The organism is Dysgonomonadaceae bacterium zrk40, from assembly GCA_016916535.1.
Classification (GTDB): Bacteria; Bacteroidota; Bacteroidia; order Bacteroidales; family Dysgonomonadaceae; genus Proteiniphilum.
Map to the genome: position 1 here is coordinate 1,613,858 of CP070276.1, position 230,686 is coordinate 1,844,543.

179 protein-coding genes, 2 tRNA genes, 1 other RNA gene and 1 pseudogene (2 of these 183 cut by a window edge) are annotated in these 230,686 nt (G+C 48.9%); 85 read left to right on the top strand and 98 right to left on the bottom strand.

The window, feature by feature from the left end; genetic code table 11:
* From JS578_06715 to JS578_06725, 3 genes are all read right to left on the bottom strand, one after another.
* Positions 1–327, bottom strand: partial view of a TonB-dependent receptor gene (locus tag JS578_06715; protein QRX62600.1) — the start only. The gene continues 2,895 nt to the left of window position 1, outside the view; 327 of the gene's 3,222 nt are visible here — the first part of the coding sequence; it begins with the start codon at positions 325–327; its stop codon lies beyond the left edge, outside the window.
* Between the two features lie 270 nt (positions 328–597).
* Entirely contained in the window at positions 598–1,488 is an 891-nt protein-coding gene (locus JS578_06720; GenBank protein QRX62601.1) for a helix-turn-helix domain-containing protein, read from the bottom strand.
* Between the two features lie 443 nt (positions 1,489–1,931).
* A tRNA-Ile gene (locus tag JS578_06725) sits at positions 1,932–2,005 on the bottom strand.
* 255 nt (positions 2,006–2,260) lie between these two features.
* Between JS578_06725 and JS578_06730 the strand changes: the two genes are divergently transcribed.
* On the top strand, positions 2,261–2,695 hold the full coding sequence (locus tag JS578_06730) for an OsmC family protein (protein ID QRX62602.1): 435 nt from the start codon (positions 2,261–2,263) through the stop codon (positions 2,693–2,695).
* 57 nt (positions 2,696–2,752) lie between these two features.
* Here JS578_06730 and JS578_06735 read toward each other — a convergent pair whose 3' ends face one another.
* The 3 genes from JS578_06735 to JS578_06745 are packed head-to-tail and all read right to left on the bottom strand — an operon-like array spanning position 2,753 to position 5,776.
* Positions 2,753–4,603 carry a 4-hydroxy-3-methylbut-2-en-1-yl diphosphate synthase gene (locus tag JS578_06735; GenBank protein QRX62603.1) on the bottom strand — a complete coding sequence of 617 codons (1,851 nt, stop codon included), beginning with the start codon at positions 4,601–4,603 and terminating at the stop codon, positions 2,753–2,755.
* A gap of 10 nt (positions 4,604–4,613) precedes the next feature.
* Positions 4,614–4,994 carry a VOC family protein gene (locus JS578_06740; GenBank protein QRX62604.1) on the bottom strand — a complete coding sequence of 127 codons (381 nt, stop codon included), beginning with the start codon at positions 4,992–4,994 and terminating at the stop codon, positions 4,614–4,616.
* Positions 4,995–5,050: 56 nt separating this feature from the next.
* Complete coding sequence (locus JS578_06745; protein QRX62605.1) at positions 5,051–5,776, bottom strand: MBL fold metallo-hydrolase; 726 nt, start codon at positions 5,774–5,776, stop codon at positions 5,051–5,053.
* Positions 5,777–6,022: 246 nt separating this feature from the next.
* On the opposite strand from JS578_06745, the pseudogene JS578_06750 reads away from it, so the two are divergent.
* The 4 genes and pseudogenes from JS578_06750 to JS578_06765 all read left to right on the top strand — a co-directional run bounded on the left by JS578_06750 (position 6,023) and on the right by JS578_06765 (position 10,028).
* Positions 6,023–6,151 (top strand): annotated as a pseudogene (locus tag JS578_06750) (aquaporin).
* A 539-nt stretch (positions 6,152–6,690) separates the two neighbouring features.
* Positions 6,691–7,548, top strand: coding sequence for an SDR family oxidoreductase (locus JS578_06755; GenBank protein ID QRX62606.1), 858 nt, complete (start codon positions 6,691–6,693; stop codon positions 7,546–7,548).
* Between the two features lie 74 nt (positions 7,549–7,622).
* On the top strand, positions 7,623–8,231 hold the full coding sequence (locus tag JS578_06760) for a threonylcarbamoyl-AMP synthase (protein ID QRX62607.1): 609 nt from the start codon (positions 7,623–7,625) through the stop codon (positions 8,229–8,231).
* Positions 8,232–8,306: 75 nt separating this feature from the next.
* The gene (locus tag JS578_06765) at positions 8,307–10,028 is read left to right on the top strand and encodes a hypothetical protein (GenBank protein ID QRX62608.1); all 1,722 of its coding nucleotides are present in this window, start codon (positions 8,307–8,309) and stop codon (positions 10,026–10,028) included.
* A 72-nt stretch (positions 10,029–10,100) separates the two neighbouring features.
* Here JS578_06765 and dusB read toward each other — a convergent pair whose 3' ends face one another.
* From dusB to JS578_06780, 3 genes are read right to left on the bottom strand one after another with little or no spacing between them, the layout of a single operon-like run.
* Positions 10,101–11,087 carry a tRNA dihydrouridine synthase DusB gene (gene dusB / locus JS578_06770; protein QRX62609.1) on the bottom strand — a complete coding sequence of 329 codons (987 nt, stop codon included), beginning with the start codon at positions 11,085–11,087 and terminating at the stop codon, positions 10,101–10,103.
* Positions 11,088–11,114: 27 nt separating this feature from the next.
* Positions 11,115–11,471: an arsenate reductase family protein gene (locus tag JS578_06775; GenBank protein QRX62610.1), complete on the bottom strand. Its 357-nt coding sequence runs from the start codon at positions 11,469–11,471 to the stop codon at positions 11,115–11,117.
* Positions 11,472–11,500: 29 nt separating this feature from the next.
* Positions 11,501–13,597, bottom strand: a complete 2,097-nt coding sequence (locus JS578_06780; GenBank protein ID QRX62611.1) for an alpha-L-fucosidase — start codon at positions 13,595–13,597, stop codon at positions 11,501–11,503.
* Between the two features lie 206 nt (positions 13,598–13,803).
* On the opposite strand from JS578_06780, the gene JS578_06785 reads away from it, so the two are divergent.
* The 4 genes from JS578_06785 to JS578_06800 all read left to right on the top strand — a co-directional run bounded on the left by JS578_06785 (position 13,804) and on the right by JS578_06800 (position 19,560).
* Positions 13,804–16,224, top strand: coding sequence for a TonB-dependent receptor (locus JS578_06785; GenBank protein ID QRX62612.1), 2,421 nt, complete (start codon positions 13,804–13,806; stop codon positions 16,222–16,224).
* A 10-nt stretch (positions 16,225–16,234) separates the two neighbouring features.
* Positions 16,235–17,584 (top strand): hypothetical protein, encoded by a 1,350-nt coding sequence (locus JS578_06790; protein ID QRX62613.1) that lies wholly within the window; start codon positions 16,235–16,237, stop codon positions 17,582–17,584.
* A 70-nt stretch (positions 17,585–17,654) separates the two neighbouring features.
* Positions 17,655–18,341 (top strand): hypothetical protein, encoded by a 687-nt coding sequence (locus JS578_06795; GenBank protein ID QRX62614.1) that lies wholly within the window; start codon positions 17,655–17,657, stop codon positions 18,339–18,341.
* Complete coding sequence (locus JS578_06800; protein QRX62615.1) at positions 18,316–19,560, top strand: PepSY domain-containing protein; 1,245 nt, start codon at positions 18,316–18,318, stop codon at positions 19,558–19,560. The genes JS578_06795 and JS578_06800 overlap by 26 nt, the downstream gene beginning before the upstream one ends.
* Here the strand turns inward: JS578_06800 and JS578_06805 are convergent.
* The 5 genes from JS578_06805 to dnaG all read right to left on the bottom strand — a co-directional run bounded on the left by JS578_06805 (position 19,523) and on the right by dnaG (position 26,143).
* Positions 19,523–20,737 (bottom strand): LL-diaminopimelate aminotransferase, encoded by a 1,215-nt coding sequence (locus JS578_06805; GenBank protein QRX62616.1) that lies wholly within the window; start codon positions 20,735–20,737, stop codon positions 19,523–19,525. The genes JS578_06800 and JS578_06805 overlap by 38 nt on opposite strands.
* A 26-nt stretch (positions 20,738–20,763) precedes the next feature.
* Complete coding sequence (locus JS578_06810) at positions 20,764–21,603, bottom strand: diaminopimelate epimerase (protein QRX62617.1); 840 nt, start codon at positions 21,601–21,603, stop codon at positions 20,764–20,766.
* Between the two features lie 173 nt (positions 21,604–21,776).
* Positions 21,777–23,120 (bottom strand): ABC transporter permease, encoded by a 1,344-nt coding sequence (locus JS578_06815; GenBank protein ID QRX62618.1) that lies wholly within the window; start codon positions 23,118–23,120, stop codon positions 21,777–21,779.
* Between the two features lie 58 nt (positions 23,121–23,178).
* Complete coding sequence (locus tag JS578_06820) at positions 23,179–24,078, bottom strand: ATP-binding cassette domain-containing protein (protein QRX62619.1); 900 nt, start codon at positions 24,076–24,078, stop codon at positions 23,179–23,181.
* A gap of 28 nt (positions 24,079–24,106) precedes the next feature.
* Positions 24,107–26,143 (bottom strand): DNA primase, encoded by a 2,037-nt coding sequence (gene dnaG, locus JS578_06825; protein ID QRX62620.1) that lies wholly within the window; start codon positions 26,141–26,143, stop codon positions 24,107–24,109.
* A 113-nt stretch (positions 26,144–26,256) separates the two neighbouring features.
* On the opposite strand from dnaG, the gene JS578_06830 reads away from it, so the two are divergent.
* Positions 26,257–27,276, top strand: coding sequence for a branched-chain amino acid aminotransferase (locus tag JS578_06830; GenBank protein QRX62621.1), 1,020 nt, complete (start codon positions 26,257–26,259; stop codon positions 27,274–27,276).
* A gap of 44 nt (positions 27,277–27,320) precedes the next feature.
* On the opposite strand, the gene JS578_06835 is transcribed toward JS578_06830, so the two are convergent.
* Entirely contained in the window at positions 27,321–27,797 is a 477-nt protein-coding gene (locus JS578_06835; protein ID QRX62622.1) for a CYTH domain-containing protein, read from the bottom strand.
* A gap of 333 nt (positions 27,798–28,130) precedes the next feature.
* Between JS578_06835 and JS578_06840 the strand changes: the two genes are divergently transcribed.
* The 3 genes from JS578_06840 to JS578_06850 all read left to right on the top strand — a co-directional run bounded on the left by JS578_06840 (position 28,131) and on the right by JS578_06850 (position 32,603).
* Entirely contained in the window at positions 28,131–30,131 is a 2,001-nt protein-coding gene (locus JS578_06840) for a 9-O-acetylesterase (GenBank protein ID QRX62623.1), read from the top strand.
* A gap of 379 nt (positions 30,132–30,510) precedes the next feature.
* On the top strand, positions 30,511–31,899 hold the full coding sequence (locus JS578_06845) for an ATPase (GenBank protein QRX64951.1): 1,389 nt from the start codon (positions 30,511–30,513) through the stop codon (positions 31,897–31,899).
* 11 nt (positions 31,900–31,910) lie between these two features.
* Complete coding sequence (locus JS578_06850; protein QRX62624.1) at positions 31,911–32,603, top strand: TrkA family potassium uptake protein; 693 nt, start codon at positions 31,911–31,913, stop codon at positions 32,601–32,603.
* A gap of 426 nt (positions 32,604–33,029) precedes the next feature.
* On the opposite strand, the gene JS578_06855 is transcribed toward JS578_06850, so the two are convergent.
* From JS578_06855 to JS578_06890, 8 genes are all read right to left on the bottom strand, one after another.
* Positions 33,030–33,965 (bottom strand): cupin domain-containing protein, encoded by a 936-nt coding sequence (locus tag JS578_06855; GenBank protein QRX62625.1) that lies wholly within the window; start codon positions 33,963–33,965, stop codon positions 33,030–33,032.
* Between the two features lie 33 nt (positions 33,966–33,998).
* The gene (locus JS578_06860; protein ID QRX62626.1) at positions 33,999–34,181 is read right to left on the bottom strand and encodes a hypothetical protein; all 183 of its coding nucleotides are present in this window, start codon (positions 34,179–34,181) and stop codon (positions 33,999–34,001) included.
* Between the two features lie 65 nt (positions 34,182–34,246).
* Complete coding sequence (locus tag JS578_06865; GenBank protein ID QRX62627.1) at positions 34,247–35,899, bottom strand: carboxylesterase family protein; 1,653 nt, start codon at positions 35,897–35,899, stop codon at positions 34,247–34,249.
* Positions 35,900–35,903: 4 nt separating this feature from the next.
* A complete protein-coding gene (locus JS578_06870) occupies positions 35,904–37,193 on the bottom strand; it encodes an aldo/keto reductase (protein QRX62628.1) in 1,290 nt (429 codons plus the stop codon).
* Positions 37,194–37,221: 28 nt separating this feature from the next.
* On the bottom strand, positions 37,222–38,274 hold the full coding sequence (locus JS578_06875) for an alpha/beta hydrolase (protein ID QRX62629.1): 1,053 nt from the start codon (positions 38,272–38,274) through the stop codon (positions 37,222–37,224).
* 31 nt (positions 38,275–38,305) lie between these two features.
* The gene (locus JS578_06880) at positions 38,306–39,157 is read right to left on the bottom strand and encodes an aldo/keto reductase (protein ID QRX62630.1); all 852 of its coding nucleotides are present in this window, start codon (positions 39,155–39,157) and stop codon (positions 38,306–38,308) included.
* Positions 39,158–39,166: 9 nt separating this feature from the next.
* Complete coding sequence (locus JS578_06885; GenBank protein QRX64952.1) at positions 39,167–40,228, bottom strand: alpha/beta fold hydrolase; 1,062 nt, start codon at positions 40,226–40,228, stop codon at positions 39,167–39,169.
* Between the two features lie 88 nt (positions 40,229–40,316).
* A complete protein-coding gene (locus JS578_06890; protein QRX62631.1) occupies positions 40,317–41,303 on the bottom strand; it encodes an aldo/keto reductase in 987 nt (328 codons plus the stop codon).
* A 181-nt stretch (positions 41,304–41,484) separates the two neighbouring features.
* On the opposite strand from JS578_06890, the gene JS578_06895 reads away from it, so the two are divergent.
* The gene (locus JS578_06895) at positions 41,485–42,396 is read left to right on the top strand and encodes an AraC family transcriptional regulator (GenBank protein QRX62632.1); all 912 of its coding nucleotides are present in this window, start codon (positions 41,485–41,487) and stop codon (positions 42,394–42,396) included.
* A 310-nt stretch (positions 42,397–42,706) separates the two neighbouring features.
* Here JS578_06895 and JS578_06900 read toward each other — a convergent pair.
* The 3 genes from JS578_06900 to JS578_06910 form a co-directional block, all read right to left on the bottom strand.
* Positions 42,707–42,783 (bottom strand) — tRNA-Arg (locus JS578_06900).
* A gap of 174 nt (positions 42,784–42,957) precedes the next feature.
* Positions 42,958–44,292: an NADP-specific glutamate dehydrogenase gene (locus JS578_06905; GenBank protein ID QRX62633.1), complete on the bottom strand. Its 1,335-nt coding sequence runs from the start codon at positions 44,290–44,292 to the stop codon at positions 42,958–42,960.
* 118 nt (positions 44,293–44,410) lie between these two features.
* Entirely contained in the window at positions 44,411–44,581 is a 171-nt protein-coding gene (locus tag JS578_06910; protein ID QRX62634.1) for a hypothetical protein, read from the bottom strand.
* 306 nt (positions 44,582–44,887) lie between these two features.
* Between JS578_06910 and glmS the strand changes: the two genes are divergently transcribed.
* The 3 genes from glmS (at position 44,888) to JS578_06925 (ending at position 50,086) form a co-directional block, all read left to right on the top strand.
* The gene (gene glmS / locus JS578_06915; protein ID QRX62635.1) at positions 44,888–46,729 is read left to right on the top strand and encodes a glutamine--fructose-6-phosphate transaminase (isomerizing); all 1,842 of its coding nucleotides are present in this window, start codon (positions 44,888–44,890) and stop codon (positions 46,727–46,729) included.
* A gap of 19 nt (positions 46,730–46,748) precedes the next feature.
* On the top strand, positions 46,749–49,028 hold the full coding sequence (locus JS578_06920) for an inorganic phosphate transporter (protein ID QRX62636.1): 2,280 nt from the start codon (positions 46,749–46,751) through the stop codon (positions 49,026–49,028).
* 263 nt (positions 49,029–49,291) lie between these two features.
* The gene (locus JS578_06925) at positions 49,292–50,086 is read left to right on the top strand and encodes a cation transporter (GenBank protein ID QRX62637.1); all 795 of its coding nucleotides are present in this window, start codon (positions 49,292–49,294) and stop codon (positions 50,084–50,086) included.
* Between the two features lie 44 nt (positions 50,087–50,130).
* Here the strand turns inward: JS578_06925 and JS578_06930 are convergent, their stop codons facing one another.
* The 6 genes from JS578_06930 to JS578_06955 all read right to left on the bottom strand — a co-directional run bounded on the left by JS578_06930 (position 50,131) and on the right by JS578_06955 (position 59,233).
* A complete protein-coding gene (locus tag JS578_06930; GenBank protein QRX62638.1) occupies positions 50,131–50,493 on the bottom strand; it encodes a carboxypeptidase-like regulatory domain-containing protein in 363 nt (120 codons plus the stop codon).
* A 115-nt stretch (positions 50,494–50,608) separates the two neighbouring features.
* Positions 50,609–51,091 (bottom strand): toxin-antitoxin system YwqK family antitoxin, encoded by a 483-nt coding sequence (locus tag JS578_06935; protein ID QRX62639.1) that lies wholly within the window; start codon positions 51,089–51,091, stop codon positions 50,609–50,611.
* An 84-nt stretch (positions 51,092–51,175) separates the two neighbouring features.
* Positions 51,176–53,143, bottom strand: a complete 1,968-nt coding sequence (locus JS578_06940; GenBank protein QRX62640.1) for a hypothetical protein — start codon at positions 53,141–53,143, stop codon at positions 51,176–51,178.
* A gap of 38 nt (positions 53,144–53,181) precedes the next feature.
* Positions 53,182–55,923, bottom strand: coding sequence for a TonB-dependent receptor (locus JS578_06945; GenBank protein QRX62641.1), 2,742 nt, complete (start codon positions 55,921–55,923; stop codon positions 53,182–53,184).
* A gap of 294 nt (positions 55,924–56,217) precedes the next feature.
* Entirely contained in the window at positions 56,218–57,945 is a 1,728-nt protein-coding gene (locus tag JS578_06950) for a DEAD/DEAH box helicase (protein QRX62642.1), read from the bottom strand.
* Between the two features lie 280 nt (positions 57,946–58,225).
* Positions 58,226–59,233: a tyrosine-protein phosphatase gene (locus JS578_06955; protein ID QRX62643.1), complete on the bottom strand. Its 1,008-nt coding sequence runs from the start codon at positions 59,231–59,233 to the stop codon at positions 58,226–58,228.
* A gap of 604 nt (positions 59,234–59,837) precedes the next feature.
* Between JS578_06955 and nadA the strand changes: the two genes are divergently transcribed.
* The 3 genes from nadA (at position 59,838) to JS578_06970 (ending at position 62,276) form a co-directional block, all read left to right on the top strand.
* Positions 59,838–60,782: a quinolinate synthase NadA gene (nadA, locus tag JS578_06960; protein QRX62644.1), complete on the top strand. Its 945-nt coding sequence runs from the start codon at positions 59,838–59,840 to the stop codon at positions 60,780–60,782.
* A 133-nt stretch (positions 60,783–60,915) separates the two neighbouring features.
* Positions 60,916–62,019 (top strand): redox-regulated ATPase YchF, encoded by a 1,104-nt coding sequence (gene ychF / locus JS578_06965; protein QRX62645.1) that lies wholly within the window; start codon positions 60,916–60,918, stop codon positions 62,017–62,019.
* Between the two features lie 35 nt (positions 62,020–62,054).
* A complete protein-coding gene (locus JS578_06970; GenBank protein QRX62646.1) occupies positions 62,055–62,276 on the top strand; it encodes a hypothetical protein in 222 nt (73 codons plus the stop codon).
* A gap of 10 nt (positions 62,277–62,286) precedes the next feature.
* On the opposite strand, the gene JS578_06975 is transcribed toward JS578_06970, so the two are convergent.
* The 3 genes from JS578_06975 to polA all read right to left on the bottom strand — a co-directional run bounded on the left by JS578_06975 (position 62,287) and on the right by polA (position 66,372).
* Positions 62,287–63,063, bottom strand: coding sequence for a radical SAM protein (locus JS578_06975; GenBank protein ID QRX62647.1), 777 nt, complete (start codon positions 63,061–63,063; stop codon positions 62,287–62,289).
* Between the two features lie 67 nt (positions 63,064–63,130).
* Positions 63,131–63,583 (bottom strand): DedA family protein, encoded by a 453-nt coding sequence (locus JS578_06980; GenBank protein QRX62648.1) that lies wholly within the window; start codon positions 63,581–63,583, stop codon positions 63,131–63,133.
* A 5-nt stretch (positions 63,584–63,588) separates the two neighbouring features.
* The gene (gene polA / locus JS578_06985; GenBank protein ID QRX62649.1) at positions 63,589–66,372 is read right to left on the bottom strand and encodes a DNA polymerase I; all 2,784 of its coding nucleotides are present in this window, start codon (positions 66,370–66,372) and stop codon (positions 63,589–63,591) included.
* Between the two features lie 97 nt (positions 66,373–66,469).
* Here polA and JS578_06990 point away from each other — a divergent pair, with 97 nt between their 5' ends.
* Positions 66,470–67,444 (top strand): polyprenyl synthetase family protein, encoded by a 975-nt coding sequence (locus JS578_06990; GenBank protein QRX62650.1) that lies wholly within the window; start codon positions 66,470–66,472, stop codon positions 67,442–67,444.
* Positions 67,445–67,503: 59 nt separating this feature from the next.
* Here the strand turns inward: JS578_06990 and JS578_06995 are convergent, their stop codons facing one another.
* The 12 genes from JS578_06995 to JS578_07050 form a co-directional block, all read right to left on the bottom strand.
* Positions 67,504–67,929: an Hsp20/alpha crystallin family protein gene (locus tag JS578_06995; protein ID QRX62651.1), complete on the bottom strand. Its 426-nt coding sequence runs from the start codon at positions 67,927–67,929 to the stop codon at positions 67,504–67,506.
* A 263-nt stretch (positions 67,930–68,192) separates the two neighbouring features.
* Positions 68,193–69,755, bottom strand: coding sequence for a calcineurin-like phosphoesterase family protein (locus JS578_07000; GenBank protein QRX62652.1), 1,563 nt, complete (start codon positions 69,753–69,755; stop codon positions 68,193–68,195).
* Between the two features lie 365 nt (positions 69,756–70,120).
* Positions 70,121–73,441, bottom strand: coding sequence for a DUF4981 domain-containing protein (locus JS578_07005; GenBank protein ID QRX62653.1), 3,321 nt, complete (start codon positions 73,439–73,441; stop codon positions 70,121–70,123).
* Between the two features lie 126 nt (positions 73,442–73,567).
* A complete protein-coding gene (gene deoC / locus JS578_07010; GenBank protein ID QRX62654.1) occupies positions 73,568–74,437 on the bottom strand; it encodes a deoxyribose-phosphate aldolase in 870 nt (289 codons plus the stop codon).
* Between the two features lie 31 nt (positions 74,438–74,468).
* Complete coding sequence (locus JS578_07015; GenBank protein ID QRX62655.1) at positions 74,469–74,798, bottom strand: nucleotide pyrophosphohydrolase; 330 nt, start codon at positions 74,796–74,798, stop codon at positions 74,469–74,471.
* Positions 74,799–75,251, bottom strand: a complete 453-nt coding sequence (locus JS578_07020) for a D-tyrosyl-tRNA(Tyr) deacylase (GenBank protein QRX62656.1) — start codon at positions 75,249–75,251, stop codon at positions 74,799–74,801.
* Positions 75,248–77,059: an excinuclease ABC subunit UvrC gene (gene uvrC, locus JS578_07025; GenBank protein ID QRX62657.1), complete on the bottom strand. Its 1,812-nt coding sequence runs from the start codon at positions 77,057–77,059 to the stop codon at positions 75,248–75,250. Before uvrC ends, JS578_07020 begins: the two co-directional genes overlap by 4 nt.
* Positions 77,060–77,164: 105 nt before the next feature.
* Positions 77,165–77,695: an adenine phosphoribosyltransferase gene (locus tag JS578_07030; protein QRX62658.1), complete on the bottom strand. Its 531-nt coding sequence runs from the start codon at positions 77,693–77,695 to the stop codon at positions 77,165–77,167.
* A 57-nt stretch (positions 77,696–77,752) separates the two neighbouring features.
* The gene (gene mnmG / locus JS578_07035; protein QRX62659.1) at positions 77,753–79,627 is read right to left on the bottom strand and encodes a tRNA uridine-5-carboxymethylaminomethyl(34) synthesis enzyme MnmG; all 1,875 of its coding nucleotides are present in this window, start codon (positions 79,625–79,627) and stop codon (positions 77,753–77,755) included.
* 92 nt (positions 79,628–79,719) lie between these two features.
* Positions 79,720–80,670, bottom strand: coding sequence for a hypothetical protein (locus JS578_07040; GenBank protein ID QRX62660.1), 951 nt, complete (start codon positions 80,668–80,670; stop codon positions 79,720–79,722).
* A 60-nt stretch (positions 80,671–80,730) separates the two neighbouring features.
* Positions 80,731–81,162, bottom strand: a complete 432-nt coding sequence (gene ybeY / locus JS578_07045) for an rRNA maturation RNase YbeY (GenBank protein QRX62661.1) — start codon at positions 81,160–81,162, stop codon at positions 80,731–80,733.
* A 39-nt stretch (positions 81,163–81,201) separates the two neighbouring features.
* Positions 81,202–82,434, bottom strand: coding sequence for a hypothetical protein (locus JS578_07050; protein QRX62662.1), 1,233 nt, complete (start codon positions 82,432–82,434; stop codon positions 81,202–81,204).
* Positions 82,435–82,612: 178 nt separating this feature from the next.
* Here JS578_07050 and JS578_07055 point away from each other — a divergent pair, with 178 nt between their 5' ends.
* Complete coding sequence (locus JS578_07055) at positions 82,613–83,308, top strand: helix-hairpin-helix domain-containing protein (GenBank protein ID QRX62663.1); 696 nt, start codon at positions 82,613–82,615, stop codon at positions 83,306–83,308.
* 51 nt (positions 83,309–83,359) lie between these two features.
* Here the strand turns inward: JS578_07055 and JS578_07060 are convergent, their stop codons facing one another.
* The 5 genes from JS578_07060 to JS578_07080 all read right to left on the bottom strand — a co-directional run bounded on the left by JS578_07060 (position 83,360) and on the right by JS578_07080 (position 90,193).
* A complete protein-coding gene (locus JS578_07060) occupies positions 83,360–84,901 on the bottom strand; it encodes a cellulase family glycosylhydrolase (GenBank protein QRX62664.1) in 1,542 nt (513 codons plus the stop codon).
* Positions 84,902–84,944: 43 nt separating this feature from the next.
* The gene (locus JS578_07065; GenBank protein QRX62665.1) at positions 84,945–87,569 is read right to left on the bottom strand and encodes a valine--tRNA ligase; all 2,625 of its coding nucleotides are present in this window, start codon (positions 87,567–87,569) and stop codon (positions 84,945–84,947) included.
* A gap of 153 nt (positions 87,570–87,722) precedes the next feature.
* The gene (locus JS578_07070; GenBank protein QRX62666.1) at positions 87,723–88,892 is read right to left on the bottom strand and encodes a DUF1343 domain-containing protein; all 1,170 of its coding nucleotides are present in this window, start codon (positions 88,890–88,892) and stop codon (positions 87,723–87,725) included.
* Positions 88,889–89,284: a MerR family transcriptional regulator gene (locus JS578_07075; GenBank protein ID QRX62667.1), complete on the bottom strand. Its 396-nt coding sequence runs from the start codon at positions 89,282–89,284 to the stop codon at positions 88,889–88,891. Before JS578_07075 ends, JS578_07070 begins: the two co-directional genes overlap by 4 nt.
* Before the next feature lie 12 nt (positions 89,285–89,296).
* Positions 89,297–90,193, bottom strand: coding sequence for a class I SAM-dependent methyltransferase (locus tag JS578_07080; protein QRX62668.1), 897 nt, complete (start codon positions 90,191–90,193; stop codon positions 89,297–89,299).
* A 260-nt stretch (positions 90,194–90,453) separates the two neighbouring features.
* On the opposite strand from JS578_07080, the gene alaS reads away from it, so the two are divergent.
* Complete coding sequence (gene alaS / locus JS578_07085) at positions 90,454–93,075, top strand: alanine--tRNA ligase (protein ID QRX62669.1); 2,622 nt, start codon at positions 90,454–90,456, stop codon at positions 93,073–93,075.
* Positions 93,076–93,128: 53 nt separating this feature from the next.
* Positions 93,129–95,378, top strand: a complete 2,250-nt coding sequence (locus JS578_07090; protein QRX62670.1) for a GH92 family glycosyl hydrolase — start codon at positions 93,129–93,131, stop codon at positions 95,376–95,378.
* A 9-nt stretch (positions 95,379–95,387) separates the two neighbouring features.
* Here JS578_07090 and JS578_07095 read toward each other — a convergent pair whose 3' ends face one another.
* Both JS578_07095 and JS578_07100 read right to left on the bottom strand, forming a co-directional pair.
* A complete protein-coding gene (locus tag JS578_07095; protein QRX62671.1) occupies positions 95,388–96,698 on the bottom strand; it encodes a 1-acyl-sn-glycerol-3-phosphate acyltransferase in 1,311 nt (436 codons plus the stop codon).
* An 11-nt stretch (positions 96,699–96,709) separates the two neighbouring features.
* Positions 96,710–97,672, bottom strand: a complete 963-nt coding sequence (locus JS578_07100; GenBank protein QRX62672.1) for a bile acid:sodium symporter family protein — start codon at positions 97,670–97,672, stop codon at positions 96,710–96,712.
* An 88-nt stretch (positions 97,673–97,760) separates the two neighbouring features.
* Between JS578_07100 and JS578_07105 the strand changes: the two genes are divergently transcribed.
* Positions 97,761–99,041, top strand: coding sequence for a replication-associated recombination protein A (locus JS578_07105; GenBank protein ID QRX62673.1), 1,281 nt, complete (start codon positions 97,761–97,763; stop codon positions 99,039–99,041).
* Between the two features lie 2 nt (positions 99,042–99,043).
* Here the strand turns inward: JS578_07105 and JS578_07110 are convergent, their stop codons facing one another.
* From JS578_07110 to JS578_07200, 19 genes are all read right to left on the bottom strand, one after another.
* Positions 99,044–102,001 (bottom strand): LPS-assembly protein LptD, encoded by a 2,958-nt coding sequence (locus JS578_07110; GenBank protein QRX62674.1) that lies wholly within the window; start codon positions 101,999–102,001, stop codon positions 99,044–99,046.
* An 87-nt stretch (positions 102,002–102,088) separates the two neighbouring features.
* A complete protein-coding gene (thrC, locus tag JS578_07115) occupies positions 102,089–103,393 on the bottom strand; it encodes a threonine synthase (GenBank protein ID QRX62675.1) in 1,305 nt (434 codons plus the stop codon).
* A gap of 10 nt (positions 103,394–103,403) precedes the next feature.
* On the bottom strand, positions 103,404–104,618 hold the full coding sequence (locus JS578_07120) for a cofactor-independent phosphoglycerate mutase (protein QRX62676.1): 1,215 nt from the start codon (positions 104,616–104,618) through the stop codon (positions 103,404–103,406).
* A 1-nt stretch (position 104,619) separates the two neighbouring features.
* Complete coding sequence (gene thrA, locus JS578_07125) at positions 104,620–107,064, bottom strand: bifunctional aspartate kinase/homoserine dehydrogenase I (GenBank protein QRX62677.1); 2,445 nt, start codon at positions 107,062–107,064, stop codon at positions 104,620–104,622.
* A gap of 582 nt (positions 107,065–107,646) precedes the next feature.
* Entirely contained in the window at positions 107,647–109,305 is a 1,659-nt protein-coding gene (locus JS578_07130) for a DUF4091 domain-containing protein (GenBank protein QRX62678.1), read from the bottom strand.
* A gap of 253 nt (positions 109,306–109,558) precedes the next feature.
* Positions 109,559–110,416, bottom strand: coding sequence for an endonuclease/exonuclease/phosphatase family protein (locus tag JS578_07135; GenBank protein ID QRX62679.1), 858 nt, complete (start codon positions 110,414–110,416; stop codon positions 109,559–109,561).
* 7 nt (positions 110,417–110,423) lie between these two features.
* Positions 110,424–111,293 carry an N-acetylglucosamine kinase gene (locus tag JS578_07140; GenBank protein ID QRX62680.1) on the bottom strand — a complete coding sequence of 290 codons (870 nt, stop codon included), beginning with the start codon at positions 111,291–111,293 and terminating at the stop codon, positions 110,424–110,426.
* An 81-nt stretch (positions 111,294–111,374) separates the two neighbouring features.
* A complete protein-coding gene (locus JS578_07145; protein ID QRX64953.1) occupies positions 111,375–112,646 on the bottom strand; it encodes a sugar MFS transporter in 1,272 nt (423 codons plus the stop codon).
* Entirely contained in the window at positions 112,646–113,473 is an 828-nt protein-coding gene (locus JS578_07150; protein ID QRX62681.1) for an N-acetylmuramic acid 6-phosphate etherase, read from the bottom strand. Before JS578_07150 ends, JS578_07145 begins: the two co-directional genes overlap by 1 nt.
* A gap of 81 nt (positions 113,474–113,554) precedes the next feature.
* Positions 113,555–114,892, bottom strand: a complete 1,338-nt coding sequence (locus tag JS578_07155; protein QRX62682.1) for a DegT/DnrJ/EryC1/StrS family aminotransferase — start codon at positions 114,890–114,892, stop codon at positions 113,555–113,557.
* A gap of 76 nt (positions 114,893–114,968) precedes the next feature.
* A complete protein-coding gene (locus JS578_07160) occupies positions 114,969–116,930 on the bottom strand; it encodes a hypothetical protein (GenBank protein ID QRX62683.1) in 1,962 nt (653 codons plus the stop codon).
* Positions 116,931–117,002: 72 nt separating this feature from the next.
* The gene (locus JS578_07165) at positions 117,003–118,301 is read right to left on the bottom strand and encodes a beta-N-acetylglucosaminidase domain-containing protein (GenBank protein ID QRX62684.1); all 1,299 of its coding nucleotides are present in this window, start codon (positions 118,299–118,301) and stop codon (positions 117,003–117,005) included.
* A gap of 143 nt (positions 118,302–118,444) precedes the next feature.
* Positions 118,445–120,529: an IPT/TIG domain-containing protein gene (locus tag JS578_07170; GenBank protein QRX62685.1), complete on the bottom strand. Its 2,085-nt coding sequence runs from the start codon at positions 120,527–120,529 to the stop codon at positions 118,445–118,447.
* Complete coding sequence (locus JS578_07175) at positions 120,526–121,359, bottom strand: endonuclease/exonuclease/phosphatase family protein (protein ID QRX62686.1); 834 nt, start codon at positions 121,357–121,359, stop codon at positions 120,526–120,528. Before JS578_07175 ends, JS578_07170 begins: the two co-directional genes overlap by 4 nt.
* Before the next feature lie 17 nt (positions 121,360–121,376).
* Positions 121,377–123,113, bottom strand: a complete 1,737-nt coding sequence (locus tag JS578_07180; protein QRX62687.1) for a RagB/SusD family nutrient uptake outer membrane protein — start codon at positions 123,111–123,113, stop codon at positions 121,377–121,379.
* A gap of 11 nt (positions 123,114–123,124) precedes the next feature.
* A complete protein-coding gene (locus JS578_07185) occupies positions 123,125–126,631 on the bottom strand; it encodes a TonB-dependent receptor (GenBank protein ID QRX62688.1) in 3,507 nt (1,168 codons plus the stop codon).
* A gap of 273 nt (positions 126,632–126,904) precedes the next feature.
* Positions 126,905–127,879, bottom strand: a complete 975-nt coding sequence (locus JS578_07190; GenBank protein QRX62689.1) for a FecR domain-containing protein — start codon at positions 127,877–127,879, stop codon at positions 126,905–126,907.
* A 57-nt stretch (positions 127,880–127,936) separates the two neighbouring features.
* On the bottom strand, positions 127,937–128,500 hold the full coding sequence (locus JS578_07195; GenBank protein QRX62690.1) for an RNA polymerase sigma-70 factor: 564 nt from the start codon (positions 128,498–128,500) through the stop codon (positions 127,937–127,939).
* A 249-nt stretch (positions 128,501–128,749) separates the two neighbouring features.
* Positions 128,750–129,868, bottom strand: coding sequence for a hypothetical protein (locus JS578_07200; protein ID QRX62691.1), 1,119 nt, complete (start codon positions 129,866–129,868; stop codon positions 128,750–128,752).
* Positions 129,869–130,075: 207 nt separating this feature from the next.
* Between JS578_07200 and JS578_07205 the strand changes: the two genes are divergently transcribed.
* Positions 130,076–130,927: a LytTR family transcriptional regulator gene (locus JS578_07205; GenBank protein ID QRX62692.1), complete on the top strand. Its 852-nt coding sequence runs from the start codon at positions 130,076–130,078 to the stop codon at positions 130,925–130,927.
* Between the two features lie 6 nt (positions 130,928–130,933).
* Here JS578_07205 and JS578_07210 read toward each other — a convergent pair whose 3' ends face one another.
* Positions 130,934–132,376, bottom strand: a complete 1,443-nt coding sequence (locus JS578_07210; protein ID QRX62693.1) for an alpha-amylase — start codon at positions 132,374–132,376, stop codon at positions 130,934–130,936.
* Positions 132,377–132,563: 187 nt separating this feature from the next.
* On the opposite strand from JS578_07210, the gene rnpB reads away from it, so the two are divergent.
* An RNA gene (gene rnpB / locus JS578_07215) (RNase P RNA component class A) lies at positions 132,564–132,928 on the top strand.
* Between the two features lie 19 nt (positions 132,929–132,947).
* Entirely contained in the window at positions 132,948–134,498 is a 1,551-nt protein-coding gene (locus JS578_07220) for a YihY/virulence factor BrkB family protein (GenBank protein ID QRX62694.1), read from the top strand.
* Between the two features lie 9 nt (positions 134,499–134,507).
* Here the strand turns inward: JS578_07220 and JS578_07225 are convergent, their stop codons facing one another.
* Entirely contained in the window at positions 134,508–135,227 is a 720-nt protein-coding gene (locus JS578_07225) for a DUF45 domain-containing protein (protein QRX62695.1), read from the bottom strand.
* Positions 135,228–135,305: 78 nt separating this feature from the next.
* Here JS578_07225 and JS578_07230 point away from each other — a divergent pair, with 78 nt between their 5' ends.
* From JS578_07230 to JS578_07355, 26 genes are all read left to right on the top strand, one after another.
* Complete coding sequence (locus tag JS578_07230) at positions 135,306–136,049, top strand: ABC transporter permease (protein QRX64954.1); 744 nt, start codon at positions 135,306–135,308, stop codon at positions 136,047–136,049.
* A 12-nt stretch (positions 136,050–136,061) separates the two neighbouring features.
* On the top strand, positions 136,062–136,841 hold the full coding sequence (locus JS578_07235) for an ATP-binding cassette domain-containing protein (GenBank protein QRX62696.1): 780 nt from the start codon (positions 136,062–136,064) through the stop codon (positions 136,839–136,841).
* Positions 136,842–137,040: 199 nt separating this feature from the next.
* Complete coding sequence (sufC, locus tag JS578_07240) at positions 137,041–137,784, top strand: Fe-S cluster assembly ATPase SufC (GenBank protein ID QRX62697.1); 744 nt, start codon at positions 137,041–137,043, stop codon at positions 137,782–137,784.
* Between the two features lie 19 nt (positions 137,785–137,803).
* Positions 137,804–139,144, top strand: coding sequence for a Fe-S cluster assembly protein SufD (gene sufD, locus JS578_07245; protein ID QRX62698.1), 1,341 nt, complete (start codon positions 137,804–137,806; stop codon positions 139,142–139,144).
* A 10-nt stretch (positions 139,145–139,154) separates the two neighbouring features.
* Positions 139,155–140,384 carry a cysteine desulfurase gene (locus JS578_07250; GenBank protein ID QRX62699.1) on the top strand — a complete coding sequence of 410 codons (1,230 nt, stop codon included), beginning with the start codon at positions 139,155–139,157 and terminating at the stop codon, positions 140,382–140,384.
* Positions 140,385–140,434: 50 nt separating this feature from the next.
* Positions 140,435–141,013 (top strand): RNA polymerase sigma-70 factor, encoded by a 579-nt coding sequence (locus JS578_07255; GenBank protein ID QRX62700.1) that lies wholly within the window; start codon positions 140,435–140,437, stop codon positions 141,011–141,013.
* A gap of 64 nt (positions 141,014–141,077) precedes the next feature.
* Positions 141,078–142,061, top strand: a complete 984-nt coding sequence (locus tag JS578_07260; GenBank protein QRX62701.1) for a FecR domain-containing protein — start codon at positions 141,078–141,080, stop codon at positions 142,059–142,061.
* 166 nt (positions 142,062–142,227) lie between these two features.
* Entirely contained in the window at positions 142,228–142,470 is a 243-nt protein-coding gene (locus JS578_07265) for a hypothetical protein (protein QRX62702.1), read from the top strand.
* Positions 142,471–142,561: 91 nt separating this feature from the next.
* Positions 142,562–144,169 carry a transposase gene (locus JS578_07270; GenBank protein ID QRX62703.1) on the top strand — a complete coding sequence of 536 codons (1,608 nt, stop codon included), beginning with the start codon at positions 142,562–142,564 and terminating at the stop codon, positions 144,167–144,169.
* Positions 144,170–144,171: 2 nt separating this feature from the next.
* Positions 144,172–147,483, top strand: coding sequence for a TonB-dependent receptor (locus JS578_07275; protein ID QRX62704.1), 3,312 nt, complete (start codon positions 144,172–144,174; stop codon positions 147,481–147,483).
* Positions 147,484–147,497: 14 nt separating this feature from the next.
* On the top strand, positions 147,498–149,036 hold the full coding sequence (locus JS578_07280) for a RagB/SusD family nutrient uptake outer membrane protein (protein QRX62705.1): 1,539 nt from the start codon (positions 147,498–147,500) through the stop codon (positions 149,034–149,036).
* Positions 149,037–149,145: 109 nt separating this feature from the next.
* Entirely contained in the window at positions 149,146–150,642 is a 1,497-nt protein-coding gene (locus tag JS578_07285; GenBank protein ID QRX62706.1) for a PKD domain-containing protein, read from the top strand.
* 315 nt (positions 150,643–150,957) lie between these two features.
* Positions 150,958–151,821, top strand: coding sequence for a family 16 glycosylhydrolase (locus JS578_07290; GenBank protein QRX64955.1), 864 nt, complete (start codon positions 150,958–150,960; stop codon positions 151,819–151,821).
* A 101-nt stretch (positions 151,822–151,922) separates the two neighbouring features.
* On the top strand, positions 151,923–154,262 hold the full coding sequence (locus JS578_07295) for a glycoside hydrolase family 3 C-terminal domain-containing protein (GenBank protein ID QRX62707.1): 2,340 nt from the start codon (positions 151,923–151,925) through the stop codon (positions 154,260–154,262).
* 816 nt (positions 154,263–155,078) lie between these two features.
* The gene (locus JS578_07300) at positions 155,079–157,649 is read left to right on the top strand and encodes an LruC domain-containing protein (GenBank protein ID QRX62708.1); all 2,571 of its coding nucleotides are present in this window, start codon (positions 155,079–155,081) and stop codon (positions 157,647–157,649) included.
* Positions 157,650–157,699: 50 nt separating this feature from the next.
* Positions 157,700–158,077 (top strand): response regulator, encoded by a 378-nt coding sequence (locus JS578_07305; GenBank protein ID QRX64956.1) that lies wholly within the window; start codon positions 157,700–157,702, stop codon positions 158,075–158,077.
* Positions 158,074–159,255, top strand: a complete 1,182-nt coding sequence (locus JS578_07310) for a sugar transferase (protein QRX62709.1) — start codon at positions 158,074–158,076, stop codon at positions 159,253–159,255. Before JS578_07305 ends, JS578_07310 begins: the two co-directional genes overlap by 4 nt.
* A gap of 204 nt (positions 159,256–159,459) precedes the next feature.
* Positions 159,460–160,014: a TolC family protein gene (locus JS578_07315; protein QRX62710.1), complete on the top strand. Its 555-nt coding sequence runs from the start codon at positions 159,460–159,462 to the stop codon at positions 160,012–160,014.
* Between the two features lie 4 nt (positions 160,015–160,018).
* Entirely contained in the window at positions 160,019–162,187 is a 2,169-nt protein-coding gene (locus JS578_07320; GenBank protein ID QRX62711.1) for a hypothetical protein, read from the top strand.
* A 231-nt stretch (positions 162,188–162,418) separates the two neighbouring features.
* Positions 162,419–163,639 carry an O-antigen ligase family protein gene (locus JS578_07325; GenBank protein ID QRX64957.1) on the top strand — a complete coding sequence of 407 codons (1,221 nt, stop codon included), beginning with the start codon at positions 162,419–162,421 and terminating at the stop codon, positions 163,637–163,639.
* Positions 163,620–164,507, top strand: a complete 888-nt coding sequence (locus tag JS578_07330; protein QRX62712.1) for a glycosyltransferase family 2 protein — start codon at positions 163,620–163,622, stop codon at positions 164,505–164,507. The genes JS578_07325 and JS578_07330 overlap by 20 nt, the downstream gene beginning before the upstream one ends.
* Positions 164,508–164,517: 10 nt before the next feature.
* On the top strand, positions 164,518–165,684 hold the full coding sequence (locus tag JS578_07335; GenBank protein ID QRX62713.1) for a glycosyltransferase family 2 protein: 1,167 nt from the start codon (positions 164,518–164,520) through the stop codon (positions 165,682–165,684).
* Positions 165,684–166,805, top strand: coding sequence for a glycosyltransferase family 4 protein (locus JS578_07340; protein ID QRX64958.1), 1,122 nt, complete (start codon positions 165,684–165,686; stop codon positions 166,803–166,805). Before JS578_07335 ends, JS578_07340 begins: the two co-directional genes overlap by 1 nt.
* A gap of 1 nt (position 166,806) precedes the next feature.
* Positions 166,807–167,430: an acyltransferase gene (locus JS578_07345; protein ID QRX62714.1), complete on the top strand. Its 624-nt coding sequence runs from the start codon at positions 166,807–166,809 to the stop codon at positions 167,428–167,430.
* On the top strand, positions 167,409–168,380 hold the full coding sequence (locus tag JS578_07350; protein ID QRX62715.1) for a glycosyltransferase: 972 nt from the start codon (positions 167,409–167,411) through the stop codon (positions 168,378–168,380). Before JS578_07345 ends, JS578_07350 begins: the two co-directional genes overlap by 22 nt.
* Positions 168,377–169,609 carry a glycosyltransferase family 4 protein gene (locus JS578_07355; GenBank protein QRX62716.1) on the top strand — a complete coding sequence of 411 codons (1,233 nt, stop codon included), beginning with the start codon at positions 168,377–168,379 and terminating at the stop codon, positions 169,607–169,609. The genes JS578_07350 and JS578_07355 overlap by 4 nt, the downstream gene beginning before the upstream one ends.
* Here JS578_07355 and JS578_07360 read toward each other — a convergent pair.
* Entirely contained in the window at positions 169,560–170,321 is a 762-nt protein-coding gene (locus JS578_07360) for an alpha-1,2-fucosyltransferase (GenBank protein QRX62717.1), read from the bottom strand. The two genes, JS578_07355 and JS578_07360, sit on opposite strands and share 50 nt — an antisense overlap.
* 79 nt (positions 170,322–170,400) lie before the next feature.
* Entirely contained in the window at positions 170,401–171,948 is a 1,548-nt protein-coding gene (locus tag JS578_07365) for a sugar transporter (protein ID QRX62718.1), read from the bottom strand.
* Between the two features lie 215 nt (positions 171,949–172,163).
* On the opposite strand from JS578_07365, the gene JS578_07370 reads away from it, so the two are divergent.
* From JS578_07370 to JS578_07400, 7 genes are all read left to right on the top strand, one after another.
* On the top strand, positions 172,164–173,279 hold the full coding sequence (locus JS578_07370; GenBank protein ID QRX62719.1) for a glycosyltransferase family 1 protein: 1,116 nt from the start codon (positions 172,164–172,166) through the stop codon (positions 173,277–173,279).
* A gap of 366 nt (positions 173,280–173,645) precedes the next feature.
* Positions 173,646–175,100, top strand: a complete 1,455-nt coding sequence (locus JS578_07375) for a hypothetical protein (protein QRX62720.1) — start codon at positions 173,646–173,648, stop codon at positions 175,098–175,100.
* Positions 175,101–175,108: 8 nt separating this feature from the next.
* Positions 175,109–175,963, top strand: a complete 855-nt coding sequence (locus JS578_07380; protein QRX62721.1) for a glycosyltransferase family 2 protein — start codon at positions 175,109–175,111, stop codon at positions 175,961–175,963.
* Between the two features lie 5 nt (positions 175,964–175,968).
* Positions 175,969–176,355, top strand: coding sequence for a cobalamin-dependent protein (locus JS578_07385; protein ID QRX62722.1), 387 nt, complete (start codon positions 175,969–175,971; stop codon positions 176,353–176,355).
* A gap of 165 nt (positions 176,356–176,520) precedes the next feature.
* Positions 176,521–176,844 carry a hypothetical protein gene (locus JS578_07390; protein QRX62723.1) on the top strand — a complete coding sequence of 108 codons (324 nt, stop codon included), beginning with the start codon at positions 176,521–176,523 and terminating at the stop codon, positions 176,842–176,844.
* A 24-nt stretch (positions 176,845–176,868) separates the two neighbouring features.
* Entirely contained in the window at positions 176,869–178,062 is a 1,194-nt protein-coding gene (locus tag JS578_07395; GenBank protein ID QRX62724.1) for a glycosyltransferase family 2 protein, read from the top strand.
* An 11-nt stretch (positions 178,063–178,073) separates the two neighbouring features.
* Positions 178,074–180,305, top strand: a complete 2,232-nt coding sequence (locus tag JS578_07400) for a hybrid sensor histidine kinase/response regulator (GenBank protein QRX62725.1) — start codon at positions 178,074–178,076, stop codon at positions 180,303–180,305.
* A 58-nt stretch (positions 180,306–180,363) separates the two neighbouring features.
* Here the strand turns inward: JS578_07400 and JS578_07405 are convergent, their stop codons facing one another.
* Positions 180,364–181,500, bottom strand: coding sequence for a hybrid sensor histidine kinase/response regulator (locus tag JS578_07405; protein ID QRX62726.1), 1,137 nt, complete (start codon positions 181,498–181,500; stop codon positions 180,364–180,366).
* A gap of 300 nt (positions 181,501–181,800) precedes the next feature.
* Here JS578_07405 and JS578_07410 point away from each other — a divergent pair, with 300 nt between their 5' ends.
* Entirely contained in the window at positions 181,801–182,874 is a 1,074-nt protein-coding gene (locus JS578_07410) for an endonuclease/exonuclease/phosphatase family protein (protein ID QRX62727.1), read from the top strand.
* Here JS578_07410 and JS578_07415 read toward each other — a convergent pair.
* Positions 182,871–183,845: an SDR family oxidoreductase gene (locus JS578_07415; protein ID QRX62728.1), complete on the bottom strand. Its 975-nt coding sequence runs from the start codon at positions 183,843–183,845 to the stop codon at positions 182,871–182,873. The two genes, JS578_07410 and JS578_07415, sit on opposite strands and share 4 nt — an antisense overlap.
* A gap of 418 nt (positions 183,846–184,263) precedes the next feature.
* Here JS578_07415 and JS578_07420 point away from each other — a divergent pair, with 418 nt between their 5' ends.
* The 4 genes from JS578_07420 (at position 184,264) to JS578_07435 (ending at position 186,875) form a co-directional block, all read left to right on the top strand.
* Positions 184,264–184,932, top strand: a complete 669-nt coding sequence (locus JS578_07420) for a hypothetical protein (GenBank protein QRX62729.1) — start codon at positions 184,264–184,266, stop codon at positions 184,930–184,932.
* Between the two features lie 33 nt (positions 184,933–184,965).
* Positions 184,966–185,313 (top strand): P-II family nitrogen regulator, encoded by a 348-nt coding sequence (locus tag JS578_07425; GenBank protein ID QRX64959.1) that lies wholly within the window; start codon positions 184,966–184,968, stop codon positions 185,311–185,313.
* Between the two features lie 14 nt (positions 185,314–185,327).
* Positions 185,328–186,557: an ammonium transporter gene (locus JS578_07430; GenBank protein QRX62730.1), complete on the top strand. Its 1,230-nt coding sequence runs from the start codon at positions 185,328–185,330 to the stop codon at positions 186,555–186,557.
* Positions 186,558–186,719: 162 nt separating this feature from the next.
* The gene (locus JS578_07435) at positions 186,720–186,875 is read left to right on the top strand and encodes a hypothetical protein (GenBank protein ID QRX62731.1); all 156 of its coding nucleotides are present in this window, start codon (positions 186,720–186,722) and stop codon (positions 186,873–186,875) included.
* A gap of 11 nt (positions 186,876–186,886) precedes the next feature.
* Here the strand turns inward: JS578_07435 and JS578_07440 are convergent, their stop codons facing one another.
* The 5 genes from JS578_07440 to JS578_07460 all read right to left on the bottom strand — a co-directional run bounded on the left by JS578_07440 (position 186,887) and on the right by JS578_07460 (position 194,458).
* A complete protein-coding gene (locus JS578_07440) occupies positions 186,887–188,680 on the bottom strand; it encodes an arginine--tRNA ligase (GenBank protein ID QRX62732.1) in 1,794 nt (597 codons plus the stop codon).
* Between the two features lie 57 nt (positions 188,681–188,737).
* Positions 188,738–189,508 (bottom strand): tRNA threonylcarbamoyladenosine dehydratase, encoded by a 771-nt coding sequence (locus JS578_07445; GenBank protein ID QRX62733.1) that lies wholly within the window; start codon positions 189,506–189,508, stop codon positions 188,738–188,740.
* Positions 189,509–189,800: 292 nt separating this feature from the next.
* A complete protein-coding gene (locus JS578_07450) occupies positions 189,801–190,376 on the bottom strand; it encodes a rubrerythrin family protein (GenBank protein ID QRX62734.1) in 576 nt (191 codons plus the stop codon).
* Between the two features lie 106 nt (positions 190,377–190,482).
* A complete protein-coding gene (locus tag JS578_07455; GenBank protein QRX62735.1) occupies positions 190,483–192,357 on the bottom strand; it encodes an ABC-F family ATP-binding cassette domain-containing protein in 1,875 nt (624 codons plus the stop codon).
* 46 nt (positions 192,358–192,403) lie between these two features.
* Entirely contained in the window at positions 192,404–194,458 is a 2,055-nt protein-coding gene (locus tag JS578_07460) for a helix-hairpin-helix domain-containing protein (GenBank protein QRX62736.1), read from the bottom strand.
* Positions 194,459–194,608: 150 nt separating this feature from the next.
* Here JS578_07460 and JS578_07465 point away from each other — a divergent pair, with 150 nt between their 5' ends.
* The 7 genes from JS578_07465 to JS578_07495 all read left to right on the top strand — a co-directional run bounded on the left by JS578_07465 (position 194,609) and on the right by JS578_07495 (position 203,417).
* On the top strand, positions 194,609–196,000 hold the full coding sequence (locus tag JS578_07465; GenBank protein QRX62737.1) for a transglycosylase SLT domain-containing protein: 1,392 nt from the start codon (positions 194,609–194,611) through the stop codon (positions 195,998–196,000).
* 103 nt (positions 196,001–196,103) lie between these two features.
* A complete protein-coding gene (locus JS578_07470) occupies positions 196,104–197,234 on the top strand; it encodes a hypothetical protein (protein QRX62738.1) in 1,131 nt (376 codons plus the stop codon).
* A gap of 119 nt (positions 197,235–197,353) precedes the next feature.
* A complete protein-coding gene (locus JS578_07475; GenBank protein ID QRX64960.1) occupies positions 197,354–199,120 on the top strand; it encodes an ATP-binding protein in 1,767 nt (588 codons plus the stop codon).
* Positions 199,120–199,599, top strand: a complete 480-nt coding sequence (gene coaD / locus JS578_07480; GenBank protein ID QRX62739.1) for a pantetheine-phosphate adenylyltransferase — start codon at positions 199,120–199,122, stop codon at positions 199,597–199,599. Before JS578_07475 ends, coaD begins: the two co-directional genes overlap by 1 nt.
* 8 nt (positions 199,600–199,607) lie before the next feature.
* Entirely contained in the window at positions 199,608–201,224 is a 1,617-nt protein-coding gene (locus JS578_07485) for a S41 family peptidase (protein ID QRX62740.1), read from the top strand.
* 12 nt (positions 201,225–201,236) lie between these two features.
* Entirely contained in the window at positions 201,237–202,109 is an 873-nt protein-coding gene (locus tag JS578_07490) for a polyphosphate kinase 2 family protein (protein QRX62741.1), read from the top strand.
* Between the two features lie 15 nt (positions 202,110–202,124).
* Positions 202,125–203,417 (top strand): BNR repeat-containing protein, encoded by a 1,293-nt coding sequence (locus JS578_07495; GenBank protein ID QRX62742.1) that lies wholly within the window; start codon positions 202,125–202,127, stop codon positions 203,415–203,417.
* Between the two features lie 18 nt (positions 203,418–203,435).
* On the opposite strand, the gene JS578_07500 is transcribed toward JS578_07495, so the two are convergent.
* The 3 genes from JS578_07500 to JS578_07510 are packed head-to-tail and all read right to left on the bottom strand — an operon-like array spanning position 203,436 to position 204,818.
* A complete protein-coding gene (locus tag JS578_07500) occupies positions 203,436–203,798 on the bottom strand; it encodes a hypothetical protein (protein QRX62743.1) in 363 nt (120 codons plus the stop codon).
* Positions 203,799–203,855: 57 nt separating this feature from the next.
* Entirely contained in the window at positions 203,856–204,416 is a 561-nt protein-coding gene (locus JS578_07505; protein QRX62744.1) for an RNA polymerase sigma factor, read from the bottom strand.
* Between the two features lie 9 nt (positions 204,417–204,425).
* On the bottom strand, positions 204,426–204,818 hold the full coding sequence (locus tag JS578_07510) for a hypothetical protein (GenBank protein QRX62745.1): 393 nt from the start codon (positions 204,816–204,818) through the stop codon (positions 204,426–204,428).
* Positions 204,819–205,040: 222 nt separating this feature from the next.
* On the opposite strand from JS578_07510, the gene JS578_07515 reads away from it, so the two are divergent.
* Both JS578_07515 and JS578_07520 read left to right on the top strand, forming a co-directional pair.
* The gene (locus tag JS578_07515) at positions 205,041–206,303 is read left to right on the top strand and encodes a putative DNA modification/repair radical SAM protein (protein QRX62746.1); all 1,263 of its coding nucleotides are present in this window, start codon (positions 205,041–205,043) and stop codon (positions 206,301–206,303) included.
* Positions 206,304–206,307: 4 nt separating this feature from the next.
* Positions 206,308–207,078: a TIGR03915 family putative DNA repair protein gene (locus JS578_07520; protein QRX62747.1), complete on the top strand. Its 771-nt coding sequence runs from the start codon at positions 206,308–206,310 to the stop codon at positions 207,076–207,078.
* A gap of 129 nt (positions 207,079–207,207) precedes the next feature.
* Here JS578_07520 and mscL read toward each other — a convergent pair whose 3' ends face one another.
* The 3 genes from mscL to rocD form a co-directional block, all read right to left on the bottom strand.
* The gene (gene mscL, locus JS578_07525) at positions 207,208–207,630 is read right to left on the bottom strand and encodes a large-conductance mechanosensitive channel protein MscL (protein ID QRX62748.1); all 423 of its coding nucleotides are present in this window, start codon (positions 207,628–207,630) and stop codon (positions 207,208–207,210) included.
* A 96-nt stretch (positions 207,631–207,726) separates the two neighbouring features.
* Positions 207,727–208,629 carry an amidinotransferase gene (locus tag JS578_07530; protein ID QRX62749.1) on the bottom strand — a complete coding sequence of 301 codons (903 nt, stop codon included), beginning with the start codon at positions 208,627–208,629 and terminating at the stop codon, positions 207,727–207,729.
* Positions 208,630–208,712: 83 nt separating this feature from the next.
* Positions 208,713–209,942, bottom strand: coding sequence for an ornithine--oxo-acid transaminase (gene rocD, locus JS578_07535; protein ID QRX62750.1), 1,230 nt, complete (start codon positions 209,940–209,942; stop codon positions 208,713–208,715).
* A 236-nt stretch (positions 209,943–210,178) separates the two neighbouring features.
* On the opposite strand from rocD, the gene JS578_07540 reads away from it, so the two are divergent.
* The 4 genes from JS578_07540 to JS578_07555 all read left to right on the top strand — a co-directional run bounded on the left by JS578_07540 (position 210,179) and on the right by JS578_07555 (position 216,031).
* Positions 210,179–211,723, top strand: a complete 1,545-nt coding sequence (locus tag JS578_07540; GenBank protein QRX62751.1) for a PglZ domain-containing protein — start codon at positions 210,179–210,181, stop codon at positions 211,721–211,723.
* Between the two features lie 5 nt (positions 211,724–211,728).
* Positions 211,729–212,145: a tRNA (adenosine(37)-N6)-threonylcarbamoyltransferase complex ATPase subunit type 1 TsaE gene (gene tsaE / locus JS578_07545; GenBank protein QRX62752.1), complete on the top strand. Its 417-nt coding sequence runs from the start codon at positions 211,729–211,731 to the stop codon at positions 212,143–212,145.
* 105 nt (positions 212,146–212,250) lie between these two features.
* On the top strand, positions 212,251–214,311 hold the full coding sequence (locus JS578_07550) for a tetratricopeptide repeat protein (protein ID QRX62753.1): 2,061 nt from the start codon (positions 212,251–212,253) through the stop codon (positions 214,309–214,311).
* Between the two features lie 211 nt (positions 214,312–214,522).
* Positions 214,523–216,031, top strand: coding sequence for an IS5 family transposase (locus JS578_07555; GenBank protein QRX62754.1), 1,509 nt, complete (start codon positions 214,523–214,525; stop codon positions 216,029–216,031).
* Positions 216,032–216,052: 21 nt separating this feature from the next.
* Here JS578_07555 and JS578_07560 read toward each other — a convergent pair whose 3' ends face one another.
* The 3 genes from JS578_07560 to JS578_07570 all read right to left on the bottom strand — a co-directional run bounded on the left by JS578_07560 (position 216,053) and on the right by JS578_07570 (position 219,234).
* Positions 216,053–216,388: a hypothetical protein gene (locus JS578_07560; protein ID QRX62755.1), complete on the bottom strand. Its 336-nt coding sequence runs from the start codon at positions 216,386–216,388 to the stop codon at positions 216,053–216,055.
* A 41-nt stretch (positions 216,389–216,429) separates the two neighbouring features.
* On the bottom strand, positions 216,430–218,643 hold the full coding sequence (locus JS578_07565) for a TonB-dependent receptor (protein ID QRX62756.1): 2,214 nt from the start codon (positions 218,641–218,643) through the stop codon (positions 216,430–216,432).
* A 132-nt stretch (positions 218,644–218,775) separates the two neighbouring features.
* On the bottom strand, positions 218,776–219,234 hold the full coding sequence (locus tag JS578_07570; GenBank protein QRX62757.1) for a hypothetical protein: 459 nt from the start codon (positions 219,232–219,234) through the stop codon (positions 218,776–218,778).
* A 194-nt stretch (positions 219,235–219,428) separates the two neighbouring features.
* Between JS578_07570 and thrS the strand changes: the two genes are divergently transcribed.
* The 4 genes from thrS (at position 219,429) to rplT (ending at position 222,898) form a co-directional block, all read left to right on the top strand.
* Complete coding sequence (thrS, locus tag JS578_07575) at positions 219,429–221,384, top strand: threonine--tRNA ligase (protein ID QRX62758.1); 1,956 nt, start codon at positions 219,429–219,431, stop codon at positions 221,382–221,384.
* A gap of 65 nt (positions 221,385–221,449) precedes the next feature.
* The gene (infC, locus tag JS578_07580; protein QRX62759.1) at positions 221,450–222,022 is read left to right on the top strand and encodes a translation initiation factor IF-3; all 573 of its coding nucleotides are present in this window, start codon (positions 221,450–221,452) and stop codon (positions 222,020–222,022) included.
* Between the two features lie 235 nt (positions 222,023–222,257).
* Complete coding sequence (rpmI, locus tag JS578_07585; GenBank protein ID QRX62760.1) at positions 222,258–222,455, top strand: 50S ribosomal protein L35; 198 nt, start codon at positions 222,258–222,260, stop codon at positions 222,453–222,455.
* Between the two features lie 98 nt (positions 222,456–222,553).
* Positions 222,554–222,898, top strand: a complete 345-nt coding sequence (gene rplT / locus JS578_07590; protein ID QRX62761.1) for a 50S ribosomal protein L20 — start codon at positions 222,554–222,556, stop codon at positions 222,896–222,898.
* 168 nt (positions 222,899–223,066) lie between these two features.
* On the opposite strand, the gene JS578_07595 is transcribed toward rplT, so the two are convergent.
* From JS578_07595 to JS578_07605, 3 genes are all read right to left on the bottom strand, one after another.
* Positions 223,067–223,978: an IS982 family transposase gene (locus JS578_07595; protein ID QRX62762.1), complete on the bottom strand. Its 912-nt coding sequence runs from the start codon at positions 223,976–223,978 to the stop codon at positions 223,067–223,069.
* Positions 223,979–224,088: 110 nt separating this feature from the next.
* The gene (locus JS578_07600; GenBank protein ID QRX62763.1) at positions 224,089–224,637 is read right to left on the bottom strand and encodes a M15 family metallopeptidase; all 549 of its coding nucleotides are present in this window, start codon (positions 224,635–224,637) and stop codon (positions 224,089–224,091) included.
* Positions 224,638–224,809: 172 nt separating this feature from the next.
* Positions 224,810–226,621, bottom strand: a complete 1,812-nt coding sequence (locus JS578_07605) for a DNA polymerase III subunit gamma/tau (GenBank protein QRX62764.1) — start codon at positions 226,619–226,621, stop codon at positions 224,810–224,812.
* 133 nt (positions 226,622–226,754) lie between these two features.
* Here JS578_07605 and JS578_07610 point away from each other — a divergent pair, with 133 nt between their 5' ends.
* Both JS578_07610 and JS578_07615 read left to right on the top strand, forming a co-directional pair.
* Entirely contained in the window at positions 226,755–227,723 is a 969-nt protein-coding gene (locus JS578_07610; protein ID QRX62765.1) for a DUF5106 domain-containing protein, read from the top strand.
* A gap of 204 nt (positions 227,724–227,927) precedes the next feature.
* Positions 227,928–228,419 (top strand): TlpA family protein disulfide reductase, encoded by a 492-nt coding sequence (locus tag JS578_07615; protein QRX62766.1) that lies wholly within the window; start codon positions 227,928–227,930, stop codon positions 228,417–228,419.
* Positions 228,420–228,495: 76 nt separating this feature from the next.
* Here JS578_07615 and JS578_07620 read toward each other — a convergent pair whose 3' ends face one another.
* Complete coding sequence (locus JS578_07620; GenBank protein QRX62767.1) at positions 228,496–230,169, bottom strand: DNA/RNA non-specific endonuclease; 1,674 nt, start codon at positions 230,167–230,169, stop codon at positions 228,496–228,498.
* Between the two features lie 188 nt (positions 230,170–230,357).
* Positions 230,358–230,686: the 3' portion of a 2,3-diphosphoglycerate-dependent phosphoglycerate mutase gene (gene gpmA / locus JS578_07625; protein ID QRX62768.1), read on the bottom strand. 418 nt of this gene lie beyond the right edge of the window; only the last 329 of its 747 coding nucleotides appear in the window; its start codon lies beyond the right edge, outside the window — the gene reads right to left on this strand; the stop codon is at positions 230,358–230,360.

Here is a 230,686-nt window from a genome sequence, read left to right on the forward strand (position 1 = left end):
TACTACCACCACCTCGTCGAGCAGTTCGGTATCTTCGTTCATCTCGAGGTTGAAGGTGTTGCGGTTACCAACCACCACCTCCAGTGTCTGATATCCAATGCTGGAGATCACCAGCACAGGAGTGGATGAAGTGAGGTCGAGAGTAAAACGGCCTTCGATATCGGTCACCGTACCGTTGGACGTCCCTTTTTCCATGATATTGGCACCAATCATGGCAGACTGGTCTCTGCTGTCAACGATGGTACCGGAGACCCTTCGTTGTTGTGCCATCAACTGAAAGCTCATGATGAGAGCCATGCATAACACAAGGATGTTTTTCATATACATAAATTATCATTAATATAAATTAGATTCCACGATACAAATGTAGGGGCAACTGTGAAAAGGTTCAAATATTATCTTATCTAATTTTAATACTATTCTTACCTTAACATTGAATCATTTCAATCAAACAAACAACATGGCACTAATGCTTTTCTATTCTGAATTAGCAAGAAAATTCAATCGGGAAGATGTTGGGAAACGGATAGCTGTGTAGTAAAGGTGGTATTATTTTAACCCTTCACAAGACAGGAGGAAATGTAAAAAAAGGATAAATCAGATAATTTGCTTTGTTTTGTGGTAATTCTCACGGAACTCTTTCGGGGAACAACCCTTTCTCTTTTTGAAGATGCGGTTGAAGTTGGAGAGGTTGTTGAAGCCGCAGTCGTAACATATCTCGCCAATGGAGTTGGAGGTGTCGACCAGCAGGCGTGTGGCATTGCCGAGACGGATGTCGATAATATGGTCGGATACGGTCTTGCTGGTACGCAGCTTGAAAAAGCGGCTCAGTGCTGCCGGTGTCATGCCCACAATACCGGATAGATCTTCCAGCCTGATCTCCTCCCGGAAATGGTTGTTGATGTATTCGTAAATCTTACGCACGCGACGGCTGTCAGTATTATCCTCGATATGGGCGAACGAGGAACTGGCCAGGGTTCGGTAATTATTGCAGAGGGAGAGTTCATACAGGATGGTCAGCAACTTGATCACGGCATAAAACCCTGACTGTTCACTCGAGAGCGTACCAAGCGTGGGGTAAATCTTCATGATGGTCTCCATGGGGAAACTGATGCCTTTCTGTGCATTGTTGAGCATCTCCCGGATACTGCTGAACTGGTTCTTGTGGATGAAGTTACCGAAAAAGAGATCTTTCGAAAACTGGATGGTGATCTCGCGAATGCTTTTCGAGGTGCAGTTGTGCTGCTCCCAGACATGCTCCAGCTCCTCGCCGGCGATCAGTGTCAGGTCATATTTACCGATCACCTCCACCGAGTCGCCCACGATGCGACGAACCCCTTCCGCATTTTCAATGTAGTTGATTTCATATTCGCTGTGGGCATGTAGAGGATAGGTGAACTCCGATTTGATGCGGTCGGCAATGTAAAAGCAGTCTTTGTCCGACAATGGAGTCAGTTCATACAGGATATGGTTGTTGTGTTCGTTCATTGGGCATCCGCACTGTTAAAACCTGTTTGACAGTTGGCAAATTTATAGATAAAAATTAATATCCCATCGCTTTACCGATTTAAATCGCATAAAACACCCAAAATCAATTGAAGCAGCAATTACCATTTGCTTCTTACCGACGACCGGTAGACAAGGCTGTATTTGTCGAGATATTGTCTTGAAATTCTTCATCACCCCCTCATCATCTCCTCATAAAAGTATGAGGGGATAATGAAGGGGCACCAGTCGAGAACTATCCAGTCCTCATTTTATGAATAACCCGCCCTTACAGTACCGGAGAAGGTCCTGACCATTGGAACGCATGCTTTCGTAACAGAAGCATTTTCTATTACAGAACAAGAGGTTTTTGTTTCGGAAGGTCAATGGCAGGAAGGAACGGTGGATATGGAAGAAACGCTATCTGGGAGACTGTTGATAGGTAGTGGTCCCACTTGGGCTTGAACCAAGGACTCCCTGATTATGAGTCAGGTGCTCTAACCAACTGAGCTATGGGACCTTTGTTTTTGGTCGGCGGAGACCAAAAGCGGGTGCAATATTACAGTTTTTTAGTGAAAAATCCAAACGATTTTTCTGTAAATCACCGGCAGATACATTTAAATATCGGAATTGGGGAAATTGAGGGTGTGAAAATACCACATTTGTGTTATTTCATCATGAAAACAGTATCTTTATCTTTGTAACAAAAATAAACACATGTTTCGCAAGAAATACGAATGAGGTGCATTACTTGAATTAATTTAACAGAATATTTATGGCAGACATGACATTCCGCGTGAAAGCGCACAGTGAGAACCCGACAAAAACAGTGGTGAAAGCCCGCACGTTTCAGATGATCATTGATGAACCGACCGACCTTGGCGGTACCAACGACGGGGCCAATCCGGTGGAATACTTGCTGGCAGCCCTCTCCGGATGCCTTAATGTAATGTGCCACGTGGTGGCGCAGGAGATGAATTTCAAACTGAGAGGTGTAGAGATACAGCTGGCAGGCAAGCTGAATCCCGACAAGCTGTTCGGCAAGGAGACCGCCGACAGGGCAGGCTACAAGGAGATCACCGTGGAGATCAACCCCGATACAGACGCCGATCGCGCAACGCTTGAGAGATGGCTTGAGGTGGTTGAGTCACGCTGTCCCGTGAGCGACAACCTGAATAACCCCACTCCGGTACATATCAAGTTGAAATAAGTTCCACCTTTTAAATTGAGAGAGGGCTGCCACTGGGCAGCCCTCTACTTATTTTTGTTACTCTTCCGGATCGGTCCAGTCGCCATGATCCTTGATCAGTTGGATCAGGTGTTCCACCGCCTCCGCCTGTGGAATATTTTTCTCCACCAGCTCCTTGCGCCGGTAGAGCGATATCTTGCCATGCTCGGCCCCCACATATCCGTAGTCGGCGTCGGCCATCTCACCAGGACCGTTGACAATGCAGCCCATCACCCCTATCTTGAGGTGCCTGAGGTGGGAGAAGTGCTTCTTCACCAGTGCCACGGTAGTCTGCAGATCGAAGAGTGTGCGGCCACAGCTGGGGCAGGAGATGAACTCGGTCTTGCTGGTACGCACGCGGGCCGCCTGCAGGAGACCAAAGGCATAGTTATCGAGGTCGGTGATGGCAATGCTCCCTTCGTTGCTGAGCATGACACCGTTACCGAATCCATCGAGCAACACTGTACCGAAGTCGACACCTCCCTTTATCATGATATCCTCGGGATCATTCTCGCTATAACTACGCTGCAGTACCACCGGCACACGACAGTCCGCGCTGAGCAGTGCGTGGAAGAATGCCCGCTGCTCTCCCACACCGTTCAGATGATCGGTGGTCAGGATCAACACTACCTTCTTTTCGGCTTTGATCTGTGCCAGTATCGTTTCATTCAGTTCTGGATAAAAGATTCGCAGGAACTTGACCGGCGCGTTGCAACCGCCCATCAAGGCCATATTATTGACCGTGAAAAGCGGGAAATTGTCGATCCGCTCCTCCCAGGCGGGATAGTCGACGATCGACTTCATCCCCTTTGGGAAATTTTCCGGAACACTACTCCCCACATAGATATAGTCGGGTATGAAATGGGGATTGATGGTCATATCGGCTATACGGCTCCTGTCGGAGATCACCACCGGCAGGTGCTCCCCGCCAATGTTCCAGACCGCTTCGGTCTCACGCCTGTCGGTTGAGAAAGGGGAGAAACCGGGGTAAGGAGTGCCCTCAATGTCTCCATGTCCTTGACGTTGCATCACATAGTCCACCAGCTTGCGTGCCACCGGCACCTCCGCTTCAGGATCTTCGCTCAGCGATACCCGGATGGTATCTCCCAGTCCGTCGCTCAGCAGGGCACCAATGCCCACGGCCGACTTCATCCGGCCATCCTCACCATCGCCCGCCTCGGTTACTCCGAGGTGCAGGGGGAAGTGAATATCTTCCTGGTCCATACGCTCCACCAGCAGCCGTACCGCCTTGGTCATCAGCAGCGTGTTGGAAGCCTTCATAGAGATCACAATGTCGTTGAATCCCTCCTCCACTGCGATGCGCAGGTACTCCATGCAAGACTCCACCATCCCCTCGGGGGTATCGCCATAGCGGCTCATGATCCTGTCGGAGAGGGAGCCGTGGTTCACACCGATGCGTACGGCGGTACCATGCTCCTTGCAGACATTCAGGAAGGGTATCACCTGGGCACGGATCTTATCCATCTCCCGTGCATACTCCTCCTCGGTGTACTCCAGCTCGGCAAAGGTCTTCTGCTTGTCAACGAAGTTACCCGGGTTGATGCGCACCTTCTCGGCCACCGTAGCCGCCACCAGGGCTGCACGGGGATTGAAGTGGATATCGGCCGAGAGAGGGGTATCATATCCCTTCTCACGCAGCTCCCGGTGTATGTTGCGCAGGTTATCCGCTTCACGCACTCCCTGCGTGGTGAGCCGTATCAGGTCGGCACCGGCGGCTATGATCCGCTCGCACTGGGCTACGCTGCCCTCGGTATCGCGTGTATCGGTATTGGTCATCGTCTGCACCACCACCGGGAAGTTGCCACCCATGAAGATGCCACCCACTGGCACATCAACCGTGGGACGACGTTTGTAATTGAAAAAATCCATTCGTTTCCCTTTATTTCTTCAAAGGTAATACTTCTATCCAATATCCGTCGGGATCGATGATGAAATATAACCCCATCTCCTGGTTCTCATAGCAGACGGCTCCCATTTCCTTGTGGTAGGCGCGCATCTGATCGTAATCACCCTCCACCCGCACGCAGAGATGCTGTTCGTTGTCGCCCATGTTGTAGGGTCTGTCCCAGTCGCGCAGCCAGGTGAGTTCCAGGGTGAAGCCGGTGACACCGTCGCCGAGGTAAACAAGGATAAAAGAGCCATCGGAGGCCTCCTTCCTCCTCACCTCCTTAAGGCCCAGCGCCTTGTCGTAGAATGCCATGCTCTTTTCGAGATCGAATACGTTGATGTTGTAGTGGTCAAATCTTGCCTTTACTTCCATATTTGTGTGATTGAAATTGTTTTATAAAAATTGAAAACGGTTGAGGGGGATAACCGTTATTTCAGGTCGAACGATTGCCCCGGATGGCTCAGCGGCAGATAGACGGCACCGTTTCGTTCCGCTTCCATCTCAAAACGGTTCGCCTTCTCATATTGCTCTCCGAAGTGCATAGGCAGGAAATAACGGACGCCTATCCTGGAGATAAACTGTGATGCTCCCTTCATGTAGTCGCTCCCCAGGCGGGGATCAACCGGGAACATCACCAGGTCGAGCCGGTCGCTCTCTTCCGCCAGAAGTTCGAGCTCGCAGAGGAAGTTGTTCTCGTAGCCGAGTGACTCCTCTTTCGCAACCTCCTCGTTCCAGTGCCAGTTGTTGAGATCACCGGCATGGAAGATCCGCAGGTTGTTCCACTCCAGCAGGAACGATCCCCCCTCATCGGTGGAACCGAATGCTTTCAACCTGATATGCCGGTCGCTGTACCGCTCTTCCTTCCTGAGATAGACGGCATCGACACCTGCACTCTTTCCGGTACTGAGTAGATCATGCGAAAAGATGTAGGTTATGTTCTTTTTCCGTTCTTTCCAGGAGAGAATTTCCGGATTGAAATGATCCGAATGGGAGTGTGTGCACAACACGTAGAGATCCTCCTCTTTTCCGAGGAGGTAATCGCTGACCCAAGCGGTGCCATCTTCACGGATTGCATCTTTGTAATAGTCAAAGATCACCGAAAAGGAACCGAACTCGATCAAATAACAGCTATGATAAATATATGTAACTCTCATAATGTAAAACCTCCCTTTAATAACAAACGAGACCCGAAATGTTCAACAGGTTTCATATAAAAATTGATAAAAGACCATCGCCACATTGCAGGTTCATGGGCGAATAGATCGTTTTCCAATATCATACGCTATCCCTCTGTCGGTTTTATGTAGAGTAAAACTACAACCTTTCGGAATTGGTGGTTGGTGCTGAAAAAATCTTACTACTTTGTAATCAAATGTTTTACCAGTAAAAACCAGACAATCATGAAAAAGTATCTTACAGAATTGATTGGTACCATGCTACTGGTATTGATGGGCTGTGGAGCAGCCGTATTCGCGGGGGCCGGACAGCCCTTCGACTCAGTGGGCACCCTCGGGGTTGCCTTCGCCTATGCTATCGTCTGGCACAACATCACGGTGAAACCAAAAGTTACCACTGCATAAATCTCTACCGCAACAATTGAAGTAGAAAGGCTGTCTCATTATATCAGATGAGATGGCTTTTTTTCTGTTTATACGTTACAGTTTGAGTAGCGCTATTTCAGCAAGAAACAGCCTACCTTCTTCGTAACTGGTTCTAATCTCGTTCTAATCTCGTTCTAATATGGTTCTAATATGGTTCTAATATGGTTCTAATAGATTCGAACCAGATTAGAGTCAGTTACGACTGAATTAAAACGCAGTAAAAAGCCATATAAGGCGAATCTTAGTGGGTGGGATGAAAAAAAGAGCCATCTCATTTGAATATTGATACAGCCTCTTTTGGTCTCTCTCCTGTTTTTTCTGTAAAATTACAGCCTCGCGAGAACATATTCCCTTCCAATCTGTTTAATAACTGCACATTTTTTGTACATTTGCGCAGTTTTTATCAAAAAGAACCCCGATAGTGCCATTCAATGGCAACGAACGGGCAATCAAAAAAGGATTCAAATATGACTCACAATTTATTAAAAGGCAAAAGAGGAATCATCTTCGGTGCGCTGAATGAGATGTCCATCGCATGGAAGGTGGCTGAAAGAGCCGTGGAAGAGGGTGCCATCATCACCCTGTCGAACACACCGGTTGCGGTACGCATGGGCGACACCAACAAACTGGGAGAGAAACTGAACGCGGAGATCCTGCCGGCAGACGCCACCAACGTGGAGGACCTGGAAATGGTCTTCACCAAATCGATGGAGATTCTGGGTGGCAAGATCGATTTCGTGCTGCACTCCATCGGCATGTCACCCAACGTGCGCAAGAAAAGAACCTACGACGACCTCGACTACGATATGCTGGCCAAGACGCTCGACATTTCGGCCATCTCTTTCCACAAGATGCTGCAGGTAGCCCGCAAGCTGGATGCCGTGGAACGGGGTGGCTCGATGCTGGCACTGACCTACGTGGCGGCACAGCGCGTTTTCTACGGATACAACGACATGGCCGATGCCAAGGCACTGCTGGAGTCAATTACCCGTAGCTTCGGCTACATCTACGGTCGCGACAAGGGGGTACGTGTGAACACCATCTCACAGTCGCCCACCATGACCACCGCCGGCAGCGGCGTGAAAGGGATGACAGACCTGATGGACTTCTCCGAGCGAATGTCGCCCATCGGAAATGCCGATGCAGATGATGCGGCCGACTACTGCATCGTGATGTTCTCCGACCTCACCCGCAAGGTGACCATGCAGAACCTCTTCAACGACGGCGGCTTCTCCAGCATGGGCATGAGTTTGCGGGCCATGAAGCAGTACAGCAACGGCCTGGATGAGAACCGCGACGAGAACGGCAACGTGATTTACGGTTAATTACGGTTCTGTCAGACAAATAATTTAGCTTCCGTCGGCCGACGGAAGCTTTTTTTTCCTACATTTGCAGGCTTATGATGATCAGAATTTACAATGAGAACCCCAATCCGAGGGAGATAGAGAAGGTGGTAGCGGTACTCCGTGAAGGAGGCATCGTGGTCTACCCCACCGACACGCTCTATGGCATCGGTTGCGACGCCCTCAATGTGCGGGCGGTGGAAAAGATCTGCGACATGAAGGGGATCAACCCTCAGAAAAGCAACCTCTCCATCATCTGCAACGACCTGAGCATCATCAGCGAATATGCCAAGGTGAGCACCCCGGTCTTCAAGCTGATGAAGCGCAACCTGCCGGGTCCCTTCACCTTCATCCTGCCCACCACCTCCTCACTGCCGAAGATCTACAAGAAGAAAAAAACAGTGGGAATCCGTGTACCGGACAACGACATCATCCGAGAAATCGTTGCCCAGCTGGGCAACCCGGTGCTGAGCACCTCGGTGGTAGACGAGTTGGAAGAACCGGAATACAGCACCAACCCGGAGTTGATACACGAGAAATGGGAAAGCTTCGCCGATCTGGTGATCGATGGCGGCACCGGCGGCAACGAACCTTCCACTGTGGTGGATTGCTCTGACAGTGAACCGGAGATCATCCGACAGGGAAAGGGAGTGTTAAATCTTTGAAATATCTGCCGTTTGGATTAAATTCTTATATATATTTACAGTCATAACCACATATACATTCATCAATTCAACCCTATGAAACATCTTTTATATTCCCTATTCACGATGCTGCTGCTGCTCACGTCGGTCACCTCCTGCAAGGAGAGCGATCCGTTAGTGGATCAGGAAGAGAAGGGGACGCTCATTTCAGCAACATACAGTGCATATTCCTCCACCTTCATCCTCACTTACAGCAGTGGACAGACCGAAACGGTGACGGCCACTCTCAACCGCAACACCACCCCCCCCTCGGCCTCGGCAGAACTGGAGGACGGTACATACCTTTACAGAGCTGATGCCAGTACCTCCGGCAAGGCGACTATCAGCGATGAACCCCCGGTGGTGAACACCAACGCCCACCAGTATGTCAATGACTGGATCTACGAGGAGATGTCGCTCTACTATCTCTGGAACACCAAGATACCCTCCAGTCCCGATTTCACCCAATTTCCGGCCGATTTCTTCGACTCAATCTTGAACAAGTACAACGCCACCTCGAACCCTGACGGCGACCGCTTCTCCTGGATACAGGAAAATTATACCGATCTGCTGAAAAGTCTCACAGGCGTGAGCTCCGATGAAATCGGTTTCGAATACATCTTTGTAAGAGTAACCGAGACCCAATATTATGCATTGGTGCTCTACCCCCGCAAAAACACTGATGCTGAGACTAAGGGAATCACCAGGGGTCGCTTTGTGACCAAGATCAACGGGCAGAACATCACTTCGTCCAACTACCAGGATCTGTTTGGCGGTACCGGCAGCAAGACACTGAGTATGGCTGACTGGACGCTGGACAGCAGCGTAGGTCCTGAGGATGAAGATTACCCGAGTTACAAGCTGACCAACTCAAATGATGTGACCATCCAGATGCACAGCAATTATGCCGAGAACCCCATCTATATGGATAGTGTCTATACCGTGGGCAGCCAAAAGGTGGGCTACCTGGTATACAACTTCTTCGCACGGGACAACGGCGATGACAGCAACAGCTACGACAAGCAGTTGATGGACCGGCTGAGTAGCATACAGTCGCAGGGAATCACCGACATGGTACTCGATCTGCGCTACAACGGCGGCGGTGCGGTCTCCTCGGCGATTGCGCTCTCCAGCGCACTGGTGAAGGATCGCTCAACCGACAACATCCTGGTCACCTCAGAGTACAACAGCATCATACACAACTCAATGAGAAATAAATATGGTGCAGACTACAACAAAGAGTACTTCATCGACAAGATAGAGGGGACCAGCTATCAAATCCCGGCGATGAACCTGCCGCGCCTTTACGTCCTGGTGAAAGACTGGACCGCCTCGGCGAGCGAGTTCGTGATCAACGGACTGAGCCCCTATATGGAGGTGACCCTGATAGGAGAGACCACTTACGGCAAGAACGTTGGCTCCACAAGCATCTACGAGGAGGACGACCCGAAAAACAAGTGGGGCATGCAACCCATCATCGTGCGCTATGCCAACAGCTTGGGCTTCTCCGATTTCACTGCCGGCTTCACTCCCGACTACGAGGTGGATGAGTTTGCAGATCTCTACCTCTACCCCTTCGGAGACAGCAACGACCCGATGCTGGGAAAGGCGCTCTCCCTGATTACCGGCACCACACGCAGCAGTAGTGCCAAAGCGCTGCATACACCTTTCCGTTCCTCGCAAGTAGAACGCATGACTTCCGAACGGATGTTGAAACCTCATCGATTCGATATGCAGGATGATGTCTGGGGTGATGAGATCAGGAAGTTGATGAAGTAATACACTTCTCTGCCACAAAATAAAACGAGGGTGAATCGATTCTGATTCACCCTCGTTTTGTATTACACGATCCTACTTTACTTCATACTTCTCCTGTATCTCATCCATGATGCCGAAAAGTTCTTCCAGCGTATTGGCACGCAACATCGCGATGCGGGTTGCCTTGAAGTCGGGGATCCCCTTGAAGATGGGGCTGGCAGCCAGGTGGCGTCGGTTGTGCAGGATACCCCTGATTTCATCGGTGCGCTCCACGCTTTGCTGAATCTGCTCTTTCAGGATATCGAGATACCATTGGAAAGATTTTTTAGGCAGGTGTTCACCGGTTTTGAGGTAATGCTTTACCTCCTCGAAGAACCAAGGCTGTCCGATGCTGCCGCGGCCGATCATCACCGCATCCACACCCGTTTCATCGAACCGTTGGCGGCACCCCTCCACGGTGGTCACATCGCCGTTACCGATGATGGGAATCGTCATGCGGGGGTTGTTCTTCACCGCAGCGATCAGGCTCCAGTCCGCCTCCCCCTTGTACATCTGCGCACGGGTGCGCCCGTGCAGGGTAAGGGCCGCTATGCCACAATCCTGTAGCTGTTCCGCCAGCTCCACGATGATTTTCGAGTTGTCGTCCCACCCCAGCCGGGTCTTGACCGTCACAGGCTTCTTCACCGCCCTCACTACCTTCTCGGTGATCTCAAGCATCACATCAGGGGTGCGCATCATCCCGGAACCGGCACCACGTCCGGCAATCTTCTTCACCGGGCAGCCGAAGTTAATGTCAATCAGGTCGGGATCCGCCTCCTCACAGATCTTTGCTGCCTCCACCATCGCGTCGGGGTCGCTGCCGTAGATCTGAATGCCGATAGGTCGTTCCTCTTCACTAAAGAGCGTCTTTGCCTTCGTCTTTTTCACATCGCGAATCAGCGCATCGCTCGAGATGAACTCAGTATAGACCATGTCAACACCGAACCGCTTGCAGAGCAGGCGGAAGCCGATATCGGTCACATCTTCCATCGGGGCCAGGAATACCGGCCGGTCAGGGAACTCCAAATGGGCAATCTTCATTCGCTTTTCTTTTTTACCAATATCTTTTTAACCCAGCTTCTCCTTCCACTCCTTCTCGTTGAACCCCACCAGCACGAAATCAGTGGTCACCACCAATGGACGCTTCACCACCATGCCGTTGGATGCGAGGATATCAAGCAGCTCGTCAGAGGTGGCCGTTTTCACCTTCTCCTTCAGGTTCTCCGATTTGTAGACCTGCCCGGAGGTGTTGAAGAACTTGCTGATGGGCAGTCCGCTGCGACCAACCCACCTTGTGAGCTCCTCTTTTGTGGGACGTTCCTCCACGATGTGGCGGGAGATGACCTCAACCTGGTTTGCTTCAAGCCATTTGGCCGCCTTGCGGCAGGTGCCGCACGATGGATATTGGATAAAGAGTGGTTTCATATTTTCCTGTGATTTCAATTCTTCTTCGTTTAGAGTTTGATCTCAATGTTATTCATTCTCAGGGGAGATACCTTCGACAGTGGGTTTTTATCGCTCAGCCTGAGCCTGTGCAGCTCCTGGCGGGAAAGCTGCATTGTCGGCAGCTTTTGTGCATAGCGACGCCACTCCCATAGCGGGGTGAGGCTGTAGCACAACTCCTCCTCAAAGCCGTTGTAATATTTTACAACCAGCTGGTTCAACCCCTTTTGCAATGGGATTAACACCGTTTCTCGCTGATGGTTCACCCTTTCAGGTGAAAAGTGGGCGGTGAGGTAACGTCCGTTCAGCAGGATATAGACCGCGTTGCCGCTGCCAATCTCCACCGCTGCCAACTGATCACGCGAGGAGTGAATCTCTTGCAGGAAGAGGAGGCTCTCCCGCTCCCCCAAGGGAAGGGTAAGCTTTTCTCCGTACCGGAAATCGGTAACCTGCTCCCAGTTCTCCTCCAATTCTTGCGCGTTCACTGGTGTTGCACGCTCCTCCTCAAGGAAGCCGAACACCCCGCGTCCCGGCTTTCGGTAAATGGGCCCCCATTGCACATCTTTTTCCGATGTCCTGATGGTCTGATAAAGGGATGAGCGTAGTGTCACCTCCTGTCTCGTGACATCCGCCTGCAACAGCAGGCTTTTCCCTGTTTCATCCTCCGTGAAATAAATTTCAGGGGTGATTTCCTTTTTCTTCGATGCAAACGACCAGTTGTATGCGAGCAGGCTCTTGTAGCCGGCGTAATAGTTGAGACTGGAGTGACCGAATTCACACTCCGCATTGCTCGGCATAAGTATACCGTTGTTCACCACATTTTCCGGGATGACACTGAAGCCGTCACGGAAGGCCACCTTCAACACCTCATAGGAGGAGGTAAACTGTTGGGGCAAGACAATATGGGTTGTGGTCTCTTTACCGCCCCTGGATATGAAACGTAACGACTCTCCGGAGGAGAGCAACCGTACCGAACCAATCTTCGCATCCAGATGATCCAGTTCAATCTCTTTTCCGGCATACTCCCGCTTCACGAAGAGATAGAGCGCATCCTTACTGGCGGTCACCTCTCCCCAGGGGAAAGAACGGTGAAAAGGAGCAGCCCGTCTGCCGTAGATCGCCTCACCGTTGGCTTGAAGCCATCGTCCCATCGCCTGCAGCAGCTCCTGCTCAAAAGGCACTAGGCTACCATCTCCTCGCGGACCGATATTGAGCAGGTAATTGCCCCCACGGCTCACCACCTTGATCAGACTTTCGATCTTTTCCTCCACCTTCGACTGCAGGGCACCCCGCTCCTGCCAGGAGCGGTAACCCCATGTCTCATCAAACACCGAGGCAGCAGTCTGCCAAGGCACAGAGAGGCTGTAGTCAGGGTACTCGTTGTCGGCCATCACACTGAAGTCCACAAAATCATTGCCCAGCCTGCCGCTGATCATGCAACCCGGCTGTAAACGGTTCACCAGCTCATAGAGCCCTTTGCTTTGCTCCGGTGTGAGCGATCCCATGTCGAACCATATCTCGGAGAGATCACCATAGCGGGTCATGATCTCCTCCACCTGCTTCAGGTTGTAGGCGTAATGCTCAGGGGTGAGCGGGTCGGCGTTGTGACTGGAGATGGGATAGGCGTGAGGGTAATGCCAGTCGATCAGCGAGAAATAGACACCAAACCCGATGCCACCCCGTGCGCAGGCATCGGCCAGCTCTTTCATCAGATCACGCCCGTAAGGGGTAGCATCCACAATGTTGAAACCGGTATATTGCGAGTGGTACATGCAGAAGCCATCGTGATGTTTCGAGGTGAAGACAATCGAGCGCATTCCCGCTTCCTTGGCCAGCGTTACCACCGCATCGGGATCCCACTGCTCCGGGTTGAACTGCTTGACACTGTTTCCATACCAGTCGCTGAAGATGCCCGCAAACGACTGGATCTGTTCGCTGTAGCCTCTTTTTACCGGTTGCCCCTCATAGACACCTCCATAGACTGAATAGAGCCCAAAGTGGATGAACATCGAGAATTTCCGGTCGAGCCACTCTTGCGACGGTTTCTGTTGTGCCGACAACAGGAGGGTGGAGCTAACCAGCAAAAGAAGGATTGCTTTGTACTTCATAGCGTGGGGTTTGAGGGGACAAAAATAGCGAATAAAACGAGAACTGGCAAACTGGCATGGTCGGGAGCGTTCTCCACTATCCCCTACAATGGCCACAAAAAACTGCAAATCGGTTCTATTTTACCCATAAATAGCGATTGCAGGCTTGTTGTCACAAGTATAATTTTGCAGGGTAGATTAGAGATCTGCCCAAAATGAAAATCAGTGTGAAGCAATTATATACATTATTGTTCTTTGTTTTTTATTCCTTTACCCTCGTCACCTTAGCCCAGACAGGCACAATAAGGGGAACGCTGCAGTTTGAAGATGGCACCCCCGTAGTGGCTGCGGTAGTCTATGTTCAGGCACTGGAACTGCATAGTGTGACCGACCTGAACGGCCAGTACGAACTGAAGGGAATCCCCTATGGCACCTATCAGGTAGAGGTACGATCCATTGAAACCCAGAAAAGTGTAACCCCTGTCACCGTAAACCAATCGTTGGTCACCTTCTCCCCGCTGCTCAGAGAGAGCAGCTACCAATTGGGTGAGGTGATCGTGAAAGGTGCTACCGAGAAGCGAATCATCGAGACCAAAGGATTTGCAGTGAATGTAATTGAAACCGAGCAGGAGGGGCTTAAAAACATTCAGACCAACGACCTCCTCAACAGGAGTGTGGGGGTCACCGTTCGCCAGAATGGAGGATTGGGCTCGGCGGTCAACTACAACCTGAACGGCATGTCGGGCAACTCGGTTCGCATCTTCGTGGACGACATCCCGATCTCAGCATATGGATCCTCCTTCAGTCTCAACAGCATTCCCCCGTCACTGATTGAACGTATCGAGGTCTACAAAGGGGTGATTCCTTCCCACTTGACCGATGATGCGCTGGGCGGGGCCATCAACGTGGTATTGAAGAAGAACATGCGCAACAGTCTCTCGGCATCGCTCTCCTACGGTTCCTTCAACACCTCTCAGGCAAACATCGACGGTCGTTACCGTGACGAAAGAACAGGCTTCACCCTTAACCTCTCCGGGTTCCACAACTATTCCGACAACGACTATGAGGTGTGGGGGAAGTTCGTGCGCAACATCCTCCCCAACGGGCGCTATGAGTATGTACGTGCCAAACGGTTCAACGATGCCTATCGTTCAGCGGGGGGCCGCATAGAGTTGGGGTTCACCAATGTGGTCTGGGCCAATCAGTTCTTCGTGGGATACAACGGCTCGGACGATTACAACGAGATACAGCATGGCACCTACATGTCAATCCCCTACATTGGACGCTTCTCCGAGTCTCAATCACATGCCTTCAACCTGCTCTACCGCAAGCAGAACTTTATAGTAAAGGGACTCGACCTGCAGCTCAGCGCGGTCTTCAGCAACCGCAGCCAGGTGGTGAACGACACGGTGAGATGGAACTACAACTGGTATGGCGAGAAGAGCCTGGGGCTTTACGGCGATCCCATCCTGCGGCCGAACGGTGCGCAGCAGGGTGCCCCCACCATCAGCCATACCGACCGGGATGTCTTCACCCTTCGATCGGGACTTGCTTACACGATAGTGCCACGTCACAAGGTGCTGATTAACCATTCCTATTACACCATCGACCGGCGGGAGTTTGATGAGATGCGTTCAGAGGTGGAACAAGCCTTTGTGGGCAGACGCGATCTTCAGAAGCAAATTGCCACCCTCTCTTATGAGATGACCTCCCACGGTGATCGCCTGCGCAGCAACCTCTTTGCAAAATTCTACCGGCAGATGATCGACCGGATGGACCCGGTATTGACACTTGACAATGGCGAGCAGGTCCGTACCGAAGAACGGGTGAACAGCACCAGAAAAGCTACCGGCTATGGTCTTGCACTCTCCTATGCTCTGCTGCCGGAGCTGTTGCTGCTCAGCTCTGCAGAGAAGGCTGTCAGGATGCCCTCAGAGAATGAGGTGTTTGGTAGCATTGGTGAGAACATTGTCGAAAACCCATATATCAACCCCGAGGTGAGCAACAACTTCAACATAGGCTTCAAAGCCGGTGATTACTACATGGGAGCACAGCGTTTCTCCTTCTCTGCCACCGGCTTTTTAAGGGATACCCGCGACAAGATCGTGCGACAGATCAATCCACGCCTGAACGATGCCATCCAGACCAGCCCCTTTGAGAACCTGGGCAAAACACAATCGCTGGGCATTGAGGCGGAAGCCAACTATGCCTACGGCGACAAGCTGAGCCTGTTGTTCAACCTCTCCCGTTTCAACACCCTCTTCAACATGAAAGAGGATGCCGGCGGCAACCGGCTCGATTATTACCGGAAGCAGATGCCCAACGAACCCTGGTTCACATTCAACAGTACGGCGCAATACACCCTCTTCAACCTCCTGCAAAAACGATCGCAACTCCACATTCATTATAGCTTCCGTTTTGTTGAGAGCTTCCAGACCACTTGGCTCGATATTGAAGATTTTAGGGTGCCCCGCCAGTTCATCCAGGATGCCGGATTCAGCTATCTATTTCCGGGAAAGAAATTTGTGGTCAGCTTCGATGTCAGGAACCTCTTCGACCGACAGGTGTACGACAATTTTGCCGTACAGAAACCGGGTAGGGCGTTTTACCTCAAGCTGAACTACACCATCAATCACATCAACATATAAAACCAGCATTATGAACACAAAACTATTCAGAACAACACTTTTCACCGCTATAGCAGCTTTCCTCTTCACCGGCTGTGAGCATGAAACGCTCACAGACAACCTGGAAACACCTCCCGATACCGAACGATGGATTACCGTGGCTGGTGCCCTGATGGGTGAAAACGCCGGTGATGGCAACGGGGGTACCATGGTCTATGCGGTCAGCTACGAGGATGCCCGTGACCCGAACATCTCCATCAACGTATTCGAGGAAGGATTTGGCGTGAAATCCAACCGTACCGCACGCCTGCAATCGTCAGAAGATGGCAACACCCTCTTCAACATCGCCTACACAGGTGAAAACGGAGGTGAGTTCTCCCGATACATCGTGAATGGTGGCAAGAACTTCATCCAGGAAGATGTGTCGGTGAGCATTGCGCAATATGCCGGCAGCTCGCCCCGCTGGGCCAAGTTGTTCGACGGTGATCAGGCCGGCATCGCAGTCAACGTGACAAATATCACCGCCAACAATGCAACATCAGGCTCCGGTGAACCCTTCCGCTACTACCGGGGCAGTGCCACCGTGCTGTCACTCGACCTGCAGAAAGTTGAGATCACAGGCTATAAGCAGTACCAGATACCCCTCTCCGAGGAGGAGGAGCTGCAAGGACACACCCTCTTCCGGCTCGATGCACCGGTGCTGAACAAGACGGGCAACAAGGTAATCATCGGTACCTGGATGCAGAAAAGAAACCCGCTGACGGGTGAAAGAGAAAGCGGCTTTGAACGGCTCGGCACCAAGTCGGTAGTGGTCGACTACCCCTCACTGGAGAACCCGCAGGTGATCACCTCCACGGTAGCCGACGGCGACTGCAGCGGCTATCGCAGTTTCAACAGCTTCCTCGGCGACGATGGCAACATCTACCAGGCAACACAGCGGGGCAGCAATGGCTCCTGGATCCTGCGGATTAACAGCAACAACCAATATGACAACACATACCGGTTCAGCCTTGACGAAGCTCTTGGTATCACCAACTCCTACATCGAGAGCTGGCGCTATGCCGGTAACGGTATTGCCTACGTGATGTACAGCCACGACGGCTCCGCCCCCTCTACCTTCAATGCCGAAGAACGTCAGAGCTTCCTGGCACGAATCGATTTGACTGACAGAACAGCCCGTCAGGTGGAACTGCCTTATGACCCAGATCTCTATTTCTTCCAGTACCAGGGCTTCCTGGTGAATGGCGATGAGGTCTACGTTGCCGTCACCCCGGTGGGCAAGGATGGTCACATCTACATCCTCAACAGCCGCACCGGTGCCGTGACTAAGGGAGCCCGACTCATTAACAAAGCGGGAAACCATTACATCGGAATTTATTGAATCACAGGGTTGATCCTTCCCGAGGAACAGCTCCCGGGAGGGATACAACCCATAAACATCATCCACTAATATGAAAAATTTACAACTTACCATTATCACTCTTTTTGCACTGTTTCTGATCACTTCTTGTCAGGGCAACGGTAAACAATCAGAAAAGAGTACCGCAGTTACAGCAAAGAGCGACAGTTTGAACTCAAACCAATCGAACCGCCGCCGGGGTCCCGACTACCAGGCACTCAAGCAGGAACTGCAACTGACAGGCGAGCAGGAAAAACAGTATGACGCGCTGCTGGAAAAATACCGCGGAATCCAGGAGGCCGGCCGTACTGCCTGGACAGGAGCCGACGGAAAGGTGGACAGGATGACGATGTTCGAAAAGATGGATGAACTTCGCAAACAGCAATCTGCCGAGATGGCAACCATCCTGAACGAAGAACAAATGAAGCAGTACGAAACCTTCACGGCACAGAACAGCCGTCGCCGGCCAGGTTATTCGGAAGAACTGATCAACCGTATCAAAGGCGAGCTCCAACTCGATGCATCGCAATCTCAGATGCTGGAGGCTGTGAACAAGGCATTTGAGAAGTCCTATCACGATGCGCACGATTTCTACCATGGCAATGGAGAACTGGCAAGGGATTATTGGAATCAATACGATGCGGAGCGAAAAAAAGCATTGAAACAGGTTTTCAACGAAACGCAATACGAACAGTACCTTGAAATCGTCAAGGATGTTACGCCTCAGGGCGGTCATTGATATGCGATTGCTAAAATCCCTGTTTCGAAAAAAGGGACGAAGTGAGTCCCTTTTCCGTTATCTGATATCACTCTCCCACCTCTGGTTGGGGCTGCTCTCATCCGTCGTGCTCTTCATCGTTTGCCTAGCGGGCAGCCTCTATGCCTTCCGCACCCCCTACCAGCAGTTCCAGAACCGCGAACTGCTGAATGCGGCAGTGCCTAAAGGAGAAAGTTTGTTGCAGGCTGAAGAAATTGAGTCGTTGTTTCACGACAGGGGAATGGTGATTGAGACAATCATACTCCCTTCTGGCAAAAAGAAAAACCTGATCGTCTCCTACCGCGAAAGTGAAAGCAACCTGAGCAGCACTGGTTACTTCAACCCATACACAGGTGAGGAGGTAGAGGGACATTACAACCGGAACTCTGAGCCCTTCTTTCAGATGCTGCTCAGCCTGCATAAAAATCTCCTGCTGGGAACAACGGGAAAGCAGGTAGTAGGAATATCGGTGATCATCTTCGTGATCCTGCTCCTGTCGGGAATGATTCTCTGGTGGCCTAAATCCCGACGGTGGCGAACCATCAAGGCTTCACTCCAGGTGCGCTGGAAAGCAAACAGCTTCCAGCTGAACTACAGCCTGCACCGTGTACTGGGCGTCTATGCGTTTCTTCCGCTGCTCTTCATCTCCCTCACAGGATTGTATATCGCCTATCCCTGGATGAAGAACGCGGTAATCATCACCCTGGGGGGTGAACCAATCCTGCAGCAAGAAGCTCAGGCAGACAATGAGGTTTCGGATGCATTCGCGGCACTGATGGAGGAGATGATGGAAAAAGAGGCGGAGAAGAGAGAAGGTCTGCAGAGGATTCGTTATTCGCTATCCGAGATAAAAGCGATGGCTGACAGCTACCTCGATTACCCAGCCACAACCACCATCGAGATGGCTGACGCTGAGAACCCACGCTACCGGGTGAGTAAAATCAACACCCACAACCTCCTCGGGGCCAAGGTTACCGATGCAGTCACTTTCGATCAGAAAGGTGAGATGCGCAGTCTTGAACGGTTCAGTGACCTTTCCTTACACCGCCAGTTCATCGATATCTCACTGCCGCTGCATACCGGCGAGATCATCGGCCTGCCCGGTATCCTTCTCTATGCGCTTACGTCGCTGATTGGATGCTCCCTACCGGTCACCGGTTTCCTCATCTGGTGGAAGAAAGCCGGGCGATCCGGCCGATAGCCTCAGTGGTACGCTCTGCGCTGTTGAAAGCGGTGAGGCGGAAATAGCCTTCACCGGCTTCGCCGAAACCGCTGCCTGGTGTCCCAACAATATGGCACTCTTCGAGCAGCCGGTCAAAGAACCGCCAGGAATCGAGTCCGTCAGGGCACTTCAGCCAGATGTATGGTGAGTGCTCTCCCCCGAAAACGGTATATCCATTTGCCATCAAGCCCTTTCTGATCACCATTGCATTCTGCATGTAGCTGTCGATCATCACCTGCATCTCCTTCTGCCCTTGCGGGGTATAAACCGCTTCGGCAGCACGCTGGATGATGTAGGGAGTGCCGTTGAACTTGGTAGACTGCCTCCTGTTCCAGAGATGGTGAAGAGAGACCTCACCACCACCGGTAGTGACCGATTTAAGCTCCCGGGGTACCACCGTGTAGCTGCACCGCAGCCCGGTGAAGCCGGCGCTCTTGGAGAAGGAGCGGAACTCGATGGCACATCGTTTGGCACCCTCGATCTCATAGATGCTGCGGGGGATGGTCTCATCGCGAATGAACGCCTCATAGGCGGCATCGAACAGAATCAGGCTTCCGTTCTCCAGTGCCCAGTCGACCCACTTCGTGAGTTCCTCCCGTGTCATCACAGTGCCGGTAGGGTTGTTGGGATAGCAGAGATAGACAATATCCACCCTCTCTTCCGGCAGTTCCGGCAGAAAGCCGTTCTCCTCACTGCAGCGCAACAGTCGTATCCTGCCGCTCTTGCCGATGCGCATCAGGGTGGTATCGAGGTAAACCGGGTAGACCGGGTCGGTGATGGCTACCAGATTCCCCTCTCCCAGGATATCGCCGATGTTGCCGGTGTCGCTCTTGGAGCCGTCGCTCACGAAGATCTCACCGGGAGAGATGCCAATACCCCGCTTTTGGAAGTCGGTCTCGGCAATCGCCTCCCGCAGGAAAGCATACCCCTGTTCGGGGCCGTAGCCGCGGAAGCTCTCCTTTACCCCCATTTCATCTACTGCCCCATGAAGGGCACTGATCACAGCCGGAGTGAGGGGCAGCGTAACGTCACCGATGCCAAGCCGTATGATGTCAGCATCGGGATGAGCAGCACGAAAATGCTTCACTTTCCCGGCAATGGTACTAAACAGATAGCTCTCACCGAGCTGAAGATAGTGTTGGTTTATTTGAAACATAATATGTTGATGTGTTGTTGTGTGAATCAATGCACCTCTCCTTTGAAAACGAAGTGGGCATCGCCTGTAAGAAAAACCCTGTTCTGCTCCCTATCCCACTCCACCCGGAGGTCGCCGCCACGAAGATGAACCAATGCTGCAGGATCGGCACGCCCGGTCAGCACTGCGGCAGCCAGCGCTGCACAGGCACCACTTCCACAGGCGAGTGTCTCACCGCTGCCACGCTCCCAGACACGCATCCGAAGCTCACTGGGGCTGATGATCTCCAGGAACTCCACGTTGGTACGCTGCGGGAAGAGTGGATGATGCTCAATCACGCGGCCGATAAGGGGCAGATCAAGTTTGTCAATCTCCTCATTGAATATCACCACGTGGGGATTGCCCATAGAGATGAAGGTGACAGGATAGCGCGCTCCTGCTGCTTCCAGGGGATGCTCAACAATCTCCGACAACAGAGACTGAGGTGGTTGCATCAGGCTCCCGTCGGTCATCGCGGGACCCATATCCACACGCACCTGTATAACCTGATTGCAACCGTCAGCAACCGTCAGCTGCAGTTGTTTGATGCCCGACAGCGTCTGCAAAGCAATCTCACGCTTGTTGGTGAGTCCCCGCTCGTAAAGGTATTTCCCCACACAGCGTGCGGCATTGCCGCACATCAGTCCCTCGCTGCCATCGGCATTGAACATCCGCATGGAGAAATCGCCCACTTCTGAAGGCCCGATCAACACCACTCCGTCGCCCCCGACCCCGAAATGGCGGTCGCTCAGTTTCCGTGAGAGAGCAGCAGGATCCTCAATCCGCTCCTCGAAGAGGTTGATATAGATATAATCGTTGCCGGCGGCATGCATCTTTTCGAATTTCATTGTTATCCCTGTTTATGCCCTTTCTCCAAATGAAAAAAAGCTGTCTGACTTCCATGGGAACCAAACAGCATTATGAAAGGCTTACACCCGAAGAAAGGGGTTATTTGTATACATTTGCTACTTGTACGGCAAATATACAACATTTTGTCGGATTTTCAGCCATAATATTGCGCTTATTTATACCGCACCCATTTGAACATCTCCTTGAGCGATGGCTTCTTCCCATACATCAGGATTCCCACGCGGTAGATCTTGGCAGCAACCACAGAGATCAGTATAAAAGTGCCGTAGAGCAGCAGGATGGAGAGGAGCTTCTCCCAGAGGGGAATGCCAAAGGGAATACGCACCATCATCACGATGGGGGAACTGAAGGGGATCAGTGATGCCCAGAAGGCAAGTGGCCCGTCGGGGTTGTTCACGCTGTAGAAGCCGGCGAAGAAGGCGAACATGATCAGCAGGGTGACCGGTGTGAGGAACTGACTGGTATCCTCCTCACTGTCGACCGCCGAGGCGAACATGGCAAAGATGGAGGCGTAAAGCACGTAACCGCCGATGAAGAAGAGCAGGAAGAAGAGAATCACCTCCAGCCAGTTGATGCTGAGGATGGCACTCATGATGCCCTGCATTTCCACTCCGCCCACATTGCCCATGGCGCTCATATCGGCCATGCCTCCCATGCCGCTGCTCATGGATGCAACCTGTTCGGGTGAGGCGATGAAGAGCGATAGCAGGCTGAAAAGCCCCCCGGCGAGGATGCCCCAGATAGCAAGCTGGGTGATACCCACCAGGCCGATCCCCACGATTTTGCCGATGAGCAGGTTGACCGGTTTCACCGAGGAGACCATCACCTCCACGATGCGTGTCTTCTTCTCCTCCAGCACGGCCTGCATCACCATGTTGCCGTACATCAGGATGAACATGTAGATCAGGATGGTGAAGACCATGCCGATGATGGTGGCCACTTCGGTGGAAGACTCGGTGACGCTGCCGTCATCCCCCATCCGCAAGGTCTGCAGGGAGATGGAGGGTCTCTCTTCAAGGATCTCCCGTACCTGCGTGATGGCTTCGCTATCCACCTCCCCGCTGCCGGAAAGCTGATCGAGTCGTTGCTGCGTCACTTTCTCCCGCAGCGTCTGACGGATGAGTGACTGCAACTCCTGCGGCGACTGTTTCTCGGAAGTGAGCGATACCGATCCCTGATCGTTGCTCAGGTCGCCGGTGATCTGCAGGATGGCAAAGAGCTCTCCCCCTACCTTCGTCTGGGCGTCTGCCTGAGCTTCTTCGCCAATAACCTCGAAATGAAATGTTTCGGTCGATTGCAGCAGGGGGGCATAGATGCCGCTCCGGTCGATCACGGCAATCCGTTTCACCTCCCCGTCGTTGAGGGTGGAGAGCCAGAGCGGCAGAAAGGTAAGCCCTACCATCAACAGCGGCATCAACAACGTGAGGATGATAAATGACTTTTTACGAACCCGGGTGATGTATTCCCGTTGGATGACTAAACTAAGTGTGTTCATATGTTTGTGCGATTGATTCGGATGAAATGATAATGAGGTTCTCAAGCAGTAAAAAGGATTACTGGGTGACGGTCTGAATAAATACATCATTCATGGTGGGCAGCTCTTCGTCGTAGCTCACAACCTCGTAACGGTCGAAGATTAGTTTCGCCAGCTCATTGCTGCTGATGTTCTCTGTCTTGCGAATGCGCAGGTCGATGAACTCGTGGTAGGGTTCTTTCGAGAGCAGGGTAAAAGAGGGGTGCTCCAGATCAAACCCGTTGCCGTAGAGCCGGAAGCGGAAGATGCCGGGACGATGCTCATTGCGAATGTCGTAGACGCGTCCCTGCAGCACCACCTCCGACTTGTGAATCAGGGCGATATTGTCGCAAAGCGCCTCCACCGACTCCATGTTGTGGGTGGAGAGAATGATGGTCTTGCCCTCCTCCTTGAGGCGGAGCATCTCATTCTTCACGATATCGGCATTCACAGGGTCGAAGCCGCTAAAAGGCTCGTCGAAGATGAGCAGGTCGGGGTTGTGGATCACGGTTGAGATGAACTGCACCTTCTGCTGCATCCCCTTGGAGAGCTCCTCCACTTTGCGGTTGTACCAGCTCGTGATGTCGAACCGCTTGAACCAGATCATCAGCTCCCTGTGGGCATCTTGTTTCGACATACCGCGCAGCTGTGCCAGGTACATCGCCTGCTCACCCACCTTCATCTTCTTGTATAGTCCACGCTCTTCGGGCAGGTAACCGATGCGGTAGACATCCTCCGCCCGTGAGGGGCGCCCTTCGAGGAGTACCTCCCCGCTATCGGGTGCCGTGATACGGGTGATGATACGGATCAGGGTGGTCTTACCGGCACCGTTCGGTCCCAGCAATCCGAAAACGGTGCCCTGTGGCACCGATATGTTCACCTTGTTGAGCGCCAGGTGATGGGCATACTGTTTTACAACTTCTTTGGTTTCAAGATACATATTGGTACTTCTATTTGTTGTTTCCGTTTTAATATTTCAGGATGATTCGTTCTCCCAGCTCCTTGGCCAGCAGTTTCTTGATCTGCTGCAACTGTTGCAACTGGACAATCAGTTCGCTCTCATCATCCGAAGAAGCATTTTTCAGCGCCTTCTTCACCGCTTCTATCCGCTGCAACACATAGGCATTCTTCAACTCAGTGGTGGCACGCGGAACATAGCTTTGGAGCAGGTTCTGTTCCAGCAGACGGGAACTTTGGTCTCCCAGCTCCTCTCCCAGGATCCGGGAGTGAATCTTGCTCAACTGATAGCGATCGCTCATCAGCTCAGAGGCCAGGTGGCTGATCTCCTGGTCGGAATGTGAGATGAAGTGACGGCCGGAGTTAAATGCTGCATCTTCCATGTGTTCAGACGCCTCCTGAAAGATGCGAAGGTAGAGCGCATTGGTGAAAACAATGTTGTCGCGTTCCAGGTCAAAAAGCACAAATTCAGTTACACCGGGACCCTCCTCCACCAGGACATCCTCTTCTACCACTTTCTTTCCCTCCTTCCGCTTTTGCTTCTCATACTTGCGATATATGGGGGTGTTGCCGTAGCGGATCACGTAGCGAATCACCTCCCGCTCGTATCGCTCATAAGGTCCAACCTTGACTGTTTTACCCAATTTCTGGGTGGCAGCGTTCACAGTGGCCGATACAACCTCTGTTCTAGATGCCGCCACAGTCTCCTCCCGCTCCTGCTGCTCCTTCTTGCGGTCGTAGTTGCGGCGTCTTATCCTGTTGGTCTCTGCAATCAGTACCCTTTCCTGGATCTGAAGCATCTGCGCAGATTCTTGTATGTATACCGAACGGGTGATGGAATTGGGTATCAGGGCGATGCTCTCCACCACGTTGGAGATGAGACCGGCTCTTTTTACAGGGTCATCACCGGTCTCCTCCAGCAGCAGCTGCGTCTTGAAACGGATGAAGTCAACCTCGTGGTCAGCGATGAAACGATTGAACTGCTCCGCATTCTGCCTGCGGGCAAACGAGTCGGGATCCTCCCCCTCGGGCAATAGCACCACCTTGACATTCATGCCGTCCTCCAGCAACAGGTCGATGCCCCGCAGGGCCGCCTTGATGCCGGCGGCATCGCCATCGTAGAGTACGGTAATATTCTCCGAGAAACGGTGAATCATGCGTATCTGACCGTGGGTGAGTGCGGTTCCCGAGGAAGCCACTACGTTCTCGATCCCTGCCTGGTGCATAGAGATCACATCGGTATAACCCTCCACCAGGAAGCACTTGTCTTGCTTCACGATGGCATTTTTAGCGAAATAGATGCCGTATAGTTCTCTGCTCTTCGAATAAATCTCGCTCTCGGGAGAGTTGACATACTTGCCCACGTTCTCCACCTTCTTGAGGATTCGCCCTCCAAAGGCAACCACCTTTCCCGAGAGGGTGTGCACCGGGAAGAGCACCCTTCCGCGGAAACGATCCACCAGCGGCCTGTTGTCATCTCCTCCGGCAGAAAGACCTGTTTTCAACAGGTAGTCGCGCCGGTATCCCGATTTCTGAGCTTCAGAAGAGAAAGCGTCTCGCTGCTCCAGGCTGTAACCCAGTTGGAATTTCTTCACGATGTCATCTCGGAAACCTCGCTCCCGGAAATAGCTTAGCCCCACCGCTTTTCCCTCCGGGTGGCTGTGAAGGATCTTCACAAAATAGTCGCGGGCATACTCGTTGAGAATGAACATGCTCTCACGATCGCTCTGGGCCTGCTTCTCCTCATCGGTATACTCCTTCTCCACCACCTCGATGCCATACTTGCGGGCAATGTATTTGAGGGCCTCGTAGTAGGAGAGCTGCTCGTGCTTCATCACGAAATGGATGGGTGAGCCACCCTCGCCACAAGCAAAGCACTTGCAGATATTCTTGGAGGGAGAGACGTAGAAGGATGGAGTGCGGTCGTCATGGAAGGGACACAATCCCACGTAGTTGACTCCCCTGCGTCGGAGTGTGACGAAGTCGGAGACTACATCCACGATCTGCGCGGCATCCTGAATACGTGCTATGGTGAGATGATCGATCATTGAGGATACGAAATTAATGATTTAGTTGGTGAATTCGGCAAATTTCAAAAATTATCTCTACATTTGTGAGAGACAAATCTGATACTAATAGTTGTACAGCTAAATTTTGCAAGATGGAGAAGATTGACTGGTCGAACATCTCGTTCGGTTACATGAAGACAGATTACAACGTACGCAGTTACTACCGCGACGGAAAATGGAGTGCCCCACAACTGGAGACCTCCGAAGAGCTAAGCCTCCATATGGCGGCCACCTGCCTGCATTATGGACAGGAGGCTTTTGAAGGGTTGAAGGCATTTCGTGGTAAAGACGGAAGGATTCGCATATTCCGCATGCGCGACAATGCCGAGCGACTGCAATCATCCTGCCGGGGCATCATGATGGCCGAACTGCCGGTAGAGATGTTTGAAGAGATGGTGCTGTTGGCAGTGAAGAAAAATGAGCGCTTCGTGCCTCCCTATGAGAGTGGTGCATCGCTTTACATCCGTCCCCTGCTGATCGGCACCAGCGCACAGGTGGGCGTGAAGCCATCGAAGGAGTATACCTTCCTGATCTTTGTCACCCCGGTGGGTCCCTATTTCAAGGAGGGTTTCAAACCGACTCCCATGGTGATCATGCGCGAATACGACCGGGCGGCACCCCTCGGCACCGGCACCTTCAAGGTGGGAGGCAACTATGCCGCGAGCCTGCGCTCAGGCGAGAAGGCACATGCGATGGGATACTCCGCCGTGCTTTACCTCGATGCCAAAGAAAAGAAATACATCGATGAGTGTGGCCCTGCCAACTTCTTCGGGATTAAAGATAACAGCTACATCACCCCCAAGTCGGAATCCATTCTCCCCTCCATCACCAACAAGAGTCTGATGCAGCTGGCAGAAGAGATGGGAATGCGGGTGGAGCGTCGCCCCATAGCGGAGGAGGAGCTCGCCACCTTCGAGGAAGCAGGTGCCTGCGGCACAGCTGCGGTAATCAGCCCCATCCTGCGCATCGACGACATCAGCGAGAACAGGACCTATCACTTTTCGAAAAATGGTGAGCCCGGCCCCGTGAGCGAGAAGCTATATCACAAGTTACGTGCAATCCAGTACGGCGATGAGCCGGACAAGTATGGATGGGTGACCATCGTGGAATAATAAAAAAAAAGCGGCAGGTGCCGCTTTTTTTTATTTTATTTATTTTATTTGTCTCCCCACTCCCTGTAGGGATGGATTGAGAGATAGGAGTTATAATAACGAACATTTCCTGTCACTTCAGTTCCGAGCCAGTCAGGTTTCTCAAAATATTCCGCCTCATTGTCAAGTTCCACTTCAGCGATCAACAACCCCTCATTCACACCTGCGAACTCATCCACCTCAAAAGTATGCTTCCCCACCCTGACAAGGTAACGGGTCTTCTCAATCACCGCATCCTCACAGAGAAGCAACATCTCTTCCGCATCTTGCAAAGGGACCTCATACTCCCACTCGCGGCGGGTGATTCCTCCTTCTCCCACAGCTCCTTTCACAGTGATATATCCTTTCTCACCCTTCACACGCACTCGTACCACACTGATGCCTGATAGCGAGAGATAGCCCTGCTTCATCAGGTAATGTTTATGAGCATGCGGTTTGTATGCTCCATTGACCAGGAATTTGCGTTCAATCTCGTAACCCATAGCAGTTGTTTTATGGATATAACAAATGAAATCAATAAGTGTTGGGGTTTAAAAAAAAGAATAAAAAAAATAACTATGTTTTTAAGCTTGCGTAATCACTACGAAAAAATAAAAACATAGTTAAGATTTTGGTTGGATTAAATAAAAATCAATGCGCGTAATTCTATTCTTTATTCAATGAATCTGTAACAAAAATAATATGTTTATCTGAATTAATAAAATTATTCATATGGAAAAGCCATCATGTTGAGGAATTATTCCACACTATTGTGAAAATAATATTACATATAATTCCATACCTTTGCGTTAGTCAAACCTAAAACAGCATTTCCAATGAAAAAACAGCTCTTTTTTTCTCTCTTCGTAGGAATCTTCCTTTTTGCTTCACCAAATTTATTTTCCCAAATGTCGGTATCTGCTCTCTTCAGTGACCACATGGTGTTGCAACAAAAATCAAAAGCACCCATTTGGGGCAACGATTCACCCGGCAGCAAGGTGGAGATTGTTGTATCCTGGAACGAAAAGAGCTACGAAGCGTTGACGAACCGGGAAGGGAAGTGGCAGACAACAATAGAGACACCTGCCGCAGGAGGTCCCTATCAAATAGTGATCAACGGGAGCAAAAGCATTACATTCTCCAACGTGCTGATTGGTGAAGTGTGGATCTGTTCCGGTCAATCGAACATGGAGATGCCCTTCGCCGGCTGGGGGAAGATCTTCAACTTTGAAAAGGAGATCGCAGCTGCAAATCATCCCCGGTTACGGTTGCTGCAGGTAGACAAGACCACCAGCACCTATCCGCTGGAGTTGCCGCCCATCTCTTCCGGAGGATGGCAGGAGTGCTCACCTAAAACCATCCCCTACTTCTCCGCCACTGCTTACTTCTTTGGAAGGGATCTCCTGCAGGAGCTGGATGTGCCTGTGGGGTTAATTCACACCTCCTGGGGTGGCACCATGGCAGAGGCGTGGACCAGCCTGGAGTCGCTCCAGCTGATGCCCGACTTCAAGGCACTAGCGGAGGAATATGCCGCGCTTCCGCACGACAAGGAACAACAAAAAGCCTATTTCGAAGAGAAGTTCATCGAGTGGCACCAGCAGGTAAACGCTTTGGATTTCGGAATAGAAAATGGTAAAGTGGCAACTGCTGCTGCATCGTTTCCGGAAGAGGGATGGAGCAGCGTCACCCTGCCCGGTCCCTGGGAGAACAACGGCCTGCCTGAGTTCGATGGCATCGCCTGGTACCGCAAGCGCATCGAGATCCCGGAGGACTGGGAGGGGCAGGATCTGATTCTCTCGCTGGGAGCGGTCGATGACAACGAGGAGACCTGGTTCAATGGTGAGAAGATCGGTGCCACCGAGGGTGCCGGAACTGCGAGACGTTACCATATTCCCGGAGCCCAGGTGAAGAGAGGAGAAGCAATCCTGACCGTAAGGGTGCTGGATACCGGCGGCCTGGGCGGCTTCATGGGCGATGAATCAGATCTCTACATCGCTCCGGCAGGAAAAGAAACCCTTCGGGAGAACCTGAACGGAGAGTGGTTGTTCCGTACCGCGGTCAACCTCAACGATGTGGGGATGCCGCCACAGCGAAATCCGGAGAGTCCACACTACCCCACCACGCTCTACAACGCCATGATCGCCCCGCTGGTGCCCTACACCATCAGAGGTGCCATCTGGTACCAGGGGGAGAGCAATGCCGGCCGTGCCTATCAATACCGCACACTCTTTCCGCTGATGATCCGCGACTGGCGAACAAAATGGGGTTTCGAGTTCCCCTTCTACTTCGTACAGCTGGCCAACTACATGCAGCGCAAAGATGAGCCTGCAGCCTCAGGTTGGGCAGAGCTGCGGGAGGCACAGTTACAGACCCTCCACCTCCACAACACCGGGATGGCAGTCACCATCGACATTGGTGATGCAAAAGACATTCACCCGAAGAACAAACAGGATGTGGGCAAGCGTTTGGCGCTGCTGGCACGCCATCATACCTACGGTGAGGATCTCGTAGCCGAGGGACCGCGCTATAACTCCTACCGGATCGGGAAAGATTGCATCCGCATCAGTTTCAAACCCTCCACAAGCGGGCTTACCGTCAAGGGAGAGGGCAACCTCAAAGGATTTACCATCGCCGGCCCCGATAGGATCTTCCACTGGGCCGAGGCGTACATCGAGGGCGACGAGGTGGTGGTGCGCTCAGCCAAAGTGCCCTTCCCCGTCGCGGTTCGCTACGGCTGGGCCGACAACCCGGAGTGTAACCTGGTGAACGAGGCAGGGCTCCCCGCATCACCCTTTCGTACCGACGACTGGCCTGGAACAACAATACAAAATCGGTGACCAATGAACAGAATAATAAATGAAAATCAACCTGAGGCAATTTTATAGAATTGCATTTTGGGTTAGTCTTGTTGGACTGATAGCAATCATCTCTGATTTAGGCTATACACAGACTATCATTTACCAAAAATTTATTGATGGGTTCTACTTCTTTGTTCTTGTTGTTGGTTTAATTTCAACCCTCTCACGATATATTCAGAAATTCACACTCATAAAAAGAAAGGTATTCATTTTTGACCTGCTGTCGGTTCTCTTTACCCTATGGATTTTTCACATGTACCTGTTTGTTGGTACTCCTTTTGATACCGACCTGTTGCTGGAAAATCCAATTTGGGTCAAAATCGCCGTGTTGCTTTCTTTTGTCAGAGAGTTTTCTGAAATGAGAATAAACCTCAGCAAAACAAGGCTCAACCCTGCCCAGATATTTATTCTCAGTTTTCTGGTGATCATTTTTATCGGCTCATTCCTGCTGGTTTTACCCAATGCTACTTATGAGGGCATCACCTATCTGGATGCTCTTTTTACCGCTACAAGTGCCGTATGTGTAACCGGACTAACGGTGGTGGATACCGGCACCCACTTCACGCTCTTTGGACAGACGATCATCATGATTTTGATACAGCTGGGCGGTTTGGGTATTCTCACATTTGCCAGTTATTTCGGTTATTTCTTCAAGGGGGGCACCACCTATGAAAATCAATTGACCCTGAGCGATATTACAAGCTCTAAAAAACTGGGTGAGGTGTTTTCAACACTGAAGTACATCATTCTCATCACTTTTGGAATAGAACTCTTTTCGGCTCTATTGATTTATTCTGGTACGGACCTGGCTGCTTTCCACTCCCCTTCCGAACAACTCTTCTTTGCTGCGTTTCATTCCATCTCTGCCTTTTGTAATGCAGGATTTTCAACGCTAAACAACAGCCTGTATGAAACAGGATTCCGTTATAACTACTATCTGCAATTGATCGTTATTCTCACATTCGTGATCGGAGGATTGGGCTTTCCAATTGTGGTGAACATACTAAACTATTTGAAATATCTCGCTTCCAACTTGCTGCCATACTCATCAAGAAATAAAAAACATCGCCCTTGGGTGCTGAGCTTAAACAGTAGGATCAACTTAATCACAACACTCCTCATTTCATTGGTTGCGTTCATTGTTTTTTATCTGCTTGAATACAACAACACGCTGGCAGAACACAACGGCTTGGGTAAAATAATCACCGCTCTTTTTGGAGCCACAACACCCAGGACAGCAGGATTCAACACCATTGACACTGCTGCGTTGTATCTGCCAACGCTCTTGATGGTTATGTTGTTGATGTGGATCGGCGCCTCGCCTCAGTCAACAGGCGGCGGCATCAAAACGAGCACTTTTGCCATCGCACTGCTCAATGTGATGAGTCTGGCAAGAGGCAGATCACGTATTGAGGTTTTCAGAAGGGAGATAGCAGATGTGTCGATAAGGAGAGCATTTGCCATTATAACCCTCTCATTTATAGTGGTCGGCATGGCAATCATCCTCATCTCCATTTTCGACCCCGGGAAAAAGCTGATTGACATAGCCTTTGAATGTTTCTCGGCATACGGTACCGTGGGGTTGAGCTTGGGCATCACAAGCGACCTTAGTAGTGCCGGAAAATTTATCATTATTGTTGTAATGTTTGTTGGACGTGTCAGCATGCTTTCAATAGCAATCGCCGCATTCCGGAAAATTAAGCATGAAAACTACACCTACCCAAAAGAGGAAATCACCATAAACTAAATTGGATTGAGATGAAATTTATCATTATCGGACTTGGAAGTTTTGGAGCATCACTTGCACAAAAACTCACTGCACTTGGGAACGAAGTGATTGGCATTGACATCAGCATGTCGAAAGTAGATGCTTATAAAGAAAATATCAGCTATACCATTTGCATGGATGCCACAGATGAGTTCACCGTTTCAGGGCTCCCGCTAAAAGAAACAGATGTGGTACTGGTGGCCATTGGTGAAAACCAGGGGGCAAATATCATGGCAACAGCTCTTTTAAAGAACCTCAAAGTGAAAAGATTGATTAGCAGAGCAATCGATCCATTGCACGAAAAGGTGTTACAGGCAATTGGTGTCCATGAGATCGTACACCCCGAAGAGGAGACTGCGGAACGCTGGACGAAGAAATTGTCGTTAAGCAATGTGGTTGACTCGTTCGAACTTAATGATAATTACAGCATCATTGAAGCAAAGGTCCCTGTTGATTTTATTGGGAAAACGATCATGGAGGTTGGTTTTCGTAAAGATTTCAATATCTTGGTCCTGACCATCCTACGTGAAGTAGAAGTTAAAAGCTTATTGGGTAAAACAAGAACCGTGACCCAGGTTCTGGGTGTTGCTGCTGCCAATGACCTCCTGGAGAGTGATGATGTGTTGGTACTTTTCGGCTCAAAAAAAGATCTGCAATTGTTTTTAAAACAAAAAACGGTATGAGCTGATCTGATCTGTTGAGAAACGATGCAAGGCATTGACTTCACAACGAGGTGAATCGTGATGAATCGCGAACAAAACAATTGGGAGATTGAGAGGTCCACAAAAAGACATTCGCTTGTGCACCTCCCAAATTTTTGGGAGTGGATTGGGAGGGGTATGGGAGAGGCTTGAGAGGGGCACCAGTCCAGTCCTTCTCCGATACAATGTCATCATCTTCTTCAGCAATACTGACCTAAGGAACTTTTCATCACAAAAACACTCACCGGAGATTCCGATAAGTGTTTAGATTTTACACCTCCTTCCGGTAATAGTGATAACAGTTCAGGGGGAATCACACACTGTTTCCAGTGATAACGGGGGGATGAAAGTTGTTGTCCTCTTAACATTGAAGCAAGGACTATCAATGATATATGTGAAAAATAAATTCTATTTCCAATCGTATTCATCATCAGTAACGGGACCAGACCATACAGCCCCGCCCAAATCGGTATTCAGGCTCACGGCAATGTGAGAGAACTCACTATCAGGTGTTGCTCCATGCCAATGTACAACATCAGAAGGTATTTCGACATAATCGCCTTTCTGCAAGAATCGGGCTGGTTGACCTTTGGCTTTATAAACACCTTTTCCTTCTGTGACGAAAAGGAGCTGGCCACCCGGGTGTGAATGCCAGTGTGTTCTTGCTCCAGGAGCAAAGGTGACATATCCTACACTGGCATGCAGTCCACTTTCCGTAGTTCCAAGCATGTTGAGCCATACCGTCCCTGTAAAGTTGGGACTGTTTGTCAAGCTTCCTTTTGACGACCATGATTCATTGCGATGATTATCTTCATCTCTGTTTTTTTTCATGCGATCGCTCACCAAATCATTTAAAACAGATTGAGCCTCCCGTGCTTCTTTTTTACCCACTTTCACTTTTAGGATTTCTATGAATTCATTTAACTGGCCAGGGGTGAATCCAAGATGCAGACATATATTCAAATGGGAACGTAACATGGGTTCAGCCCTGCCGATGCTACTGAGTACGGAAATGGTTACCAATTCACGCTCAGCAAATGTCAGTACATTACGTTCGAAAAGATCGGCGAACAAATGTTCTTTCAGGAATATCTCAATTACCGGCGCAAAAGCAGCATAACCACTTTGTGTATCAGGTTGCGGAACTCCGGTCAAGGCTTCCAGTATTTCCTTACCACGCTCGTACTTGCTCCTCTCGTCAATGATGCTTGAAGCATCTTTACCCACTTCATCTGTTATTCCCTTTGATTCGCGCTCTTTGATTACCTCCATGAGTGTTTGTAAACCCCTGATGCTGCGGGGAAATCCACTGTATGCATAGAGATGAACCATTGCTTCTTTCACCTCATTCACCGTTAATCCGGCATCCAGCCCTTCCTACAGTGCTGTTTTTAGCTGATGCAAATCTCCGATTGCAGTGTAAGCTGCAATCGGAATCAGGCTTTTTTGTTTCAGGCTCAACACATCCTTTTCGCCTGCCGTATCTTGGGCATTCAAATTACCAAACACACAAAAAACAATCATCAAAACGGTGAATGTAGGAATCTTCTTCTCTCTCATTTTCTTGCTATTTATGCTAATTATCATGAAAATATTGAACATAATTTTTACTTATCAGGCCATGTTCAGATACCTCCTCTCGACTGAATACGAGTCCTGCATTCGGTTGCTTTTTCAATCACATCCAGCCTTTGTTTTCGGGTATCACTTTTGCCAACAATTTGACCATCCGGTTGGATATCCAGGATTTCTTCCTTTTCGGTATCATATCCGGGCCAAAGAGGCAAACCTTCACCATTTGGGTTACCCGTCTTGGCAAAATTAGCCCAGTATGTGTTCAGAATATGGGCCACCTCTTCATCTGTTGTTGTGGTTTCAGCAACACCCCGGCGAGCGTTGATATTGTGAAAGACGTAGGCGATCTCAGCCCCGTGTCCGGCACCAAATGGCATCCATTCCAGGCTGTTGGCGGGAACATAACCATAATGGAAGATATAAGCCGGTGCATCGTTGGCGGCAAAGATCCTTGCTGCAAAGCGGGCCGGTTCGGCCCATACCCAGTCGGTATTAAACAGGGTGACAATCTCGGCAAGCTCTTTGTTTCCCTCCGGGTCATACGCTGCTTTTGCATCCTCCTCCAGTTTACCGAAAACAGAAAACAGTTCTTCCTTTGTAGTGACTGAATGAACAAAGTTCCCACCGATTTCGGCACTGCAGCTCTCGATGATGAGTGGAACGTTTAGATGCCTACCGGCTTTATAGGCACTCTCAGCCGTTTCCACAACAAGTTTGCCATCGAGAATAGGGCCGGAATAAATTCGGGGACCTCCCTCTCCATCATTTTCCTGACCGCCGTCCACGATCTCCGCAACACTCAGGGCACGTAATTTTTCCAGTGCAGCTTTATCCGTACCCTCAATGCCCTGTTTACGGGCGAAATTTACACCGATTGTTTCTGCAGAAACAGGATACAAGGGATCAGCGTTTTCCCTGTTAATCGGTCTGCCGGTGAGCACTCCATCCCTGCTGCCTCCGGAATGACTGATAGCCTTGTGGAAAAGTCCCTTTGCCAGTGGGATCGTAAGCAGTGAGTGTACCGCAACCCCTCCGGCTGATTGACCAAAAATGGTAACATTGTTCGGGTCACCACCAAAAGCAGTGATATTTTCCTGTACCCACTCAAGAGCAGCAATCATGTCCATAAAAGCGTAGCTTCCTTTTGGCTCATCGGGATGCTCCCTGGATAAAGCAGGAAAGGCAAAGTGTCCGAGACGACCGAGCCTGTAGTTGAAGGTCATCAGGATGACACCCTGTTTTGCAAACGCGTCACCAGCCGTGACAGCTCCTGCACCACTTCCGCCCACAAAAGCGCCACCATGGATCCAGACCATCACCGGATATTTGCTTTGGGGTTTGGCTCCACTCGGAACCCATAGATTCAGGTAGAGACAATCTTCTGATGTTCCTTCCCTAATGGTTCCTGGAGCAGTACCCCATCCTCCCTGTGCGCAGTCAGGACCAAACGACAGGGCATCCCTAACTCCTTCCCAGGCGGTCACAGGTTGTGGCGGCCGCCAACGATATTCACCCATCGGTGGTGCGGCATAGGGTATGCCTTTAAAAACCGATACATCATCGACAGTAGCTCCCTGAATTTGTCCAGAAGATATTCGTATGATGGGACCACCAACTTCTGCAATATCATATGCTTGTTGCGCGTATAAAGATAATGCGACTACCCATACAAAAAAAACTGCACCTATTTTCTTAATATCCATCACCTTATCTGTTAACCCAACTATCCAGCTGTTCCAGCGTCACATTGAAGAAGCGTTTGTCCTTGTTCAGCGAACGCATTGTAGTCATCTCTTCATCGCTTAGCGTAAAGTCGAAAATAGAGATGTTTTCCTTGATATGGACGGGATTGGTTGCCCCCGGAATGACGGAGAAACCCTCCTGTATATGCCATCGGAGTATAACCTGGGCAATACTTTTATCATGCGCATCGGCAATTTTTTTGATTACCGGGTCGGACAACAGACCCTCATCACCGTGTCCCAAAGGATACCAACACTCAATGATGATGTCATAAGGTTTTACCCATTCACGTATGTCGTTTCGCTGCGCATAGGGATGACATTCGATCTGCAACGCCACAGGTTTTATCTTCATGTGATCTACAATGGCATGGAAGCGTTCTTTGCTGGCGTCAAAATTACTGATTCCCAACGCACGCACCTTCCCTGATGCTACAGCTTTTTCCATCTCCTTCCAGGATTCGATGTAATCGCCAATAGGCTGATGGATGTAAAGCAGGTCGATGTAATCGGTCTGAAAGCGTTCCAGAATTTTGTCAATCGATTCCAATGTTTTGCCATCTGCATAGTCGGACACCCATAACTTGCTGGCAATGAAAAATTCCTCACGCGGAATACCGCTTTCCTTCATTGCTTCGCCCACAGCACCCTCTACACGATAGGCGGTGGCGCAGTCCACATGTCGAAAGCCATTTCTGAATGCCTCCAGACAAGCCTCCTTGGCCGCTTCGTATGAGATGGCAAAAGTGCCTAAACCCAGCCGTGGCATCTCCATTCCGTTGTTCAGTTTCAGGGTTGGCACAGCTGCTTTTGGCGCTCCCGGGGTCATCAATCTTGTAAACGATAGCGAACCTAACTTCCAGACATTGTCTTCTTTAATATATACTTCGGTTACTTCAAAGGGATTGGTCACTTCATTCCTTCCAACCACGGCAAGGAGGGTAATCCTGTTCAAAAGAATCGCCGTATTGTCAATGATATTGACGGATACCTCGTGGATATCGGCATTCTTGTACCAGATTCCACCACTTTGAATGATGTTAAGTTCCTGTTCGGTTCCCCATGAACCTCCCATATGGACAAAAACGGCTTTTTCATGGAAGAATTTAGACAATTCATCCACATTTTTGCCGGCCATCCATTCCCATTTCGCTTTTGAAAGGTTGATAATCTCCTGCTCTGCTTCACCGTTTTGGGCAACGGCAAAATGTACACTGACAACAGTTAATAAAAGTCCGATTAATGTTGATTTCATAATGTGTGATTGAATTAATTTATCCTGTTTACAAGTATCGATCAAAGAATTCTCCGAGCTTACTGGCCGCCTTATCCACATACTCAGGAACATAATAGGTCTGTATATGGGTCGCACCTTCAATCAGGAACAGTTCTTTATTGTCTGTTCCTGTAGCCAGTTTGAATGCACTTTCGGTCATGTAATAGGTGTCGGCCTTGCTGCCTGCCATCATCAACAGGGGCTGATTGATCAGCGCCATGCGGTCGTTTGCATCGAAAGCCATCAGGTCGATCAGGCTAGCGGTGGTATACCGGAAGGTAGAATTGGGGTGTGCATGGGTGCGGTGGTAATAATAATGACCTTCGCGATAGAGGTCAAAAGGCATTTGATCAGCCATCTCATCGGTTGTTTCGGAATCAGCCATGTAGCGCACTTCTCCACCGGCAGCTTCGAGGGCACGGGCATCAGAAGCCTGTTTCAACCGTTCCTGAACCGTCTCCAGTTGTGAATCCCTGAATCCGTTTCGTCTGACCATTCCGGAGTTGAACATGCTCAGTGTTGCCACCGCCTTAAATCGCTTGTCGGTCTGCGCTGCCGCGAGTGAATAGCCTCCGCCGCCGCAAACGCCGAGCAATCCCAGTCGTTGGCCATCTGCACCGGCATATTCTGTGATATAATCGGCCATGCCCCGGATGTCTTCAATCCGAAAAGCGGGCTTGTCCGTATTGCGGGGTTCCCCGCCACTGGCTCCCTGATACGAAGCGTCGGCAGCAATGGTAATGTAACCCGATTCCGCCAAACGCTGCGCATATAACCCGGCTACCTGTTCCTTGACACCCCCGTTGGGGTGGGCCACCACGATCACCGGATAATTTTTCGCCGGGTTGTAATTGGCAGGGGTGTATACATTGGCTGAAATCTTGATGCCATGCAACAGATAGTGGACCGGATGAATATTTACTTTCCCCGGCACGTTTTCTGTAATTGCACCTTGATATACCAGACCAAAAGGATTGTCTATCTTTTGCTGGGCAGCGGCAATCATGCTGATTGTCCCAAAAAGGGCTGTTAATAAATGAAATCTACCTTTTTTATTCATATTCGTCACTTTTATTATTAAAAACAGAAATCTACAAATCAACTTTATTTAAACTGAGAAGTTTAACCATTTTCGGATCACGATGATCGAAGAAACTGGTTGTTTTCAAATCAAGAGAGGCTATGATTTGCATATCTTCTGTTGTAAGTTCAAAATCAAGACAATTAAAGTTCTCCTGTATTCTATCTTTATGAACCGATTTTGGAATAACAACCACCTCTCTAAGGGTCAACCAGCGAAGAACTACCTGGGCAATCGATTTATTGTATTTCCGACCTATGGATGCTAAAGCTTCATTTTTAAAAAGATTGTTCCTCCCTTCGGCAAAGGGACCCCACGATTCGATCTGTACCCCATTCTCTGATAGAAATTTTTGTGCTTCAACTTGTTGGTGAAAAGGGTGTGTCTCAATTTGGTTAACCGCCGGTAAAATTTCATGATGAACGATTAGATCCATCATTCTGTCGGGATAAAAATTACTTACACCGATAGCTCTTATTTTATCTTCTTTATATAATTCTTCCATTGCCCGCCACGAACCGTGCACATCACCGTAAGGTTGGTGTATCAGGTATAAATCAAGATAATCAAGACCCAATTTATTTAAGGATCTATCAAAAGCCTTTTTTGTATTTTCATAACCGGCATCCTGTATCCAGACTTTAGTGGTTATAAATAAATCCTCCCGGGCGATACCGCTTTGTTTAATAGCATTCCCCACAGCGGTCTCGTTCAGATAGACAGCCGCTGTGTCTATCGATCGGTAACCGGTTTCTATTGCTGTAAGCACACTCTTTTCACACTCATCTAAATCTGTCATTTGAAATACTCCGAACCCAAGGATTGGCATTTCAACACCATTGTTAAGTTGTATTGTCTGCATACTTCTTTTTTATCGGTCTAATTCTTTGCTTTTTAACCACTCCGACATCAGGTCGGCAACTTCCACATTGTTCAAGTCTGAAAACGGGAAATGGGTATTGCCTTTAATGCCTATTTCCGGAAGGTGTACCACCGTTACATCTCCACCATATTTATTGACCGTATCCCGCCAAAGGCGAGCCATCTCAAGGCGCACCCTCCATCCGTCCTGTCCCGGGTTGGGGTTAGGCTCTTCGGGAATATTGTCACCGTAATAAATCACTATGGGGATTTTGGTCAATTGCTTGAAATCCTCCATAGGTATGCCAAATGCTTCGAGCAACCCGCCCGAACTGGGTAAAGATTCTGGCACTTCACCTTCGGGAAACAGAAATCCGGAACCTGGTTCATAACAAACGATACCTTTCACGTTTCGATTCTTTACTGTGGTGAGCCAACCCATCCCTCCCGAATGAGAATGGGTGACAAGGACAGCTTCGCCAATCTTGTCAAGAAGTGCGGAAACCGCATCCACATTGACGTTGATATCAATTGTCCCGATATTTGGGGTCATGCTTCGGAAATATTGTTCCAATGTGGCTGAATCACGGGCAAACTGCACCCCTTCAAAATAATCGGGCCAGATGCCAATACGAAAAGTGCCAAACCAGCCCTGTTCATCGGGGACGGGATCAATTGTCGCCGGTACCATACTGCGGCCAGCATCTCCCCTTCGAGGTTGATCGATGACATACACGGGAAAGCGCCTTCGCAAAAAGATATTCTGATACCCTTCCCTCCCGTCGGGTGTTGTCTCCCAGGTTTTTGAGAACTGACCCAACCCGTGCCACATCACCAGCGGATATTCACGTGCATCTGCCGGGACCTGGTAAAATACATACGCATGATCACCATGAAATGTCTGCCCCTCCGGAGTCTGGTTATAGGGGTCAAAGGTGCCCTGATTCTCAATAACGGTTCCCCCGACTGTGAAGCTGCCCTGTTCCTCTATTTGAATCACTTCGCTGTTTTGTTTCTCATCTTTGTTGGCACAGGATGAACCCAAAAGCAGCAGGAATATGGCAGATACCATCAGGGTTGTTTTAGGGTGATTTTCTATTGTACGGTACGTCTTCATAAATCGATATCTATATGGTTGAATAATATACTCTCTCAAGCGGTTAGCGGTCGATCATTTTTGCTGAACCTGCTGAATACCTGTCGCCTTGCGGTATTATTTTTGCAGCTTCGGCATCAATTTCCTCCAGCTCTTCCATGGTGAACGCCACGGTGGTTGACGCAATGTTTTCTTCTAAGCGGTGAATTTTTGTTGTTCCCGGAATGGGAACAATCCAGGGCTTTTGCGCACTTAACCAGGCAAGGGCTATCTGCGCCGGTGTCGCATTTTTACGTTCTGCTACTCGCTTCAGAAAATCGACAAAAATCAGATTAGACCCTATGTTTTCCTGCGATAACCGTGGTACCGTACTTCTGAAATCACCCGGTTCGAACCTGGTGTTCTCATCCATTTTCCCGGTCAGAAAGCCTTTACCCAACGGGCTGAAAGGCACGAAACCGATCCCCAGATCCTCGAGGGTGGGGATGATTGCTTCTTCCGGTTCGCGCCACCAGAGGGAATATTCACTTTGCAAAGCTGAAAGAGGTTGTACCGCGTGTGCCCTGCGAATGTTCTGTATGCCGGCTTCCGACAACCCAAAATATTTTACTTTCCCTTCCTGAATTAATTCTTTGACCGTTCCGGCCACCTCTTCAATGGGCACATCGGGATCCACCCGATGCTGATACAACAAGTCTATGGTCTCCACCCTTAGCCGTTTTAAAGAACCTTCCACCGCTTCACGGATATGTGTTGGCCGACTGTTCAATCCAACTGATTTGCCATGCTGTATGTCAAATCCAAATTTGGTTGCAATCACCACTTCATCACGGAAGGGAGTTAAAGCTTCGCCCACTACCTCTTCATTTGTAAAGGGTCCATACACTTCTGCAGTATCAAAAAAAGTGACGCCCAGCTCAACCGCTCTCCTGATCAATCTGATGGCCTCATTTTTGTCGGTAACGGTTCCGAAACCGAAGTTTAGTCCCATACAGCCTAATCCCAGGGCTGACACCTCTAATCCTTGGGTACCTAATTTTCTTGTTTTCATTTTGTATAAAGAATTTTCCATAGAGCAATCGGAGAAATTTGATTTTACAAAGATCTGACATCCTGACCAACAAATTTGTATACAGATTACGGTTTAACCTACCATTTTTACTGATTAATCCTGTAAGATAGCAATTTAATTGAAGTTATCACTATTTTTGTAGGCATTATATATAGAAAGTATGGAAGGAATTTACAGATTTGACACAGTTAATGCATACAACCAATTGAATAATCATGAAACACTGCATCCATTGGTGAGTGTGATTGATTTTTCAAAAGCCAAACCAAGAACTTGGGGGAAAGATAAGAAAGTGCGGATCAATTATGGTCTGTATTGTATATTCCTGAAAGATGTAAATTGTGGTGACATCAAATATGGACGTAACTATTACGACTACCAGGAAGGTACACTTGTTTTCGTTTCACCGGGACAAGTGATGGAGCTGGATAATGATGGTTTGGTCTATCAACCCAAAGGGCATGCGCTGGTATTTCATCCGGATCTGCTTCAGGGTACTCAATTGGCAAAAATTATCAGCGACTATAATTTCTTCAGTTACAAATCAAATGAAGCATTGCACCTGTCAGAACGTGAAAGAAACATAGTGCTGGATTGTTTCGCAAAAATAGAATATGAGTTGCAACAGAGTGTGGATAAGCACAGTAAGAAACTCATCGCTTCCAATATAGAACTGTTTCTGAATTACTGCAACCGTTTTTACGACAGGCAATTTATCACCAGAGAAAATGTCAATCAGGGAATAATAGAGAAATTTGAAGAGAAGTTGAACGACTATTTCTCATCAGACAAGCCTCAAAGATTCGGATTACCCTCCGTGGCCTACTTTGCAGATGTACTCCACTTGTCGGCAAATTACTTTGGAGATCTGATAAAAAAGGAGACAGGTAAATCTGCTAAAGAGTATATTCAATTCGAAATCATCAACCTGGCAAAGAACCTTATATTCAACAAGGAGATAACGATCAGCGAGATTGCCCATTCGTTGGGGTTCAAATACCCCCAGCATTTTACACGAATGTTCAAGAATGAAACAGGATTGACACCGAATGATTTCAGGAATCAGAACTGATATATCACTTCCAACATGCTATCTCGCAATTAAATATAAACATTGATTCATCCTACAGAGAGTCCCATTGAACACCTTGCCACGTGTAAAAAATCCAGTTTCAACAGGGTAATTATTTATATGGCGTTATCAGGGATGCGCGAAATTGAAAGCTCTTATTATCAAATCAATAGGGAAAATAGGAAGAACAATGGAGCAAATTGGTTGATTTGTTTTTGGTTGTTACAAACTGTTACAACACCTTTGTTAAACTAAGGTTAGACTAAATATCAAAACACTCACCGGAAATCCCGATAAGTGCTTGATATTCTGGTGATCCGGTTGGGATTCGAACCCAAGACCCACAGCTTAGAAGGCTGTTGCTCTATCCAGCTGAGCTACCGGACCATCCTTGTGCAAATTTAGGTTGCAAAAGTACGGCAATTCTCAGAATAAAAAAAATATCTGAAAACTATTTAATACAATTTGTCAATGAGTGGTTTGAGAAGAAACACCCCGAAATCGGTTATCCGCTTCCGGGGTGCAGTTATTTTACACTATTCTCTTAAAACAGAAGTAGCATCAGAGCACTCCCTGCCCCATCATCGCCCTGGCCACCTTCATGAAGCCGGCAATGTTGGCTCCTTTCACGTAGTTGATGTAGCCGTCGCTCTCGGTACCGTACTTCACACAGCTCTCGTGAATGTTGGCCATGATCCACTTCAACTTCTCATCCACCTGCTCGGCGGGCCAGCTGTAACGCTCCGAGTTCTGTGTCATCTCCAGTCCCGATACCGATACCCCACCGGCATTGGCGGCCTTTCCCGGGGCGTAGAGGATCTTGTTCTTTAGGAAGATCTCCACTGCCTCAGGGGTGCTGGGCATGTTGGCTCCTTCAGAAACGGCAAACACACCGTTCTTCACCAGCTCCGCAGCTTCTGATCCATCAATCTCGTTCTGGGTGGCCGAAGGAAGAGCGATATCACCCTTCTCACCCCAGGGACGGGCACCCGGCACATACTTGCAGCCGTACTCTTCAGCGTACTCACGGATGCGGCCACGGTAGAGGTTCTTCAGTTCCATCACGAACTTCAGCTTTTCTTCGGTGATGCCATCGGGATCGTAGATATATCCGTCTGAATCGGAGAGGGACACCGGGATGGCGCCCAGTTCAAGCAGCTTCTCACAGGTATATTGTGCCACGTTACCGGAACCGGATACAAGGCACTTCTTGCCCCGAATGTCGATGTTCTTCGTCTTAAGCATCTCCAGCAGGAAGTAGACGTTGCCGTAACCGGTGGCCTCGGGACGAATCAGTGATCCGCCGAACTCGCGTCCCTTGCCGGTAAAGGTGCCGGTAAACTCTCCCGCCAGCTTCTTGTACTTGCCGAACATGTATCCTACTTCGCGACCACCCACGCCGATATCTCCTGCCGGCACATCGGTGTCAGGGCCAATCACCCGCCACAAGCCTTCTACGAAGGCCTGACAGAAACGCATGATTTCACCGTCGGACTTGCCACGCGGGGAAAAATCAGATCCACCTTTGGCACCTCCCATCGGCAGAGTGGTGAGGGCATTCTTAAATGTTTGTTCAAAGGCGAGAAACTTCAGGATGGAGGGTGATACCGAAGCATGGAAACGAATGCCCCCCTTGTAGGGACCAATGGCATTGTTGTGCTGCACGCGATAGCCCATGTTGGTCTGCACCCTGCCCTGGTCGTCCACCCAAGTCACACGGAAAGAATGAATTTTGTCAGGAATGGACAGCCGCTCAACCAGATTTGCCTTTTCAAACTCAGGATGCTCGTTGTAGACATCCTCAATCGACTCAATCACCTCTTCAACAGCCTGATGATACTCCGGCTCGTTGGGGAAACGCCGCTTTAAAAGATCGATAACCTCTGTAGCTCTCATGAAAATTTGGTTTAAATCAGATAACTCTTTAATAAATCAGTTTGAAGCGCAAAAATAGATAAAAATTCCCAACTGGAAAATTATTCAGATGTTTTTCTTATTTTTGTCACAAAAAAAGCTATTTTTTTAGATTTTTGTAAATCGGAATAAACACGATTGCACCTGACATCAGGATGGAGACAACAGTCATGCCGTTGATTTCTGCATAGAGCAGGATGTAGACCACCAGGACGATCCAAAGAATGATGATGAATGCAATCTGTATCTGGGAGAGTTTTCTTCTTGCCATAGTGTTCGGGTTAGATGATGCAAAGATAGCAAAATGAGAGAAAGCGTTTGGTTGGAGACTGCAAGAATTGTTACGTTTTTGTTACATTTTGGTTACCAGTCTCTTTACACTCATTATTTTTTGATTTTTCTCTTTCATATTTCGGAAAGAAAATGCAAATTTGCACATTCTTTCATCGCAACTAAGGGAGATCGTATGCATTCAAGGTCCCATTTTCTATTGACGGTACCAACACCAACCCGCCTCTATCCGGCATTTGACGGAGAACAACCCATTGTATAAATAAACAATTAAAAACAACAACAGATGTGTGGAATTGTAGGTTACATTGGTAATAGAGAGGCTTATCCGATCCTCATCAAAGGGCTTCATCGACTGGAGTACCGCGGATATGACAGTGCCGGGATTGCACTGATTCACGAAGGCAACCTGAAAGTTTACAAAGCAAAGGGTAAGGTGTCAGAATTGGAGCAGTATGCAGAGCAGAAAGATGTGAGCGGCAACATCGGCATCGCCCACACCCGCTGGGCTACCCATGGTGAACCCACGCAGCACAACGCCCATCCCCACTATTCACAATCGGAGGAACTGGCCATCATCCACAACGGCATCATCGAGAACTACTCGTTATTGAAAGAGGGATTGATCAGTGAAGGATATACGTTCCAGAGTGAAACCGACACCGAAGTGTTGGTACAGCTGATCGAATTCATGAAGAAGAGTAATGGCTCGGATCTCTCCACTGCGGTGCAGCTGGCCCTCAACCAGGTGGTGGGTGCTTATGCCATCGCAGTGCTGGACCGTCATAATCCTGATCTGATCGTGGCCGCCAGAAAGGGAAGTCCCCTGGTGATCGGCATTGGCGAGGATGAGTACTTCATTGGGTCGGATGCCACTCCCATTGTTGAATATACCAACCGTGTCACCTACATCGGTGATGAGGAGATCGTCACCATTGAAAGGGGAGCGCCACTAAAGATACGCACCATTGGCAACATTGAGAAGACACCCCGTTTTCAGAAGCTGGAGATGACGCTCAGCCAGCTTGAAAAAGGTGGATATCCCCACTTCATGCTCAAGGAGATCTTCGAACAACCCCACACCCTGAGCGATTGCATGCGGGGGAGGGTGAACGTAGAAGCAGACAACATCACCCTGGCCGGGTTCATCGACAACCGGGATAAGTTTCTCAACGCCCGTCGCATCATCATCACTGCCTGTGGCACCTCCTGGCATGCCGCCCAGATAGGGATGTATGCCATCGAGGAGTTCGCCCGCATACCTGTGGAGGTGGAGTACTCGTCTGAGTTCCGCTACCGCAAGCCGGTGATTCACAAGGATGACATCGTCATCGCCATCTCCCAATCGGGCGAAACCGCCGACACGCTGGCAGCCGTAGAGCTGGCCAGGAAAGAGGGAGCCTTTATCTTCGGCATCTGTAATGTGGTGGGGTCATCCATCCCCCGAAACACCCACTCGGGTTGTTACACCCATGTGGGTCCTGAGATCGGCGTGGCTTCAACCAAAGCATTCACCGCACAGGTGACCGTGCTGACGATGTTGGCAATCCTGATCGGCAAGGAGAAGGGAACCATCAGCCGCGATGAATACCTCACCCTGATCCGTGAGCTGGGTCTGATACCGGATAAAGTGGGTGAGATCCTGAAAAAGAATGAACTGATTGCACAATATGCCAAAACCTTTACCTATGCCGGCAACTGCATTTACCTGGGCAGAGGCTACAACTTCCCTGTAGCGCTTGAGGGAGCACTCAAACTGAAAGAGATCTCCTACATCCACGCGGAGGGTTACCCCGCGGCTGAGATGAAACATGGTCCCATCGCACTGATCAGTCACGAGATGCCGGTCATAGTTATCGCTACGCAATCCGACACCTACGAGAAGGTGACCAGCAACATACAGGAGATCAAAGCCCGCAAGGGAAGGATCATCTCAGTGGTGACCAAAGGTGACCGGGTGGTGAGCGAACTCTCCGACTTCTCGGTAGAGGTACCGGAGACACTCCCCTGCCTCACCCCATTGCTGTCGGTGATCCCTTTGCAGCTGCTGGCATATCATATTGCGGTGGTAAAGGGATGTGATGTGGATCAACCGCGTAACCTCGCCAAATCGGTGACGGTGGAATAAAACAACAAATCATCTGTTTATGGATTCAATTTACCTGATTATTATCATCGTATTGTTGGGGCTGGCTACGCTCGACCTGATTGTGGGTGTCTCGAACGATGCGGTCAACTTCCTCAACTCCAGCATCGGGTCGAAAGTAGCCCCGCTCTGGGTGATTCTCACCGTCGCCTCCATAGGGGTGCTCTTTGGAGCAATGTTCTCCAGTGGGATGATGGAGGTGGCCCGCAGCGGCGTCTTCTACCCCGAAAAGTTCACATTCCCGGCGGTAATGACGCTTTTCCTGGCGGTGATGATCACCGATGTAATCCTTCTGGACCTTTTCAACACCTTCGGGTTACCCACCTCCACCACCGTCTCACTGGTTTTTGAGCTGTTGGGATCTGCCATTGCAGTAGCGCTCTTCACCCTATGGACCAGCGATAGCGGCGGACAGTTGGGCGATTACATCAACAGCGGCAAGGCACTGGCCATCATCTCAGGTATCTTTATCTCAATTGCCATCGCCTTCGTGGTGGGAAGCATCATCATGTACATCTCGCGACTGATCTTCTCCTTCAACTACGGTAAGCGATTCCGCTACCTGGGAGCCATCTGGGGAGGAATCGCGCTGACAGCCATCATCTATTTCGCCATTTTTAAAGGTTTGAAAGGCAGTGTACTGGTAACACCGGAGCTGCTTTACTATCTGGAAAACCATATGGCCACAGCTCTTCTTTACAGCTTCGCAGGATCGACATTGTTGATGGCACTTCTGCAGCATCTCTTCCGGGTCAACATCCTGAAAGTAATCGTATTGGCAGGCACCACGGCGTTGGCCATGGCCTTCGCCGGCAACGACCTGGTCAACTTCATCGGTGTCTTTATGGCCGGTTTTGACTCCTACAGAATTGCGGGTGAGGTGGCAGCCGGCGGTGGCGACATCCAAACCCTCTACATGGATAGGTTAAACGAGCCGGTTGCTGTCAACGTCGCCTGGTTGATCGGTGCCGGGGTGATCATGATTATGGCGCTCTGGTTCTCCAAGAAATCGCGCTCGGTGACCGAAACAGAGGTGAACCTCGCCCGCAAGGGGGAAGGTATTGAACGCTTCTCCTCCTCCCCCCTGTCGCGCTCCATGGTGCGGGGAAGCCTCACCGTCAGCAAGTCCCTCGACAAGATCATGCCCGCAGCTGTGAAACGCTTTGTTAACCGGCAGTTTGAACCGGTAGACACAGAAAACGGTGCCTCCTTCGACCTGATTCGTGCATCGGTAAACCTCACCATCGCTGCACTGCTGATCTCGCTGGGTACCTCCTTGAAACTCCCTCTATCAACCACGTTCGTCACCTTCATGGTGGCCATGGGTACCTCACTGGCCGACAGAGCCTGGGGACGTGACAGCGCCGTTTACCGCATCAACGGAGTGCTGACAGTTGTGGCCGGATGGCTGATGACCGCACTGGTGGCACTCACCGTCTCCATGCTGATTGGTCTTTTCCTGATGTGGGGCGGCAAGATTGCCATCGCGGTGATGATCCTGGTGGTAGGCTTTATGCTTTACAAGTCAGGCAGGATGCACACCAAGCGTAAGAGCCGCGAACAGCAGCATCAACAGGTGCTCTCGAGCGAGATTCAGTTGGTCACCTCCTGCAATGAGGAGGTACGAATGGTGCTGGGCAAGACCCTTTCCATATACGAAATGGTGCTTCACGGCTTAAGGGATGAAGATCGCAAAGGGGTGAAGAAAGCGATGGGTGAAGCCAACGAGCTTTATGAGAAATTCAGGGACAAACGTACCTACGAGGTGGTACCCACGCTGGAGAGCATGGAGATGAATGCACTCGACCTGGAGCAGGAGTATGTGCAGCTGGTGGATTACTCCTATGAAATCACCAAATCACTGAAAGCAGTATCGGAAGCTACCTTCAGTTACATTGACAACAACCATGCAGCCTTCTCGAAGGAGCAGATTGAAGACCTGGAGATGATTCACAAAATCCTCACCGAAGCGTTCAGCGGCTACAACGAAATGGACCAAAAGAACGATTACACGCAGTTCTCAATTGTTACCAACATGCGGGATGTAATCTTCGACCTATACAAGAAGCTCAACAAGCGACAGATCAAACGGGTGAAAGCAGGCAGTTCCACCACCCGGAGCAGCATTCTCTTCCTCAACCTGGTGAATGAGTCAAAGATCATCACCCTGCAGTCGGGCAACCTGCTCAAGGCGCACCGTAACTTCAAGGAGAATTATGCCAAGGCGGGACCGGATGTGAACGCCAAGACACTGATCCGGCAGGCAACACTGAACCTCTAATAATTATAGGGGGGGGGTGAAGCGAAATCTTACCCCCCCCTATTGTGTAATGTCAAAATGACATTCGGTCAGATGCTGGCTTATCTACTCTCATCGTGAGGGAAAGAATCGTGACAGAACCATCCCTGAAAGACTCAATTTCATTTTGATCCAGATAACTGGCTAGGATATGAATGGAAATGACAACCATTTTCTCATTTAGAAATCGCAGATCTGCTGAACAACAGAGTCTGACACGGTGAACTGAGACGATATTATAAACGATGAATAAAAGCACTTTTCGCATCGCACTGATGGACTGCCCAAGTGAGGAGCAACTAATTCGGATGACTTTACAGCCACTTGGAGAGGTAAAAACGATGCTGTTCTATATCCCGGACAGAAAACTGGAGGTATATCACAATGGCGAACCCGATATGGTGTTGGCAGCCCTGGAGTCACTCAAATTACAGACAAAATTAATATCTACGGAAATTACTCACGAACAGGAGGGGGAAAAAAGTGATTCGGGACAGCGCAAGATTCTTCTTGCTGTGCTGATCATCAATTTTGTTTTCTTTGGCCTGGAGATGTTGTTTGGCATACTCTCCAACTCAATGGGGCTGGTTGCCGACAGTCTCGATATGCTGGCTGACAGCCTTGTTTATGGACTTGCCCTCTTTGCAGTGGGGGGGAGTGCATTACGCAAAAAAAATATTGCCCGTACAGCCGGCTACCTCCAGCTGCTGCTGGCACTGACAGGAATGATGGAGGTGATCCGCCGATTTGTGGGAGTTACCGAACTGCCCGATTTCAGGACCATGATGGTGATCTCTTTCCTAGCATTGATTGCCAACGCAATCAGTCTTTATATCCTACAAAAAGAGAAAAGTAAAGAATCACATATCCAGGCCAGCATGATTTTCACCTCCAACGATATCGTCATCAACATCGGGGTGATTGTAGCTGCCCTACTGGTCAACCTGCTCCAGTCGGCCTTCCCTGACCTGGTGATAGGAGCAATCGTATTTGCCATCGTAGTCAGAGGGGCATACAGGATCCTGCGTTTAGCAATATAATCAGGCAGATGTGACCCAATAAAACAAAAGAGTGAGGAGTTAATTTATTTCTGCGTCAATCCGATTTTCATTTGCTGGCTGCCGGAGAGATTTACCTCCATGGTGGCCGGCTCATAGGAGATTAATTCCACCACAACCGAATACCTGCCTGGTTTCACGCCATTGATGGCAAAATTTCCATCCAAATCAGAATAATATTTTTTTCCATCCACCACGATGGCAGCACCTGCCAGCGCTTCATGATTCTTTTCGTCTACAACCGAACCGGTCAGTTGCAGCGACTGCACCATTTCAACCGGAGCAACCGGCTGCGATTCTTTTTCTTTCTTCACCTCATTCGACTCGGTGTCGGCTATGGCCGACAAAGAGATCAGCAGTGAGGATGCAAGCAGCAACAGAGATTTCATACGATTTATTCTTTTAAAAGTTCTTTAACTGAGACAAAAGTACATTGATGTCACCGATAAAGCGGTTACGAATCAATGAAGTTTTTGTTACATTTTTTGTTCAACTCGAAGCGGATCAATAACTTTTCTCATCCAGCAGCGCACCCTTTTGGTCCCACATACGCCAGAGACCGGTTTTCTTGCCCTCCCGGTAGTTCATCTCGTAACGCAGGTTTCCCAACTCATCCCAGATTCGCCAGGTACCGTGTTTCAGCCCGTTCTTGTACTCCGCCTCAGAGAGTATTTGTCCGGAGAGGTCGTAGCTCCTCCACAATCCGTGCATCTTCCCATCTTTGTAGGAGCGCACCTCCTGCGGTTTGCGGTTTTCAAAGTAGACGATGTAGGGTCCCTCCGGCATACCATCGCGGATCTGCATCTCCAGTTTCAAGGTGCCATTTTCGTAGTACTCCCGGTAGTCACCTGTATAGAACCTGATCTGTGTCTTATCGGCATAGTAATAGCCGTTGCTGTAGTAGACCACCGGATCGGAATGTTTCTGATCCTGTGCGGTCAGTAGAACAAAGAGAAAAAGCAGGAAAAGGGTTGTTTTTGTTCGCATGTCTGTCTTGTTATGAATGAGGAATATCCCGCGCTGTATCAGCAGCGGGATATTCTGGGAAAAATTAAATGAAAGGTAGTCTGTTTACTGAAACCATACCCAGGCTGAGATATCCAGTTTGCCCTTCTGGTAGGTCCCTGTGAGTGTGGCAGCTATTCCTTCGATGAGCACGTTGGTCAGCGGGCCATCGTTCGACATATCCACCTGCTTGCTATATCCTTCCAGATAAACATTGGTCATGGTCGCGCCGGATTGTTTCTTGAACTGCAACGCTGTTCCTGAGGGGGCCGAAGCATGGCTGTTGACGGCAGTGAGATTGATGATCTTCGGATTGTTGTTCACACCGTCGGCTTCTACCACTGTGGAGAAGCCATCGATGGTGTGTTTAACGTAAGCGTTGGTCACTGTGCCGTTCCACCCTTCGGTCCAGTCGATCGCATCATCCTCGTTGTTCTCCAGGTAGAGGTTCTGGGCCGATACCGTGCCACCGAAGAACTCCACACCGTCGTCCGCGCCGTTGATGATGGCCACGTTGCTGATCTGTGTAGCGCTACCCACGGCATAGAGGGTAAGGCCGTTGTATTCCGACTCGGTGTTGATCTTGGCCCCTGATCCCTTGATCACCAGGTAGCTGATGCTTCCTGAGTTGTCGTCATCCTTGGAGCCTCCATACTTGAAGTTGCCCACCTCGGCGGTGGCATTCGCACCGGCAGTGGTGGTGGCCTCTCCGCAGATGGTCAGCCCACCCCAGTCCTGCGGTTGGGCGTTGGGGGAAGTCATGATCACGGGATCATCGGATGTGCCCTGGATATCAATCTGGGCACCCATCATCACGGCGATGTAGGTCTCAGTCTCCTGTCCCTGCGAAGCAACTGCCAGGATGCGAGTACCGGCGGGGATGGTCAGCTTGCCGCTTTCCACGATATAGGATCCGGTGAGGCGATATGCCTTTCCGGGATCCAGCGTCACATTACCGTTCTGTTTGCCGTTCAGCTCAACCACCTCAACGGCACTGGCCTCAGCCCAGCTCCAGGAAGATGGATTGACGGTGGGGTCAGCATCGTATGCCTTATCATGACTTGCAGTTTCTCCCTCTATGATCACGTTTGAGAGCGGTCCATCGTTGGCCATGTCGATGAGAATGTCATACCCCAGCAAAGATAAGCCGGTGATGGTTGCACCCGATTCTTTCTTAAACTGCAGTGCTTTTCCTCCGGTGGTGGAGACTGCAGTGAGATTGACAATCTTCGGGTTGTTGTTCACACCGTCGGCTTCTACCACTGTGGAGAAGCCATCGATGGTGTGTTTAACGTAAGCGTTGGTCACTGTGCCGTTCCACCCTTCGGTCCAGTCGATCGCATCATCCTCGTTGTTCTCCAGGTAGAGGTTCTGGGCCGATACCGTTCCGCCGAAGAACTCCACACCGTCGTCCGCACCATTGATGATGGCCACGTTGCTGATCTGTGTTGCACTACCCACGGCATAGAGGGTAAGTCCGTTGTATTCCGACTCGGTGTTGATCTTGGCACCTGATCCCTTGATCACCAGGTAGCTGATGCTTCCCGAGTTGTCGTCATCGTTGGAGCCTCCATACTTGAAGTTGCCCACCTCGGCGGTGGCATTCGCACCGGCAGTGGTGGTGGCCTCTCCGCAGATGGTCAGCCCACCCCAGTCCTGCGGTTGGGCGTTGGGGGAAGTCATCACCACCGGAGCGGCAGCAGTACCGTTCACATTGATCTTACTTCCCATCATCACGGCAATGTAGGTCTCGGTAGCCTGCCCCTGCGATGCGTTGGCAATGATTTGGGTACCGGCCGGTATGGTGAGCGTGGCGCCTCCGTCCACGATAAACTGGCCTGTGAGACGGTAGCTGGTGCCGACATCGAGGGTATAATCTTCTTTCAGCACACCCCTCATTTCGCCGCTCTCAAGCAGTTCTACTACCGGATCGGTTTCGGGTAATGTACCTTCACCTTCACAATTCACGAACAGGAACAGCGATGCGATGACCATCATCATCGAAATTCCCTTGAATAACACATTTTTTTTCATAATCCTGATATTTTACGATTGGTTCATATTCCTGTTTACTAAAACGTATAGTTGACAGACAGTTGCATACGCATTCCTTTCCGGTAGGACTCTACCACATGGTTTTCCACTTCACGACTGTTCAGGTCGCGCAGGTTCTGCGTCATCTGCATCTCCGGGTTGAGCAGGTTGCGTGCCACCAGCTTCACCGTAAGATGATCGGTAAGTCCCTTGCTTAATACCGCATCGAGGGTGATTACTCCCTTCTCGATGATCTCATCGTTGTAAAGATAATCCCTGTTGGTTGCATCCTTGGGACTTCCCATGGCATAGATCCTGTCGGAGGAGTAGTTGCCAGAGAGACTCGCCTGCCAGTTTCCCGGCAGATGAGAATAGCTCAGGGTGAGGTTGGTGATCAGTTCTGAGGCACCCTGCAGTCCTGAGCTTGTTTTGTTGTTGTACTGATATGCTTCCAGCAGGTCCTGTGAAACCCACATGCGGGTACCGTTGAGAATCATACGCAACGATTGCAAATCGTTCTTGAAGAGGTTGAGACGTGCTTCTGCTTCCAGGCCTATTACCCCTGCCTGTTTGCCGGTGTTGGCATAGATCAGGTAACCCGCCCCACCGGTGAGAGAGGTGATGTTGATCGGATCCTCAATCTTCTTGTAGAAGGCGCCCAGAGAGATCAACTCATCGGTCGATTTGAAATACTCCCACTTGACGTCTGCATTCCAGTTGCGTGATGCCTTTAGCTCGGGGCTACCCTGAATAAGGGTGCTGTTGGGTGAGGTGTAGGCAAAGGGTGCTATCTCCTTGAACTCCGGCAAGGTAATGGTCCTACTGCCGGAAAGGCGCAAGGCCTGTTGTTCCGTGATGTTGTAGCGAAGATTGACGCCCGGGTAAAACTGCTTGTATTCTTTCCGGATACGCGGCTCCCGCAAGGGGTCATCGTTGTTGATGTCCCACTCTACATCCATCCGGTCGTACTCGTAACGCACTCCGGCATTGCCGTCCAGTTTCCCGCGGCTGAATCCCAGCTCGACGTAACCTGCCAGTGCCCGTAGCGTAGCGTTGTAGAGATCCGGCGGGATCGTTTTGATCTTTGAGGAGGCGAAACCGGAATCGTGGAAGAGCGAGGTGAGGTCATCCACATTGTCATCACCCTTGCGCACGCCCATCATCTGCACCCCCACAAACTGGTTGCTGAAATCACGTTTCTTGTTGCGGTAGTTGATGCCATACTCCAGCTTCCAGGGTGAACTGCCTACGGTCAGATCAATCTTGTTGCGAAGGTAACCGTTGAGCTCCCGGTCGTCGATCTCCTGGCTCGATTTCCGGTTCTCAAAATCGGCGATGCGGTAGGAGAAGTAGATGCTACCCTGGTCAAAGCCGGTGTAGTTCCTGATCCTGTTGGGTTCATCGGCAGCGGTGAGGTTGTAACCGAGACCCCACTCCAGGCGATTCTTGTCTGAGAAACGATGGTCTCCCAGCAGCTGGTTCACCAGCACCATGGTGGTGCGGCTGTTCATGTCGCGGGTGAAGAAGGAGTTGGAAATCTCATCCATGTCGAACTTGAATCCGTTGCCATTGCGGCCCTGTTCATAAACCTGATCGGTGAGTTTATTGATGAAGAGAAGATTGTAATTGATCTTGTGGTTGTTGTTGAAGCGATAAGCCAGGTTGAGCAGCCCGGTCAGGTTGGCACTGCTGCTCCAGGTCTCGGTATCGGAAAAGTCGGAGTAAACCGTGTTGGAATTGAACCGTCGGTAGACCCCGGTGGTGTGTGAGTGATCGCTCTTGTAGGAGAGTGTGTAGAAAAGTGTCAGATCTCTCTCCCGGAGAGTAAACTCTTTCCCGCCGGAAGTGGTGAACCCAAAATCGAGCGGTAGGCTTTTCCCACGGGGATCCCACGACTGTTTGGTGATTGCATCCACGAGATTATACTCCCTTCTGTAAAAGGTGAGCATTCTGTTTTGCAGGTTGGGGGTGACACGGAAATTGCTGAACTGATTGTTGCTCAACAGGCTGGAATTGACTCCGCCCTGCAACTCCAGGGTGAACTGGACGACGAACTCTTTCGAGACAATGTTGATGTTGCCTCCTGTCTGATCAGCATAACCACCTGAGCTGTACGTCTTGGTAATCCCCACGTTCTGAATCACACCAGTACTGAAAAGAGCGAGGTCGATGTTTTTCCGTTCCACATCGTCGGAGGGTATCGGCAGGTCGTTCATGGTGGTAGAGACATATCGGTCGCCCAGTCCACGCACATAGACCTCTCCCGACCCTTCGCTCTTCACCACGCCGGTGATCTTGCTGGTGGCCGTGGCGATGTCTGAGACACCCTGCAGGGAAAGCTGCTGAGCTCCCACGCTCTCACGGATTACCGTGGCGTTCTGCTGATCTCTCATCAGGATACGTTCCGATTCCAGGCGGGGTGTTGCCACCACCACCACTTCGTCGAGGCTCACCTCATCCGTCTCCAGGGCAATCTCTAACAGTGTCTCCTTTCCGCCTTCAACCTTGACCTCTGTGATTACCAGGGGGCGATAGGCGATGTAGGTTGTTCGCAGTGAATAACTTCCGGCAGCCAGTCCGTTGATCAGGAAATTACCATCCAGGTCGGCCGCAGCCCCCGAGGTGGTGCCTTCCACCAGTACCGAAGCACCGATCAGTGGCTCCCCGGTGGCGCCATCCACGATGATGCCTTTTATGGAACCTGTCTGGGCCAGTACTGGCAACATCGTTGTCACCAGGAAGAGGGTGACCATTGATAACCGTAACAATTTTTCTTTCATCCGATTCATATTTCGCTGCAAAGTTCCTTCATTATTGTTACAGAGCAGTTACAGTTCGGTGACGTTATTGTTAAGTTTTTTCAGGGCACAAAAAAAGCGGGATGTTACTCCCGCCGAACTCGTATAACTCACTTATGATGCTACATAAGCCGTTACATATGATATTAATTTCCACTTAATTTTGTTCGTAACTGACTCTTTACTTGTTCGAATCTATTAGAACCAGGTTAGAACCAGATTAGAACGAGATTAGAGCCAGATCCGAATGAAATGGAAGTGATCTATACTCTCCTCTCAATATTTCGGTTTCTTTTTCTTTCCCTTTCCGCCGAAATCGTTCTCGTAGAATTTCTTTTTCCTCCCCTTTGAAGCCTGATCCTCCTCCTGTGCCAGGTGGACCTGCAACTTCCGCTCGTCGACATACATCCCCTTGAACGACTTGACCACCCTGGGGGCCAGTTCCTCGGGCACTTCAAAGAAGGAAAAGCTCTTCAGCAAGTCGATCCGACCGATGGGTACCTTTCCTTTCACGTGGTCGTTGATGAAGCCCATCAGCATGGCCGGGTTGATGCCATCCATCTTCCCCACGTTGATGAAGAGGCGGGCATATCCCTTCTCCGGCTGGCGGCTGCCACCCTCCCGGTCGTTGCTCCGCTTGCCGTAATCACCTTTCTGTCCGCGGGAGGAGCCCTCCTTCGGTTCAAAAATTTCCTCTGCCTCCTGGTAGTATTCGATCAGTCGGTTGAATTCGAGGGAGACCATCCGCTTGATGATATCCTCTTTTTCCAGCCACTCCAGCTTGCGGAAGATGGAGGGAAGCAGTCGTTCAATCTCCGCCTCGTTCACCTTTACCTTCTCTATTTTATCGACGAAGTTGAAGAGCTGCTTCTCGCAGATCAGATCTCCCTTGGGGACTTCACGCTTCTCGAACGTCTTGTTGATCAGTTTTTCGATCTGCACTACCTTCCCCTTCTCTTTGGTGTGGATGATGGCGATCGAGGTGCCGGTCTTCCCGGCCCTGCCGGTGCGGCCGCTGCGATGGGTGTAGATCTCGTAGTCGTCAGGCAGCCCGAAGTTGATGATGTGGCTCACGTCATCCACGTCGAGGCCGCGTGCCGCCACGTCGGTGGCCACCAGCAGCTGCAGGTTGTGGTTGCGGTACTTGCTCATCACGTAGTCACGCTGCGCTTGCGACAGGTCGCCATGCAACGCATCGGCATCATAACCATCCTGCATCAGCTTGTCGGCGATCTCCTGTGTCTCCTTGCGGGTGCGGCAGAAGATGATGCCATAGATATTGGGATAGTAATCCACAATCCGTTTCAATGCAAGATATTTGTCTTTGGCGTGCACCATGAAGTAGAGATGCCGTACGTTCTCGGCACCCTCGTTCTTGCGACCGATGGTGATCTCCATCGGTTCTTTCATGTACTTGCGTGTGATCTTCTCGATCTCCTTCGGCATGGTGGCCGAGAAGAGAAGCATGCTCCGGCTGTCGGGCAGGTGCGAGAGGATCTCATCGATGTCTTCCGAGAAGCCCATGTTGAGCATCTCATCCGCCTCGTCGAGCACCATGGTGTGGACATCGCCAAGGGAAACGGTCTTCCGCTTAATCAAGTCGATTAGCCGCCCGGGGGTGGCTACGATGATGTGTACCCCCCGTTTGAGGGTTCGTATCTGGCTATCAATGCTGGAGCCACCATAAACAGGCAGGATCTTGATGTCTTCCACGTAGGTGGAGAAGTCGGTCAGGTCGCCCGCTATCTGGAGACAGAGCTCACGGGTGGGACAGAGGATCAGTGTCTGCGGCGTGAGCTGCTTCACGTTGATTTTCTGGATCACCGGGATGCCGAAAGCGGCAGTTTTGCCGGTACCGGTTTGTGCCAGGGCGATGATGTCGCGGGTGTGTGCCAGCAGGCGGGGGATTACCTCACTCTGTACCGGCATGGGTTGTTCAAAGCCGAGCTCAGTAACAGCCCGCTGGATTTCGGGAATCACTCCCAACTCTTGAAATGTACTCATTGTAAAATGGTTTTAATGTGTGTGTGATTGTTGCTTTTTCCCCCTGCTCCACACATCCATTTACATAAGTTGGTCCAACGACCGTCACGGCACGCTGCAAGCAATGCTGCATGCTAAATGTGACACCCGGCGCAAATGCTGATAAAGTTGAGAGAAAATTCAATGACTATCTGTGATTTTTTGTGCTGATGAAGATAACCACTGTTCAGGAAACAGGATAAAAAATCACCTTTTTTTAAATCGGCTGCAAAGGTATGAAAATAAATCGGATAAAGAACTATCAGAACTGATAAAGTAGGTATTTTCGCAGTAGGTTTCGTTTTCCGCTGGTCACCCTAAGCTCTTTCTCAAGGTAGTTGTCCACCGATCCATATGTAAGTTTGATATAGTCGATGGCATAGTTGAGATAAGCCCTGTTTACGGACAACATGGCTGTCACAGCCTCCTGTAGAGGTTCAGAGAGGTTGCGGGCGTCGATCTCCACCATTTCAGGATCAATGAATTTGTTGGAAAGAATGTATTCCTCTTCGAGTGAACTCTGTGGTACACCAATGGCATAAAGAATCAGGTAGGCAGCGAGCCCCACTCCATCCTTTCCAAGAGAACCACTCATAAGGATAGGATAGTTGCTGTCATTGGCGAGGATATCAAACAGCTCACCAAATTGTGCCTTATGGTTCTCCAGGATGTTCACATACTCCTCCTGCACGTAACGAATCGCATCACTGCGATCAAAATTTTCATCTTCAAGCTGTTCGTCAAGCTTCTGAGCATCCATCGGCATCAGTGGGAGTGCGATCTTACGGATGGAGGGATGCAGTAGAATGGGATATCTGCGGGCAGTGCGTTCGGAGCGAAAATCAATTACGGTGCGGATATTGAGACGCCGAATCTTCTCCTGGTCGTAGAGCGTGGCATTGCTCAGGTTGCCTGATCGGTAGATCTCTCCCCATTTCATCTGACGGTTGTCAGTGGTAAAGTAACCTCCGATGTCGCGGAAATTCTTAATCCGGTTCATATCAATGGCACGGTTGGCAACCACACCTGAATAGACACCACCTGTTCGCAGGATGAAATATTCCCGCAATCCGGAACCGGTAGGATTGAGCCTCATCACCTGATCGGTAATCTTGCGCGAAGTAACGGGACTGAAACTGGTCAGTGAGCTATCGGTAAGCGATGAGAGTATTTCTATGTTCCCCTCCTGGTCGGGGCTCACTTCCCATTTGAGCAGAAAATCACCTTCCAGGTCTTTTTCTACCACAGAGGTAATCTTGACTGTTGACATGCAGGAACTTCCCACTATCAACAGCAACAAGAAAAGAGATGTATGAATCCAATCTTTCACCATAGGTACTTTGAACAAACAAATGTACAAAAAACTTTGTTCTTATAATCCTGCCGGTAAAGGCGATTAACAAACAATAATGAATTGATCCTCTTTTTAATGGTTTATGGGTTAGATGTTTATGATGAAAGATGAGTCCGCACCCACAATTGTTGATAACTTGTGCACAGGCTGTAAACAGAAAGATGAAAAGAAAAATTGAAAATAACAGAACCATTCTTGTATAAAAATTGAATCGAACTGACCAAACTAATTTCTCATTTTTTTACAGAATCTTTTGACTCTTTTTCAACAGCTGTTTCAGCCTATCAGAAAATTAATTATTAACTTTGCCTCTTACCAACAATTGTGTATAACATTCACAATTCTTTCAATATCAAATAATAAATAAATACTCTCCCTGTTGATAAAGGTTGATAAAGCCATTGTAATTGATCATAACCCATCGCAATGCAAATCACCAGAAAAGTCATCAACAGTTTCAACAGACATTCATAATCATCATGATTCATTTTAAATTTAAAAAAATATATATAATAAATAGATGATGAAAGAAACAATCATAGATCAGATAAACTTACTGAGGAAAGAGAAGAATGCAATCATTCTGGCACACTACTACCAGGAGGCAGAGATACAGGATGTGGCCGACTTTGTTGGCGACAGTCTGGCATTGGCTCAGTGGGCTGCGAAAACCACAGCTGACATCATCGTTCTCTGTGGCGTTCATTTTATGGGTGAAACGGCAAAGATATTGAGTCCGGATAAGCGTGTTTTTATTCCTGATCTGAAAGCCGGATGTTCACTGGCTAACAGTTGTCCTGCGCCGGAATTTGAAAAATTCATCGCCAACCATCCGGGACATACCGTAATCTCATACGTCAATACCACGGCAGCGGTAAAAGCGTTGACCGACATCGTGGTGACCTCTACCAATGCCCGTCAGATTGTAGAATCGCTTCCGGAAGATGAGAAGATTATCTTCGGACCGGACAAACATCTGGGTGATTACATCAATAAGATCACCGGCAGAAATATGTTGCTTTGGGACGGCGTTTGCCATGTGCATGCACAATTCTCACTGGAGAAGATATTGGATCTTAAAAGAGAACACCCTGATGCATTGATTCTCGCACATCCTGAGTGTCCCGCTTACCTGTTGGAAGTTTCTGATCATGTGGGTTCTACCTCTTCCATCCTGAAGTATGCCACCCAATCCCCTAAAAAAGAGTTCATCGTGGCTACCGAAGCGGGTATCCTGCACCAGATGCAAAAAGACAATCCGGACAAGATTTTTATTCCTGCTCCACCGGAAGATGCCACCTGTGCCTGCAATGAGTGTTTTTACATGAAGATGAATACACTTGAAAAGTTGTATCTCTGTCTGAAAAATGAGCAACCCGAAATCTTTGTGGAGGAGTCGGTAAGGGTAAAATCGGTAAAATCAATTGAACGGATGCTGGAGATATCCGAGCGATATGGTTTATAATGCTGTTTCAATCGAATAACGACCAGACGGATTGCAGGAGATGAGAAGGTTCATTTCTTTTTTGTACCTTTGCATCCCAAATAAAAAAACAGCAATCATCCGTTTCAGATAAACGGACCTAAAATAGCGATCAATGGCTTTACAATGTGGCATCGTGGGACTTCCCAACGTGGGAAAATCTACCCTCTTCAACTGTTTGTCGAATGCTAAGGCACAGGCAGCCAACTTTCCCTTTTGTACGATAGAACCGAACGTGGGGGTAATCACCGTACCCGATGAACGGTTGAACAAGCTGGCTGAACTGGTGCATCCCCAGAAAATTGTACCCACCACTGTAGAGATCGTGGACATTGCGGGACTGGTGAAAGGGGCCAGCAAGGGCGAAGGGCTTGGCAATAAGTTCCTGGCCAATATCCGGGAGACAGACGCGATCCTGCATGTGTTGCGTTGTTTCGACGATGAAAATGTGACGCATGTAGACGGCAATGTGGATCCCGTAAGGGATAAGGAGATCATTGACGCCGAACTGCAGTTAAAAGATCTGGAGACCATTGAGGCACGCATCAACAAAGTGGAGAAACAAGCCAAGACAGGTGGCGACAAAGAAGCCCGACTGGCATATGAGGTCTATGCTCGTATCCGGGAGGCACTGCTGAAGGGTGAATCGGCCCGGACAGTCACCTTTGACACCAAAGATGAAACAAAGGCCGCAAATGAGCTCTATCTGCTTACCGCCAAACCGGTGCTCTATGTCTGCAATGTGGATGAGGCAAGTGCTGTCAGTGGGAACAGCTACGTAGAGGCAGTACATGAAGCAGTAAAGAACGAAAATGCAGGCATCCTGGTTGTCGCTGCAAAAATAGAATCTGAGATTGCCGAATTTGACACATACGAAGAGCGGCAGATGTTCCTCAATGAGATAGGACTCGAGGAATCGGGTGTGAGCAGACTGATCAAAGCTGCGTATACCCTGCTCAACCTTCAGACTTTTTTGACGGCCGGTCCGCAGGAGGTACGGGCATGGACGTTCCACAAGGGCTGGAAGGCCCCCCAATGTGCCGGTGTGATTCATACCGACTTTGAGAAGGGATTCATCCGTGCCGAGGTCATCAAGTATGCTGATTACATTCATTACGGATCGGAGAGCGCCGTAAAAGAAGCGGGGAAAATGAGCGTGGAGGGGAAAGAATACCTGGTGCAGGATGGTGATATCATGCACTTTAGGTTCAATGTATGATAAATTTCAAAACAAGATATTTTAACCAATCACTTATGGATACCACAGAACTTTTCGGCTACCTCGCCATGACTTTTCTTGTTGTCTCTTTTCTTCCCACGCAGGTAAGAAAAGTGCGAATGATCAACCTGATTGCCTGTGCTTTGTTTATTGTATACGGGGTACTGCTGGGATTCAAATGGCCATTGATCATCTCAAATGCAGTAGTGTGCATCATTCAAATCTATCATCTCTTTTTTAGGAAACAGAAAAACTGAACTGTATGGTTCATCCTGCAACCGTGGTGGGGATGCCCAGCTCCCCCACCCTGCGGGCAATTTCCTGCAATACCTCATTTGGCGCTTTTTCAAGCTCTCTGGCGGGTGTTTCCCTGTCGATGGTATAGATCATCACCTCGCGTGGCCGGAGCGATCTGACGAGCCCTAACCATGCTGAAACCTCTTTCTCGGTCGTGTTGTCCACTACCCTCCCCTCAAAACGGCCACGCAGAAACATCGACTGCAGGATAAAATCACCCTCAAACAAACGATATCGTTCCACCTGCTGGCTCACGCTGTAAGTAGCCGCGTTGGGACGGTCTATTTGTCGCGCTGTCTCATCGAAAGCAGAATCGAGCTTCAAAATGGGGTTTTCTATCTTTCTCATGGCGTCGAACACCTCTTTCTTGTTGAGGTGAAGACCGTTGGATAATACACTGATCTTTGCTTGCGGGAAATAGCGGTCACGAAGCAACAGTGTGTCATCGATGATTCCCTCAAACTCCGGATGCATGGTAGGCTCTCCGTTGCCGGCGAAGGTGATCACATCGGGTGTTACACCCTCTTTTTGCAACTGTATCAGTTTATCCTCCATGGCAGCCCGCACGTTCTCCCTGTCAGGCAGTTTCGTTTTGGTGCGGAAGTCCCTGTTGAATCCACATTCACAGTAGATGCAGTCGAACGAGCAAAGCTTCCCGTCGTAGGGCAATAGATTCACACCCAGTGATTTGCCTAACCGGCGGCTTTGCACCGGTCCGTATACGATTTCATGAAAGAGAATGGTCATATTGAATAGATTATTGGAGTTGTCAGTTGTCAGTTGTCGCCGAAAATAAAGAACCAGGCAGCCACCACTAAAAGAGCGACAGCATCCCTTCTGTTCCGAAGGCTATGAGCAGGTAGCGGAGGAACTTTCCCAGCGTCATGGTGCTCATCACCAAGGGGACGTTGGCACGCATGAATCCCAGTGCCACAAGAATTGCATCTCCCACTGCCGGCAGGAATCCGAAGAACCCCATCACCCCACCCTTCCCATGGAGCCACCGGATGATCTTGTCTATTTGTTCCGGTTTGATACGGAACCATTTTTGCAGCCATTCCGTCTTGCCAAGTCGTCCCAGGTAGTAACAGGTAGCACCCCCCAGCGCATTGCCCACGGTGGCGAAGAGAATGCACTGCCAGGTGTCCAGGCCCGCTGCGATCAGTGCGGCGAAGACCACTTCTGAACTGAAGGGCAGCACCGTAGCAGCCAGGAAGGAAGCCAGCAACAGACCCCAGTAACCATATTCTACCAGACCGTCGAGCATGGCAATTAATGTGCTACAAGCCAGTTCTCACCCACCCCCAGATCGGATACCAGTGGTACCTTAAGGATATAGGCATTCTCCATCTCCTGGCTTACGATCTGCCGCACCTTTTCCAATTCATCGGGTAAGACGCTGAAGTTCAGTTCGTCATGCACCTGAAGGATCATCTTCGACTGCAGCTGTTCCTCTTCTAACCTTGCGAAGATGCGGATCATCGCCACCTTGATGATGTCGGCGGCACTTCCCTGGATGGGTGCGTTGATGGCGTTGCGTTCGGCATAACCCCTTACAGTGGCGTTACGTGAGTTGATATCGGGCAGGAAACGCTTGCGGCCGTAAAGTGTCTCCACATATCCTTTTTCGCGCGCCTGGAGAATAGCCTCGTCCATGTATCTCTTCACTCCCGGAAAGGTTGCGAAGTACTCGTCTATCAACTCTTTGGCTTCCCCACGGGGGATGTTGAGTCGTTCCGACAATCCGAAGGGACTGATCCCGTAGATGATGCCGAAGTTGGCGGTTTTCGCTTTCCGTCGTTGGTCGCCGCTCACCTCTTCCAGTGGTATCTTAAAGATTTTTGCTGCGGTGGCGGCATGAATATCCTGTCCGTCGACAAATGCCTCCACCATGTTCTCGTCACCGCTCAGGTGGGCCATGATGCGCAGCTCAATCTGTGAGTAGTCAGAAGAGACGAAGAGACACCCCTCATCGGGGATGAACACCTTGCGCATCTCCCTACCCCGTTCATCGCGGATGGGGATGTTCTGCAGGTTGGGGTTGGTGCTGCTGAGCCGGCCGGTAGCCGCCACCGTCTGATTGAAAGAGGTGTGTACCTTCCCTGTTTTCTCGCTTACCAGCAGGGGAAATGCATCCACATAGGTGCTCAGCAATTTTTTAAGACCACGTTGTTCCAGTATCTTTTCGATCACAGGATGCCGGTTGCGTAGTTTTTCAAGCTCCTCCTCGCTGGTCTTGTATTGTCCCGTCTTGGTTTTTTTGGGTTTATCTGCTATTTTAAGCCGGTCGAAAAGCACTTCCCCAATCTGCTTGGGTGAGTTGACATTGAAAGGGATACCCGCCATCCCGACAATCTCCTCTTCAATTGCTTCCAGCTCCCTGCTGTACTGTTGCGAGAGTTCTTTCAGAGCTTCCAGGTCGAGACGTACACCGGTCCACTCCATCTCGGCCAATACATAGACCAGGGGAGCTTCCACATTGAAAAAGAGATGATCCAAGCCGTTCTGCCTGATCTCCTCTTGGAGTATGTTCTTTAGTCTCAAGGTGATATCGGCATCTTCTGCGGCATAATCTTTCACCACCGACGGATCTACCTCCCGCATGCTCTTCTGATTCTTGCCGCGCGGACCGATTAACTCTTCGATATGGATGGTGCGGTACTGCAGGTAGCTCTCCGCCATGTAGTCCATCCCGTGCCGCTGTTCGGGGTTCAGCAGGTAGTGGGCGATCATGGTGTCGAACAGCTTGCCTTTCACATGTATGTCGTACTGTCGCAATTGCAGGATATCATATTTGATGTTCTGACCAATTTTAACGATCTCCCTGTTTTCAAAAAAAGGCTTGAATATCGCTATTTCATTCTTAGCCAGCTCACGATCGGCTGATACAGGCACGTAGTATGCCTCACCTTCACGAAAGGCAAAGGAGAGACCCACCAACTCACTCAGGAGCGGATCCACACCTGTGGTCTCGCTGTCGAAGCATACCTCTTTCTGAGCCGATAACAGCGCCGCCAACTCCTGTCGCTCCTGCTCTGTGGCTGCCATCCGGTAGTCGTGAGGGGTGCTCCCGATATCGGTGAATCCGGTAGGCAAAGCAGCTGCATCATTCGCATCCGCAGCATCAAATTGTGCAAAGAGGTCACCCTGAACCGGTTGTGCGGAGGGGGGTGGGGGGGTATCCTCCTTCAGCACACGGCTCAGGAGGGTGCGGAATTCCAGTTCCTCGAAGATCTTTCTGATCGCCTCCTCGTTCTTCTCGCCACGGACGAGCGATTCCTCCTCCACCTCGATTGGAACATCTGTCTTGATAGTAGCCAGCATGCGTGAGACCCTGATCTGATCGATGTTTTCTTCCACCTTCTTTTTCAAAGCACCTTTCAGCTGGTCGGTATGCTCCAACAGGTTTTCAATGGAACCAAACTCCTGTAGGAGCTTCACTGCTGTCTTTTCACCCACCCCCGGGCAACCGGGGATGTTGTCAGAAGCATCACCCATCAGCCCCAGCAAATCGATCACCTGAGAGGGGTGGGAGAGACCATACTTTTCAGTCACCTTCCTTTCGTCCAGCAGATCGAAATCATTGCTGCCATAGCGCGGCTTGTAGATGAAGATGTGGGGTTCGGTCAGCTGCCCGTAATCCTTGTCGGGAGTCATCATGTAGACGTCGAAACGCTTTTTGTCAGCCCTTTTGGCCAAGGTTCCAATCACGTCATCCGCCTCGTAGCCCTCCACCTCCAGCACCGGTATGTTGTAGGCACGTATGATCTCCTTGATCACCGGTACCGACCATTTGATGTCTTCCGGAGTGGCTTCACGTTGTGCCTTGTAGGCCTCAAATTCAATGTGCCGGAAGGTGGGTCCCGGCGGATCGAATGCCACTGCGATGTGTGAGGGATCTTCCTTGCGCAGCACCTCCTCGAGGGTATTCACGAAACCGAAAACGGCAGAGGTGTTCTGACCTTTCGAGTTGATCCTGGGATTGCGGATAAAAGCGTAATAGGAACGATATATGAGTGCGTAGGCGTCGAGAAGGAAGAGTTTTTTCTTGTTCATAGTCTCCTGTAATAACATTAAGGAAACGTAAAGTTACGAATATTTGTTGCGAAGCGGAGAAATATTTTTACTTTTGTAGCTGTAATTTCAGGTTTTGATGGACCAGGGTCAGCTTATAAAAAATTTTCTTCGGGATGAGATGCTCCTTTTTGAGGAGTATCTGCAGACATCGGTGAAAAGCGATAATCCGCTGATCAACGAAATGGTCGGCTACCTCTTCAACACCTCGGGCAAGCGATTGAGACCCCTGTTGGTGCTGATGACGGCAAAGGCATGTGGCGGAATCATCCCGGAGACCTATCACGGTGCCGTAACGGTTGAGTTGCTGCACACCGCAACCCTTATCCACGACGATGTGATCGATAAGTCTGACACCCGTCGGGGCAAACGTTCTTTGCATGCGGTTTATGACAACACGCAGGCAGTGTTGCTGGGCGATTACCTCCTCTCCACAGCTTTGCTGGAGAGCGTCAAAACCAAAGACCTGAACATCATCCGGATCATATCGGAACTGGGGCAGAACCTCGCGGAGGGTGAGCTGAATCAATTCACCCTGGCAAACAAAATCATTGTGGATGAAGATGCCTATTTCGAGGTGATCGACAAGAAGACAGCCTCACTGATGCGTGCCAGCATCGCCATTGGTGCCATCACCGGTGGTGCCGACAGTGAGATGATCGCGCGATTCACACAGTTGGGCAGCATCCTAGGCATCTGCTTTCAAATCAGGGATGACATTTTTGATTACTTCACGAAGGATGTGGGCAAGCCCACCGGCAATGATATCCGTGAAGGGAAGATCACGCTTCCCCTTATTTACGCCTTGCAACATGCCCCCGAAGCCATCTCGGCCGAGATGATGGATATAATCAAATCACGTGATTACAGTGATGACAACATCTCCCGCCTACTCACCTTTTCAAAGGAACAGGGCGGCATCGATTACGCATACGGGAAGATGAGTGCGCTGATTGAGAATGCTGAGGAGATGGTCTCAGGGTTCCGGTTGAACGATGATATGGAGTCGTTAATGCGACTCTTTCTCACCTACCTGAAAGACCGCAGATACTAAAAAAATACCACCCCGGGGTGGGGTGGTACCTTCATCTCAAACCAGATCATAATCTATCTTTACTGAATCTCAATGAGCCTGGAGTTGGGCGTTTTCTCTTCGTTTACGATCGGTATGTTCACCGACAAAACACCGTTTTCAACCTTGGCCGATATCTGATCCTTCTCCACGTTGTCCGGCAGGATCATGGTGCGTTGGAACTGGGTGTAAGTGAACTCACGACGCAGGTAGGTACCCTTATTGTCATTTTCTTCCGATTCATTTTTCTTCTCGAAAGAGATCACCAGGTTGTTTTCCTCATCGATTCTCACGTTGCAATCTTCCTTGGTCATGCCGGGAGCGGCAACCTCTACCAGAAAACCGTTTTCGTTTTGCTGGATGTTGATGGCCGGTACCGATCGGCTGTTGCTTGGTGTCCATTCATTGCCGAAAAAATCATTGAATACGCTCGGCAGCCAGTTGTTCGTACGTCTGATAATTGTCATAATTGTATCCTTTCTTTCTTTATTTGTTTTGTTTTACTTTCATTGTTTACACTCACACCAAAGAAATTGCAAATGATATGCCGCAGCAAAACATGGAGTGCAAAAGCATTAAAAGCGGACAATATGGCACATTATCCTGTTTGAAAGCTCCTGTGAAGCCAAATAATGCGACAAAAAGGCAGTCGCCTCCTCTCTGTAACGGCATGAAAAAAGCTGTAAGCCCGAAAGCAAACAGCCTTTTGATAGATTTTTTTGTGAAATTGTTACTCGAGTATCCGGTAACTCTTTTTTCCGTAGTGTTTTTTACCATATCGGTCGGTGGCACGTACTTCTATCTGGTGTTCACCGGGGGAGAGGTCTGTTTTGATGGCACCCTGCCAGAGATGGGTACTGTTCACCGCGTTTGAAGGTCTGCGTCCCGGCAGCAGTTTATCTGCGAAGTCCCATTCAATCAGCTTTACCGAGTAGGAGGGATCGGCTGCTTCCAGGTAGTGCATCTTTTGCCAGTCTCCGTTGCCGATGCGATACTCAACCAGGTCTTTGGGGCTTCCCATAAAGAAGTTGACCATGATGCGGGAAGTGTTTCTGCCCTTGAATTGTACTACTTTTGGGGCATAGATGTGCATCTGATAGTCAGCATCTTTGCCGGCAACCTTGTACTCCACGCTGTATTGGTTGTTTTGCACATGCAGGAACGCATAACCCTGTGGTGTGCCGTCGCGCATGGTGGCATCGGGAAGCCCGTTTTCATCCTTCTTTCCTGAATACCAGTCGCCTGAGGTGGTTCCAACGTTGTACTCATGCAGTGGTTTCTTTCCCAGCCATCCTTCTGCGGAGGTGTATTCAATCTGGTCCTGCAGGTGGGTGTGGGCTGACATCACCAGTACATTCTCGTAATCCTTCAACAGATCGAAGAGTCGCTTTCTGTCTGCTTCCCGGTACCCTGCAAGTTCTTTCATTTGGATATGCTGTGAGAGGACAATCAGTTTATCTTTCGGTACATGCTTCAGGTCGTTCTCGAGAAAAAGCAGCTGGTCGAGTCTGTATCCGCCCCAGTAGCCATTTCCGTCGCGCGGATCAGGATAGAGGATGTTGTCCAGCACGATAAAATGGGCATTGCCATAGTTGAATGCATAGTTGGCACTGCCGAAATTCTTTTCGAAGGTCTCATCAGAAAGATCATCGGTTGGTGCATCGTAATTCATGTCATGGTTGCCCATCACGTTGTACCATGGGAGCTGCAGATGTCGCATACGCTCTTTGTAAACAGGCTGTAGGTCGAGGTTATCACCCACGATGTCACCCAGGCTGATACCGAAGAGGGTGTTGTGGCTCTTCTCCACATCCTCCACGATCTTGCGGGTGAAATAGTCTAGGTCATCCATCGAGTAGGGCTGTGGGTCCCCGAAGACGATGGCTGTGAAACTCTCCGGTTCATCGTAGCGGTGAAGGGCAAAATCGATTGATCGCGGAAGCTCACCTGTGGGCAAGACACCTTTGTAGGTGTAGTTGTTCGGTGATCCCTCCGGCTTGTAATGATAATAGAACTGCGGGATAAAATCGTCGTTCAGGGCGGGTTTGTATCCTGCGGGCTTGATCACGAAGAGGGTGTTGCCACTCTTCACCGGAATACGGTAGCTGCCGTCGTCACGGGTCAGCACCACATCGGTTCCGTTGGAGACCGCTACACCGTCAATACCCGCTTCCCGGCGATCTTTGCGGCCGTTTCCGTTGGTGTCTTCAAAAACGAAACCACTGGCCAGCTGCTGTGAGAAGAGTGGGAGGGAGGTGATAAAAAGAAGAATGAACAAAAGATTATTTTTCATTGCTGAAATTTTTTTTGTAATGTTGAACAGATTGTTTGGGCAAATATACCATTTTATTTGGAACCCATCGGTTACGAAAAAATGAAGATTTCAGTTAAGAATGGAGGCCAAACCCCCTCAGAAGTGTAGGTTTTTCGCCTGTTTTTGGAAGCTATTCTTTTATTCTAACCTAATTCTATCTTTATATCCACTCCAATAATTATGGGAGTGGATATAAGGGTGCAATAAGGGTGCAATAAGGCTAGAGGCACCGAGAACCTTGTTTCGTCCTTAAAATGGATTACGCTACAAATACGACAAAAGCAAAAAAAGGCCGTCTCATGTCATATGATGAGACGGCCTCCTGAATTGATGATCCAATCTGTTTAGTAGGCGAGGAGCGCTTTCTCCCCTGTTTCCCTGATGTCATTGAGAGGTATCAGGGTGAAACCCCATTGGTACTCTCTGTTGGCGGGAAGGGTGTACTCCGGCAATGGACGGGCACCCCAGCTGTTGTAACCCGCCACACCCTGTTGCTTCATATCAACGCACACCTCCACGTAATCACGCGGTGTGATGTCGTTGATGTGTGTCTGGCGGGGTTTTCTGTTGCGTGCATCCGCGTCGTTGCGTCCTTCGATCTCCTCGCGGTTGAAGTTGTTCCACTGATAGGGACGGTGCGTTGCCTCTTCCGAATCAAAATCTTCCACGCTGTTGTGGAGAGCATTGAACCCGATGGTGTTGTCTGCCAGCACCATCAAACCCTTCTTGCCGTTGGAGAGAGCCACCCAGCGGGTATCGCTGCGATGACCGTTTTCCTGCGGTCGCACGTAGGGGAAGTAGAGATCACCGGCGTTGCTGCTGTAGAGACCCACCTTCGATCCGGAAGCCCTGTCAATGTAGTTCTCACCGGGTCCACGTCCGAACCAGGATACCTTCTCCATCGTTACCGGAAGTCGGAAACGCATGCCAATGCGCGGGACATTCAATGTGGAGGATGCCTTTCTGGCCGCTGACGCCTCGGGTGAGTAGGTCGCGGTGAGGGTGGCCTCCGAAGCGCTGATCGTTTCTTCCTTCATGTCGGTAGAATGAAAGGTGATGGCTGTATGCACGATTCCTTCCGGGTAGAGGCTGTATTTCACGTCGTAAAGGTTACCGGCGGCGAGCAGGTAGGTCACCTTAAGCACCATCTTATTGCCCTCTTCGTAGGTTTTGGCATCTGTGATCCTGAAATCCCGACTCGACTCTTTCCAGACCTGTAGGCGGGCGGGAGCTCCATTGCCGTAGTCGTTGTCGTTGGGAGCTCTCCAGAAGTTAGGCTGCAGGCCGAAACCATCATCGAAATAATCGGTTCCGTTCACCTTGTAGGAGGTGACCATGCCCAATTCCTTGTCGAAGCGAAAGAGCAGTTGTTTTCTTTTTATTTCGATGATCTCACTTTTCTCAGTCACCTTCCAGCCCGGGTTTACGATGCTGCTGGCATATTCCGCTTTCTCGGTTTCCAGGGGCAGCCTCAACTGCTCGAGGGCCACCTGGTGACCTGCCGGCAGCAACTCTGTAGCCTCCTTCCTTGTCACCTCAAAGTTGAGGAAATATTCTCTTCCGGCTTTGGGTTTGATGCCCGCTATTGGAAGCTCCATCTCTACGGATTGCTGGGGTGCCAGGGTTACAGGCAGTTCACCGGTTGTCATTGCATTGCCATTTTCGGTGATGTTGTACTGAAAGCGGTAAGCGTCGCTGTTGGTAAAGTAGTGGCGGTTGGTGATGCGAATCTTCCCTGTGGCGAGATCCACTGCCTCAAAGGCGAAGTTCTGGTGCACATACTTCACTTCAGCCATGGCAGGGTGGGGGGTACGATCGGGACCCACCACGCCGTTGCAGAGGAAGTTGCCATCGCTGGGAGTGTCCACACCGTAATCCCCTCCATAGGTATAGAAGAGGCGGCCCTGGTCATCATACGCTTCCATGGCCTGGTCTACCCAGTCCCAGATATAGCCTCCCTGGAGGTTGGGGTATTTGTATATCGCCTCCCACTGGATGTCGAGATTACCGTTTGAGTTTCCCATGGCGTGCGAATACTCCGAGGGGACTACCGGTCGGTCGCTGCCATTCCTACCAATCTCTTCAAGCCATGCTGCGCTGGGATACTGTGGCACATACATGTCGGTATTTTGATCCCACAACGCCCGTTCGTAGTTGACCGGTCGCTCCATCAGTCCGCGGTCCTGGTCCTTCACGAACTTGTAGGTGTAGAAGAAGTTGATGCCGTTACCCGCTTCGTTGCCGAGCGACCAGAAGGTGACAGAGGGGTGGTTCTTGTTCCGTTCGAACATGTTCACGGTTCTTTCCATGTGTGCCTCCTTCCATTCGGGATGCCTGGAGAGTGATCGTTCACCGTAGTACATGGCATGCGACTCAATGTTTGCTTCGTCATAGACGTAGAGTCCATACTCGCTGCAGAGTTCGTAGAAGCGGCGTGACTGCGGGTAGTGGGAGAGACGTACCGTGTTGATATTGTGCTGTTTCATCAGCTCAAAATCACGGATCATCAGCTCCTCGGTCATGTAATGACCCGTTTTCGGGTTCGTCTCATGGATGTTCACCCCTTTAAGCTTTATCGGCTGGCCGTTCACCAGCAGCAGGCGATCTGTCCGATCGCCACTGGTCACCTGCTTGATCTCAATGCGGCGAAAGCCGACAGGGTAGGGGACCACCTCTCCTGTTTCCTGACCCTCACCGGTAACGGTGATCAGCAGCTTGTAGAGGTTAGGGTGTTCGTCGCTCCAGGTGGCTACATCGGCTAGTTCAGCGGCGAAACGAACCGACTGCACCCCATTTGAATGCACCGATAGTCTCTTGGATCCTGTGGCAACCCTGTTACCCGTCTCGTTGAGCAGCTCATAGCTGACCTCAGCGGCTGATGCACCCCTGCCATAGTTGGCCACGCTGGTTTCCAGTTCAAAGATGCCATCACGGTAACTCTCATCGAGGGTCGATTTGACACGGAAGTCACGAAGTGAGGTGCGGGGTTGAGACCAGAGGAACACATCCCGTTCGATGCCACTGATGCGCCAGAAGTCCTGCGCCTCGAGGTATGATCCTGTGCTCCAGCGGAATATTTTGATTGCCACGCTGTTTTTTCCCGGTTTCACGTAGGGTGTGATCCTGAACTCGGCGGTGGTCTTTGAGTCCTCACTGTAACCCACCTCCCGGCCATTGACGTAAAGGTAGACTCCCGACTTGGCACCATCGATGCTGAGGAAGATCTCCCGTTCATCCCACTCCTGTGGGATGGTGATCTCCCGACGATAGACACCCACCGGGTTCTCTTCCGGCAGATAGGGAGGTTCCATCTTTGGGTAGCGGGTCAAAGGATCCCGCTCCACGAACTCGTAGGGATGGTTCACGTAGATGGGTGTACCGAAGCCTTGCAGCTCCCAGTTACCGGGTACATGGATCTCTTTCCACGCATCGAGAGCGACTGCTGAATCGGTCACATTCACCGGCAGATCGCGATAGCTCTCTGCGAAGTAAAAGTTCCATGTGCCGTTCAGGGAGAGGTAGTAGTTGCTCTCTTCAAATTTTTTCTGCAATGCCTCCTCTTTGCTGTCGTAGGTCATGAACTGGGTACGGGGATACTCCTTGTTCACCTGTACCACGTTGACATCCTGCCAGTAGGGGATTGTACGCCGCGGTGAGACATTCATATATTCCTGAGCCGATAACGGACTGATTAATAGAAAACTGGCGAGAAATATATAAAGATTCAAAAGACGATTCATATCAAGCTAATATTTTATAGTTGGTTGGTAATAATTGTTTTTCCGGCGCGATCAAACTGTATTGATCTCTGCGAGCAATGCATCAGCCAGGCGACTGGCACCCACACGGAACAGGGTGTTGTTGCACCATTCTTCACCAAGAGTCTCTTTTACAATGGTATAATATGTGAGCGCATCTTCCGGGGTAGCCACCCCGCCGGAAACCTTTATCCCTACCTTGCGTCCTGTTTTCTGATGGTAGTCACTGATGGCACGGCACATCACCCAGGCCGCCTCCGGTGTGGCACCCGGATAACCCTTACCGGTAGAGGTCTTCAGGAAATCAGCACCGGAATAGAGCGAGAGAATCGATGCTTTATAGATGTTTGCACCTGTTTTCAATGCACCGGTCTCCAGAATCACCTTCAAGGATGCCTGGCGACAAGCCTCTTTGATCTCCGAGAGCTCTTCACACATCTCTTCATAATCTTCTCCAAGAAAGAGACCGAGGTTCATCACTACGTCGATCTCATCTGCCCCGTCGGCCACAGCCAGTGCTGTTTCCGCCACTTTTACCTCCGTAAAGGTTTGTGACGATGGGAAACCGGCAGATACAGAAGCGATCCGCACGTCGGCCGTAAGCGCTTCCTTCACTGTGCGGGCAAAATTTGGATAGACACAGATGGCCGCCACATTTGGGATATCGGGTCGGGTACCGTCGAAGTTGTTCACTTTCTCGGTGAACTGCCATACTCCCTCACGGGTGTCGGTGCTGTTCAGGGTGGTAAGATCGATGCAGCCATAGATGTTGCTGTAGACCTCTTTTCTTCTGTTCTGTTCACTCTTCTCAGTCAACAGTTTATTCACCTGTTCTGTCACCTGCTCATCGGTAAGCCTGAAAGGATAGGCCTGCAGGGTGGAATGATACTTCTCTTTTTCCATAAAGGATCAAAATTTATTGGTTTAGTTGAAATTATTCGTTCAGTTTTGGATTCTCCTTGTGACGGGTGGCATCCCTCTTGCTTTTTTTCGCAATGTTCCTTTTCAATGCCTCTTCCATGTCAACACCTGTCTGGTTGGCCAGACAAAGCAATACCCAGAGTACATCAGCCATCTCATCCGCCAGTTCCGCCTTGCGGTCGCTCTCCTTGAAGGACTGTTCACCGTAGGTTCTGGCGATGATACGGGCCACTTCCCCCACCTCCTCGGTGAGGATGGCCATGTTGGTCAGCTCACTAAAGTATCGTACACCATGGGTGCGTATCCACTCATCGATCAGTTGTTGCGCTTCCAGTAGTCTCATCTATTCCCTGTTTTTTGAATCGATCCAGATGGTGACCGGACCGTTGTTGTTTAACGCTACCTGCATATCGGCACCAAACTCTCCTGTTTGAACCCTCCGGCCTGAGTGTTGTTCCAAGGCTTGACAGAATTTCTCATACAGGGGGATCGCTTTCTCCGGCTTTGACGCACGTATGTAGGAGGGACGGTTACCCTTCCTGGTGCTGGCATGAAGAGTGAACTGCGAAACGACCAACAGCTCTCCGGCAACATCAGAAACCGAGAGGTTCATCACTCCATTCAGATCGTCAAAAATTCTAAGTTGTACGATCTTCCTGCAAAGATACTCAATATCGTTGTCATCATCCTCCTCTTCAATCCCTACAAATAGCAACAGACCATTGTCGATGCTGCTTTTTATTTCACCACCGATTGTAACGGCGGCACGCGATACGCGTTGAATCAATACCCTCATATGTCCGTTTTATTGTAGCTGTCACTGATCCATTGGCGAATCAATGCTGCTTTACTTGTTCCAATCAGTTCAATGATCTCCTGGTCGGTTGCCTCCTTGATCCGTTTGATGCTCTTGAAATGAGTGAGCAGTTTTCTTTTTGTCTCTTTGCCGATTCCTTTCACACCATCGAGCTGTGAGCTGATCTGCGACTTGCTTCTCTTTTGTCGGTGGAAAGTGATGCCGAAACGGTGTGCCTCATCGCGTAGCTGCTGAATCAATTTCAGGGTCTCTGAATTCTTGTCAATGTACAGCGGAACGGAGTCACCCGGATAGTAAATCTCTTCGAGCCGCTTCGCGATGCCTATCACAGCGATTTGACCATAGAGGCCAATTTTCTGAAGCGATTCCACCGCAGCGTGGAGTTGCCCCTTACCTCCGTCAATCACAATGAGTTGGGGTAGGGTAGACCCCTCGTTAAGCATGCGAGCGTAGCGTCTTTCAACGATCTCCCGCATCGATCCGTAATCATCAGGTCCTGTCACGCTTTTCACGTTAAAATGGCGGTACTCTTTTTTTGCCGGTTTAGCTTTTTTGAATACCACGCAGGCTGCCACCGGATGTGTGCCCTGGATGTTGGAGTTGTCGAAGCACTCGATGTGCCAGGGCATCTCTTTCAGACGGAGATCTTTCTGTACCCCCTTCAAGATGCGTGTTGCTCTTTGGTCGGGATTCAGCATCTCCGATTTTTTCAGCTTGTCCAGTTTATACTGCTTTACATTTTTTTCCGACAACTGTAACAATGTGCGTTTGTCCCCACGCTGCGGAATGGTGAAATCTACCCCTGACAGTTTCAACTCGGGCAGGAAGGGGACAATGATCTCCTTCGAGTTGCTGCCGAAACGTTGTCTCATTTCAACGATGCCAAGGCCGAGCAACTCTTCCCGTGTCTCTTCCAGCTTCTTCCGGTACTCAAAGGTGTAGGCCTGGTTGATGGCCCCGTTTACCACATGGAGGTAGTTGATGTAGGCCGCCTGCTCATCCTCCTCCAGTGCAAAGACATCGAGATTGTATCCGAAGTTACTGACAACTTGCGATTTCTCCCGGAAATTCTGAATAAGCAACAACTTCTCTTTCAGCTCTTGTGCCTCTTCGAAACGTAGTTCATCCGCCAGTTTCTGCATCTCTTCGCGAATTTGCCTTTCGATGATTGAGATATTTCCCTTGAGGATTTCTGTGATTTCAGCAATGTTGCGGTTGTATTCCTCCAGCGACTGCAACCCTTCGCATGGCCCTTTACACTTTTTGATGTGGTATTGCAGGCAAACTTTGAATTTACCAGCTGCAATATTTTCAGGTGCCAGGTTAAGCCTGCAAGTACGTACCTTGTAGACATTGCGAAAGATTTCCAGCAAGGTGTTTACCGATTGTACCGAAGTATAGGGTCCGAAGTAACGGGAGCCATCTTTCACGATGTTGCGTGTTTTGTAGACACGCGGAAAAAACTCGTTTTTGACAACAATTGAGGGGTAGCTCTTGTCATCTTTCAGTAGCACGTTATAGCGTGGACGGAGTTGTTTGATCAGGTTGTTTTCCAGCAGGAAGGTATCTTCCTCCGTGTTCACGACGATGTATTTGATCTTACGGATATTCCTTACAAGGATCCTCGTCTTGGGATGTTCATGCTGCTTGTTGAAGTAAGAGGAGACCCTTTTTTTCAGATTCTTTGCCTTGCCTACATAGATCACCGTACCCTTTTCGTCGAGAAATTGGTAACAACCGGGCTGTTGCGGGATCACTTTAAGGGTATCTTTAATCTCCTGGTTCATCTTTACACGAATGTTGCTGTCTTGACAAAGGTACAAAAAAAGCCCATTTTTGTTCCCCTACATATCGGTACAACAAAAATGAGCAGTATTCAATCAGTAGGTCTTCTAAATAGAAAATTTCAGGATCGAGCTTACCTCCACATCGTCCGGGAAAAGCGATCGCCCATCCAGGTCCTCCAGTTCAATCAGGAAGTTAATGTAGATGTTTCGTACGCCAAGTTTTTTCACCAGGTTGTAGGCTGCCACCATGGTGCCGCCTGTGGCCAGGAGGTCGTCGTGAATCAATACCACATCATCCTTCGTGAGGGCATCCTCATGAATCTGTATGGTGTCTTCGCCATATTCCTTGCTGTAGGTCTCCTCGATGACCTTGTAGGGGAGTTTACCCGGCTTACGGATTGGCACGAACCCTGCTTCCAGCTTGATGGCTACTGCCGGTCCCATGAAAAAGCCCCTCGATTCAATGCCCACCACCTTGGTGATGCCTTTGTCACGATAGCTCTCGTAGAGAATGTCTGAGAGTTCTTTGAGATGCTCCGGCGACTGGAACAGGGTGGTGATGTCCTTGAACTGAATACCCGGGATAGGGAAGTCCGGGATGTTCCTCACGGAAGCTGTTAGTTTTTCAATGCTCATTTTATATGCAATTAATTGTTTTTTTTGGAAATGTTCCACGTGAAACATTTCGGTTTCTTATCTTCCAAGCAACACCAGCAAGACCGATATGTCGTTGGGCGAAACACCGGGTATCCTGCTTGCCTGTGCGATTGTTTCAGGGTTGATACGGGTCAGTTTCTGTCTTGCTTCGGTGGAGAGAGACTGAATCTCGTTGTAGTTGAATTTGTCCTTGATACGGATATCTTCAAGCCGTGTGATCTTGTCAGCCATCACCTGTTCGCGCTTGATGTATCCGCTGTACTTGATCTGGATGTCGGCCGACTCGATGATCTCCTCCTTCCGTTCCGGGATGCTTTCCAGAAGTTCACGCAAGGGTGCAACCTCACGTGCCATCACCTCCAGGTCGATGTGTGGTCGCACCAGCAGATCGATCAGCTTCACTCCCTGTTTGAGGGGAGAGGTGCCTATGCTCTCCAGGAAGGGATTGATCCTGTCTGCCTTGATGGAGAAATCATTCACGAAACCGATGATCTCATTCACTTTTTCCACTTTGTTCGTAAGCAGATTCATTCGTCCTGCAGTCGCCAATCCCAGTTCATATCCCCTGCGGGTGAGCCGTTCGTCGGCATTGTCCTGCCGAAGCAATATGCGGTACTCGGCGCGGGAGGTAAACATCCTGTAGGGTTCATCCACCCCCTTTGTGATCAGGTCATCAATCAGTACCCCGATATAGGCTTCGTCGCGTTGCAACACAAATGGACTGCCCCCATGGCAGTTGATGTGGGCGTTGATGCCCGCCATGATGCCCTGTCCTGCGGCCTCCTCATAGCCTGTCGTGCCGTTGATCTGGCCGGCAAAAAAGAGGTTTTTCACAGCCTTTGTTTCGAGGGTGGGGTAGAGCTGCGTGGGGTCGAAAAAGTCATACTCGATGGCATAACCGGGACGGAAGATATGCGCGTTGCGAAAAGCGGGAATGCTCTGCAGCGCCTTCAACTGGGTTTCCAACGGCAGTGATGAGGAGAAACCGTTGAGATAACATTCGTGTGTGGTTTCACCCTCCGGTTCGAGGAAGAGCTGGTGGCTTGTTTTCTCGGAGAAGGTGACAATTTTTGTCTCAATGCTGGGGCAGTAGCGGGGGCCGATGCTCTGTATCTGTCCGTTGTAGAGCGGTGAGTCATTCAGTCCCTCCCGCAGTGCGGCATGCACCTCATCCGAGGTGTAGGCGATCCAGCAACTCCGTTGTTTGAGGGTGCGCTGTACCTCCGGGAGATAGGAAAACTTGTGGAAATCGATGTCCCCTTTTTGTTCTTCCAGCAGTGAGTAGTCGATGGATCGGGCATCGATCCGCACCGGTGTGCCTGTCTTCATCCTGTCGGTGCGGAATCCTCGCTCCCGCAGTTGTTCTGTCATCCCGAAAGAAGCCGGTTCGGCGATGCGACCACCGCCGATCTGCACCTTGCCGATGTGGATCAACCCATTTAGAAAGGTGCCGTTCGTAAGGATTACTGCACCGGCGGTGAAGGTGACACCTATGCGGGTTTTCACACCTGTTACCCTGTCATTGTCAAAGATGAGCTCGGTGACAGTATCCTGCCACATGAAGAGGTTGGGGGTGTTTTCGATGATGTCCCGCCAGGTTTCGATGTATTTCACCCGGTCACTTTGTACGCGGGGACTCCACATGGCAGGACCCTTGGAGCGGTTTAGCATCCTGAACTGAATGGCCGTGCGGTCGCTTACGATGCCCATCTGGCCACCCAAAGCATCAATCTCACGTACGATCTGGCCTTTGGCCACACCACCCACGGCAGGATTGCAACTCATTTGTGCAATCTTGTTCATGTCCATGGTGATGAGCAACGTCCGGGAGCCCATGTTGGCTGCGGCCGTTGCTGCTTCGCAGCCGGCATGACCTGCACCCACAACTATGATGTCGTAATTGAAATTCATTTTCTTTTAATCGAAGGTGCAAATTTACTAAAAAAGAAAACGTTGCCTGTCGCTTATACTGTTAATAACCGATAATATCCCATCAGCTGCTCTCACTTGATGTTGAGCCGTAGGTGTATGGGCAGGTGGTCGCTGTAACCGCCCACATATTTGCCGCTGTAGGTGCGGTTGGGCTTGGGTCGGTTGTTGCGACCGAAGTAGAGGAGCCAGGATGGGTTGAACAGGTCGGCATCTTCCGGTTTGCAGTCGATGGTTGTTGACATGAGCAGGTTTCCTGAGACGATTACCTGGTCAAACATTAGCCATCCCTTGTGGTAGGTAGTCCCCAATCCTTTCTTGTATCTTGGGTAAAGAAGGTTGTAAAGCCCCATGCTTTTGACTTCCTCAAAGCTTTTATGTGCACCCAGCACCTCGTCCACGCTGTTGTCATCCGGTGTGTCGTTGAAGTCGCCCATGATGATCACATTCGCTTCCGGTTCTTCCGCAGTTAATTTGTAGACAGCGTTCCTCAATTCACTGGCAGCAAAATAACGTCTCCTTTCTGAAAGTTCGCGTCCCTCGGCGCGTGAAGGAAAATGGATGGTGAAGAGATGCAGCACTTCCCCATTGGGGATTGTTCCTTTCACATAAAGGATATCCCGGGTACGATCTTCAATGCCCGGGAGACGAACCAGTACCGGGTGACTCTCCAGCACCCTGAAAGTACCGGTGTTGTATATCATAGCCACATCCGAACCCCGTTCATCGGGACTGTCGTAATGAACGAAGCTGTATCCCTTCAAGCCTCTCTGATTCATTTCCTGCAACATGCTCTCCATTACAGTTTTGTTTTCAATTTCAGCAAGCGAGATGACATCAGGATAATTTGGATGAACGATCTTGGTGATTACATTTGTCAATTTTTCAACTTTATCTTGGTAACGATAATTGGTCCACTCACGAAATCCTTCCGGTGTGAATTCATCATCCATCGTGTTGGGATCATCAACGGTGTCGTAAAAGTTCTCGGTGTTGTAGAACATCAGAGAGAAGGTTTTGGTCATATCAGAAGTGCTTTGTTTTACATATGTGAATTATCGGAAGGTCTTGAGTCGTTTTGTAAATTATTGGCTGTTAGAATTCAACAGAAATAGTGCTTTATCTTCTGCCTCCCTCATCTCTTTTTGCTCCTTCCTGTTCTTGTCACGCAGGCCACAGAGGTGCAGCACACCATGGATGATCACCCGTCGCAGTTCTTCCTCAAACGGAGTCTGATACTTTTGTGAATTGCTGCTTACCGTCTCAAGGCTGATGATGATATCCCCAGCGATGGTATTTTCTTCCGAATAGTCGAAAGTGATGATGTCGGTGAAATAATCATGCTGAAGATAGTGGCGGTTCATCTCCAGGATTTTCCGGTCGTCACAAAAGAGGTAGGAAAGTTCTCCAACCTTCTTGCCATAATTGGCAGCAATCGTTTTGATCCAGTTTGCCGTCTCACGTTTTTTGATTGCTCCCGGAAAGGGGACGTTCTCTGATTGAAATCTGATGGCCATAATTATTAATATATATTAACGTTGAGGATCGCATATTTGCTAACCGAAAAAGAGGTAGGCCGTGAATATGGCAGCGATGACACCGGCCAGATCGGCCAAAAGCGCATAGGGAACGGTGTAGCGCGAATTTTTTATGTTCACGGCTCCATAGTAAACAGCTACGATATAAAAAGTAGTGTCGGTGGCTCCCTGCAATACGGCTGAAAGACGTCCTGTAAATGAGTCGGCACCGAAGTTTTTCATCGTGTCTATCATCATCCCCCTGGCGCCGCTACCGCTGAGCGGTTTCATCAGTGCCGTGGGCATGCCATCCACCCAACGGGTGTCGCTGCCGGTCATCGCCACCAGGCTGCGCAATCCATCCATGAGGAAATCCATCGCACCCGAGGCCCGGAAGACACCGATGCCCACAAGGATGGCGATCAGGTAAGGGATGATGGTGACAGCAGTCTTGAAACCATCTTTTGCACCGTCGATAAAGGCCTCAAAGATGTTGATTTTTTTTCGCAGCGCCTTTAAGATGAAGAGGCAGATGATAGAAAAGAGAATGATGTTGGCAGCCAGGCTGGAGACAATGTTGATCTGCTCCTGCGGCATGGTGCGGAAGAGCAGCACGGTGGCAGCGATGATGGCGCACATGCCCAGCAGGAAGCCCATGATGGCGCGTTGGAAGATGTTGATTCCCTGCCTCAGGCATACTGCGATCACTCCCGCGAGTGTGGCGGCGAAGGTGGCGATCATGATGGGGATGAAGACATCGGCCGGGTTGGCAGCACCCAGCTGAGCGCGGTAAACCATCACTGTGACAGGAATCAGGGTGAGTCCGGAAGCATTCAGCACCAGGAACATGATCATCGGGTTGGAAGCCTGTTCCTTCTGTGGGTTGATCTCCTGCAGCTGTTGCATCGCCTTCAGACCGAAGGGGGTGGCAGCATTGTCGAGTCCCAGCATGTTGGCAGAGATGTTCATCAGCATTGATCCCGCGGCGGGGTGGTTTTTCGGAAGGTCAGGGAAGAGTCGTGAAAAGAGGGGTGCCACAGCGCGAGAGAACAGCTCCACCATGCCGCCCCGTTCACCGATCTTCATCACTCCCAACCAGAGGGAGAGCACTCCCGTCAGTCCCAGTGAGATCTCGAAACCGGTACGTGCGGTGTCGTAGGTGGAGTTCATGATGTCGGTGAAGACCTGCATGTCTCCAAAGAAGAGCAGCTTTACCAGAGCCACCACAAAGGCGATAAGGAAGAACGCGATCCAGATGTAGTTCAATACCATATTCAGCGGAAATCAAGGTTGAAAAAGAGTTGTTACTGACATTCAACATCCAAAGGTACAATTTCTGCTATTTTATCAAGAAGGAAAATAAGATATTTTGTAACTTTACCAGGCTGAACAGAGAGCCTTCGATTAAATGCGCTGGAAGGATTTTCTATATTTTCAAAGAGGATCGAGGTTGGGTGTACTGCTTCTGTTGATCCTGATCGTGTTGACGCTGATCCTGCAGATATTGCTCAGCAGCCGCCGTTCATCCCGCTTCGTGTTACAACAGAACGATTCGCTCATTCAGGCATTTGAGCAGTTTCAACACAGCGGGGAAGTTCATCAGGAGGAGAGGATGATTGCTCCTTTAGGAGAACCGGAAGGATTGAAATCCGTGTCGGGAGGTGATGAAAGAAAACAAGCTGACGCTTCCGGTGGAGAGGGTAGGGATCGCAACTATCCCTCATATCGCGTTGCGGCGAAGCTGCGGCCGGGTGAGACCATCACACTGAATGAGGCCGATACGACACGTTGGAAGATGATCCCGGGCATCGGCACCAGCTATGCGTCCCGCATTGTGAAGTATCGTGAGCTGCTGGGAGGCTATGTGCGCAAGGATCAACTGTTGGAGGTGTATGGGCTAAACGAGGAGTTATATGCCCGCATAACGCCCTATATTACGCCGGACAGTGTATGGCGACCACTGCCGGTGAACCTTGCTGAGTTCAGTGAGCTGTTACGCCATCCCTATCTCAATTATGAGCAGGTGCAGGCCATCTTTAACCTCCGGCGAAAGAAAGGTAAAATTGAAACGATCCGGGAGCTGGCGATGCTGGAACAATTTACGCAGGAGGATATTAAACGTCTGGAGCCCTATCTGGAGTTTTAAACTCTGCAGATTGGACTTGTTACCAAAGAGACGCCCAATAGAAGGTTTCTTTTATTGAGGCGCATTTTGATAGACGGTTTCCAATGTGTAAGAGGTGTCTGTCGTATAATAACCTCTTGTCATGACCTCCACAATTTCTTTGCCATTGTTGACATAATTGCCCGTCGCATGATCAATCAGACCGGAACTTTCATGCCCGGTACCGGTGCTGCCGTTGTCCCAGTAAAAAGCGGCCATGCCATAGGTGCGGGCAGCCTTGCACAGATATTCAAGGTAATATTTCCGGAACGACTCGGAGCGACTGTCGCTACGGTGCACGCAGCCCATCTCTCCGATATAAACGGGAATACCCTTGTCGACATAGGTGGCCTTCAAATCAGCAAACACCTTCCTCATATGATCTTCGTCACCCCATTGCTCTTTCTTTCCGGTGGCACCGGTGTGTCCCCACTCACCAAACTTATCAGTCAGTGTGAACTCATGAGGGTCATAGTAGTGTACCGATACCAACAAGCGATCTGTTGCACTATCCTCCGGCAGATTCAGGTGTTTCATCGTCAACTCGGGATTGGTGGTGTAACCGCTAACACCCAGGTAACGGGTGGCATTGTTGCCACCGACGGCACGCACGGCATCGACAAACGTTTGTTGCCACTCATTGAGGATGGCATATTGCTTCCCGCCGTCACTGGTATTGTCACCATAACCCCATTTACCGTCATGAATCTCATTCACTCCTTCGAAGATCAGGAACTCCCCTTTCTCTTTGAAGCGTTCGGCTATCTGAGACCACATGGCACTTAGTTGTGCCTTTATGGCCTCGTTGGCAGCGGCGTTTGAAGCTGCTTTCGTGATATCGAGCCAGTTTCCGCTTTCATTCTCACTTCGGTGACCATCATGGTGAATGTTGATGATTGCTTTCAATCCTGCTTGCTCAGCATAACCCACAACCTCTGCCACACGTTCCAGCCATCCGGAGTCGATTAAATATTCAGGTGCCGCTCCCACTTTGCCTAACCAGGTGACGGGTATGCGTACCGATGTAAAACCAGCCTCCCTCACCTTGTGGAGCGTCTCTTGTGTGGCTTTTCCGTTACCCCACAGTGTCTCGCCAGACACGTTGTTGGCATGTGCATCGAGCTGATTGCCCAGATTCCATCCCAGGCCCAGCTGCCGAGCCACTATTACTGCAGGCTGCGTCTCGTCTGCAGGGTCGATACCGCTGTTGTTTCCCTTCTCCTGGAGGACGATGATGGTCTCCTGCTTGTCGCCGGCGGTAACGGTGATGTTTGCCTTGCGCGAGTCACCTTTATTGGCCTCTGCCATGAACAGGAAAGAAGTATGGTTCTCCTGTGGTATGGATGATTTCAAAGACAACCACCCGGCGTCGGACACAGCATTGGCCAAAGGCCGCGAGCCCACACTGATGATCGTCTCACCACCGTTGGCAGGGAGGCTTTTGGATGATATGCTTTTTATGTCAAGGAAAGGATGGTCCTCCGGGGAGTCATTCGAAGAAGAGCATGACAAGCTGACAAGTAACATCACAAAGGTTGCCACTATTTGCAGAACGGGAAATTGGATATTCTTCATGTTATAACGGGTTACAATTGATATGATATGTTTTCAGCCGCAGTCATTTCTCCAGTGCGGCTATGTTCTCTTTCAGTGAAGCGATCTTGCTTTCCGCATCCGCCTTCTTCTTTCGCTCGTTCTCTACGATCTCAGGTTTGGCGTTTTGTACGAATCGCTCGTTGCCCAGCTTTTTTGAAACCGACAGCAGGAAGCCTTCGGTGTATGCCAGTTCTGCTTTCAGCTTCTGGAGCTCCGCTTCCAGGTCCATCTTGTCGGTCAGCGGCACCGAATATTCGGTGGTGCCCACCATGAATCCTGCAGCTCCTGTCACTTTTTCGGAGACTACCGTGAGTGAGGAGAGGTTACACATCTTGGTGATCACACTGTTGTACCGGTCGTTGTGCCCTCCGATGACCTGTAACTCCAAAGCGTCTCTGTTGGGAATATTCTTCTCCAGGCGGATGGTGCGTACCCCTGCGATCAGCTGTTTCACCTGTTCAAACTGGTTCAGCAGTTCCGGGTCAGTTGCACCCTCTTTGGGTTGCTGAGCGGTCATGATGCTATCCCCTTCCTCTCTTTGAAGCAGTGCTTGCCACAGTTCTTCGGTGATAAAGGGCATAAAGGGGTGCAGCAGGCGGAGCAGCGCATCGAAATAGTCAAGGGTTACCCGGTAGGTCTCGCTGTCGATAGGCTGCTGGTAGGCAGGCTTGATCATCTCCAGGTACCAGGAGGAGAACTCATCCCAGAAGAGCTTGTAGAGAAGCATTAATGCCTCGGAGAGGCGGTACTTGGAGAATAAGTCTTCCAGTTCAACGATGGTTTCCGTAAGCTTGCTGCCAAACCAGTCGATGGCAATCCGTGCCGACTCCGGTTGTGGGATGGTGCCGTTGGTTTCCCATCCCTTGATCAGGCGGAAGGCGTTCCATATCTTGTTGTTGAAGTTACGTCCCTGTTCGCAGAGGGTCTCGTCGAACAGCAGGTCGTTGCCGGCGGCTGAGGAGAGCAGCATCCCCATGCGGACACCATCGGCACCGTAACGGTTCATCAGCTCGATGGGATCGGGTGAGTTGCCCAGCTGCTTTGACATCTTGCGTCCCTGATTGTCACGTACGATACCGGTGAAGTAGACATTCCGGAAGCAGGCATCCTGCCGATACTCGTAGCCCGACATGATCATACGTGCCACCCAGAAGAAGATGATATCGGGTCCTGTAACCAGATCGCTGGTTGGATAGTAGTATTGGATGTCGCTATTCTCCGGCTGCCTGATACCGTCGAAAACAGAGATGGGCCAGAGCCAGGAGGAGAACCAAGTGTCGAGCACATCCTCATCCTGTTTCAGCTCATCGATTGTAAGTGGATAGTCAACGATTTTTTTTGCCTTTTCGAATGCCTCCTCAGGAGTCATCCCTACCACCACACCTCCCCGGGGGAGAAAGTAGGCCGGAATGCGGTGACCCCACCAGAGCTGTCGGCTGATACACCAGTCCTTGATATTTTCCATCCAGTGGCGGTAGGTGTTCTTATATTTCTCAGGGAAGAAACGAATGGTATCCTGCTCCACCGCTTCGGCGGCAGGTTGTGCCAACTCATCCATCTTCAGGAACCATTGCATCGAGAGCTTCGGTTCAATTGCCTCATCGGTACGTTCCGAGAAGCCCACCTTGTTGGTGTAAGGTTCGGTCTTCTCCATCAGTCCTGCAGCCTCCAGATCCTTCTCTATCTCTTTGCGAACCGCGAAACGTTCCTTTCCGGCATACATGGCACCATGCTCGTTGAGTGTGCCATCGGGATTGAAGATGTCGATGGAGGGAAGGTTGTACTTCTCTCCCAGCATGTAGTCATTCACATCATGTGCCGGCGTCACCTTTAGGCAACCGGTACCGAACTCAATGTCTACATAGTCATCCTCGATCACTGGGACCACGCGGTTCACCAATGGGACAATCACCCTCTTCCCCTTTAGGTGTGCGTTCTTTGGATCATTAGGGTTGATGCACATGGCGGTGTCGCCCATGATGGTCTCCGGGCGCGTAGTTGCCACCACTGCGAAGCCGCCGTCAGGATCCCCTTCGATCATATACCGCAGGTAATAGAGCTTGCCGTTCACCTCCTTGTGGATCACCTCCTCGTCGGAGAGAGCGGTGAGCGCCTTCGGGTCCCAGTTGACCATCCGCACACCGCGGTAGATCAATCCTTTCTCGTAGAGATCGCAGAAGACACGCAGCACGCTTTCCGAGCGGGCCTCATCCATGGTGAAAGCGGTACGCTCCCAGTCACAGGAGGCACCCAGCTTCTTCAGTTGCTCCAGGATGATCCCTCCGTGCTCGTGGGTCCACTCCCAGGCATGGTTGAGAAACGCATCACGGGTGAGATCGCTCTTTTTGATCCCCTGCGCTGCAAGTCGGTTCACCACCTTCGCTTCTGTGGCGATGGAAGCATGGTCGGTGCCGGGCACCCAGCAGGCATTCTTTCCCTGCATGCGTGCACGGCGCACCAACACATCCTGGATGGTGTTGTTGAGCATGTGCCCCATGTGCAGCACACCGGTGACGTTGGGGGGCGGGATGACGATGGTATAGGGTTCACGTTCATCCGGCTCGGAGTGGAACAGGTTGTGCTCCATCCAGTACTGGTACCACTTCTCTTCTACCTCTGCAGGGTTGTATTTGCTTGCAATCTCCATATTTTGATTCATTCGTATTCTTGACGCAATTCAACGAGCGAAAAGACTATTTATCTGAGTTGTCTCCTGAACGTTGTGTAAATGAAGTGCAAAAATACAAAAAATGCGCTTGATAGCGCATTTTTTTGTCAAACGACTATATTATCGTAACATCTATTCTTCGTAAATCAGGTAGGGTTTCCGTTGTTGCTTGAACTGCTCCACATCACAATACCATCTTTTGCTGATCTCCTCAGCTGGTTTGCCGGCAATGATGTCATGCCGGATGTAATCAACGCCGACCAGCTTTTCGAAGAAAGAGGAGAAGAACTTATTCCCCATATTCAGGTTCCGGTAGGCATCGATCAGGTAGGTGAGATCGAATCCGGTGGCGATGATCTGTTCATCCGGTAGCTCACGCAGATCCACCCCGTAGCATTTTTTGTTGAGCATCGGCGGTTTTCTCGCACCCGGCACACTCCTCGGGATAAAAGTAAAGTCCGATCCGCGGTAATCAGGATGTCCGTACACCTCAAAGGGGTAGGGGGTACCCCTGCCCAGGCTCATCATCGTTCCTTCGAAGAGACAGGTGGAGGGGTAGAGGTAGATGGCGTGGTTGTTGGGTAGGTTGGGAGACGGAGCGATGGGCAGCTCGTAGCGTGTCTGGTGTGTGTAATTCTCGCAGGGAATCACGGTAAGCTTGCAGATCCTCTTCCCGGGGAGCCATCCTTCGCCGTTGATCATCAGTGCCAGTTCGCCCAGTGTCATGCCATGTACCACCGGGATGGGGAGCCATCCCACTCCTGACTTGTGCTTCATGTCAAGTATCGGTCCATCCACATACATGCCGTTGGGGTTGGGGCGGTCCAGCACGATCATCTGCTTGCCATGTTCCGCACAGGCATCCATCAGGCGTGCCATGCTGGCGTAATAGGTGTAGAAACGGAGACCCACATCCTGAAGATCAAAAACCAGGATATCGAATGCTTTCATCTTCTCGGCGGAGGGCTTACCGTTGCCACTGCCGTATAGCGACCAGATGGGGATGCCGGTTTTCTTATCCACCGAGCTGGATACATGTTCACCCGCGTCGGCAGTGCCCCGAAATCCATGCTCGGGTGAGAAGATGCCCACCAGATTGTGCCGGTGCCGCAGCAACAGATCAACCAGATGCTCATCACCCGCCATGCCGGTCTGATTGGTCATCACCGCCACCCGCTTTCCTTCCAGCAGGGGGAAATAGCATGCTGTCCGTTCCGCTCCCACCTTCACGATCTCCTGCGGTTGAGCAGGAAGGGAGGCAACAAAGGCTGTCAAAAGAATGAAGAGTGTTATTTTTGTCATTCCTCGGTGATTGTTTTTGTATACTTACGCTGTTCGTGGAGCCGGTCGAACTCCTCCTCCAGTTGCAGCAGCTCCTTTTTTATCTCCGACAGTCGAGCAACCGCCTCCACCCGTTTGGTCTCCTCATCTTTCTTGCTGCGAAGCGTTTGTCGTGCACCCTCCAGTGTCATCCCTTTCTCTTTCACGAGATGGTAAACAATCTCAACCTGCTGGATATCCTCCTGTCTGTACTGACGGGTGCCACCAGCCGTTTTTTTCGGGTTGATGTTGTCGAACTCCTTCTCCCAGAAACGAAGCAGGGAGACATTCACCGCGAAATGGTCTGCCACCTCCTGTATGGAGTAGTAGAGTCGCTTTTCGCTGAACTGAATCGGTTTCTTTCGTTTGCCCATGGCTGTGAATGGTTATTTTTTGATGATATAGATGATTGAACTGCTCTGTTTCAGATCAAACAAAGAGAGTAGATAACCTGTCATGCCTCTAAGGAATGCCTTTGGAAATCTGCTCCAGGAAGAAGAACCCTTGTAGGATTCACTTATAAGACTGATATAAAACGCATCGAGCGGCATGCGATAATGTTTCACCACCCTCATGCCGTGCTTTTGCATCAGTCGCTCCACCGTTTCGGGTGTGAAATGCCAGAGATGGCGCGGCACATCATAGGCCGCCCACTGCTTGCCATACACACCTGCGTCGTATGAGTGATGGTTGGGCAACGCGATCACCAGCGTGCCCTCCTGTACCAGCATTTTGCTGATTTTGGCAACACTCTCGTTCAGTTTCTCCAGGTGCTCCAGCACATGCCAGAGGGTGATCACCTCAAACGAATGATCGGGCGTAAATCGATCCAGATCTTCCTGTACATTCAGTTGGAACTGGGTTAGAGCTTTTTCCCTTGCCATCTTGCTTTTCTCAATCCCTGTCACCCTGAAGCCGGCCGCTCTTGCTGTCTGCAGGAAGTGACCGGTACCACAACCGATATCCAGCAGTTCAGCCTCGTTGTGATTGGTAAATCGCTTCACAAGCCTTACTTTCCGCTGCAGCATCTTCCTGCGGAAGAGTTGGTAAAGCTTGTTGGTGACTCCTTTGTCTGAGTCGGAATGCGAGATATAGTTGGGTGTATCGTAATAATTCCGGATAATCTCTTCCGGAGGAAAGTGATTGGTGAAACGAAATCCGCATTGCAGGCAGTCACATACCGGAAACAGCTCACTGCTGGAGAAATAATCCTCACAGTCGAACCGTTTCTCTAGTTGATTGCTGCGGCAAATGGGACATTCAGAAATCACTACAGTTGACATAGTTTTTGTGTTGGAAGTTATTTGGCGGATACTTAAATCGAAAGTCACACATCCGCCACAGTTGCAAATGTACGAAGAAATGTTCGTAAACAGGAAAGCATTGAAAAGTGATCTCTCCATTTCTGTTCCGTAAAACACAAGAAAATAGTATCTTTGCACTTCGAAATTGAAATGAGCAACATCATTCAGATTTGCGCACTGCGTTTTATCGAAGTCCGTAAATTAGCGAATTAATGAAAACAGCAAACCTACAGAGAGATATGATCACGTCGAAAGAAATCCGCCAGTCGTTCAAAGATTTTTTCCAATCGAAGCAGCACCAGATCGTGCCATCGGCACCCATGGTCATCAAGGATGACCCCACGTTGATGTTTACCAATGCCGGTATGAACCAGTTCAAGGATATCATCCTGGGAAACGCCCCGGTCAAGTACCCACGGGTAGCCGACTCTCAGAAGTGCCTTCGTGTGAGCGGTAAGCACAACGACCTGGAGGAGGTGGGACATGACACTTACCACCACACGATGTTCGAAATGCTGGGCAACTGGTCCTTTGGCGACTACTTCAAGAAGGAGGCCATCAGCTGGGCCTGGGAGTATCTCACCGAGGTGCTGAAACTCGACAAGGAGCGACTCTACGTGACCGTCTTCGAGGGTTCAAAGGAAGAGGGACTGGAGCGTGACGATGAGGCTGCTTCTTACTGGGAAGCATTTTTGCCGAATGAACGGATCATCAACGGCAACAAGAAAGACAACTTCTGGGAGATGGGAGATACCGGTCCCTGTGGTCCCTGTTCCGAGATCCACATCGATATCCGTCCAGAAAGTGAGCGTGAGAAGGTGAGCGGACTGGCGCTGGTGAACCAGAGCCATCCCCAGGTCATCGAGATCTGGAACCTCGTCTTCATGCAATACAACCGCAAGGCGGACGGCACTTTGGAGCCGCTCCCTGCGAAGGTGATTGACACCGGCATGGGTTTCGAGCGGCTCTGCATGGCGGTACAGGGAAAGCTCTCCAACTATGACACAGACCTGTTTCAGCCCATCGTTCAGAGGATTGCGGAGATCACCTCCCATCCCTATGGTGAGGACGTCAGGAAGGATATCGCCATGCGGGTCGTTGCCGACCACCTGCGTACCATCGCCTTCTCTGTGACCGACGGACAATTACCTTCCAACGCCCGTGCGGGCTATGTAATCCGTCGCATTCTTCGTCGTGCTGTACGCTACGGTTACACCTTCCTGGGGATGCATGAGTCGTTCATCTACCGCTTACTGCCCACCCTGATCGATGTGATGGGCGAAGCCTACCCCGAGCTGCAGGCACAGCAAACACTGATTGAGAAGGTAATCAAGGAGGAGGAGGAGTCGTTCCTCCGAACCCTGGAGACCGGCATCAAAATGCTGGAGAAGAGCATCCCGGAAACCAAAGTTGAGTACCTCAGTGGCGAAGTCGCTTTCCAGCTTTACGACACCTATGGTTTTCCTGTCGACCTGACAGAGTTAATCTTGCGGGAGCATGACATGCGGGTCGACCTGGCCGGCTTCGACGCCGAGATGCAGAAGCAGAAACAAAGGGCGCGCAATGCTGCCGCAACGGAAACAGGCGACTGGACAAGGCTGCACGAGGGTGATCCAACTTTTGTGGGTTACGACGAGATGGAAAGCAGCACCCGCATTCTTCGCTATCGTGCCGTAAAGCAGAAGAACAAACAATATTATCAACTGGTGCTTTCCCGTTCACCCTTCTATGCCGAAATGGGTGGACAGGTGGGCGACAGCGGCCGCCTCACAGCTGCTGATGGCAGCGAATGGATCCCCATCTTAGACACCAAGCGGGAGAATAACCTGGCGGTGCACCTCACCGACAGGCTCCCCGCAAATCCGGATGCGGAGTTCATAGCCCGTATCGATGAGGAAAAACGCATTGCCACCGAGTGCAACCATACTGCCACCCACCTGATGCATGAGGCATTGTGTGAGGTGCTGGGCAGCCATGTGGAGCAAAAAGGGTCTTATGTTTCATCTGATCTATTGCGGTTCGACTTCTCCCACTTCCAGAAGATGACACCGGAGGAGATCCGTGCGGTGGAGAGAAAGGTCACCGCTGCCATCAGGGGCGACTATCCAATAGAGGAACATCGCAATGTGCCGATTGAAGAGGCTAAAGCAGAGGGAGCGATGGCGCTCTTCGGAGAGAAGTATGGCGAGGTGGTTCGTACCGTTCGATTTGGCTCTTCCATTGAGTTATGCGGAGGGACACACATCTCCTCTACCGGCCGCATCGGGACCTTCCGCATCGTGAGCGAGAGTGCCATCGCTGCAGGTGTGCGCCGCATCGAGGCGGTCACCGCAAAAGGATGTGAGGAGTACCTCTATGCCAAGGAGGATGCGATCCTGGAGATCAAAAACATGCTCAACAACGTGCCTGATATTATGCAGGGGGTACAACGCCTCATGTCGGAGAACGATGAGATGAAGAAGCAGGTACAGGAGTTCTTGAAAGAGAAGAGCGAGCAACTGCGCCAACGAATCATTGAGAAGAGAGTAGAACTGGATGGGATTACCCTGTTCCGAGTGGAGTTGCCGGTAGGGATGCCCGACGTGGTGAAGGATATTGCTTTCCAGCTGAAAGCGCAGTTCCCCGAGAAAATGCTCTTCGTGGCCGGCGTTCAGTTGAACGGTAAACCATCACTGACGGTGATGTTGAGTGACGACCTGGTCGCGAAAGGGTTGCATGCCGGCAACATGGTGCGAGAGGCGGCGAAGCTGATCCAGGGTGGTGGTGGTGGACAACCCCATTTTGCCACTGCCGGCGGGAAGAACAGTGATGGTCTTCATGCCGCCGTGGATGCAATCGTACAGAAGGTGACGCAAAGCTAATTCGGCAATGGCACAGAGTTATTTCGATGTGACATAAAAAAGAGTTCATTCATATGTATCTGTTCAGAAACACTTTACTATCCTTACTGCTTTTTCTATTCACCCTGCCACTGATGGCGCAGGAGCCGGCAGAGAGGGTCAATCCCTTTATCGGCACTACTAACTATGGCACCACGCATCCCGGCCCGGTACTGCCCCACGGTATGATGTCGGTGGCCCCCTTCAACGTGATGGGATCGAAAGAGAACCGTTTCGACAAGGACAAACAGTGGTGGTCCACCCCCTATTCGTACGACAACTGTTTCTTCACCGGATACTCACACGTCAACCTGAGCGGTGTGGGCTGCCCCGAGATGGGGTCCCTCCTGCTGATGCCTACGAGTGGTGAGTTGAATGTGGACTACATCCAATACGGGAGTGGCTACAGCGATGAGTACGCCTCGCCAGGTTATTACACCAACAGGCTTACGAAGTATGGCGTCAGGACTGAGGTGACGACCACTGAGCGCAGCAGCATCGCCCGCTTCACCTTTCCGGAAGGGGAGGGAAATATCCTGCTCAACCTGGGTGAGGGACTCACAAACGAGTCGGGGGCCTGGATGCGTCGGGTGAGTGATACCGAGGTGGAGGGGATGAAGTTACTGGGCACCTTCTGCTACAACCCACAGGCGGTCTTCCCAATCTACTTCGTGATGCGGGTGAACAAGGCACCACAACGCTTCGGCTACTGGAAACAGCAGCGTGAAATGGGAGTCGAGGCGCAGTGGGATTCTACCAGCGGCACACGAAAACTCTACACCCGCTACACTCGTGACATTGCCGGTGACGACATTGGTGCCTGGTTCAGCTACGAGTTGGAGGAGGGAGAACAGGTGGAGGTGCAGATTAGTGTCTCCTTTGTCAGTACCGAGAATGCACGACTCAACCTGGAGAGAGAACAGCCCCGGTTCGACTTTGACCGTGTTCGTTGTCAGGCGCGCGAAAGATGGAATGAGGCACTCTCGGTGGTAACCCCACAGGGCGGAACAGACGATCAGCAGACAATCTTTTATACGGCACTCTACCATTCACTGATACACCCCAACCTGCTGAATGACGTGAACGGGGAATATCCCGAAATGGAGGGTGATGCTATTCGTCACACGGCGACGAGCCGTTACACCGTCTTCTCTCTGTGGGACACCTACCGCAATGTGCACCAGCTGCTGACACTGCTCTATCCCGGCAGGCAGCTCGACATGGTGCGCTCGTTAGTGGAAATGTACCGTGAAGGTGGTTGGTTACCACGCTGGGAGCTCTACAGTCGTGAGACCCTCACCATGGAAGGCGATCCGGCCATCCCAGTGATCGTGGACAGCTGGATGAAGGGGCTACGAGACTTTGATGTGGAGACCGCTTGGGAGGCGATGATCAAGTCGGCTACCACACCAGGGAGTGATAACTTCATCCGTCCCGACATCGATGATTACCTTGCCAAGGGATATATACCCCTTCGGGAGGAATATGACAATTCGGTATCGCATGCGCTGGAGTATTATATCGCTGATGCTGCCCTGGGCAAGTTTGCTGCGGCACTTGGTAAGGAGAAGGAGGCTGAACAGTTCAGCCGTCAATCACTCAACTATCGCCGCTATTACTCACCCGAATATGGAGTCTTCCGTCCCATCCTGCCGGACGGCACCTTCCTGACCCCTTTCAACCCCAAACAGGGGGAGAACTTTGAGCCGGTGCCAGGCTTCCATGAGGGTAGCTCCTGGAACTACTCCTTCATGGTGCCGCACGATGTGGAGGGACTTATTCGACTGCATGGGGGCACGAGAAGGTTCGTGAAGAAGCTGCAGGAGGTGTTCGACGATAACCACTATGACCCCACCAATGAACCCAATATTGCCTATCCCTACCTTTTCAGCTATGTGAAGGGAGAGGCTTGGCGCACCCAGGAACTCACACAGCAGCTGCTGGAGGCACACTTTAAAAATAGCCCCGACGGACTTCCAGGCAACGATGATACCGGCACCATGTCTACCTGGGCTCTCTTTACCATGATGGGTTTCTACCCCGACAATGCCACTGATCCCTCCTACACGCTCACCACGCCGCTGTTCGATCGGATCACATTGCAGCTGGATACTGATTATTATGAGGGCCGGCAGTTGGTAATCGAGACCAATCGTCCATCAGAGGGAGCACGATACATCGACTGGATTGCAGTCGACGGACGCCCCCTAAAAGGCTTCCGAATCAGCCATGAGGAGTTGGTGAAGGCGAAGAAGATCGTCTTCCATCTGAAGGCGAAGAAATAGAAAAGTGATTTAAAGCCTGATCAATTCCAGCAATCGCTGCCACTTCTCAGGCTTTTGTGTGGCAAAACGATATACCTTGCGGTCGCGTTGAAGCTGCTTCCACCACTTGCGCCAGTAAAGCGCAAAATAGAAAGTAAGAGGCATCAACAGGAAATAGGCAATTGCCGGCAGCCATTCGCCGGTGATGAATCGTACGGCAAGCGACTGCAACAGGTCGAACAGCGGCACGAAGATCAGTCCTGAAGCATATCGTGCTGATGCAACAAACTGTTTGTCCTTGAAAAGTGTTTGCAGTTTCTTCTGTAACAGGATGGGGAAGAAGCCGTTGAGGAATCCGATGAGCGCCACCGGGGCGGAGATGAGCAATGCCAGTATGCGGGTAGTCAACAGGGTTGCTGTTTTCGGCCTCCAAAGGCGGTCGGTTGATTGTAAACCCTCCTTATTCATCAAGGCAGAAGCTTCACGGAATTGGATCATCTTTTTTTCAAAAGCAACTTGATTCTCTTCCTGAAGCTTGTCAAGCTCCCGCACGATGTGAAGCGACGCCTGTAGGAAACCATCCTTTTGCCCGGGGAAAAGCTCTTCTGACAGCCTGTCACCATTCCAGTCAATCGTGCGGCGATACTCCTCGTAGTACTCTTCACTCTGTATGTTCACCACCATCTTTTTGAGGCTCTCTTCCAGGTCTTGTCGCAGTGCATTCACTGCCAGTACAGGGTTTTCATTGTAGAGATCCCTGTATTGATTCACCTCGATAGGGGTTCCGAAGGTGATGTAGACCTCAGATAGAAAAGCGAAGATGTCGCGGTAGTAAATTGATACCGGCACGATCTGGCTGTTCAGTGTAAAACCCGTTGAAGCCTCAGTAGGAAGTACAATACGAGGCACCGCCTTTCGTATGGGAAGTAGCGACTGTTTAGGGTTGTGCACACCCTCTGGGAAGAGTGCGAGGTGTTTGTTCCGCTTCAGTATGCGTGCCGCGTTGTTGAAAACTTCGTTGTTTCTATCCAGGTTATCCTTTCCATCACGCATCCGGAAGACTGGCATGATGCGCATCCCTCTCAGGACCCATGCAATCAGCTTCTGTTTGAAGATATCGGCACGCGCCAGGAAGACCACTTGTTTCTTGTGATATGTGGCCATCACCACCAGCAAGGCGTCGATCAAAGCATTACGGTGGTTGGGGGCGAAGATCACCGGCCGATGCTTCGAAACATTCTCGCTTCTGCCGGAGAAAACAATCTTGCTAAAGTTGAGACGTAGGGCGTTGTTGAAATAAAACTTGGCTATCGAGTAGCGAAAGTCGTAACGGTATAACATGATGCAAGGGTTTAGAGGGTTCCTGTTTTTGCGGGACGTTTACGCCAGTAGAATGCCAGGAGCAGTCCTGCCACGATGTGCCAGATGCCCCACCATGCGGCGATGAACGCCATACCGCCCAGGTTCAGCTCAGCGGGGAAGATACGTGGATTGAAGATGAGCGCCAGTCCCAGTCCGGAGTTTTGGATACCAGTCTCGATAGAAATGGTTCTACTGTTCAGTTCATCCACACCTAAAAGACGTGGCAGTGAGTAACCGGTGAGGAAGGCAATGCCGTTGTGGATAAGTACCAGCAGGAAGGTGAGGTGAATGTAGCGTAGAAAGATGCTGAAATTGCCTGCCAGTGCAGCTACGATGAAACCAATGAAGAAAATGATGGATGCAGCCTGTACACTCTTTTCCACTTTTCTCACAAATTTGGGGAACTTCATCCCAACTGTCATCCCCAGGATCACCGGTATCCCCAGTATCAGGAAAACGGTGCGGAACATCTCTGCCGGTTCGATGGCGATGGGTACCAGCAGAGGTGAGTGTTTCGCATAGAGGCTACCCCAGAATGCGAAATTAAGTGGTGTCATGAAGAGGCTAAGGATGGTGGTGATGCCGGTGAGGCTCACCGAGAGCGTGATGTTTGATTTTGAGATGGCGGAAATCAGGTTGGAAACATTTCCACCGGGGCAGGAAGCCACCAGAATCATACCCAGTGCAACCGAGTTGCTGGGGCGGACCACCAACACCAGCAGGTAGGTGAGTGCCGGAAGCAGGAGATATTGTGAAATGACTCCCAACAAAACAGGTTTGGGACGCATTATGACAACTCTGAAATGTTCAGGTTTGATACCGAGTGCGACACCAAACATGATAAAGGCGATGGCGATATTCATCAGGTAGACGCTCTCCTGGTTAAAGTTCAGCCGGACTTGGTTAAGTGGTTCCATATTGCCGAAGAGCGACAGGATCGGGGCAATTTGCATACTCTACTTTTTGACTTTATGGTTACAAATATACAATTTTATTGTGTATTTAATTTCCTATCTTTGTGTAATAGGAAAAAATACAATTATGAGTGCACCTCTTGCTGAACGGCTTCGGCCACAAAACCTCGATCAGTTTATCGGCCAGAAACACCTGGTGGGTAAGGGTGCTGTGTTGCGTCGCATGATCGACTCGGGCAGGATCCCCTCCATTATCTTCTGGGGACCTCCCGGCGTGGGAAAGACCACCTTGGCCAACATCATTTCCAATACACTGAAGGCGCCCTTTTATAAGCTGAGTGCCATCAACTCGGGGGTGAAGGATGTGAGGGAGGTTATCGAGAAGGCGAAGAATGCCCGTTTCTTCGACAGTGCTGCCCCGATACTCTTCATTGATGAGATACACCGCTTCAGCAAGTCGCAGCAGGACTCCCTGTTGCATGCAGTGGAGACCGGAACAGTGACCCTGATAGGTGCCACCACCGAGAACCCCTCCTTCGAGGTGATCCGTCCTCTCCTCTCTCGTTGTCAGGTATACGTCCTGAAATCGCTCGAGAAGCAGGATCTGGAAGTCTTGCTGCAGCGGGCGCTCACCGAGGATCAGATCCTGAAGGAGCGTAAGATAACCGTATTGGAGAGAGATGCGCTGTTTCGCTTCTCCGGTGGGGATGCCCGCAAGCTACTCAATATTCTGGATCTGGCTGTTGCCTCCGATGATGCTATTGAAAACAGCGAAGAGGAGTTGGTGATCACCGACAAGCTGGTGACGGAGAGGCTTCAGGAGAACCCGGCTGCCTATGACAAGGGAGGAGAGATGCACTATGACATTATCTCTGCCTTTATTAAGTCGATACGGGGCAGTGACCCCGATGCGGCGATCTACTGGCTGGCGAGGATGGTGGCCGGTGGCGAGGATCCCAAGTTCATTGCCCGCCGCTTGGTGATCTCAGCCGCAGAGGATATTGGCCTGGCCAACCCCAACGCCCTGTTGCTGGCCAATGCCTGCTTTGAAACGCTTCAGAAAATCGGCTGGCCGGAGGGGCGAATCGTGCTGGCAGAGACCACGCTCTACCTGGCCACCTCTCCCAAGAGCAACTCAGCCTACCTTGCCATCGACAAGGCTCTGGCAAAAGTTGAGCAGACCGGTAATCTCCCGGTCCCGCTGCACTTGCGCAACGCCCCTACCTCGCTGATGAAGGAGCTGGAATATGGGAAGGAGTACAAATATGCACACGATTACAAGGATAATTTCGTGCAGCAGGAGTATCTGCCAAAGGAGCTCAATAAAAGTCGTTTCTGGGACCCGCAGTCCAATCCCTCAGAAGTCAAGATGCAGGAATGGATGAAAAAGCTCTGGGGGGATCAATAAGATCAATACCACTCCGCACCACGATCGTACGGGGAACTGCGCTGTTCATACTTCAGATCCTGCAACAACGATGAGTTGGCACGAATGGAGAAGTTGTAAGATTTATAGGGCCCAATGGGGATAAAACTGGCAGACATGCTCCAGCAATGCAGATTGCGGGTGAGGGTACAATTGACGCTGGTGAATTTCTTCGCATCAAAGTTGTAGTCTGTGTTAAAGGTGAAGTTCCAGTTTTTGGTGGGTTGCAGAGAGCCACTCAACCCGAAGTTATGGGTCAGTCGTCCTTTGTATTCCATTTTCTCTTTATCGAATTCACCATAGCCATAGCGCAATGAGTAGTTCATTGAGATGTTCCAGTTGACCCCATTTTTCAGGTAGCCATCGGCATCAAATTCGCCCATCGAACTATCACTCTCGTTCATCGAGAGGTCTCCACCGCGCGTTTCATATGGGTTCTCCCCCATGGTGCCATCGTCCGGGAGTCCTTCATCCGGATTGTCAGCATCTTCATCATCCTCATCATCTTCACTTTTATCACGACTGAACAGCTTCTTGAAGGTATCCTGGTTGAGGGAGTAGGAAAAACTGGTGCCGGTGTTCATCAGCTTGCCTATTCCCCTGCCATTGAGTACCCTCAGCTTGTCCACCTGACGTGGGTTGCCGTTCTGGTCAAGCTCGTATATGTAGGGATCCCAGGTGGCATTCAGGCTGAGGGTGTATGATTTTGAGAGTTTCAGACGGATGTTGGAGTTGATCATGCTCCACTTCATCGAGTCGGCCATCATGTTGTAGCTGAACCCTATGCCCAGATCGTCGATCAGACTTATCTTACGGGTGCCGGTAGAGTCTTTGTCGTCACGTATCTTCATCTCCAGGTTGTTCTTGAAGTCGAAGCCAATGCTCCCGCTCTGTCCCTTTGGTGCAGTGCCGAACATCATGGAGGAATATGGGGAGTAGGTATAGGTTACATCTTCGCCATATTCGTTCTTGTAGGAGTAGGTCTCGTAGAAGTTGAACCTGGGATCACTGAAATCGGGACGATAGCTGAGACTGATGCTCGGGGAGAAGACGTGGCGGATAGCCTGCACTTTATCACCAAATATTTTCCAGGGGGTGTACATCCCATAGAGTTTGGTCTGCGCACTGAGCGATGCATTGTAATCATAAACACGTTTGAACCCCATCACTGTATCCACCGGTACATTTCTCTTTGCGATGGGATCCCAGGCCTGCTTATGGGCACCGGTGTACCACCGCTCGGTATAGTTGATCGAGGGGGAGACCTGGATGAAGTCGAATAACGAGAAGGTAGCACTCACCGGTATGTTGTGGCGCATGCCGTTGGTCCAGTCCCTCACCAGGTTTGCCTTGAGGAACCTATCCTCCTTGGTTGTGATGGAGTTTCGGAACTCACCGGAGTAACTCATCGAAATTTTCTCATACCAACGCTCTTCACCCACTGCATCTTTCCGCTTGAAGGGGTTGATGCGGCTCATGTTCATTGAAACATTGGGCAGCGTGGCTGCGATGGTGGAGTCACGCGAAACCTGGTTGACGCTCATGGTGGCGGAGAGACTCCAGGGGGAATCGGGGAAACGCTGGGTGATGTTCACGCTCGAGCTCTTGGTGTTGTTGGATGCTTCGCGTGAATAGAGTCGGCTGAGGTCACGATGGTTGTTGCGGCTGGTGGAGAAGTTGACGCTGGCCGAGAGAGTGCGGTACATGTTGGCCTTGGGATCCTGTGAGTGGGTCCAGTTGATGCGCAGGTCCTTTGCCACCGAGTAAGCCTCCGGTACCACTTCTTTCAGCTCTTTCTCACCGGTCACGGTGTTGAGGTAGTAGACATTGACGTTGCCCGAGTACTTATACCGTTTGCGATAGTTGGAACGAGCTCCCACGCCCCATGATCCCTTGGTGTAGATCTCGCCGGTGAGTGAGAGATCGATGTAGTCGCTTAACGCGAAGTAGTAACCGCCGTTCTGGAGGTAGAACCCACGGGTCATCTCATCACCGTAGCTGGGCATGATGATGCCTGAGGAGTAGGTCTTGGTGAAGGGGAAGAAGGCGAAAGGGAGTACAATTGGAAAGAGCGGCACATCAGCCACTACCAGCCAAGCAGGGCCTGTCACCACATCTTTGTCGGGACGCACCTTTGCCTTTGAGAGGTTGAGGTAGAAGTGGGGGTGGTCGTGGTTGTCGCAGGTGGTGTACTTTGCGTTGCGCATGAAGAAGGAGTTGTCAGCATTCATCTTGGCCTCATTGGCTACGATATTTCCTTCTCCCTGCTGGGTAACCACGTTGTGGATAAAAGCCTTTCGCGTTTCAAAGTTATAGCGAACCTTCTTCATCTCGTACTCGGTGCCTCCTTCCGCGAAGATGGGTAAACCATATTCTTTCCCCAACGAATCCAGACCGTATGTAGAAGAGATAAGGCTGCTGTCCATGTCCATGGTGATGTATTCTCCCTTGATACCCATCTCGCCGTATTTGATGTCAGCTTCTCCAAAGAGATATCCCATGTTGTCTGCGGTGAAGATCATTGAATCTTTGGCAGTGTAGAAGACTGCCGCTTCCAGTGTTTGCTTTTCAGTGACCGAAATGGAGTCTTGCGCTTTGATTGAGAGAGAATCCTGAGGAGATACTGATAATGAGTCCTGAGATGTGGGCATCAGGGAATCCTGGCCCGCAGCAAGAAGCGTATCAGAGAGTGCAACGAGTGAATCGGCTCTCTGCGTGAGTCGTGTGGAGTCGGCCGTCAGGGTTCTGTTGGTAGCAATACTGTCGGGGAGAAGGGTAGTAAGGGTGTCACGATCAATAATCGCCGTATCGGACGGTAGAGCTTCCGATGCAGCGGGCTGACCTGTCTGATCTGCTGTGCTCGTCGCCTGACGGACGGAAGAGCAGTGGATGAAGAGTGTCAACAGGAGAAAAAGATATGTAACACGTAACAGTCGCCTCATGCGCTATAAGCAGATAACCTCCTATGGTTTTACCCGCAAAACTACTCATTAAAGAGTGATTTTGCAGCAAAAATAATAAAAAGAAACTTAAGAAAGTCGGAATAAGGCTTTTTTAAAGAGATTGAAATCGTTTGGTAGCTCTGTTGTCTCTTTTTTTTCCTGCATGAATGCAGCCAGTGCTTGCGGTATTTCTGTTTTGATTCCGGTGCAATCCTCCACGATCTCCTTGAACTTGGCAGGGTGAGCGGTAGCGAGAAAGATACCCGTTTCACCCGGTTGCAGTCCTTCCTTTAGGGCGAGGTACCCACAGGCACCGTGGGGGTCGAGCAGGTAACCGGTGCGTTGCTGCGCCTCTCTAATGGCATGGCAAATCTCTGCATCGTTGTAGCGGTATGCAGTGATATCGTTGGTGATGGCGTGATGGTCGTGCCCGTAAAGGTCCAGGATTCGGTCGAAGTTGCTGGGAGCACCAACATCCATGGCGTTGGCGATGGTCTGCACCGATGACCTGGGGGAGTAATCCCCCGTGAGCAGGTATTCACGGAACACATCGTTGCGATTGTTGGCAGCGATGAATCGCTCCACCGGCAGTCCCATCCGTTTGGCGAAGAGGCCGGCGGTGAGGTTGCCCAGGTTGCCGCTGGGTACTGAGATTACAGCCTTTGCAGCAGGATTGTAGCGCATCAACTGTGCCCAGGCATGGAAATAGTAGAACGACTGTGGCAGAAACCGGGCTACGTTGATCGAGTTGGCGGAGGTTAGCCGGAGCTGACTGTTCAATTCCTCATCCATGAAAGCGTTCTTTACGAGTGCCTGACAGTCGTCAAAGGTGCCATCTACCTCCAGTGCCGTGACGTTTTGTCCCAGGGTGGTGAACTGTGCCTCCTGGATATCGCTCACCTTACCGGAGGGGTAGAGCACGTACACACGAATCCCCTCTACACCGAGAAAGCCGTTGGCCACGGCACTGCCTGTATCGCCTGATGTGGCTACCAGCACCTTCACTTCGTCCTGTTGTTCCTTTTTTACGAAATGAGAGAGCATGCGTGCCATAAAGCGCGCACCCACATCCTTGAAGGCAAAGGTAGGGCCGTGAAACAGTTCCAGCACCCAGATGTTCTCCTCCACTTGCCGTAGCGGAATCCCGAAGCTGAGGGTATCGGCCACAATGGCATCCAGCTCATTTTGAGGGATATCATCGCCGAAGAACGACCTTGCGACGGTTTGGGCGATAGTGGTCAGGCTCAGCTCGGTGATTTCCTTGTAAAATGATGAAGGCAGCTGTCCGATGGTTTCGGGCATGTACAACCCCCTGTCGGGAGCCAGTCCTTTCACGACGGCTTCCTTCAGGGAGACGGCGGGCGATTGTTTTTGGGTGCTGTAGTAGCGCATGTTATTTTAGCTATAGGTTGAAAACTGCTTTGATGAACTGGTTGCCATGTAGCTGTCCGTAGCTTCCTTCTCTTGCAGCGAATTCATCGTAGTGCTGCACGTTGTCGGGTTGAATTTCTCTGTGCCAGATCAGGAAGGGAATTGCATCACGGGTGTGGGTGCGTTTGGCACAGGGGGTGGGGTGGTCCGGCAGGATCGCGATGGTGACCGGCTCGTCCCAGTTCAGCGTCTCCTCGTATATCGTCTTGATGATGCGGGCATCGAGATACTCTATCGTCTTCACCTTCAGATCCACATCACCTTCGTGGCCCGCTTCGTCGCTCGCCTCCACATGGAGGTAGACGAAGTCTTTCTCCTTTAAGGCTTTCAGTGCGGCTTCGGCCTTTCCCTCATAGTTGGTGTCGTACAATCCGGTGGCTCCCTCCACCATAATCACATCCAGCCCCGCATAGACTCCTATCCCACGAATCAGGTCTACTGCTGAGATCACAGCCCCACTACGAATGGGGTAGATCTCGCTCAGCGGTTTCATTTGTGGGCGATAGCCGGGCGACCAGGGCCAGATGCTGCTGGCCGGATGCATACCCTCCTTGATTCTTTTCCTGTTCACCGGATGATCGCGCAACAGCTCCTGAGAGGCCATGATAAGCCTGTTCAGTGCGTCAGCGGTAGCTTCGGCAGCCGGGTGGGAAGCCCTGATCAGGTAGGGACGAAAGGGAAGTTCAGGAATGTCGTGCGGCGGGGTACACTCAATCCGTTTGTCACCCCCCTGCATTTTCAGCAGGTGGCGGTAGGAGACACCGGGGTAGAAGCGAAAAGTCTCATCTCCCAGTTTCTCGTTCAGGAAATGAATCAGTTCTTCTGCCTCTTCGCTGGAGATGTGCCCGGCAGAGTGATTGATCAGCTGATCACCCTCGATGCAAACCAGGTTGCAACGCATGGCCATCTCCCCGGGATGTATCTCCACCCCCATGCTGGCAGCTTCCAGCACCCCTCTTCCCTCGAACACGGCAGGAAGGTCATAACCCAGCACCGAGAGATTGGCAATCTCACTGCCGGGGGCAAAGCCGTCGGGCACCGTGTGCAGTAGACCGTTTCTGCCCTTGCGGGCCAGCAGGTCCATGTAGGGTGTATTGGCTGCCTGTATTGTTGTTTTGTCTCCCAAGGCAGGGATAGGTTCGTCGGCCATTCCGTCGCCCAGGATGATGATTGTTTTGTGTGACATCTTAGCGGATGTTAGCAATGGAAATGATATCGGCAAAGACACCGGCAGCGGTGACGCTTGCACCGGCACCGTATCCCTTAATCACCATGGGGTACTCGTTGTACCGCTCGGTGGTGATCATGATGATGTTGTTGCTTCCCTCCAGGTCGTAGAAGGGATGACCTTTTTCTACCTCACGCAACCCGACCTCGCACCTTCCTTTGTCGTAGGAAGCTACAAAACGGAGTTTCTTCTCTTCCCTGGCAAGCTCCCTGCGACGTTCTTCGAAAGCGGTATCCAATTGGGGGATAGTCTGCCAGAACTCCTCCAGGCTTCCTTCAAAATATTGTTGCGGTACGAACAACTTTTTCACCACATCCGACTGTTCGATGTGGGCACCCGCCTCACGTGAGAGGATCACCAACTTGCGCGTCACATCCAGTCCGCTCAGGTCAATGCGCGGATCGGGCTCGGCGAATTGCGCCTCAACCGCCATGCTGATGGCTTTGCTGAAAGGAACCTCCTCGCTGAGTGTGTTGAAGATGAAGTTGAGGGTACCGGAGAGCACCGCCTCCAGCTTCACGATTCTGTCGCCCGAGTTGGTGAGTGAGTTCATCGTGTTGATGATTGGCAACCCGGCTCCCACGTTGGTTTCAAATAGGAATTTGACACCGCTCTTGCGGGCTGTCTCCTTCAGGTGGTGATAGTTGTCGTAGGCCGATGAGGCAGCGATCTTGTTGGCGGTGACTACCGATACGTTCTTCGCCATCAGCTCATCGTAGATTTCTGCGATAAGCGGACTGGCGGTACAGTCCACGAAGACCGAGTTGAAGATGTTCATCTTCAGGATCTCATTGCGGATCAACTCCGGAGAGCTCTTGACGCCGTGTTCCATCAGGTTGTCGAAGTAACCCTCGAGTGGGATACCATCGCGGGTGAAGAGTGCTTTGCGACCGTTGGCGATGCCAACAATGTTAATGCGCAACTTGTTCTGTTCTTTCAGCGTTAGCTGTTGCTGTCTGATTTGCTCCAGCAGGCGGCTGCCCACGGTGCCGGTTCCAACGACGAAGAGGTTCAGCTCCTGATAGGGGGAGAGGAAGAAGGAGTCGTGTATGACGTTGAGCGACTTTTTAAGATCCGTCCTGGATATGACGCAGGAGATATTGGTTTCACCGGCACCCTGTGCCAGGGCCACGACACTGATACCGTTCCTGCCGAGAGCCCCGAAGAACTTGCCGGAGATACCCGGTACATGCTTCATGTTCTGACCCACAATGGCGATGGTAGCCAGCTCGTACTCGATGATGATCTCATTGATACTGCCCATGGCGATCTCATGTTCAAACTCGCTGTTGAGCACCTTCTGAGCGGTAGTGGCATCCTGTGTACGGACACCAATGGAGGTGCTGTTTTCTGAGGAGGCCTGCGAAACGATGAAGACGCTGATGCCATTGTCGGCCAGGGCAGAGAAGATCCGTTTGTTGACACCAATCACGCCCACCATGCCGAGGCCCTGGATGGTGATTAGTGCTGTGTCATTGATGGATGAGATTCCCTTGATGATTTGCCCGTTGGGGTTGGGTGCGATGTTGCGGATCAACGTACCCTCGCACTCCGGACGGAAGGTGTTCTTCACCCGGATGGGGATGTTCTTGTGGTAAACCGGGAAGATGGTGGGTGGATAGATCACCTTCGCTCCGAAGTTGGAGAGCTCAATCGCTTCGATGAAGGAGAGCTCCTCAATCACGTATGCCGAGTTGATGATCCTGGGATCGGCTGTCATAAAGCCATCCACGTCGGTCCATATCTCCAGTACGGAGGCTTCCATCGCAGCGGCGATGATGGCTGCGGTGTAATCCGACCCGCCGCGCCCCAGGTTGGTGATGTCGCCGTTCTCGCTGCTGGAGGCGATGAAACCGGGGACGACGGCCACCTTCGGGGGGGGCATCTCAGAGAAGGTTTTGCGGATCAGCTGATTGCAGCGTGCCAGGTCGGGTAGGTGGTTGTGGAACTGGCGGCTGGTCTTGATGAAGTGCATAGGGTCGTAGAGCTCTGCTTCATTTATCACGTGACTGATGATCAGCGACGAGAGCCGCTCTCCATAGCTGACGATCTTGTCGGAAGTTTTTTGTGAAAGATCGCCAATCAGATAAACCCCACGCAGGATGTTGCGCAGATCATCTAATAGCTGTTGTATTTTCTGTGTCACCTCTTCCCTGAGTTCTGCAGAGAGAATCATCTTTTCAATGATCTCCTCATGCCGCGTGATGATCTCCTCGAGGATGCTTTTGTATCCGGGGTTACTGTTCAGTGCAAAGTCGGCAGCCTGCAGCAGCCGGTCGGTTACTCCACCCAGGGCGGAGACCACCACGACCACCGGCTCATTCTCCTTTTCAATGATCTGCTTGACCATCTTCAAGCTATCGGGGCTCCCCACGGAGCTCCCGCCAAATTTCATCACCTTCATACCATTAATTTTTATGATCTCTGAAGTCCACAGCGCTACATCGATTCATGATGCTACTCTCTGTCAGATCAGATTGTTCCGCACGGGCGGAGTTGTGAAATATAAGATGTTGGATTGTTGTGCGATAACTGAAATTATCGCTTGTGCAGCTGAGGCCGCTTACGGATGTGAAAATTTACCTAACCCCCCAAGGGGTCATGGTCAATGTAGTGGAGGTGCGGGTATATGTGTAATACAAATTCTGCATTGGTTGCCTTGAATTTGTTGCAAAGATAAGTGAATAATTGATTCAAATTACAATTTCGCAGGAAAAACCTGTTTTTAACATTAAAATATCGATTTGGTCTTGAATTTTTAAATGGAATCACCTTCTTCGAGTGATCAAATCCGGCAATTCCAACCACTCATCACTTGACGAAAGTGAATCTTTCCTCGCAGGCGCATACACCCTTTATTTATCTCTTAGACATGATACTGCCTGATTTGATATAAGAGTGGATGAAGATCTCACATGTGAATATGTATATAACCTGACAGCTTGCATAACGATGCTTTATAATTGTGAAAGCTCCACAAATAAGTCTAAGGATTGAGTATCTGTTTGGCATGGAGTAGTTGTTGTTGCCAGTCACCGGAAGGTTCGAGCGTCTCGAAACCGGCTATAGCCTCTTCCAGCTCTTCCAGTTTAGCGAGTGCTTCGGGTGTGCCTTCTTCGTTGTACTTTTTCCGAAGTACCCTGATTTTTTCCGCATCCTGGATTCCTTCCACCAGCCGTTCAAAGCGGATGGAGCTGCGGGCATCGGGATAAACCATGTAGGTGTCTCCTGCCGGCCATGTACGAAAGCGGGAGTCGGTCAGCGGATTTTCCACCCAGGAGTTGTAAGCCCAACGCAGGAATCCATCGAAATCGCATGCCACTGCGTACCATGCGGCGTATACCGATTCAGCCGACGGGGAAAAGGTGAACATGTTGGGAAAACTGTCGGCGCAGCTGACGTAGTAGGTGGTGATGAGCCCCTTCGCTCTGCGTGCTGCAATCTCCTCTTTGCTTACCTTAGCCTCTGCCCCCACACAGATATCTCTGATCCATGGGTATTCCTGGTAACTCTTGTGGTTGTCGGCAAGAGAGACGCCCAGATCGGGAGCGTAGCGCTCCAGCAGTTCCAGTGCTGCCTTCATGTCAGCCGGGGCACGCTCATCCATGGCGATATTGGTTTTTTCCAGCCATCCCTTTTCCCTGAGGTGACGGGTGAAGTCTTTCAGGAAGACTCCCCACAGCTCTTCATATTCCTTCGACTGTGCCTTCAGCTCCACGGTAACCAGTTCGCCCTTTTCCATGTCGTGGTAGTGCATCTGGTTGTTCCAGGTGAGGAGTGAGTAACAATTGATCATTCTGTCGATACCCAGCTCCATCATAAACGCGACCCACCGGTCGAAGACGGTATAGTCGAAGCTCCAGCTCCGGTCTTTGTTTTTCGTCCAGATGATCATGTCGGCATAGGGATCGTAGCACTGGTTGTTCCAGGGATCCTTGTTCAGGGTAGCGGTAATCACCTTCTGACCAGCATCTGCCAGCATTTGCATGAGCGGGCGCATCTTCTCGAAATGTGCCTCGCTCCAGAGCTCCAGCCCATGTACCCGTGCCACGGCAGAAGGGTGTTGCCAGAGGTCGAGGTGATAGAGCCATTCAGATGGTGGTGGCAGCTGCTGATCCACCACCTCCAGTTCAATCTCAAACTCCTGTGGCGATTGATTTAGGGCATGGATGATTGCTTTTCCCCGATAATTCCCGGCGGCAGCATCGGCCGGTATGTTGAAGGTGAGCCAGAGCGGTCTCACTGTTTTTGCCTCCAGGTCGAAGCACTCCAGGTGATCCAGCATATCGGGTGCCAGTGAGGCGGGGAAGTCGTCCGGCTTGCGGTGACCGCAACCGGGACCATACTCATCGGTCATCACGTATCGAACGAATCGTGCCTGAGCAATTGAAGAGGGAATTGTGCCCCCATTGCCCATGAAGTCGTTGAACCCACACTCCACCTGCCGGATATCCTCAGAACTCCATAGCAGAATTTGAGCGGATACTTTCTCCCCTTTCCATCCCGTTACCTTGACACTCTTCACCGGTGCTATCTCCGGTGCTACAGACTTGGGCAACTTTTTATCTACTGAAATAAATGAGGCATGCAGTCCTGCCGTCACGTGTGACCAGTCGGAGAGTGTGTCGTTCGTGGGGTCTTTCATCTCTTCGAACGTGGTACACTCTTTTTCGGGCTGCTTGCTCTTGCAAGAAACAATAGCCAGAAGGAATGATCCAAGAAAAATAACGAAAAGAAGTCTGAATGCTGATGACAGGAAGTGCATGGTTTTGAAATTTTGATTGTTTTCAGCACAAAGTTAATAAAATATTTAAATTATCTAACAGCCTTCTCTCCCCGGTTCTGTTCTGCCCTTCATTCCTATTGTTTCGCTGCCACCGAATGACTTTAATCGAAGATCAGTTCAACGTCACATTCACCATTACCGGGAAGTGATCGGACGGGAAGTGTCCATATTGCATGTCGTTCAACACCCCGTATTTGTTCACGGTGAAATGTCTGGTTGTCCATACATAATCAATCCTGTTCTGCATTTTGGCATTCAGGTTGAAGGAGTTGAAGGTGCCGGTAGTACCGTACGGAGGTTTTTGGGTAGTGCTGTAAGCATCATTCAGTAGACCATCCTGGAGTATTATCCTGATAGGCTCGCTATCCGGTGTTGCATTAAAGTCACCCGTACAGATTACCGGTTTGTCACCAGCAATCTCCCGCACTTTTTGCAGCAACAACAGCGATGAGTTCTTACGTGCTACCTCTCCCTCATGATCGTAGTGCATGTTGAACAGGTAGAACTCGCTGCCGGAGACCTTATCCCTCAAAGAAGCCCAGGAACAGATGCGGTTACAACAAGTTGCATCCCATCCCTTTCCCGGAACATCGGGTGTCTCGGAGAACCAGAAATCACCGTTGTCCAAAACCTCAAATCGTTCTTTTTTAAAGATGATTGCAGAATGCTCGCCTGCCGTTAATCCGTCGTCACGACCGCTACCCACGTAGGCGTAATCGCTCAGTTCCAGGATGTCAGTAATCTGATGGTGAAATCCTTCCTGAATACCGAACAGGTCAAACTCGTGAAAGGCGATCAATCCTTTCACCATCTCCTTTCTGTTGGGCCATGCATCCAGACTGTCGTTAGGTGTGTCCATACGTATATTGAAGGAAGCCACATTGATGGAAACGGGGATATCAGATGCTACTTTGCAGGCTGATAGGAACAGCAGCATTGCCGCCGTAAAAATTAGTACTGTTTTTTTCATACCAAATTCAATTCAACCTTTTCAAATCTTTCCGGTGATATTCAATCAGCCCTTGCATCGGATCCTTGTCAATTACCCCGGGTATCATACCCTGTTCAATAATCACCTTCTCCAGGAGCTCCCGAAAATGATATGCTATGGATCCGACGCAGTTAAAACTGTATCGTTGGTAGTTGGGATACAATGCAACAATATTGCGGAAGAAATCGCGGAAGGCACCTGTTACCACCTGCGCGTAATAGGTATCTTCCTGTAGGTGGTCCCCGGCGAAACGGGCAAAAGAGGCACAGTAACGATTGGCAACGGGATGTTCATACACCCTGTTCAACAGATCATTGCCACCAAGGTGATAGGTCTGATAAAATGCATCCCTTATACTTTTGGGCATCACCTCCCTAATATAGTCTCCGATCAATTTCTTGCCGATGTAGCTGCCGCTGCCTTCATCTCCCAGCAGAAAACCAAGTGACTCGATGTTGGCGACAACCTCTTTTCCGTTATATATGCAGCTGTTGGCTCCCGTACCGAGGATGGCCGCGAAGCCCTCCTCCTCGCCCAGCAGGGCGCGGGCGGCCGCCAGCAGGTCGGTTTCGATGGTGATGGCTGCCTTGCGAAAGATGGCGGAGATCCCCTGTATCAGGATATCGTCACTCTCGGGGGAGTAGCCGCCACCGGCGCTGTAAAAGAAGATACGGGTTACATCGCCAGCCTTCTCTTGTATCGCAGCGGGCAGCATTCTCCCAAGTGATTCGCGGATCTGGGCGCTATCCACGAAAAAGGGGTGATATCCCTCGGTCTCGAATGGCTGTGGTGCTCCACGCTGATCGAGCAGCACCCAGCTTGTCTTTGTTGATCCACCGTCGGCAATCAGTATCATATAGCTCTATTTTTCTTGGTAATATATGTCAGTATTGTCACGTTGTTCATCTCTGGTTGGCGGATGAGGTGTTGCCGTCTCTCAGGAGCTCTTTGTCCTGATCTTATGTCCCCACAGGGCGTAGAGCGCGATGATCAGATAACCGGGTACCACCATCCAGTAAGCCTGGCGTGCATCGAGGCTGTCGGCCAGCCGCTCATAAATGAGCGGCAATACCGCTCCCCCTGAAATGGCCATCACCAGCAGCGAAGAACCCACCTTGGTGAACCTCCCCAGGTCGGAGATCGCTAGGGGCCATATGGAGGGCCACATCAGTGAGTTGGCCAACCCCAGCAGGGCGATGAAGAGCACCGATGTGAAACCGCTGGTCAGCTGTGAGGCGATGATGAAGAGGATGCCCAAAAGTGAGGAGAAGATGAGCGACTGCTGCTGGGAGAAGTAGCGGGGAATGCCAATGATGCCAACCACGTAACCGGTCAGCATGAAGAAGAGTGTCATCGAGGTGAACAGCTTGGCACTGCTCATGGCGATACCCTGAAAGGAGCCATACCCGATGATGGTGTTGCCGGCAATCACCTCTACCCCCACGTAGATGAAGAGGGTGAACACACCCAGCATGAGGTGGGGGAACTGCACAATGCTCTTCTTCGAGGCACTGTATGGCGTTTCAGAAGTGAGCTCCTCTTCCTCTTCCTCAACCACCTCCGGCAGCGAGGAGAAATGGATTGCCAGGGCTACCAGCAACAGCAGGCCGGCGATGAGCAGGTAGGGAACAACCACCTTGCGGGCCAGCTCATCGAGCAGAAACGTTTTCTCAGCAATTGCCATCGTTTCCAGGGCTGTGGTGAGCCCGTCGGCATCCTTCAGGACGATGGATCCCAGGATCAGGGGACCCAGGATGCCTGCCACGCCATTGCAGATGCCCATGATGCTCATGCGGCGGGCTCCACTCTCACGCGGGCCCAGGATGGTCACGTAGGGGTTGGAGGCGGTTTGCAATATGGAGAGACCCAGTCCCTGCACAAACAACCCTAAAAGGAAGACAGCGTAAATGCGGGTCATCGCAGCCGGTATAAACAGCAATGAACCAACGGCCATGCTCACAAGACCAAAGGTGAGGGCATTCTTGTATCCAATCTTTTTCAAGAGGTATCCCGATGGGATCGCCATCACGAAGTAGGAGATGTAGAAGGCGGAGGAGACCAGCATGGCCTGGATCGATGTCAGCTCACAGGCAATCTGCAGGTAGGGAATTAACACGGCGATGGCCCAAGTTACGAAGCCAAAGATGAAGAACAGTCCCCCGATGATCACCAGGGGATAAAGATAGGCTTTCTTGCGCGTTGCATCCATCATTCCTGTACGCCCCCGTTTAGGTGCAGTTTCTTCAGCGCGTTGGCCACACTGCCATGCTCAAGCAGGAATGCACGCGCCTGTTCGTAGTCGCTGATGCTGGACTTGTCCATCAGGATGCGCACCGCCCTGTCGGTGATCTTGTAGTTGATCAGCTGCACGTTCACCATCCTGTTGTCGAGCACCCTGCCAAGCTGTATCATCACCGTGGTGCTCATCATGTCGAATACCATCTTCTGGGAGGCGCCGGCCTTCATGCGGGTGCTGCCGGTCACAAACTCGGGACCGGTGATCAACTCGAGTGGATAATCGGAGACCGCCGCGATGGGTGAACCGGGGTTGTTGACGATGCAGCAGGTGGTGATGCCGTGTGCCTGACATTGTTCCAGGCCGTAAAGCACGAACGGCGTGGTGCCGCTGGCCGAGATGCCCACCACGATATCTTTCGGGCTTACCCCCTTTTCGGTGAGCATCTCCCACGACTCTTCCGCATCATCCTCTTTCTCCTCCAGGGCAAGGATCAGCTTGTCTATGCCACCGGCCAGCACGGCGCAGATGGTGTCATCTTCCATGCCGAAGGTGGTGGGCAGCTCCAGCACATCGAGCACCGAGAGACGCCCCCCCGTGCCTGCCCCCAGGTAGATCATCCTTCCCCCTGCCTTCACCTTCTCCACCACTGCCTCCAGCATCAGGTCGAGTTGTGGCTTGGCCGATTCGATTGCCAGGGCTATTTTCTTGTATTCGGTGATCAATCCGGAGGTGAGCTCCCTGACGCTTTTCATCTCCAGATCGTTGTATAACGAGGGTTGTTCAGTAATCTTTTCCATAGTCTTTTTATATTTATTTAATTATTTAAAAAATGCTAACACTATTAATTATGTTAATTCAGATGTTTAATTTAGAGCATATTAAATATTTTTAATTGTATTGGCAGCTCTGTGAATTTTCCAGATTGCATCAGCAATCAATTCCATATTTCCCCTATCGCCCAACAGCATGGTCTGCGTGAACCACAAGGCTTCATCGCATAATTTATCATTCACAGGGCAGTTGATCTGTTCCTGCCACTGTTTCATGCTTCTCTCTCCGTAAATTTTCAGGTAGTGCTTGTTCTTCGAAAGATTTTGCACATATGCCTCTTTGGGAAGAGATGTGTATCCAGTAGAACAGGAAATTCCTTCAGCGTTCAGAGCCCTGATAAATTTTGAACGGTCCATACCAGCAAATGCCTCCTTGTCGTAACGGAACATGTAGAGGTGATAGGCACTGCGGGTGGTCCCTTCGTAGAGCTTGGCCGGCTTGACCCCAGGAATCTCTGAAAGAAGTTTGGTGAGATAAGCAGCGTTTTCAGAACGTTGTTTGATCTGTTCCGGGATACGTGTCATTTGTGCCAACAAAATGGCAGCCTGAAACTCAGTCATTCTAAGGTTTGAACCGCGTGTACCGGAACCGGGTTCAAGACTCGCCGCATTGGATCCTTGTCCCTGATGGTGGAAACTGTAGCATTTGTTGTAAAAATCCTCACTGTTGGTGATGATGGCACCTCCCTCGCCTGAATTCAAATTCTTGGATGCCTGAAAACTGAAGGCGCCACCAAGTCCGAAGGTCCCCACTTTCTTCCCTTTCCACTCTGCAAAATGTGCCTGACAGGCATCTTCGATCACGGGAAGATTGTATTTCTTGGCAACACTCATCACCGCATCCACATCAAATGATGAACCACCGATATGTACAGGCATCAATGCACGTGTCTGGGATGTTATAGCAGACTCAATTTTTGAGGCGTCGATCTGAAAACTCTCAATATCGGTATCCACAAAGATGGGGAGTGCATAGTTTTGTACAATCACGTTGTATGTGGCAATAAACGTATAAGGTGGTAGGATCACCTCGTCACCGGGCCCAATGTCAAGAGCTCCAAGCATGGTGGTCAGGGCTGTGGTTCCACTCGATGTGGCAAGTGCATGTCCAGAACCAGTCATTTTGCTGAAATCTCGTTCGAACCGTAGTGCTGTGGGGCTTCCCAAACGGCACCACTTGCCACTGTGCAATACTTTCACCAGTTCCTCCTCTTCGGGAGTACCAATCACCGGCCATTTTTGCCATGTACCATTGAATGAACGTTTGCCTCCAAGAACAGCTGGTCCGTGTGTCTGAGAATGCATCGAGATTGGGAATCCAGATAATCCCAGTGCAGTACCCACACTTAGTATTGAGGTATTTTTTAGAAAATTTCTACGTTTCATGTATAATTTTTTTTATTTCAGTATAGTATTTCTCTATAATTCAATAATTATCATAGTACACTCTAAGTGAAAATTTTTAGTGAGTTATGTATGTTTTTGATTTAATTTTCTCAACTATTCTGCTATCAATATCTTTTGGAAAGATTCCTGGCATTCCATACCAATAGAAAGAATCATGACCTTCATATGTTTTTTTTATAACATGGTTTGAGTCAGGCAAATAACTAGAAACGTCGTTTGAATAACCAATTATCGAAACAATTTCATTAGGGAAAAGATTTTTGATTTCCTTGCTATAAGAATTTACTGGCTCTCTTGATAAACCAATGAGTTTCCAATTTCCTATGTTTATTGTTTGAATATATATTGGAACATGTGAAGGAATCAAATTTTTATCAAGTTTACATAAATGTAAATCAGACCATCTGACAAACATTTCAGCATTTATGTCACCTGTTCTATGTGAGTTTTTAGTTTTGATGCTTACTATTTGCTCTTTACTAGGGATATTAAGTTGTACAAGAAGTGAGTCAAAGGAAAATGATATTTGTCCACTGATTTTTTCCATAGATTCTTCCATCCTTAGTGCTACTTCTGAACCCAAAATTTCACCAGTTGTCTTATAATCTTCAAATCTAGGATTAATATCACCACCACATCCCTGTAAGAAAACAGATGTTTTTGCAAGTGTAGTTTCTTCAATAAACTTTCTTGCTGTTCCAGGATAATTTGGGCTGATTGTATATGAATATAGATCCTTATTTGGGAAAACAGGATGACATCCTGTTAAAAAAATAACATTGTTTAATACCCCATTTAAATTATTAATTTTGACTATATCTAATGAATTGTCAATATTCTTTACTTTCAAACTTCTATTGAATCCGATAAGCGTTTTAGTTCGGCCAAATGATAACTCTGATTTTTCCATTTTAGCCATAGCTCCTAAAGTAGCCTTAATTGTTGCCTTTTTTAGCTGATCGTTAAATCTATTATCCGGAATACCTGAAGCTCCGAATGATTCCCAATTTCTTGATAATGGAGCAAAATGAGTATGAGTTACGTTTATGAGTATTGCTACTGGTTGAATTCCTGTAACTTTACTAATTTCACTTTTTATTTCTGATGACAGTTTATAGTCAATGGTACAAATATCTAAACTAATTAAAGCAATTGTTTTAGTTCCGTCGCTGATAACAACCGAACGAACAGATAGATCACCTTCAGAGGTATTCTGTGAAATGAATAAATCATTATTAAGATTAGTACCGAATAATCTCCCATCTAAAATAGCCAAGTGTTTTATATATTCAGAATATGTTTCTCCATTGAAGTAACCAACATTCATCCATGCGTTTTCTTCTTTAGTCAAACAATATTTCCATATTCTTTGATTCCGTGTAACAACATAGAGGTACCCATCATATGAAATTAATGAAAGCACTTCAGGTTTAGTTTGGGCCTTTTCCTCCCAAAATATTCCCTTTTCAGTAAATGTGCCTTTTAATAATATATTATCTGGCGTAATTATATAAAAATTATTATTCGCGGAAGTTATTGTTATTGCATCCGGAATTTTTTCACCTTTGACCCAATCTTTAGATTTGTCCGATAAGTCGTATGTATAAAGGTGGTTGTCCAGTGAAATTGCATAAAGTTTTTGATTGAAACCTGTCAATAACTTGAATGAATTCGAACTTAATCCGGCAAGTAATGTATCAGATTTTTGTTGTCCAATTTTTAACCATCTATTTTTGCTATTTGTTGTGTCTCTTCTTAAAATTTCACCATGTTGGTTTATACCATACAGTTTATTTTCAATACCCGTCAAGTATACCAAATTGGGAAGAGTTTGAAAAAATTTCCATTGAATTGTGAATCTCCCTTCTGAGGGAGCTCCATAACCAGCAAGTGCGCTCGAAAAAATAGATTTTTCTGGTTCTATACTACCATGATCACTACCTACCAAATAAATGTTTTGACTGTTCGTAATTAAAGAGAAACAGATGAGAAAAATATTGATTAGAATAGTTTTCATGTTGATATGTATCTTTTTTCTGGTGTAATAATGTACTTGGAATAATAGATTTTCATATGATGGGTTGAAAAATTATTTTTCCTTAAGTTGTTCATCCATCCATAATATGTCACGTTGGATAACATTTTTTGTATCCGGATAAATACCTGGGAATTTGTTGATGAATTTAAAGAGCAGATTTTCTAGTTCAAATTTGTACTTTATTGCATCTTTTTCGCTTGTATGCAATAAGCGTTTAAATTCATCACGTGCACTGTTTATTCTTGTACTCTTACTCCGATATGTTAGTGCCCCAGGGTAATATGATATCAAATCTCTTAAAATAATTTCCTGCTGTTTGTTCTCACTGTTGTATTTTATTGCTTGAACAATTGATTGACTTGGATTATAATTTTTCGGATTAATTGCGTAATCAGCCATAGTAAATAAGGGCATTCTGTTCATCAAGTTATCCCGCATTGGATTTCCCATTATTCCATGAACTACATTGTTCAGTTCAGGATCACGTCCAGTAACAGGTGCGAGATGCAAAGAATTATTGAAATCGTTTACCGGATAATTATCCCATAGTATAAGATCATGACCTATAATATTTTTATATTCTATAGCATCTTCAATTGTTACCTTATTGGAGACAACATCATCACCTGTCCAAAAACAAAGAATATCTTCGTTTAAATATGTTGAAATTTCAATTAAATATGCTTTCTTGTCTGGCTCATTCATTGTATCTCCCCAATACCATGTTGGACAAAATATCATTTTACAGTTTGGATCATTTTCTAACAATGCATCATAAAGCCTATTTGTGAAATCTGATTGACCAATACCATCAACTTTCATACCTTCATGTAAATGAAGATCGTCTAGTGCTAGATAAAACCAGTTCACGCCTTGGTCCTGAAACCACTTATATCTTGATAGTAATGTTTCAAAATCTTCTTCATTTTCTGTGTCTAGTGGCCTAGCTGAGTACAACATAGGATTCATCCCAAAACAAAAATTAATATTGTGTTTTTTTGATTCCTCTATTACTTCTTTCCACTCTTTTTCCTGTTCTGGATTAAAAGGTACCCACCAATCATTAGTTCCAATTTCGAATTTGTAGTCGCGAAAGAACGAGCCATAACAAGTCGCAAGAAAGTTCATTCCATAAGATTTAAGTGTTGGTATTTCAGATATATATTGTTCTGGACTCCAGAAAAAACCTTTGGTTCCTCTTATGGTAAACTCATTTCCTTGGTCTTTTTTTCTTGAAAAATAATTATTCTGTTTATTTTTTGACAAATCAATGGTGTAACCATGAATGGGTTTCTGAGAAAAGATTGGAAGTGATAATAAAATGGTAAAAATGAATATTATTTTTTTCATTGCATTAGTTATTGAATTTGTTTGATCAATTTATGAATCTCTGTCTGAGAATAAATTTGAAATTAATTTTTTAAATATAAAAAAACAACATTTATGTTTTAAGTACTGGCAATTGAATTATTTCAATTGCCAGTACTATGTTTCTACTTCAAATAAAGTTTTCTAATTCTTAGGTGTTCCTGATCAGGTATATAGATATTTCCATCTGAGTCAATTGCAACTCCCCAACCACGATACGGAACTTCTGTACCCCAGCCTTTTTCGACGAATGGTGTTATGGCGCCAGTGCCCATGACAGATGATACATATCCGTCCGGATGAATTTTTCTCAAGTAATAATTTTGTTTGTTAGTTCCGTCTGATACAAATAGATTTCCGTCCGGAGCAAGTGATAGTCCCTGAGGATTGAAAAATAGCGCTTGATCGCCTGGGCCGTCAACATGTCCAATTTTTGTCCGATCAGCCGGACCCGCGATACGGACAACTGTTTTGTCTGGATTAATTTTCTTGATGCAATTGTTTAATGCATCACAAACATATATAGTACCATCCGGACCTACAGCCAGACCTCGTGGACTGTTGAAGGAACTAACCGAATTGGCTATCGCAGCATTTAAATCATCCCCGGCAATTGTTGATACTATATGATCTGGGAGAGTAATTTTTCGAATTGCGTACCGATCTCCAACAATAAGGTTTCCATCATTATCAAGTGTAATACTGTAAGGTTGATTGAATGTTCCTTCTGTCCCGACACCATCTTTTGCGGATGTACTTGTTACATTACCTGCAATAGTGGTCACAATACCGTCAGGTGAAATTTTTCTGATGAGCTTATTGGTGACATCGGCAACATAGATGTTATCATCATTCCCTACTACAAGATCATATGGATATTTAAATGTTGCATCTGCACCTATCCCATCGTTGCTGCCATATATCTTATACTGACCAGCCAGGAAGATAACTTTGCCATCAGGAGTCAACTTTCTAACGGTACCACCACCAGATTCAGCAATATATATGTTTCCATTTTTGTCTAGTGCCAAGTTTACCGGTTGTGTAAATGCTGCTTCCATGGCATTGACCGGTGTCAGACTAGATCCCAGAACTCCGTTTCCTGCAATGACCTCGGTGTAATAACGCAATAAGTGAAAAGGAAGTGTATTGGAAATGCCATCACCAACTTTCACAGTTACCATTACATCTGAATTTTCATCTGCAAAAGCCGGAACAGATACCGTGAGTGATGTCTGTGTCGCATCAATTACCTGACCCTCATTGTTGCCAAAGAATACTTTATTGTTACTGATCTCCGGATCGAAACCATTACCGGAAATGGTAATACGTTCATAAAACTCTGCATCATTTTTAGATAATGAGTGTAACGCGACAGTTGCATAATTGAATTGTACTGATTCTGAAACGTCATCATAAGAGGTCACAGTTACATTAGCAGCTCCTGATCCAGGAGGAACAATTACTTTTAGTTCTTCATTTGAAGAACTTACAATATTTGCTTCATTATTACCAAAAGTTACTTTGTTTTCACCAGTTGGAGATTTAAAGGTACCTTCCAATCTAACTGTGTCGCCAGGGAATGCAGAGGCAGGAATAATGGCAGTCAAGGTCGTTTTCGTAACCACGTATTCAAATTTTAGGGCACCTGTTTTATTTCGCCCAACAGCCACAGTTACATTCACTGATCCTTTACCTTCTGGAACAATCACATTCAACTTGTTTTTTTCTGCAGATTTTACAGTGGCTACAACATCATTGAACTGAACAAGATTGTTAAACGGGTTTTCGTTGAAGTTATCACCTGTCAGAATTATTTCATCCCCAACTGCACCTTTATCTGGTGTTATTGATGAGAGAGTTAAAGTAGGAATAAGAAATTTAAATGGCACTCCTTCGGATGTTATGAGGTCCCGTGTTACCGTCACATTGACAGTTCCTGTTCCGTTGGGCACAAGTACTTTCAATTCAGTTGTACTACTGTTTTGTACCAATGCAATATGTTCACCAAACCTTACAATATTATCTTCAGCATTTAGAGCAAAGTTTTCACCCTTAATGGTGATTACATCATTTACATAACCCTCGGAAGGAGAAATTTCGGTAATAATTGCTCCTCCGTACATCTCGGGTTCAGGACTCTCGCAGGTTATCATCAAAAGTATTGTTAATAACGCGAAAATGGGTATTAATAATTTTCGGTATTTCATTTGTTTGATTTTTTAATTGTGAAGTCAACAACAATTGGAAGATGATCAGATGCTTGTGTGAGAATAGTATGAGCATTATTTTTAAAAATAATCTTTTCATTCCCGAAAATATAATCAATGCGTTTTGTAGGATTATTTGCAGGGAAAGTGTAAAAACTATTTCTTGTTGAAAATGCATCATTGTATTTGTTTGATATAATTTCTAATGGTACACTCTCGGGTGTTGCATTTAGATCACCGGCAAAAATTACAGGTTCATTATCAACATCTGCGAGAAACTCCAATGTTTCATTTGCCTGCTTGATCCTTCCTGATTCTGTAAGGCCAAAATGTGATACAGCAACATTAACAATTTGACCATTTTGCAACTTAATCTTACTTTTTGTAATTACCCGTGGCCATTGATCACCTTCGGAGAAGAACCTGGTGCCCAGATGTTCGATAGTTGATTTTGTTAATATTGCATTTCCCACCTCTCTCTCGGGGTTTGGTGAATTTTCAATTATGATTGATGCTCTAAACAGATGATTCATTCCAAGTTCATCTGCCAAATACTTTGCCATATCCATGTTATTGGAACGGTCACTGTAAAATTTGTCAACTTCATTTAGAATGATAATATCTGCTTCAGCATTTTCTAATACATCCTTAATCCGGTCAATATTAAAGATCCCGTCTCCACCTACACCAAAGTGGATATTATACAGCAGAACACGAATATCTTCCTCATTTTTTTCAGACGTTTTGGTATCATCAATGCTGTTATCATGACATGCATAAAGGATAAACGATACTAAAAATATGCCTAGGGTTGATAATATTTTTTTCATATTATTTTTATTTTCAATTAAAAATTCCAGCCAGGATTTTGAACAAGATTTTCATTTATAGATAATTCATTCAATGGAATGGGATACAAATAATCTCGATTTTCATTAAATGTTTTAATTGTAAATGGCTGTGGCAACAGATAACCATAAGTACCATGAGACAATATCTTGGTGTCTCCCAAAACCAGGTATGTAATACCTGCCATAGGTTGTGCCGGCTCATTCTTGACAATCATAAAGTCATCAACTCCGTCACCATCCAGATCCTGAAGGCTCATTTTATCAAAATAGATACCGGTAAATCTTTGTTCAAGTAGTTGCCCTCTCCGCCATCTCATTAAATCCATTCGGCGTAAACCTTCAAAAGCAAGCTCAATTCTTCTTTCCCTTCGTACTTCCAGTATGGAAGCACTTGTCACTTCCGGATAAAGTAATTGCTGACTTGGATCAATCTTCAAATCTTCAATTTTTAAATCGGGCAGGCCTCCACGTTTTCGTGTCAAATTTATCGTTCGGTTCAAATCATTCTGGTTGAGGGTCCCAAGTTCAGCTTTTGCTTCAGCGTAGTTCAGCAAGACTTCAGCGTAACGAAAAACGGGAATTGCATTTGCACTTTCATTGTATGCATCATTATTGATCCCTGATAAGAACTTAGTTACCTGATAACCAGTTGCAGCTTTCTTAAAATCTGGAAGCAGCACCTCTGTTGTGCCTATTCTTTTATAACCCGGGGTTCTTATTGTCTGAGAGAGTCTTCTATCTCTACCTGTACATTCCTGTGAAAACAGAAACCTTTTAGATTCGGGAATTGAAGAATAGAATGAACCATCTTCCATGAGGTATGATTCAACCATCTGTTTTGTCATGCCACTTCCACCAATCATTGTTGGTGCTAATAGCATATAGTTCATTGCATGGACAATACTTAATTCTTTACTGTATACCCTGGAAAGAATGAATTCGGCGTTTGGTTCATCTTTGGTGAACATATCCTGATAGTCCGTAATTTTTCCATTGTCATAAATGGAATAACCACTCTCCTCCATGAGCTTAAGAGAAGCGTTTACGGATTCGTTTAAGAATTTATTTGCTGAATCGGTCAACTTTAGATTTTTGTGATACTTACGGTATGTACCTTCGTAGAGACAGAACCTTGACTTTAGTGCTAATGCAGTCCACTTAGTGATTTTTGTTGGGTGTCTGTCCGCATCCAGAAAGCCAATTGCCGTATTTAGGTCAGACAGTATTGAGTCAGTTACAAGGATTCGGGGGTCACGTGGCTTGTACAATTCAGGAGAGTTGGTCTGAAGAGGAGTCGAATACCAGGGAACATCTCCAAATAGTTGTAACTTATCAAAGTAGAACCAAGCTCTAAAAAACTTTGAAAGGCCTTCATAATAATTTAAAACTTCATCAGGTAGATCTGCTTTTCTATAATTTTCCAGGAAATAGTTAATACTTCTCAATGTGCCCCAATCCCAGCCTCCACCGGAAGCAGGGACAGTCCTTACTCCGGCCAAAAATGCGCTATAGACATTCAACTCAACGTTATCACTGGTACTGAAATCACTCTCAACGACATCTAAACCTGGGACATAACTATAAAATCTGTTTGAATATAATTCCAGTTCTGCTTCTGAGTTGAAAAAATTGGAATCAGTCACCTGCTTCGTGGGTTCTCTTTCCAGAAAATCGTCATCGCAGCCTCCAAGAAGCATGATTACTATGAAAAGTAATGTTATATTTTTTTTCATCGTTCTTAATGTTAAAAATTAATGTCAACACCTAATGTAAATGTTTTTTGTGTAGGATATACCAGTCCAGCTCCATTGCTGTTAATATTTGCAATACCTTCAGGATCAAATGATTCGTGTAGTCTAGTAAATGTGAGTAAATTTTGACCTGTAAAGAATATCCTGAACTTATTTATCCAAACATGATTGGTCAATTTTTGAGGTAATGTATATCCGAAAGTCAATGTTTTCAGTCTCAGGTATGATGCGTCTTGCAGATATTTTGTCTGAATAGCACCAAGCTCGTAATTGCTCTTTTGCGCAATATAAGCTCTCGGACGTGGGAAATATGCATTGGTGTTCTCAGGGGTCCAATAGTTATCTACATGATGTTCCATTACAGGATTGTAATATCTGTTATAAAAACCCCAGAAGAAAGATGATTCGGGCCCGGGATAGAAATCTCGTTGACCAACACCCTGTAAGTAAAGATTTAAATCAAAACTACTCCAGTTAGCAGAGAAATCAATGCTAAAAGGATAACGAATTGAACTATTCCCAATCCTGGTCAGATCGCCATGATCATATAAGGTTTGTTTACCTTTTGTGATTTTTCCATCGTTGTTTAAATCTGCAAACTTGATGTCACCAGCACTTAGGTCATTGGGCAGCATTGATACTTCTGTCTGATCAGCCCATCCCATTGCATCTTCATCTGACTCGAAGTACCCCAAGGTGGATAATCCCCAAATTGTGCCGATTTCCTCTCCAACATTGTATCCGGAAAGTAGTTGCCCATCATTTCCGCTGAACCTTGTTATTACTGCTTTGTTATCTGACATTACAAAAGAAACTGAGTACCTGCCATTTTTATCAAAGATCTTGAAATTATCCTGCCAGGTCATTGAGGCTTCCCAGCCTTTTACAGAAAGATCTGCTGAATTTGTCCGAGGAACTGATGCTCCCAAAGTTGCAGGCAATGAGACTCCAGCCACCAACATGTTTCTTGTTTCTCTTTCATATACATCAAAACCGAAGTTCAGTTTGTTTCTGAAAAAGCCCATATCAAATCCAATATTCTTTGAAACAACTGTCTCCCAGGTCAAATCTCCTGCAACTAGTCCTGGAACCGACATTGCATACAATCGTTCACCTTCGCTGATGTAAGACATTTGACTTTTGCTCATCGTGGAGAAGTATGAGTATGTATCAACTTGTTGATTGCCCAATGAACCATAAGAGGCACGTATTTTAAATATATTCAGGAGTGGTTTCGTGAATGCCATAAAAGGTTCCTCTGAAATCATCCAGCCTACAGCAGCTGATGGGAAAAAGCCCCATCTTCTTTGACTCGGAAACCTTGACGTTCCATCATAACGACCATTTAGTTCTACCAAATATTTAGACAAATAATCGTAGCTCACCCTATAGAAATAACCCCTTGTCCCCCAATCATACGCATTATCTGAGACTGTTTGTATCCCTTCACCAAGATTCAAAGAACCATAATTGGGAAACATATTCTCAGTAATTCGGCCGGAAAAGAGATTATAGTCGTTTGAACTCTGGTTAAAACCTACAACTCCTCCCAGAGTGTGATTTCCGAAAGTTTTATCATAATTAGCATATAGATTAATCGTCTGCATCATTCCCTGGGAATATGCAGATGCGTAATAATCAGTCATTGCACTCAGCGGTGCAACTCTACCTGGCCTAGAGGCATATGAAAGTCTGAATTTTTGGTCATCACCACGGGAGCGATCCCACCAAATGCTGTAATCTCCTTTTAAAGATAAATTATTGGTTATTAAGAATTCGCCACCAAATGTGTTTCGTACAGTGTTCGTTCTCTGGATTGTTCTACCGCCATCCTTTAATACACCTAGTGAGACCATCCCCCCATAACTGTAGTTTCCTTCATTGTCATAAGGAGATGAGAATGGCGCACCTAACTGGGAGATAAACCTGAGGATATTATTAGAGCCCGTAACATTTGTTATGGGTGAATTATAATTTTGATCTTCAATTGAGAAATTGTTGAATATTGACAGCGAGTTACTCAACTTTACATCGAGTTTTGTTCTCATACTATATTTTCTCAAGTGATCAGTGGCTTCTCTGTATGCACCATCCTGGTTAACGATACCTGCTGATATGTAATAATTTATCTTGTCACTTTTTCCTGAAACTTCACCGAAATGCCTGCTAAACGGTTGTTTATCGTTGAATATCATTTTATACCAATCTGTCATTCTGCCAGAAATGAAACTGAAATACATGTTATCAACAAAGCTTATAGGGAGTGTTGGATCTTCGTTATAGGCAGTCAGATATTCCTGTACTTGATTGAGCGCACTCAGTTCGCTGCCAGTCCAACCTACGTATGCTTCTTGAAGTATTTCTGTATATTGTAAACCATCAGTTAAAATTTTTGGTGTTTTCAGTGGCTGACCATAACCAAAGCTCGATGTGTAACGAAACTTAGGTTTCTCAGAACTGCCCTTTTTCGTGGTAACAAGTATAACACCATAGGATGCTTGTGCCCCGTAAATAGCAGCAGATGATGCATCTTTTAAAACGCTAATAGTTTCAATGTCTTCAGGAGAAATCAAGTTTATGCTGCCAGGCACACCATCAATAAGTATCAGAGGTGAACCTCCATTTATTGAGTTCATTCCTCGAATATTAATCGAAGCATTCCGATTGATTTGACCATCGGAGAATGATATATTGAGGTTCGGTATTGCTCCCTGTAATGCCTGACTGATATTCGTTACTGCTTTGTCTTTAAATGTCTCTGATGATACTTGGTTTACGGAACCAATAATCTTACTTTTGTTTTTACTCCCGTATCCAATGACAACTAGCTCATCTAGCAATTCGGTATCTTCCGTCAAGGTTACCGTGATTGATGATCTGCCATCGATTGAGATAGATTTAGACAACATGCCTACAAATGAGATGTTCAAAATTACATCATCTGAAAGATTTTGGATGGTAAATTTCCCATCAGTATCGCTTACAGTTCCTTTGGATACTTCACCTTGTACAACAATTGTTGCGCCGATGATAGGTTCTCCGTAGATATCTAAAATGGTTCCTGTTATTGTTTTACCGGGTTGTTGATTTCTGGAATTTATAACTGTCTCCAGTAACTTTTGATCGCTGGATCGCTTTGAAAGGACGATATAATTGTTTTCAAAATCATATCCAATGTTTAAGTTTGAAAAGGCTTCTTTCAGATATTCAGATACCTTATTGGACTTCTCCAAAAGATTTATCTCTTCTGAGGTATTAATTTCACGATTACTGTATACTACGAGATAATCGGTTTGATTTTCAATTTCCCGGATGAGTTCACCTATTGTAATTGTTGTTGATTTTAACTTAATAGATGCATCCTGTGCATTAGAATTCACTGCCGACAGTTGAAATACAATGGCAAAGAAAAATAGCAAGCTGATTTTCATGATTTTTAATAAATCTTTAAGATCACTCTTTTTGATCACAGAGTGATGGGATGAAATGTTTATTTTCATATATTTGCATGTGTTTTAAGTGAATACTTGATGTCATTCTGGTGTTGGCTTGAACTTGCGATGGGTGTTGGCGCACCTGTCGCTTTTTATTGTGTAGGGTGGTACTATCTCATAGGCAATCTTTTTTTTTAGTGTAAATATTCGTTGTCACCATCTGATCCAGTTTATCGTGCAAAAGTACAAGATTGATGAAATCTTATGCTTTTTATCAGGTTAAGAATTTATTAAGTTGGCTCAATATGGTAAAATATATAAATATATAAGCGGCACATATCATCTGTACAAGATGATCATATTTTTCTCTTTATCTTTCTGAATCTTGAATGATTGTATCTTCTGCAGAATATGCAGAATCTCATCAATGCCGTCGCGTTGGCGGAACTTACCGGTGTAGCAGACGTTGAATATCTCCGGATCTTCAACCTGTATGGTGATGTCGTAGTATAATTCCAGTTTGCCAATGATGTCAATCAGCCGCTCATTGTCGAAAGCATAAATACCCTCGCGCCAGAGAAGATGCTCTGGGTTTTGGAGACTTTCCAGCTTGATCACGTTCTCACAGTATGTAACCTGTTGATTTGGGGAAAGCAACACCGGTTTGTCGTTTTTCCCTGTCTCACTCACCATCAATGCTCCCTCAACGAGGGATGTCCTGGTGTAACCAGATTCGGGGTAACTGTATACATTGAATTCGGTGCCCAGCACCTCCATGGTGAGCTGTTGTGTGGTGACGATGAATGGTTTTTTTCGGTTTTCAGCCACCTCAAAATAGGCTTCACCAACTACCGAAACCTCGCGTCGTTTTCTGTTGAACCGGGCGGGGTAGGTGAGGGTGGACTGGGCGTTCAGCCAGACCTGTGTGCCGTCGTGCAGGGTAAGTTGTGCCCGTTGACCAGCGGGGACATAAAGGGTGTTCATCTCTGTTGCAGAGGTTGAGGGAAGAGTCAGGGCGCGAGTCAGGAAAAAGGTTGAGGCGATCAGTAAGAGAGAGATGGCAGCATATTGCAGGAGGAAGCGCATCCTCTTCTGCCGTTTTTTCTCATTCATCCTGTGGGTGAACCTGGAAAAACCCTTCTTTCCCTCCGATTCCTGCGTCGGTTCTGGGGCCAGCCGTGTAAGGGCGTAGATGTTCTGCAATCGGATGTATTCCTGCCGAAGCTGTTCGTCATTCTTCATTTGCTGGAACAACTTCATCCCTTCGGACCGATTCAGTTCACCTGAAAAATATTTCGATAAGATTTCTTCCATTCAAAGGCTTGCTTTGTATGTAAAACGAACGAGGGTGAAAAAACCGCCAAATAAAAATTATATCAGCAGAAAAAAAAGTAGGGGGATATACTCTTTGAGAGCATCTTTCAATTTCCGATGGGCGATGGCCATCTGGCTTTCCACCGTGTGAAGGGAGATGTTGAGCTCTGCCGCGATTGCTTTCTGCTTCTTGCCCTCGATCTTGTTCATCACAAAGATCTCACGGCACTTCACGGGCAGTGTTTCAATCGCTTTCTGTACAACAGACTCGATGTCGGGTTCAGAAAAGATCTTATCATCAAATGCCTCCAGCGATTGCAACTTCATCTGCAACTCGATGTTGTAATCATCCATCATCTTCTCTGCGCCTTTTCTGATTACCGTTTTATGCCGCAACAGGTCGAGACATCGGTTCTTTGTAGCAGTAAACAGCCAGGCGAACAGTCGGGTGTGAGACATCAACACAAACTGCTGCTCCCATAATTCGAGGAATACATCCTGCACGATGTTCTCCGCGTCTTCTTCACAAATGAGGTATTCTGTGGCGAAGCGCTTCATTCGTAAGTAGTGTGAGAGGTAGATCTCTTCAAATTGACTGCTATTTTGTAACGAGATCTGCATGGAGTTTTTTGCTTTTCTTGACGTTTGAATTGCAAACATACAAAAAAAGTTGAAAACAAGCTTTACGGATATTTTTTATTCATTTGATATGCCTGGAAGAGATATCTATTTTTCTGTTCATAATTTATAATTGTATGCTTCCCAATTTAAGGACGAGACAGATCTCGTTCTAATCTCGTTCTAATCTCGTTCTAATATGGTTCTAATATGGTTCTAACAGATTAGACTCAGTTAAGAGTTATATTAGATTCAGTTTGAGTCAAAAAAGGTTGCTGCCCTTGAGAAGAGATTCCCGAAAGCTTCATTGAGCGAACTCTGGTCCTTCGACTGGGAGGGAAAGGGATTCTCGTGGGTATAGTTGAAAGGGTAGTCCTCCAGGGTGATGACCGAATGGGTGGTCTCCATGCCAAGTGCTTCACGAACCCCGTGATAGGGGATCACGCTGTCCTTGGCCAGTGCAACTCCTGCAATCCGGTTGCGCATATGGCTGAAGAAGGCTTCGCGCTCATCCTGTAGCCTCTCCGGGATGATCATCCGGAAGAAGGCTTCAAAAGCGCTGTCCCGACGCCAGGGACTCTTCGCCTCACAACCGAAGCGGTTCACGTAATAATCCTGCATCCGGTTAAAAGCGGCCTTGTCCATGATGCTGCGGGAGATGCCGCACATGGAGCGAAAGATGCTGCCGCCACAGAACATAAAGAGTTTCGAGTCGGAGAAGAGCTGTTTCTCATTGGCCATCAACGCCACCTGCGAAAGAAAAGCCCCGATGGAGTAGGCGAAGATATCGATCTTGCATCCCTCTTTAAAGAGGGGATGTTGTCCGCTCCTGATCTCACTGAACAGTCTGGAAAGGTCGTCCCAGGTCTGTCTTCCGGAGAGATAGAAACGCTCCGGGCTCTGCGTGATGCGTTCGCTCAGTGCCACGTTGGCGAAGCTCACCGAGCGATCGCCCTCGTAATGTCGTTTCCGGATATTGAGCAAGTTGGTGAGGCTGCGCGGGTTGGACCAGTCGAGCGGCGCCCTGTTGATGTGAAAGGCGATTGGGAATAGAATCACCGGTCGCCCGGTCAATAGGGCGAGTTGTTCAGCCCAGGGGAGGTACTTGCTCCAGCTCCGTTCATTGAGCCCGTGCAGTAGCAGAATTGCCTTTTCACTTCGGGCAGCCCCTTCCGGCAGGAATACCGGATAATCGAAGATGAAGTTCTCATGGATGTGGAGCGTCTGTTTTGATAGATCCCCCTCCTCCCGGCAGGGTTGGCTGTTGAACCGATAAAAGCGTATCTCCAGACCTCTACCCGGCAGTTTGGTGTCAATACCCAATTGAAAGAGACTGTTCAGCTGCGAGTATCGTTCGCTATAGTTTGTCATAACTGGTTCTTTTTCAACAAAGGAAGTCTCTTTTAGTTGTTCCTGCAACTAAATGGGAACAGCGGATTGGGGAGGGGATGAAGTGAGGTATATGGGGTGAAATTCTCTATAGAGGGGTGAAAAAAAACTCCATATAAGTGGTTTCTTTTGGTTTCTCATCCATAATCATCTACTTTTGCAGGGAGCGCAAACCAATCGGAAGCCACGATGAACGAAAAGATCCCGCCATATCTCTACGAGAAGAAGAACAGCATCACCATGATCCTGTTCACAGCGCTCTTCGCCCTGCTGTTCATCAACCTCTTCCAGCCATTTGGTTCCCGCAACTGGTACCCGGGTGTTTCTGATGTCAAGTACTTTGCTTTCTCCAGCCTGATCATCCTCACCGGCATGCTGGTGGTGGTGATCAGCAGGGTGATCCTCTCCTACCGTTCTAAAAGGCACGCAATCCTTTACTGGCACTATGGACTCTGGATCCTGGCGGAGATAGGGGCGATGTCGATCTTTTACACCCTCTTTGCACAGTTTTTCCCCAAGGACGGGATGATACGTGACATCTCCGATAGTTTCCGGCAGAGTCTCTACAATACAGCCCTGGTGCTGTTGTTACCTTATGCCATCTGCTGGCTTTATTTCTCATGGAAAGAGAAGAGTGTACTGCTGGAGCATATGGGACAGGAGAAAGGTGTTGATGCCGCAACAAAAACGATGATTTCATTTCACGATGAGAAGGGAGAGCTCAAGATCTCCATTGTGACCGAGCACCTGCTCTATATTGAGTCGGCCGACAACTACACCACCCTTCATTATCTCAATAAGTCGAAACAATCGCATTTCCTGCTGCGCAACTCACTGAAGCGGTTGGAGGAGCAGCTGGCAGACACCTCCCTGGTGCGGTGTCATCGTTCCTACATGGTCAACATGGACAAGGTGAAGATCCTGAAGAAAGAGAAGGGAGGCATCATGCTTGAACTGGATGAGGAGAACACGCCCGATATCCCGGTGTCGAAGACCTACTACGACTCTTTTATGCAGGCCTTTTCACGCTATACGGTATGATGGTCCCTATACCTTTTTCAGATATACCGAAACTGAGCCATCGCCCACCGGAAACCAACCACGCCCGTCCTCACCGATGATCACCTCCTCCTGTTGGTGTCCCAGTTTGTCAACCCAGGCTGTACCGGCATAGTCAGTTCCGACAAACATTGGCTTTACACCCCCTTCGGAATTGCTCATGATTACCACGCAGCCATCGGGATGATGTTCGTCGCCGCGACGGATCCACCCCACCACATGCTCATGGTCGAAGTAATCATCTTGTTCGCCATAGGCGAAGTCGCGCCGCACATCCAGCAACTGGTCGATCATCCACTGCATGCCCGGCTGTGGATGTTCGCCGCCGGTACCGTAGTAATCGCCCAGGAAGATGCAGGGGTATCCATCCTGCCGCAGCAGGATTAGTGCGTAGGCCAAGGGTTTGAACCACCCTTCTACAAACGATTCCAGGTGGCTGCCCGGTTGTGAGTCGTGATTGTCGACGAAAGGTACGGTGGAGAGTGGGAAACGGCTCAGTACGCTGCTTTCGAAGAGTTTTCGCATATCGTAACCCGGTCCCTCCACTGCGCATTGCTTGAAGTTGAAGTGGAGGGCCACATCAAACAGATCGATCTTGTATTCCACGTTGTGCAGGTAATCATCGATGGCCATCTCATCGTAATACCAGTATTCACCCACCACGTAGAACTGCTCGCCGAACTCGCCCCTGACATGATCCACCAGGTCTTTCACGAACCAGTCGTTGATATGCTTGATGGCATCGAGACGAATGCCGTCCACGCCGGTCTCCCGAATGAACCAGCTGATCCACCGCTTTGTCTCGGCTTGCACCTCCGGGTGCTTGTAGTCGATGTCGGTGAACATCAGGTAGTCGAAGTTGGCGAACTCCTGGCTCACCGAGCGGTCTTCGGTGTCGATCCCCTTGTTTTCTCCCTGGATCACATAGATCGCATCCTTGTTGTCGCGGTGGTTGTAATCGGTTGCGGAGAAGTGCTCCCAGCTCCACTGGAAATCGGAATAGTTGCCATTGCGTCCCGGGAAGGTGAAACGGGTGTATCCCTCTATTTCATATGGTTCCGTAATTCCCTTGTTGCGGTCGTGCGGGTCTACCTCCACCACGGTGAAGGTTTGCAGCTCATCGCCCCCCGCCTTGTGGTTGAGTACCACGTCGGCGTAGACCGCGATGCCGTTGTCGTGGAGCGCTCCGATACAGGCTTGCAACTCCTCTTTGGTGCCGTATTTGGTGCGTACGGTTCCTTTTTGGTCGAACTCACCCAGGTCGTAGAGATCGTAAGCGCCATAGCCCACGTCGTTCGAGCCTGTACCCTTGTAACAGGGGGGTATCCATACACCGCTCACCCCAATCTCCCTGAGATGGGGAGCATCTTCTCTGAGCCGGTTCCATAGGCTCCCATCGTCGGGGAGGAACCACTCAAAATATTGCATCATGACTCCGTTTGTACGCATGTTAATAAAGAGATTAATCAATAAAGAAACTGAAACCAAAATCAAAGAATCACCAACCAGGAATAGACACACAAAATAAACACCCGGAGGATGCATTAGTTTTTGTGAAGAACGAAAAAATGGGGTGGCGGGTGCAGATAAGTCATAACTTATTACTACTTTTGCAGTTGCAGCAGGTCGGTTTGTCGCTGCGACTTTCGTTGTCGCAGAGGAAAGTCCGGGCAACGCAGAGCACCATACTTCCTAACGGGAAGCTGTCCGTGAGGGCAGACTAGTGTAACAGAAAAGGACCGCCTCTGCTTCGGCAGCGGTAAGGGTGAAAAGGTGGGGTAAGAGCCCACCGGGTACCTTGGTAACAAGGTATGCCGTACGCGTTATGGGTTGCAAGGCCATGTATACCGGATAGGTCGGGTTGCTCGCCCGATGCCGGGGGGTAGGCCGCTAGAGGCAGGTGGTGACACCCGTCCCCAGATAAATGACAGACGCCCCGTCTTGTACGGGGTACAGAACCCGGCTTACAGACCGGCTGCTTTTTAATATAACATACGCACGGATGGCAAGAAGAAGGAAGAAACGTGATTATGACGAGGAGGAGAAACCGGGCAGGCTGGAGCTGATGAAGATTCGGATCAAGGAGCTGCTGCATTTCCTCTCCTATGGCATCTGGCGGCAGAATCCCGAGACGCTCTCCAACAAGAAAAATATTCTTTATGACTCCATCAAGACGGTGATCCTCACCGTCCGAAACGTGCAGGAATTGAATATTCCTGCAAGTGCCCGCTCGCTTACCTACCGCACCCTGCTTTCCATCGTACCGCTGCTTGCGGTGATCTTTGCCATTGCACGCGGCTTTGGCATCGAGAACATTATGGAGAGCAGCATTCTCAGCTTTATGTTGGGTGAAAAGCCCAATAGCGAGCTGGTGGCAACAGCCTCCAATCTTGATACCGACAGCATGGCCATCTTTTCCGAGCCTATGAATGACACGCTGGCGGTTGGCGGCAGGGCAGTTGATGATGCTGAAATGACTTCAGGCATGGCAGAAGCAGCCACGGCTGACGGGCGTACCCGTGAGTTTCTGAACCTAATGTTCGAACTGATTGAGAAATCTCTCGAGGAGGCACGCGGGGGAGGTGTCTTTGCCGGAATCGGTATCCTGCTCTTTCTCTATACCATCATGAACCTGTTTGGTGATATCGAGAACAACTTCAACAAGATATGGCGCATCTCACGTGGCAGGAGCATCGGACGCAAGGTGACCGACTATTCAGCCATGGTGCTGCTGATCCCCTTCTTCTTCGTGTTGGTGAACGCCCTCAACATCATCAGCTACCCGCAGAACAACACGCTGAAGATTCTTTACATCCTCTATCCTTTTATCCCGCGACTGCTCAACATCGTACCGTTGGTGGTGATGATCTTCATCTTCACTGCCCTCTACAAGTTTCTTCCAAATACCAAGGTGAAGTTCCTTAACGCCCTAATCGCCGGAGCACTTGCAGGTGTGGCGTTCCAGTTCTTCCAGATGCTCTACCTCAGCGGACAGCTTTGGATTACACGCTACAACGCCATCTATGGTACCTTTGCCGCCATCCCGCTAATGCTCCTCTGGCTGCAGATGTCCTGGTTCATCGTGCTGATTGGTGCCGAGATCTCTTATGCCGCACAGAACGTGCGCAACTTCTCCTTCGAGAAGGAGACACGCAACATCAGCAGGCGCTACCGTGACTTCTTCACACTAATGATCACCTCTGCCATCGTGCAACGTTTCGCCGATGAGAAGCTGCCACTGACTGCTGAGCAGCTCTCCCAGCGCTGCAAGGTGCCGGCACGCCTCACCAGTGACATCCTCGATGAGCTGTTGGAACTGCGCATCATCTCTACCACGCCCTCACCGCACGATGAAAGGGTGATGGCCTATCAGCCTGCGATCGACATCAACCTAATTACTGTGAATGGATTGATGAGTAAGCTCGATGAACAAGGATCGGAAGATTTCATGATTGATATGGAGGGTGATTTCAGGGAGCACTGGGATGCGCTGGTCAACTCACGCATGAGCATGTATGAGAGCGACCACGACCAGCTGGTGAAAGATCTCTGAGCATTTCTCTTACTTGCAGGCCAGAAAGCGATAGCCTGGTGACTGGAACTTTTTAGTCTCGGTGCGCAATTCCTTTACATTCCCTCCGCACATCTTTTCCAACAATTGCCAGAACCTGTCACCATGGTTCATCTCCACCGTGTGTGCCAACTCATGCAACACCACGTAATCGATCAGTCGCTCCGGCAACAGCATCAGGAAGAGGGAGTAATTGATGTCCTTCTTCGTTGAGCAGCTACCCCAGCGTCCGCGGCTGCTGCCAATCTTCACGCTCTGGTAGGTGAGGCCGTGTTGCCGCGCAAAATGCGCAGTCTTGGCCGGCAACACCCGCTTGGCTTCAATCCTTAACACATTGATGATCGCTTCTCGGATGCGCTGTTGTACATCCTCATGGTTGATATCCAGCTTTAGCGGTATGAAGATGTGGAGCTGTCCCTCTTTCAGCGAGAGACGCATATCCTTTTGATAAGGGTCCCGGACCAGCATCGCTTCAAAGGTGAGGGAACCTATCACATCCTCTTCTTTAAAGATAATGGGTGGTGGCGGTTTTATCCGCAACAGCCGTGGACGAAGCTCTTTCAGGAGGGAAGGAATCCGCCGTGGATTAAAGTCGTGGGGTACTGTAAGCCGGATATAATCTTCCTTCCGTCGGGCTATGATCTTTTTCGCCCGTCGGTTGGGCATCACCAATATCCTGCCCAGCTCCCTGTCATTCAATTCCATCATCATGCAAAAATAATGATTTATGCAGAAGAAATAAAAATATCTATCTTTGTATCGACAAATGTGAAAAAAAACCCCATGCGAATTATCAGTTTCCTGGAAAGTGTAGGTGAATACGCCCTGCTGTTGAAACGGGTCCTGACCTTGCCGGACCGGTTCAGCCAGTTCCTGAAGGAGTTCCTGAAGGGAGTCTACGCACTGGGTGTAAATTCAATCTGGATCGTGGTGATCATCTCCTTCTTCATCGGAGCAGTGATTGTGCTTCAGATTGCAGTGAACATCGACTCACCCATGTTACCGCGATTTACCGTGGGACTGGTATCGCGTGAGATCATCCTGTTGGAATTCTCCTCCACCATCATGTGCCTGATTCTCTCCGGCAAAGTGGGATCGAACATTGCCTCGGAACTCGGATCCATGCGGATCACCGAGCAGGTTGACGCTCTGGAGATCATGGGCGTCAACTCTGCCAACTACCTGATCCTGCCAAAGATTGCCGCCTTCGTTGCTTTCATGCCGGTGCTGGTGATCTTCAGCATGTTCATGGGTCTCTTTGGTGGTTACTTCATTTGTCTGGTACTGGGCACCCCTTCGGTGGAGACCTATGTCTACGGCATCCAGGCCTTCTTCACCGAGTCGTTTGTCTGGTACTCCATCCTGAAATCGATGCTCTTCGGCTTCATCATCTCGTCGGTGGCTGCCTATTTCGGATACACCGCCAGCGGCGGTGCACTCGAGGTGGGAGAAGCCAGTACCCGTTCAGTAGTGATCAACAGCATCCTGATCCTGGCAACTGACCTGGTCTTCACGCAACTGACCATGGGATAAAATGATATTGAAATGATAGAGGTAAGGAACCTGGTGAAGGAGTTTGACGGTACGATGGTGCTAAAAAACATTGATGCCACCTTTCAAAAGGGGGTGGTCAACATCATCATCGGCAAGAGTGGATCTGGGAAGACGGTGATGCTTAAGTGTCTTGTGGGGCTTGTACCACCTACTTCGGGAGAGATCCTCTACGACGGGAGAAACCTCACCACCATGCGCAGTCGCGAAGTGCGACGGCTGCGACGCGACATTGGCATGCTTTTTCAGGGTGCGGCTCTGTTTGACTCACGCACGGTACTGGAGAACGTGATGTTCCCCCTCGAAATGTTCTCTCGTAAGAATCGTCGGGAACGTCGTAGAAGGGCTGAGTTCTGCCTTGAACGTGTGGATATGTTGGATGCTGCCAACTTGCTCCCTTCAGAGATCAGCGGAGGGATGAAGAAACGGGCCGCCATTGCCAGGGCCATCGTTCTCAACCCGAAGTACCTCTTTTGCGACGAGCCTAACTCGGGCCTTGACCCCAAGACGTCGCAGGTGATCGACGAGCTGATCAGCGATGTGACGATCGACTTCAACATCACCACCATCGTGGTGTCGCACGACATGAACTCGGTAATCAACATTGGTGACAACGTTATCTTCCTCAACGAGGGAATCAAGGAGTGGGAGGGGAGCAAGTCGCAGGTGATGGATGCCGACAACGAGAAGCTGAACGATTTCGTCTTCGCGTCTGACCTGTTCCGCAAGATCAAGGTGGCGGAGGAGATCATCAGCGAGGATGAAAAAGGTTGAGCCGAAGCGATAAAGAAATAATGTGTTGAACAGTACAGCGATAATTCGGCCGCGGTACCAAACAATTCCGTGGCACTAGTTGTTATTCTGTGGCGGCATTCCCCGCACTCCGGCATCCGGCCGGAAAAGATATTCTCAGGCGGCACGGCAGCAACTGAGCCGCTTTTTTATTATGACAACCATCAATAAAACAACCAATATGTTAGAGATAAAAAACCTGCATGCAATCGTCGAAGAGAAGGAGATCCTCAAGGGGATCAACCTGGAGGTTAAACCCGGAGAGATCCATGCAGTGATGGGACCCAACGGTTCCGGTAAGAGCACGCTGGCCTCAGTGCTGGCAGGCAATCCAAAGTTCGAAGTAACCCGCGGCAGCATCTTCTTCAAGGGGAGCGACCTGTTGGAGATGGAACCGGAGGATCGTGCCCGCGAGGGACTCTTTCTCAGCTTCCAGTACCCGGTGGAAATCCCCGGGGTGAGCATGGTCAATTTTATGCGCGCCGCTGTCAATGAGCAGCGTAAGTACCGAGGTGAGGAACCCATCTCGGCAAGCGACTTCCTGAAGTTGATGCGCGACAAGCGGGAGCTGCTCGGCATGGACAGCAACCTGGTGAGCCGTTCGGTGAACGAGGGCTTCTCGGGTGGTGAGAAGAAGAAAAACGAAATCTTCCAGATGGCGATGCTCAATCCCCAGCTCTCAATCCTCGACGAAACCGACTCCGGACTCGACATCGACGCTCTGCGTGTGGTAGCACAGGGCGTGAACAAGTTGCAGACGAAGGAGAACGCTACCATCGTGATCACCCACTACCAGCGACTGTTGGAATACATCAAGCCCGATCATGTGCATGTCCTCTACGCAGGCAGAATCATCCGCTCCGGCGGTCCCGATTTGGCGCTGGAACTAGAGAAGAGAGGCTATGACTGGCTGATTAACCCGTAACATGCAACCCATCAGAACAATGATAGAACAACAATACAAGGATCTGTTTCAACAGTTTCGCAGCGAACTAGATGCCAACTCCGTGGAGGGGTTGAACCGGCACCGGGATGCTGCATTCGACCGTTTTCAGCAGATCGGATTCCCCACCTCCCGCGAGGAGGATTACAAGCACTCCAACGTGGCACGCGTCTTCGATACAGACCTAGGTCTGAACCTGCGCAACATACCCATCCCGGTGAATCCCTACGATGCGTTCAAGTGCGACGTGCCCAACCTCTCCACCCATCTTTATTTCCTGATCAACGACCGTTACTACGACAAGCCGCTGGCGAACGACCCTCTGCCGGAGGGGGTATTCGTTGGGAGCCTGCAGCGTTTCTCGGAAGTCTATCCGGATATCTTCAATGCTCACTATGGGCAGATTGCCGACTACTCCGACAACGGCGTGGTGGCCTACAACACCATGTTCGCGCAGGATGGCTTCGTAGTATATGTGCCGAAGAACGTAACGGTGGAGAAACCGCTACAGCTGATTAACATCCTACGCGGCGGGGTGGACCTTAGCGTAAACCGCCGCTTGCTGATCATCGCCGAGGAGAACGCTCATGTGAAGCTCCTGGTGTGCGACCATGCAGTGGATGATGTGCACTTTGTGGTAACACAGGTGACAGAGGTCTCTGCCGCTGCACATGCACAAGTGGATGTCTACGAGCTGGAAGAGAACTCATCGAAGGTGACTCGTCTCAACAATCTCTTCAGTGAGCAGATGGAGCATTCGCACGTAGCAACCAGTGCAATTACCCTTCACAACGGCTACACACGCAACAATTACCGCTTTAGAATCCTGGGAGAGCACGCCCATGTGGATGCCGGGGGGCTGGCCATTTGTGACGGTAGTCAGCACATCGATAACTTTGCCTTCCTCGATCATGCCGTACCTCATTGCACCAGCAACGAGCTCTTCAAGACAGTGCTCGACGACCGGGCTACCGGTGTCTTTTGCGGGAAAATATTGGTAGAGAAAGATGCACAGAAGACACAGGCTTACCAGAACAACCGCAACCTGCTGGCTTCCTCAACGGCGCAGATGTTCTCCAAGCCGCAGCTGGAGATCTATGCCGATGACGTGAAGTGTTCACACGGCCTCACCACCGGTCAGCTCGATGAGGAGGCACTCTTTTACATGCGTGCCCGCGGTATCGACAAGGATGAGGCGAAGCTGTTGCTGATGGTGGCCTTCACACGAGATGTGGTTGATCTGGTACGGATTGATACCCTTCAGGAACGCTTGGCGATGCTGATCGAGAAGCGGTTTCGCGGTGAACTGATGCGTTGTGGTAATTGCAACGTATGCAAGTAGTTGAAAAAGCATGTTGAAACTGATAGATATCGACAAGATCAGGGCTGATTTCCCAATTCTTACGCGTGAGGTTTACGGGAAACGACTGGTATACTTCGACAACGCGGCCACCACACAAAAGCCACGTTGTGTAATCGACAAAATTACAGAGATGTACACCACCGTGAATGCCAATGTGCATCGCGGTGTGCATCTCCTCAGCCAGGAGGCCACAGAGGAGCATGAAGCCTCCCGTAGGGTGGTGCAGCAATTCATACATGCCGCCTCACCCAACGAGATTGTTTTTACCCGTGGTGCCACCGAGTCGATTAACCTGGTGGCTTCCACTTACTGCAGCACATTTTGCCGCGAAGGGGATGAAATCCTGATCAGCGCCATGGAGCACCACTCCAATATCGTGCCCTGGCAGATGCAGGCGGAGCGGTTGGGGCTCAAACTGCGGGTGGCACCCATCAATGAACAGGGAGAGCTGTTGCTCAGCGAACTGGAGCAGCTGATCACTCCCCGCACGAAGCTGATCGCCGTCACCCATATCTCAAATGTGCTGGGGACGATCAACCCGATCAGAGAGATCATCGAGATCGCCCATCGGCAGGAGGTGCCGGTGTTGATCGATGCTGCCCAGAGCGTCCAGCACACCACGGTGGATGTGCAGGCGCTCGATTGCGACTTCCTGGTCTTCTCCTCTCACAAGATCTACGGGCCAACCGGTGTGGGGGTGCTCTACGGTAAGGAGAAGTGGCTCAACGCTCTGCCACCCTACCAGGGTGGGGGAGAGATGATCTCCACTGTTTCGTTCGAGAAGACCACCTACAACACCCTTCCCTATAAGTTCGAAGCAGGTACTCCCGACTATGTAGGTACAGCAGCGCTCGCCGAGGCACTTCGATACGTCAGCGCTATAGGCATCGACAGGATCGCTGCCTACGAGCAGGAGCTACTCAGCTACGCCACCGAAAAGTTGTTGGCAATTAACGGCTTGCGTATCATCGGTACATCCGTGGAGAAGAGCAGCGTGATCTCCTTCCTGGTGGAGGGGGTACACCCTTACGACATGGGGACGCTCCTCGACCGGATGGGCATCGCCGTGCGTACCGGTCACCACTGTGCCGAGCCGCTGATGCGTTTGCTGGGTGTTGAGGGCACTGTACGCGCCTCCTTCGCCTTCTACAACACCCGCAAAGAGGTGGATCTGCTTGTGGAGGGCATCGTCCGAATCGTTAAAATGTTTCGTGCATAGAGCCATTCTCTCTCATTTGTTTATCTTTGCTGCCTGACGAACAATGTTCCATGAAAAAAGTGCTTCAGGGTTATAGCAGCAATGAAGATCATACCCTTTTCATTCTTCTTAGGAAGAGGGATCAGGAAGCTTTTGAGATGATATACCGCAAGTATCATCGTTATCTCTATGCGCTGGCAATGAAGTACCTCAAGAACACTCATCTGGCGGAGGATGCGGTACAGCATGTCTTCGTGAAGCTATGGGAGAGCACCCACGACATCCACATCGAGGTCAACCTGAAGAACTACCTCTACACCATGACCAAGAATTATATCCTCAATTTCATCCGCGACAACAAGGCAAAGGTGACGCTCAGTTACGAGCAGGCACAGTTCGACCTGCCGGAAGAGGAGCATATTCTGAGGGCGATGGAGGAACGGCAGACACAGGAACTGCTCTATCGCGGCATCGATCAGCTGCCGCCGCAGAAAAAAGAGGTGTGCCGCCGCAAGCTGGAGAGTGACGACAGCAACCAGCAGATTGCCGAGAAGATGGGTATCTCGGTGCACACGGTGAAATCGCATTACCAAGAGTCTCTGAAGCTCTTGCGCAGCTATTTTGAGAAAGTGAAAATGATTTTGTTGTAAAAATAAGACCGGCAACTCATATCTTTTGCCGGGAATTGTGTCAATCAATAAAAGTGCAGGCTTGATGCTGAGAAAGGAGAGAGACATAGTGAAGAAAGTGATTGCTGAGAACGCTTCAAAACAGGAGGCGCGTGATGTGGTGGAGTGGTTTTCCGGTTCCATTGAAGGTCAGCAGGCTCTTTCGGATATGATTGACCGCGATGCCTACCTGATGGAGGGTGATCCCCATACGGGACGGTCGTTCACTCCGCTGCAATCCGACTTGCTCTTCAGCAACATAGAGCGAAAAATCAGACTCAGACAAATCCGCAAACAGGCGCTGCGTATCGCCGCGGTGCTTCTTCCGCTGTTGCTGATCACCGGCTTCGGCTTCTACATCAACAGCCGAACCTCACTCTTCGAGGGAACCACCTACACCGAACTTTACGTGCCCAAGGGAGAGGATGCCCGCATCTTCTTTCAGGATGGTACCGAGGTGTTTCTCAATGCCGACACCCGCATTCGTTACCCAGAGCGTTTCGGCCTGCTACGCCGTGAGGTATGGCTCGACGGAGAGGCTTACTTCAACGTGAAAGAGAACAAACGACGCTCCTTCGAGGTGCACTCACAGAATACCACCGTTGAGGTACTGGGAACCTCTTTCAATGTAAACTCCTACCGTGAGAGCGACAAAATTCGGGTCACTCTCGACGAGGGGAGCATCGTCTTCCGCACCCAACACAACGGTTCCACTCTCTCGCCTGGCCAACAGGCAGAATATGACAAGATCACCGGCCAGCTGGTGGTGACCAACCTGATGCACCCATCCAACCAGTCACTCTGGAAGAACAACCTGCTCTATTTCTACGATTCACCGCTCTCAGAGGTGATCAACGTCCTGGAACGACGCTATAATGTGGAGTTCAACCTCCTCACTCCCGAGGCCCTTAACTACAGTTATACCCTTACCACCCGTCATCAGTCGCTCGACTCGGTTCTGATTGAGATGCAAAAGATCGCACCGGTGCGGTTTACTCTTGGTGAGAATGGGGTAGATGTTTCCCTTTAAAGCATTTTTTATCACATTTTTTTGCTTTTCACTCATCCTATTTCCATCCATCTGTGTCAATAGTGTAAAGAAACAAAAAGAATGTTTCTTGAATGTTAATTTCAGAGACGGTCTAACGACCGATGTGATTCTTTTTTAATGTATAACTAAATATGAAAAACAGACCATGGGAAAAATTCCAATGAAAAGAGGCCTGATGCTGCTGCTTTCCCTTTTCGTGTTGGGCACTGTGATGCTCTCCGCGCAGAAGGTGAACCTCAACTACAGCAAGGCAACACTGAGAACAGTACTGGAAAGCATCACCGAACAGACGGGCCATACCCTGGCTTTCAGTAAGGAGGTGGTGAACCTGAACGAAGAACTGAAATTCCCGCTTTTTTCTAACCAGATTATTGTCAATTACACGTAATCTACTGATAAATACTGAAAATATTTTAGCAAACCCTTGTTTTTCTCAAACAATATGGTTATATTTGTAACCATATTAAAGATTCACTGTCATGGGAAAAAGGGTCATCGAGATCAAGGCGAAGAATGGAACGGTATATCTCTACGAGGATGAGTCATACTGGGACAGGGAAAAGGGTTACTCAACGCACAAGCGCACCTGTATTGGCAAGAAGGGGGCAGATGGTGAGGCTATTTACAACACTTACTATAGGAACCGGGAAAAGATGCATCAACTAGCCGCAGAGGTAAAGAAGCCCAACGAGGTATCCAACACCACATTCGTTGGAGAGACGATGATACTTGACAAGGTGACCCGGGATACTGGTGTTTCACGCGTTTTGACCGAGAGCTACGGGGAGAATGATGCCCGCAAGATCATCGCGTTGTCATACTACCAGATATGTCGGGGGAAGGCATTGAGCAACGCGGAAGACTGGTTGGAGCAGCGCGGTTTGGGGAAGATGGGGTTGAGTTCACAAAGGGTGTCCGAATTGCTCGGGAGATTGAAGCAAGACAAGGTGAACACGTTCTTTCAACTCTGGGCGGGGGAACACGCGGAAAAAGGGAGCCAGCTATTCGATTTGACCAGCGTGAGTACCTACGGCAAACGAAACCCTTACGCGGAGTACGGGTACAACAGGGATAGGGAAAACCTCGAGCAAATCAACCTGGCACTGCTGACCTCGTGTGGGAGCGGGCTGCCTATGTGGTACCAGGTGCTCCCCGGGAGCATGTCCGACAAGGTGATCCTGGATCAGGTGTTGTCGATGATGAAGAAGATGGAAGTCCCAAGGTTTACCTTCGTGGGTGATCGCGGTTTTTATAGTGACTACAACCTTGAGCTGTTGTCACGCGAGGGCTACAAGTTCACCATCCCGGTGCCGTCCAATGTCGCATGGCAAAAGAAATTGATTGCGGAACATCGCGACACACTTGTGCGCCCGGGGAACCTGATCGAGGAAAATGGGAGTATCATGTACGGGAAGACCATCTACAAGACTACCCCTGCTCATGGCAGAACCTGGTATCACCTGTATTTTGACCCCGCGAGAAAAGACAAGATCATAGCCTCTTTCATGCAAAAGCTAAGGGCTTTGAAAGATGAGCTGGAAGCAGACAAGCTTGTAGAATCACACCGGACGATGTATGAGCGTTACTTCATCGTCAAGGAGACCCCGGTTCGGGGCCGGTCGGTGAATTATAACGATGAGGCGATACAGGAGTTCATCAACAGTGACAGTTGTTACTGGGTACTGATCTCTACCTCAGCCAAAACGGCGGTTCAGGCACTGGAACAATACCGGGAGAGAAACGGTGTGGAATTGTACTTCGATGATGAGAAGAATCTCCTGGACTTGAGACGCCTGAAGAACCATAGCGAGCAGACGATCAAGGGAAAAATTTTCGTGACCTTCATCTCTCTGATCATCCTTGCAAGGTTACGAAAGATGGTGGACCAGATTGACAAGAAGAAACGCAAACACTGGTCTGAACAAGATATGTTGCGCAAGGTGGAAACTTATGCAAGGGTTCACTTCGAGGGAAAATACAAGGATGTGTACTCCACACCCACCGCGGCTCAGCGACTAGTCTTCGACCTCCTGGAGATACCATACACCTTCAAGGGTAAGGAAAGTACATCGGGAAGAGAGCTGTAAATATGGTTACAAAAGCACGGGATTTTCGGGAAGAAGTAACCATCCGGGAGCAGAACACCGAACTGGAAACAGTTCTGAAACAACTGCTCACCCCCCGTCAGATCGGGTACGAGATCCGGGAGAACAAGATCTACATCTTTGATCAATCTCTTGCAGAAACAGAAACAGGGCAGCCTGTCACACAACAGGTGAACCTCACCGGTAGGGTGACAGACGAGAATGGGGAGCCAGTGATCGGAGCCAATATCTCCGTGCCCGGTACAACAACCGGTACCGTTACCGACTATGATGGCTATTACGCCCTCACAGTGCCGAAGGGCTCTACTCTTCGCTTCTCCTATATTGGATACCTTGATAGGGAGTATAATATCACCAGCCAGACACAGCTCAACGTACAGTTGCTCGAGGATACCGAGGTGTTGGATGAACTCATCGTAGTGGGCTATGGTGTGCAACGCAAGAGTGTTGTTACCGCTGCCATCAGCAAAGTGACTGCAGAAGAGTTGAACGTTACCCGTCCATCTCGCGTGGAGGATGCCCTAAAAGGCAAGGTCTCCGGTGTGCAGATCACACAAAGCTCAGGTCAGCCCGGCTCCGATTCCAAGGTACGCATCCGCGGTATCGGTACCATTAACAACAGCGAACCCCTTTATATTGTGGACGGTATGATTGTGGGTGGTGGTATCAACTACCTCAATCCTGTCGACATCGAGTCGGTGGAGATCCTGAAGGATGCCGCATCGGCAGCCATCTATGGGGCACGTGCCGCCAACGGTGTGATCCTAGTCACAACAAAGAAAGGTACGAAAGGCAAGGCCAGCGTCAACTATGATGTGAGCTACGGTTGGCAGAATCCTTGGAAGAAAAGGGAGATCCTCAACGCAGAGGAGTACATGGTGATCATGAACGAGATGCAACTCAACGATGGCAACCTGCCACGCTACAACAACGAACAGGTGATGGGCGCAGGTGTTGGTACCGACTGGCAGGATGAAACCTTCTATTACAACGCACCGGTTCAGAACCACCAGGTGAGCGTCTCCGGCGGCTCGGACGACCTGCTCTACTTCCTCTCCTTCGGATTTTTCGACCAGGCCGGTATCGTGGGAGGTAACTATGACAAATCGAACTACCGTCGTTACAGCCTCCGTTCAAACTCCACCTATACCGTTTTCGAAGCTGACGATCGCAGTTTTCTCAATAAGGTGACCGTGGGTGCCAACATTGGATACTCCAGGGATAAGTCGACCGGTATTGAAACCAACTCGGAGTACGGCTCCATCCTGGGTAGTGCCCTCACCTTCTCACCACTGGTGTCGGTCTATGCCGATGAGGCGACCGCCGCCGGTATCCTGGCACAATACCCACATGCCGTGACAGATGGTGATCGTGTCTTTTCCCTTCCTCCCGCCGGCTTCCAGGAAATCGCCAACCCTGTGGGAATGCTACACCAGCCATCCGCGGGATTCAACAACTCCGACAAGTTTGTAAGCTCCTTCTGGGGTGAATTGCAAATCCTGCCCGAACTGAAGTTCAGGACCACCTATGGTGCCGACCTGGCTTTCTGGGGCTACGACTCCTATACCTTCCCCTACTTCTTGGCCACACAGGGCAAGGACCAGCAGTTCAGTACCGTGCAGAGCGAGATGAACAGGGGTTATAGCTGGCAGCTTGAAAACTACCTCTCCTATGCCAAGAGCTTCAATGAGGTGCACAACCTCTCAGCCGTGGCCGGTGTATCGGCATCACGCTATCGCTACCGCAACCTTGGCGGCAACGACCGTGACCTGCTGGAGACCAGCCCTTCCAAGGCCAACATCAATTCAGCCATCGCAGACAGACAACTTGAACGTGCCTGGGGTGGCACCGGCGGATACGACTTCACCGGTACAGCCTCCTATTTTGGTCGCGTCGACTACAACTATGCAGAGCGTTACATGTTGCAGGCCACCATGCGTCGCGACGGTTCTACCAGCTTCGGTCCCAACAACAAATGGGGTGTGTTCCCCTCCTTCTCGGTGGGATGGAACATGACAAATGAAGCCTTCATGGCGAACCGGCCCGAGTGGTTTGACTACATGAAGTTGCGTTTCAGCTGGGGTAAGAATGGTAACGACCGTATCGGTAATTTCCTCTACACTTCTCTGATGAACGGTGGACAGAACTACTACTTTGGTGGTGGCTACCAGGTGAACGAGGCTGATCCCGCCAAGGTGGGTGAGATCACCGGATCCATGCAGTATGGCAGCTCTCCCGGATACATCCCCAACCCTAACGTGAAGTGGGAAGAGTCGGTACAGACCGACCTTGGACTTGAGGCCCGTTTTCTCAACAGCCGCCTCACCTTCGGCTTCGACTACTTCGTGAAAGCCACCAACGACATGCTGATGTATCAGCCTATCCCCTCCTACGTGGGTCTGGGTGCCCCCATCGCCAACGTGGGTGACATGGAGAACCGCGGTGTGGAATTTGAATTGGGATGGAAGAACAGCGCGGGCGATTTCAACTACTTCATCTCCGCCAACGCCTCCTACCTGCAGAACAAGCTGATCAACCTGGGTAACGAGACAGGTGAGCAGATCTACGAGAACGCGGGTGCCTCCGGTGTGGGTAGTTACGTGAAGGGTATGAACGGTGAGGTGTTCCCCTACTTCTACGGTTTCAAGACCGACGGCCTCTTCCAGAACCAGGCTGAAGTGGACGGTTATGTGAATGGTGAGGGTGCCAGACTGCAGCCTACCGCCAAACCGGGTGATGTACGTTTCGTCGATACCAACGGCGACGGTAGCATCAGCGACGATGACAAGACCAAGATCGGCAAGGGAGCTCCCGACTGGACCTACGGGCTCACCCTGGGTGCCGACTGGAAGGGCTTCGACGCGAACCTCTTCTTCCAGGGAACCTATGGTAATGATATCTTCGACTTCGCACAACGTGGTGACATCCCCGCGGCCAACCGCCCGGCATGGATACTGGATCGCTGGCACGGCGAAGGGACCTCCAACCGGATGCCCCGTATGACTTCGGCCAACCCCAACAGTAACTGGCGCTCCTCCGACCTTTACATTAAGGATGGCTCTTATGTCCGCCTGAAATCGGCTCAGCTGGGCTATACCCTGCCTGATGCGCTGACGAAGAAGATCTCCATTCAGCGGCTGCGACTCTATGTGTCGGCTGACAACCTGCTCACCTTCACCGGTTACGACGGCTTTGACCCCGAGATCGCTTCAGGCGGTTATACCACCATCGGTATCGACCGCGGTATCTATCCGCAGGCCAGAACCATCTCACTGGGTGCCAATATCTCATTTTAAAATATAGTATCACTATGAAACAATATATAAACCTACTGATCATCATGCTGCTGGCGGGATTCATCTCCTGTAGCGACGACTTCCTGACCAACTCGACCACCGAGCAGCAGGCAGCCGGCGAGCCCGCCACCGAGGGGGCTATCCTTTCCAACCTGGCAGCGACCTACCAGATCCTGCTCTTCGACAGCTATGCCGACAACAACTACAACAGCCTTGTGCTGATGTCGGACCTCCGTTCAGACGATATCTTCAAGGGGGGTGGTGACGCCGGCGACCAGCACCAGCTCTACCTGCTCTCGCTCTTCACCACCACGCCGCAGGAGAATATCAACGGATTGTGGAACATCTTCTACTCCGGTCTGGCACGTGCCAACAACGTGATCTCTGCCTGTGAGAACGCAGTGGGCTTCGATACCGAGGCAGATATCAAAAAACTGAATCAGTACAAGGCGGAAGCGCATTTTCTGCGTGCCTATTACACCCACTGGCTCTGGAAGTTCTGGGGCAATGTACCCTACTTTGAGGAGCCACTCACCGAGCCTCCCTACATGACCCGGCAATACAGCGCCGATGAGGTCTATGCCGAGATCATGGAGGATATTGATGTGGCTACCACCGAGGGGTACCTTCCCTTGAAGACGGTCGGCATCAACGCCGGACGCATCAACCGGGCAGCAGCCCTGATGCTTAAGGCCCGCGTGGTGCTCTACCAGAAGGATGCAGCACGCTACGGCGAAGTGACGGCCGACATGGCGGAGATCATCGCCAGCGGCGACTACAGCCTGATGCCCGAATTCGCAGGGATATGGGTCGATGCGGGTGAGTTCAACCAGGAATCAATCTTCGAAGCCAACCACCTGCCGGAAGGCAAGACCTGGGACAGCGGATGGCAGGGCTACGGCACCAACCTCCCCGCCTTCATCTCTCCCAACGAACTGAAGGGTGGAAGTGAGACAGGCGACTTCAAGGGTGGCTGGGGCTTCGGACCCGTACGCCAGCCGGTGTGGGACCTCTACGAAGAGGGTGACAGCCGCCGCGAGGGATCGATCAACAAATGGGAGCCGGGACAGTACACCGCCCGCTTCCAGGATACCGGCCTCTTCATGGCCAAATATGCCGCCCGCGTGGGATACAACCCGCAGGGGGATGTGGACCTCAACTACTGTAACAACCTGCGCATCTACCGGTATGCCGAGACCTTACTCACCTATGCCGAGATGATTGTCATTCACGGTCAGTCGGAAGTGCAGGGGATCACGGCCCAATCTGCTCTCGATGAGGTACGTCTGCGTGCCTTCGGGGCTGAGAGCTCCATCCCGGTCACCGCTGCCAATATCAAGCTGGAACGACGCCGCGAATTCGTAGGAGAAGGAATGCGCTTCTGGGATATCGTCCGCTGGGGCGACACCGCGTTGCTGACCGAGAACCTGACGGAGTTCAACAGCGTACGTACTTGGAACGACAACTTTAAGTATCTGCCTATTCCGCAATCTGAGATTGACAAGACCGCAGGTACCGAGTTTGCCCTGGAACAGAACCCGGGATACAATTAGTTGATATGAGGATTCGATGATTTGCAGACTTGAAGAGTTGAAGAGTTGAAGATTCAAGGGTCAGAATCAATCGAACGGATCTCACAAAATGATTTTAATTAAAACAAATATGAAGCACATGATAAAACAACTGTCCCGGCTGCTGCTCCTTCTTTTAGTTGTAGCATGCACCCCCCAGGAGATGGACGACTATGGACTGGAGGGGATGACCACCATCACCAGCGACCAGATATCGTTCACCCAGGCACCCTCTGCCACGAGTGACAACGTGATCACCTTTACCAATACCACTGCTTTGAATGGTCTCTACACACTGGTGTGGGACCTGGGCAACGGTTCTTCCGGCAAGAGCAATGCCGTAGAAGCTTCCTATCCCTTCGCCGGTGACTACACCGTGACGCTAACCATCTATACCCCTGATGGGGTATCGGCTTCAAAAAGTGTGGTGGTGAATATCGCAGACGATGATTACAGTCTGGTGGATACACCTGTCTACCGCAATCTTACGGGTGGACCCGAGGATGGCGATGGCAAGACCTGGGTCTTCGACCAGTACAACAACTATTCAGGCGAAGTAGCAGCCGCTACCGGTTTTAACATCAAAGGGCACCTCGGTCTCGGACCTCAGGGTTCTCGCGGTCAGGAATGGTGGGGTGCCGGACCCAACGAGAAGAGCGCCTGGAGTCTCTATGCAACGACGTTCACCTTTATTCAGAATGGTGTACAACTATTGATTGAGACCGAGGGTGAAGGCTATGGCCGTAATGCCTCAGCCGGTAGCGTGGGTGGATTCAATGTCACCTCGGTGGATGGTGATGATGCCACCTTCCCATACGACGGAGGAGCGTACAACTTCTCTATTGATGAAAGCGGTGAATATCCCACGGTCACTCTCTCTGGCAATGCCTTTATGGGATACTACTGTGGCAACCAGACCTACGAGATCATCTATCAGACCGAAGAGGTGATGGCGCTACGCGTCGACAATACTGTGGAGGGTCAGGACTGGGTGTTCGTTTATTGCCTCGAGGAGCTGAACGTGGAGCCTCCCGCAGTGGTGAAAGTGCCGAAAGCGATACCGCTGGCCGAGGATTTCGAGGGAGATGCCTTCCTCAATTTCGTGCAGGAGGATATGGGAGATGTGAGCGGTGTGGTAGACAACCCGCTGCCGCTTCCCATCAATACGTCAGACAAGGTCTACCGCTACTGGAAATCTGGTGGCTTCTACAGCAACCTCTCCTTTACTGCGGCCGATTACAAGTTTGACCTTACTGCGCAGAACAAGGTGCGTGTGAAGGTCTTTATCCCCTCGTTCAACGACTACACTACCGAGCATGCTGTTGCCGGCGACTGGATCGCCAACAAGAAGTTGCTACCTCAGCTGGCTGTGAAGTTGCAGAACAGTGATATGGGTGGTAACGCCTGGCAGACACAGACCGAGATCGTGAAGGCCAATCTGGAGATGAACAAGTGGCTGGAGCTGGAGTTCGACTTCAGCGGTGTTGCTGACCGTACCGACTATGATAAGATTGTGATCCAGTTCGGTGCGGAGGGACATGCCGGTCCCGGTTTCTTCTTCTTCGATGACTTCTCATTTGCTGAATAAGGATAATTTTAACTTGAAGGATGCCGTGATGAGCGGCATCCTTTTTCAACCATTATGATGAAAATGACTCCAATATTGTATCTGTTTATGGGACTTCTTCTTGCCTGTGGTGAGAAGAACAGTCCTGAAGTCAATCCACCCAAGCCCGAGGTAGAGGTGAAATGGAGTTTTAATCCCACTTCACTGGAGCTCGCAGCAAAAGGAGAGGCCAGGAGCGTAATTGTTACGGCCAATGGTGACTGGACGGTTACCTCTGGTGAAAGCTGGTGCAGTACCGATCCAAAAACGGGACACAACGGCCAAACCAGTCTCAGGATCACAGCCACAGGCAATCCGCACCTCACCTCCCGCACGGCGGAACTCACCTTTACTTCCGGTAAGCAGAACCAGCGTTACACCGTTACGCAGGCGGCCGGCACGATTGATAATTTTGTTCCCGATGGATACGACCTGGTATGGGAAGAGGAGTTCAATGCAGAGCGCCTGAGCGGCGGCAAGCCTGCCCTGCCCAACACTGATAAGTGGTGGTACGAGAACCTGCCCAAGGGAGCGGTCAACAATGAATTGCAGACCTACGTGGGGGGCTTCCGCGGTACCGACACTGTTGCAGCCATTCACGATGGCACATTGAAGATCATCGCAAAAAAAGTTGGCAGTGATATCCTTTCTGCCCGCATCAACAGTACCGAGAGCTGGACCTACGGTTACTTTGAGGCACGACTGCGGGTACCGGGTGGCAAGGGAACTTGGCCCGCCTTCTGGATGCTGCCTGAGAAAGAAAATCTCAACTGGCCGCTTGATGGTGAGATCGATATCATGGAGTATGTGGGTTACCAGCCCAACGTGGTGCACTCCACGGTACATACCGGTGCCTACAACCACATGATTGGTACCCAGAAAGGGGCACAGAAAACTATCTCAGGTGCCGAGACCCAGTTCCACATCTACGCTGTGGAGTGGACTGCCGACTACATCAAAGGCTTCGTGGATGGGGAGGAGTATTTCCGTTTCAACAATGACGGTGCCGGAAACAAAGAGACCTGGCCTTTCAACGTACCCTTCTACCTGAAGCTCAACCTCGCATGGGGCGGCGACTGGGGCAGCGCGCAGGGTGTGGACGAATCCAAACTTCCCGCTACCTATGAGATCGATTACGTGCGAGTCTATCAAAAAAAATAGGATCAAGTAACAACACACAAAATTTTAAATAACAAAGCTGACAGTTGACAGCTTAATGTTTGTCACGAACCGCTTACAGCAAAAAACATCATCCAAAGAAAATGAACAAATTATTCTATTTCCTCTTTTTGATACCGTTACTGGCTGCCTGTAATGGCAATGCCGGTAAGAACGGAGAGCAACTTGATACAGTCATGGAGCAGAAGATCGACAGCATCCTGGGGCAGATGACCCTTGAAGAAAAAGTGGGTCAGATGGCCCAGTTCACTGTTGATCTGCTTGGCAAAGGTGGCAATGCCTACTTCAGTGATGAACCGTTCGAGGTGGATCCTGCGATGATTGACACCGTGATTGGCAAGTACAAGGTAGGATCCATCCTCAATGTGAGCAACAACAGGGCGCGCACCACCGAGGTGTGGGAGAAGACAATCCGTGCTATTCAGGAGCGAGCAATCGCGGAGACAGGCATCCCGGTGCTCTACGGCATCGATGCCATTCACGGAGCTACCTACACCGCTGGCTCCACGCTCTTCCCGCAATCGGTGGCTATGGCAGCCAGTTTCAACCGTGAACTGATGAAAGAGGGCTCACGTATCACTGCATACGAGACACGCGCCAGCAATATCCCCTGGACCTTTGCACCCACCATGGACCTGGGCAGGGATGCCCGTTGGTCGCGTCAGTGGGAGAGCTACGGCGAAGATGCCTACCTCAATTCCGAGATGGCAGTAGCCTCTACCCTCGGCTTTCAGGGTGAGGATCGCAACCGTGTGGGAAGTCAGCACATCGCTGCCTGTCTGAAGCATTACATGGGTTACGGTGTGCCCGTATCCGGTAAAGACCGTACCCCGGCACTCATCTCAGAGAGTGAACTGCGTGAGAAATATTTCGAACCTTTCCGTGCTGCTATCGAAGCAGGAGCACTCTCAGTGATGGTCAATTCGGGCATCATCAATGGGGTATCAACCCATGCCGATCATCGCCTGTTGACCGTCTGGTTGAAAGAGGAACTCAATTTCGACGGGCTGGTAGTGACCGACTGGGCGGATGTGCAGAACCTCCTCTCACGCGACAGAATTGCAATGGATTACAAAGAGGCGGTAAAGAAAGCGATCAATGCAGGAATCGATATGGTGATGGAGCCCTACAACCTGGCATTCTGCCCCACACTGGTGGAGTTGGTGGATGAGGGAGAGGTTTCGATGGAACGAATCGACGATGCCGTGAGAAGAGTGCTTCGCCTCAAGTACCGACTGGGACTCTTCGAACGTCCCTACTGGTCACGTACGGAATACCCTGATTTCGGCAGTACTGAGAACGAGGCTGCAGCCAAAGCTGCTGCCGATGAGGCTATCACGCTGTTGAAGAATGAGGAGGAGATCCTTCCGCTGCCTTCAGGTGCACGCATTCTTGTGGCCGGTCCCAACGCTCACTCCATGAGGCCGCTCAACGGTGGCTGGAGCTATTCCTGGCAGGGCGAGAAGGTGGATGAGTTCGCAGAACAGTACAACACCATCTACGAAGCCTTACAGCATAAGTTCGGAGAGGGCAACGTGCGCTACGAACCGGGTGTTACCTACAAGATGGAGGGACAATATTACGAGGAGAATGCACCTGAAATCGGGATGGCTGTCGCAGCGGCGAGAGGTGTGGATTACATCATCCTCTGCGTGGGCGAAAACTCCTATTGCGAGACACCGGGTAACCTGGATGAGCTGACGCTGTCAGAAAACCAAACTGAATTGGCCTTGGCACTGCAGCAAACCGGTAAACCGGTGATCCTGGTACTCAACGAGGGTCGTCCCCGTCTGATCCGGCGTATAGAACCGGGAGCTAAGGCTGTTCTGCAGCTCTACCTGCCCGGCAATTTCGGTGCAGATGCACTGGCTGATATCCTTGCCGGCGACGTAAACCCCAGTGGTCGATTGCCATATACCTATCCGAAGTTTGAACAGGGATTGATTACCTACGACCACAAGCCTTCGCAGAATATTCAAGGTGTGATGGCCGGAGCTTACGATTATGGAGCACAGACATCGGTGCAATATCCTTTTGGTTACGGCCTGAGCTATACTACCTTTACCTATGCCAACCTCCAGGTTGAGAAAACAGCGTTCACCTCAGTTGATAACATCACCGTTTCGGTTGATGTCACCAACAACGGTTCGCTGGCAGGAAAAGAGGCTGTACTGCTCTTCAGCAGTGACAAGGTGGCTTCCCTCTCACCCGATGTTCGGCGCTTGCGTGCCTTTGAGAAAATCTCTCTCAATCCCGGTGAGACCCAAACGGTAACTTTTACCCTGAACGGCTCAGACCTTGCGTTTGTGAATGAAGCAGGCAAGTGGATACTGGAGGAGGGCGATTTTATGTTGCAGGCGGGAGACCAGACAATTGATATCCGATGCTCGGAGACAATGATCTGGGATAGCCCTAACAGATAAAGCCAGTCCTTTTTTTATATACCAGGCGGGAGCACCTCATTCGGAGTGTTCCCGCTTTTTTTAAAAATTTTCAATTAATTCTATTGCATGTTCAATTTTAACCATTATATTTGCGTCGGTAAAAGAATTATTTGGTTGCGGGAGTGGATAAGCGTGTTTCCCCGCATTTGGTGGATAGGATGGTAAAAAAGCTGTTTTAACAAGTTCAATGTGATTCAATTATCTGGCTTTTTGTCTCAATTTCTGTCTTTATTATAGTATAATAGGTTGTTTTTTTGCAATATGCTGAAACGACCCCTTTTTTGGGGACCAAAGGAAAGTTATTTAGATTGAATATCGATAGACGGTATTTTAGCCATACTTAACTGGGAAGATGAATGTTTCAAGTTGCTAGTAAACTAAAAAAAGTTAACAAAAAAGAACAAATTCAGCATTGAATGTTGAATGAACAGAAATAAATGCTAAATTTGCGGCGCTCATTCCAGCAAGCGTGCTGAATGGCTTGGCAATTAACATTTTAAATTAAAACCGTCAGGGGTTCAGGTTATTAAAAATAATTATTTAACAACAGGCGGTTAACAAAAGTTTACGAATTAATTCGGTTTCCTATGTTGAAAGAATTGTTGTATTCTTTGAGCATAGGAGAAACTTTTAAAAGCAGTGCCGTTTGTTCCGACAAGATATTTAAAATCACAAATTGGTGCATTTGTCGGAAACTAACAACATTTCGGGTGTAAATGCGTAACAGATTGCAGTAAATGCATCAAAAAAGAAATTGTCCTGAATAAACATGGATTTGTCATAAATAACCTATATATGAAAACAAAGAAAATAACATTCCTCACCTCTTTTGTATTCCTGTTCACGGGAATTGTCTTAATCTTCACGGGATGTGAACAAGACTACTACGACCCTTCACGGCAACAGGGTACCGGAGCTTCTCTATTTGGAGACAGTATCACCGTTCCGGCTACCTTTGACTGGGCAACCACACGTAACGTTGACATGCGTGTAAAGGTAGAAGACAATTTCAACGGAGCATATCTTTACACAGTACAAATTTTCGATGCCAACCCTCTGTTTGATGAAGAGGCCACACTATTGGGAATGGGTGTTGCAAAAAACAACAGTGACTTCAGTACAAATGTAGTTATACCAGAAGCCTTAACTACGGTGTACATCCAGCAGACTTCTCCCACCGGAGGGAAAACCATTGCACCGGTTGGTTTAATCGGCTCTTCCCTGAACTATAGTTTCAGTCCGCAAGACTATTCTGCAAGTGCCTTGGTTTCAGTCCGATCATCCTCCTCTACCAATGAATCATCCACGGCAATATTTCGGTCAACCACTGATCCATACCCAGTACCCGAACTACCTGTTAATCATACAGTCATTACTCAGTCAAGCGGTGAATTAACTTCGAATATCGCTGGCGATGTCTATCTGATCAATGGGAATTTCTCGGGAACTACCAATTTTTGGCGCAAAGTTGATCTTTTTGTGCAGGGTACACTCAATGTTACAAGCGGTCAACTTAATCTTCCACCGGGAAGCAGATTGATTGTGTTGCCGGGGGCATTGGTGACAACACCCAAAATTGATGCGTGGGGTGAAACCACCAGTGAGGATATATACATACAGGGAACGCTAACTGTAAACGGAGAAATTAAAGTCAATAAAAACAGCAAGCTGGTTGTTTTCGAAGGTGGTAGTGTGGTAGTTGATAACAATGTTGATTTATTGTCAAATACCCTTTTTTCCAACAATGGGACTGTTGAAGTCAACGGGAAATTACAAACCAGCAATGCCAATACAACGGTGGTTAACGATGGGGAAATGACATTAAACCAACTGGAGGTGACGCAAAACTCAGGTTTATATACGAACAATGGTACACTCATTGTAAGCGAAGACCTTAAAATATCGAACAATGGACAAGTAGTCAATAACAATACAATCACAACCAACTCCCTAACACTCGACAATGGGACGTTCAATAACGAAGGTGTTATCACTGTGTTGGGTCCTACCGCTGTAACCAATAGTACAGCCAGTATCATCAATCAGAATAGTTTCACAACCAACACACTCAGCCTGCAGGGTAATGCGAGAGTAGAAAATAATTGTCACATGATTGTGGAAGGTCTGTTGAATACGACAGATGCCTCAATCATTGTTGGTCCAGGAGGTCTGTTGTCAACTTCAAATCTGTTTATGAACAATACGCGGATTGAATTGGATCGTGCAGCAATGATGAAAGTAACCGTTGAGGCTGTATACAAATATAACAAAGGAGGCGACCAATGGAACAATGACGGCTTCTATGGAACCGGTTCTAATAAAGCCCTTTTACAGATTGCAAAAGCGGTAGCAGAGGAAATAAATGATGAAAATATCATCCATTACCAGGGCAATCTGGAAATAGAGTGTTACGATCATCCTTCAAAAAACATTGATTCATGGAATGCTCGATGGACCGAAGATGGTGTTACCTGGGCCGGTGAAGGTGGATCAACTCTCGTGATTCCTGGAACAGAGTGCAACGACGGCGGATATAGCAATGTCCCATCAACGCCCCCTTCCAACCCTGTCTTTCCGATTATCTGGAACGGTACGGATGTGACCTACATGTTCGAAGACAACTGGCCGTTGCTGGGTGATTACGATATGAATGACGTGGTGTTCAACATGAAACCGGAATACACCATCGATGCCGGAAACAAGGTTACCCAACTCAAATTGGATGTGACCCTTCGTGCGGTTGGAGGTGTAAAACGATTGGCCGTTGGGATGCAAATTGACGGCATGGCCCGCAACGTTGTGAGCAGCGTAAGTCGATCCAGCCAGGCTGGCCGCGACAATTCAGTATTCAGTGCAAGCAACGGTCTCGAAACCGGTCAGGATTACGTGGTGATTCCAATCTTCGATGATGTGCACAAGGCTCTCGGTATTCCCGCAGGTACAATGGTAAATACCACAGTGGGTGGATCAATCGGAACAGTATCCCCGGCAGTAGTTACATTCACCCTCACTTTCAACAGCCCGGTTGACAGGGAAACAGTTTCTATCGATAAGTTGAATCCCTTTATTGTAAACGGTGGATATAAAAATAGAAGGGATGAGGTTCATCTTCCCGGTTTCGCGCCAACAGACAAAGCTGACATCTTTAGATTTGGGGCTGGTGATGACGACTCAAGTAACAACTATTATACATCAAAGGGCAATCTGATCTGGGCTCTTGCAATTCCCGGTGCAACCAGATATCCCAAGGAGTATACCTCTATAAGAAAAGCTTATCCACAATTAGAATCCTGGGCAACCACCTCCGGACAATCGGATAAGGATTGGTACATGCATCCAGATCTAACCTTTATCTACGACAAATGATAAAACTTGACAACGATCATACTCTTGTTGCAGAAAGGATGAACAACACCATGGAGAGGAATACGAAAAGGCAATTGCTGATCATCGACGATAAGATAGCCATTGCCAAGATTATCTCCGTCTACCTTTCAGCAGAGTACGATATAACCTATTTCAATACCCCCGTTAAAGCCATCGAATGGTTGTTTAACGGGAACAGGCCCGATTTGATCATTCTTGACATTCGGATGCCTGAAATGAACGGCGATGAATTTCTCTCCTATATCAAAAAGAATGGTTTATACAAAGATATTCCCGTTGTGGTCCTTTCAGGAGAAGAGAGCAGTGATATCCGTATTAAAATGTTGGAGGTAGGTGCAGACGATTTCATTCTGAAACCCTTTAATCCGATGGAGTTGAAGATACGGATCAGAAAGGTGTTGAGGTGAATCAGGCCGTTTTCTATATTGGAGCGGATGAGCAATTGCATCATCATTTCTCTGATGTACTTCTGAGTCTCTTGTCAGAACCACCGGTTCATTTCATAAGCAGTTCCGAAGCAACCAATTGGCTTCAAGAGCATCCCGGAACACACAATTCAATTGTGCTCTACGAAAGACAATCTACCGAGAAGGATGTGCAGAGCATTCAATTGCTACGAAACAATTTCCCGGAGCTATACATATTGTTGGTCACTACTGACCTTTCCCCCAACCACCGCCTGCGATACATTCAAGCCGGGGTGAACGACACGGTAGCACCCGGCACCAAACAGGAATCGTTTGCTCGGTTTTTCCAGTTCATTCAAAGATATGAAACCCGGCAGCAAAGTAAAGAGCAAGCAGATGCCAATAGAATGACGCCGTTCAAACTGCCTGCAATTAAAAGAGCTTTCGATCTGATCATCTCCTTTTTTGCTTTGTTGTTTCTCTCACCGCTCTTGTTGTTGGTTGCACTGGCCATTCGGTTGGAAAGCAAGGGCCCCGTTTTTTACAAATCCAAGAGGGTTGGCAGCAACTACCATATATTTGATTTCTGGAAGTTCCGTTCCATGTATGTCGATGCGGACAAAAGGCTGAAGGAGATGGAGCAATTCAACCAATATGCAACAGGTGTGCCCAATATGGATCAGCAAGTTGCCATAGAGGACGATCTGGATTCACTTTCCATTGACCTGTCCGATCCCTCTATCCTGGTGGACGATGAATTCATCCTCAAAGAAGAAGATTTCATCTCACAGCAGCGTAAAAAAACCGACAATGCATTTGTCAAAATAGAGAAAGATCCACGTGTTACAAAGGTGGGGCAGTTCATACGCAAATACAGCATCGACGAGCTGCCTCAGTTAATCAATATACTCAAGGGTGACATGTCAATTGTAGGGAATCGGCCGTTGCCCTTGTATGAGGCGGAGCTGCTCACCAAAGACAATAGCGTGGAGCGTTTCATCGCACCCGCAGGGTTGACCGGATTGTGGCAGGTCCAGAAAAGGGGTGATGCCGGGAAGTTGTCTGCCGAAGAGCGCAAGCAGCTGGATATTTATTATGCACAGCACTATTCGCTCTGGTTGGATATCAAGATTATTTTCCGTACTTTTACTGCATTCATTCAGAAAGAGGATGTATAGACACCCTAAGATTCCAACGAGATGAACAGGATTTCCATTTTGATCATTGCTCATTTGTTTTTTTTGCCTTTCTTTTCCGGGATTGCTCAGGAGGGATTGGAGGCGTTAAGTCCCGATGATTACCTGAACCTGAAACTACCACCCCTGGAAATCCTTTTTGAAAATGCAAAGAACAGTGCTGCAGTCGACTTTTATCAGGTGAAGATGGAGGAGGAAGCCAGTGCCCTCAAAACAGAGAAGAGAAGCTGGTTGAAATACTTCCGATTCAGTACAACCTATCAGTGGGGCATGATGGGCATGAACACTGCTTTCTCAGATCCAAATACACCATTGTTTTATACCTATTCAGGTGGTAGGCAAAACTGGTACAATGTGGGTGTTTCTATAGCGATTCCCTTCGATGATTTTTTTGATCGCCCCAACCGGATTCATCGGCAACAACTGAAAACAAAGGCAACCCAGGTGGAGATGGAGAAGTGGCATGAGGAGCAAAAAATCAGAATCATTGAAATGTACACCAAGGCGGTAAAGGAACTATCTGTTTTAAGGTTAAAAGCAGAATCTCTCTCTTTTGCCAATACCCATTTCGAACTCTCCAAGCAGAATTTTTTAAACGGGAATATCGACTCCGGAGATTTGAATCAGATCAAAGCAATGCAAATGGACGCACTTGAATCATATGAGCAAACCCGATCAGAATTGAACAAGGCACTCTTGCAGCTTGAGATCTTGTCTAAAACGAAAATTCTCAATCGTTAGCACAATGGAAATCATTCAATATTTTTTCCGCTTTTTGTACCGTATCCGCTGGTGGATTGTGATGGTCCCTGTTTTTGTGACCATTGTGGCGATACTGGGCACACGGAATCTGGAGAAGTCTTTTCCCGTGGATATGACAATCTATACAGGAGTTGTTTCCGGCAATGGTATCGGGTCAGATGGGGGAACGGTCAATTCCACCGTGATCAACAACACGATAGACAACATCATCAATATCATTCAATCGAAAGAGACACTCCATGAAGTGAGCCTGCACCTCTATGCCAGGCATATGATCCATGGTGATCCAACCAAGGACAATGAATACATCAGCGCAGCCAATTACCGTCATTTACAAAATATCACTCCAGATGCAGTGAAGTCACTGATCGACAAATCATCTGAAGAGAAGACAGTAGAGAATCTGAAAGCTTACGAAGTGGCTTCACCCTCCAACTTCGTGTATGGATTGTTTAACTGGAATCATCCGCATTACGCGTACGGGAGCCTTAAGAATATCAATGTAATACGTCTTGGGAGCAGTGATATGTTGAGGGTATCTTACTCTGCCAATGACCCCGGTGTAGCCTATCAGACTTTGTTGTTGCTGGAAAAACTCTATTCGGTAGAATACAAGAAATTGCAGTTCGGCTCAACCAACAATGCAATCCAATATTTTGAAGATGAGTTGGAAAGGGTTGGCAAGCAGTTGCGGGAAAGTGAAGATTCACTGACAAGCTATAACGTTCAGAATAGAATCATCAACTATGAAGAACAAACAGAGCAGGTTGCAGCAATCGATATGCAGTTCCAGATTCAGCACAATGAAGTCTTAAAGAAATTAAGTAATGCAGAGGCATCTGTCAATTATTTGGAATCGTTGAAAGATGAAAATATTGTTTACTTAAGAGACAATGCGGAGTTTCTTGCCAGGCTCAACCAAGTCTCTGATTTAAATACCAGAGTAGCTGAGATGGGAGCATTTATTACCGATTCTTTGTCTGATAACTCATCCTACAAGCAGCTGGATCATTTCAAAACCCAGTTGAAGGGTGCAGAAAATGAGTTGGTTGACTTTACACAGCGATTTAGTGAAAGGAAATACACGCGTGAGGGTTATCCAACCAGTAATTTTGTATCGCAATGGCTTGAAGAATTGTTGTTGTTGGAGAAAGCAAAAGCCGAAATAGATGTTATCGAGGCAAAGATGATTGAAATAGATGAACACTATTTGCATTTCTCTCCCATTGGCTCCACGATTAAAAGACAGGAACGTAACATCGATTTTATCGAACGCAACTATTTGTCAATTTTATCCAGTTTGAACGCTGCCAGGTTACAGCTCAAGAGTCTTGAAATGAATTCTGCATCATTAAAAATGATCAATCCACCTGTCTTTCCTTTGAATTCAGAACCGTCGAAACGAAAGAAACTGGTGATGGCAGCCTTTGCGGGAAGTTTGGTATTCATCATTGGAATCTTTCTCTTACTGGATCTGTTGGATCGTACATTGAGAGATCCGGTACGAACAAGGAAAATTACCGGGGTAAATATTCTTGGGGCCTTACCTGGTAGACCGAGCCTTCGTCAACGAAAATATCACACATTGTATCGTGACAAGGCAATACAGTATCTGGCAAACGCCCTACAGGATTTTTTTCAACCCGCAGACCCATATCCAATTGTGAACATTATCAGTATGAAAGAGGGCAGAGGTAAAAGCCTCCTGATCGATTCATTGTCCGATTACTGGGGTTCACATGGTGTGCCTGTAAAGGTGCTCCGCTATGGAGATGACTTTGACCCCGGATCACCTGAGTTTCTCTTTGCTGATAGCATACACAAGTATCTTCCCAGTGCTCCGGTACAGTTGCCTCCCAAATGTATTATCCTGGTTGAGCATGCATCACTTCAACATTACGCTATTCCAAAGAGTCTGCTTCAGGAGGCTTCAATTAATCTGACTCTCTTCAGGGCTGACAAGGTTTGGAGTGACAGGAATAAACAGCTGTTTGATCGTTTAAAGGAGCAATCCGGCACTACTCCCACGTTTATATGCCTGAACAGGGCAGACAAGCAGGTATTGGAAACATATACCGGTATGTTGCCTCCCCAATCTCTATTTAAGAAATATTTTTACAGGTACACTCAATACGGTCTTAGCTCATCCTGAACATCATAAGCTATGAGACTCCAGCAGAATCATGAAGGGAATGAGAGAAGTCGATTGCAATATGTTATTGTTTTTCTCTCAATATCAGTTTTTACAATTGTTTTATTGCGGTATGGCTGGATACCGGCTTTCGCTTTATCAATTCTTCCATTCTTAATTTTTGCCGTTATCCAATTTGTGAAGGAACCCATCTATGCACTTCTTGGTGTTTTCGTAGCCAACTATTTTATCATGGGAATTACACGATATGTGGCAGGGTTGCAGGGTGGTATTGTGATTGATGGGCTGTTGTTGGCAACACTTTTTTTTCTTTTGTTGTACAATCTTAAAAATCCTGTTTCATGGGTTTCATTGCGCAATCCATTGACTTTACTAACCGGGATATGGCTTGTATATTGTTTGGTTTTGGTTTTCAATCCTGAAACAACCCTCAATCACTGGACAGCCGGAGTACGTGCTTTAGCGGTTTATTTTTTTCTCTTTCCGGTGTTAACAGCCCTGTTACTAAATCAATTTAAATATTTGAAATGGTTTCTTTTTGTCTGGTCTGTCCTTACTTTACTGGCAATAGGTAAATCGCTGATGCAAAAGTTTATCGGTTTTGACTCAGCTGAACTCTACTGGTTGCATGTACTTGGTGGAAGCAGAACCCATATCATACATACAGGAGTGCGTTATTTTTCCTTTTTCACAGACGCAGCCAGTTTCGGCTGCAATATGGGTATGTCGTTTGTTGTTTTTGGCATAACCGCTCTCTATATTCATTCAAAGCCTCTACGAGTCTATTATATTGTAGTGGCTTTGCTTGCCGGTTATGCGATGATGATATCAGGGACGCGTGCCGCAATTGCTGTCCCTTTTGCCGGTTTTACCTTTTTTGTACTCCTGTCTAAACAATTGAAAGTAATCATTCCGGGAACCATATTAATTCTTGTACTCCTTGTTTTTTTTAAATTCACCTACATTGGTCACGGGAACGCAGAAATCAGACGGATGCGTTCTGCGTTCAATGTTACACAGGATGCCTCCTTTATCGTCCGCAAACAGAATCAGGAAAAGATGCGTTTATTTATGAAAGAGCACCCTTTTGGAGTGGGTATTGGTGAAGCGAAGAGAACAGAACCCGGTGATTATTTGTATCAACTGCCTACAGATACTTCTTTCGTATTTGTTTGGGTAGAAACCGGTGTTGTGGGTCTCTCAATTTTTTTGTTAATTTTTTTGGTCACCTTTCTCAAGGGCGCCTACGACATATGGTTCCGAATCGAGAACAGACAGTTGAGGGGTTTACTTTCTGCATTGTTGGGAGGTGTTGCCGGGATGTTGGTCAGCTCTTATGGCAATGAGATGTTGCAGCAGTTTCCAAACGGTCCCATTGTTTATATGTGTATGGCCTTCATATTTATGGGGCCAAAAATTGACAAAGAGATCAATGAGCATGCAACAGCCTGAATTATCCATCATCACGGTCAATTACAATGGATTCGCTGATACAGTACAACTGATCGAATCCATACAAACCCATTTGAAAATCTCTTATGAATTTACTGTAGTAGATAATGGCTCAAAGGCAGATGAAGCCGGCATACTGAAGCATCAGTTTCCCAATATCAAAGTGATTAGAAGCGCTAAAAACCTTGGTTTTGCAGGTGGCAATAATTTGGGCATTAAAGATGCAACCGCCGATTTTTTGCTTTTTATCAACAACGATACTTATGTGAAAGACGATTCCTTGACACTCCTGGTTGAGAGAATGAAGAAAGAACCAACTCTTGGAGGCATCTCACCAAAGATTCTTTTCGCCGATCAGGAAAAGTTGATCCAGTTTGCTGGTTATACCCCCTTGAGTAGCGTCACATTGAGAAATCGATTGATAGGATTCAAGGAACAAGATTCCGGACATTATGATCATCCGATTTCAACACCCTACCTGCATGGCGCGACAATGTTAATTAGAAGGGAAGCCATCGAAAAAGTTGGAGGTATGCCGGAAATCTATTTTCTTTACTACGAAGAGCTCGATTGGAGCCTACAGTTGCGCCGGGCAGGCTACCGGCTTGAATACAATCCGGCGGCTGTTGTATTCCATAAAGAGAGTAGCAGTGTAGGGCAGGAGAGTCCACTCAAAGCCTTTTATATGACTAGGAACAGGTTGCTGTTTGCAAAAAGAAATTTGTCGTCCTTTCACAGATTCTTGTCAATCGCATATCAAATATCGTTGGCACTGCCGAAAAGAGCGTTTCACTGTTTGCTCAAAGGAAATACCGATTTGGCAGTTGCCATGATGAAGGGTTGTGTGGCATTTATACGAATGAAATGATTTTTAATATATGGAAAAAGTGATCTCCATATTGGATCTAATCTTCTTTTTAATGATTTTTTTATCAGTAAGCTATCTCCTATTCTTTGCTGTTTTCTCACAAAAAAAACAGGACTCCCATTACCGGCCAGCCAGAAAGCAACATCGGATATTGGTGCTTTTCCCTGCTTATAAAGAGGACAGGGTAATCATAGATAGTGTCCGCTCCTTTTTGGAGCAGGATTATCCGTCAGATTTGTTTACAGTTGCTGTAATCTCTGATGGGATGAGCAAAGATACCAATGAGCAATTGCGGCAACTTTCTGTTATGGTTCTCAATGCAACTTATCAAAACAGTACCAAAGCAGCTGCGCTTAACCTGGCGATAGCGCATTTTGGCAAAAGCAGTTTCGATATCGTGGCAATTCTGGATGCTGATAATCATACACAGCCTGATTTTCTGAGCAAAATGAATGATGCATACGACTTCGGTATCCATGCAGTTCAGGCTCACCGAACCACAAAGGGAGGGGATGCAGAAGTGGCCATACTGGATTCCGTGAGTGAAGAGATCAACAATGCAATTTTTCGGGCAGGACATGTCCGTTTCGGATTTTCGTCAGCACTGATTGGCTCCGGAATGGCATTTGATTACGAATGGTTTGCCCGCTCCATTCCGAAGGTGAGTACTGCCGGAGAAGACAAGGAATTGGAATTGCTTTTGCTGAAAGAGGAGATATTTATTGATTACTTGCCCGAACTTTATGTCTATGATCAGAAAACATCAACCTCTACCGGTTACTACCACCAACGCAGACGGTGGATTGCTGCTCAATTTGATCTTCTGAGAAAAGGGTTGCCCTATCTCCCCAAAGCAATCTTATCGGGCAATCTGGATTATTGCGACAAGATATTCCAGTGGTTGATACCACCTCGGATACTGTTGATTGGTTTCCCTATTTTATTTGGTTCCGTGATGTTGTTTCTCGATTGGGCACGTTCAATCAAATGGGGGGTCGTTTTGTTCATGTTGATCATGGCATTCAGTTTGGCAATGCCAGATGAATTGTATACCACCTCCTTCAAAAAGGCATTGAGAAAACTCCCTCTCCTGTTTCTTTTCACAGTAATCAACCTGTTCCGTTTGAGAGGAGTCAACAAGAAGTTCATCCACAAGAGACAAGAGGAGAAAGAATGATGAAAATAGCCATTGAAGCACAGAGGATTTTCAGAGTGGACAAGCACGGCATGGATTATGTTGCTGTGGAAACAATACGAGCGCTGCAGCAAATTGACAAGGTGAATGAATATTTTATCATTGTGAAGCCGGGTGAGGATCGTTGTCTTCAGGAAACCGCCAATTTTCATCTGATTGAACTTGCCTGTCCCACCTATTTCCTTTGGGAGCAGGTTGCATTGCCTCACTGTTTGAATCGTATCAAACCGGATCTGCTGCATTGTACAAGCAATACTGCACCTCTTTACACTCGTTATCCAATGTTCCTGACCCTTCATGACATCATTTTTCTTGAAAAGAAGAAGGGTGCCAATCAATCACTCTATCAGAGACTGGGTCGCATCTACCGCAGGTGGGTAGTTCCGCGAATCATCCTCAAATGCAAGCGAATCATCACAGTATCTGATTATGAGAGAGATAACATCATACAAACACTCACACTCGATCCTCAGTCGGTGACAACAATTTACAACGGATTGAGTGCTGCATTTCATTCCTCAAGAAAAAATCCGGATATTGTCAAAAAATACATTCCTGAAGAACCCTACCTTTTCTTTTTGGGGAATACCGATCCCAAAAAGAATACACCAAATACCCTCATCGCATATGCCATATATCTTCAGAAATCAAAAAGAAAACTCCCATTACTGATAGCCGATTTAAAGGAATCTGTAATCAATACTCTCTTAGCCAATGAAGGATTGACCCACATCAAACCCAAACTCTACTTCCCCGGATATATTCCGAATGGTGATCTTCCGTCTGTTTATACGGGAGCATTTGCGTTTCTTTATCCCTCATTACGTGAAAGTTTTGGTCTGCCACTTCTTGAGGCGATGGCGAGTGGTGTGCCGGTGATCTCATCAAACAGATCAGCGATTCCCGAGATAGCAGGCGATGGGGCATTGTTGACCGATCCGACCGATCCTGAAAAGATTGCCCAAACGATTGTTGATTTGGAAAATAACCCAGATATTTACAACAAACAGGTTGAATATGGATTGAATCGTTCAGAGAGATACTCTTGGGAACAAACTGCCATAAAATTGTTGAACGAATACCTAACCTTAAATTCCCGGTAAGATGTTGACATCCATTGTTGAAAAAATTAAAAGCAATCCGAAACTTAAACAAAGAGTTCTGTTTTTGATGCTGCACCCGGTAAAAACGCGTCCCAGGCTATGGTTGCGTGCATTGCAGTTTCTTTACATGAAAAAAGGAAAGAGATCGGTAATATACCGGAGTGTAAGAAAAGATATCGTACCCTTTAATGGTTTCAATCTCGGTAAATCCTCTGTAATAGAAGATTATGCTATTGTCAACAATGCCGTTGGTGATATCGTGATCGGTGACTTCACGAGAATCGGAATGGGCAATACCATCATTGGTCCAGTAATGATTGGTAACAATGTGATATTGGCTCAGAATATAGTTATCTCCGCATTGAATCATAATTTTGAAGATGTTTCGATGACCATCAACCAACAGGGTGTAGTAACAGATCAAATCACCATTGAAAACAACGTCTGGATCGGTGCCAACAGCTCCATCCTGGCTGGAGTTCATATCGGAGAGCATGTGGTTGTAGGTGCCGGTAGTGTTGTCACAAAAGAAATCCCACCCTATTGTGTGGTTGTGGGGAATCCCGCAAGGATTCTGAAAAAATATGATCATAAAGAACAAAGGTGGATCAAGTTAAAGAGTTAATCAGTCCCAAAGTGAGCGTAATCATCCCGGTGTATAATACAGAAGCATACCTGGAAGAAGCGGTGCGGTCCATCATGAACCAGACGCTTAAAGACCTTGAAATCATCATTATTGATGATGGCTCTACCGACAACAGTCTCTCTATAATGAACAAGTTGGCTTTAAAGGATCATCGGATAATTTGTATCACGCAAACAAACCAGGGTCAATCAGTGGCTCGTAATTTCGGCCTTCAAAAATCCAAAGGTGAGTTTGTATATTTTATGGACAGTGATGATGTCTTAACTGATAAAGCATTGGAAAGTTGTTATTCAAGTTGTATTCAGAAGGATTTGGATTTCATATTCTTTGACGCTATAAAAATTGCGGACAAATCTGAAGATTGTAACTATTACAACAGACAAAATCAGTTTGCTGATCGGATCTTTGGTGGTGTAGAAATTTTAAACATCATGTTGAGCAAGCATTTGTACAGAGTACCTCCATGGTTGCATTTTATCAGACGCGATTTTTTAATCAAAGAGAACATCACGTTTGACACCTCATTAAGAATATATGAAGATCAAATATTCAGTGCAAGATTATACATAACCGCAGAAAGAGTGGGCTATATACCTAAATTCTTTTTTAAGAGAAGAATGCGGACAAATTCTTTGATGGCACAAATCTATTCAATTGATAAAGTTAAATCTTATTTTAAAGTTGCTGAAACATTGCTTGACTTAAGAAAAGGATTGGAATATAATCGAAGAAAAGCGATTAATAGAATTATATTCCAAATGCTTAGTGCTGCTGTTTACAATGCCAAGAGTCTTGAAATACATGAAAGATTTCAGTTGTTAATGATTATCTTAAGTCATTACCCTTTTTATGTATCGTTGAAATCATACATTGTATTGTTATTTCCGTCAACAACTCGAATCAAATTAATGATAAAAGAACGCATATGAGAATAGCTGTTTTAACTTCAGGTTTATTACCTGTACCTGCTTTGCAAGGAGGCGCCGTAGAGAACTTAATAGATTCTTATTTAGAACTCAATGAACTGATGAAGTTTCACCAGATAACTGTCATGAGCGTAATAGATAAAAAAGTACCTGATAATAAAATTAAAAACAGTCAGAATTCCCGCTATCTCTTTTTTAGAACCGATCGATTTGCTTATCGAGTAAAAAGAAAAATATTTGGAATCACAAAGAAAAAGTCATTTTACTATCATTCTCATATAGAGTATTATCTTTATAAAGCACTTAAGATACTTAAGAATGAGCTATTTGATGTGATAGTCCTTGAAAACCGTCCGGGGTATGCAACGAGAGTCCGTGATGTGTGTCCTAGCGCTCGATTGATTTTGCATCTACACAATGACTTGTTATCAGTTGACTCAAAAGAAGCCTCCTCCATAAAATCAAAATTATCATCCGTTATTACTGTCTCTGATTATATCAAGAAAAGAGTTGAAGAGCAGCAACCTTCTATACCTATCCATACCTGTTACAATGGTATAGATCTGTCACTCTTCCAAACGAATAACAAGTCTTCTTCTAGGAGATATCTCAAGATAAAAGAGAATGAATTTGTGGTCGTTTTCTCAGGGCGACTGATACCTGAGAAAGGCGTCAAAGAATTACTTCAAGCAGTTAGATTAATGGATAAGATACCTCTAAAATTGCTGATAATTGGGTCAAATTTTTTTGGTAATAATATGGTTGTAACAGATTATATGAAGGAGTTACACCATTTAGCTGCTGATTATCAAGATCGAATAATTTTTACAGGGTTTATCTCATATGGTATGATTCCTGCTTATTTGCAATCTGCTGATGCATGTGTTATTCCATCACTCTGGGAAGACCCTTGTCCATTAAGTTGCATCGAGGGAATGGCTGCCGGTCTCCCAATGATTGTAACAAATTCTGGGGGTATGCCTGAGTTGGTTGATGATAAATGTGCAATTATTTTAGATAAATCTTCAAATTTGTCAATGCAAATAGCTGAGGCGGTTTCATATTTATTTAACAATCCCTCAAAAAGGATGGAAATGTCCGTTGGTGCAAAAAAACGTTCATTGCTATTTAGCAAGGAGCGTTTTGCAAGTACATTTTTTGATCTTTTATCTCAACAGCTATTCACCAATCTTGAATCACTTTCCCGTTTGCAAAATGAAAGTAGTCAGTAATCACGGAAAAGCTATCCATTGTGAATGTTTGATGTGTTTCTTCAAGAAAACATATTGGGGTTTCACCAATAAATGACGCCCATCGGGAATAAGTACTGAAAGGACCGATAATATAATCACACATTGAAAGTGTATGCAAATCAAGGATTTCAGCAGAGGGTTCGTTTCGTTGGTAACGAAAACAGGATAATCCGGGAAAATTATCAATTTCAAACCATTCATTCGAGCAAATAAAAAACGATATTTGCTTTTCAGAGAAAGTTTCCTTAATTCTATTCATGAAAAGTAGATATTGATCCAGTTCATAATAAAATCGTCCATTGTTCCAGACCTTGTAATCTCCCCTTCTGATGTGAACACCTACTACTATTTCTGATTTTTTCTTTAAATTTTCTATGACACTTGAAGCTCTATCTGTAATCTCTTTTCTTGGAGTGAATATTCTAATGATTTCTTTTTTTGCCATTGATATATAACGGGTATCTTTGCGTGTATGCCATCCTTTGAAAAAGCCAAGAAAGAAATATAATTTATCCAATTTTGCGTTATGTGTAGCTTTCCATGTCAGACCTTTGAATCTATTCCAATTGTCACCTATTTCCAGTAACCACTTGTGATACAATGGAAAAAAAATGAATGGTGCATTTCTGAAATTAGGAAAATCCTCAATTGTGTAATCAAAGAAAAGTATCATCATTTTCTTCTTTTTCACAATACACTCTGATATAGTGGCTATATAGGACCACAGACGATTACACGTTTGCCCTGGAGCATCGCAAATAACTTTCATTTTATTTATCTTTTATGAATTTTGAAACCAAAGGAAACCTTGCCACAAAATATTTCATACCTGTGGTAAATTTATATAAAACGAAGATGTATATAAGAAGTAATGGAATCATCACAAGTAGGACACAGATCACTAGTTTGAAAAAGTTGGTTGCATAGGTATCTACGAAATAATATTTTATGGGTAAAATCATAAGAATGAATAATGTGAAGATTGTGTAAAATGGTATCATCCCTTTCCAATACGTTACAACTTCCAGTTTTATTCCATTTTTAAAAAGATAAAAAGGTTTCCATATCAAAGCGATACCGCTTACACTAATGATTTTGCCCAATAGTATGCCTGAGATTCCGAGATAATAACCAGCAATAAGTGTTATCATAAGATTGGTTAAAAGTTCTGTCCAAGAAGCCCATACGTCAGAATAGAGCCCATAAGCATGTATATACATTTGGACTACTCCCCTGGAAAGCAAAATAAAAATATTTGTGAGTAAAAGATACAAAACAATATCACTTAGTAGATACTCTTTCCCAAGCCACAAAGAAATAAAAGGTTGCATGAACAACAGCAGACCAAATATAATAATTCCAACTATGATAAATCGAAAGGCTGTAAGTTCCCAAAAGACCTTAAGTGTGTTTTTGTGATTATTCTCGGCAACAAGATTTCCAACACCCGCTCCCATTCCGTCAGATACAATGTTCACCAAATATATCAGTTTGTTAATTATGATCATATAATTACCATAGAAGGCTACCATTTTCAAAGACAAAAAAGCAAAAACCAAAATCTCATCGCTCTTATTCAAGAAGAAATCTTTAAATTTTTGAATAAATATCTGCTTTGTTTTTTTCAGGATGTCAGGATACTGATTCAACAATATTTGCCCTTTCATTTTGGCTTTGGACTCTAACCAAGGATAAGTCTTTTTGATTTTGAAGTTCAGGATTATATAACTACTAGAGGCGAAAATGAATTCAATTGAGACCCAAACAAAAAGATTTTTGAAATAATATGCCAGCACTATTTGTAGAAGGGTTTTTAGAATATTGGCTGTTTGCAAATAACCAGTGACGACATAGGTTTTCTGATCGGCTGTCAGGAGTACTTGTCGATAATTGATAAAATATCCTATGACAGAAGATAATAGAAATGCATAAAAAGAGAAATAAATAATACCCATAGACATTTCAGTATGTCGAAATATAAATGGGAAGAACAGACTTACAACTCCTCCTATTGATAATAAGACTATGCCAATTTTATGATATAAGAAACCCAGAACAGAAATGATTTCGTTGATCTTATCTCGGTTTTTCTTTTGAAGTGGCGAATATAGAAAAAAACTGACACTAGAGCCAATTCCCAATTCAGCCAAGTTTAGTAAGTTCAATATACTGTTCAGGGTACCTACCAAACCAATAAAATCATCACCCAGTTGATTTAGGAATATTTTCCGGGAAATGAATGTTAAGATGAGAGATATAACATAAAAGTATAAACCCACTTTTATGTTTCGAACACTTTTATGAGTACGGGTTGACATTATTCGACAAAGATAATTGTAATCAATTATTGGAGCATCAATTCTTTAAATTCTTTCGTATTAGCTCAGAATCATAAAGAGGACGTATAAATCGTCAATTTAAGTCTAAATATAGTTCAAATAATTTAATTTCTTTAACTTTGTCTCAAATATTACATATTTACTCACTCAGTTCAGCCTTCATCGAATATTCATATTCTTTACATGATAAATTTATGAAAATTATTTTCTTGTCTTTTCACGGGTTTAATTCTCATAATGGCATTAGCAAGAAAAAACTCGCACAGATAAAAGGTTTAAAAGAGTGCGGGTGCAGCGTGGTGAACTGTTACTACACAGTGAACCCTGAGAATGGGGATCGTCTGTGGATGGCAGACGACAAAGTATTGGCGAATCTTGGATCGGGCATTTGGGCAAAAATTAGAAAAAGGATTGATTATGCCACCATCATAAATTACATCAAAAAACAACAGATTGAGTTGGTATATATGAGGTCTGAACACAATGCCAGTCCATTCCTGATTCGATTTGTCAAACAGATGAACACCGTGGGTGTGAAAACGGTAATGGAGATTCCCACCTACCCGTACGATCAGGAGTACAGTACTTTCGAAAGCAAATGTTTTCTTTTCATTGATAGAGTGTCCAGAAAGCGTCTTGCCAAAAAACTTCATGCAATTATCACCTTTTCGAACCAGAAGGAGATTTTCGGTCAACGCACCATCCAGATATCCAATGGAATTGACTTTTCATCCTTACGTTTGAAACGTAATTCCCACAATCCGGGAGAACTGCATTTGTTGGGTGTAGCAGAGATACACTTTTGGCACGGATTTGACAGAATAATTACTGGACTTGCGAATTATTATCAAAGGATTGAGAAACCTTATAAAGTATATTTCCATATTGTTGGAGCATTTTTCGGTATCAGAGAACGGGATGAGATATTAAACCTTATTTCTGATCATCATTTAGAAAATTACGTAATTTTACATGGTCCTCAATATGGACCTGAATTAGATGAGTTATTTGATCTTGCGAATCTTGGGATAGGGAGTCTTGGACGACATAGAAGTGGAATCACATTTATTAAAACGCTTAAAAACAGGGAATATGCAGCCAGAGGTATTCCCTTTATTTATTCTGAGATGGATTCTGATTTTGATCAAATGGAATATGTATACAAAATTCCGGCAAATGATTCGCCAATCGATATTAAGCAGATTATGCAATTTTACCAGCAGTTAATGATCTCAGCTAAAGACATTCGTGAGTCAGTATGTCATCTCTCATGGAGGAAACAGATGCAAAACGTAATTGATGCTTTGTAAAAGAGATATAATTAATGTTTCGCTTTCTTACGATATTGAGACAGATAAAGCCATTTCCCATCTGTCTGGTTCGCTTCAACATCTTTTTCAAGTTCAATAAGTGACAAAAGGGAGGGACATTGGCAAGACATTCGCGTGTGCCTCTCCCAAAATTTTTGGAGAGGAATGGGAGAGGAATTGGAAAGGTGTGGGAGGGGCACAAGCCCAGTCCTTGTTGTGTACCCCTTCAGCCTTACAGACTTGGAGATTAAATTAATTTGGTATACTTTTGGAAAGATATACCGATATACTATTATGGTGAGGTGAACAATGTTTTTTATATTGAATTTTCACATGCGATATCTGAAAAAATAATAGGCAAAATATATGACTGATTCAATGATTAGAATAATTGTTATCACTTCGTTATTCCTTATACATGTTTCGTGTATAGATAAGGATGTTTATGAGGGTGATAAAGATAATATCATCTTTGAATATGACAATTATCAATATCCCTATCATCATGAGGCGCAAAATGTTGTTGCAGAGATCACGTTCATTCTTGACAATGCACCGGAAGCGGAAGAGATAAAGACTAAGATTCCCCACCTCAAGTACAACAAATCGTGGCTCTTCATGCTTACACAGGATGATTGCAGCTATTCTGCCTACAGCACAACATGGGCAGCAATCAATGGAAAGCCTCTCTCCAAGAGCTATTATTACAATTCGAGGCAACTTGCCGCGGGGGATTTGCCACCGGATGCTTTTGAACTCGGCAGTACACTAGGGAGCACCGACGGAACTGGAAATGAGGTTCGGTTTGCGTTCACAACTACTCTTTTTCCTGACACTGTTGATATGGATGTAATTAGGGAAGCAAAAAAGAGAAGTGCAGCTGATTTAGGACGTTTTGGCCCATATAGATTTTTGACCTGGGAAAATCTAACAGAGATGTTGGCCTATGATACCGGTATTGCATTTCATGATACGAATACGAAGTCGGTTAATGATTCAGATTCACTTGTGAAGCACTTTGAGATAGATCAGCTGATTACACTGGAAAAACTGGATGGCAGAGGGATGAAAGTGCTCGCTGAGCCGAATGGGAATTACAATTATTTGTTAGCCGGGAAAAAATATCGTTCTATTCGTATCATGACCGCACAAAACACAAAGTCAGGTGGACCTGTTGTCAAGCGTCACTTTCCGTTTAAAATCGATTCAGATCTGGAGAAGGAAGTTCTGCAAAGAACTTCTTATGACAATATATTCGGCATCCCTGACTGGATTGAATATGAACTAAAGAACAATAAAGAGGAGAGGGAAGCTATCCATGTGGTGCTGCATAGTACGGATGTTACATTTGTTCAGTTTCTCCTTTGGCTAAACAACAAATACGGTAAGAAAGGAGATGATTCCGTTTGGTTTCCCTCATTGGAGGAGTATTATGAATACAACTACTACAGGGTGAACAGCAGTATTGATCATGAGATCAATGGGGATACTTTGAAATTACGGATATCTTTGCCTTCTGAACAATATTTCTACTATCCCTCCGTGACGGTTAACCTGAACGGGGTCACCTACGACCAAATCAAAGATGTCCTATCGAACGATGCCGTGACCGGTCTCTCCTACGCTCCCTATGAAGGAGGTGTGATGTTGAACATCGATTGTCGCCGTTTCCTATTTAAACATGCTGAGCACTTTGTGGAGAAGTATCTTAACTATAGAACTGAATCGAATAGAATTGATGCCCTCTATTTCGTTGAAAAGCTGAAAAAGTCACCGGAAAAAGATGAGTTGGGAATGAGAATACCCGGATATAGTAAATAAACCAAAGCATGCCCTGGTACAGTAAATATCTGACAGTTTTTGAGAAACCATTTGACGATGCTCCGGCAGCGTTAGTGGAAGAGGTGAAGGGAAAACTGCAACAAATGCAGCATGAGAATCCCATCGCCTCAGTAGTGGTGATCGCCCACAATGAGGAGACAAGGTTACTGAGCTGCTTATGGTCGCTCAGTGAAAACATCTGCCCCTACCAGGTGGAAATCATCGGTGTAGACAACAATTCAGCCGACCGCACCGGGGAGGTTTTTCAAGTATCTGGTGTTCCATGCTATTTTGAGGAGAGAAAAGGTCCAGGTTTTGCGCGTGAATGTGGACAGAATCATGTTCGTGGTAAATATTACATCTGCATCGATTCTGATACAATGTATCCACCACGATACATTGAAACCATTATCAGTGAACTGGAGAAGCCGGGTGTCGTCGGTGTCTCTTCCCTCTGGAGTTTTATCCCGGATAAGGATCATTCCAAATGGGGGTTAAAGTTTTACGAAGCTGTAAGAGATCTTTACATTCGTGCGCTTTTCATCAAACGACCCGAAAGGGGGGTGCGGGGCATGGTGTTTGCATATGAAACAGAGTATGGCAGAAAGGTGAGTTACAGGGTGGAACTGAAAAGAGGCGAAGATGGGTCGATGGCCCTAGGCTTGAAGAAATATGGTATGATAAAGTTGATCACCTCGCGCAAAGCACGTGCCGTTACTGCCAGCAATACCCTCAACGCAGACGGATCGTTGTTCAACAGTTTTAAAGTGAGAGTCATAAAAGGGTTGAAGAACATTAACTTCTTTTTCACCCGCCAAACGAAGCCACCCAGAGATGAGGAGTCGAACCTGATTAAAGATTGATCGCTATGTTAGAACCTGCCGAAATTGACAATTCCGATTTCCTGCATGCCCTCCTCGAGGGAAACAGGGGTGAGTGCTCAAAAATTGTGCATGCACACCTGAACAATCAGATGACGGTGCATGATCTCTATCAGAAGGTGATCGTTGCATGTGTGGAGTATGTCAAACCTGACCTGCTGGCCATCTCCCTGAGCATCTACTCGAATATACCGGTTTTTGAAAAAATGATTCAGAAAATTAGAGAACAAAAGCCGAATTTACCTATCTTAGTGGGTGGACAGGCATTCAGGAGAGGGGGACAGGATGTGATTGCCAGATATCCCAACGCGAAATACCTGCCTGACCTGAACATTGTTGATATATACATCAAACATTTTCAACTGAATGGATAATAGCCTGCATTGATATGAAATTTGAAAATGATCCCTCCCCCTTGTCTGAGTGGATTCCTGAGATTGGTGATGCGCTGCTGAAAAGCAAGTCGTTCTACATCGCCCTTTTCTCCACAAAGAGGGAACTGCTTTACTGCAACAAAGCATTCAGTTCGTTGCTGAAGGATGATCCCTGTGGATCGTTCCTCAACCCCTCTCTCGATGATATCCTGGCGATGGACGTTTCTTCAAGCATGGTGTTCAATGGTTATCTCACCTTCGGTGATTACCAATCGGAGAATTACTCTATCGTTGCTCAGGTTTTCAGGAAAAATAATAAACTGCTGGTGTTCGGAGGGAACGGCCGGTGAGAAAGGAACCGGACTCGGGTTGTTGCTCTGCAAAGAGTTTGTGGAGAAGCATGGTGGCTGGATATGGGTGGACAGCGAACCGGGCAAGGGGAGCAGCTTCCGCTTTGCACTGCCTCTGAAAGAAGTGACCGTGACGTGAAACTGTATGACATTGTAAGGAGATATGATCTTGGACACGATACTAACCTCTCTCTTTTGGTGCGCTCTTTTCCTGGTATTTTATACCTATATCGGATATGGTGTCATTCTCTGGCTGCTGGTATGGATCAGAGAGCATTTCCGTCCCCGTCCCCGGCTTGCGTTGCCCCATGAGTTGCCGGAAGTGACCCTTTTTATCACTGCCTACAACGAGGAGGAGATGGTTGAGGAGAAGATGGTGAACTGCCGCGAGATTGACTATCCCACGGAGAAGCTGAAAATTTTCTGGGTGACCGATGGCTCTACCGACACTACCAATGAGAAGCTCAATGCTTATCCGGAGGTGACGCTCTCCTTTCATCCCGACAGAAGAGGTAAGACCGCCGCAATTAACCGGGGGATGGCTTTCGTGGAAACACCCATCGTGGTCTTTACCGATGCCAACACGCTCATCAACCGGGAAGCGGTGAAGGAGATCGTGAAGGCGTTTTCGGATCCGCAAACAGGATGTGTGGCGGGTGAAAAGCGAATCGCCGTCAAGGAGATGGATACCGCTTCGTCGGGTGGGGAAGGGGCCTACTGGAGGTATGAATCGCTGTTGAAGGAGCTTGATTCACGTTTATACTCGGCTGTGGGGGCTGCCGGAGAGCTCTTCGCCATCCGTACCCGGCTCTTCAGGGAGCTGCCGGACGATACACTCCTGGATGATTTCGTGCTGTCGCTGCAGATCGCACACGAAGGCCATCGCATCCATTATTGTAAAGAGGCTTATGCCCTGGAAACTGCCTCTCTCAACATGCAGGAGGAGGAGAAAAGAAAGGTCCGTATTGCAGCCGGTGGGCTGCAGTCTGTAGGAAGGCTTCTTGCGCTGCTCAACCCGTTTCGTCACGGGTGGCTCAGCTTCCAGTACACATCCCACCGGGTGCTGCGCTGGACCGTTACGCCTGTTGCACTCTTTCTGCTACTGCCACTGAATGGAGCCCTGATCCTCTTGCAAACTGAACCCGCGTGGTTGTATCAGCTCCTGGGCCTGCTGCAGCTCCTCTTTTACCTCTGCGCCCTGGTGGGATCATACCTGGCACATCATGCCATCAGGAATAAAATATTGTTTATCCCATACTATTTCCTTTTCATGAATCTCAACGTCTTTAAAGGTATGGCTTATCTGAGAAGGTTCGAAGGAAATGCCGCCTGGGAAAAAGCCAGGAGAAGCAAATAAATTCATCTGAAATGAAAACACAAGGTCTATTGCACGATAAGGGTCAAGCTGTCCGTTTGCTGGAAATGATGACCGATACCCTTCTGTTGGTGAAGAACGACGGCACCTGCGTTGATATGATTGTCAAAACGGCGAACAACCCTTATGTCAACGAGGAGGGAACGCTGCTGGGCAGGAATATTTTTGATTGCTTCCCGCACGAAACCCTCAAGGAACTAAAGCCGGCCATCGAGCACGTTGCCCGCACCGGTGAGGTCTCCAATGCCAACTACGACCTTCCCGCTCCGGAGAAGATGTTCTATTTCAAGTGTATCATCCAGAAGTATGACGAGGAGCATCTGCTGCTGCAATACCGCGATATCACTCAGCGCAGCCAGATGAAACTGAGATTGCAACTGGCCAATGAACGTTTAGAGGAAACCGGCCGGGCAGCAAAGATTGGATACTGGAGCTACAACCAATCCACCGGATTGCTTTACTACGAAGGGTATGTAGGCATATCCCTTGAAACCAGTGAGGAAGTGGTTATTCCACTGTCTGAATACATGGAACATGTGTACCACGAAGACAGGGAAAGGATCGAGAATAATTTGACCAATCCCCGCAGTGATGTGGATATGTACGACTATAGGGTTGTAGAGGATAAGATCTATTATGTACGCTCAAAGATAATTAACAGGTATCATAATCGAAAGGGTGAGCTGATAGTTGATGGCTACACACAGAACATTGATGACATCGTATCCAACTGGGATCGTTTGAAAATGATTACCCTGGCGGTCAACAATACCAACGAGAGCATCTTCGCAGCCAAGCTGGATGGTACACTCATTTTTGCCAATCAGTTGTGCCGATTGATGAATCATATTCCTGAATCTGTTGATATAAGCAACTTGAAAGCCTATGACGTACTGGATGACTTCAAGGAGGAAAATAAATGGAGTCTGTTTCTGAAATCCTTGCGCGCAAATGACAATTCACTGAAGTTTATCTGTAACCACCACTATCCCGATTATGACGTGATCAGTACTGAATGTTCGGCCTTTATCATCCGTAACGATTACGGGGAAGACATTATCTGGAACCTTGGGCGTGACATCTCGGAACATGTGCGTTATGAGAATAAGCTCAGGGAGGCGAAAGAGAAAGCAGAGGAGTCGGATCGTCTGAAATCAGCTTTTCTCTCCAACATGAGCCACGAGATAAGGACTCCACTCAATGCGATTGTTGGTTTTTCAGCCCTTATGGCAGATGTTGAGAAACGGGAGGATCGGCTCAAGTTTCACAAGATCATAGAGTCGAACAACAAACGCCTGCTGTTGCTGATCAACGAGGTGCTTGATCTCTCGCGCATCGAATCGGGAACGCTTGTCTTCAACTTCTCTGCGGTAAGCATGCACGATCTCTGTAAGGAGATATTCGCCACCTATCAGCTCTATGGCGGTAATGCCACGCTCCTCCTGGAGATGCCTGAAGAGGATATTTCTATCCGTACCGATAGAAATAGGCTTACACAGGTGCTTTCGAACCTGATCGACAATGCGCTGAAGTTCACCACGAAAGGGAGCATCGCCATCGGATACCGTTTGTTATCTGAGTGGGTGGAGCTCTATGTGAACGATACCGGTATCGGCATTCCCGAAGATAAACTGGAAAAGGTGTTTGAACGATTTGTGAAAGTGGACAGCTTTGCACAGGGTACCGGACTCGGTCTTTCCATCTGCAGGACCATCCTGGAACGACTGGGCGGTGACATCTCGGTCACCTCCCAATTGGGAGTCGGTACGCAGTTTACCTGCCGGATACCGCTGCTGCCTGTAGACTCTGATGAGGATCCTTTTGAACGGATTGCCCAAAGAAGTTCATTGTCGGGAAATCGCAATATGGAGAAAAGCACCATTCTCGTGGCAGAAGATAACCAGGATAACTTTGAATTGATACAGGCAATGATTGGCAACGATTACGAACTGATTCATGCAAAGGATGGCGACCATGCAATACGATTGTTCCAGACGAGAAAGCCGGAACTGATCCTGATGGATATCAAGATGCCCGTCATGAGCGGTCTGGAGGCTATTCGCGCCATTCGCACAGAATCGCCTTTCTACCCGCCCATCATCGCCGTGAGCGCCTATGCCTTTGATACGGATAAAAACGAGTTGATGGAGAACGGTTGCAAGGATTTTCTGACAAAGCCCCTGGACAGGGACCTGCTGCTGGCTACCATTCAGAAATATATTTGAGGAAGAGCATCACCGTGAGTGGAGTGGGTGATGGGAAACCAACCCTCTCTCCCTGCTGTTACTTTTCTGGTGAGATTGGAAGTGCGAACCCAAAAGTAGAACCCTCGTTCTCTTTGGAATGGAAAAAGAGACGACCGTTGTTGAGTTTCACAAAGTTGTGCACCAGAAGCAATCCCAGACCGGATCCCGATTCATGTTCCGTGCCAAAGGTGGTGTACTGGGTACCAACATCCAGCAGTTTGCATTGATCTTCCTCGCTGATGCCACAGCCATGGTCGGTCACTTTGTAAATAACCTCTCCGTTTTCTGTTTCCAGGACAACGTCGATGACACTATCGCGATAGCTGTACTTGATGGCATTGCTGATCAGGTTCCGCATCACAGTCTTGATCATGTCGATGTCTACCTCAACCTCGCTCTTTGCTTCTACAGTTGAGTGGTATCGAATGGTGATGTTCTTGTTTGCTGCAAGTACCGACGCCGTTTCAACCTCGGCCTCGGTCAGCTCGGCCAGGTTAAAAGGTTGTTTGATGGCTTTCAGTTTGCCCAACTGTGCTTTGGTCCACTTCAGCAAATTATCGAGCAACCTGAAAAGCTGCTCTGACACCTCGTTTGCATTCTGTATCGATTCCAGGATCTCCGGTCGGATATCCTGCTCCTCCTTCATCTGGATGGAGAGAACATTGAGGATCATCTTGATGGTTGACATAGGCATGCGCAGGTCGTGCGCGATCACTGAATAGAGGGCATCCCTTCCGGCGATGGTCTGCTCCAGCTCCTCTTTCTGCTGCTCAATGGTACGCTTGGCTTCCAGCAATGTCAACTGGTGACGTACCCTTGCCAGCAATTCCTCCTTGTTGAACGGTTTGGTGATGTAATCATCGGCCCCCAGCTGGAATCCTTTCACGATATCGTTGGTCGAATTCAGTGCGGTTAAAAATATGATTGGTATATCCGCGTGCTCAGGTTGCTCTTTCAACTGCTTTGCCAAGGTGAAGCCATCGGTGCCGGGCATCAGCACATCCAACAAAATCAAATCAGGTTTTTCGTTTTCGATAAGTGTAACAGCTTCTTCCGCGCTCTGTGCTGTTGACACCGTTAAACCCGACTGCTCCAGCATCATTTGCAACAACAGCGTATTGGTCGGGATATCATCGACAGCCAGGATTTTATATTTTGAAAAATCAACAATCATATCGTATTGATCAGATTTTGGTTGATGACCAATTAATCTTTTTATTTAAATATTCCTTAAGGTATGGGGATAGTACAATCACCCCCAAAGTTAAACATTTTAACCATCTCATTTGTTTTTTACATTCTCTTCTTTTCAGCAGGAGCTTTGATTTTTGATTTTTTATGAAATTTAGCGCTGCGAATAGGCGATCTGGCGGGCTATAACAGCTGTTCATGGGTGGTTCTGTCTTGCGGATTGTCCATATTTTTGTTTATATTTGTGGAAAGAAGCTATTTTAATCATCACCTTAACGAATAAATGGGGAAACTCGTTCTCTTTAAGTTTCTGGAGTTTGTATTGGGACTCTTGAGCCTGATTCCTGCCCTGATGGCAGTGGTGGGTAGTTATGTCTCACATTTTCATCCAACGCGCTATCCGGCCATCCATTGGCTGGGGATATTGTTGCCGCTGGTTTTGCTGCTCAATGCCCTGATCATGCTTTTTTGGATTTGGAAGAGGAGTCCCTGGATGATAGTTCCCATTGCGGCACTGCTCATCAGTATCCCCTATATCAGCTCTGTTTTCAACTGGCCTCTGCGTAAACAGGCGCTGCCGAAAAATGCAGTGACTGTTGCAACTTATAACATTCACAACCAGATTGGGGAGAATGTTTACATGGATACCCAACAATTTGCAGCCTTTCTGGAAAATGAAAAGGTGGATATTATCTGTCTGCAGGAGTTTCCGGTTGCTGGTGCGGGAAAGGATGGGCTGATCCTGGATCTCACAAAATCGATGCCCTATTATCGGATATTGTCACGTCGTCACGGAGCCCTTAACGTTGCCATATTTAGTCGCTATCCCATCCTTGAAACACAGCCGGTGGCTTTTGAGGATGAGACCGATAACTTCTCCATGTGGGTTGACCTGGATATGGAGGGAGTGAGGGTGCGCCTTTTTAACAACCATCTGCAAACCACCAATATAAACCAATATAGGGCGCCTCTTACACCGAATATTGGGCACACGATTGCACAATTGAAGAAACTGAAACAGGTGGTCGAGGAAAATGGCAGCATTCGGACACGACAGGCTGATGTCATCAGAAAACTGCTGGATGAAAGTCCCTATCCGTTGATTGTATGTGGTGACTTCAATGCAACTCCTTCCTCTTATACCTACAGAACCATTAAGGGCCGATTGAGAGACAGTTTTCGGGATGCGGGCAAAGGTTATGGCTACAGCTATCGCTACCTGAAGAAGTTATACCGGATCGATTACATCTTTTACGCTCCCGAAAACTTCAGGGCCATACGCTATTACTCGCCAGAGCTGGAGTACAGTGACCACAAACCGGTGGTGGTGACGTTCGATTTTTCGCCGAAAGATTAAGAAAGTGGATTTACATTTGCCTCGATGGTTTCTTTCTTTAGTTTCTTTCTGAAAAAACTGATCATCCTGGTCAGTCCCTCATCGAGCCGTATCGCCGGCTCCCAGTCGAGCATCTCCCGGGCAAGTGTGATGTCGGGACGCCGCTGTTTCGGGTCATCAACCGGCAGGGGCATGTATACCAGTTTTGAGGATGCTCCGGACAAAGTGATGATTCGTTCTGCCAGCTCCCGGATGGTGAACTCTCTGGGATTGCCAATGTTGACCGGTCCGGTAAAAGCCTCGTCTGTCTTCATCATCTTCAGAAGCCCCTCTATCAGATCGTCGATGTACTGAAAGCTGCGGGTCTGGCTGCCATCACCGTAGATGGTGATGTCCTGGTCCTGCAGCGCCTGCAGGATGAAGTTGGAGATCACCCGCCCATCATCGGGCAGCATGCCGGGGCCGTAGGTGTTGAAGATGCGGACAATCTTGATGCGCACCTTCTCCTGACGGTGGTAATCCATGAAAAGGGTCTCAGCGCATCGCTTTCCTTCATCGTAGCAGGAGCGGGGACCCACGGTGTTCACATTTCCCCAGTACTGTTCCGGTTGCGGATGCACCAGCGGATCGCCATAGATCTCGCTGGTGGAGGCAAGCAGGATCCTGGCACCATGCTTCTTGGCCATGCCCAATACATTGTAGGAGCCCATGACCGAGATTTTCATCGTTTTGATCGGATCATGCTGGTAGTGTACCGGGGAGGCCGGACAGGCCAGGTGGTAAATCTCATCCACAGGTTCAATGGGGTAGGGGTATATGATGTCATGCTCTATCAGGTCAAAAAACTTGTGCTCCAATAAATGAGAAATGTTCTCTTTTCGTCCCGTGAGAAAATTATCCAGACAGATTACACTGTTTCCTTCCCTCAGGAGTCTTTCGCATAAGTGAGACCCAATAAAACCGGCACCTCCGGTAACCAATATCCTCTTCATCTTTTCATAGTTTCTGGATGATTCACAAAAGTATACAATTATTTAAACATATTTAATATTCTGTCGATTTATTTCCAAAAATGAGCGAATATTATACAATTAAGGGACAATCTGATTTGTTTAAAAAAAATTATTCACAATACTATAACAAAAAAAAATACCCATAGTTCTGATGATTCTACAACGATCTCACACAACGAAGAAGTCAATATCGCTGATTACGCTCTTACATACAGGATGTTATTGCATCCTTATTTATGCAGACAAGATGGTATAATAATGGAGTTTGTATGATCAAAAAGACGCCCAAAATAAAATAAAAACAATAAAAAGTAAATAAATGTGTTTGTAATAAAACAAAATGATTATATTTGCAGCGTGAATATTACATTATGTCTAATTAAATTGTTTTTAGGTTATGAAAATGAAAATCATTGTTGCGATCACGTTGCTTTGTGCAACCTGGAGCCTCCCCGCGCAGGAGGCTGAATCGAAATGGACTGCCGGAACTGATCTGGTAAGTTCGTATGTATGGAGGGGGCTCTACCTGTCGAATGCGGCAGTACAGCCCTCACTTGTTTTTGAATCGGGTGGGTTTTCCGCCGGTGCCTGGGGCTCTGCCTCCTTCGACGGTGTGCTTGAGGCTGATCTTTTTATTGGTTACACCTTCGGTTTTGGATTATCACTGGGGGTAACTGACTATTATTTCCCCTCCATAGAAGGGGGTAATGACTACTTTGATGTCACGAAGGCTACGGGTGCCCATATCTTCGAGCTGAATGGAGGTTATGAGGTGGGTGGACTGAGCCTCTCCGCCAATTATGTACTGAATGAGGCGGGTGGTGCCGCATCGGCTGGCGGTGACAAGTACTTCGAAGTGGCATATGCCTTCGGGAATGTTGCTCTTTTTGCGGGTGGCGGCGATGGGTTGCAGTCGCTCAGCGGTGATTTCGCACTCACCAATATCGGCATCAGCGCGACCAAAGAGCTGGAGATCACCCCTTCTTTCACACTCCCTCTCACCTGCAGTGCCATCCTTAACCCTGACAGGGAGAAATTCTACCTGGTGGCGGCACTCACCTTCTAGTTACACCATTTCAAAAAAAGAAACAAGATGAACATGAAGAAAATTGAAGCGATCATTCGTAAATCGCAACTCGATGAGGTGGTGGAAGCCCTTCACGAGATAGGCATCGACTTCCTCACCTACTGGGAGGTCACCGGAGTCGGTAACGAACGCTCCAGCTCCATCTACCGTTCAACGGTCTATGAAACACGTCTCATTGAGCGGATACACATCTCATTTGTGTGCCGTGAGATTTATGTCGACACCTCCTGCCAGGCCATCATCAATGCTGCCCGAACAGGTGAGATGGGTGACGGTAAGATATTTATCTCACCAGTGGAGGATTCCGTCCGTATCAGAACAGGTGAAACCGGCCCCGAATCATTGTACATCAAAGAATAATAAAACGAACGACTATGGATACAATCACAACTACATATGCTCTCAACACATTCTGGGTATTGTTCGCGGCAGTACTGGTCTTCTTCATGCAGACCGGCTTCGCGCTCGTGGAGGCGGGCTTCTCCCGCACAAAGAACACCACCAACATTCTCTTCAAAAACCTGATGGACTTCTGCATGGGCTCCATTGCCTTCTGGCTCATCGGCTACGGCATCATGTACGGTGCCGGCAACGGTTTCTTCGGAGAGCTTGAGATCTTCTCGAAGGTGAACCACGCCCTGGAGCTGGGAATCCCCAACAATGCTTTTTTCATCTTCCAACTGGTGTTTGCCGCCACCGCCGCCACCATTGTCTCGGGTGCCATGGCCGAACGTACCAAGTTTAAGGCCTATCTGTTTTACAGTGTGGCCATCTCAGCCCTCATCTATCCCATCTCCGGACACTGGGTCTGGGGCGGTGGATGGCTGTCGCAACTGGAGATTCCCTTCCACGATTTTGCCGGATCTACGGTGGTCCACTCCATGGGAGGCTGGCTCGCTTTCATTGGTGCTGCCTTTCTGGGGCCTCGAATAGGCAAGTACAAAAAGGGAAAGGTGCACGCCATCCCGGGACATAGCCTTACCCTGGCTGCGCTGGGTGTCTTCATCCTCTGGCTGGGTTGGTTTGGTTTCAACCCCGGCTCTACGCTTGGATTGGGTGATCCCGACCTGGTGGCACATATCTTCATGACCACCAACGGTGCTGCCGCCGCAGGGGGGATTGCCACGCTGATCACCACCTGGGTTCGCTACGGCAAACCCACCTTCAGCATGACCCTCAACGGTGTGCTGGCGGGACTGGTCGCCATCACCGCAGGATGTGATGTGGTCACCCCCGGCGGGGCGGTCCTTATCGGATTGATGGCCGGTGTGCTGGTGGTCTTCTCCGTAGAGCTCATCGACAGGAAACTGAAAGTGGATGACCCGGTAGGTGCGGTCTCGGTACACGGTGTCTGTGGTGCCTTTGGGACCCTGATGGTCGGCCTCTTTTCGGCCGATGCTGCTTTGCCCGGCCTCTTCTATGGTGGCAGTACAGGGGTATTGGTTAGTCAGGCCATTGGCGTACTGGCCATTGCAGCCTGGGCGGCTATCGCCGGTATCGCTCTCTTCGCCACCTTAAAATACACGGTCGGAATTCGTGTCAGCAGCAGGGAAGAGGAGATTGGACTCGATTATTTCGAGCATGGCGAAAAAGCCTACAACTAATCTATCTTTATTTGATGAACCATTCAGGGGGTGATACAACAGGTGTCACCCCCTTTGTTGTTCAAAATCAGCATGCTTCATCCTTTTTTTTGGTTGTTATCGGTAAAGTTTTACTAATTTTGTAATGGTTGTAACTATTGTTGGATTTATTCAAAAATTAAAGTGTATGAAACAGAAACGGGGCCTATTGTTTGTCCTAATTGCAACAACGATGATCGTCTCTTCTATCAGAAAAAGATGAACTGGGACGACAGCATCGGCATCATCTCTTTCAACTACAGCTCCATGCTGGGCTTCCTGGCGAAATACCTGAAATAACAGAGGAGTGATTACATCCGCTCCGGCACCTCGATGCCGAAGAGCGACATCCCCTTGCGGATTGTAAGCGCTACATTTTTGGAGAGCACCAGCCTGAAGTCACGCAGCGCGGTGTTCTCCTCTTTTAGGATGGGGTAGTCGTGGTAGAACTGGTTATACTCTTTCACCAGCTCGTATACATAGTTGCCGATCAGCGATACATTGTACTCCGTGCCGGCCTGCTGCACCACCGCCGCGAACTCGGAAAGCAGCTGCACCAGTCCCTCCTCCTTCTCGGAGAGGGGGAGCGACTGCTCCATCTTCTCAGGGAGGGTGATTCCCTGGTCGGTCGCCTTGCGCAGCACCGATTGGATGCGGGCGTGGGTATACTGGATAAAGGGCCCGGTGTTGCCGTTGAAGTCGATCGACTCCTTCGGGTTGAAGGTCATGTTCTTCTTGGGATCGACCTTCAGGATGAAGTACTTGAGCGCGCCCAGGCCCACCATGCGGGAGATTGCTTCCGCCTCCTCTTCTGATACACCTTCCAGCTTGCCCAGCTCTTGCGAGGTCTCACGCGCGGTGGCAATCATCTCGGCCATCAGGTCGTCGGCGTCGACCACCGTTCCCTCGCGCGATTTCATCTTCCCCTCGGGCAGCTCCACCATCCCGTAGGAGAAGTGCACCAGCCCTTTGCCGAAGGAGTAACCCAGCATGTCGAGCAGCAGTGAAAGCACCTGAAAGTGGTAGTTTTGCTCGTTGCCCACCACGTAGATCATCTTGTCGATGGGGTAGTCGTCGAACCGCATCCGGGCGGTGCCGATGTCCTGGGTCATGTAGACCGAGGTGCCATCGGCACGCAGCAGCAGCTTGTGGTCCAAGCCGTATGGGGTCAGGTCGGCCCACACCGATCCATCCTCCTTGCGGTAGAAGCAGTCCTCCTTGAGGCCGCGCAGCACCTCCTCCTTGCCGGTGAGGTAGGTCTGCGACTCGTAGTAGATCTTGTCGAAGGTGACCCCCATCTGTCGGTAGGTCTCGTCGAAGCCGGCATAGACCCAGCCGTTCATCATCTTCCAGAGGTTCACCGTCTCCGCATCGTGTGCCTCCCACTTGCGGAGCATCTCACGTGCCTCCTGCATCAGGGTGGACTGCTCTTCGGCCTCCTCTTTGGTGAGGTCTTTCGCCTGGAGCGCTGCCAGCTCCTCCTTGTACTGCCTGTCGAACAGCACGTAGTAGTCGCCGATCAGGTGGTCCCCCTTCTTGCCGGATGAGGCGGGTGTCTCTCCCTCGCCCCACTTCTGCCAGGCCAGCATCGACTTGCAGATATGGATGCCCCGGTCGTTCACGATGTTGGTCTTCACCACCCGCTTACCGTTGGCCTGCAGCACCTCGCAGAGGGCATGCCCCAGCAGGTTGTTGCGCACGTGTCCCAGGTGCAGTGGCTTGTTGGTGTTGGGTGAGGAGTACTCTACCATGTAGAGTGGCGCATCCTCTCTGACGGGTGTGAAGCCGTAGTCGGTTGTCGCGTCGATGCGCTGCAGCAGTTCCACCCATACGGCGGGGGCGATGGTGAGGTTGAGGAATCCTTTGATCACGTTGAAGTCCGACACCACGGGCGACTGCTCCTGCAGCCATTTGCCAATCTCTTCGGCTGTCTGCTCGGGGCTCTTGCGTGAGATCTTCAGCAGGGGGAAGGTGACCAGGGTGTAGTGCCCTTTGAACTCTTTCTTGGTCTTCTGCAGCGTGATCTGCAATGTATCGGAATCCGCTCCGTATAATTCTTTGATGGCGCCGCTCACGGCATCCAGTAATATCTGTTCGATTTGCATAGTTGAAGTTGCTGATTGAAAGCACAAAGGTAAGAAAAAAGTGGCAGATGTGATATGCTATTGTGCGGGAAGATCTGAATTCAATGCTTTGTTGCAGATGTCCTGAACAACCAGTCCCGAGAGGGTGAAGCCGAACACGGCGGTCACCTGCACCATGGTCCCGTTGGTCTGTGCCTTGCGGAAGCTCCCCTGCTCGTCGGCTTGAGGCAAGGCCTCACTGCCCCTGTTCTCCAGTAGCTCTTCACTGTAAACACAGAGGAAGGGCTTGTGCGGCATCTCCCCTCCCTTGCGCATCCGCTGGCGCAACGCCGCTGCCAGCTTGCAACCCCGCACTTTTCGAAACTCGGTCACCCTGATCTGCTGTGGGTCCATCTTCAGGGCTGCACCCATCGAGGAAAAGAGGGTGGCGTTGGTCTGGGAGGCGGTGAGGAGTAGGTGCATCTTGTGTGCGAGCGAGTCGATGGCGTCGATGATGTAGTCAAATTTTTCCAGGTGAAAGGAGGCGGCACTCTCTGCACTGTAGATCTCCGGGATAGCGGTGATCTCAGCCTCCGGGTTGATCTCCTCCAGTCGCCGTTTCAATACCTCTACCTTCAGTTCGCCCACGGTGTTTTTGGTAGCCGGCAGCTGACGGTTGATATTCGCCACCGCCACCCGGTCGGAGTCCACCAGCGTGAGGTGCATGATGCCGCTGCGGATCAATCCTTCGGCACACCAGCTTCCCACGCCCCCCACGCCGAAGAGGATCACCCGTTTCGAGGCGATCGCCTTCATCGCCTCCTTGCCGATCAGCAGCTCCGTGCGGGCAAACAGTTCGTTCTGTTCCATTGTTTTTTCTTTTCTGGTTGCAGTTTGATCGGTTCATCCGGAACCACATCAACTTTTATTGCTGATGCAAAAGTACTATATTTTGGGAAGCTATTTCTATATTCTTGCCTTATCCTACCCTTATATCCACTCCCATAATTATCGGAGTGGATATAAGGGTGCAATAAGGGTGCAATAAGGGTGCAATAAGGCTAGAGGCACCGAGACAGCCCTTTCTGCCGGTCGCAGGTAGGCAAAACAAAAGGCGTACCCCCTAAGGGATACGCCCGATGAATCAACTGTAAAATTTGTGTTACAGTGCGTTGTTCTTCGGCTCGAAATAGGCCTGAGGGTGCAGGCAGGTGGGACAGTTCTTCGGTGGCTTCTTGCCGGTGAAGACGTAACCGCAGTGGCGGCACTGCCATTCGATCGCCTCTTCGCGGGCGAAAACGGTACCGCTCTCCACGCGGGCCAACAGCTTCAGGTAGCGTTCCTCGTGCTCAGCTTCAGCCTTGGCAATCATGCGGTACATGGTGGCGATCTCCTTGAAGCCTTCTGCTTCGGCTACCTCCGCGAAATGGGGGTAGAGGTCGGTCCACTCCTCATTCTCCCCCTCGGCGGCGGCCTTCAGGTTCTCGGCGGTGGTGGCGATGACACCGGCTGGGTAGGAAGCGGTGATCTCTACCATACCCCCCTCCAGGTATTTGAACATGCGCTTGGCATGGGTCATCTCCTGATCGGCGGTTTCCTGGAAGATGGCGGCAATCTGTTCGTATCCCTCTTTCTTTGCCTGCTTGGCATAGAAGGTGTAGCGCATTCGGGCCTGTGATTCACCTGCGAAGGACTTCAGCAGGTTCAGTTCGGTCTGTGTTCCTTTGATACTTGTCATAATGGGTCGTTTTATGATTTTGGTTGTTTTTTCAAGATGCAAAAGTAATCATTTCCCCACTTGAACTGAAAAACAAAGGTTTCAGTGATAGATATTTATAATCTGTCTAAATTGTCTTCTCGCTAAGCTCCAGCCAGCGCATGGTCTTCTCATCGATCAGCTCCATGATTGTTGAGAGCCGTGTGGAACGTTCCATCAACGCTTCATTCGTAAGACTTCCGGAGGAGAGTTGTGCGGTAATCTCTTCCTTTTCGTTCTCCAGTTGCGCGATCTCCTCTTCCAGTCCCTCGAACTCTCTTTTCTCCTTGAACGTGAGTTTGTTCTTGTCCTCCGACCTGTTGCGGCGGGGTTCCGTCTCTACCCGTGCCGTTTTCACTTCCAAAGACTCTTTTTTCTCCTCCAGTTGTTTCCAGTCGCGGTACTGCGTGTAGTTGCCGGGGAAGTCCTGAATGCGTGCATCGCCGTGGAACACCAGCAGGTGATCCGTCACCTTGTCCATGAAAAAGCGGTCGTGCGACACCACGATCAGGCAGCCGTTGAACCCCTGCAGGTACTCCTCCAGGATGTTGAGGGTGAGGATATCCAGGTCGTTGGTGGGTTCGTCCAGCACCAGGAAGTTGGGATTGGTGATCAGCACCGTGCAGAGGTAGAGACGTCGCCGCTCACCGCCGCTTAGCTTGTAGACATAGTTGTGCTGCTTCTCCGGCGGGAAGAGGAAGTGCTGCAGGAACTGCGAGGCGGTGAGCCGCTGTCCGTTGCCCAGGTCGATCACCTCGGCGATTGCCTGCACCACATCCAGCACCTTCATCTGCTCATCGAACTGGAGACCGTCCTGGCTGTAGTAGCCAAAACGTACCGTCTCGCCAATCTCGAAGCTGCCGCTGTCGGGCTGCACCTCGTCGAGCAGCATCTTCACGAAGGTGGATTTGCCGGTGCCATTGTTGCCCACGATGCCCATCTTCTCGTAGCGGGAGAAGATATAGTTGAAATCATCGGTGATCCGCACATCGCCAAAACGCTTGCTCACATGCTTCGCCTCGAAGATCTTCTTGCCGATGTAGCTTCCCTTCGCGGCCAGGCGGATTCCCTCATCGCTGCGGCGCTGCTGTGCCTTCTCCTCAAGCGTATAGAAGGCATCGATGCGCGACTTGGCCTTGGTGGCCCGTGCCTGCGGCTGGCGGCGCATCCACTCCAGCTCCTTGCGCAGCAGGTTACGGGCACGCTCACCCTCGCTTTGCTGTGCCATCAGGCGCTCCTCACGCTTCTCCAGGTAGTAGGAGAAGTTGCCGCGGTAGCTGTAGAGCTGTTGCTGGTCGATCTCCAGGATCTGCGTACAGATGCGGTCCAGGAAGTAACGGTCGTGCGTCACCATCAGCAGGCTCATACGGCTACGGTTGAGGTGCTCCTCCAGCCACTCGGTCATCTCCAGGTCGAGGTGGTTGGTGGGTTCATCAAGTATGAGCAGTTCCGGCTCGCTGATCAGTACGTTGGCCAGCGCCACCCGCTTCACCTGCCCCCCGGAGAGCTCTCCCATCTTCTGGTGGAAGTCGGTGATGCGGAGCTGTGAGAGGATCTGCTTGATCCGTTGTTCATAGTCCCATGCCTTAAGCAGCTCCATCTGCAGCAGCAGCTCATCCAGGCCCTCCTGGCTGCCGGAGCTGATCACCTCCTCGTAGCGGGCGATCAGTCGCACCGTCTCGTTGTCGGCACTGAAGCATGCCTCCAGCACCGTCAGCTCCGGGTCGTAGGCGGGCGATTGATCCAGGTATGCGAAGCGGATGTCGTTGCGGAACACCACCCTTCCGGTGTCGTAACCCTCTTTGCCGGCGATGATGTTGAGCAGGGTGGTCTTGCCCGACCCGTTGGGAGCCAGCAGGCCGATCTTGTCCCCCTCGGCGATGCCGAAGGAGATATCGCGGAAGAGCAGCAGGTCACCGAAGCTTTTGGTGAGGGTGTCTATTTGTAGAAGCGGATGAGCCATCGTGGTTGGAATTTGGCTCAAAAGTACAAAAAAGGATCGACATAGGTCAGAACTTCCAGCGTAGATAACACCAGAGGTCGGTGCGGCTGTTCCCTTTGATTTGCTCTGTGCCGCTGCCGATGGTGTCACGGTCCCGGTAGCGGGTGTGGGCTACCTTGAGCGACAGCGTGAGCGCGCGCGAGAAGATGTACTTCCCGTTAAGGGCCATCCGGATCCCCTTGTCGTAGAAGAAGGGCATGTAGAAGGTGCTGAGCAGGTTGCGCTCGTAAGAGTAGAGGCGTGCCTCGTAGCTCTCGGCATCAAAGAAGGCGAAGAAGAGATCGCCCGTGAAGGGCCTTGTGCCACGGTAACTTATCAGCTGCGAGAGCATGATCCCCTTTTCCGCAGGATAGGGTTGCTCCTTGTAAATCGCCATATCTGCCGTGGTACGAAATTCCCAACCCTCCCCGACTGATTGCAACCAGCGCAGACGGAATTTCTGTGTGGTGTAAGGCAACAGACGCTTTGCATCTTCTTCCGGCAGGGAGATGTTCTTCTCCTTTCGTTTGTACTTGTAGCGAAGATCGACCGTGGTGCGGCGGTTGATGTGCCAGCTGCCGAGGAGTTGTCCGTCGATCGTGTTCGATGGTCCATCTACGTTGTATCGCATCCAGGGATGGTGTACCAGGTCAATGTAGCCGTTCAGGGTCACCCTGCTTAGTGGGCTGAAGCTTCCTCCCAGGTAGAGGCCGCGCTCGTTGCGCGGGGCGCTCCCCTCAGAGAATGCCTGCCCGTATAAAGCATTGTAGGAGATTGGGTAGTGGCGGTGCAACAGCGTGAGGGTGGAGCCACCGGTGGAGCGATACTGCACCATGTTGAGGGTGGCCACCGCACCATTACGGGCAATGGCAGTCTCACCCGCGAAGAGAAATCCCGGTAGCTGCCAGGAATAGTCGACTGAACCGTTCAGGTGGGTGGAGTCACGAAGGTAATAGAGATTGTACTCCTGTCGTGTGGGGTTGTACTTCCTGTTGTAGGTGTGATAGATGCCGCTGATTCCCACCTGCAATCGTCCCCTGCGGTAGTTGATGTTCGCACCGGTTACCTGCTCCCGGCTGTTTCCTTTCTTCTCCCGTTCAAGAGGCGTGCGGTGTAGTCCATCCGTTTTGAAAGAGGTGATCTCACCTGCTTTGGAGAGGTTGGTATCAATCTTCCTGGAGGAGTAGAAGGCGGTGATGTCGAACTCCCCCGCACTCAGCGTGGCTGCAGCACCGCGAAAGAAGCCACTCTCGGAAGTAGAGAAGTGGCGTTTGGGCTGCTGCGTGCGGCGTGCCACCTGATCACTTCCCCAGCTCTTGCTTATTCCGAAATCGTTGTTCAGGATCAGTCCCTGGCCGAAGGAGAGACGGTAGTCGCCCAACGCCAATGTCTTTATTCGGCCAACATCACGGAGCAGCAAATGAATCCCGTTGTGGTCATAACCCTTTGGGTAATCCCTTCGCAGAAAGGGTTCCCCGGCATCCTTCTCGGCTGTGATTCCCGCTTGCAGCTTGTCGCGATAACGCAGGGAGTAGCGCAGGGAGGTGTAGAAATTCTCGCCCCTGTAGCTGCGGTTGGGGTATCGCTCCAGCACCGAGTCGGAGTAGGAGGCATAGCCCGCGCGAGGGGTGAGGGTCTTGTCGAACCGCAGCTGCAGCTCGTGGAGCCCTTCTCGTGCGATGACTCCCGGAGAGGAACTAACCACCTCGCTCTTTGCTTCGCCCACCGTGAAAAAGGGTAGGATTCGTTCAACCGTCAGAAAATCGAGATAAGGAACGTTGCGCAGTTCATAAACCGTGTAAAGGGGCCGATTCTTGGAAAGAAAGGTGACAAGTGAGGTAATTTCAACAGTCGACAACAGCGGAAACCGTTCCAGCTGATCATCCGTGACGCTGTTGAGATCCATGGGGTTACTCTCCAGGTAAAGCAACTCAGTATAGATGTTCTCCACGGTTTGCTCATCCATACCCTCCTCCTCGACGAACAACTCCACATAGGTCCGCCAGTCGGCTTCCTGTGCATCCAACCCATTGAATGAACCGAACAGGAGAAAGATGAATAGGGCAGTCAGATTTTTTTTCATGACTGTTCTGTTTCGGTTGGCATTGATTGCAACAGCAAATATATAAACATTTCAATTATTCACCAAGAAGATGATTATAAAATAGATAGAACCGCAGTATATCTTTTTTTTCTATCTTTACAGCCAGAATAATTTACCGGAACAGATCGTATGAAGAAAAGAGCCCTTTTCCTGCCCCTGTTGCTTCTCTTGCTCCCGGCATGCTCCCTTTTCACAGCAAAGGAGAACCAGCCACATGACCTGCCCTCCATCCTGGAGAGTGATACCCTCCGTGTCCTGACACTCAACACCTCTACCTCCTATTTTATCTACCGCGACCAGCCGATGGGATATCATTACGACATGATTCGTGCCTTCTGTAACAACCACGATCTGGTGCCGGAGATCATCGTTGCACCCGGCATTCCTTCAATGATGCGGATGCTGCAAGAAGGAGTCGGTGACGTGATTGCCTATCATGTGCCGGTGACACGCGAGTTTCGCGATTCAGTGACCTACTGCGGCTTGCAGCAGATAAACCATCAGGTGCTGGTGCAACGTGCCATGCGGGGGGATACACTGCTGAGAGATGTTACCGACCTTATTGGTAGACGGGTGACGGTTATGTCGGGCTCACGCTATCACCAGCGGATGATCCACCTCAACCAGGAGCTTGGGGGAGGGATCCTTGTCGAGACTGCCGGCAGTGACTCTATCGTGACGGAGGATCTGATACGGATGGTGTCACGCGGTGAGATCGCCTATACAGTAGCTGATGATGACTTGGCACGGCTCAACCAGACTTACTTCCGCAACCTGCACACCGACCTGCAAATCAGTTTCGATCAGCGCTCTTCATGGGTGGTACGCAATGATACACCGGTGTTGGCCGATTCACTCAACAGCTGGTTTGAACGCAAGAGCGAAGAGCCGGTCTTCCTGCGAATCATGAAACGTTACTTCGAGGAGACTAAGGGCTTTTATGAGGAGGATCGTTTCTCGTACAGTGAGATACTGGGTCCCGGGATGATCTCTCCCTTCGACAGCTACTTCCGCAGGGAAGGAGCGCGACGGGGAATCGACTGGCGCTTGCTGGCTGCTGTGGCCTACCAGGAATCCACCTTCCGCACCGAAGAGAGCTCTTGGGCGGGGGCTGTAGGGCTGATGGGGTTGATGCCGGCCACTGCCGCCTCGCTTGGGGTTACCGGTGACCAGCTTTATGATCCGGAACACAACATAAGGGCGGGGGCAGAATACCTGCAGAAATTGATTAATCTTTTCTCCTCGGTAGCAGATAAAGGGGAACAGATCAAGTTAGCCCTGGCAGCCTACAACGGTGGTATGGGCCATATCTCCGATGCCCGTGCCCTGGCAGAGAAATATGAAGCCGACAAGAACATCTGGGAAGGAAACGTGGAACGTTTTGTTCAGCTTAAGCGTCTGGAGCAGTACTATACCGATCCTGTTTGTCGCAACGGTTATTTTCGGGGCGACGAGACCATCAACTATGTGCGGGAGGTGACTGCCCGGTGGGAGCAGTACCGGCAAAGCGTGAAAGAATAAATCTACAGCGCAGGGATGAAAAAAAAAATTGTATCTTTGTGTCAGTCTCCGGAAGGAGCATCAGAACCAAGCTAGTACAGGAAACCTATTGAACGCGAGCAACATGTCAGTAACAATCCATAAAGTCAACACGAAGGATGACCTGAAGAAGTTCATTCAGTTCGGAATCGATCTCTATGAGGGAAACGAATATTTTGTGCCGCCACTGGTCTACGATGAAAGGGCTACGCTCAACATGAGTAAGAATCCCGCATTCGACCATTGCGATGCCAACTACTTCATGGCTTACCGCGATGGTGAAATTGTGGGAAGGATCGGAGTGATCATCAACCACAAGGCCAACGAGATATGGAAGGAGAAGAATGCACGCTTCGGCTTCGTTGATTTCATAGACGATGAGGAGGTGGTGGATGCACTTTTTGGTGCAGCAGAGAGCTGGGCCCGTTCGCGGGGAATGGAGAAGATACATGGCCCTTTGGGCTTTACCGATCTCGACCATGAGGGGATGCTGGTGGAAGGTTACGACCAGATGAGCACCCTCTCCACCATCTACAACTACCCCTATTATGTCGAGCACATGAACCGCATGGGATACCTGAAGGATCAGGACTGGGTGGAGTTTCTCATCCACATCCCCAAGGAGACCCCCGAAAGATTCCTGCGTGCTACTGAGATTGTGAAGAAACGTTCCGGTCTGGTGGTAAAGCATCTGCAGAGCAAGAAAGATGTCTACCCTTACGCGAGGGAGATCTTCAAACTGATCAACCGTGCCTACAAGGATCTTTATGGCTTCGTGGAGCTGACCGAAAGGCAGATCGACTATTACGTGGATATGTATATCCCGATGTTGCGACTCGAGTTCCTGGCTCTGATCGTACGCCAGGAGGACAATAAGCTGATCGGGGTGGGTATCGGTTTGCCCAGCATTGCAAAGGCCCTTCAGAAAGCAAGGGGGCGCTTCGTGCCCACAGGGTGGTATCATCTTTACCGTGCCTTGAAAGGCAAGGACAACAATGTACTGGACCTGATGCTGATAGCGATCGAGCCTGAATACCAGGGAAAAGGAGTCAATGCGCTCATATTCAACGAATTCATACAGTCGGCCAACCGCCTTGGCTTTGAATATGCGGAGAGCAATCCGGAGTTGGATCTGAACCACCGTGTGAAATCGATGTGGGATGACCTGGAAGCACCGCAGACCAAACGGCGGAGAGCATTTATCAAAAATTTGTAAGAGTAGAGAGAGAGATCGTGAACGAAACAGAAAGAGAACTACAGATACTGCAGGACAACTATCAGGAAGAAAACATTGTAACGCTGGAGTGGCAGGAGCATATACGCCGTCGTCCGGGGATGTATATCGGTAAGCTGGGTGATGGCAGCGCCTACGACGATGGTGTCTACGTGTTGCTCAAGGAGGTGCTCGACAACTCCATCGATGAGTACATGATGGGCTTTGGAAAGACCATTGAAATAATCCTCAACGACAAGCAGGTGACTGTGCGTGACCATGGTCGCGGTGTGCCATTGGGCAAGGTGAAGGATGTCTGCTCCAAGATGAACACGGGTGCCAAATATGACTCAAAAGCTTTTAAGAAATCGGTGGGATTGAACGGAGTGGGTATTAAGGCGGTGAACGCCCTCTCATCCGACTTCTTCATGGTGAGCTACCGTGAGGGACAGGCAAAAGAGGTTTTTTTCAACAACGGTATCCTTTTGAAGGAGAGCGAAGTCATACCCGTCGATCAGCCAAACGGTACCAGGGTGGAGTTTACGCCCGACCCTGAGATCTTCGGTGAATATCACTACCGTGAGGAGCACATTGAACCACTGCTGAAGAACTATGTCTTCCTCAACACAGGCCTTACCATCCTCTTCAACGGAAAAAAGTTTTTCTCGAAGAACGGGTTGGAAGATCTGCTCAACGAGAACCTGACATCCGAAGAGCTCTACCCCATCATTCACCTGCATGGCGAAGATATTGAGGTAGCCATCACTCACACCACCCAGTATGGCGAGGAGTATTACTCCTTCGTGAACGGGCAGCATACCTCACAGGGGGGTACCCACCTTACCGCTTTCCGTGAAGCCGCGGCTCGTGTCATCAAAGAGTTCTACAACCGTAACTTTGAATATTCAGACATCCGCAACGGTATCGTAGCGGCCATAAGCATCAAGGTGGAGGAGCCTGTATTTGAATCGCAGACCAAGACCAAGCTGGGGTCTAAAGAGATGACTCCCGGAGGGGTGTCGGTGAGCAAGCATATCAACGACTTCCTGAAAAAAGAGCTCGACAACTACCTTCACAAGCATGCCGATGCAGTAGAGATACTCCAGAAAAAGATCCTCGACTCGGAGAAGGAGCGTAAAGCCATTGCAGGAGTCACTAAGCTGGCACGTGAGCGAGCCAAGAAGGCCAACCTGCACAACAAGAAATTGCGGGACTGCCGCATCCACTATAACGATGCAAAGGGTGACCAGCAGGAGAAGAGCAGTATCTTCATCACCGAGGGAGATTCGGCCAGCGGCTCCATCACCAAGAGCCGTGATCCCAATTACCAGGCGGTCTTTAGCCTCCGTGGCAAGCCGCTCAACAGCTTTGGACTCACCAAGAAGATCGTTTACGAAAATGAGGAGTTCAACCTGCTGCAGGCAGCCCTCAACATCGAGGAGAGCATGGACGATCTGCGCTACAACAAGGTGATCATCGCTACCGATGCCGATACCGACGGCATGCATATTCGCCTGCTGTTACTCACCTTCTTCCTGCAGTTTTTCCCCGACCTGATCAAGAAGGGACATGTCTACATCCTGCAGACTCCCCTTTTCCGTGTACGCAACAAGAAGAAGACGCTATACTGCTATACCGAGGAGGAGCGGTTAAGCGCAATCGACGAGCTGGGACCCAATCCGGAAATCACCCGCTTCAAGGGACTGGGTGAGATCTCGCCCGATGAGTTTCGTCATTTCATTGGTGAGGAGATACGTCTCGACCGGGTTACCATGCGCAAGGAGGACCTGCTCAAGGAGCTGCTCGAGTTTTACATGGGCAAGAATACCCCGGAACGACAGAACTTTATCATCGACAACCTGGTGATTGAAGAGGAGGGGGTTGCATAATGGAGACAATCGACAAGCGAATAGCACTTTTCCCGGGTACATTTGATCCTTTCACCATCGGACACGAATCGCTGGTTCGGAGGGGTTTGCAGCTGATGGATGAGATTGTGATAGCCATCGGTGTCAACGAATCGAAGAAATCATACTTCACACTCGAAGAGCGGCTGGAGATGATTCGTGATCTTTATCGTGATGAACCTCGCGTACGGGTGGAGAGCTACGAATCGCTTACCATTGATTTTGCCCGTGAGACCCGTGCAGGCTTCATCTTGCGGGGCATCCGTTCGGTGTTCGACTTCGAGTATGAAAAAACCATTGCCGACATGAACCGAACCATTTCGGGAATCGAAACGTTTCTATTATTCACCGAGCCCGCACTCACGCATGTCAGCTCCACCCAGGTGAGAGAGCTGCTACGCTACGGACATGACGTGCGTTTCTTCATCCCAAAGGGGATGAAACTTAAACCCAAACCCTAAAAAGAACGATGAACAAATATCTTCCGATAACTTTGCTAAGCGTCTTCCTCCTGTCGGGAAACGCTTTTTCTCAATTCAGACCCTCACCCGAAGGGTTGAAGATCGAACGGTCACTTCAGATGATCAACGGGCTCTACGTGGATGACGTGGATACCAAGGAGCTTGCAGAGGCTGCTATCCGTGCCATGCTCAGGGAGCTGGACCCTCACTCCACCTATCTCTCGGAAGAGGAGGTGAAAGCGATGAACGAGCCGCTGCAGGGTAACTTTGAGGGGATCGGCATCTCCTTCAACATGGTAACAGACACCCTCTATGTGATGGAGGTGATTGGTGGTGGTCCCTCGCAGAAGGTTGGCATCATGCCGGGCGACAAGTTCATCACCGTGAACGACACACTTATTGCCGGGGTGAAGATGACCAACCAGGATGTGATCAGCCGACTGCGGGGTCCCAAAGGTACCATCGCGCTGGTGAAGGTACAACGACGCGGTGTGCCTGAGTTGCTCACTTTCCGCATCGTGCGAGATAAGATACCCATTACCAGTATCGACGCCGCTTACATGGTGACCGATGAGATTGGCTACATCCGTCTCAGTCGCTTTGGGATCACTTCGGGAGAGGAGTTCCGGGAGGCAGAAAGAAATCTCAAGAAAATGGGGATGAAACATCTGATCTTCGATCTTACCGACAACGGCGGTGGTATCCTGCAAACAGCAAATGAGATTGCGAGTGAGTTCCTTGATGACGACAAGCTAATTGTATACACAGAAGGAAAGAATCAGCCACGTTTCACCATGAATGCCAGCGGCAAGGGAGAGTTCAAAGGTGGCAAGGTGGTGGTGCTGGTAAACAGTAACTCCGCATCAGCCAGTGAGATCCTGGCCGGAGCGTTACAGGACTGGGACAGGGCTGTGATCGTGGGGCGCAGGACCTTCGGAAAAGGTTTGGTGCAGCGACAACTTCCACTTCCTGACGGAACCATGATACGGCTCACCGTAGCCCGTTACTACACCCCCACCGGGAGAAGTATCCAGAAACCCTACGTGCCGGGCGATCCGGATGAATATCAGCAGGATTTCATGAACCGGTTTGAACATGGAGAACTTTTTGCTGCAGACAGCATCCGTTTTCCCGACTCACTTAAATACACAACCCTGGTGAACAAACGAACCGTTTACGGTGGCGGTGGGATCATGCCAGATTACTTTGTACCGATGGACACCACTGGTACCATGCTCCATGCCCGTCTCAATGCCAATGGAGTCATCAACAAGGTGGCCATCTCGGAGGTGGACAGGAAACGTAAAGAGTTGCTGCGCAGCTATCCCGATGCACGTTCCTTCGCTAGGGATTATCAGGTCTCCGCCCTGCTGGCTGAAAAAATTGAACAGCAGGCGTTGACCGACAGCGTTGAGTGGGATGTGGATCAGTATGAAGCGTCCCGTTCCTTGATCCTCTTACAGCTTAAGGCGCTGATCGGTAGAGACTTGTACGACTCCTCCGCATTCTTTCGCATCATCAATGAGCAGAATGAGATTTTCCAAGAGGGACTCCGGATTATCTCAGACGAACAACGCTATGGGTCTCTATTAAAAGGGTTCGGCAGCAATTTTACACAACAATAAAGCAGATTCACAATGAATTACGATTACAGCAAACTGCGTGTTGGAGGCGGCAAAAAAGTAAACCTGAAGAATTTTGCCACTTGCGAGGATGGAGGCTTCACCAAAAAAACGGCGAAGAGAGAGATCAAGGACAACATCAAGGAGCTGAAAGAGTTGCAGGAGATGTTCTACGCTGACGACCGTTACTCGCTGCTGATTATCCTGCAAGCACGTGATGCAGCCGGCAAGGATGGGGTGATTCGCCATGTGATGTCAGGGATCAACCCTCAGGGATGTCGCGTGCACAGCTTCAAGACACCCTCCAAGAACGAGCTCGAGCATGACTACTTCTGGCGTCACTACAGGGCACTGCCGCAGCGCGGCATGATTGAGATCTTTAACCGCTCTCACTATGAGAACGTGCTGGCTACGAAGGTGAACCCGGAGTGGATTCTCAACGAGCGTATCCCCGGCTACGAGTCGGTGGAGAAGATTGATCAACAGTTCTGGGACAACCGTTACGAAGCCATCAACGCCATCGAGAAGCATCTTCATGAGAACGGTATGCGCATCCTCAAGTTCTTCCTGAATGTCTCCAAAGAGGAGCAGAAAGAGCGTTTCCTCTCCCGCATCGATGAGCCCCACAAGAATTGGAAGTTCAGCACTGCCGATCTTCAGGTACGTTCACAGTGGGATGCATACGAGGAGGCGTTTGAAGAGATGCTGGAGAAGACTTCCAAGCCGCACGCTCCCTGGTATGTCATCCCTGCAGACAAGAAATTCTTTGCCCGTATGGCCGTTGGGGATATCATCCTGGAGCTTTTCCGTTCGCTCGACCTACACTATCCACCAGCAGAGTCGCCGGAGCTGCTTGCCGAAGCAAGAGAATTGTTGGTGAAGGAATAGTTGCTGTTTGAAAAGATGAAGAGATTGCTGACGTTGCTTGCCCTGTTGCTGCCACTATCCGCCGCTTACCCACAAAAGTTGGTTGATACGGGGGGAAATGGTTATGCGGGGAATTCTGTGAATACGGCCATCTTCCGCATCAACTCACTGGTGACCCACCATGACAATCAGTATATCGCCTTTTACGATGGTGATGGATACCTGGTCCTGGGAAAAAGAAGAGTGGACTCCGAAAACTGGACTCTTTGTGTGACGCAGCAGAAGGGGAATGTGAAGGATGCACACAACGTGATCAGCATCATGGTAGATGGGGAGGGTTATCTTCATGTGGCGTTCGACCATCATGATACCCCCCTCCGCTATTTCAGAGGTGTAAGGCCCGGATCACTCATTATGGGAGAACCGGAGCAGATGACCGGACTGGATGAGGATCGGGTCACCTATCCCGGTTTCTACCGCCTACCTGACGGGGATTTGCTCTTTACCTACCGTTCGGGTGCAAGCGGGAGGGGTAACCTGGTGATGAATCGTTACGATACTGCATCTAAGAAATGGGAGCGGCTGCATGACATTCTTATCGACGGAGAAGAGGAGCGAAGTGCTTACTGGCAAATGTTTGTTGATAAAAAGGGGAGCATCCATCTTTCATGGGTCTGGCGTGAGACTTGGGATGTGGCCACCAACCATGATCTCTGTTATGCCCGCTCAGATGATGGCGGCGTGAGCTGGATAAAGTCAAGCGGTGATCCTTACCGGCTGCCCATCACCGCTGAGAATGCCGAATATGCATGGCTGATACCCCAGGGAAGCGAATTGATCAATCAGACCAGCATGAGTGCCGACCGGAAGGGAAATCCTTACATTGCCGGATACTGGAGAGATCAGGGGAGCGATATACCGCAATATAGACTGGTATGGTTCGATGGAATAAGATGGCAACAACAGCAGGTAGCAGAGAGAAAGATTTCGTTTTCCCTCTCCGGTGGCGGCACGAAGATGATTCCCATCTCGCGTCCCCATCTCGCGATCGGTGAGAAGCGTGGACGTAACATCATCCACTATCTTTTTCGCGATGTAGAGCGTGGGAGCAGGGTGTCACTGGCGAAAAATGTATCAGGAACAAAGAGCGGTTGGGAGGTGATGGACTTAACAGACTTTTCTGTTGATGCCTGGGAGCCATCTTTTGATACGGAGCTTTGGAAAGAGAAACAGAAGCTGCACCTCTACGTGCAGCGCAGCAGCCAGGGTGATGGTGAAAAAAGCACCGACCTGGAGCCCCAGCCTGTATATCTGCTGGAATATGAGTGAAGCGGGTTCAATATCCACCTACTTTTTCTCACGGAGGTAATTGTCTAGTCGTGTGATTAGCCATAAAAAGCTGAATATAAGGCTAACCAGTACCACTGTTCCCCAAAATTTTGGCGACTGAAGAAACGCTTCCCCAAGCAGCAGGTAGGCGCCACCAACGATGGCGGCCAACAGAATATACATTGCTCCGAAAATATTTCCCAGATCCCTCAACAAAGAGACACTTTTTTTTGCTGAGGGTACATTTTTGCGGGTGAGTGCATGTTCCGCCTCTATCTGATGCATGATGCGATATTGCAGATTTTCCGGTGCCTTTTTGCCGGCCAATTGCATCAGCTCTCTAAATTGTATGTCCTCTGTCTCTGTTCTTTTCTCTTTCATAATGTTTCGCTTTTGTCCTGTTCACGGGCTTTTCCTTATAATCAGAAAAAATACCGTTTAGCGGTAACCAATCTCTTCCGTACTGTAAGTCGCGGTCATCAGTTCCTTAAACATCTTCCGTGCCCGGAAGAGTTTTACCTTTACGTTGGGCTCATTCAGCCCCGTGATCGAAGCAATCTCCTTGACCGGATGATCCTCCATATAATACAATGTCAGCAGCAATGCGTCTCCCTTTGGCATTCGCTCCAGTACATCCGTCACCACCTCCCTGCGTTCTCTCTCCGCCAGTCTGGCATCAGCCCCATGATCTGTCAGATATGTTGCATGCTCTATCTCTGTCTCGTTCAACCCTGTCCAGATGCGTGTTTTGGAATGGGTTACCGCCGTGTTGTAGACAATGCGGTAGAGCCAGGTGGAGAACTTGCTCTCCGAACGGAAGGTGTGCAGGTTGCGGTAGGCTTTCACATAACTCTCCTGCACCACATCTTCCGCATCCTGCATATTGCCGCATATCCGGTAGGCGATGGTGATCGCCAAATCCTGATAAGTCTCGACAAAATATGCGAACGCGGAAGTGGTGCCAGAGAGCACTTGCTGCACACGCTGATTCTCGTTCATCGCAACCGTTTATCCCTGTTCGTTCTCCTCCTGCTGCGGCAAGAAAAATATATTTCGTGTTACCAGGAAGTAAACCAGATAACCAATCCCCAGGAAAAAGACTACACTGGCACCGGTTACCCAGAATTCGTTTCCATGTCCAATCACCAGATACTCCGAACAGAGGAATCCCACGATGATGCCTATGCCCAGTGCAATCAGTACGATGCCGTTGCGCAGCGATACAAGGCGATTTGGGGTACTCTTCTGTTTGGTTTTGTTGGGCGGGATAATGCCTTGCTCAATCAATCCCATCCGTTCCCTGTGCTCGTTTCTGATGGCATTGAGACCAAGCACCAGTCCGGTGGCGATGGGCAGTCCAATGACTACAATAATGGCTACAAGGGGAATCAATTCTTCCATATTCGCATGTTTTTAATTAAGTGAATCATTCTGTTTACATGCATAGGACATTCACTGACTTCATTCGGTTACAAAAATAGGAAACTTTTTATCTTTTTGAAGTTAAGTTTTCGACAATGATCGATTTTTAAGTATTCAGGTGACATAAAACCAACGGAATTTACTTACTTTGTATGCATCTTTAGGGACTGTAACTTGTTTGAATTCCTTACCCTTAAAACGATGAATGAGAAGATACTGGAGAAGCTGAGCATCCTGGCAGATGCTGCCAAGTACGACGTCTCCTGTGCGTCGAGCGGCACCTCACGTCCTGCCGTGAAAGGCGGTATCGGCACAACAACAGGGTGGGGCATCTGTCACAGCTTCACTCCCGACGGGCGTTGCATCTCACTCTTCAAGATTTTGCTCACCAACCACTGCATCTACGACTGTGCCTACTGCACCAACCGTCGCAGCAACGATGTGAAGCGTACCGCCTTTACTCCGCGCGAGCTTGCAGAGCTCACCATCGCCTTTTACCAGCGCAACTATATTGAAGGTCTCTTCCTCAGCTCGGGTGTGATCCGCAACCCCGATTACACCATGGAGCAGATGCTGAGGGTGGTGAAGCTGCTGCGCGATGAATACCGCTTCAACGGCTACATCCACATGAAAGCCATTCCGGGAGCTAGCGATGAGCTGATTGCACAGGCGGGTCGCTATGCCGACCGTATGAGTGTCAACCTGGAGATCCCCTCGGAGGAGAATTTGAAGTTGTTGGCCCCGGAGAAGAGCTACAGTGAAGTGTTTGCCCCCATGCGCTTCATACAACAGGGGATGCTTGAGAGTGCCGAGGAGCGAAAGAAGTTCAGATCCGCACCACGCTTCGTCCCGGCAGGGCAGAGTACGCAGCTGATCATCGGTGCCACGCCCGACAGCGACAGGCAGATCCTCACCCTGGCCTCGGCACTTTATCGGCGCCCCTCTTTTAAACGAGTCTACTATTCCGGTTACATCCCGGTGAACAGGGGCGATAGCCGCCTGCCGGCTCTCGCCGCACCGCCACTGGTAAGAGAGAACAGGCTCTACCAGGCGGATTGGTTGATGCGTTTTTATGCGTTCAATGCCTCCGAAATTGTGAATGAGACTCACCCCGACCTGGATCTCGATGTGGACCCCAAGATGGGATGGGCACTGCGCCATCCGGAGTTCTTCCCGGTGGATGTCAACACGGCTCCCTACGAGATGATCCTCCGCGTGCCGGGCATCGGCGTGAAGTCGGCCAAGCTGATCGTGGTCTCACGCCGCTACGGGCGACTATCTATTCCACAGCTGAAGAAGATTGGGGTGGTGATGAAGCGAGCGCAATACTTCATCGTTAACCGCGAGCTCCCAATGCAGACGGTCAACGAACTCACGCCCCAGTATGTACGGCGACAGGTGACACAAAAGCAGAAGAATCGGGCGGCTGCCTTGTTGCAGTACCCCATAGAGTGGGGGGAGTGAAGCGATGGTCCTTTTCCTCTACGACAAGACCTTTGAGGGGTTGCTCTCCTGCATCTTCTTCGCCTACGCCCAGAAGCGTTTTCCCGACATGATTCTCTCCGCTACTGATCAGCAGCCACTCTTCGCTGACGAACGATACGTGGTGGATACCGATAAGGAGAAGGCATCACGGGTATGGAGCAGCCTGGAAAAAAAGCTATCGAAGATTGCCCGCAAGATGATGATGAGCGTTTGGATCTCCGGATTACCCGAGACGGAGATGCTCCTGTTCAGATACATCCGCAAGAATTTAGACCATCCGCAGGGGGTCGAGCTCAACTTCGGAGATGCCGATGTGTTACGGGTAAAGGAGATTGCACAACAGATCTCCCGCGAGGCACACCGTATCGTGCAGTTTGTCCGCTTTCAGGAGACCGCCGACGGCATCTGGTTCGCACCCATCGCACCCCGTTATAACATGCTGCCGGTAGTGGTGAATCACTTCCGCAGCCGCTATGCCACGCAGCCCTGGATTCTCTACGATACCACACGAAACAGGGGTCTCTACTGGGACACCCACACCGTGGAGGAGGTCTCCTTTTCGCCTGCCGATCTGGCAGAATTGCGCTTAGGGAAACTGGAAGGGGAGAAACAGTCGGATGACGAACAGCTCTTTCAACAGATCTGGAGGGAGTATTTTCGCAGCATCACCATCCGGGAACGGCTAAATCTGAAACTACAGCAACAGCACATGCCTAAAAAATACTGGAAGTATCTAACGGAGCTGCAGCAGTAAGCTACAAGCTGCAAAGTTGTAAGCTGCTCACCCCAAACCATCAACCTCGAACTTTAAAACTACCATCTTATAAACGAAAAAACGGATTGCCTCAGCGATCCGTTTTCTTTACCATGATGGAGAACCGTCTTAATCTTTTTTCAGCAGATCACGGATTTCGGTCAACAGTATTTCCTCCTTGGTAGGTGCGGGCGGTGCTTCGGGAGCCGGTGCTTCCTCTTTTTTGCGCTTCATGTTGTTCATTGCCTTGATCACGAAGAAGATGGAAATGCCGATGATCAGGAAGTCAATGACAGCCTGGATGAAGGATCCGTAGTTCCAGGTGATGGCCGGTGTGAGGATCTCCTCACCCTGCATTACTGCCTCTTTTAGCACCACTTTCAATTCGGTGAACTTTGTGTCACCCACTGCCAGGGCGACGGGTGGCATCAGGATGTCGTTTACGAACGAGGTGACAATCTTGCCGAATGCACCACCAATCACAATACCCACGGCCATGTCTACGACGCTGCCGCGCATGAGAAATTCTTTCAGTTCTGATTTGAATGACATACTACTTCTTGATTTAATGGGTTGATAGACTTTTCACTTCTGCAAAGTAAACCAAAAAAATGGTAAAAAAGTTTTTAAGTAAAAAAAGCTTTAGGATCAGCAGAATATTTCCGCAAGCATGCAGCGTGCTGAACCCCCGCCGTGCGTCTCAATGGTCCGCAACTCAGCAGAGAGAATGCGGCTGAAGGTGGTGATTATCCTCTCCTGTTCAGGTGTCAGGGCCCTTCGTGCCGATGCCGACATCACCATCAACGGTTGTCCGCTGCGGCTTTTGATCTCCAACATGTTTCCGGCAAAGTGTGTAACCTGGTCGAGGGTGATCTCCACGATGATCTTCCCGGCAGCAGTCAGCCTTGACACCACCATCTGTCGCTCCCCCTCATCGCGGATTGCCTCCAGGCAGATCACTGCCACCTGTGTACCCACCTCCATCATCACGTTAGTGTGGTAGATGGCGTTCCCCTGTGCATCGACCGCATCAAAAAGCAGGGCATCGTAGTTCATCCGCGAACAGAACTCCGCCAGCACCTTCTCCGAGGTGCGGGGCGAGCGGCAGCAATAGGCTACCCGCATGTCGCGATCCAAGATCATGCTTCCGGTACCCTCCAGGAACTCGTTTTTCCCCTCCCAATGGGTCAGGTCCACCACCTTGCGGTGGTTCATCTTCCGGCGCAGCAGTTCCAGCACCTCTCGTTTCCTCTCTTTCCGGCGGTTCTCTGCAAACATTGGGTAGAGCACCAACTCTCCGGTGATGTGTGAGGAGAACCAGTTGTTGGGAAAGATGGAGTCAGGTGTCCAGGGCTCCGGGCTGTCCTGCACCACCGTCAGATCCACGTCGTTGGAACGCAACAGCCGTACAAAGGTGTCGAACTCTTCCACAGCCTTTTCCGATACTGATTCGCTGTCGGAAGCTTGCTGGAAATAGTTGTTCTGTGCCGTCTCCTCGTTGAAGTCAAAACGGGCAGGACGTACCATTAGCAGTTTTGAGGTTGTTTGCATAATTTTTTTACTTTTGTTTCTTGGTCCGTCGTTGCCGAAACTCAAACATTGAACTTAAAACCAGGAATCACGAACCAATCGTGCTATTCCAGTGCTTTGATTGAGTTACGGATAATCGTGATTGCTTCACGAAGTTCCGATTCGCTGATTACCAGCGGAGGTGCGAAGCGAATTATATCACCGTGTGTAGGTTTGGCAAGCAATCCGTTCTCGGCCATCTTCAGGCATACATCCCAGGCTTCCTTCCCGTCGTGTGGTTCAATCACCACCGCGTTGAGCAATCCCTTGCCTCTTATCTGGCGAATCATCGGACTTTTTATGAGACTCATCTCCTCGCGGAAGATCCTGCCCAATGATTCGGCACGCTCTGCCAGCTTTTCCTTCTTCACCACCTCCAATGCAGCGGTTGCTACACGGCAGGCCAGTGGGAATCCGCCAAAAGTGGAGCCATGTTCACCCGGTCGGATGGTGAGCATCACCTCATTATCGGCCAACACTGCCGAAACCGGCAGCACCCCTCCAGAGATTGCTTTGCCCAGGATCACGATGTCAGGGCGCACCCCTTCGTGGTCGCTGCAGAGCAGCCTGCCTGTGCGGGCGATGCCGGTTTGCACCTCGTCGGCGATGAAGAGCACGTTGTGTTTCTTGCAGAGATCGTAACAGGCTTTCAGATATCCCTCGTCCGGCACGTAGACACCTGCTTCGCCCTGTATCGGTTCCACCAGGAAGGCGGCAACGCTTTCGCCTTTCTCTTTCAGCAATGCTTCGAGTGCTGCCACATCGTTGTAGGGAATCACCCCGATACCGGGGGTATAGGGACCATAGTCAGCCCGTGCGTCGGGATCGGTGGAGAGGGAGACAATGCTGATGGTACGTCCGTGGAAGTTCCCTTCACAGCCGATAACCAGGGCTTCATTTTCAGGGATCCCCTTCTTCAGGTAACCCCACTTACGGGCCAGCTTGAGAGCTGTCTCCACGGCCTCTGCACCGGAGTTCATCGGGAGCACCTTGTCATAACCAAAATACTCATGGATGTATTGTTCGTAAGGTCCCAGGGCATCGTTGTAGAAGGCTCGCGAGGTGAGACAGAGCCGCCCCGCCTGTTCGGTGAGTGCCCCCACGATCTTTGGGTGGCAGTGTCCCTGGTTGACAGCGGAGTAGGCAGAGAGAAAATCAAAGTACCTCTTCCCGTCAACATCCCAGAGGTAACACCCTTCGCCACGTGATAACACTACCGGCAGCGGGTGGTAGTTGTGTGCACCGTATTTTTCTTCCTGGTCGATAAATCTCTTTCCGTTTGCGGTTACTTGCATGACTGTTGTGGTTTTTATGGTTGTTTCCTTTCCTACAAATATATACTTTTTCCTCGTACAGAGGAACAAATAGGGATGAAAATACTGTAAGATCGCTGTCAGCAGTGCGCCACACATGGAGCTGCATCCTAAAAAAGCAAAAAAGATTGTGAGATAGAGCGGAAATCGATACATTTGCTCCATTTTCAGACCCTATACAGATCCTATACAGACCCTATACAGACCAGTCAACAGCGATGAACAAGGCACACTTTCTCTGGGTGGATGATGAGATTGATCTTATGAAACCATATATCCTTTTTCTCGAAGAGAAGGGATACAGGACCGATTCTGCCGCTAATGGAAACGATGCCCTCAACATGTGTCGCGAAAAGCGTTACGACATCGTTTTCCTGGATGAGCAGATGCCCGGTATGTCAGGCCTGCAAATACTGTCACGGCTGAACACTGCATATCCTGATCTGCCGGTTGTGATGGTAACCCGCAGCGAGGATGAGGGAATCATGGAACAGGCCATCGGTCGCAGAATCACCGATTACCTCATCAAACCGGTAAACCCGAATCAGGTGCTGCTCTCCGTCAAGAAGATATTGGATCAAAAAGAGCTGGTTGCCGAGAGAGCCGCTGTCAACTATCGTGAAGCGTTTGCCCGGATCGCGGAGGAGATGGATCGTTGTAGCACGGCCGGTGACTGGATGGCTTTGTACCGGAAACTTGTTTATTGGGAGCTCGAGCTCGAGCGAACCGCACATCCGCTTATTGAGATGCTTGAGCAGCAGAAGAGTGAGGCCAACAAGCTATTCGGGAGGTTTATCAAAAGCAACTACGAAGAATGGATGGTTCTGCCCGCTGAACGTCCGCTGATCAGTCCCGAGCTCTTTGAGAAGATTCTCTTCCCATTGCTGGAAGGGGATGAGAAGCTTTTTTTCATCCTGATCGATAACTTCCGCCTCGATCAATGGTTGACAGTGAAAGAGATCGTCTCTGCTCAATTTGACTCGCACGAAGAGCTATATTACAGCATCCTTCCCACGGCCACACCCTATGCCCGTAATGCGATCTTCTCGGGAGTGATGCCACGGAGGATTGCGGAGCTCTACCCCGATCTGTGGGTTGAGGAAGGAGATGAGGAGGGGATGAACCACCATGAAGAGGAACTCATAAACCGTCAGCTGCACCGTTTCAGGATCAGGAAGAGTATATCCTATCATAAGATCAGCAGCAATAGAGAGGGTGAACGATTGACCGCACGTTTGGCTGGACTTCTGAAAAACGACCTGAATGTGGTTGTGTTCAATTTTATTGATATGCTGTCTCATGCGGGCACCGAGTCTAAGATGATTCGTGAACTGACTGCTGATGAGTCTGCCTACCGCTCACTTACCCGTTCCTGGTTCCTGCATTCACCGCTCCGCACGCTGTTGGAAGCAATAGCCGCCAAAGGCGTTAAGGTGGTACTCACCACCGATCACGGGGCCATCAGGGTGAAAAGAGGGGTGAAGGTTAAGGGTGAGCGTGATACCAACGTGAGCCTCCGTTACAAGCTGGGGAGAAACCTGGGGTATGATCCTTCCGCTCTGTTTGATATGTTGCACCCCGAGAATTGCGGACTGCCCTCACCTCATATGAGTACCCGTTATCTCTTTGCACTGAACAACGACCTGCTGGTCTACCCCAACAATTGGAACCATTACCTTTCTCTGTTCGAGAACAGTTACCAGCATGGAGGTGTTTCAATGGAGGAGATGCTTGTTCCTCTGATTACACTTACACCAAAATAGAACGTATGAAGATCCTCATCAATGATATTGAGCAGATAAATGATGCTGCCCGCACTTTCCTCCAGGAGACAGAGGGACACACGGTGTTTGCCTTTTACGGGGCCATGGGTGCCGGAAAGACCACCTTCATCAAAGCCCTCTGTGAAGAGCTGGGCGTTGAGGAGACGGTAGCCAGTCCCACCTTTGCCATCATCAACGAATACAAGGACAGGAAGGGAGACTCGGTCTTCCACTTCGATTTTTATCGCATCAACAAGCTGGAAGAGGCTTTTGACTTCGGATCTGAAGATTACTTTTACAGCGGAAGCATCTGCTTCATTGAGTGGCCTGAGCTGGTGGAAGAGGTGTTGCCTGAGGGAACCCTGCGTATTTCCATTCATGAGAACGAGAATGGAGTGCGTATCGTGGAACAAATAGAGTGAAAACGATGATGTCCCATTAAACGAACCACTGTCAAATCACTCTTACAGATAGGCTCTTTTCCCGTTGAATCGGGGAGTAACCATTACTTTGTCATTTCCAGAATTATGAAGAGAACAATCATAGCGGCACTTATAGCACTCTCAGCCTTGTCGGCATCGGCACAGGTGAATACCGATCGCGTGATGATGATCGGGAAAAATGCCCTCTATTTTGAGGATTATGTCCTGGCAATCCAGTATTTCAACCAGGTTATATCAGCCAAACCCTATCTGGCTGAGCCTTATTATTTCAGGGCGATGTCGAAGTTCATGCTCGATGATTTCAAAGGTGCCGAAGAGGATGCTTCAGAGTGCTTGCTGCGAAACCCATATTACACCGCTGCCTATCAGTTGCGGGGGGCAGCACGTCAGAACCAGGAGAAGTATCAACTGGCTGCCACCGATTATCAGCGCAGTCTCGAGTTTTTTCCAGAGGACAGGATCACACTGGTAAACATGGGGATCGTCAATGTGGAGATGAAGCATTATGAGGTGGCAGAGAAATTTTTCGAAGTGTTGCTGCGTCGTTTTCCCGATTACACTCCAGGTTATCTGACCCGTTCTCAGATGTACCTCGAGCAGGGGGATACCATTCAGGCGATGACCGATCTGGACAAGGCGATTGAGATTGATCCCTACACCTCGCAATCGTTCTCCGCACGGGGACTGCTTTACTTCCAGCAGAAGCAATACAACAAGGCGCTTGCCGACCTGGATGAAGCCATTCGCCTCGATCCCTATTTCACCGGCAACTACATTAACCGGGGACTGGTGAAATACCACCTGAACGACCTTCGTGGGGCGATGGCTGATTATGACAGGGTGATAGAGACAGAAGAGAACAACCTTATCGCCCGTTTTAACCGGGGCCTGCTGCGTGCACAGGTGGCTGATAACAACCGCGCCATCAGTGATTTCGACAAAGTGCTGGAGCTTGATCCTGACAACACCATCGCCTACCTCAACCGTTCCATGCTCAAAAACGAGATCGGCGACAAGGGTGGCGCACTCAGCGACCTGAACATGGTGCTGGAAGCACATCCTGATTTCTTTAATGGTTATTACATGCGGTCTCAGCTCAAGCGGGAGTTGAACGACTTGCGCGGATCGGAAAACGATTACCTCCTGGCGCGAGCCGAGGAGGCTAAAGCCCGAAGGAATGCAACCTCCAATCCCAAGCCTTTCGACAAGGAATCGGGTGATGAGGAGGTAAAGGCTACACGTGATGAAACCGATACCAACATCGAGAAGTTCAACCTGCTGGTGGTGGCCCATGAGGAGGATTCACAGAAATCAAAATATCAGCGACAAAGCAGGGGCAAGGTGCAGAACATTCATGCTCCTGTGGAACTGGAACCTCTCTTTGTGCTGACCTACTATGAACGGTCGGTAGAGGTACACCGTCCGGTATACTATTCTGAGGCGATGGACAAGGGAAACAGCCAACTGGGGCTGAACTGGATCCTGAAGGTAACCAATCTTGAGGCACCCCTGAACGAGCTGCAGGTGCAGACCCATTTCCGATCGATTGACAACTACTCGCGCAGGTTGGAGGGGGATCCCCGCAACGAGGCACTCTTTTTTGGCAGGGGGTTGGATTTCATGCTGGTCCAGGATTACGAGAATGCATTGAAAGATATGAACAGGGTGTTGGAGATTAATCCCGAAATGACGCTTGCACGATTTGCCAGAGCGGTGATCCGTACCAAGCAGATGGAATATGACCGGCTGCAGGATGACCCGATGATGATGGATCGCGGAAGTGAAATTGAGCTGCCCGGGAAGAGTGAGTTGCCGGGGACGTTGCGGCTGCCGGAGATCTCCACCCGTTCAATCGACTATGAAGAGATCCTGAAAGATTATGAGGCAATTATCCGTCTCAATCCCGATTTCATTTTTGCCTGGTATAACAGGGCTGAGATCTTCACCCTGGAAAATGACTATCGTGCTGCAATCTCTGATTATACCAAGGCCATTGAGCTGGAGCCTCAGTTTGCCGAAGCCTATTTCAACAGAGGCCTGTCGCGGCTCTCCATCGGTGAAACAGCTGCCGGCCTTGATGATCTGCGAAAAGCAGGTGAGTTGGGCATCATTCAGTCGTACAGCATCATCAAGCGTATGCAGTAGGGTGTTTTTTTAACAGCCGTGAAAGACAGACCCCGGAATAGTTCTCTACTCCGGGGTCTGGCATGTTAGATGAAAGCAGGGATCAACCACTTTCACTACTTCGGGTCTGCTGAATAATAGATATTTATTCTGAAAATCAGCAAATTAAACGATATAAAATTTGCATAACTGCAAGAAATTGAGTATTTTTACTTCATAAACCTTGCATTTTATGATACGATACAAGAGCTCCAGACAGCTTTCAATATCCGAGTTCAAGATGCCTTTTGAGGCAAAACTGGATGAGAATAACCGGTGGGTTGTTCTTTCAAAAATAGTTCCCTGGGAAGAGTTCGCCCGGCTTTACTACAAGAACTTCAAGAGCAACCGTGGTGCCCCCACCAAGGATGCCAGGCTTGTGCTGGGAGTGATCATCATCAAGCACATCATGAAGACGGACGATCGCGGTGTGATCGAGATGATCCAGGAGAATCCCTACATGCAGTATTTTCTTGGACTCGAAGCTTTCACTTATGAACAGGTAATGACGCCCTCGCTGCTGGTTTCCATCAGGAAACGCATTGATCTGGATGTCTTTGAATCATTGACAGACGATTTAATAAGAAAAGGGTTGAAGCTGAAAGCCGGGACAAAACAAGAAAAGGCTGACACGGTTACGAAGGATGAAGAAGATGATAATGATGACGACCCTGATCCACATCCCGGGAACAAGGGGAAGCTTCAATTGGATGCAACGGTCTGTGATGCGGATATCAAGTATCCCACCGATCTGGATCTGCTGAACGAGAGTCGTCAAAAGGCCGAGGAGTTGATTGATGAGTTGTGTTTAAAACTGGGTATTAAAGATAAACCCCGTACATACAGAAGGGTTGCACGCAAGGATTTTTTGAATGTATCGAAGATGAAGAGAAAACCTGCCAACGTTTTAAGACAAGCGATACGCAAGCAAATCAACTACCTGAAGCGGGATGTACGGACTATCAATGAGATGCTGGACACCATAAAGGATGAACCGGTTCCTTTTAACAGGCGGCAACTGAAATATTTTTTTGTTATCCAGCATCTGCTGGAACAACAGGAGAGCATGTACAAGAAGAAGAGCCATCAAGTAGAAGATCGCATCGTGAGCATTCATCAGCCGCATGTACGTCCCATCGTGCGTGGCAAGGCCAAGGCCAAGACGGAGTTTGGCGCCAAGATCAACATCAGCCTGCTGGATGGATATGCCAGGGTGGATCATTTTGACTGGGATGCCTTTAACGAGGGGCAGGATCTTCAGGCACAGGTCGAACGCTTTAGGGAACTGACAGGGAAATACCCGGAGCTGGTTCAGGTGGATAAGATTTATCTCACCCGGGAGAACAGACGGTTTTTGAAAGAGAAAAGAATCCGCTACACCGGGGAACCACTGGGACGAAAACCGGTAAAAGAGATCAAGAGCAGATACCAAAAACGTAAAGAGCGACGAGAGGCGGCGGAACGCAATCAGGTTGAAGGAAAGTTTGGTCAGGGCAAGCGTGGATATGGTTTAAATGATATCCGCGCCAGATTGGCCACGACATCAAACAGTTGGATAGGGGCTATCATTTTTGTGATGAACCTGATCAGGTACATGAGGGATATTCCCCTTCCTTATTTTGTCTCGTTTCTATCGAAACTGATGAAAGTGAGAAATATAAACATTTATCCAGTCAAGCCACAAATGAAATTGTGTGCCTGATTAGGATTTAATAAGCAGACCCTACTTCTTCTGTTGCTCTTCAATTCTGGTCTCTGCAACAGCAAGTTTGATCTTGTCAAATGCTTTTTTCAGTTTCAGCGTATCGGTCCGATCGGAACGAAAGGTGATCTCCACCGTGGAGCCGTCATCACCGTACGCCAGGGCTGTCACCCCTTTCTCAAAGGGGATGTATCCCTCGATTTTACGCTTACAGTTGTGACAGATCTCCTCATCAAGGGTAAACAGAGCAGTCACCTCTTTTTTGTTCTGATTCTTCTCTTTCTTTTGTGCAAACGCACTGCCCATACTGCCCACACTCAGGGCAATGATCATCAGGAATAGTACTGTTTTCTTCATAAAACTGAAATTTAAAAAATGTTTGTATTGGGTTAGGCTGATTAATATCTCGGAATGTTATATCGCAGGCCGGCGTAGATCTTCCTGCCGTGCACCGGTCCCCACACCATGGTGGCGTCGAAGTCGCCACTGCGGGGGTTGGCGGCATCGATGATGGGATTCGCCTGTCGGAAATCGAACAGGTTCTCCCCTCCCAGGTAAAGTGAGAAGTTGCGGAAATAACGGGTGACCTGTCCATTGACCACCGTGAAGGGATCGAAACGTTCTTCCCACAGTGGGTTGCTGCTGTCGGGTGTAGGCATCCTTCCTCCGCCATTGAATTGTCCGGTGAGGTCGAACTGCCACTTGCGTAGAGGGGTTTGATAGGAGGCGGTGACCAGTGCCTTGTAGTCGTTCAACAGTGGCTTGCTCATAAAAAGGGTTTCCCCGGTCGCCTCGTTACGGTAGTCCGACATCGATCGTGTGTAGCGGTAGGCGGCGGTGAAGGTGAAACCGGTGAAGAAGGGATAGCTCAGCTCCACCTGCGCACTGTTGGAGTAGGAACGTCCCTTATCCAGGTTGTAGAATTGGATGGCATGCGGGTCGCTGTCCACATCAACGACTACCTGGTTCAGGAAGCGGGTGTGGTACCATTCCCCCGTGAGGGTGATCTCGCGTCCCCCGGCGGGGATGTAGAGGGTGGCATTCACCCCGGCGTTCCAGGCCTCCTCCTGGTCGAGCTGATCGGCTATTTCGATGCGTCGTGAGCTGGCCAGCAGGTAGTTGTTCTCAGCCAGCACATTCGCCGTGCGGAACCCTTTACCCAGTGATCCCCGCAGATGAATCCACTCAGCGGGATTGTACTTCAGGTGCAGCCGCGGGGTGACGAAAAATCCGTAGCGGCTGCTGTGGTCGGCACGCACACCTCCTTGAAGGATGAATTTGTTTTGCAGGTTGAATGCATATTGCACATAACCACCCAGCACGGTCTCATCGCGGTTGAAAGAGTTGTTGTCAAGCTGCTCCTCAAAGCCGTCGTGGTTCAGGCTAAGCCCTGTGCTGAGGTTGTGCATGTGTGAAAAATCCTTCTCGTATAGCAGGCTGAGGTAGAGGTTTTGTTGCGTGACATCGTAGGGGGTGCGATCGTAACGAGACTGCTGGTCGTGCACCGAGCCGGAGGCGATCAGTGCTGCGCTCTCCGCCAGCTCATCGGCACTGATGACGTAAGCCTGCTTGGTGTAGAACTCACCCCGGTTGGTTGCCAGCGATATGGTATAAGGATCATCAATTGTCCCGTGGGTCACATCCTGTCCTCCCTCACGCTCTTCATTCACATACCTGACACCATACTGCGCCACATACTTACCCACCTCGTGATTCCAGCGATTCATCAGGTTAAGCTGTCTTGTCTTTGGGTAGTCAAGGAAGCCATCCTCGTTGCGGTCGTGCGATTGGGTGTCGTTAGAGTAGTGCGCGAAGAGGGCGGTGGTGAGACCTTCGTTCAGGTGGATGCTCGCATCCGCATTGGCCTCCATGCGGAGGGCATCGCTCCCGAACAGGTTGAGTGAGAACTTGTCCATGGTTTGTGGCTTCTTATACTCCACATTGATCTGGCCGGCAAGTGCCTCGTAACCATTCTTCACCGAGGAGGTGCCCTTTGAGATGTAGATCCCCTCCATCCACGCCCCGGGGATGTAGTCCATGCCAAAGGGTGAGGCTACGCCGCGAAAGTTGGGATAGTTCTCAGTGAGCATTTGCACGTAGGTACCGGCCAGCCCCAACAATTTAATCTGCTTGGCACCCGTGGCGGCATCACTGTAAGCCACGTCTACCGAAGGATTGGTTTCGAAACTCTCTCCCAGGTTGCAGCAGGCTGCCCGGTGAATCTCGCCCCTTGTCACCCTTTGTGTCTGCAGCAAGGCATCACGCTGGGTGACGGTGCCGGGTGAGCGGCGACTGATCACCAGCTCATCGAGCAGTTGCGTATCTTCTTCCAGGATGATTTTCAGCTCTTCATCGGCGTCATGGACGTGGAGGCTCTGGGTGATATAGCCAGTATAGGTCACTATCAGGTGTTCATGTTTGCCGGTAAGATCGATCTCGAAAAATCCCTCACCGTTTGAGGTGGTACCTTTTCTTGATGTCTCCCAGTAGATGTTGGCTCCGATCACCGGTTCATTGTTGTTGTCGTATATGTATCCTTTCACTTTGTCGGACGCAGATAGCTGCAGTGTGACAAATATCAGGAGAAGTGAAAATAGATATCTTTGTAACATTGTCTTTGGTATGTTTGATTGTGACGGAATCGCACCGTCGATGAATGATTTGGGAATATTGCATTTGCCGGCCATGTCAAGACACAGCAAGTTACTCTCTTTCGTGCGGAAAGAAAAAGGAGGGGAGAGGAATTAAATCAGCAGGGTGGTGAGCAGTGAGCGGTAGACTTCACTACTTAGGTTGGGTGGTTTCTGACTCTCAGTTTCAGGATGGGAGATCATCGCACCAGGTGTCAGATCATGGTTCTGAATAGAATGAGCCAGGAAGGGAACATCATGCAGGTCAATGGCCTGAGGCTGCAGCTCCTGGTTGCGGGTGAATGTTTCCCAGCTAAAGGCAATCCTTTCCACGCCGCAGCTGTCGTGTGCACCCACTTCGCAGAGGTGATTGGCGGTGTCGTGCCTGTGAGAATCATGGCTCACCTTTTGTGCATTGGCGTGTATCTCGCAACAACGTTGGTCCGTGATCACTTCCAATCCTTCGCTGCGGCAATGGTCGCAACAATAGAAATAGGCATTCACTCCTGACCCGCCGTAAATGACAAGTATGGTGAGAAAAAGTGTGAGCAGGAGGTGAATGCTTGTTTTCATCACCTGCAAAGATAGAAGCAGAGAGCTGAATTTATATGGTAATGCTGTTAAAAAAACAAAACCGGAGCCGGGTGGGTTTCTTCCTGTTGCAACTCTTTTTTGCAAAAAACTCCTCAAATAGTCCTTTCATATATCACAAAATCACTACATTTGCAATCCAAAAGATAAAATTGATTCACTAAGTATTGGATTACATGATAAGAATAACATTTCCCGACGGATCGGTCAGGGAATATGAAAAGGGAGTTACCGGGCTCGAGATCGCACAAAGCATCAGTCAGCGCCTTGCACAGGAGGTTCTGGCAGCAAGCGTCAACGGCGAGACATGGGACCTGACCCGCCCCATCGAAGAGGATGCCACTGTCAATTTGCTGAAGTGGGACGATGAAGAGGGGAAGCATGCCTATTGGCATTCCTCTGCACACCTTATGGCCGAAGCATTGCAGCTGATCTATCCCGGCATCAAGTTCGGCATCGGACCGGCAATTGAGAATGGCTTCTACTATGACGTGGATCCCGGTGAAGGGGTCTCCATCAAGGAGTCCGACTTTCCGGCCATCGAGAAGAAGATGATGGAGCTGATCGCCGCCAAGGAGGAGATCGTGCGTGCCAGCATTTCCAAGAAGAATGCCGTTGAGATGTTCTCTGCCAGAGATGAACACTACAAGGTGGAGCTGATCAACGAGCTGGAAGATGGCACCATCACTACTTATACCCAGGGTGAATTCACCGACCTATGCCGCGGCCCCCACCTGCCCAACACCTCCTACATCAAGGCGGTGAAGGTGCTCTCCGCTGCCGGTGCCTACTGGCGTGGTGATGAGAAGCGGCAGCAGCTGACCCGTCTCTATGGCATCACCTTCCCCAAGAAGAAGTTGCTCGATGAATATCTGTTGATGCTGGAGGAGGCGAAGAAACGCGACCACCGGAAGATTGGCAAGGAGCTGCAGCTCTTCGCCTTCTCGCAGACCGTGGGCGCCGGCCTTCCGCTCTGGCTGCCCAAGGGAACACAGTTGCGTATGCGCCTGGAAGACTTCCTGAAGAAGATCCAGCGCGAGTTCGACTACGATCAGGTGATTACACCCCATATCGGGCACAAGCAGTTGTATGTCACCTCCGGGCACTATGCCAAATATGGCAAGGACTCGTTCCAGCCCATTCAAACCCCCGAAGAGGGTGAGGAGTTTTTGCTGAAACCAATGAACTGCCCCCACCACTGCGAGATCTACAAGACCTTCCCCCGTTCCTATAAAGACCTACCACTGCGCATGGCAGAGTTTGGTACGGTTTACCGCTACGAACAGAGCGGTGAGTTGCACGGGTTGACCCGCGTGAGGGGCTTCACGCAGGATGATGCCCATATCTTCTGTACTCCTGACCAGGTGAAGGATGAGTTCCTGAAAGTGATGGATATCATCTTCATCATCTTCAAGGCTCTCGACTTTGAGAATTTTGAGGCACAGATATCCCTGCGTGATCCGGAGAACAAGGAGAAGTACATTGGATCCGATGAGAACTGGGAAAAAGCAGAAAGGGCCATCGTAGAGGCTTGCGAGGAGAAGGGGCTGAAAGCCCGCGTGGAACTTGGCGAAGCTGCCTTCTACGGTCCCAAGCTCGACTTCATGGTGAAAGACGCATTGGGACGCCGCTGGCAATTGGGAACCATTCAGGTAGACTATAACCTTCCGGAGCGGTTCGAGCTGGAGTACACCGGTGCTGACAACCAAAAGCATCGTCCCGTGATGATTCACCGTGCTCCCTTCGGTTCCATGGAACGATTCGTGGCAGTGCTCATCGAGCATACTGCCGGCAAGTTCCCATTGTGGTTGGCTCCCACCCAGGCGGTGATCCTGCCGGTAAGCGAGAAGTTCAACGATTATGCCCGCAGCGTGGTGAAGGAGTTGAAACGGTTCGACATCCGTGCTGAAGTGGACGACCGCAACGAGAAAGTAGGTCGCAAGATCCGTGACAACGAGCTGAAACGCATTCCCTACCTGCTCATCGTTGGTGAGAAAGAGGCAGAAAATGAAGAGGTTTCAGTGAGAAAACAGGGCGGGATTGATCAGGGTTCCATAAAATTGCGTACATTTGCCGAAGAGATGGCCGCCGAAGTGGAGAAGATGATGAATCCACCCCTTGGTCAGATTTGAACGTAGTAACATTTCAATTTTACAATTAATATTTCAATTCAAGAGAAAAACAATCACATCACTGAATGAGAAAAGACTCCAAAGACCAACACCGGATCAATGAACGGATCCGGGTACCTGAAGTCCGGTTAGTAGGCGACAACGTGGAAGAAGGGATTTATCCCACCCGTGAGGCATTGAAGATTGCCCAACAGAAGGAACTGGACCTCGTTGAAATTGCCCCCACGGCCAAACCCCCCGTATGCAGGATCATCGATTACAAGAAATTTGTTTATCAACAGAAGAAGAAGCTGAAGGAACAGAAAGCCAAGGCGGTGAAAGTGACTGTCAAAGAGATCCGATTCGGACCGCAGACGGATGATCACGATTACAACTTCAAACTCAAGCATGCGATGAACTTCCTGGGTGAAGGTTCCAAAGTGAAAGCTTATGTCTTCTTCAGGGGTCGCTCCATCCTCTTCAAAGAGCAGGGTGAGGTGCTGCTGCTTCGCTTTGCGAACGACCTGGAGGAATATGCCAAGGTGGAGCACATGCCCATCATGGAGGGCAAGCGCATGTCGGTCATGCTCTCTCCCAAGAAGGGTACTCCTGCTCCCAAGAAGGAGAACAAGGAGAAGAAAGAGGAGAAGGCCGACTGAGAAGAAGGAGCACAGGATCTTTCTGAAGAGATTGAGCCGGTTAATTCAATCACCGGCTCTTCTTGTCTCTCTACGGTTTCTCTCCAGGGAATTTGAGGTGGGTAGATGAATAAAGTTTGTCTGTTTAGACAAATAAGATTTGCATAACCCAGATATTATCATTACTTTTGCACACTTTTTCGCTTGACCGCGAAAGCAAAAGAATTTAAACAATCATTAATTCGAGGACAGCAAAATGCCAAAAATGAAGACTAATTCCGGTGCCAAAAAGAGGTTCGCCCTTACCGGAACAGGAAAAATCAAGCGGAAGCATGCGTACAAAAGTCACATTTTGACGAAGAAGACCAAAAAGCAGAAGAGAAATCTGACGCAGACAGGTCTTGTTCATAAATCTGACGTGAACAGTATCAAGACACTGCTCGCATTGAAATAACCTACGCAAAGGTTTCCGATTAAACGATTTAGTAACAGGATGTACGCTCCAAAGAGCTCTGCCCGACAGAGACGCTATCATTCAAAACAAGTAACATTATGCCAAGATCAGTCAATCATGTTGCATCACGCAACCGCAGAAAAAAAGTTCTGAAATTAACCAGAGGTTATTACGGTGCCCGCAAGAACGTGTGGACCGTAGCCAAGAACACGTGGGAAAAAGGTCTTACCTATGCCTACCGTGACCGCAAAAACAAAAAACGCAACTTCCGCGCACTGTGGATCCAGCGTATCAACGCCGCTGCCCGCGACAACGGTATGTCTTACTCTCGTTTGATGGGTGCGCTGCACAAAAATGAAATAGACATCAACCGCAAGGTGCTTGCCGACCTGGCAATGAACCATCCCGAAGCTTTCAAGGCAATCGTGGACAAGGTGAAGTAACCTTCATCGGTTGACAACCCATAGAAAGGGAAAGACTCGCAAGGTTTTTTCCTTTTTTTTATGCCCTTTTTATGACAATCACGACTGCTGTATTCGGATAAACCGCTTGTCATTTGCTTCACGATGGCTTCTATTCTTTTATTATAAACGTGAGTTCGGGATAACATATTATCCCCAAATGGTTAATTGACTTGACTTTTCCACTTCAAATTTGATTGAAGGCTTTTTGGGAAAGAAACAATATGCCACCAATGCAGCAATTATGTTCATGATGAAATTATGTGTGGAACGATGCCTTGAATGTTCTATCTGGCAGATATTCTTCAGTTCATCATTGATGGACTCAATTACAGATCTTTTGCGTAAGAGAATCTTGTCGCGGAATGACATCAGGGAATTTTTCATATTTGAGCGTATACCGGTCACTAAATGAACACCCTGGTCAAACAGCATCTCGAAGAGCTTTGTGCTGATGTAACCCTTGTCTGCATATAGTTTACCGAAAAGATCTTTGGTAAGAACATTGATTACGTCAGGGTTTCTATCGTCGACATTGCCTTTTGTGAGAGAGAAATTCAGCAATTCACCCTTTTCGTTACAGACCAGATGAAGCTTGAATCCAAAAAACCAGCCCATCGTACTTTTCCCTCTTTGTGCCAGATCCCTGAATACTTTATTCGAGTGTATACGCTTGTTATGACATACTTTAATGGGAGTGCTATCCACATATGTAATGCCTGTGCATTCACCAAATCCAAAGAGTTTGAGCAAGAGCATGAAAGGTACAATCACCCTGGGTTGCAACTCGACAAAACGGTTGTAGGAAACGGCATTTGGAAAATAGCTCTTCATGTGTTTGCAAATATAAAACAGGTAATAATTCTTGAAATTATGGAAGGTTCCGCAGTGGAAACAGACCATCACGGCAATAATCTCGCTCTGGGACATTTGCGTTTTCCTGTTTCTCCTTTTAGTTGTACCCCCGGCTTGAAGTTGATGATTCTGAATTTCATTCTCATATTCTGCACAAAAATCGTCGGCAATACAAAATATTTCAATAACTTTGTCTGTTGTGATCATAGGGCTGATGTTTGTTATTTGTTTGATTATCAGCTATAAATATACAAATAATCTCCCTATATCACAACTTTTTTTATGCTTTTCTTATCCCGAACTCACGTTATTAGTGTTTATCGCTTTTCGAAGTGATGATCATCGTAATATTTCGAGAAGCGATGACCCCAGTAGAAGCCTTTCTCGGTAAAAGCCTTCACAACCGGATGGCCGGGGTAGAGCGTACCGTTGACGGTGGTGTCTGAGAGTGCTCCGGAGGGTTTGTTGGGGCGATTCTCCTTCTTCCATCGAAGAGGATTGAAGCGTGGATTGATATCAATTGCCATGCCGTGAGCATGTCTTGAATAGGTGATGTCACGGTAGCAAAAACTGTAACTGTTGTTGTCAGCCATCGAGAGGCTGTCATTCCAGTTGTACCTCACTACCGGAATTGCTTTTTCAATCACAAAACCCTCATCCAGCATAAAGGTGAACAGATCCCTGATATCGGCTGATATGCTCCTGTTGCACAGGATCTGTCCCTTGTGGATCTCTCCATCTACAGAGAGGTAATGGACATCCAGCAGTTCCAGTTGGGCAATAATTTCATCGGGTGCTTTTGTTCCCGCGATGGCTTCTTCGAAACTGTAATTGGCATCGACGATGGTATCTGCCGAACGAAGCATTGTCTCAACAACTGTTGTTTGCAGTTCAGGTGACTGATCCGGCTCTTTTTTCTCTGACCCGCTACAGGCATGGATGAGAGGCAACAACAATAAAAGATGAACTGTGGTTCGCAAGGGGTAGATAAATCAATGTGATAGACATGTACAGGTGTAATCACACCCGACAGAAATATTAACTCAGTTCAAGTCCAAACTCATCAGAAAGCTTCTGGAGAGATGAGTTCTGTTTGGTCATCTCGTCAAAGATTTCACGCGAAGTGAGTGCTTTGCGGATGGCATTCCCCTCTGCAATCCTTATTGACATGGTGATCTCTCCGTTGTCTAACTTCTCCCGCAGAAAAGAGAGAATGGAGTGACTGTTGTCGTTGAGGTATTGACTGTTCAATTCCGTGTTTACCTCCACCTCGAAGAGCTCCTCGCCAATCAATCGTGGCAGATAAAGTGACATGGTGTTTTTTAGCAGCTTTTCATCGGTGAGGTTCTCTGCAAATTCTTTCCAGGCTGCCAACAGTTCCCCTTCACTGAAGTGACGCGATCCGGAGATCTCTTTCACCTCACCAGTTGATTCGGGTTCACTCACCTTATTTTCGGAAAGTGAGCTGAGTGAGACACCCATGCCGGAAACTGAGGTGTATCTTTTCCTCTGTGAATTACCTTTTACGGGAGTAGGAGCAGCAGCATAGGCTCCTCCATCAGGTTCCTTTACTTCCGGCTGTGGGGTGGAATGCGCTGTTGTCTCTTTTGGTGGTTTCTCTGCTGTGGTGACCTGCGGCGTTGACTCCTTGATGGGTTTGCTTGTAGCGATTGAAGCTGCTTGGTCGTTGCTACTTTTGTGCCCTGTCTCGATCGGTTTCAGACCCTTTTTTTTTTCATCCTTCACTCCCGTGCCTCTTTCGGTAAGCTGGCACATTTTGATTAACATCAGCTCCAGCATCAAACGCTTGTTTTTACTGATACGATAGTTGAGGTCACAATCGTTGGCAATGGCAATTGCTTCGTAGAGAAATGCATTGCTGCATCTTTTTGCCATCCCGGTATAACGGTCCCGAATGGAAGCTCCCACCTGGAACAGCCCTGCGGTTACGGGATCCCTGCTGACCAGAAGATCACGGAAATGTGAGGCAATGCCGCTAATGATGTACTGTCCTTCAAAACCCCTGTTGAGTATGTTGTTCAGAATCAGAAGAGATTCACTCACGTTCCCTGCCAGTATTGCCTCGGTAAGATTGAAATAATATTCGTAATCCAGTACGTTCAGATTTTCAATCACCGACTGATAGGTGATCTTTCCACCCGTGTAGCTCACCGTCTGATCGAAAATGGAGAGCGCATCGCGCATCCCCCCATCAGCCTTCTGAGCGATGATGTTGAGTGCCTCTGCTTCGGCGGTCACTCTCTCTTGTGCTGCCACATGTTGCAGATGATCCACGATGTCACCGATGCTGATGCGGTTGAAGTCATAGACCTGGCAGCGGGAGAGGATGGTAGGGATGATTTTGTGTTTCTCCGTGGTGGCCAGAATAAAGATGGCATGCGCCGGCGGCTCCTCCAGTGTTTTGAGAAACGAATTGAACGCTGCCGGGGACAACATATGCACCTCATCAATGATGTATACTTTGTAACGACCAATCTGAGGGGGTATCCGAACCTGGTCTATCAGCGTACGGATGTCATCTACCCCGTTGTTGGAGGCGGCATCCAACTCGTGGATGTTGTAGGAGCGTTGCTCGTTGAAGGCTACGCACGATTCACAGGCGTTGCAGGCTTCATGTTCAGCTGTCGGGTTCAGGCAGTTGATCGTCTTGGCAAAGATGCGGGCACAAGTGGTTTTGCCCACTCCCCTGGGGCCACTGAAGAGGTAGGCGTGTGCCAGTTTGTTGCCGGCAATGGCATTTCTCAGTGTGGTGGTGAGTGCATTCTGACCCACTACGCTACGGAATGTGGAGGGCCTGTATTTTCTTGCTGAAACGATGTAATTATCCATGTCTGAATCGGACAAAGTATGAGTTACAAATATACGAAAATTATTGGTTCTCTCAATTGAGGCATGCTTCATTCATCCACTTATCTCTCTTTTTTACTACCTTTACTCCCGTAACCACATAGCATCAAGGATAATGAAAAACCTTACCTACTTTGCCTGTTGCATCTGCTTTGCCTTTCTTGCCCTCCTTGCCTGCTCATCGAGTAAAAAGAGCGGATTGGAGACACATCAGGTTTATGAACCGGAAACAGTGGTGCCTGATACCTTTGTGTTGCCGCACCTGCCTGAAACGCTTACCGATCCTGACGAACGAAGAATGTTTCTGATAACACATTACTGGGACCGTTTCGATTTTTCCGACAGCACCCTTACTCGAAAACCGGCAATTACCGAACAAGCTTTTGTCGATTACATCCACATCCTTGGATTTTTGACTCCCGATGAACCCAACGAACCACTGGTTAACACTCTTCACAGGGCACAGATTGATACCACCATGTACCGTTATTTTGTCTCGTTGATGGAGAAGTATTTCTATGATCCCAATTCTCCTTTTCGCAACGAAGAGCTTTATATTCCCGTGTTGAAAGAGTTCAGCAGCTCCCCTCTGCTTGGTGAGGCTGATCGTTCCCGCTACCTCCTTCAGCTCGAGATGACACAGCTCAACAGAGTGGGTGAAAAGGCGAACAACTTCACATTCATGCTCCCATCTGGTGAATCCCGAAAACTGTGGGATATCAATAGCCAATATCTGCTGCTGCTCTTCTCCAATCCCGGTTGCCCCACCTGTGAAACTGTCATCCGATACCTGGATGGTTCACCGGTCCTGAAAAAAGCCTTCTCGTTGAACAGTCCCACACGGAACATGCTTACCGTTCTGACCATTTACCCAGACAATGAACCGGAGGAGTGGAGAGATCATCTGCCTCAGATGCCGCAACAATGGTTGCATGGCTACGATCCCGGGATGGCAATCACACGGGACAGACTTTTTGATATCAAGGCCATCCCGACCATCTACCTGTTGGACAGCGACAAGAAGGTGATTCTCAAAGATTGTTCCCTCGAAGCTGTAGAGTCTTTCTTTTCCGTAATATATTGAATGTCAGCCGTTAAAGATATAATAAGTAATTATATTAACATTCGTAAGGTTTCTTTTTGGGGAAAATGTGCGATCGTAAGCAAAAGTAAGCTACTTTTGCAGACCAATTTTGCCTGCTTTTAGCGAAAAGGAGGTGTAGACAAGAGGTTTAGCATGCTGCGAGAAGCAACAGCTGAATCTGAATAGTAATCAAATTATTTTTTTATGAAGTATGTGAACTTTTGCCTTGCAGCAATTCTTTCACTTGCGCTCTCTTCAGGATCTGTAAAAAGTGATCTGCCTTCCATAGGTTATCATCCCGGAGAAATGTTTCCTGACATCGTTTTGACGGACTCGGAAGGAGAGAGCCTTGCACTGCATGAATTGAAAGGTAAAAAAGTTGTGCTGAATTTCTGGGCCAGTTACGATGCCCAATCCCGTGCAGCCAATGTTCAGCTCTATAATTTCCTTTCAGGAAACAACACAGATGTCACATTCATTTCGGTATCCTTTGATGAGAACCCGAATGTGCTGGAGCGGACACTGGCTATGGATCACCTGGAGAAGATTCTCTGTTACCGAGAAACCAACGGTGCAGGTTCTGAACTCTACCGGAATTTCAGCTTCAAGAAGGGTTTCAGGAGCTATCTGATCGACGAACAGGGTGTGATCACCGCAATGAACATCGATCCGAACGACCTGCGAACTTTCCTTTGAGGTTTAACGAAACAGTAAAAGGGTTGTCTCTGTAAAAGAAGACAACCCTTTTTTTATAGTCATATTTTGCTGCTCGTCAATTCCATTTGCTGAGGCTCTTTTGTTTCTTCACCTCTGTAGCAACAGCTGCCGGAAGTTTACTGAAAAAGGTGAATCCGGTTTCCTGTTCCAACTCCTCCACAGAGAGCACGCGCCTGGTGTAATCGATACCGGTAGTGCTGTTCTCCATCTTGAATGCGATGGTGTTGTATTCGCCTGTCTGCTTGTTCAATCGGCAAAGTGTCTTATAGAGGTATTTAGGAATGGCAGCCTTTCTACCGGCAGCATCCAGTGCATAGTTGATCGTTTCAGGCGGGGATGGCAGGATAGATCCTGTAACCACATAGAGGGTATCATACCCGGTCTGTTTGCTCCAGTATCGTACTTTCTCCTCAAGGTCATTCCAGGTGGTAGCATTCATCTCACCGTTCTGAGCTACCATATTGGTGAAATAAAAGGTTGTCCTGTTCAGGTTCAGACTGGCACTTCTGCTGGCGCTGGGCAGCATGTGCCCCCTGCTTACCGTACGTGTCTGCCATCCGGCGGAGAGGTCGGGCTGATATCCCACCGGTATCAGCGGGTCATATTGCCAGTCATCTGTCCGATTGCCCGAACGCATGAAGGAGGGATGAAGGGGATAGGCTACCCATACAGGATAAATATCTTCTATATCATAATGAATGGTGTAGTTCCTCACCTCACCTGTGGCATTGCTGTTGTTGAGCCAACTGAGATTGCTGATCATGTGGGTCACCTGGTACCTGTCAGAAGGGATGTTTCCGCCGGCTGGCACTGGTGTCTCCATGAAGATCTGCGCGGCGTCACTATCACCCGAATCGGCAGGGATGACGGGAAGAGGATTGGAGCTACTCACCGGATACAAGGTATAAGCCTCTTCACTACTCCCTTCAACAAGAGGAGATGAAACTTTCAGGTTGCCCTCACTGAGCTCCACGGCATAGCTGTAGACATAATTTTCCTTCCTCGTCAGGGGAATGATCCATTTGTACAGTGACGCATCCACCGTGATGGTCAGTTCCACACTACCCCCTGCTGAGGGAAGTAAAAATCCACTGACGATTCTCTCGCTTCCTGTGCCGGTGATTTCCAGTGGGATGATACCGCTGCTTTCCTCCTGTACTGCCAAGGAGCCATCACTCAGAGAGATAGTTCCTTTTGTGTATCCCTTTAGATTCGCCTCCAGATTACCGGTGAACAATGCTTGATCCAAAGCGCTGATACGGATGTATATCCGCTGTAGCAGATGTACGAAGATCAACTTATTCACCATGTTCTTGTTAGCAGATGTGATGCCTGTTAGATTGTTGCTGTATAGAATATCTTGCGGATCAGTGGAAAGGTCGACCGGAAGTGTGTTGCCGCTTAGACCTGGATTGTACGGGTAGTAGGCTATGATGTTGAACGAATCCTCACCCTTTGGGAAATAGATGGGACTGTTGGAAGAACTGAAATAACCGGTGCCGTTCGTACTGAATGGTATGTTGCGATGATTGGGGTTCCCCTCAGTGTAAACGCCTATCTGTGCTCCTTGCTGCCACTGCATCATTGCCCCGGATGGTGAAGAGTTCCCTTCAACGATTGTTGAGGGGAAGGCCAGCTGCGTATCATATTGGTTGACATTACCGGATTCTTTATCACATCTTACCACTAAAAGAAGCAGTAAGAGTAACAAAAGGGAGGTTTTTTTCATATTTAAGTATTCTGTTGGTTTTTATGTCGTTGAACGATGCAATAAAAATAAAACAAATTGATGGAATAACAATCTTTTATCGTTTATTCCACAATTAAAAAACGTTATGTCGGCAACAGCCGACATAACGAATATTTAACTCTTCCGGAGTCATTATCTCCGGTAACGACAGTGAGAGTGGATGTTTTTTACTTTGACTTACCCTGGTTTGCCACGGCATCCATCAGCTTTTTAATTTCCTCGGGGTCTCCCAGGAAATAATCTTTCTGAAGGTTCATCTCATCATCGAACTCGAAGACATAGGGAACGGCGGTAGGAAGGTTGAGACTCACGATCTCCTCGTCGGAGATGTTCTTCAGATGTTTGATAATCCCTCTCAGGCTGTTGCCGTGGGCCGCTACGATTACTTCGTTGAACTGCTTCATCTCAGGAACAATGGTGTCATTCCAGTAGGGAAGAATACGCTCTACCGTATCTTTCAGTGCTTCAGTCAGCGGGAGGTCCTTCTCATCCACAC

Coding starts and splice junctions, on each gene's coding strand:
- JS578_06720 (QRX62601.1), bottom strand. CDS start 1,488: ATGAACGAACACAACAACCATATCCTGTATGAACTGACTCCATTGTCG.
- JS578_06730 (QRX62602.1), top strand. CDS start 2,261: ATGGCAGACATGACATTCCGCGTGAAAGCGCACAGTGAGAACCCGACA.
- JS578_06735 (QRX62603.1), bottom strand. CDS start 4,603: ATGGATTTTTTCAATTACAAACGTCGTCCCACGGTTGATGTGCCAGTG.
- JS578_06740 (QRX62604.1), bottom strand. CDS start 4,994: ATGGAAGTAAAGGCAAGATTTGACCACTACAACATCAACGTATTCGAT.
- JS578_06745 (QRX62605.1), bottom strand. CDS start 5,776: ATGAGAGTTACATATATTTATCATAGCTGTTATTTGATCGAGTTCGGT.
- JS578_06755 (QRX62606.1), top strand. CDS start 6,691: ATGACTCACAATTTATTAAAAGGCAAAAGAGGAATCATCTTCGGTGCG.
- JS578_06760 (QRX62607.1), top strand. CDS start 7,623: ATGATGATCAGAATTTACAATGAGAACCCCAATCCGAGGGAGATAGAG.
- JS578_06765 (QRX62608.1), top strand. CDS start 8,307: ATGAAACATCTTTTATATTCCCTATTCACGATGCTGCTGCTGCTCACG.
- dusB (QRX62609.1), bottom strand. CDS start 11,087: ATGAAGATTGCCCATTTGGAGTTCCCTGACCGGCCGGTATTCCTGGCC.
- JS578_06775 (QRX62610.1), bottom strand. CDS start 11,471: ATGAAACCACTCTTTATCCAATATCCATCGTGCGGCACCTGCCGCAAG.
- JS578_06780 (QRX62611.1), bottom strand. CDS start 13,597: ATGAAGTACAAAGCAATCCTTCTTTTGCTGGTTAGCTCCACCCTCCTG.
- JS578_06790 (QRX62613.1), top strand. CDS start 16,235: ATGAACACAAAACTATTCAGAACAACACTTTTCACCGCTATAGCAGCT.
- JS578_06795 (QRX62614.1), top strand. CDS start 17,655: ATGAAAAATTTACAACTTACCATTATCACTCTTTTTGCACTGTTTCTG.
- JS578_06800 (QRX62615.1), top strand. CDS start 18,316: ATGTTACGCCTCAGGGCGGTCATTGATATGCGATTGCTAAAATCCCTG.
- JS578_06805 (QRX62616.1), bottom strand. CDS start 20,737: ATGTTTCAAATAAACCAACACTATCTTCAGCTCGGTGAGAGCTATCTG.
- JS578_06810 (QRX62617.1), bottom strand. CDS start 21,603: ATGAAATTCGAAAAGATGCATGCCGCCGGCAACGATTATATCTATATC.
- JS578_06815 (QRX62618.1), bottom strand. CDS start 23,120: ATGAACACACTTAGTTTAGTCATCCAACGGGAATACATCACCCGGGTT.
- JS578_06820 (QRX62619.1), bottom strand. CDS start 24,078: ATGTATCTTGAAACCAAAGAAGTTGTAAAACAGTATGCCCATCACCTG.
- dnaG (QRX62620.1), bottom strand. CDS start 26,143: ATGATCGATCATCTCACCATAGCACGTATTCAGGATGCCGCGCAGATC.
- JS578_06830 (QRX62621.1), top strand. CDS start 26,257: ATGGAGAAGATTGACTGGTCGAACATCTCGTTCGGTTACATGAAGACA.
- JS578_06835 (QRX62622.1), bottom strand. CDS start 27,797: ATGGGTTACGAGATTGAACGCAAATTCCTGGTCAATGGAGCATACAAA.
- JS578_06840 (QRX62623.1), top strand. CDS start 28,131: ATGAAAAAACAGCTCTTTTTTTCTCTCTTCGTAGGAATCTTCCTTTTT.
- JS578_06845 (QRX64951.1), top strand. CDS start 30,511: ATGAGAATAAACCTCAGCAAAACAAGGCTCAACCCTGCCCAGATATTT.
- JS578_06850 (QRX62624.1), top strand. CDS start 31,911: ATGAAATTTATCATTATCGGACTTGGAAGTTTTGGAGCATCACTTGCA.
- JS578_06860 (QRX62626.1), bottom strand. CDS start 34,181: ATGAGAGAGAAGAAGATTCCTACATTCACCGTTTTGATGATTGTTTTT.
- JS578_06865 (QRX62627.1), bottom strand. CDS start 35,899: ATGGATATTAAGAAAATAGGTGCAGTTTTTTTTGTATGGGTAGTCGCA.
- JS578_06870 (QRX62628.1), bottom strand. CDS start 37,193: ATGAAATCAACATTAATCGGACTTTTATTAACTGTTGTCAGTGTACAT.
- JS578_06875 (QRX62629.1), bottom strand. CDS start 38,274: ATGAATAAAAAAGGTAGATTTCATTTATTAACAGCCCTTTTTGGGACA.
- JS578_06880 (QRX62630.1), bottom strand. CDS start 39,157: ATGCAGACAATACAACTTAACAATGGTGTTGAAATGCCAATCCTTGGG.
- JS578_06885 (QRX64952.1), bottom strand. CDS start 40,228: ATGGTATCTGCCATATTCCTGCTGCTTTTGGGTTCATCCTGTGCCAAC.
- JS578_06890 (QRX62631.1), bottom strand. CDS start 41,303: ATGAAAACAAGAAAATTAGGTACCCAAGGATTAGAGGTGTCAGCCCTG.
- JS578_06895 (QRX62632.1), top strand. CDS start 41,485: ATGGAAGGAATTTACAGATTTGACACAGTTAATGCATACAACCAATTG.
- JS578_06905 (QRX62633.1), bottom strand. CDS start 44,292: ATGAGAGCTACAGAGGTTATCGATCTTTTAAAGCGGCGTTTCCCCAAC.
- JS578_06910 (QRX62634.1), bottom strand. CDS start 44,581: ATGGCAAGAAGAAAACTCTCCCAGATACAGATTGCATTCATCATCATT.
- glmS (QRX62635.1), top strand. CDS start 44,888: ATGTGTGGAATTGTAGGTTACATTGGTAATAGAGAGGCTTATCCGATC.
- JS578_06920 (QRX62636.1), top strand. CDS start 46,749: ATGGATTCAATTTACCTGATTATTATCATCGTATTGTTGGGGCTGGCT.
- JS578_06925 (QRX62637.1), top strand. CDS start 49,292: ATGAATAAAAGCACTTTTCGCATCGCACTGATGGACTGCCCAAGTGAG.
- JS578_06930 (QRX62638.1), bottom strand. CDS start 50,493: ATGAAATCTCTGTTGCTGCTTGCATCCTCACTGCTGATCTCTTTGTCG.
- JS578_06935 (QRX62639.1), bottom strand. CDS start 51,091: ATGCGAACAAAAACAACCCTTTTCCTGCTTTTTCTCTTTGTTCTACTG.
- JS578_06940 (QRX62640.1), bottom strand. CDS start 53,143: ATGAAAAAAAATGTGTTATTCAAGGGAATTTCGATGATGATGGTCATC.
- JS578_06945 (QRX62641.1), bottom strand. CDS start 55,923: ATGAAAGAAAAATTGTTACGGTTATCAATGGTCACCCTCTTCCTGGTG.
- JS578_06950 (QRX62642.1), bottom strand. CDS start 57,945: ATGAGTACATTTCAAGAGTTGGGAGTGATTCCCGAAATCCAGCGGGCT.
- JS578_06955 (QRX62643.1), bottom strand. CDS start 59,233: ATGTCAACAGTCAAGATTACCTCTGTGGTAGAAAAAGACCTGGAAGGT.
- nadA (QRX62644.1), top strand. CDS start 59,838: ATGATGAAAGAAACAATCATAGATCAGATAAACTTACTGAGGAAAGAG.
- ychF (QRX62645.1), top strand. CDS start 60,916: ATGGCTTTACAATGTGGCATCGTGGGACTTCCCAACGTGGGAAAATCT.
- JS578_06970 (QRX62646.1), top strand. CDS start 62,055: ATGGATACCACAGAACTTTTCGGCTACCTCGCCATGACTTTTCTTGTT.
- JS578_06975 (QRX62647.1), bottom strand. CDS start 63,063: ATGACCATTCTCTTTCATGAAATCGTATACGGACCGGTGCAAAGCCGC.
- JS578_06980 (QRX62648.1), bottom strand. CDS start 63,583: ATGCTCGACGGTCTGGTAGAATATGGTTACTGGGGTCTGTTGCTGGCT.
- polA (QRX62649.1), bottom strand. CDS start 66,372: ATGAACAAGAAAAAACTCTTCCTTCTCGACGCCTACGCACTCATATAT.
- JS578_06990 (QRX62650.1), top strand. CDS start 66,470: ATGGACCAGGGTCAGCTTATAAAAAATTTTCTTCGGGATGAGATGCTC.
- JS578_06995 (QRX62651.1), bottom strand. CDS start 67,929: ATGACAATTATCAGACGTACGAACAACTGGCTGCCGAGCGTATTCAAT.
- JS578_07000 (QRX62652.1), bottom strand. CDS start 69,755: ATGAAAAATAATCTTTTGTTCATTCTTCTTTTTATCACCTCCCTCCCA.
- JS578_07005 (QRX62653.1), bottom strand. CDS start 73,441: ATGAATGTCTCACCGCGGCGTACAATCCCCTACTGGCAGGATGTCAAC.
- deoC (QRX62654.1), bottom strand. CDS start 74,437: ATGGAAAAAGAGAAGTATCATTCCACCCTGCAGGCCTATCCTTTCAGG.
- JS578_07015 (QRX62655.1), bottom strand. CDS start 74,798: ATGAGACTACTGGAAGCGCAACAACTGATCGATGAGTGGATACGCACC.
- JS578_07020 (QRX62656.1), bottom strand. CDS start 75,251: ATGAGGGTATTGATTCAACGCGTATCGCGTGCCGCCGTTACAATCGGT.
- uvrC (QRX62657.1), bottom strand. CDS start 77,059: ATGAACCAGGAGATTAAAGATACCCTTAAAGTGATCCCGCAACAGCCC.
- JS578_07030 (QRX62658.1), bottom strand. CDS start 77,695: ATGAGCATTGAAAAACTAACAGCTTCCGTGAGGAACATCCCGGACTTC.
- mnmG (QRX62659.1), bottom strand. CDS start 79,627: ATGAATTTCAATTACGACATCATAGTTGTGGGTGCAGGTCATGCCGGC.
- JS578_07040 (QRX62660.1), bottom strand. CDS start 80,670: ATGACCAAAACCTTCTCTCTGATGTTCTACAACACCGAGAACTTTTAC.
- ybeY (QRX62661.1), bottom strand. CDS start 81,162: ATGGCCATCAGATTTCAATCAGAGAACGTCCCCTTTCCGGGAGCAATC.
- JS578_07050 (QRX62662.1), bottom strand. CDS start 82,434: ATGGTATTGAACTACATCTGGATCGCGTTCTTCCTTATCGCCTTTGTG.
- JS578_07060 (QRX62664.1), bottom strand. CDS start 84,901: ATGAAGAATATCCAATTTCCCGTTCTGCAAATAGTGGCAACCTTTGTG.
- JS578_07065 (QRX62665.1), bottom strand. CDS start 87,569: ATGGAGATTGCAAGCAAATACAACCCTGCAGAGGTAGAAGAGAAGTGG.
- JS578_07070 (QRX62666.1), bottom strand. CDS start 88,892: ATGACAAAAATAACACTCTTCATTCTTTTGACAGCCTTTGTTGCCTCC.
- JS578_07075 (QRX62667.1), bottom strand. CDS start 89,284: ATGGGCAAACGAAAGAAACCGATTCAGTTCAGCGAAAAGCGACTCTAC.
- JS578_07080 (QRX62668.1), bottom strand. CDS start 90,193: ATGTCAACTGTAGTGATTTCTGAATGTCCCATTTGCCGCAGCAATCAA.
- alaS (QRX62669.1), top strand. CDS start 90,454: ATGATCACGTCGAAAGAAATCCGCCAGTCGTTCAAAGATTTTTTCCAA.
- JS578_07090 (QRX62670.1), top strand. CDS start 93,129: ATGTATCTGTTCAGAAACACTTTACTATCCTTACTGCTTTTTCTATTC.
- JS578_07095 (QRX62671.1), bottom strand. CDS start 96,698: ATGTTATACCGTTACGACTTTCGCTACTCGATAGCCAAGTTTTATTTC.
- JS578_07100 (QRX62672.1), bottom strand. CDS start 97,672: ATGCAAATTGCCCCGATCCTGTCGCTCTTCGGCAATATGGAACCACTT.
- JS578_07105 (QRX62673.1), top strand. CDS start 97,761: ATGAGTGCACCTCTTGCTGAACGGCTTCGGCCACAAAACCTCGATCAG.
- JS578_07110 (QRX62674.1), bottom strand. CDS start 102,001: ATGAGGCGACTGTTACGTGTTACATATCTTTTTCTCCTGTTGACACTC.
- thrC (QRX62675.1), bottom strand. CDS start 103,393: ATGCGCTACTACAGCACCCAAAAACAATCGCCCGCCGTCTCCCTGAAG.
- JS578_07120 (QRX62676.1), bottom strand. CDS start 104,618: ATGTCACACAAAACAATCATCATCCTGGGCGACGGAATGGCCGACGAA.
- thrA (QRX62677.1), bottom strand. CDS start 107,064: ATGAAGGTGATGAAATTTGGCGGGAGCTCCGTGGGGAGCCCCGATAGC.
- JS578_07130 (QRX62678.1), bottom strand. CDS start 109,305: ATGAAAGACCCCACGAACGACACACTCTCCGACTGGTCACACGTGACG.
- JS578_07135 (QRX62679.1), bottom strand. CDS start 110,416: ATGAAAAAAACAGTACTAATTTTTACGGCGGCAATGCTGCTGTTCCTA.
- JS578_07140 (QRX62680.1), bottom strand. CDS start 111,293: ATGATACTGATTGCCGACGGTGGATCAACAAAGACAAGCTGGGTGCTG.
- JS578_07145 (QRX64953.1), bottom strand. CDS start 112,646: ATGGATGCAACGCGCAAGAAAGCCTATCTTTATCCCCTGGTGATCATC.
- JS578_07150 (QRX62681.1), bottom strand. CDS start 113,473: ATGGAAAAGATTACTGAACAACCCTCGTTATACAACGATCTGGAGATG.
- JS578_07155 (QRX62682.1), bottom strand. CDS start 114,892: ATGAAACGTAGAAATTTTCTAAAAAATACCTCAATACTAAGTGTGGGT.
- JS578_07160 (QRX62683.1), bottom strand. CDS start 116,930: ATGAAAACTATTCTAATCAATATTTTTCTCATCTGTTTCTCTTTAATT.
- JS578_07165 (QRX62684.1), bottom strand. CDS start 118,301: ATGAAAAAAATAATATTCATTTTTACCATTTTATTATCACTTCCAATC.
- JS578_07170 (QRX62685.1), bottom strand. CDS start 120,529: ATGAAATACCGAAAATTATTAATACCCATTTTCGCGTTATTAACAATA.
- JS578_07175 (QRX62686.1), bottom strand. CDS start 121,359: ATGAAAAAAATATTATCAACCCTAGGCATATTTTTAGTATCGTTTATC.
- JS578_07180 (QRX62687.1), bottom strand. CDS start 123,113: ATGAAAAAAAATATAACATTACTTTTCATAGTAATCATGCTTCTTGGA.
- JS578_07185 (QRX62688.1), bottom strand. CDS start 126,631: ATGAAAATAAACATTTCATCCCATCACTCTGTGATCAAAAAGAGTGAT.
- JS578_07190 (QRX62689.1), bottom strand. CDS start 127,879: ATGGAAGAAATCTTATCGAAATATTTTTCAGGTGAACTGAATCGGTCC.
- JS578_07195 (QRX62690.1), bottom strand. CDS start 128,500: ATGCAGATCTCGTTACAAAATAGCAGTCAATTTGAAGAGATCTACCTC.
- JS578_07200 (QRX62691.1), bottom strand. CDS start 129,868: ATGACAAACTATAGCGAACGATACTCGCAGCTGAACAGTCTCTTTCAA.
- JS578_07205 (QRX62692.1), top strand. CDS start 130,076: ATGAACGAAAAGATCCCGCCATATCTCTACGAGAAGAAGAACAGCATC.
- JS578_07210 (QRX62693.1), bottom strand. CDS start 132,376: ATGATGCAATATTTTGAGTGGTTCCTCCCCGACGATGGGAGCCTATGG.
- JS578_07220 (QRX62694.1), top strand. CDS start 132,948: ATGGCAAGAAGAAGGAAGAAACGTGATTATGACGAGGAGGAGAAACCG.
- JS578_07225 (QRX62695.1), bottom strand. CDS start 135,227: ATGATGATGGAATTGAATGACAGGGAGCTGGGCAGGATATTGGTGATG.
- JS578_07235 (QRX62696.1), top strand. CDS start 136,062: ATGATAGAGGTAAGGAACCTGGTGAAGGAGTTTGACGGTACGATGGTG.
- sufC (QRX62697.1), top strand. CDS start 137,041: ATGTTAGAGATAAAAAACCTGCATGCAATCGTCGAAGAGAAGGAGATC.
- sufD (QRX62698.1), top strand. CDS start 137,804: ATGATAGAACAACAATACAAGGATCTGTTTCAACAGTTTCGCAGCGAA.
- JS578_07250 (QRX62699.1), top strand. CDS start 139,155: ATGTTGAAACTGATAGATATCGACAAGATCAGGGCTGATTTCCCAATT.
- JS578_07255 (QRX62700.1), top strand. CDS start 140,435: ATGAAAAAAGTGCTTCAGGGTTATAGCAGCAATGAAGATCATACCCTT.
- JS578_07260 (QRX62701.1), top strand. CDS start 141,078: ATGCTGAGAAAGGAGAGAGACATAGTGAAGAAAGTGATTGCTGAGAAC.
- JS578_07265 (QRX62702.1), top strand. CDS start 142,228: ATGGGAAAAATTCCAATGAAAAGAGGCCTGATGCTGCTGCTTTCCCTT.
- JS578_07270 (QRX62703.1), top strand. CDS start 142,562: ATGGGAAAAAGGGTCATCGAGATCAAGGCGAAGAATGGAACGGTATAT.
- JS578_07275 (QRX62704.1), top strand. CDS start 144,172: ATGGTTACAAAAGCACGGGATTTTCGGGAAGAAGTAACCATCCGGGAG.
- JS578_07280 (QRX62705.1), top strand. CDS start 147,498: ATGAAACAATATATAAACCTACTGATCATCATGCTGCTGGCGGGATTC.
- JS578_07285 (QRX62706.1), top strand. CDS start 149,146: ATGAAGCACATGATAAAACAACTGTCCCGGCTGCTGCTCCTTCTTTTA.
- JS578_07295 (QRX62707.1), top strand. CDS start 151,923: ATGAACAAATTATTCTATTTCCTCTTTTTGATACCGTTACTGGCTGCC.
- JS578_07300 (QRX62708.1), top strand. CDS start 155,079: ATGAAAACAAAGAAAATAACATTCCTCACCTCTTTTGTATTCCTGTTC.
- JS578_07305 (QRX64956.1), top strand. CDS start 157,700: ATGGAGAGGAATACGAAAAGGCAATTGCTGATCATCGACGATAAGATA.
- JS578_07315 (QRX62710.1), top strand. CDS start 159,460: ATGGAGGAGGAAGCCAGTGCCCTCAAAACAGAGAAGAGAAGCTGGTTG.
- JS578_07320 (QRX62711.1), top strand. CDS start 160,019: ATGGAAATCATTCAATATTTTTTCCGCTTTTTGTACCGTATCCGCTGG.
- JS578_07325 (QRX64957.1), top strand. CDS start 162,419: ATGGGAATTACACGATATGTGGCAGGGTTGCAGGGTGGTATTGTGATT.
- JS578_07330 (QRX62712.1), top strand. CDS start 163,620: ATGAGCATGCAACAGCCTGAATTATCCATCATCACGGTCAATTACAAT.
- JS578_07335 (QRX62713.1), top strand. CDS start 164,518: ATGGAAAAAGTGATCTCCATATTGGATCTAATCTTCTTTTTAATGATT.
- JS578_07340 (QRX64958.1), top strand. CDS start 165,684: ATGAAAATAGCCATTGAAGCACAGAGGATTTTCAGAGTGGACAAGCAC.
- JS578_07345 (QRX62714.1), top strand. CDS start 166,807: ATGTTGACATCCATTGTTGAAAAAATTAAAAGCAATCCGAAACTTAAA.
- JS578_07355 (QRX62716.1), top strand. CDS start 168,377: ATGAGAATAGCTGTTTTAACTTCAGGTTTATTACCTGTACCTGCTTTG.
- JS578_07365 (QRX62718.1), bottom strand. CDS start 171,948: ATGTCAACCCGTACTCATAAAAGTGTTCGAAACATAAAAGTGGGTTTA.
- JS578_07370 (QRX62719.1), top strand. CDS start 172,164: ATGAAAATTATTTTCTTGTCTTTTCACGGGTTTAATTCTCATAATGGC.
- JS578_07375 (QRX62720.1), top strand. CDS start 173,646: ATGACTGATTCAATGATTAGAATAATTGTTATCACTTCGTTATTCCTT.
- JS578_07380 (QRX62721.1), top strand. CDS start 175,109: ATGCCCTGGTACAGTAAATATCTGACAGTTTTTGAGAAACCATTTGAC.
- JS578_07385 (QRX62722.1), top strand. CDS start 175,969: ATGTTAGAACCTGCCGAAATTGACAATTCCGATTTCCTGCATGCCCTC.
- JS578_07390 (QRX62723.1), top strand. CDS start 176,521: ATGATCCCTGTGGATCGTTCCTCAACCCCTCTCTCGATGATATCCTGG.
- JS578_07395 (QRX62724.1), top strand. CDS start 176,869: ATGATCTTGGACACGATACTAACCTCTCTCTTTTGGTGCGCTCTTTTC.
- JS578_07400 (QRX62725.1), top strand. CDS start 178,074: ATGAAAACACAAGGTCTATTGCACGATAAGGGTCAAGCTGTCCGTTTG.
- JS578_07405 (QRX62726.1), bottom strand. CDS start 181,500: ATGATTGTTGATTTTTCAAAATATAAAATCCTGGCTGTCGATGATATC.
- JS578_07410 (QRX62727.1), top strand. CDS start 181,801: ATGGGGAAACTCGTTCTCTTTAAGTTTCTGGAGTTTGTATTGGGACTC.
- JS578_07415 (QRX62728.1), bottom strand. CDS start 183,845: ATGAAGAGGATATTGGTTACCGGAGGTGCCGGTTTTATTGGGTCTCAC.
- JS578_07420 (QRX62729.1), top strand. CDS start 184,264: ATGAAAATGAAAATCATTGTTGCGATCACGTTGCTTTGTGCAACCTGG.
- JS578_07425 (QRX64959.1), top strand. CDS start 184,966: ATGAAGAAAATTGAAGCGATCATTCGTAAATCGCAACTCGATGAGGTG.
- JS578_07430 (QRX62730.1), top strand. CDS start 185,328: ATGGATACAATCACAACTACATATGCTCTCAACACATTCTGGGTATTG.
- JS578_07440 (QRX62732.1), bottom strand. CDS start 188,680: ATGCAAATCGAACAGATATTACTGGATGCCGTGAGCGGCGCCATCAAA.
- JS578_07445 (QRX62733.1), bottom strand. CDS start 189,508: ATGGAACAGAACGAACTGTTTGCCCGCACGGAGCTGCTGATCGGCAAG.
- JS578_07450 (QRX62734.1), bottom strand. CDS start 190,376: ATGACAAGTATCAAAGGAACACAGACCGAACTGAACCTGCTGAAGTCC.
- JS578_07455 (QRX62735.1), bottom strand. CDS start 192,357: ATGGCTCATCCGCTTCTACAAATAGACACCCTCACCAAAAGCTTCGGT.
- JS578_07460 (QRX62736.1), bottom strand. CDS start 194,458: ATGAAAAAAAATCTGACTGCCCTATTCATCTTTCTCCTGTTCGGTTCA.
- JS578_07465 (QRX62737.1), top strand. CDS start 194,609: ATGAAGAAAAGAGCCCTTTTCCTGCCCCTGTTGCTTCTCTTGCTCCCG.
- JS578_07470 (QRX62738.1), top strand. CDS start 196,104: ATGTCAGTAACAATCCATAAAGTCAACACGAAGGATGACCTGAAGAAG.
- JS578_07475 (QRX64960.1), top strand. CDS start 197,354: ATGTATATCGGTAAGCTGGGTGATGGCAGCGCCTACGACGATGGTGTC.
- coaD (QRX62739.1), top strand. CDS start 199,120: ATGGAGACAATCGACAAGCGAATAGCACTTTTCCCGGGTACATTTGAT.
- JS578_07485 (QRX62740.1), top strand. CDS start 199,608: ATGAACAAATATCTTCCGATAACTTTGCTAAGCGTCTTCCTCCTGTCG.
- JS578_07490 (QRX62741.1), top strand. CDS start 201,237: ATGAATTACGATTACAGCAAACTGCGTGTTGGAGGCGGCAAAAAAGTA.
- JS578_07495 (QRX62742.1), top strand. CDS start 202,125: ATGAAGAGATTGCTGACGTTGCTTGCCCTGTTGCTGCCACTATCCGCC.
- JS578_07500 (QRX62743.1), bottom strand. CDS start 203,798: ATGAAAGAGAAAAGAACAGAGACAGAGGACATACAATTTAGAGAGCTG.
- JS578_07505 (QRX62744.1), bottom strand. CDS start 204,416: ATGAACGAGAATCAGCGTGTGCAGCAAGTGCTCTCTGGCACCACTTCC.
- JS578_07510 (QRX62745.1), bottom strand. CDS start 204,818: ATGGAAGAATTGATTCCCCTTGTAGCCATTATTGTAGTCATTGGACTG.
- JS578_07515 (QRX62746.1), top strand. CDS start 205,041: ATGAATGAGAAGATACTGGAGAAGCTGAGCATCCTGGCAGATGCTGCC.
- JS578_07520 (QRX62747.1), top strand. CDS start 206,308: ATGGTCCTTTTCCTCTACGACAAGACCTTTGAGGGGTTGCTCTCCTGC.
- mscL (QRX62748.1), bottom strand. CDS start 207,630: ATGTCATTCAAATCAGAACTGAAAGAATTTCTCATGCGCGGCAGCGTC.
- JS578_07530 (QRX62749.1), bottom strand. CDS start 208,629: ATGCAAACAACCTCAAAACTGCTAATGGTACGTCCTGCCCGTTTTGAC.
- rocD (QRX62750.1), bottom strand. CDS start 209,942: ATGCAAGTAACCGCAAACGGAAAGAGATTTATCGACCAGGAAGAAAAA.
- JS578_07540 (QRX62751.1), top strand. CDS start 210,179: ATGAACAAGGCACACTTTCTCTGGGTGGATGATGAGATTGATCTTATG.
- tsaE (QRX62752.1), top strand. CDS start 211,729: ATGAAGATCCTCATCAATGATATTGAGCAGATAAATGATGCTGCCCGC.
- JS578_07550 (QRX62753.1), top strand. CDS start 212,251: ATGAAGAGAACAATCATAGCGGCACTTATAGCACTCTCAGCCTTGTCG.
- JS578_07555 (QRX62754.1), top strand. CDS start 214,523: ATGATACGATACAAGAGCTCCAGACAGCTTTCAATATCCGAGTTCAAG.
- JS578_07560 (QRX62755.1), bottom strand. CDS start 216,388: ATGAAGAAAACAGTACTATTCCTGATGATCATTGCCCTGAGTGTGGGC.
- JS578_07565 (QRX62756.1), bottom strand. CDS start 218,643: ATGTTACAAAGATATCTATTTTCACTTCTCCTGATATTTGTCACACTG.
- JS578_07570 (QRX62757.1), bottom strand. CDS start 219,234: ATGAAAACAAGCATTCACCTCCTGCTCACACTTTTTCTCACCATACTT.
- thrS (QRX62758.1), top strand. CDS start 219,429: ATGATAAGAATAACATTTCCCGACGGATCGGTCAGGGAATATGAAAAG.
- infC (QRX62759.1), top strand. CDS start 221,450: ATGAGAAAAGACTCCAAAGACCAACACCGGATCAATGAACGGATCCGG.
- rpmI (QRX62760.1), top strand. CDS start 222,258: ATGCCAAAAATGAAGACTAATTCCGGTGCCAAAAAGAGGTTCGCCCTT.
- rplT (QRX62761.1), top strand. CDS start 222,554: ATGCCAAGATCAGTCAATCATGTTGCATCACGCAACCGCAGAAAAAAA.
- JS578_07595 (QRX62762.1), bottom strand. CDS start 223,978: ATGATCACAACAGACAAAGTTATTGAAATATTTTGTATTGCCGACGAT.
- JS578_07600 (QRX62763.1), bottom strand. CDS start 224,637: ATGCTTCGTTCGGCAGATACCATCGTCGATGCCAATTACAGTTTCGAA.
- JS578_07605 (QRX62764.1), bottom strand. CDS start 226,621: ATGGATAATTACATCGTTTCAGCAAGAAAATACAGGCCCTCCACATTC.
- JS578_07610 (QRX62765.1), top strand. CDS start 226,755: ATGAAAAACCTTACCTACTTTGCCTGTTGCATCTGCTTTGCCTTTCTT.
- JS578_07615 (QRX62766.1), top strand. CDS start 227,928: ATGAAGTATGTGAACTTTTGCCTTGCAGCAATTCTTTCACTTGCGCTC.
- JS578_07620 (QRX62767.1), bottom strand. CDS start 230,169: ATGAAAAAAACCTCCCTTTTGTTACTCTTACTGCTTCTTTTAGTGGTA.